This window comes from Pseudomonas sp. Leaf127 (genome assembly GCF_001423155.1).
GTDB classification, from domain to species: domain Bacteria; phylum Pseudomonadota; class Gammaproteobacteria; order Pseudomonadales; family Pseudomonadaceae; genus Aquipseudomonas; species Aquipseudomonas ovata.
The window spans coordinates 398758-625565 of the sequence record NZ_LMOA01000021.1; the positions used below are offsets into that span (position 1 = coordinate 398758).

The 226808-nt window shown below is 62.6% G+C and carries 214 protein-coding genes, 5 tRNA genes and 8 pseudogenes (2 of these 227 only partly in view); 116 read left to right on the plus strand and 111 right to left on the minus strand.

Translation table 11 applies throughout. The features are described 5' to 3' along the window. The 9 genes from ASF84_RS15100 to ASF84_RS15140 all read left to right on the plus strand — a co-directional run. Positions 1-2613 carry the 3' portion of a translocation/assembly module TamB domain-containing protein gene (locus ASF84_RS15100; RefSeq protein WP_056839643.1) on the plus strand. The gene continues 1077 nt to the left of window position 1, outside the view, so 2613 of the gene's 3690 nt are visible here — the last part of the coding sequence; its start codon lies off the left edge, out of view; it ends in the stop codon at positions 2611-2613. A gap of 129 nt (positions 2614-2742) precedes the next feature. Beyond that, positions 2743-3243, plus strand: a complete 501-nt coding sequence (gene tpx, locus ASF84_RS15105) for a thiol peroxidase (protein WP_056839644.1) — start codon at positions 2743-2745, stop codon at positions 3241-3243. A 147-nt stretch (positions 3244-3390) separates the two neighbouring features. Then, a complete protein-coding gene (locus tag ASF84_RS15110) occupies positions 3391-4713 on the plus strand; it encodes an MdtA/MuxA family multidrug efflux RND transporter periplasmic adaptor subunit (protein ID WP_056839645.1) in 1323 nt (440 codons plus the stop codon). Then, complete coding sequence (locus ASF84_RS15115; protein ID WP_056839646.1) at positions 4710-7820, plus strand: MdtB/MuxB family multidrug efflux RND transporter permease subunit; 3111 nt, start codon at positions 4710-4712, stop codon at positions 7818-7820. The genes ASF84_RS15110 and ASF84_RS15115 overlap by 4 nt, the downstream gene beginning before the upstream one ends. Next, on the plus strand, positions 7817-10924 hold the full coding sequence (locus ASF84_RS15120) for an efflux RND transporter permease subunit (protein WP_056839647.1): 3108 nt from the start codon (positions 7817-7819) through the stop codon (positions 10922-10924). Before ASF84_RS15115 ends, ASF84_RS15120 begins: the two co-directional genes overlap by 4 nt. Then, on the plus strand, positions 10921-12408 hold the full coding sequence (locus ASF84_RS15125) for an efflux transporter outer membrane subunit (RefSeq protein WP_056839648.1): 1488 nt from the start codon (positions 10921-10923) through the stop codon (positions 12406-12408). The genes ASF84_RS15120 and ASF84_RS15125 overlap by 4 nt, the downstream gene beginning before the upstream one ends. A gap of 157 nt (positions 12409-12565) precedes the next feature. Continuing rightward, complete coding sequence (locus ASF84_RS15130; protein WP_236709428.1) at positions 12566-14668, plus strand: putative bifunctional diguanylate cyclase/phosphodiesterase; 2103 nt, start codon at positions 12566-12568, stop codon at positions 14666-14668. Between the two features lie 62 nt (positions 14669-14730). Continuing rightward, entirely contained in the window at positions 14731-15477 is a 747-nt protein-coding gene (locus ASF84_RS15135; RefSeq protein WP_056839650.1) for an SDR family oxidoreductase, read from the plus strand. Positions 15478-15554: 77 nt separating this feature from the next. Beyond that, positions 15555-16118: an MgtC/SapB family protein gene (locus ASF84_RS15140; RefSeq protein ID WP_056839651.1), complete on the plus strand. Its 564-nt coding sequence runs from the start codon at positions 15555-15557 to the stop codon at positions 16116-16118. 12 nt (positions 16119-16130) lie between these two features. On the opposite strand, the gene ASF84_RS29485 is transcribed toward ASF84_RS15140, so the two are convergent. Then, on the minus strand, positions 16131-16286 hold the full coding sequence (locus ASF84_RS29485; RefSeq protein ID WP_164708270.1) for a hypothetical protein: 156 nt from the start codon (positions 16284-16286) through the stop codon (positions 16131-16133). Positions 16287-16333: 47 nt separating this feature from the next. Continuing rightward, complete coding sequence (locus tag ASF84_RS15145) at positions 16334-17944, minus strand: sensor domain-containing diguanylate cyclase (protein WP_056839652.1); 1611 nt, start codon at positions 17942-17944, stop codon at positions 16334-16336. 397 nt (positions 17945-18341) lie between these two features. On the opposite strand from ASF84_RS15145, the gene ASF84_RS15150 reads away from it, so the two are divergent. From ASF84_RS15150 to proX, 6 genes are all read left to right on the plus strand, one after another. Further along, positions 18342-20372 carry an alpha-1,4-glucan--maltose-1-phosphate maltosyltransferase gene (locus ASF84_RS15150; protein WP_056839653.1) on the plus strand — a complete coding sequence of 677 codons (2031 nt, stop codon included), beginning with the start codon at positions 18342-18344 and terminating at the stop codon, positions 20370-20372. 18 nt (positions 20373-20390) lie between these two features. Continuing rightward, positions 20391-23723 carry a maltose alpha-D-glucosyltransferase gene (treS, locus tag ASF84_RS15155; RefSeq protein WP_056839654.1) on the plus strand — a complete coding sequence of 1111 codons (3333 nt, stop codon included), beginning with the start codon at positions 20391-20393 and terminating at the stop codon, positions 23721-23723. Then, positions 23720-25945 carry a 1,4-alpha-glucan branching protein GlgB gene (glgB, locus tag ASF84_RS15160; RefSeq protein ID WP_056839655.1) on the plus strand — a complete coding sequence of 742 codons (2226 nt, stop codon included), beginning with the start codon at positions 23720-23722 and terminating at the stop codon, positions 25943-25945. Before treS ends, glgB begins: the two co-directional genes overlap by 4 nt. Positions 25946-26251: 306 nt before the next feature. Next, the gene (gene proV, locus ASF84_RS15165; protein ID WP_056839656.1) at positions 26252-27415 is read left to right on the plus strand and encodes a glycine betaine/L-proline ABC transporter ATP-binding protein ProV; all 1164 of its coding nucleotides are present in this window, start codon (positions 26252-26254) and stop codon (positions 27413-27415) included. A 25-nt stretch (positions 27416-27440) separates the two neighbouring features. Further along, positions 27441-28394 (plus strand): glycine betaine/L-proline ABC transporter permease ProW, encoded by a 954-nt coding sequence (proW, locus tag ASF84_RS15170; protein WP_056839657.1) that lies wholly within the window; start codon positions 27441-27443, stop codon positions 28392-28394. Positions 28395-28453: 59 nt separating this feature from the next. Next, complete coding sequence (gene proX, locus ASF84_RS15175) at positions 28454-29470, plus strand: glycine betaine/L-proline ABC transporter substrate-binding protein ProX (RefSeq protein ID WP_056839658.1); 1017 nt, start codon at positions 28454-28456, stop codon at positions 29468-29470. A 1-nt stretch (position 29471) separates the two neighbouring features. Here proX and ASF84_RS15180 read toward each other — a convergent pair whose 3' ends face one another. Next, positions 29472-30695: an MFS transporter gene (locus ASF84_RS15180; protein ID WP_082481612.1), complete on the minus strand. Its 1224-nt coding sequence runs from the start codon at positions 30693-30695 to the stop codon at positions 29472-29474. Between the two features lie 155 nt (positions 30696-30850). Here ASF84_RS15180 and ASF84_RS15185 point away from each other — a divergent pair, with 155 nt between their 5' ends. Next, positions 30851-31972 (plus strand): lactonase family protein, encoded by a 1122-nt coding sequence (locus ASF84_RS15185; protein WP_056840156.1) that lies wholly within the window; start codon positions 30851-30853, stop codon positions 31970-31972. 45 nt (positions 31973-32017) lie between these two features. Here ASF84_RS15185 and ASF84_RS15190 read toward each other — a convergent pair whose 3' ends face one another. The 4 genes and pseudogenes from ASF84_RS15190 to ASF84_RS15200 form a co-directional block, all read right to left on the minus strand. After that, on the minus strand, positions 32018-33607 hold the full coding sequence (locus tag ASF84_RS15190) for an ABC-F family ATPase (protein ID WP_082481614.1): 1590 nt from the start codon (positions 33605-33607) through the stop codon (positions 32018-32020). A 35-nt stretch (positions 33608-33642) separates the two neighbouring features. Next, positions 33643-33868 (minus strand): annotated as a pseudogene (locus ASF84_RS29755) (site-specific integrase); the annotation flags it as partial. Between the two features lie 157 nt (positions 33869-34025). Then, positions 34026-34385: a hypothetical protein gene (locus ASF84_RS15195; RefSeq protein ID WP_156684248.1), complete on the minus strand. Its 360-nt coding sequence runs from the start codon at positions 34383-34385 to the stop codon at positions 34026-34028. 290 nt (positions 34386-34675) lie between these two features. Further along, positions 34676-34936: a hypothetical protein gene (locus ASF84_RS15200; RefSeq protein WP_056839662.1), complete on the minus strand. Its 261-nt coding sequence runs from the start codon at positions 34934-34936 to the stop codon at positions 34676-34678. A gap of 367 nt (positions 34937-35303) precedes the next feature. On the opposite strand from ASF84_RS15200, the gene ASF84_RS15205 reads away from it, so the two are divergent. Continuing rightward, positions 35304-35537, plus strand: a complete 234-nt coding sequence (locus ASF84_RS15205) for a PLD nuclease N-terminal domain-containing protein (RefSeq protein WP_056839663.1) — start codon at positions 35304-35306, stop codon at positions 35535-35537. Between the two features lie 118 nt (positions 35538-35655). After that, complete coding sequence (locus ASF84_RS29490; RefSeq protein WP_177339468.1) at positions 35656-35799, plus strand: hypothetical protein; 144 nt, start codon at positions 35656-35658, stop codon at positions 35797-35799. A 42-nt stretch (positions 35800-35841) separates the two neighbouring features. Here ASF84_RS29490 and ASF84_RS15210 read toward each other — a convergent pair whose 3' ends face one another. The 3 genes from ASF84_RS15210 to ASF84_RS15215 form a co-directional block, all read right to left on the minus strand. Next, complete coding sequence (locus ASF84_RS15210; protein WP_082481619.1) at positions 35842-36045, minus strand: hypothetical protein; 204 nt, start codon at positions 36043-36045, stop codon at positions 35842-35844. Between the two features lie 369 nt (positions 36046-36414). Next, a complete protein-coding gene (locus ASF84_RS29930; RefSeq protein ID WP_269084918.1) occupies positions 36415-36549 on the minus strand; it encodes a hypothetical protein in 135 nt (44 codons plus the stop codon). Between the two features lie 147 nt (positions 36550-36696). Then, entirely contained in the window at positions 36697-37011 is a 315-nt protein-coding gene (locus tag ASF84_RS15215; protein WP_056839664.1) for a DMT family transporter, read from the minus strand. A 227-nt stretch (positions 37012-37238) separates the two neighbouring features. Between ASF84_RS15215 and ASF84_RS15220 the strand changes: the two genes are divergently transcribed. After that, positions 37239-37682, plus strand: coding sequence for a hemerythrin domain-containing protein (locus ASF84_RS15220; RefSeq protein WP_056839665.1), 444 nt, complete (start codon positions 37239-37241; stop codon positions 37680-37682). Positions 37683-37732: 50 nt separating this feature from the next. Further along, entirely contained in the window at positions 37733-38080 is a 348-nt protein-coding gene (locus ASF84_RS15225; protein WP_056839666.1) for a hypothetical protein, read from the plus strand. Here ASF84_RS15225 and ASF84_RS15230 read toward each other — a convergent pair. Next, entirely contained in the window at positions 38077-38352 is a 276-nt protein-coding gene (locus ASF84_RS15230) for a peptidylprolyl isomerase (RefSeq protein WP_056839667.1), read from the minus strand. The two genes, ASF84_RS15225 and ASF84_RS15230, sit on opposite strands and share 4 nt — an antisense overlap. A gap of 109 nt (positions 38353-38461) precedes the next feature. Here ASF84_RS15230 and ASF84_RS15235 point away from each other — a divergent pair, with 109 nt between their 5' ends. Continuing rightward, positions 38462-39643, plus strand: coding sequence for a PilT/PilU family type 4a pilus ATPase (locus tag ASF84_RS15235; RefSeq protein WP_056839668.1), 1182 nt, complete (start codon positions 38462-38464; stop codon positions 39641-39643). A gap of 18 nt (positions 39644-39661) precedes the next feature. On the opposite strand, the gene ASF84_RS15240 is transcribed toward ASF84_RS15235, so the two are convergent. The 8 genes from ASF84_RS15240 to ASF84_RS15270 all read right to left on the minus strand — a co-directional run bounded on the left by ASF84_RS15240 (position 39662) and on the right by ASF84_RS15270 (position 47729). Next, complete coding sequence (locus ASF84_RS15240) at positions 39662-41245, minus strand: ABC transporter ATP-binding protein (protein ID WP_056839669.1); 1584 nt, start codon at positions 41243-41245, stop codon at positions 39662-39664. Positions 41246-41259: 14 nt separating this feature from the next. Beyond that, a complete protein-coding gene (locus tag ASF84_RS15245) occupies positions 41260-42282 on the minus strand; it encodes an ABC transporter permease (RefSeq protein ID WP_056839670.1) in 1023 nt (340 codons plus the stop codon). Further along, complete coding sequence (locus ASF84_RS15250) at positions 42282-43346, minus strand: microcin C ABC transporter permease YejB (RefSeq protein ID WP_056839671.1); 1065 nt, start codon at positions 43344-43346, stop codon at positions 42282-42284. Before ASF84_RS15250 ends, ASF84_RS15245 begins: the two co-directional genes overlap by 1 nt. Beyond that, positions 43347-45215: an extracellular solute-binding protein gene (locus ASF84_RS15255; RefSeq protein WP_056839672.1), complete on the minus strand. Its 1869-nt coding sequence runs from the start codon at positions 45213-45215 to the stop codon at positions 43347-43349. A 140-nt stretch (positions 45216-45355) separates the two neighbouring features. Beyond that, complete coding sequence (locus ASF84_RS15260) at positions 45356-45637, minus strand: peptidylprolyl isomerase (protein WP_056839673.1); 282 nt, start codon at positions 45635-45637, stop codon at positions 45356-45358. Positions 45638-45713: 76 nt separating this feature from the next. Further along, positions 45714-46796 carry a 3-deoxy-7-phosphoheptulonate synthase gene (locus ASF84_RS15265; protein ID WP_056839674.1) on the minus strand — a complete coding sequence of 361 codons (1083 nt, stop codon included), beginning with the start codon at positions 46794-46796 and terminating at the stop codon, positions 45714-45716. A gap of 324 nt (positions 46797-47120) precedes the next feature. Next, a complete protein-coding gene (locus tag ASF84_RS29145) occupies positions 47121-47261 on the minus strand; it encodes a hypothetical protein (RefSeq protein ID WP_153811676.1) in 141 nt (46 codons plus the stop codon). Between the two features lie 237 nt (positions 47262-47498). After that, positions 47499-47729 (minus strand): DNA-binding protein, encoded by a 231-nt coding sequence (locus ASF84_RS15270; protein ID WP_056839675.1) that lies wholly within the window; start codon positions 47727-47729, stop codon positions 47499-47501. A gap of 82 nt (positions 47730-47811) precedes the next feature. Here ASF84_RS15270 and ASF84_RS28545 point away from each other — a divergent pair, with 82 nt between their 5' ends. The 7 genes from ASF84_RS28545 to ASF84_RS15305 all read left to right on the plus strand — a co-directional run bounded on the left by ASF84_RS28545 (position 47812) and on the right by ASF84_RS15305 (position 52169). Beyond that, positions 47812-48213 carry a helix-turn-helix domain-containing protein gene (locus tag ASF84_RS28545; protein ID WP_082481669.1) on the plus strand — a complete coding sequence of 134 codons (402 nt, stop codon included), beginning with the start codon at positions 47812-47814 and terminating at the stop codon, positions 48211-48213. A gap of 271 nt (positions 48214-48484) precedes the next feature. Further along, the gene (gene gacA, locus ASF84_RS15280) at positions 48485-49129 is read left to right on the plus strand and encodes a response regulator transcription factor GacA (protein WP_082481621.1); all 645 of its coding nucleotides are present in this window, start codon (positions 48485-48487) and stop codon (positions 49127-49129) included. 14 nt (positions 49130-49143) lie between these two features. Next, positions 49144-50967, plus strand: a complete 1824-nt coding sequence (gene uvrC, locus ASF84_RS15285; RefSeq protein ID WP_056839678.1) for an excinuclease ABC subunit UvrC — start codon at positions 49144-49146, stop codon at positions 50965-50967. 32 nt (positions 50968-50999) lie between these two features. Further along, on the plus strand, positions 51000-51560 hold the full coding sequence (gene pgsA, locus ASF84_RS15290; RefSeq protein WP_056839679.1) for a CDP-diacylglycerol--glycerol-3-phosphate 3-phosphatidyltransferase: 561 nt from the start codon (positions 51000-51002) through the stop codon (positions 51558-51560). Between the two features lie 65 nt (positions 51561-51625). Next, a tRNA-Gly gene (locus ASF84_RS15295) sits at positions 51626-51701 on the plus strand. Between the two features lie 46 nt (positions 51702-51747). After that, a tRNA-Cys gene (locus tag ASF84_RS15300) sits at positions 51748-51821 on the plus strand. Between the two features lie 262 nt (positions 51822-52083). Beyond that, a tRNA-Leu gene (locus ASF84_RS15305) sits at positions 52084-52169 on the plus strand. 81 nt (positions 52170-52250) lie between these two features. Here ASF84_RS15305 and ASF84_RS15310 read toward each other — a convergent pair. Next, positions 52251-52469: pseudogene (locus tag ASF84_RS15310) on the minus strand (tyrosine-type recombinase/integrase); the annotation flags it as partial. A gap of 112 nt (positions 52470-52581) precedes the next feature. Here ASF84_RS15310 and ASF84_RS28550 point away from each other — a divergent pair. The 3 genes from ASF84_RS28550 to ASF84_RS15320 all read left to right on the plus strand — a co-directional run bounded on the left by ASF84_RS28550 (position 52582) and on the right by ASF84_RS15320 (position 53786). Further along, a complete protein-coding gene (locus ASF84_RS28550) occupies positions 52582-52839 on the plus strand; it encodes a hypothetical protein (RefSeq protein ID WP_082481625.1) in 258 nt (85 codons plus the stop codon). 32 nt (positions 52840-52871) lie between these two features. Further along, positions 52872-53168 carry a hypothetical protein gene (locus ASF84_RS15315; RefSeq protein ID WP_056839681.1) on the plus strand — a complete coding sequence of 99 codons (297 nt, stop codon included), beginning with the start codon at positions 52872-52874 and terminating at the stop codon, positions 53166-53168. Between the two features lie 189 nt (positions 53169-53357). After that, positions 53358-53786: a LexA family protein gene (locus ASF84_RS15320; protein ID WP_056839682.1), complete on the plus strand. Its 429-nt coding sequence runs from the start codon at positions 53358-53360 to the stop codon at positions 53784-53786. A gap of 164 nt (positions 53787-53950) precedes the next feature. On the opposite strand, the gene ASF84_RS15325 is transcribed toward ASF84_RS15320, so the two are convergent. The 5 genes from ASF84_RS15325 to modA form a co-directional block, all read right to left on the minus strand. Next, complete coding sequence (locus ASF84_RS15325) at positions 53951-54553, minus strand: hypothetical protein (protein ID WP_056839683.1); 603 nt, start codon at positions 54551-54553, stop codon at positions 53951-53953. Between the two features lie 239 nt (positions 54554-54792). Further along, positions 54793-57000: a TonB-dependent receptor gene (locus ASF84_RS15330; protein WP_056839684.1), complete on the minus strand. Its 2208-nt coding sequence runs from the start codon at positions 56998-57000 to the stop codon at positions 54793-54795. A 296-nt stretch (positions 57001-57296) separates the two neighbouring features. Beyond that, positions 57297-58385 carry a molybdenum ABC transporter ATP-binding protein gene (gene modC, locus ASF84_RS15335; RefSeq protein ID WP_056839685.1) on the minus strand — a complete coding sequence of 363 codons (1089 nt, stop codon included), beginning with the start codon at positions 58383-58385 and terminating at the stop codon, positions 57297-57299. Between the two features lie 3 nt (positions 58386-58388). After that, complete coding sequence (gene modB, locus ASF84_RS15340) at positions 58389-59069, minus strand: molybdate ABC transporter permease subunit (RefSeq protein ID WP_056839686.1); 681 nt, start codon at positions 59067-59069, stop codon at positions 58389-58391. Beyond that, positions 59070-59837 carry a molybdate ABC transporter substrate-binding protein gene (modA, locus tag ASF84_RS15345; protein WP_056839687.1) on the minus strand — a complete coding sequence of 256 codons (768 nt, stop codon included), beginning with the start codon at positions 59835-59837 and terminating at the stop codon, positions 59070-59072. A gap of 191 nt (positions 59838-60028) precedes the next feature. On the opposite strand from modA, the gene acuR reads away from it, so the two are divergent. Genes acuR through ASF84_RS15360 form a run of 3 tightly spaced genes read left to right on the plus strand, consistent with a single transcriptional unit; the run spans position 60029 to position 62705 of the window. Beyond that, the gene (gene acuR, locus ASF84_RS15350; RefSeq protein ID WP_056839688.1) at positions 60029-60664 is read left to right on the plus strand and encodes an acrylate utilization transcriptional regulator AcuR; all 636 of its coding nucleotides are present in this window, start codon (positions 60029-60031) and stop codon (positions 60662-60664) included. A 47-nt stretch (positions 60665-60711) separates the two neighbouring features. Continuing rightward, positions 60712-61707, plus strand: a complete 996-nt coding sequence (gene acuI / locus ASF84_RS15355; RefSeq protein WP_056839689.1) for an acrylyl-CoA reductase (NADPH) — start codon at positions 60712-60714, stop codon at positions 61705-61707. Between the two features lie 53 nt (positions 61708-61760). Beyond that, on the plus strand, positions 61761-62705 hold the full coding sequence (locus ASF84_RS15360; protein WP_056839690.1) for a site-specific integrase: 945 nt from the start codon (positions 61761-61763) through the stop codon (positions 62703-62705). A 205-nt stretch (positions 62706-62910) separates the two neighbouring features. Here the strand turns inward: ASF84_RS15360 and ASF84_RS15365 are convergent, their stop codons facing one another. Then, complete coding sequence (locus ASF84_RS15365; protein ID WP_056839691.1) at positions 62911-63852, minus strand: LysR family transcriptional regulator; 942 nt, start codon at positions 63850-63852, stop codon at positions 62911-62913. 115 nt (positions 63853-63967) lie between these two features. Here ASF84_RS15365 and ASF84_RS15370 point away from each other — a divergent pair, with 115 nt between their 5' ends. Further along, positions 63968-65143, plus strand: coding sequence for an MFS transporter (locus tag ASF84_RS15370; RefSeq protein WP_056839692.1), 1176 nt, complete (start codon positions 63968-63970; stop codon positions 65141-65143). A 94-nt stretch (positions 65144-65237) separates the two neighbouring features. Next, a complete protein-coding gene (locus tag ASF84_RS15375) occupies positions 65238-65651 on the plus strand; it encodes an SMI1/KNR4 family protein (RefSeq protein ID WP_152035035.1) in 414 nt (137 codons plus the stop codon). A 69-nt stretch (positions 65652-65720) separates the two neighbouring features. Here the strand turns inward: ASF84_RS15375 and ASF84_RS15380 are convergent, their stop codons facing one another. Beyond that, complete coding sequence (locus ASF84_RS15380; protein WP_056839694.1) at positions 65721-65981, minus strand: DUF2790 domain-containing protein; 261 nt, start codon at positions 65979-65981, stop codon at positions 65721-65723. A gap of 257 nt (positions 65982-66238) precedes the next feature. On the opposite strand from ASF84_RS15380, the gene ASF84_RS15385 reads away from it, so the two are divergent. From ASF84_RS15385 to ASF84_RS29150, 11 genes are all read left to right on the plus strand, one after another. Beyond that, positions 66239-66631 carry a cupin domain-containing protein gene (locus ASF84_RS15385; protein ID WP_056839695.1) on the plus strand — a complete coding sequence of 131 codons (393 nt, stop codon included), beginning with the start codon at positions 66239-66241 and terminating at the stop codon, positions 66629-66631. Then, on the plus strand, positions 66624-68123 hold the full coding sequence (locus ASF84_RS15390) for a methionine--tRNA ligase (RefSeq protein ID WP_056839696.1): 1500 nt from the start codon (positions 66624-66626) through the stop codon (positions 68121-68123). The genes ASF84_RS15385 and ASF84_RS15390 overlap by 8 nt, the downstream gene beginning before the upstream one ends. An 11-nt stretch (positions 68124-68134) precedes the next feature. Further along, positions 68135-69274: an NAD(P)/FAD-dependent oxidoreductase gene (locus tag ASF84_RS15395; protein ID WP_056839697.1), complete on the plus strand. Its 1140-nt coding sequence runs from the start codon at positions 68135-68137 to the stop codon at positions 69272-69274. Next, positions 69264-70235, plus strand: coding sequence for an ABC transporter substrate-binding protein (locus ASF84_RS15400; protein ID WP_056839698.1), 972 nt, complete (start codon positions 69264-69266; stop codon positions 70233-70235). The genes ASF84_RS15395 and ASF84_RS15400 overlap by 11 nt, the downstream gene beginning before the upstream one ends. A 93-nt stretch (positions 70236-70328) precedes the next feature. Beyond that, complete coding sequence (locus ASF84_RS15405) at positions 70329-71636, plus strand: lysine N(6)-hydroxylase/L-ornithine N(5)-oxygenase family protein (protein ID WP_056839699.1); 1308 nt, start codon at positions 70329-70331, stop codon at positions 71634-71636. A gap of 9 nt (positions 71637-71645) precedes the next feature. Continuing rightward, positions 71646-73682, plus strand: a complete 2037-nt coding sequence (gene sbnA / locus ASF84_RS28555) for a 2,3-diaminopropionate biosynthesis protein SbnA (RefSeq protein ID WP_082481671.1) — start codon at positions 71646-71648, stop codon at positions 73680-73682. A gap of 5 nt (positions 73683-73687) precedes the next feature. Then, complete coding sequence (locus ASF84_RS15420; RefSeq protein WP_056840159.1) at positions 73688-75496, plus strand: FAD/NAD(P)-binding protein; 1809 nt, start codon at positions 73688-73690, stop codon at positions 75494-75496. Between the two features lie 38 nt (positions 75497-75534). Then, on the plus strand, positions 75535-76182 hold the full coding sequence (locus ASF84_RS15425; RefSeq protein ID WP_056839700.1) for a LysE family transporter: 648 nt from the start codon (positions 75535-75537) through the stop codon (positions 76180-76182). A 129-nt stretch (positions 76183-76311) separates the two neighbouring features. Beyond that, the gene (locus ASF84_RS15430; protein ID WP_056839701.1) at positions 76312-77466 is read left to right on the plus strand and encodes an iron-containing alcohol dehydrogenase; all 1155 of its coding nucleotides are present in this window, start codon (positions 76312-76314) and stop codon (positions 77464-77466) included. After that, the gene (locus tag ASF84_RS15435; RefSeq protein WP_056839702.1) at positions 77460-78614 is read left to right on the plus strand and encodes a serine hydrolase domain-containing protein; all 1155 of its coding nucleotides are present in this window, start codon (positions 77460-77462) and stop codon (positions 78612-78614) included. The genes ASF84_RS15430 and ASF84_RS15435 overlap by 7 nt, the downstream gene beginning before the upstream one ends. A gap of 46 nt (positions 78615-78660) precedes the next feature. After that, on the plus strand, positions 78661-78825 hold the full coding sequence (locus tag ASF84_RS29150) for a hypothetical protein (protein ID WP_156684252.1): 165 nt from the start codon (positions 78661-78663) through the stop codon (positions 78823-78825). A 109-nt stretch (positions 78826-78934) separates the two neighbouring features. Here the strand turns inward: ASF84_RS29150 and ASF84_RS30230 are convergent. The 12 genes and pseudogenes from ASF84_RS30230 to ASF84_RS15485 form a co-directional block, all read right to left on the minus strand. Further along, a pseudogene (locus tag ASF84_RS30230) lies at positions 78935-79120 on the minus strand (restriction endonuclease); the annotation flags it as partial. Between the two features lie 539 nt (positions 79121-79659). After that, positions 79660-80364 (minus strand): methyl-accepting chemotaxis protein, encoded by a 705-nt coding sequence (locus ASF84_RS29765; protein ID WP_236709431.1) that lies wholly within the window; start codon positions 80362-80364, stop codon positions 79660-79662. Between the two features lie 2 nt (positions 80365-80366). Continuing rightward, positions 80367-80689 (minus strand): annotated as a pseudogene (locus ASF84_RS29770) (methyl-accepting chemotaxis protein); the annotation flags it as partial. 1 nt (position 80690) lies between these two features. Continuing rightward, a pseudogene (locus tag ASF84_RS29775) lies at positions 80691-81806 on the minus strand (cache domain-containing protein); the annotation flags it as partial. Positions 81807-81969: 163 nt separating this feature from the next. Then, positions 81970-82743 carry an IclR family transcriptional regulator gene (locus ASF84_RS15450; protein ID WP_056839704.1) on the minus strand — a complete coding sequence of 258 codons (774 nt, stop codon included), beginning with the start codon at positions 82741-82743 and terminating at the stop codon, positions 81970-81972. Between the two features lie 165 nt (positions 82744-82908). Beyond that, positions 82909-83484, minus strand: coding sequence for a sarcosine oxidase subunit gamma (locus tag ASF84_RS15455; protein WP_056839705.1), 576 nt, complete (start codon positions 83482-83484; stop codon positions 82909-82911). A 2-nt stretch (positions 83485-83486) separates the two neighbouring features. Then, on the minus strand, positions 83487-86393 hold the full coding sequence (locus tag ASF84_RS15460; RefSeq protein WP_056839706.1) for a 2Fe-2S iron-sulfur cluster-binding protein: 2907 nt from the start codon (positions 86391-86393) through the stop codon (positions 83487-83489). Beyond that, positions 86390-86692 (minus strand): sarcosine oxidase subunit delta, encoded by a 303-nt coding sequence (locus ASF84_RS15465; RefSeq protein ID WP_056839707.1) that lies wholly within the window; start codon positions 86690-86692, stop codon positions 86390-86392. The genes ASF84_RS15460 and ASF84_RS15465 overlap by 4 nt, the downstream gene beginning before the upstream one ends. A 23-nt stretch (positions 86693-86715) precedes the next feature. Continuing rightward, positions 86716-87957: an FAD-dependent oxidoreductase gene (locus ASF84_RS15470; protein WP_056839708.1), complete on the minus strand. Its 1242-nt coding sequence runs from the start codon at positions 87955-87957 to the stop codon at positions 86716-86718. After that, positions 87939-88856: a bifunctional methylenetetrahydrofolate dehydrogenase/methenyltetrahydrofolate cyclohydrolase FolD gene (folD, locus tag ASF84_RS15475; RefSeq protein WP_056839709.1), complete on the minus strand. Its 918-nt coding sequence runs from the start codon at positions 88854-88856 to the stop codon at positions 87939-87941. The genes ASF84_RS15470 and folD overlap by 19 nt, the downstream gene beginning before the upstream one ends. After that, on the minus strand, positions 88853-89719 hold the full coding sequence (gene purU / locus ASF84_RS15480; protein WP_056839710.1) for a formyltetrahydrofolate deformylase: 867 nt from the start codon (positions 89717-89719) through the stop codon (positions 88853-88855). The genes folD and purU overlap by 4 nt, the downstream gene beginning before the upstream one ends. Before the next feature lie 391 nt (positions 89720-90110). Continuing rightward, a complete protein-coding gene (locus tag ASF84_RS15485) occupies positions 90111-90704 on the minus strand; it encodes a helix-turn-helix domain-containing protein (RefSeq protein ID WP_056839711.1) in 594 nt (197 codons plus the stop codon). A gap of 290 nt (positions 90705-90994) precedes the next feature. Here ASF84_RS15485 and glnT point away from each other — a divergent pair, with 290 nt between their 5' ends. The 5 genes from glnT to ASF84_RS15510 all read left to right on the plus strand — a co-directional run bounded on the left by glnT (position 90995) and on the right by ASF84_RS15510 (position 96064). Next, entirely contained in the window at positions 90995-92329 is a 1335-nt protein-coding gene (gene glnT / locus ASF84_RS15490; protein WP_056839712.1) for a type III glutamate--ammonia ligase, read from the plus strand. A 128-nt stretch (positions 92330-92457) separates the two neighbouring features. Further along, positions 92458-93363, plus strand: a complete 906-nt coding sequence (locus ASF84_RS15495; RefSeq protein WP_056840160.1) for a class II glutamine amidotransferase — start codon at positions 92458-92460, stop codon at positions 93361-93363. A 12-nt stretch (positions 93364-93375) separates the two neighbouring features. Next, positions 93376-94059: a protein glxC gene (locus tag ASF84_RS15500; protein ID WP_056839713.1), complete on the plus strand. Its 684-nt coding sequence runs from the start codon at positions 93376-93378 to the stop codon at positions 94057-94059. Positions 94060-94074: 15 nt separating this feature from the next. Then, entirely contained in the window at positions 94075-95406 is a 1332-nt protein-coding gene (locus tag ASF84_RS15505) for an FMN-binding glutamate synthase family protein (protein ID WP_056839714.1), read from the plus strand. Between the two features lie 199 nt (positions 95407-95605). Beyond that, a complete protein-coding gene (locus ASF84_RS15510; protein WP_056840161.1) occupies positions 95606-96064 on the plus strand; it encodes an REP-associated tyrosine transposase in 459 nt (152 codons plus the stop codon). Between the two features lie 255 nt (positions 96065-96319). Here the strand turns inward: ASF84_RS15510 and ASF84_RS15515 are convergent, their stop codons facing one another. Together ASF84_RS15515 and ASF84_RS15520 are read right to left on the minus strand one after the other, a co-directional pair. Continuing rightward, positions 96320-97357, minus strand: a complete 1038-nt coding sequence (locus tag ASF84_RS15515; protein ID WP_056839715.1) for an LLM class flavin-dependent oxidoreductase — start codon at positions 97355-97357, stop codon at positions 96320-96322. Between the two features lie 86 nt (positions 97358-97443). After that, positions 97444-97929, minus strand: coding sequence for a flavin reductase family protein (locus ASF84_RS15520; protein ID WP_056839716.1), 486 nt, complete (start codon positions 97927-97929; stop codon positions 97444-97446). Positions 97930-98550: 621 nt separating this feature from the next. Here ASF84_RS15520 and ASF84_RS15525 point away from each other — a divergent pair. From ASF84_RS15525 to ASF84_RS15540, 6 genes and pseudogenes are all read left to right on the plus strand, one after another. Then, the gene (locus tag ASF84_RS15525) at positions 98551-99957 is read left to right on the plus strand and encodes a purine-cytosine permease family protein (RefSeq protein ID WP_056839717.1); all 1407 of its coding nucleotides are present in this window, start codon (positions 98551-98553) and stop codon (positions 99955-99957) included. A gap of 143 nt (positions 99958-100100) precedes the next feature. Further along, on the plus strand, positions 100101-100388 hold the full coding sequence (locus ASF84_RS28565; RefSeq protein WP_082481675.1) for a CopG family ribbon-helix-helix protein: 288 nt from the start codon (positions 100101-100103) through the stop codon (positions 100386-100388). Next, the gene (locus tag ASF84_RS15530; RefSeq protein ID WP_330219670.1) at positions 100385-100666 is read left to right on the plus strand and encodes a type II toxin-antitoxin system RelE/ParE family toxin; all 282 of its coding nucleotides are present in this window, start codon (positions 100385-100387) and stop codon (positions 100664-100666) included. The genes ASF84_RS28565 and ASF84_RS15530 overlap by 4 nt, the downstream gene beginning before the upstream one ends. Before the next feature lie 113 nt (positions 100667-100779). Next, the gene (locus tag ASF84_RS15535; protein ID WP_056839718.1) at positions 100780-101970 is read left to right on the plus strand and encodes a CaiB/BaiF CoA transferase family protein; all 1191 of its coding nucleotides are present in this window, start codon (positions 100780-100782) and stop codon (positions 101968-101970) included. Between the two features lie 17 nt (positions 101971-101987). Then, entirely contained in the window at positions 101988-102158 is a 171-nt protein-coding gene (locus ASF84_RS29385) for a hypothetical protein (RefSeq protein WP_162241261.1), read from the plus strand. 256 nt (positions 102159-102414) lie between these two features. Next, positions 102415-102735 (plus strand): annotated as a pseudogene (locus tag ASF84_RS15540) (VOC family protein); the annotation flags it as partial. Here ASF84_RS15540 and ASF84_RS15545 read toward each other — a convergent pair. Beyond that, entirely contained in the window at positions 102701-103123 is a 423-nt protein-coding gene (locus ASF84_RS15545; protein WP_056839720.1) for a RidA family protein, read from the minus strand. The pseudogene ASF84_RS15540 and the gene ASF84_RS15545 sit on opposite strands and share 35 nt — an antisense overlap. A gap of 113 nt (positions 103124-103236) precedes the next feature. On the opposite strand from ASF84_RS15545, the gene ASF84_RS15550 reads away from it, so the two are divergent. Further along, positions 103237-104157 (plus strand): LysR family transcriptional regulator, encoded by a 921-nt coding sequence (locus ASF84_RS15550; RefSeq protein ID WP_056839721.1) that lies wholly within the window; start codon positions 103237-103239, stop codon positions 104155-104157. Between the two features lie 287 nt (positions 104158-104444). Next, on the plus strand, positions 104445-105323 hold the full coding sequence (gene dapA / locus ASF84_RS15555) for a 4-hydroxy-tetrahydrodipicolinate synthase (protein WP_056839722.1): 879 nt from the start codon (positions 104445-104447) through the stop codon (positions 105321-105323). Between the two features lie 13 nt (positions 105324-105336). On the opposite strand, the pseudogene ASF84_RS29780 reads toward dapA, so the two are convergent. Then, positions 105337-105828: pseudogene (locus ASF84_RS29780) on the minus strand (GrpB family protein); the annotation flags it as partial. Between the two features lie 214 nt (positions 105829-106042). Between ASF84_RS29780 and ASF84_RS15565 the strand changes: the two are divergent. Then, on the plus strand, positions 106043-106627 hold the full coding sequence (locus ASF84_RS15565) for a histidine phosphatase family protein (protein ID WP_056839724.1): 585 nt from the start codon (positions 106043-106045) through the stop codon (positions 106625-106627). On the opposite strand, the gene ASF84_RS15570 is transcribed toward ASF84_RS15565, so the two are convergent. Together ASF84_RS15570 and ASF84_RS15575 are read right to left on the minus strand one after the other, a co-directional pair. Continuing rightward, positions 106588-107148 (minus strand): AAA family ATPase, encoded by a 561-nt coding sequence (locus ASF84_RS15570; RefSeq protein WP_269084919.1) that lies wholly within the window; start codon positions 107146-107148, stop codon positions 106588-106590. The genes ASF84_RS15565 and ASF84_RS15570 overlap by 40 nt on opposite strands. Before the next feature lie 20 nt (positions 107149-107168). Further along, positions 107169-108674, minus strand: a complete 1506-nt coding sequence (locus ASF84_RS15575) for a methylenetetrahydrofolate reductase C-terminal domain-containing protein (RefSeq protein WP_056839726.1) — start codon at positions 108672-108674, stop codon at positions 107169-107171. A 403-nt stretch (positions 108675-109077) separates the two neighbouring features. Here ASF84_RS15575 and metE point away from each other — a divergent pair, with 403 nt between their 5' ends. Beyond that, positions 109078-111384, plus strand: a complete 2307-nt coding sequence (gene metE, locus ASF84_RS15580) for a 5-methyltetrahydropteroyltriglutamate--homocysteine S-methyltransferase (RefSeq protein ID WP_056839727.1) — start codon at positions 109078-109080, stop codon at positions 111382-111384. 347 nt (positions 111385-111731) lie between these two features. On the opposite strand, the gene ASF84_RS15585 is transcribed toward metE, so the two are convergent. Further along, the gene (locus tag ASF84_RS15585; protein WP_056839728.1) at positions 111732-112598 is read right to left on the minus strand and encodes a LysR substrate-binding domain-containing protein; all 867 of its coding nucleotides are present in this window, start codon (positions 112596-112598) and stop codon (positions 111732-111734) included. 92 nt (positions 112599-112690) lie between these two features. Between ASF84_RS15585 and ASF84_RS15590 the strand changes: the two genes are divergently transcribed. Both ASF84_RS15590 and thpR read left to right on the plus strand, forming a co-directional pair. Beyond that, on the plus strand, positions 112691-113746 hold the full coding sequence (locus ASF84_RS15590; RefSeq protein WP_056839729.1) for an NAD(P)H-dependent flavin oxidoreductase: 1056 nt from the start codon (positions 112691-112693) through the stop codon (positions 113744-113746). A 58-nt stretch (positions 113747-113804) separates the two neighbouring features. Next, entirely contained in the window at positions 113805-114422 is a 618-nt protein-coding gene (gene thpR, locus ASF84_RS15595) for an RNA 2',3'-cyclic phosphodiesterase (protein ID WP_082481628.1), read from the plus strand. Here the strand turns inward: thpR and ASF84_RS15600 are convergent, their stop codons facing one another. Further along, the gene (locus ASF84_RS15600; protein WP_056839730.1) at positions 114423-115316 is read right to left on the minus strand and encodes a LysR family transcriptional regulator; all 894 of its coding nucleotides are present in this window, start codon (positions 115314-115316) and stop codon (positions 114423-114425) included. Positions 115317-115491: 175 nt separating this feature from the next. Here ASF84_RS15600 and ASF84_RS15605 point away from each other — a divergent pair, with 175 nt between their 5' ends. Next, complete coding sequence (locus ASF84_RS15605) at positions 115492-116661, plus strand: mandelate racemase/muconate lactonizing enzyme family protein (protein ID WP_056839731.1); 1170 nt, start codon at positions 115492-115494, stop codon at positions 116659-116661. Positions 116662-116738: 77 nt separating this feature from the next. Beyond that, positions 116739-118064, plus strand: coding sequence for a C4-dicarboxylate transporter DctA (dctA, locus tag ASF84_RS15610; protein ID WP_056839732.1), 1326 nt, complete (start codon positions 116739-116741; stop codon positions 118062-118064). 439 nt (positions 118065-118503) lie between these two features. On the opposite strand, the gene ASF84_RS15615 is transcribed toward dctA, so the two are convergent. Then, complete coding sequence (locus ASF84_RS15615; protein WP_082481630.1) at positions 118504-119148, minus strand: DUF2238 domain-containing protein; 645 nt, start codon at positions 119146-119148, stop codon at positions 118504-118506. A 126-nt stretch (positions 119149-119274) separates the two neighbouring features. Next, a complete protein-coding gene (locus tag ASF84_RS15620) occupies positions 119275-119493 on the minus strand; it encodes a hypothetical protein (RefSeq protein ID WP_056839734.1) in 219 nt (72 codons plus the stop codon). Between the two features lie 273 nt (positions 119494-119766). On the opposite strand from ASF84_RS15620, the gene ASF84_RS15625 reads away from it, so the two are divergent. Further along, positions 119767-123561, plus strand: a complete 3795-nt coding sequence (locus tag ASF84_RS15625; protein ID WP_056839735.1) for a response regulator — start codon at positions 119767-119769, stop codon at positions 123559-123561. Positions 123562-123833: 272 nt separating this feature from the next. Here ASF84_RS15625 and ASF84_RS15630 read toward each other — a convergent pair whose 3' ends face one another. Beyond that, positions 123834-124832, minus strand: coding sequence for a ribonuclease Z (locus ASF84_RS15630; protein WP_056839736.1), 999 nt, complete (start codon positions 124830-124832; stop codon positions 123834-123836). Between the two features lie 51 nt (positions 124833-124883). Beyond that, positions 124884-125282, minus strand: a complete 399-nt coding sequence (locus ASF84_RS15635) for a nuclear transport factor 2 family protein (RefSeq protein ID WP_056839737.1) — start codon at positions 125280-125282, stop codon at positions 124884-124886. A 111-nt stretch (positions 125283-125393) separates the two neighbouring features. Between ASF84_RS15635 and ASF84_RS15640 the strand changes: the two genes are divergently transcribed. Next, positions 125394-125987 (plus strand): GNAT family N-acetyltransferase, encoded by a 594-nt coding sequence (locus ASF84_RS15640; protein WP_056839738.1) that lies wholly within the window; start codon positions 125394-125396, stop codon positions 125985-125987. Beyond that, positions 125984-126865, plus strand: coding sequence for a carbon-nitrogen hydrolase family protein (locus ASF84_RS15645; protein ID WP_056839739.1), 882 nt, complete (start codon positions 125984-125986; stop codon positions 126863-126865). The genes ASF84_RS15640 and ASF84_RS15645 overlap by 4 nt, the downstream gene beginning before the upstream one ends. Here ASF84_RS15645 and ASF84_RS15650 read toward each other — a convergent pair. The 8 genes from ASF84_RS15650 to ASF84_RS15685 all read right to left on the minus strand — a co-directional run bounded on the left by ASF84_RS15650 (position 126847) and on the right by ASF84_RS15685 (position 134054). Continuing rightward, positions 126847-127284 (minus strand): DUF1810 domain-containing protein, encoded by a 438-nt coding sequence (locus tag ASF84_RS15650; RefSeq protein ID WP_056839740.1) that lies wholly within the window; start codon positions 127282-127284, stop codon positions 126847-126849. The genes ASF84_RS15645 and ASF84_RS15650 overlap by 19 nt on opposite strands. Positions 127285-127561: 277 nt before the next feature. Then, entirely contained in the window at positions 127562-128590 is a 1029-nt protein-coding gene (locus tag ASF84_RS15655) for an ABC transporter substrate-binding protein (RefSeq protein ID WP_056839741.1), read from the minus strand. Then, positions 128587-129723 carry an NAD(P)/FAD-dependent oxidoreductase gene (locus ASF84_RS15660; protein ID WP_056839742.1) on the minus strand — a complete coding sequence of 379 codons (1137 nt, stop codon included), beginning with the start codon at positions 129721-129723 and terminating at the stop codon, positions 128587-128589. Before ASF84_RS15660 ends, ASF84_RS15655 begins: the two co-directional genes overlap by 4 nt. After that, positions 129720-131078 (minus strand): FAD/NAD(P)-dependent oxidoreductase, encoded by a 1359-nt coding sequence (locus ASF84_RS15665; RefSeq protein WP_056839743.1) that lies wholly within the window; start codon positions 131076-131078, stop codon positions 129720-129722. The genes ASF84_RS15660 and ASF84_RS15665 overlap by 4 nt, the downstream gene beginning before the upstream one ends. Next, positions 131075-131374 (minus strand): (2Fe-2S)-binding protein, encoded by a 300-nt coding sequence (locus tag ASF84_RS15670; RefSeq protein WP_056839744.1) that lies wholly within the window; start codon positions 131372-131374, stop codon positions 131075-131077. The genes ASF84_RS15665 and ASF84_RS15670 overlap by 4 nt, the downstream gene beginning before the upstream one ends. Next, positions 131371-132165, minus strand: coding sequence for an ABC transporter permease (locus ASF84_RS15675; RefSeq protein ID WP_056839745.1), 795 nt, complete (start codon positions 132163-132165; stop codon positions 131371-131373). Before ASF84_RS15675 ends, ASF84_RS15670 begins: the two co-directional genes overlap by 4 nt. A 3-nt stretch (positions 132166-132168) precedes the next feature. Further along, positions 132169-133038 carry an ABC transporter permease gene (locus ASF84_RS15680; RefSeq protein ID WP_056839746.1) on the minus strand — a complete coding sequence of 290 codons (870 nt, stop codon included), beginning with the start codon at positions 133036-133038 and terminating at the stop codon, positions 132169-132171. Continuing rightward, positions 133035-134054: an ABC transporter ATP-binding protein gene (locus tag ASF84_RS15685; RefSeq protein WP_056839747.1), complete on the minus strand. Its 1020-nt coding sequence runs from the start codon at positions 134052-134054 to the stop codon at positions 133035-133037. Before ASF84_RS15685 ends, ASF84_RS15680 begins: the two co-directional genes overlap by 4 nt. Positions 134055-134301: 247 nt before the next feature. Between ASF84_RS15685 and ASF84_RS15690 the strand changes: the two genes are divergently transcribed. Then, on the plus strand, positions 134302-135129 hold the full coding sequence (locus ASF84_RS15690; RefSeq protein WP_056839748.1) for an IclR family transcriptional regulator: 828 nt from the start codon (positions 134302-134304) through the stop codon (positions 135127-135129). 277 nt (positions 135130-135406) lie between these two features. On the opposite strand, the gene ASF84_RS15695 is transcribed toward ASF84_RS15690, so the two are convergent. After that, positions 135407-136306 carry a LysR family transcriptional regulator gene (locus ASF84_RS15695; protein ID WP_056839749.1) on the minus strand — a complete coding sequence of 300 codons (900 nt, stop codon included), beginning with the start codon at positions 136304-136306 and terminating at the stop codon, positions 135407-135409. Between the two features lie 118 nt (positions 136307-136424). Here ASF84_RS15695 and ASF84_RS15700 point away from each other — a divergent pair, with 118 nt between their 5' ends. The 3 genes from ASF84_RS15700 to ASF84_RS15710 all read left to right on the plus strand — a co-directional run bounded on the left by ASF84_RS15700 (position 136425) and on the right by ASF84_RS15710 (position 138822). Beyond that, positions 136425-136865 (plus strand): VOC family protein, encoded by a 441-nt coding sequence (locus ASF84_RS15700; protein WP_197977015.1) that lies wholly within the window; start codon positions 136425-136427, stop codon positions 136863-136865. Then, positions 136862-137449 (plus strand): glutathione S-transferase family protein, encoded by a 588-nt coding sequence (locus ASF84_RS15705; RefSeq protein WP_056839750.1) that lies wholly within the window; start codon positions 136862-136864, stop codon positions 137447-137449. Before ASF84_RS15700 ends, ASF84_RS15705 begins: the two co-directional genes overlap by 4 nt. A gap of 89 nt (positions 137450-137538) precedes the next feature. Further along, positions 137539-138822 (plus strand): arsenic transporter, encoded by a 1284-nt coding sequence (locus ASF84_RS15710; protein ID WP_056839751.1) that lies wholly within the window; start codon positions 137539-137541, stop codon positions 138820-138822. Between the two features lie 22 nt (positions 138823-138844). Here ASF84_RS15710 and ASF84_RS15715 read toward each other — a convergent pair whose 3' ends face one another. Continuing rightward, positions 138845-139327 (minus strand): OsmC family protein, encoded by a 483-nt coding sequence (locus ASF84_RS15715; RefSeq protein WP_056839752.1) that lies wholly within the window; start codon positions 139325-139327, stop codon positions 138845-138847. Between the two features lie 48 nt (positions 139328-139375). Next, the gene (locus ASF84_RS15720; RefSeq protein ID WP_056839753.1) at positions 139376-139678 is read right to left on the minus strand and encodes a chorismate mutase; all 303 of its coding nucleotides are present in this window, start codon (positions 139676-139678) and stop codon (positions 139376-139378) included. Between the two features lie 131 nt (positions 139679-139809). On the opposite strand from ASF84_RS15720, the gene ASF84_RS15725 reads away from it, so the two are divergent. Together ASF84_RS15725 and ASF84_RS15730 are read left to right on the plus strand one after the other, a co-directional pair. Then, positions 139810-140232, plus strand: coding sequence for a MarR family winged helix-turn-helix transcriptional regulator (locus ASF84_RS15725; RefSeq protein ID WP_082481677.1), 423 nt, complete (start codon positions 139810-139812; stop codon positions 140230-140232). A 95-nt stretch (positions 140233-140327) separates the two neighbouring features. After that, positions 140328-141632: an MFS transporter gene (locus tag ASF84_RS15730; RefSeq protein WP_056839755.1), complete on the plus strand. Its 1305-nt coding sequence runs from the start codon at positions 140328-140330 to the stop codon at positions 141630-141632. A gap of 18 nt (positions 141633-141650) precedes the next feature. On the opposite strand, the gene ASF84_RS15735 is transcribed toward ASF84_RS15730, so the two are convergent. Further along, positions 141651-142571 (minus strand): AEC family transporter, encoded by a 921-nt coding sequence (locus ASF84_RS15735; RefSeq protein WP_056839756.1) that lies wholly within the window; start codon positions 142569-142571, stop codon positions 141651-141653. A gap of 212 nt (positions 142572-142783) precedes the next feature. Beyond that, a complete protein-coding gene (locus tag ASF84_RS15740) occupies positions 142784-143650 on the minus strand; it encodes a LysR family transcriptional regulator (protein ID WP_056839757.1) in 867 nt (288 codons plus the stop codon). A 243-nt stretch (positions 143651-143893) separates the two neighbouring features. Between ASF84_RS15740 and ASF84_RS15745 the strand changes: the two genes are divergently transcribed. After that, positions 143894-145078: an MFS transporter gene (locus tag ASF84_RS15745; RefSeq protein ID WP_056839758.1), complete on the plus strand. Its 1185-nt coding sequence runs from the start codon at positions 143894-143896 to the stop codon at positions 145076-145078. A gap of 196 nt (positions 145079-145274) precedes the next feature. Here ASF84_RS15745 and ASF84_RS15750 read toward each other — a convergent pair whose 3' ends face one another. The 5 genes from ASF84_RS15750 to ribBA all read right to left on the minus strand — a co-directional run bounded on the left by ASF84_RS15750 (position 145275) and on the right by ribBA (position 150603). Continuing rightward, positions 145275-146426, minus strand: coding sequence for an ABC transporter ATP-binding protein (locus tag ASF84_RS15750; protein WP_056839759.1), 1152 nt, complete (start codon positions 146424-146426; stop codon positions 145275-145277). After that, positions 146423-147238, minus strand: coding sequence for an ABC transporter permease (locus ASF84_RS15755; RefSeq protein WP_056839760.1), 816 nt, complete (start codon positions 147236-147238; stop codon positions 146423-146425). Before ASF84_RS15755 ends, ASF84_RS15750 begins: the two co-directional genes overlap by 4 nt. Before the next feature lie 6 nt (positions 147239-147244). Next, a complete protein-coding gene (locus ASF84_RS15760) occupies positions 147245-148213 on the minus strand; it encodes an ABC transporter permease (protein ID WP_109511554.1) in 969 nt (322 codons plus the stop codon). Next, positions 148198-149223, minus strand: coding sequence for an ABC transporter substrate-binding protein (locus tag ASF84_RS15765; RefSeq protein ID WP_056839762.1), 1026 nt, complete (start codon positions 149221-149223; stop codon positions 148198-148200). The genes ASF84_RS15760 and ASF84_RS15765 overlap by 16 nt, the downstream gene beginning before the upstream one ends. A gap of 270 nt (positions 149224-149493) precedes the next feature. Next, positions 149494-150603 carry a bifunctional 3,4-dihydroxy-2-butanone-4-phosphate synthase/GTP cyclohydrolase II gene (ribBA, locus tag ASF84_RS15770; RefSeq protein ID WP_056839763.1) on the minus strand — a complete coding sequence of 370 codons (1110 nt, stop codon included), beginning with the start codon at positions 150601-150603 and terminating at the stop codon, positions 149494-149496. A 95-nt stretch (positions 150604-150698) separates the two neighbouring features. On the opposite strand from ribBA, the gene ASF84_RS15775 reads away from it, so the two are divergent. The 4 genes from ASF84_RS15775 to ASF84_RS15790 all read left to right on the plus strand — a co-directional run bounded on the left by ASF84_RS15775 (position 150699) and on the right by ASF84_RS15790 (position 153358). Next, positions 150699-150986: a DUF1330 domain-containing protein gene (locus tag ASF84_RS15775; RefSeq protein ID WP_056839764.1), complete on the plus strand. Its 288-nt coding sequence runs from the start codon at positions 150699-150701 to the stop codon at positions 150984-150986. Between the two features lie 130 nt (positions 150987-151116). Further along, the gene (locus ASF84_RS15780; protein WP_056839765.1) at positions 151117-151548 is read left to right on the plus strand and encodes a hypothetical protein; all 432 of its coding nucleotides are present in this window, start codon (positions 151117-151119) and stop codon (positions 151546-151548) included. 5 nt (positions 151549-151553) lie between these two features. After that, the gene (locus ASF84_RS15785; protein ID WP_056840164.1) at positions 151554-152306 is read left to right on the plus strand and encodes a DUF72 domain-containing protein; all 753 of its coding nucleotides are present in this window, start codon (positions 151554-151556) and stop codon (positions 152304-152306) included. Next, complete coding sequence (locus tag ASF84_RS15790; protein WP_056839766.1) at positions 152303-153358, plus strand: M20/M25/M40 family metallo-hydrolase; 1056 nt, start codon at positions 152303-152305, stop codon at positions 153356-153358. Before ASF84_RS15785 ends, ASF84_RS15790 begins: the two co-directional genes overlap by 4 nt. Here the strand turns inward: ASF84_RS15790 and ASF84_RS15795 are convergent. Further along, the gene (locus ASF84_RS15795) at positions 153352-154512 is read right to left on the minus strand and encodes a Gfo/Idh/MocA family protein (RefSeq protein WP_056839767.1); all 1161 of its coding nucleotides are present in this window, start codon (positions 154510-154512) and stop codon (positions 153352-153354) included. The genes ASF84_RS15790 and ASF84_RS15795 overlap by 7 nt on opposite strands. A gap of 24 nt (positions 154513-154536) precedes the next feature. Next, positions 154537-155460 carry a TIM barrel protein gene (locus ASF84_RS15800; RefSeq protein WP_056839768.1) on the minus strand — a complete coding sequence of 308 codons (924 nt, stop codon included), beginning with the start codon at positions 155458-155460 and terminating at the stop codon, positions 154537-154539. A gap of 136 nt (positions 155461-155596) precedes the next feature. Here ASF84_RS15800 and ASF84_RS15805 point away from each other — a divergent pair, with 136 nt between their 5' ends. Continuing rightward, a complete protein-coding gene (locus ASF84_RS15805) occupies positions 155597-156649 on the plus strand; it encodes a LacI family DNA-binding transcriptional regulator (RefSeq protein WP_156684256.1) in 1053 nt (350 codons plus the stop codon). A 285-nt stretch (positions 156650-156934) separates the two neighbouring features. Then, positions 156935-158560 carry an FMN-binding glutamate synthase family protein gene (locus ASF84_RS15810; protein ID WP_056839769.1) on the plus strand — a complete coding sequence of 542 codons (1626 nt, stop codon included), beginning with the start codon at positions 156935-156937 and terminating at the stop codon, positions 158558-158560. A gap of 97 nt (positions 158561-158657) precedes the next feature. Here ASF84_RS15810 and ASF84_RS15815 read toward each other — a convergent pair whose 3' ends face one another. Genes ASF84_RS15815 through ASF84_RS15830 form a run of 4 tightly spaced genes read right to left on the minus strand, consistent with a single transcriptional unit; the run spans position 158658 to position 162259 of the window. Beyond that, positions 158658-159500 (minus strand): sugar phosphate isomerase/epimerase family protein, encoded by an 843-nt coding sequence (locus ASF84_RS15815; RefSeq protein ID WP_056839770.1) that lies wholly within the window; start codon positions 159498-159500, stop codon positions 158658-158660. Further along, positions 159493-160743 carry an NAD(P)/FAD-dependent oxidoreductase gene (locus tag ASF84_RS15820; RefSeq protein WP_056839771.1) on the minus strand — a complete coding sequence of 417 codons (1251 nt, stop codon included), beginning with the start codon at positions 160741-160743 and terminating at the stop codon, positions 159493-159495. The genes ASF84_RS15815 and ASF84_RS15820 overlap by 8 nt, the downstream gene beginning before the upstream one ends. A 42-nt stretch (positions 160744-160785) precedes the next feature. Beyond that, a complete protein-coding gene (locus ASF84_RS15825) occupies positions 160786-161145 on the minus strand; it encodes a MocE family 2Fe-2S type ferredoxin (RefSeq protein WP_236709432.1) in 360 nt (119 codons plus the stop codon). Between the two features lie 37 nt (positions 161146-161182). After that, positions 161183-162259: a fatty acid desaturase family protein gene (locus tag ASF84_RS15830; protein WP_056839772.1), complete on the minus strand. Its 1077-nt coding sequence runs from the start codon at positions 162257-162259 to the stop codon at positions 161183-161185. 693 nt (positions 162260-162952) lie between these two features. On the opposite strand from ASF84_RS15830, the gene ASF84_RS15835 reads away from it, so the two are divergent. The 3 genes from ASF84_RS15835 to ASF84_RS15845 all read left to right on the plus strand — a co-directional run bounded on the left by ASF84_RS15835 (position 162953) and on the right by ASF84_RS15845 (position 166469). Further along, positions 162953-164002, plus strand: coding sequence for a LacI family DNA-binding transcriptional regulator (locus ASF84_RS15835; protein WP_056839773.1), 1050 nt, complete (start codon positions 162953-162955; stop codon positions 164000-164002). A gap of 93 nt (positions 164003-164095) precedes the next feature. Further along, a complete protein-coding gene (locus ASF84_RS15840) occupies positions 164096-164953 on the plus strand; it encodes an SDR family oxidoreductase (RefSeq protein WP_056839774.1) in 858 nt (285 codons plus the stop codon). Positions 164954-165038: 85 nt separating this feature from the next. Further along, positions 165039-166469: an NAD-dependent succinate-semialdehyde dehydrogenase gene (locus ASF84_RS15845; RefSeq protein ID WP_056839775.1), complete on the plus strand. Its 1431-nt coding sequence runs from the start codon at positions 165039-165041 to the stop codon at positions 166467-166469. Positions 166470-166819: 350 nt separating this feature from the next. On the opposite strand, the gene pbpG is transcribed toward ASF84_RS15845, so the two are convergent. After that, on the minus strand, positions 166820-167758 hold the full coding sequence (gene pbpG, locus ASF84_RS15850; RefSeq protein WP_056839776.1) for a D-alanyl-D-alanine endopeptidase: 939 nt from the start codon (positions 167756-167758) through the stop codon (positions 166820-166822). Positions 167759-168026: 268 nt separating this feature from the next. Here pbpG and ASF84_RS15855 point away from each other — a divergent pair, with 268 nt between their 5' ends. Beyond that, entirely contained in the window at positions 168027-168587 is a 561-nt protein-coding gene (locus tag ASF84_RS15855; RefSeq protein WP_056839777.1) for a hypothetical protein, read from the plus strand. Between the two features lie 4 nt (positions 168588-168591). On the opposite strand, the gene ASF84_RS15860 is transcribed toward ASF84_RS15855, so the two are convergent. Further along, positions 168592-168774: a hypothetical protein gene (locus ASF84_RS15860; protein ID WP_056840167.1), complete on the minus strand. Its 183-nt coding sequence runs from the start codon at positions 168772-168774 to the stop codon at positions 168592-168594. Between the two features lie 188 nt (positions 168775-168962). After that, complete coding sequence (locus ASF84_RS15865) at positions 168963-169343, minus strand: hypothetical protein (RefSeq protein ID WP_056839778.1); 381 nt, start codon at positions 169341-169343, stop codon at positions 168963-168965. 221 nt (positions 169344-169564) lie between these two features. On the opposite strand from ASF84_RS15865, the gene ASF84_RS15870 reads away from it, so the two are divergent. Further along, positions 169565-170380, plus strand: a complete 816-nt coding sequence (locus ASF84_RS15870; protein ID WP_056839779.1) for a shikimate 5-dehydrogenase — start codon at positions 169565-169567, stop codon at positions 170378-170380. Positions 170381-170382: 2 nt separating this feature from the next. Here the strand turns inward: ASF84_RS15870 and ASF84_RS15875 are convergent, their stop codons facing one another. Both ASF84_RS15875 and nhaR read right to left on the minus strand, forming a co-directional pair. Continuing rightward, a complete protein-coding gene (locus tag ASF84_RS15875) occupies positions 170383-171036 on the minus strand; it encodes a YceH family protein (protein ID WP_056839780.1) in 654 nt (217 codons plus the stop codon). A gap of 311 nt (positions 171037-171347) precedes the next feature. Further along, entirely contained in the window at positions 171348-172244 is an 897-nt protein-coding gene (gene nhaR / locus ASF84_RS15880; protein WP_056839781.1) for a transcriptional activator NhaR, read from the minus strand. Positions 172245-172376: 132 nt separating this feature from the next. Here nhaR and ASF84_RS15885 point away from each other — a divergent pair, with 132 nt between their 5' ends. Then, entirely contained in the window at positions 172377-172622 is a 246-nt protein-coding gene (locus tag ASF84_RS15885; RefSeq protein WP_056840168.1) for a hypothetical protein, read from the plus strand. 33 nt (positions 172623-172655) lie between these two features. Further along, positions 172656-173402 (plus strand): TerC family protein, encoded by a 747-nt coding sequence (locus ASF84_RS15890; protein WP_056839782.1) that lies wholly within the window; start codon positions 172656-172658, stop codon positions 173400-173402. Between the two features lie 105 nt (positions 173403-173507). On the opposite strand, the gene ASF84_RS15895 is transcribed toward ASF84_RS15890, so the two are convergent. Beyond that, a complete protein-coding gene (locus ASF84_RS15895) occupies positions 173508-173690 on the minus strand; it encodes a hypothetical protein (RefSeq protein ID WP_056839783.1) in 183 nt (60 codons plus the stop codon). 219 nt (positions 173691-173909) lie between these two features. Between ASF84_RS15895 and ASF84_RS15900 the strand changes: the two genes are divergently transcribed. Then, complete coding sequence (locus ASF84_RS15900) at positions 173910-174602, plus strand: hypothetical protein (protein WP_056839784.1); 693 nt, start codon at positions 173910-173912, stop codon at positions 174600-174602. Positions 174603-174754: 152 nt separating this feature from the next. Here ASF84_RS15900 and ASF84_RS15905 read toward each other — a convergent pair whose 3' ends face one another. Next, on the minus strand, positions 174755-176038 hold the full coding sequence (locus ASF84_RS15905; RefSeq protein ID WP_056839785.1) for an NAD(P)/FAD-dependent oxidoreductase: 1284 nt from the start codon (positions 176036-176038) through the stop codon (positions 174755-174757). A 133-nt stretch (positions 176039-176171) separates the two neighbouring features. Here ASF84_RS15905 and ASF84_RS15910 point away from each other — a divergent pair. Then, positions 176172-176248, plus strand: a tRNA-Val gene (locus tag ASF84_RS15910). Positions 176249-176334: 86 nt separating this feature from the next. On the opposite strand, the gene ASF84_RS15915 is transcribed toward ASF84_RS15910, so the two are convergent. Continuing rightward, on the minus strand, positions 176335-177204 hold the full coding sequence (locus ASF84_RS15915; protein ID WP_056839786.1) for a DHH family phosphoesterase: 870 nt from the start codon (positions 177202-177204) through the stop codon (positions 176335-176337). 225 nt (positions 177205-177429) lie between these two features. Here ASF84_RS15915 and ASF84_RS15920 point away from each other — a divergent pair, with 225 nt between their 5' ends. Beyond that, on the plus strand, positions 177430-178929 hold the full coding sequence (locus ASF84_RS15920) for a GGDEF domain-containing protein (RefSeq protein ID WP_056839787.1): 1500 nt from the start codon (positions 177430-177432) through the stop codon (positions 178927-178929). A 49-nt stretch (positions 178930-178978) separates the two neighbouring features. On the opposite strand, the gene prfH is transcribed toward ASF84_RS15920, so the two are convergent. Continuing rightward, entirely contained in the window at positions 178979-179593 is a 615-nt protein-coding gene (prfH, locus tag ASF84_RS15925) for a peptide chain release factor H (protein ID WP_056839788.1), read from the minus strand. Then, positions 179590-180717 (minus strand): RNA ligase RtcB family protein, encoded by a 1128-nt coding sequence (locus tag ASF84_RS15930; RefSeq protein WP_056839789.1) that lies wholly within the window; start codon positions 180715-180717, stop codon positions 179590-179592. The genes prfH and ASF84_RS15930 overlap by 4 nt, the downstream gene beginning before the upstream one ends. A gap of 286 nt (positions 180718-181003) precedes the next feature. Between ASF84_RS15930 and ASF84_RS15935 the strand changes: the two genes are divergently transcribed. Then, positions 181004-181080: transfer RNA gene (locus ASF84_RS15935), tRNA-Val, on the plus strand. A gap of 97 nt (positions 181081-181177) precedes the next feature. Here the strand turns inward: ASF84_RS15935 and ASF84_RS15940 are convergent. From ASF84_RS15940 to ASF84_RS15955, 4 genes are all read right to left on the minus strand, one after another. Next, positions 181178-181408, minus strand: coding sequence for a zinc-ribbon domain-containing protein (locus ASF84_RS15940; RefSeq protein ID WP_056839790.1), 231 nt, complete (start codon positions 181406-181408; stop codon positions 181178-181180). 102 nt (positions 181409-181510) lie between these two features. Then, complete coding sequence (locus tag ASF84_RS15945; RefSeq protein WP_056839791.1) at positions 181511-181873, minus strand: NUDIX hydrolase; 363 nt, start codon at positions 181871-181873, stop codon at positions 181511-181513. 306 nt (positions 181874-182179) lie between these two features. Next, positions 182180-182953: an enoyl-CoA hydratase gene (locus tag ASF84_RS15950; RefSeq protein ID WP_056839792.1), complete on the minus strand. Its 774-nt coding sequence runs from the start codon at positions 182951-182953 to the stop codon at positions 182180-182182. A gap of 73 nt (positions 182954-183026) precedes the next feature. Continuing rightward, positions 183027-184226: an acetyl-CoA C-acyltransferase gene (locus ASF84_RS15955; RefSeq protein WP_056839793.1), complete on the minus strand. Its 1200-nt coding sequence runs from the start codon at positions 184224-184226 to the stop codon at positions 183027-183029. A 168-nt stretch (positions 184227-184394) separates the two neighbouring features. Between ASF84_RS15955 and ASF84_RS15960 the strand changes: the two genes are divergently transcribed. Further along, positions 184395-184871, plus strand: a complete 477-nt coding sequence (locus ASF84_RS15960) for an LEA type 2 family protein (RefSeq protein WP_056839794.1) — start codon at positions 184395-184397, stop codon at positions 184869-184871. Positions 184872-184880: 9 nt separating this feature from the next. Here the strand turns inward: ASF84_RS15960 and ASF84_RS15965 are convergent, their stop codons facing one another. Further along, positions 184881-185135, minus strand: a complete 255-nt coding sequence (locus ASF84_RS15965) for a hypothetical protein (protein ID WP_056839795.1) — start codon at positions 185133-185135, stop codon at positions 184881-184883. Positions 185136-185274: 139 nt separating this feature from the next. On the opposite strand from ASF84_RS15965, the gene ASF84_RS15970 reads away from it, so the two are divergent. Continuing rightward, entirely contained in the window at positions 185275-185592 is a 318-nt protein-coding gene (locus ASF84_RS15970; protein WP_056839796.1) for a DUF883 family protein, read from the plus strand. Positions 185593-185617: 25 nt separating this feature from the next. Here the strand turns inward: ASF84_RS15970 and ASF84_RS15975 are convergent, their stop codons facing one another. Beyond that, positions 185618-185968, minus strand: a complete 351-nt coding sequence (locus ASF84_RS15975) for a hypothetical protein (protein WP_056839797.1) — start codon at positions 185966-185968, stop codon at positions 185618-185620. Between the two features lie 274 nt (positions 185969-186242). Here ASF84_RS15975 and ASF84_RS15980 point away from each other — a divergent pair, with 274 nt between their 5' ends. The 8 genes and pseudogenes from ASF84_RS15980 to ASF84_RS16015 all read left to right on the plus strand — a co-directional run bounded on the left by ASF84_RS15980 (position 186243) and on the right by ASF84_RS16015 (position 193204). After that, a complete protein-coding gene (locus ASF84_RS15980) occupies positions 186243-187310 on the plus strand; it encodes a M4 family metallopeptidase (RefSeq protein WP_056839798.1) in 1068 nt (355 codons plus the stop codon). Between the two features lie 26 nt (positions 187311-187336). Then, on the plus strand, positions 187337-187663 hold the full coding sequence (locus ASF84_RS15985) for a protealysin inhibitor emfourin (RefSeq protein ID WP_056839799.1): 327 nt from the start codon (positions 187337-187339) through the stop codon (positions 187661-187663). Positions 187664-187835: 172 nt separating this feature from the next. Further along, positions 187836-188465, plus strand: coding sequence for a paraquat-inducible protein A (locus tag ASF84_RS15990; RefSeq protein WP_056840169.1), 630 nt, complete (start codon positions 187836-187838; stop codon positions 188463-188465). Then, positions 188462-189076, plus strand: a complete 615-nt coding sequence (locus ASF84_RS15995) for a paraquat-inducible protein A (RefSeq protein ID WP_056839800.1) — start codon at positions 188462-188464, stop codon at positions 189074-189076. The genes ASF84_RS15990 and ASF84_RS15995 overlap by 4 nt, the downstream gene beginning before the upstream one ends. Further along, positions 189069-190748 carry a PqiB family protein gene (locus ASF84_RS16000; protein WP_056840170.1) on the plus strand — a complete coding sequence of 560 codons (1680 nt, stop codon included), beginning with the start codon at positions 189069-189071 and terminating at the stop codon, positions 190746-190748. Before ASF84_RS15995 ends, ASF84_RS16000 begins: the two co-directional genes overlap by 8 nt. Beyond that, positions 190745-191362 (plus strand): PqiC family protein, encoded by a 618-nt coding sequence (locus tag ASF84_RS16005; protein ID WP_056839801.1) that lies wholly within the window; start codon positions 190745-190747, stop codon positions 191360-191362. Before ASF84_RS16000 ends, ASF84_RS16005 begins: the two co-directional genes overlap by 4 nt. A gap of 359 nt (positions 191363-191721) precedes the next feature. Further along, the gene (locus tag ASF84_RS28580) at positions 191722-192159 is read left to right on the plus strand and encodes a helix-turn-helix domain-containing protein (RefSeq protein WP_082481632.1); all 438 of its coding nucleotides are present in this window, start codon (positions 191722-191724) and stop codon (positions 192157-192159) included. A gap of 224 nt (positions 192160-192383) precedes the next feature. Continuing rightward, positions 192384-193204, plus strand: a pseudogene (locus ASF84_RS16015) (class I SAM-dependent methyltransferase). A 45-nt stretch (positions 193205-193249) separates the two neighbouring features. Here ASF84_RS16015 and ASF84_RS16020 read toward each other — a convergent pair. Then, a complete protein-coding gene (locus tag ASF84_RS16020; RefSeq protein ID WP_056839803.1) occupies positions 193250-194209 on the minus strand; it encodes a FecR domain-containing protein in 960 nt (319 codons plus the stop codon). Beyond that, positions 194206-194721 (minus strand): sigma-70 family RNA polymerase sigma factor, encoded by a 516-nt coding sequence (locus ASF84_RS16025; RefSeq protein WP_056839804.1) that lies wholly within the window; start codon positions 194719-194721, stop codon positions 194206-194208. Before ASF84_RS16025 ends, ASF84_RS16020 begins: the two co-directional genes overlap by 4 nt. Positions 194722-194919: 198 nt before the next feature. On the opposite strand from ASF84_RS16025, the gene ASF84_RS16030 reads away from it, so the two are divergent. The 3 genes from ASF84_RS16030 to ASF84_RS16040 all read left to right on the plus strand — a co-directional run bounded on the left by ASF84_RS16030 (position 194920) and on the right by ASF84_RS16040 (position 197386). Beyond that, positions 194920-195264, plus strand: a complete 345-nt coding sequence (locus ASF84_RS16030) for a nuclear transport factor 2 family protein (RefSeq protein WP_056839805.1) — start codon at positions 194920-194922, stop codon at positions 195262-195264. A gap of 71 nt (positions 195265-195335) precedes the next feature. Further along, complete coding sequence (locus ASF84_RS16035) at positions 195336-196556, plus strand: putative DNA modification/repair radical SAM protein (protein ID WP_056839806.1); 1221 nt, start codon at positions 195336-195338, stop codon at positions 196554-196556. Then, positions 196553-197386: a TIGR03915 family putative DNA repair protein gene (locus ASF84_RS16040; protein ID WP_056839807.1), complete on the plus strand. Its 834-nt coding sequence runs from the start codon at positions 196553-196555 to the stop codon at positions 197384-197386. Before ASF84_RS16035 ends, ASF84_RS16040 begins: the two co-directional genes overlap by 4 nt. Positions 197387-197406: 20 nt before the next feature. Here ASF84_RS16040 and ASF84_RS16045 read toward each other — a convergent pair whose 3' ends face one another. Continuing rightward, entirely contained in the window at positions 197407-198249 is an 843-nt protein-coding gene (locus tag ASF84_RS16045) for a PhzF family phenazine biosynthesis protein (protein ID WP_056839808.1), read from the minus strand. Positions 198250-198356: 107 nt separating this feature from the next. Between ASF84_RS16045 and ASF84_RS16050 the strand changes: the two genes are divergently transcribed. Beyond that, a complete protein-coding gene (locus ASF84_RS16050) occupies positions 198357-199175 on the plus strand; it encodes an NAD-dependent protein deacetylase (RefSeq protein WP_056839809.1) in 819 nt (272 codons plus the stop codon). Positions 199176-199222: 47 nt separating this feature from the next. On the opposite strand, the gene ASF84_RS16055 is transcribed toward ASF84_RS16050, so the two are convergent. Beyond that, entirely contained in the window at positions 199223-201589 is a 2367-nt protein-coding gene (locus ASF84_RS16055) for a DNA polymerase II (RefSeq protein ID WP_056840171.1), read from the minus strand. A 258-nt stretch (positions 201590-201847) separates the two neighbouring features. On the opposite strand from ASF84_RS16055, the gene ASF84_RS16060 reads away from it, so the two are divergent. Both ASF84_RS16060 and ASF84_RS16065 read left to right on the plus strand, forming a co-directional pair. After that, positions 201848-204364, plus strand: coding sequence for a bifunctional diguanylate cyclase/phosphodiesterase (locus ASF84_RS16060; protein ID WP_236709433.1), 2517 nt, complete (start codon positions 201848-201850; stop codon positions 204362-204364). Between the two features lie 116 nt (positions 204365-204480). After that, positions 204481-204921: a CBS domain-containing protein gene (locus ASF84_RS16065; protein WP_056839811.1), complete on the plus strand. Its 441-nt coding sequence runs from the start codon at positions 204481-204483 to the stop codon at positions 204919-204921. A gap of 17 nt (positions 204922-204938) precedes the next feature. Here ASF84_RS16065 and ASF84_RS16070 read toward each other — a convergent pair whose 3' ends face one another. After that, positions 204939-205460, minus strand: a complete 522-nt coding sequence (locus ASF84_RS16070) for a DUF4174 domain-containing protein (RefSeq protein WP_056839812.1) — start codon at positions 205458-205460, stop codon at positions 204939-204941. Positions 205461-205586: 126 nt separating this feature from the next. Beyond that, positions 205587-206756: an aspartate aminotransferase family protein gene (locus tag ASF84_RS16075; RefSeq protein WP_056839813.1), complete on the minus strand. Its 1170-nt coding sequence runs from the start codon at positions 206754-206756 to the stop codon at positions 205587-205589. Positions 206757-206862: 106 nt separating this feature from the next. Here ASF84_RS16075 and ASF84_RS16080 point away from each other — a divergent pair, with 106 nt between their 5' ends. Next, positions 206863-207777, plus strand: a complete 915-nt coding sequence (locus tag ASF84_RS16080; protein WP_056839814.1) for a LysR family transcriptional regulator — start codon at positions 206863-206865, stop codon at positions 207775-207777. Here ASF84_RS16080 and cysC read toward each other — a convergent pair. Beyond that, entirely contained in the window at positions 207741-208439 is a 699-nt protein-coding gene (gene cysC / locus ASF84_RS16085; RefSeq protein WP_442963066.1) for an adenylyl-sulfate kinase, read from the minus strand. The two genes, ASF84_RS16080 and cysC, sit on opposite strands and share 37 nt — an antisense overlap. Positions 208440-208474: 35 nt before the next feature. On the opposite strand from cysC, the gene ASF84_RS16090 reads away from it, so the two are divergent. Next, entirely contained in the window at positions 208475-209059 is a 585-nt protein-coding gene (locus tag ASF84_RS16090) for a GNAT family N-acetyltransferase (protein ID WP_056839815.1), read from the plus strand. Positions 209060-209062: 3 nt separating this feature from the next. Here the strand turns inward: ASF84_RS16090 and ASF84_RS16095 are convergent, their stop codons facing one another. Both ASF84_RS16095 and ASF84_RS16100 read right to left on the minus strand, forming a co-directional pair. Further along, positions 209063-209335: a hypothetical protein gene (locus tag ASF84_RS16095; RefSeq protein WP_056839816.1), complete on the minus strand. Its 273-nt coding sequence runs from the start codon at positions 209333-209335 to the stop codon at positions 209063-209065. A 197-nt stretch (positions 209336-209532) separates the two neighbouring features. Further along, entirely contained in the window at positions 209533-211098 is a 1566-nt protein-coding gene (locus ASF84_RS16100) for a TerC family protein (RefSeq protein ID WP_056839817.1), read from the minus strand. Between the two features lie 617 nt (positions 211099-211715). On the opposite strand from ASF84_RS16100, the gene ASF84_RS16105 reads away from it, so the two are divergent. The 4 genes from ASF84_RS16105 (at position 211716) to moaA (ending at position 214970) form a co-directional block, all read left to right on the plus strand. Then, positions 211716-212000, plus strand: a complete 285-nt coding sequence (locus ASF84_RS16105; RefSeq protein ID WP_056839818.1) for a hypothetical protein — start codon at positions 211716-211718, stop codon at positions 211998-212000. A 147-nt stretch (positions 212001-212147) separates the two neighbouring features. Then, on the plus strand, positions 212148-212846 hold the full coding sequence (locus ASF84_RS16110; protein WP_056840172.1) for a YoaK family protein: 699 nt from the start codon (positions 212148-212150) through the stop codon (positions 212844-212846). 59 nt (positions 212847-212905) lie between these two features. Further along, entirely contained in the window at positions 212906-213847 is a 942-nt protein-coding gene (locus ASF84_RS16115; protein WP_056840173.1) for a class I SAM-dependent methyltransferase, read from the plus strand. Between the two features lie 124 nt (positions 213848-213971). After that, positions 213972-214970, plus strand: coding sequence for a GTP 3',8-cyclase MoaA (gene moaA / locus ASF84_RS16120; protein WP_056839819.1), 999 nt, complete (start codon positions 213972-213974; stop codon positions 214968-214970). A gap of 212 nt (positions 214971-215182) precedes the next feature. Here the strand turns inward: moaA and ASF84_RS16125 are convergent, their stop codons facing one another. The 6 genes from ASF84_RS16125 to poxB all read right to left on the minus strand — a co-directional run bounded on the left by ASF84_RS16125 (position 215183) and on the right by poxB (position 222408). Then, positions 215183-215491: a hypothetical protein gene (locus tag ASF84_RS16125; protein WP_056839820.1), complete on the minus strand. Its 309-nt coding sequence runs from the start codon at positions 215489-215491 to the stop codon at positions 215183-215185. A 526-nt stretch (positions 215492-216017) separates the two neighbouring features. Then, on the minus strand, positions 216018-216650 hold the full coding sequence (gene ycaC, locus ASF84_RS16130; RefSeq protein ID WP_056839821.1) for an isochorismate family cysteine hydrolase YcaC: 633 nt from the start codon (positions 216648-216650) through the stop codon (positions 216018-216020). A gap of 75 nt (positions 216651-216725) precedes the next feature. Beyond that, positions 216726-218567 (minus strand): amidohydrolase, encoded by a 1842-nt coding sequence (locus tag ASF84_RS16135; protein WP_056840174.1) that lies wholly within the window; start codon positions 218565-218567, stop codon positions 216726-216728. A 147-nt stretch (positions 218568-218714) separates the two neighbouring features. After that, positions 218715-219329, minus strand: a complete 615-nt coding sequence (locus ASF84_RS16140) for an antibiotic biosynthesis monooxygenase (RefSeq protein WP_056839822.1) — start codon at positions 219327-219329, stop codon at positions 218715-218717. A gap of 122 nt (positions 219330-219451) precedes the next feature. Next, positions 219452-220369, minus strand: a complete 918-nt coding sequence (locus ASF84_RS16145) for a LysR substrate-binding domain-containing protein (RefSeq protein WP_056839823.1) — start codon at positions 220367-220369, stop codon at positions 219452-219454. Positions 220370-220689: 320 nt separating this feature from the next. Continuing rightward, on the minus strand, positions 220690-222408 hold the full coding sequence (gene poxB, locus ASF84_RS16150) for a ubiquinone-dependent pyruvate dehydrogenase (protein ID WP_056839824.1): 1719 nt from the start codon (positions 222406-222408) through the stop codon (positions 220690-220692). 219 nt (positions 222409-222627) lie between these two features. On the opposite strand from poxB, the gene ASF84_RS16155 reads away from it, so the two are divergent. Further along, a complete protein-coding gene (locus ASF84_RS16155) occupies positions 222628-222939 on the plus strand; it encodes an RcnB family protein (protein ID WP_082481636.1) in 312 nt (103 codons plus the stop codon). A 79-nt stretch (positions 222940-223018) separates the two neighbouring features. On the opposite strand, the gene ASF84_RS16160 is transcribed toward ASF84_RS16155, so the two are convergent. The 5 genes from ASF84_RS16160 to ASF84_RS16180 form a co-directional block, all read right to left on the minus strand. Further along, positions 223019-223420: an ExbD/TolR family protein gene (locus tag ASF84_RS16160; RefSeq protein ID WP_056839826.1), complete on the minus strand. Its 402-nt coding sequence runs from the start codon at positions 223418-223420 to the stop codon at positions 223019-223021. Position 223421: 1 nt separating this feature from the next. Next, entirely contained in the window at positions 223422-224141 is a 720-nt protein-coding gene (locus ASF84_RS16165; protein ID WP_056839827.1) for a MotA/TolQ/ExbB proton channel family protein, read from the minus strand. A 92-nt stretch (positions 224142-224233) separates the two neighbouring features. Next, positions 224234-225061, minus strand: a complete 828-nt coding sequence (locus ASF84_RS16170; RefSeq protein ID WP_056839828.1) for an energy transducer TonB — start codon at positions 225059-225061, stop codon at positions 224234-224236. A 246-nt stretch (positions 225062-225307) separates the two neighbouring features. After that, positions 225308-225490, minus strand: coding sequence for a hypothetical protein (locus ASF84_RS16175; RefSeq protein ID WP_056839829.1), 183 nt, complete (start codon positions 225488-225490; stop codon positions 225308-225310). Positions 225491-225829: 339 nt separating this feature from the next. Then, positions 225830-226808, minus strand: partial view of a dihydrolipoamide acetyltransferase family protein gene (locus ASF84_RS16180; protein WP_056839830.1) — the 3' portion only. It continues 287 nt past the right edge of the window; the window shows 979 of its 1266 coding nt (coding positions 288-1266); its start codon lies off the right edge, out of view; the stop codon is at positions 225830-225832.

The following is a 226808-nucleotide window of genomic DNA, read 5'->3' on the forward strand; positions in this document are numbered from 1 at the left end:
GCCGAGCCTGACGTCAAGCTGCGCCAGTTCAAGGGCTTGGTGTCGTACACCGATGGCAAGTACCTGGGGAATTTCAATGCCAGGGCCGATGGCCCGGCCGGAGCCTTCACACTGCAAAGCCCGTTCAGTGGCGATCTGCAATCGGTCAATCTGCCACAACTGGAGCTGGTGGCGGGGCAGGGCAAGGCCACCGGCTACCTGAAACTGCAGTTTGCCGAGGGCGTGGCCTGGGACACCGACCTGAAGCTGAGTGCATTGAACCCGGCTTTCTGGGTGGCCGAGCTGCCCGGCACCCTGGGTGGCCCGCTGCGCAGCAAAGGCAGCCTCAAGGGCGAAACCCTCGATCTGCAAGCCGACCTGGACCTGACTGGCCGCCTGCGTGGCCAGGCAGCCGCCTTACAGGCCAAGGCCGCCGGCAATGGTCAGCAATGGACGCTCGAATCGCTGCTGGTGCGGTTGGGTGATAACCGCATCCAGGGCAAGGGCGAACTGGCCCGGCAACTGCGCGGGCAACTGGACCTTGATCTGCCACGGCTGGCGCAACTCTGGCCGGGTTTGCAGGGCGTGATCAAGGGCCGGATGGACCTGGCCGGCACGTTGCAGGCCCCGCAAGGCCAGTTGAACCTGCAAGGCAACGGTCTGGGGTTCCAGGAAAACCGCCTGCAGCGTTTGAGCCTTGGCGGCAAACTGGATCAGGCACAACGTGCCACGCTGAACCTCAAAGGCGAAGGTATCCAGAGCGGCGACACCCGGTTGGGCACCTTGCTGGTCGATGGCCAGGGTACGCTCAAGGCCCAGCAGCTCAAGCTTGACCTGCAAGGACCGCTGTTGAAGCTGGCCATGGCTCTGGACGGTGGCCTGGACAAAGACAACTGGCGCGGCCGGCTGGTCAGCGGCGATGTGCAGAGCAACGGCCAGCACTGGCGCTTGCAGGCCCCGGCCCGGCTGGAGCGCCTGGCCAATGGCACGATCAACGTCGGCGCGCATTGCTTTATGTCCGGCGCGGCCAGCCTGTGTGGCGACAACCAGCGGCTGATGCCCGACCCGCGCTTGCGCTATCGCCTGAAAAACTTCTCGCTCGACAGCCTGGCGCAGTGGATGCCCAAGGATTTCGCCTGGAAGGGCCTGGTCAACGCCGACGTGTCGCTGGATGTCCCGGCGGCAGGGCCGTCCGGTCAGATCAGCGTCGATGCGGGTGGCGGCACGCTGCGCATCCGCGATAAACAGCAATGGCTGGATTTCCCCTATAGCACCCTCAAGCTCACCAGCAGCCTGACCCCCAAGCGCATCGATTCGCGCCTGGAGTTCGATGGCAACCGGCTGGGGCGCCTGCTGCTCAATGCCCGTATCGACCCGGTGGCGCGTGACAAGCCGGTGACCGGCGACTTTACCTTGAGCGCCGTGGATATTGCCGTGGCCCGGCCGTTTGCCCCGATGGTCGACACCCTCAAGGGGCGTCTCAATGGCAGCGGGCGCATTTCCGGCAGCCTGCTGGCGCCGCAGGTCAATGGCAGCCTGGTGCTTTCGGGGGGCGAAGTGTCAGGCCCGGAACTGCCCATGCAATTGCAGGACCTGAACCTCAAGGCGCAGATTGCCGGCGAAAGCGTGCAACTGGACGGTGGCTGGAAAAGCGGGGCGACAGGGCAGGGCAGCATCGGCGGGCAGGTGACCTGGGGCAACGCCCTGGCCGTCGATATCCGCCTCAAGGGTTCGCGCCTGCCGATCGTGGTCGAGCCCTATGCGGAGCTTGAGGCAGCACCGGATCTTGCCATTGCCCTGCAGGGCGACCAGTTGAAGATCTCCGGCACCGTGCGGGTGCCCAAGGGCAAGATCACCGTGCGCGAGCTGCCGCCCTCGACGGTCAAGGTGTCGCAGGACACTGTGATCGTCGGCCAGCAGACCGAACAGGGCCAGCCGCCGATGGCCATGGCGATGGACATCGATGTGCTGGTGGGCCAGGAGCAACTGGCGTTTTCGGGCTTTGGCCTGACCGCCAACCTGGCCGGCCGCGTGCATGTCGGCGACAACATGGACACCCGCGGCGAACTCAACCTCAACGACGGCCGTTACCGGGCCTATGGCCAGCGCCTGACCATTCGCAAGGCCCGGCTGTTGTTCACCGGTCCCATCGACCAACCGTACCTGGATATCGAAGCCATTCGCCAGGTCGATGAAGTGATCGCCGGCATTCGCCTGACCGGCAGTGCCGAGCAGCCCACCACCGAGGTGTTCTCGGAGCCGGCCATGAGCCAGGAGCAGGCGCTGTCGTATCTGGTCATGGGTCGGCCGCTGGGGACCAACAGCGAGGACAACAACATGGTTGCTCAGGCGGCCCTGGCGCTCGGGGTGGCGGGCAGTTCAGGGGCGACCGGCAAGCTGGCCAGCAACCTGGGCATCAAGGACTTCGAACTGGACACTTCCGGGTCCGGTGACAAGACCAGTGTGGTGGCCAGTGGCAGGATCACCGACAAGCTGAGCCTGCGCTACGGGGTCGGGGTATTCGAGCCGGCCAACACCATTGCCTTGCGCTACATGCTCAGCAAGCGGGTGTACCTGGAGGCGGCCAGTGGCCTGGCCAGCTCCCTGGATATTTTCTATAAACGAGACTTCTGACCGAAGGCCCTTGACGGGTCGTCAAACAAGGAACCGGTCATTATTGGCATCAAGCGGCGCTGCGCTATATCGTGACGCTTTTTCATGCTTAACTGCCGGTTCTTTTCTTTTTCAAAAGGACTTCGCTTCATGGCTCAAGTAACTCTCAAAGGCAATCCGGTCAGCATCCAGGGCGAACTGCCAGCAGTGGGCAGTGCCGCTCCGGCCTTTACCCTGGTAGGTGCCGGCCTTGCCGATGTGGCACTGGCTGACTTTGCCGGCCAGCGCAAGGTGCTGAACATCTTCCCAAGCGTCGACACCCCGACCTGCGCCACTTCCGTGCGCACCTTCAACGCCCAGGCCAACACGCTCGAAAACACCGTCGTGCTGTGCGTCTCGGCTGACCTGCCGTTCGCCCAGGCGCGTTTCTGCGGCAGCGAAGGCCTGGAAAACGTCAAGAACCTGTCAACTTTCCGCAGTGCCGATTTCGCCAGCCAGTATGGCGTGGCCATTGCCGATGGCCCACTGACCGGCCTGACCACCCGCGCCGTCGTGGTGCTGGATGAAAACGACAACGTCCTGCACAGCGAGCTGGTGAGCGAAATCGGCCAGGAGCCTAATTACGAAGCGGCCTTGTCCGTTCTGAAGTAAGTCTGCGGCATTGCTCGACGGCCTGCCTTGTTCAGGCCGTTTTTACTTGTTTCTCAGATGCTTGACGAAGGTAAGCGCTTGGTAAAGGCGCTTTGCTTGTCATCCGTCTGTGCTTATTGTTCAGCCTCCGAACAAGCCCCACCTGCAATGGTTGATTTATTCATGCAATCGTCTGGTCCTCGTAACTCTCGTCGCTGGTTGGTAAGTCTGTTGGTCCTGTTGGCGATCATCGGCCTGTGCTGGTGGTTCTGGCCTGCTTCGACGCCACAGGACGGTGCCCAGGCCGGCCGGCCCGGTGCGGCAGGCGGCACAGGCGCCGGGCGTGGCGCAGCGCGTCCAGGTTTCGGTGCCTCGACCCAGCCGGTGCCGGTGCGCGTGGCGCCGGCCACCCAGGCCGACTTCCCGATCTACTACAAGGCCCTGGGCACGGTGACGGCGACCAACACCATCAACGTACGCAGCCGTGTGGCGGGCGAACTGATCAAGATTCACTTCCAGGAAGGCCAGAGGGTCAAGGCCGGCGACCTGCTGGCAGAGATCGATCCGCGCACCTACCAGATTGCCCTGCAACAGGCCGAAGGCACGCTGGCGACCAATCAGGCCCTGCTCAAGAATGCCCAGATCGACGTGCAGCGCTACCGGGGGCTGTTCGCCGAAGACAGTATCGCCAAGCAGACGCTGGACACTGCCGAGTCGCTGGTCAACCAGTACCAGGGCACGATCAAGACCAACCAGGCGGCGGTCAATGAAGCACGCCTGAACCTCGACTTTACCCGTATCCGCGCCCCTATCGCCGGACGTGTCGGCCTCAAGCAGCTCGACATGGGCAACCTGGTGGCCGCCAACGATACCACGGCCTTGGTGGTGATCACCCAGACCCAGCCGATCTCGGTGAGCTTCACGCTGCCTGAAACCGTGCTGGCGCCGGTGATCAGCCGTTACCGCAGTGGCGACAAGCTGCCTGTCGAAGCCTGGGACCGTGGCGACCTCAAGCAGCAGGCCACCGGCGTGCTGGCCAGCCTCGACAACCAGATCGACGTGACCACCGGTACGCTCAAGTTCAAGGCCCGTTTCGACAACGGCGACGAGTCCTTGCTGCCCAACCAGTTCGTCAACGTGCGCCTGCTGGCCGACACCCTCAGGCAGGCCGTGCTGGTGCCGACCGCTGCGCTCCAGTTCGGCACCCAGGGCACCTTTGTCTATGCCCTCGATGGCGATAAAAAGGTCAAGATCAACACGCTCAAGACCGGGCCTGGCAATGAACAATTCACCGTCGTGACCGAGGGGCTGGCCGCCGGCACGCAAGTGGTGCTCGAAGGCACCGATCGCCTGCGCGACGGCAGCGCCGTCGAAGTGGTCAGCGACAGCAAGGACGTGCCGGTCACGCCGGGCCAGAAGCTGCAAGGCCAGCCGGCCAAGGGCACGGACAGCTCGGCGTCTGCCGATACCACGCAAAAGACTCAAGCATGAATATGTCGCGCCTGTTCATCCTGCGTCCGGTCGCCACCACGCTGAGCATGCTGGCCCTGGTACTGGCCGGTCTGATCGCCTACACCTTGCTGCCGGTGTCAGCCTTGCCGCAGGTGGACTACCCGACCATCCGGGTGATCACCCTGTACCCGGGTGCCAGCCCGCAAGTGATGACCAGCGCGGTGACCGCACCGCTGGAGCGACAGTTCGGGCAGATGCCCGGCTTGACCCAGATGGCCTCGACCAGCTCCGGGGGCGCCTCGGTCATCACCTTGCGCTTCAGCCTCGACTTGAACATGGATGTGGCCGAGCAGGAAGTGCAGGCGGCCATCAATGCCTCCAGTAACCTGCTGCCCACTGATTTGCCGGCACCGCCGGTGTATAACAAGGTCAACCCGGCCGACACCCCGGTGCTGACACTGGCCATCACCTCGAAGGTCATGCCGCTGCCGCAGCTCAACGAGCTGGTCGACACGCGCATGGCGCAGAAGATCTCCCAGGTCAGCGGCGTGGGCATGGTCAGTATTGCCGGCGGGCAGCGCCAGGCGGTACGGATCAAGGTCAACCCACAGGCGCTGGCGGCCAACGGGCTCAACCTGAGCGATGTCCGCAGCCTGATCAGTGCCTCCAACGTCAACCAGCCCAAGGGCAACTTCGACGGCCCGATCCGCACCTCGATGCTCGATGCCAACGATCAGCTCAAGTCGGCGCAGGAATACGCCAACCTGATCCTGGCCTACAGCAATGGCGCGCCCTTGCGCCTCAAGGACGTGGCGCAGATCATCGACGGCGCCGAAAACGACCGCCTGGCCGCCTGGGCCAACCAGAGCCAGGCCGTGCTGCTCAATATCCAGCGCCAGCCGGGGGCCAACGTCATCCAGGTGGTCGACAGCATCAAGGCCATGCTGCCGAGCATCACCGACAACTTGCCGGCGGGCCTGGATGTCATCGTGCTGACCGATCGCACCCAGACCATCCGTGCGGCGGTAACCGATGTCCAGCATGAACTGGTGTTCGCGGTCATGCTCGTGGTGCTGGTGACGTTCGTGTTCCTGCGCCGTATCAGTGCCACGATCATTCCGTCGATTGCCGTGCCGCTGTCGCTGATCGGCACGTTCGGAGTGATGTACCTGGCCGGCTTTTCGATCAATAACCTGACCCTGATGGCCCTGACCATCGCCACCGGCTTTGTGGTGGACGATGCGATCGTGATGCTGGAGAACATTTCCCGGCACATCGAGGAGGGCGCAACGCCCATGCAGGCCGCGCTCAAGGGCGCCAGACAGATTGGCTTTACCCTGATCTCGTTGACCCTGTCGCTGATCGCCGTGCTGATTCCGCTGCTGTTCATGGCCGATGTGGTCGGTCGGCTGTTCCGCGAATTTGCCATCACCCTGGCGGTGGCGATCCTGATTTCCCTGGTGGTCTCGCTGACCCTGACGCCGATGATGTGCGCGCGCCTGCTCAAGCGTGAACCCAGGGAAGAAGAGCAGGGCCGCCTTTACCGGGCCAGCGGTGCCTGGATCGACTGGTTGATCGAAGCCTATTCGCGCAAATTGCAGTGGGTGTTGAATCATCAGGCCCTGACCCTGCTGGTGGCCATCGCCACCATGGCGCTGACCGTGGTGCTGTACCTGGCGGTGCCCAAGGGCTTCTTTCCGGTGCAGGACACCGGCGTGATCCAGGGCATCAGCGAAGCGCCGCAATCGGTGTCGTTCACCGCCATGAGCGAGCGGCAACAGGCGCTGGCCGACATCATTCTCAAGGACCCCGCGGTCGAGAGCCTGTCGTCCTACATCGGCGTGGACGGCGACAATGCCACGCTCAACAGCGGGCGCATGCTGATCAACCTCAAGTCGCACAAGGTGCGCGACCTGACGGCCAGCCAGGTGATCCTGCGCCTGCAGCCGCAGCTGGACCAGTTGGCCGATATCCGCCTGTACCTGCAACCGGTGCAGGACCTGACCATCGAAGACCGGGTCAGTCGCACCCAGTACCAGTTCAGTCTCTCATCGCCCGACGCCGACATGCTCGGTCTGTGGAGCGAGCGTCTGCAGCAGGCCCTGCAACAGCGCCCGGAGCTTACCGAGGTCGCCAGCGACCTGCAGGACAAGGGCCTGCAGGTGTACCTCGCCATCGACCGCGATGCTGCCAGCCGCCTGGGCGTCAATGTGTCGGCGATCACCGACGCGTTGTACGACGCATTCGGCCAGCGGCAGATTTCGACGATCTACACCCAGGCCAGCCAGTACCGGGTGGTGTTGCAGTCGGCCTATGCCAACGAACTGGGGCCGGCGGCGCTGGAACAGATCTACGTCAAGACCACCGATGACACCCAGGTCAAGCTGTCGAGCCTGGCGCGCATCGAGCAGCGCCAGGCGCAGCTGGCGATCAGTCACTTGGGGCAGTTCCCGGCGGTGATGATGTCGTTCAACCTTGCCCCGGATGTATCGCTGGGGGCAGCGGTCGAAGTGATCGAGCAGGTGCAGAAGGACATCGGCATGCCGCTGGGTGTGCAGACGCGTTTCCAGGGGGCAGCAGAAGCCTTCCAGGCCTCGTTGTCCAGCACCCTGCTGCTGGTGCTCGCGGCGGTCGTGACCATGTACATCGTGCTTGGCGTGCTCTATGAGAGCTACATTCATCCGGTCACTATTCTCTCGACCCTGCCGTCTGCCGCCGTCGGTGCCTTGCTGGCCTTGTTGTTGACCGGTAACGACCTGGGGATGATCGCCATCATCGGCATCATCCTGCTGATCGGTATCGTCAAGAAAAACGCCATCATGATGATCGACTTTGCCCTGGAGGCCGAGCGCAACCGTGGCATCGACCCGCGCACGGCGATCTATGAAGCCGCGCTGCTGCGCTTCCGGCCGATCCTGATGACCACCCTGGCGGCGTTGTTCGGTGCCGTGCCGCTGATGCTGGCCACCGGTTCCGGGGCCGAGCTGCGCCAGCCGCTGGGCCTGGTGATGGTCGGCGGGCTGCTGGTCAGCCAGGTGCTGACGCTGTTCACCACGCCGGTGATCTACTTGTACTTCGACCGGCTGGGGCGGCGCTGGGGCCGCAAGCCTGACACCGCACCGGCTGCGCCACAGGTCGACGCATGAACCTGTCGGCGCCTTTTATCAGCCGGCCGGTCGCCACCATGCTGCTGAGCATCGCGATCATGTTGCTGGGTGCGTTCAGTTTTCGCCTGTTGCCGGTGGCGCCGCTGCCGAACATGGATTTTCCGGTAATCGTCGTGTCGGCCAGCCTGGCCGGTGCCAGTCCGGAAATCATGGCCTCCAGCGTCGCCACGCCACTGGAGCGCTCGCTGGGTACCATTGCCGGGGTCACCAACATGACCAGCAACTCCAGCCAGGGCTCTACCAGGGTCATTCTGGTGTTCGAGCAGGGCCGTGATATCAATGCGGCGGCCCGGGAAGTGCAGGCGGCCATCAACGCGGCGCGCAACCTGCTGCCCAGTGGCATGCGCAGCATGCCGACCTACAAGAAGGTCAACCCCTCGCAGATGCCTATCATGGTGCTGGCGATGACCTCCGATGTGCTGAGTAAGGGGCAGCTGTATGACCTGGCCTCGACCATCCTTTCGCAGAGCCTGGCCCAGGTGCCTGGCGTGGGCGAGGTGCAGATCGGCGGCAGCTCGCTGCCGGCGGTGCGCATCGAGCTGGAGCCGCACCTGCTGGAGCAGTACGGCGTGTCGCTGGATGAGGTGCGCACCACCATCAGCAACGGCAACGTGCGCAGACCCAAGGGCTTTGTCGAAACCGACCGGTACAACTGGCAGGTGCAAGCCAACGACCAGCTGGAAAAAGCCAAAGACTATGCGCCGTTGATCATCCGCTACCAGAATGGCGCGGCCTTGCGCCTGAGCGATGTGGCCAAGGTCAGCGATGCGGTGGAAAACCGCTACAACAGCGGCTTCTACAATGACCGCACGGCCGTGCTGCTGGTCATCAACCGCCAGCCGGGCGCCAACATCATCCAGACCGTGCAGCAGATCAAGGACCAGTTGCCGGCCCTGCGCGCTGTGATGCCTGCCAGCGTCAGCCTGGAAGTGGCCCAGGACCGTTCGCCGGTGATCAAGGCTACCTTGCACGAGGCCGAGTTGACCCTGCTGATTGCCGTAGTACTGGTGATCATGGTGGTGTTCCTGTTTCTGGGTAACCTGCGGGCCTCGTTGATCCCGACCCTGGCAGTGCCGGTGTCGCTGGTGGGCTCGTTCGCGATCATGCACCTGTGCGGTTTTTCATTGAACAACCTGTCGTTGATGGCGCTGATCCTGGCCACGGGCCTGGTGGTCGACGATGCCATCGTGGTGCTGGAAAACATCACCCGGCATATCGATGACGGCAAGTCACCGATGCAGGCGGCCTACATCGGTGCCAAGGAAGTGGGCTTTACCCTGCTGTCGATGAACGTGTCGCTGGTGGCGGTGTTCATTTCCATCCTGTTCATGGGCGGACTGGTGGAAAACCTGTTCCGCGAGTTTGCCATTACCCTGTCGGTGGCGATCCTGGTCTCGCTGGTGGTTTCACTGACCCTGACGCCGATGCTTTGCGCCCGCTGGCTCAAACCGCACTCGGCTGAAAAGCCCAATGCCGTGCAACGCTGGAGCGAGCGCATCAACGAACGCATGATTGCCGGCTACGACCGCAGCCTGGGCTGGGTGCTGCGTCATCCGCGCCTGACCCTGGCCAGCCTGCTGGTGACCATCGCGGTGAATATTGCCTTGTACGTGATGGTGCCCAAGACCTTCCTGCCGCAGCAGGACACCGGGCAGATCATGGGTTTCATTCGCGGCGATGACGGTCTCTCTTTTACGGTCATGCAGCCAAAGATGGAAGTCTTTCGTCGTTCGATGCTGGCCGATCCTGCCGTGCAAAGCGTGGCCGGCTTTATCGGCGGCAGCGGCGGCACCAACAATGCCTTCATGATCGTGCGCCTCAAGCCGCTCAGCGAACGCAAGTTGTCCTCGGAAAAGATTGTCGAGCGGCTGCGCAAGAACCTGCCACAGATTCCGGGTGGGCGCCTGTTCCTGCAGGCCGACCAGGATATCCAGCTGGGGGGCGTGCGTGACCAGGCCAGCTCGCAGTACCAGTATGTGCTGCAAAGTGGTGACCTGGCGCGCCTGCGCGAGTGGTATCCCAAAGTGGTGGCGGCGTTCCGGGCCATACCGCAACTGACGGCCATCGATGCCCGTGAAGGCCGTGGCGCGCCACAGATCACCCTGATCGTCGACCGCGACCGGGCCAAGAGCCTGGGCATCGACATGCAGATGGTCACCACGGTGCTTAACAACGCCTACAGCCAGCGCCAGGTGTCGACCATCTATGACGCCCTGAACCAGTACAAGGTGGTCATGGAGGTCAATACCAAATACTCCCAGGACCCCAGTACCCTGGAGCAGATCAAGGTCATCACTGAAAATGGTGACCGCGTGCCGCTGTCGACCATTGCCCATTATGAGAACAGCCTGGAAAACGACCGGGTTTCCCATGAAGGGCTGTTTGCTTCGGAAAATATCTCGTTCGACCTGGCCGAAGGCGTGACCCTGGACCAGGCCACCGCAGCCATCGAGCGTGCGGTGGCGACCGTCGGCCTGCCGAGCGAGGTGATTTCGAAAATGGCCGGCACCGGCGATGCTTTTGCTGCGACCCAGAAAAGCCAGCCGTGGATGATCCTGGGCGCCCTGGTGCTGGTGTACCTGGTGCTGGGCATTCTGTACGAAAGCTATATCCACCCGCTGACTATCCTGTCGACCTTGCCATCGGCCGGCGTCGGCGCGCTGTTGAGCATCTTTGCCGTGGGCTCGGCGTTCAGCCTGATCTCCCTGCTGGGCCTGTTCCTGTTGATCGGTATCGTCAAGAAGAACGCCATCATGATGATCGACCTGGCGCTGCAACTGGAGCGTGACCAGGGCATGAGCCCGCATGAGTCGATCCGCCGCGCCTGCCTGCAACGCCTGCGGCCGATCCTGATGACCACCATTGCGGCGATCCTGGGGGCCTTGCCGTTGCTGCTGGGCACCGCCGAAGGGTCGGAAATGCGCCAGCCATTGGGCCTGACAATCATCGGCGGCCTGGTGTTCAGCCAGGTCCTGACCCTTTACACCACCCCGGTGGTTTACCTTTACCTGGACAACCTGCGCCATCGCTTCAACCACTGGCGTGGCGTGCGTACCGATGCAGCCCTGGAAACTCCGCTATGACCCATCGCCTGGCCACTTTCTCCACGCCCCTCTGGTTGCTGCGCCCGCTGGCGGCGGGACTGTGCGTCTTGCTGCTCGGCGCCTGCACGGTCGGACCCGATTACCAGAAGCCGACCTTCGACACCACGGCCCAGTTCAAGGCTGCCCCGGGCTGGCGCCAGGCCAGTCCCAGCGATGCGTTGGCCCGTGGTGCCTGGTGGGAGATTTATCAGGATGCGCAGCTCAACCAACTGGTCGAGCGGCTCAACGGCTCCAACCAGACCGTGGCCCAGTATGAGGCCCAGTACCGCCAGGCTCAGGCGCTGGTGCGCAGTTCACGCGCTTCGCTGTTCCCGACCCTGGACCTGACCACCGGCAAGACCCGTTCGGCCCAAGGCACCGGCAGCAGCAGTTCCAGCCTGTCGAGCAGCAACAGTGGCATCCGCGACACCTATAACGCGCAACTGGGGGTGAGCTGGGAAGCCGACCTGTGGGGCAAGCTGCGCCGTGGCATCGAGGCCGACAGCGCCAGTGCCGAGGCCAGCCAGGCCGATCTGGCGGCCATGCGCCTGAGTCTGCAATCGGAGCTGGTGCAAAATTACCTGCAATTGCGTGTGATTGATGAGCAGAAGCGCCTGCTGGAGGCCACGGTCAAGGCTTACGAGCGCTCCCTCAAGCTGACCCAGAACCAGTACCGCGCCGGTATCATCGGGCGCGAGTCGGTGGCCCAGGCCCAGACTCAGCTCAAGAGCACCGAGGCCGACCTGATCGACCTGGCCTGGCAGCGCGCCCAGTACGAAAATGCGATTGCCATGCTGATGGGCATGACGCCGGCCGAATTCAACCTGCAGGCCAGCACCGACATCCCGCCGTTGCCGGCCATTCCGGTCGGCGTGCCGTCGACCTTGCTGGAGCGGCGCCCCGACATTGCCGCTGCAGAGCGCTCGGTCATGGCGGCCAACGCCAATATCGGCGTGGCCAAGGCGGCCTTTTTTCCCGACCTGACCCTGAGCCTGAGCGGTGGCTACAGCAGCAGCGCCTTTTCCAGCTGGATCACCACACCGAACCGCTTCTGGTCGGTCGGTCCGCAACTGGCCCTGACCCTGTTCGACGCCGGCAGGCGCTCGGCCGAGGTCGATCGGGTCGAGGCGGTCTACGACCAGACCGTGGCGCAGTACCGGCAGACCGTGCTCAATGGTTTCCAGGAGGTAGAAAACTACATGGCCCAGCTCGAGGTCTATGAGCGCGAAGCGGCTGTGCGTGCCGAGGCGCTGGCGGCGGCGCGCGAGTCGATGCGCCTGACCGAGAACCAGTTCAAGGCCGGGCTGATCGACTACCTGGACGTGGTCAACGTACAGGCCACGGCGCTGAGCAACGAACGCAGTGTGCTCAATGTCCTGCAAAGCCGGCTGGTGGCCAGTGTCCAGCTGATGGCGGCACTGGGCGGTGGCTGGCAAGGCCTGGACGCTGCCCAGGAGCGTCGTGCGGCTGATCCGGCGGGTTGAGACTGCGCCGATCAGGGTGCCGTGGATAGAAAATATTCATGGCGATATGCCACATTTCCTCCGGGCGGCAGCACCAATCACGATGGATAAGCGTAGAATCGGCCCATCGTGATTGGCATGGATGCAGACACTTGTCCAAGTCAAGAGGCATTCCAAGTTGATTGGCAGCTACATTCCTTCGCTGGTCATCATCTCCATCCTGGTGGCAATCCTGGCGTCCTATACGGCACTGGACCTGAGTGGCCGCATTGCGACTGCCAAAGGTCGCGGCGTCTGGCTATGGATCGGCGGCGGTGCTTTTGCCATGGGCATCGGCATCTGGTCGATGCATTTCATTGGCATGCTGGCCTTCGTCCTGCCCATCGACCTGGGCTATGACCTGTTCCTGACCCTGTGCTCGCTGCTGATTGCCATGTTGTCCTCAGGCATTGCCCTGTGGGTGGTCAGCCAGCCGGTGCTGCCGCTGCGGCAATTGATGCTGGGGGCCTTGCTGATGGGCACCGGGATCAGTTGCATGCACTATCTGGGCATGGCTGCGCTGCGCATGCAGCCGGGCATCGATTACGACCCTGGACTGTTCGGCCTGTCGCTGTTGATCGCTTTCGGGGCTTCCACCGCCGCGTTGTGGATCGCCTTTCACCTGCGCCAGAACACGCCCCATGTTTTTCTGGCCCGTTGCGCAGCGGCGGTGGTGATGGGGGTGGCAATTGTCGGCATGCATTACACCGGCATGGCGGCCGCCAGTTTTGCCGACAACAGTTTTTGTGGGGCCTATGCTGGCGGCCTGCAGACCGACGGGCTGGACAAACTGGTGCTGGTCACCACCCTGGCGGTGCTGACCATCGCGCTGCTGACCTCCATTCTCGATGCGCGCCTGGAGGCACGGACCGCCATCCTGGCCAATTCGCTGTCTGAAGCCAACCGCGAACTGACCCACCTGGCCCTGCACGACACCCTGACCAGCCTGCCCAATCGCGTGCTGCTCTCGGACCGCATTGATCAGGCGATCAATGCCGCGCAAAACAACAGCACGGCTTTTGCCTTGATGTTCATGGACCTTGACGGTTTCAAGCCGGTCAACGATGCCTTTGGTCATCATATTGGCGACCAGTTGCTGCGTGACGTGGCCCTGCGCCTGCGCAGTAACCTGCACCGGCATGACACCCTGGCGCGCATCGGTGGCGATGAGTTCGTCCTGCTCATGGAATTGCGTGATATCGACGAAGCGGCGACCGTGGCGTCGCGGCTGGTCAATGTTGTCGCCCAGCCTTTCGAGGTCAGCGGGCATATCCTGCAAGTGTCGGTGAGCGTTGGCATCTGCCTGTACCCGGGCAACGGTCTTGATCAGCATGAGCTGTTGATGAATGCCGATGCGGCGATGTACCACGCCAAGGCCAATGGCAAGAACGGCTACAGTTTTTTCGAAGCGTCGATGAACACCAATGCCCGCAATCAGCTGCAACTGCTGTCCGAGCTGCGCACGGCCGTCAGTGCCGGGCAGTTTTGCCTGCATTATCAGCCCAAGTTCGATGCCATCAGCGGCTTGCCTGTCGGTGCCGAGGCCTTGTTGCGCTGGAACCATCCTGAGCGGGGCCTGCTGTCACCGGACAAGTTCATCGGCCTGGCAGAAAAGACCGGACTGATCATTCCCATCGGTGAATGGGTGCTCGATGAAGCCTGCCAGCAGATGAGTCAATGGGTCAGGCAGGGGTATGACCAGTGGCGCATGGCAGTCAATCTTTCGGCCTTGCAGTTCTGCCATGTCGGGCTGGTCGATATCGTCGCCCAGACCCTGGCCCGCCACGGGCTGCCTGCCAACTGCCTGACCCTGGAAATCACTGAAACCACGGCGATGAACGATGCCGACGCCAGCATGGCAGTGCTCAACCAGCTTTCACAGATGGGGCTCGACCTGTCGATCGATGACTTCGGGACCGGCTATTCCAGCCTCATGTACCTCAAGCGCCTGCCAGCCAACGAGATCAAGATCGACCGGGGCTTTGTGCGTGATCTGGAGCATGACAGTGATGACGCCGCGATTGTCTCGGCCATCGTTGCCCTGGGCCAGGCACTGGACTTGCGCATTGTGGCCGAAGGGGTTGAAACTGATGTGCAACAGCATTTCCTGACCCGCCTGGGCTGCGATTCGCTGCAAGGTTACCTGCTCGGGCACCCGCAACCGCCCGAACGCTTCATGCAAGACATTCACAGCGCCGAGCGCCGTGTCCAGGCCAGGGAGGCCGCCATCGTCAACGACTGAGTGGCGGATCGCCTGGCCTTTCTTCAATCTCCAGTCTTTGAATCGGGTCACGAGAAAAACAAATGGAAAAGGTTCTCCTCATTACTGGCGGCTCTCGCGGAATCGGCGCGGCCACGGCACTGGCGGCAGCCACGCAAGGTTATCGGATCTGCATCAACTACCTGTCTGATCACGCCGCCGCCGAGCGGATCTGCAGCCAGGTCAGGGCCTTGGGGGCACAGGCGATTGCCGTGCAGGCCGATGTCAGCAACGAGGACGAAATCATTCGTCTGTATACCCGTATCGACGCAGAGCTTGGGCGCATCACGCATCTGGTCAATAACGCGGCCACCATTGCCCATGCGTCCAGGGTCGAGGACATGTCGGAATTTCGCCTGCTGAAAATCATGATGAGCAACGTGGTCGGCCCGATCCTGTGCAGCAAGCACGCACTGTTGCGCATGTCGCCACGCCACGGCGGGCAGGGCGGCAGCATCGTCAATGTCGGTTCGGCTGCCTCGCGCCTGGGCTCGGCCAACGAATACGTCGACTATGCGTCTTCCAAGGGCGCCATCGACACCTTCACCCTGGGGCTGGCCAAGGAGGTGGCGCCTGAGGGTGTCCGCGTCAATGCCGTACGCCCCGGCTATATCTTCACTGATTTCCATGTGCAGTCCGGCGACCCGTTCCGGGTCAGCAAGCTTGAAGGTGAACTACCGATGCGCCGTGGAGGAACACCCGAAGAGGTGGCCGAGGCCATTTTGTGGCTGCTGTCGGACAAGGCTTCCTATGCCACTGGGACCTTCATTGATGTGGCTGGCGGACGTTAGCCACTGAGCCAGGGATGCCGCACTCTGCCGCATGGCGACTGTCCAATCCAGCGGACGCAAGCGTTTAAGGATGGATGATGAGTACGTGGTGGCAGGAAGTCGTAACGACGTTGCAGTCAGAGTTTTCCGATATCACCGATGTATCGCAATTGACCCGGGTGACTGTGCGCCTGTCGATTGCCGCGCTGCTGGGCGGCATCCTGGGGTTCGAGCGTGAGCATCGCGGCAAGGCGGCCGGGGTGCGTACCCATATGCTGGTGTGCATGGGGGCTGCCTTGTTCGTGCTGGTGCCGCGTATGGTCGGGGCGGGTGATGCTGACATCAGTCGTGTCATCCAGGGCATCGTGGCCGGTATCGGTTTTCTCGGTGCCGGCACCATTCTCAAGGAGCACGCCAGGAATGTCTCCCAGGTCAAGGGCCTGACCACCGCCGCCGGGCTGTGGATGACTGCCGCCATCGGCGTGGCAGCGGGCATGGGGCGCGAAGCCACGGCGGTACTGAGCACGGTGCTGGCCCTGGGCATTCTGAGCCTGGTCCCGCATGTGGTCGACCGCCACGAACACAAGCACAAGCATGATGGGGAACTGCCGCCTGGCGACAAACAGACCTTGCCAGCCAAGGACAGCCAGGAGCTGCCCTGAGCGGTAAGCGCCTTACAGGCGCGCGGGTGGTTCTTCACTGGGCGGGTCGCCTACCGGAGGCTGGTTGGCCGGCGGCGTGACCGGCGGTTCATCAACAGGCGGGATGTCGGGCAGTGGGGGCTGGTCGATATTCGGATCTTCGGGTTCTGGCGGGATCGGGATATTCATGCGCTCACCTTCAGAGGATGGGTCCAGCGTTTGATGCAGGACCCTTGCTAAAATTCCGAAAGATTTTTCCTGACGCCGTCGGGCCTGTCCTGTGCTGCCTGCGCGGCAGACTCGGCTTGCCATTGATCACGTCCCTTGTGCTTGGCCACATACAGAAAAGCATCGGCCGCCTTGATCATGCTGGCCGGGCTCACCTCGTCAGACCTGGGCGAGTTGACGGTCACCCCGGCACTGGCGGTCACCCGGCCGGCCGGATGGTCGGCGTGTTCGATATTCAGGTCGCGAATGGCCTGCAGCAACTGGTCGGCCACCCGCAGGGCGCCGGCCCGGTCGGTGTCAGGCAGCAGCACCGTGAATTCCTCGCCGCCGTAGCGCACCGCCAGGTCAGTGGAGCGCGGCAAGGTCTGACCGATGGCCAGGGCCACCTGACGCAGGCATTCATCGCCTGCCGAATGTCCATAGCGGTCGTTGAAGCGCTTGAAGTAGTCGACATCCAGCATGATCAGCGCCAGGCAGGTGTTCTGGCGTCTGGCGCGGGCGACCTCGTCGCTCAGGACAATGTCCAGCCGGCGCCGGTTGCCCAGGCCGGTCAGGCTGTCGGTCAGGGCCATGTCCTGGACCTGGCGATGCACGCGGCGCAGTTCGGTCTCCATGGCCATGCGTGCACGCAGCTGTTTGAGCACGACAATCCCGAAGCCCACCAGGCCTGTGATCAGCAGGAGCAGGATCAACCCGGTCTTGATCAGGTCCTGGCGCCAGGGCGCGATGATCGAGTCGCGGGAAATGCCGGCTTCGACCACCAGCGGGTAGCGGCTCAGCACCCGGTAGCCGTAGAGCCGCTGCGTGCCGTCGACCACTGCCTTGACTTGCGCCACACCGGCACTGGACCACGGCAGGTAACGGGTGAATATTTCGCTTTGCGACAGGCTCTGGCCGATGGTTCTTTCGATGAAGGGACGCCTGACCAGAATGTCGCCGTTGCGCATGGCCAGCACCAGTGCGCCCTTGTCATCGATCTTGAAGTCGCCGTAGTAGTCGACGAAATAACTGACCCTGACCGTGCCCAGCATGACCCCGGCAAACGAACCGTCCGGGTTGTTGAGCCGCCGCGACACCGGAATGATCAACTCTTTGGTTGAGCGGCTGCTCACCACCTTGCTGATGCGCACATCGCGGTCAGTGTGGGTGCGGTGGTAGATGAAGTAATCGCGGTCGGCATTGTTGGCCGACTCTGGTGTGCCCAGCTTGTCGGTCACGACCCACCGGCCGTTGGCGTCGTAAATGAACAAGCCATGCAGCTGCGGCACGATTCGCGTCTGCTGCACCATCAGTTGATGCATGCGGGGGACATCGATGTGCTGCAGCCCGTCGCCCTCGACCCGTTCGGCCAGCACCGACGTCAGGATATCCACCTGGCGGATCGCATCCTCGGCATGCTGGGCCGTGGCCTGGGCCAGGTTGGTGACCGCGTCTTCGGCCATGGCAAAGGCCTGGCGATAATCGCGCCAGGCCCGCCAGCCTTCGACCATCAGGAAGGTCATGACCACCACCAGCATGAAGCTCAGGGTCAGGCGGAACAGCGTGGTGGCGCGCTCGCGCTCGGCAGCCAGCGGGTTGTGCTGCTCGGGGGTGGATGGCGGTGGGTGACGTCCCTGCATCAAGAGGTTCTTCCTGCTTCCTGAAATGGCGCTGGCACAAGGATATAGGCAGCGCCCTGGGCTGTGCTTGAAAAATGCGGCATTTTGCACCCAAGGCCCTGGCCTTGATACCCCGGTGCCAGAATGCGCGCCCCAGGCATTATAAATGCAGGGGGTACCGGCAATTTTTCCTGAGGCGCCTATGCTTGCCCGGCAACCCGTCACAGATGTCAGTATTGGCCGCTGCGCCCATGTGGGTGCTTGGTAAAGCTTTGAACTTTCCACAGGGCCGTCGTTCGGAACCTTTGCAGTCGGCAGCACAGGCCAGAGCGCCTGAGGGCTGTCGTTCAACCCATTCAAAGCAGTCAATGCTATGGACCGCACCGCCGCGTCCCAGGGGCGTAAGGAGTGATGCTCGATGAATGAACAGTCATACAGTCCGGATTCTCCCGCTTTCGAAGCTTCGCACACCCTCTCGCAGCCCACAGGTCCCTTGACTCTGACCCAGGCGCTGCAATTGCCACGCATTGCCATCGAGGATGTCACGCCAGTGCTGGATGGCGGACAGTTTGCCGCCAAGGCGATCATTGGCCAGCCGGTGACGGTAACAGGCAAGGTCTACGCCGACGGCCACGACAAACTGGCTGTCCGGCTTGACTGGCGCGCCGAGGGTGAGCAGCACTGGCACAGTGTGCCCATGCAGGAACTGGGCAATGACAGTTGGCTCGGCAGCTTCACACCAGTGACGGTGGACCGCTATGTGTTCCGCCTGCAGGCCTGGATCGATGTGTATGCCAGCTATTGCTACGAACTGGGCAAGAAGCACGGCGCCGGGGTGCCGATCGAGCTTGAGCTCGAAGAGGGGCGCATTCACCTGCAACAGGGCGCCGAGCGCAGCCAGGGCGACGTGCGCCAACAGATCGAGCAGGTGCTGGGGCAACTGGAGGGCAAGGACGTGCCGTCGCGTGTCGCCCTGTTGCTGCACAGTGAGACCACGGCGCTGATGGCCCAGGCTGACAATCACAGTTACTTGAGCGCCAGCCGCCCGTACCCGCTCGATGTCGAGCGCGAGCGCGCACAATTTGCCAGCTGGTATGAACTGTTCCCGCGTTCGATCACCGATGACCCGGCCCGGCACGGCACCTTCAATGACGTGCATTCGCGCCTGCCGATGATCCGTGACATGGGCTTTGACGTGTTGTACTTTCCGCCGATCCACCCTATCGGCCGCGCCCATCGCAAGGGGCCGAACAACTCGTTGACCGCAGGCCCCGAGGATCCGGGCAGCCCGTATGCCATCGGCAGCCCGGACGGTGGCCATGAGGCCATCCACCCGCAACTGGGCAGTCGCGAGGACTTTCGTGCGCTGGTGGCCGCGGCCGCCGAGCATGGCCTGGAGCTGGCGCTGGACTTTGCCATCCAGTGTTCGCAGGACCACCCGTGGCTCAAGGAGCACCCGGGCTGGTTCAGCTGGCGCCCGGACGGCACCATCCGCTATGCGGAAAATCCGCCGAAAAAATACCAGGACATCGTCAACGTCGATTTCTACGCGCCCGACGCCATCCCCGGCCTGTGGCTGGAATTGCGCAACGTGGTGCTGGGCTGGGTCGAGGAGGGGGTCAAGATCTTCCGTGTCGACAACCCGCACACCAAGCCCTTGCCCTTCTGGCAGTGGCTGATCGATGACATTCGCCGTCAGCACCCCGACGTGATGTTCCTCGCCGAAGCGTTCACCAAGCCGGCCATGATGGCGCGGCTGGGCAAGGTCGGTTATTCGCAGAGCTACACCTACTTCACCTGGCGCAACAACAAGGCCGAACTGTCGGAGTACTTCACCCAGCTCAACGAAGCGCCGCTGCGCGATTGCTATCGCCCGAATTTCTTCGTCAATACGCCGGACATCAACCCGCACTTTCTGCACAACAACGGGCGACCGGGGTTTCTGATTCGTGCGGCACTGGCGACCATGGGCTCAGGGCTATGGGGTATGTATTCGGGGTTCGAACTGTGCGAGTCGGCGGCCTTGCCGGGCAAGGAAGAGTACCTGGACTCGGAGAAATACCAGATCCGCGTCCGTGACTTCACCGCGCCCGGCAATATCATTGCCGAGATCGCCCAGCTCAACCGTATCCGTCGCCAGAACCCGGCTTTGCAGACCCACCTGGGCCTGAAGCTGTACACCGCCTGGAATGACAACATTCTGTACTTTGGCAAGCGCACCCCTGATGGCAGCAACTTCATCCTGGTGGCGGTCAGCCTCGATCCACACAATGTCCAGGAAGCGCATTTCGAACTGCCGCTGTGGGACATGGGGTTGCCCGACCATGCCGAGACCCAGGGCGAAGACCTGATGACCGGCCACCGCTGGAGCTGGTACGGCAAGGTGCAGTGGATGCGCATCGACCCGCATTACCAGCCGTTCGGTATCTGGCGCATCAGCGCGAAGTAATCGGTCAGGGAGATCACCATGGCGAAAAAGTCCAGAAACGCCAGTTTTATCAACGACCCGCTCTGGTACAAGGACGCGGTGATTTACCAGGTCCACGTCAAATCGTTCTTCGATTCCAATAATGACGGTATCGGTGATTTCCCAGGCCTCATCGCCAAGCTCGACTACATTGCCGGGCTGGGCGTGAACACCATCTGGCTGCTGCCGTTCTACCCCTCGCCACGGCGCGATGATGGTTACGACATTGCCGAGTACCGCGCCGTGCACCCCGACTACGGCAGCATGGCCGATGCCAGGCGGTTCATCGCCGAGGCGCACAAGCGTGGGCTGCGGATCATTACCGAGCTGGTCATCAACCACACCTCGGACCAGCACCCGTGGTTCCAGCGGGCGCGCCAGGCTAAAAAGGGCTCCAAGGCCCGCAATTTCTATGTCTGGTCCGACACTGACCAGAAGTACGACGGCACTCGCATCATCTTTCTGGATACAGAGAAGTCCAACTGGACCTGGGACCCGGTGGCCGGCCAGTATTTCTGGCACCGTTTCTACTCGCACCAGCCGGACCTTAACTTCGATAACCCGCAGGTGATGGAAGCGGTGCTGGGCGTGATGCGTTTCTGGCTCGACCTGGGCGTGGATGGCCTGCGCCTTGACGCGATTCCCTACCTCATCGAGCGCGACGGCACCAACAACGAGAACCTGCCCGAGACCCACCAGGTGCTCAAGCGTATTCGCGCCGAAATTGATGCCCATTACCCGGATCGTATGCTGCTGGCCGAAGCCAACCAGTGGCCGGAGGACACGCAGCTGTATTTCGGTGACAGCAAAGGCCCGGATGGTGATGAATGCCACATGGCATTTCACTTTCCGCTGATGCCACGCATGTACATGGCCCTGGCTCAGGAGGATCGCTTTCCGATTACCGACATTTTGCGCCAGACCCCGGAAATCCCGGCCAACTGCCAATGGGCGATCTTCTTGCGCAACCACGATGAACTGACCCTGGAAATGGTCACCAGCCGTGAACGTGACTACCTGTGGAATCATTACGCCGCTGACCGCCGGGCCCGCATCAACCTGGGCATCCGGCGTCGCCTGGCGCCGCTGGTGCAGCGTGATCGGCGCCGGGTCGAGTTGCTCAACAGCATGCTGCTGTCCATGCCCGGTACGCCGACCCTGTACTACGGCGATGAACTGGGCATGGGTGACAATATCTACCTGGGCGACCGCGACGGTGTGCGCACGCCCATGCAGTGGTCGATCGACCGCAACGGCGGCTTTTCACGTGCCGACCCGGCCAGCCTGGTGCTGCCGCCGATCATGGACCCGCTCTACGGTTACCAGTCGGTCAACGTCGAAACCCAGGATGCCGACCCGCACTCCCTGTTGAACTGGACCCGGCGCATGCTGGCGGTGCGCAAGCAACAAAAGGCGTTTGGTCGTGGCACGCTGCACATGCTGTCGCCCAGCAACCGTCGCATCCTGGCCTACACCCGTGAATACACCGGCACCGATGGGCACACCGAGACCATTCTGTGCGTGGCCAACATGTCCAGTGCCGCCCAGGCCGTCGAGCTGGAATTGTCAGCCCACGCCGGCAAGGTGCCGGTCGAAATGCTGGGCGGCAGTGCCTTTCCGCCCATCGGCCAGTTGACCTACCTGCTGACATTCCCGCCCTACGGCTTTCATTGGTTTCTACTTGCAGCGGAGAATCAAATGCCCAGTTGGCACGTCGAACCGGCCCAGAGCATGCCGGACTTCCCGACCCTGGTACTCAAGAAGCGTCTGGAAGAACTGCTCGAAGAACCCTTGCGCGACACCATCGAAAACACCGCCCTGACGGTGTACCTGCCCAAGCGGCGCTGGTTCGCCAGCAAGGACAAACCCATCGAAAACGTGCACATCGCTTATGCGGTGCGCCTGAGCAATGGCAATCGCCCTGTGCTGCTCAGCGAGGTCGACGTTACCGCAGGCGGTCAGCAAGAGCGCTATCAACTGCCGTTTGGCCTGTTGGCCGAAGAGGATTTCAACAGTGCGCTGCCGCAGCAACTGGCCCTGGGCCGGGTGCGGCGCGGGCCGCAGGTCGGGCTGATCACCGATGGTTTTACCCTGGAGCATTTCATTCGCGATGTGATCCAGGCCATGCAGGCGCAGACCGTACTGGACACCGGCAGCGCGCATGGCCAGTTGCATTTCCAGGGCACTGAAAAGCTGACACCGCTGGGGCTCGACCAGAATTCGGAGGTGCGCTATCTGTCGGCCGAGCAGTCCAACAGCTCGGTGGTGGTCGGCGGCAGCCTGGTGCTGAAGATGATCCGCAAAGTCAGCGCCGGTGTGCACCCGGAGCTGGAAATGGGGGCCTACCTGACCGGCGCCGGCTATCAATACATCTCACCCTTGCTCGGCTCGCTGGTCCGCACCGACGCTGACGGCCAGCCGCACCTGCTGATGATTGCCCAAGGGTATCTGAACAATCAGGGCGATGCCTGGGAGTGGACGCAGAACAGCCTGGAGCGGGCCGTGCGCGATCAGCTCTCGCCGGCTGCCGCAGGCCAGGAAACGTCTTATGACGCGCTGGGCGAACTGGCTGGCTTTGCCCGCAACCTGGGCCAGCGCCTGGGCGAGATGCATCAGGTATTGGCGGCGCCGACCGACAACCCGGATTTTGCCGTGGAAAACACCTCTGCCGATGAGGCCCGGGACACGGCCAGACGGGTACAGGCGCAAATCGAACGTGCCCTGAAACTGCTTGAGCAGCGCAAGGGCGACCTGCAGGCTGAGGATCGCCAACGGGTCGACAGCCTGCTGACGCAACGTGAACACATCCAGGCGCACGTCCTGACGCTGGCCGAGGCCAGCGCAGGCGGCCTGCGCATGCGTGTGCATGGTGATCTGCACCTGGGCCAGGTGCTGGTGGTGAAAGGGGATGCCTACCTGATCGATTTCGAAGGTGAGCCGGTACGGCCATTGCAAGAACGACGCGGCAAATACAGCCCGTTCAAGGATGTCGGCGGCGTATTGCGTTCTTTCGACTACGCTGCGGCCATGGCGGCGCGCAGTGCGCAAAGCGTAGACACCTCACCCGAGGCTGCCGCTGCCCGCCAGCAGGTGGCCGGGACTTACCTGAGCCAGGCCCGCGAGGCCTTTCTCGACGGTTACCGGCAGGCCAGTGTGTCGATCGCGCATGCCTGGAAAGACCCGCAAGGCGAAAACGCCGCCCTTGAATTATTTACCCTTGAAAAAACCGCCTATGAAGTAATCTACGAAGCCGAGAACCGCCCGGACTGGTTGGCCGTGCCTTTGCAGGGCTTGCGTGGATTGCTGGAATTGAACGATGGAGAGTCAACATGAATGCGCCTGATAATCATGGCACGGGCCGCCAGCCACTGCCCGCCGCCGTCGACACGGACGCTTTGATCCGTGCCGAACACCGTGATCCATTCTCCATCCTGGGCCCTCACGACGACGGGCAGGGCGGGCAGATCATCCGTGCCTACCTGCCCGGTGCACTGAGTGTGCGGGTGCTGGCGCGTGGCAGCGAACAGGACCTGGGCGAACTGCCCATGACCGAGGTGCCGGGCCTGTTTGCCGGCCGGTTCCCCGAAGCCCGGCCATACCTGTTCAAGATCAGTTGGGCCGGCGGCGAGCAGATTACCGAGGACCCGTACAGCTACGGGCAATTGCTCGGTGAGATGGACATCTATCTGTTCTCCGAGGGCAATCACCGTGACCTGGGCCACTGCCTGGGCTCGCAGTTGCAGACGGTCGATAACGTGCAGGGTGTGCGCTTTGCCGTCTGGGCCCCTAATGCCCGCCGTGTCTCGGTAGTGGGCGATTTCAATAACTGGGACGGGCGCCGACACCCGATGCGCCTGCTGCACCCGTCGGGCATCTGGGAAATCTTCGTGCCGCGCCTGCAGCCGGGTGAAAAGTACCAGTACGAAATTCTTGGCCCGCATGGCATCCTGCCGCTTAAATGCGACCCGGTCGCCCGCGCCACGACCTTGCCGCCGGAAACCGCCTCCAAGGTGGCCGGTCCCTTGCAGTTCGACTGGCAGGACCATGACTGGATGCAGGAGCGTGGCGACCTGCATGCACCGTCTGCGCCGCTGTCGATCTACGAGCTACATGCCGGTTCCTGGCAGATGGAGCAGAACGAGGACGGCACGGCCTGGCGCCAGTACAACTGGCGAGAACTGGCTGACCGCCTGATTCCGTACATTCAGGAGCTGGGTTTTACCCACATCGAACTGATGCCGATCATGGAGCACCCGTTCGGCGGTTCCTGGGGCTACCAGTTGCTGGCACAGTTCGCGCCCACGGCGCGCTACGGCTCGCCGGAAGATTTCGCCTTTTTCGTCAATGCCTGCCACCAGGCCGGCATTGGTGTAATCCTCGACTGGGTGCCGGCGCACTTTCCGACCGACACCCACGGCCTGGCCGAATTCGACGGCACGGCGCTGTATGAGTATGGCAACCCGCATGAGGGCTTTCACCAGGACTGGAACACGCTGATCTACAACCTGGGTCGCACCGAAGTGCACGGCTTCATGCTGGCGTCGGGCCTGTTCTGGCTCAAGCATTTCCACATCGACGGTCTGCGTGTCGATGCAGTGGCCTCGATGTTGTACCGCGACTATTCGCGCAAGGCCGGCGAATGGGTGCCGAACCGTTTCGGCGGTCGCGAAAACCTCGAAGCCATCGACTTTCTGCGCCACCTCAACGACGTGGTGGCGATCGAAGCGCCCGGCGCACTGATCATCGCCGAGGAATCCACCGCCTGGCCAGGCGTGACCCAGACCACCCAGCAAGGCGGCCTGGGCTTTGCCTACAAGTGGAACATGGGCTGGATGCACGACTCGCTGCACTACATCCAGCAAGACCCGATCCATCGCGCTCATCACCACAGCGAGTTGAGCTTCGGCCTGGTGTATGCCTGGTCCGAGCGCTTCATCCTGCCGATTTCCCACGACGAAGTGGTGCATGGCAAGCGCTCGCTGATCGACAAGATGCCCGGTGACCGCTGGCAGAAATTTGCCAACCTGCGGGCCTACCTGACCTTCATGTGGGCCCATCCTGGCAAGAAGCTGCTGTTCATGGGCTGCGAATTCGGCCAGTGGCGTGAGTGGAACCACGACGAGCAACTGGACTGGTACCTGCTGCAGTACGCCGAGCACATCGGCATCAAGAAGCTGGTGGGTGACCTCAATCGGCTGTATCGCCATGAAAAGGCCCTGCACGAACGCGACACCGAGCCGATGGGCTTCCAGTGGCTGATCGGCGATGACCATGCCAACAGTGTCTACGCCTGGTTGCGCTGGAGTCGGGAGGGCGAGCCACTGCTGGTGGTGTGCAACATGACGCCGGTGCCACGCGAGGCCTACCGGGTCGGCGTGCCGTTTGACGGGGCGTGGACCGAATTGCTCAACAGCGACTCGGAAACCTATGCCGGCTCCAACCAGGGCAACGGCGGCGAAGTGCGCGCCACCGACGAGCAGAGCCATGGCCAGCCGGTCTCGCTGTTGCTCAACCTGCCGCCTCTGGCGGTGCTGATTCTCAAGCCAAAAGGCTGATCCATCTCCCTGCAGGCGCGGTCGCCCGGTCGCGCCTGCAGGCGGTGCCTGCAAAGCCGCGCCGCCATAATAGAAATTGACCCCCGCGTACAATTCCCTCCGATTCTTCACGCGTAGAGTGAAGCTACTCGCCGCAGGCCTTGATTCATCCCCCTTGTGACGAGCCGATACTCTGGCGCCCGATCATTCACAGAAATGAACCTGGCCACCCCCTGCGTCACCCCCGACTCGCGCTCAGGCTTGAGCGTACTGCCAATAGCCACGATGTCTGCTGTTATTGGTAATAAAGATAATAATGAGGGTCGTATGAGCGTAAGCAACGAGGCAATTCTTTCCGTTTCCACTATTTTCAAGATCTTTGGTCCCCACCCCGAGCGGGCCATGGACATGCTGCGCAACGGCGCCGACAAGAACGAGATCTTCGACAAGACCGGCCATGTGGTCGGCGTGTTCGATGCCAGTTTTTCGGTCAAGCGCGGCGAGATCTTTGTCATCATGGGCCTGTCCGGTTCCGGAAAGTCGACCATGGTGCGGCTGTTCAACCGCCTGATCGAGCCGACCTCGGGCAGCATCCACCTCAACGGCCGTGAAATCACCGGCCTGTCCGACAAGCAACTGCTTGAGGTCCGGCGCAAGGACATGGGCATGGTGTTCCAGTCTTTTGCCCTGATGCCGCACATGAGCGTGCTGGAAAACACCGCCTTCGGCCTGGAAATCTCCGGGGTGCCCGAAAAGGAGCGTTTGCGCCGCGCCCGTGAGGCGCTGGCACAGGTCGGCCTGGCCGGCCAGGAACACAGCTACCCGCATCAGTTGTCCGGCGGCATGCAGCAGCGCGTCGGCCTGGCCCGTGCCCTGACCAACGACCCGACCATCCTGCTGATGGACGAAGCCTTCTCGGCCCTCGACCCGCTGATCCGCCATGAGATGCAGGGCGAACTGATCCGCCTGCAGGCCGAGCAGCAGCGCACGATCATCTTCATTTCCCACGACATCGAGGAGGCCATCCGCATCGGCCATCGCATCGCGATCATGGAAGGCGGCCGGGTGGTGCAGATCGGCACCCCACAGGAGCTGATCAACCAGCCGGCCAATGATTACGTGCGCACCTTCTTCAAGGGTTTTGACAGCTCGCGGGTGCTCAAGGCCGGCGATGTGGCGCAACTGGACCCCGGGATCATCTGCCGCCTCAACGGCAAGGCGCCGCAGTTCAGGGCCGGTGCCGACTATGGCTATCTGGTCGACGAGCGCGGGCACCTGCTGGGCGTGGTCGACGCCGAGGCCAGCGGCGCGGCGGCCGACGACCGGCACCGGCTGCACGAGCAGGCCCCGGTCTACACCGACACCCCGCTGGATGAAGTGCTGAACATCGTTGCCAGTCTGCCTTACCCGGTGCCGGTGCTGGACCGCGCCGGAGCTTTCAAAGGCACGATTTCCAAAAGTCAGCTGTTGCAGACGCTCAGCCGCCATTAAGCACCCACCCCAAGAGGTCGCCACCATGTCCGAATTCAGCCTGCTCGACCCGTTCCAGTCCGCCACCATCCCCTTGGGGCAATGGGTGGAAAGCATCCTCAATTACCTGGTGCACAACTTTCGCGATGTATTCCGCGCCATTCGCTGGCCCATCGACCAGGTGCTCAACGGCATCGAGTACCTCCTGCAAAGCATCCCGCCGAGCATCGGCATCCTGCTGTCGACGCTGCTCGGCTGGCAGCTGGCGGGTAAGCGCATGGCACTGCTGTCGTTCGTGACCCTGACGCTGCTGGGCTTTATCGGCGTCTGGTCCGAGTCGATGACCACGCTGTCGCTGGTGCTCACGGCGGTGTTCTTCTGCGCGGTGATCGGCATTCCGCTGGGCATCCTGTGTGCCCGCAGCGACCGCCTGGAGCGGGTGGTACGCCCGCTGCTGGACGCCATGCAAACCCTGCCGGCGTTCGTGTACCTGGTGCCGGTAGTGATGCTGTTCGGCATCGGCAACGTGCCCGGCGTGCTGGTGACCATCGTCTTCGCCCTGCCGCCGCTGGTGCGCCTGACCAACCTGGGCATCCGCCAGGTGCCCGAAGACAAGATCGAAGCGGCCCGCGCCTTTGGCTGCACACCGTGGCAGATGCTCAAGCGCGTGCAGTTGCCGCTGGCCACCTCGACCATCATGGCCGGCCTGAACCAGACCCTGATGCTGTCGCTGTCGATGGTGGTGATCGCCTCGATGATCTCGGTCGGCGGCCTGGGCCAGATGGTGCTGCGCGGCATCGGCCGGCTGGACATGGGCCTGGCCACCGTGGGCGGCGTCGGGCTGGTGCTGCTGGCGATCTTTCTTGACCGCCTGACCCAGGCCATGGGCGAGCGCACCGGTGCCGACCCGAGCCTGCGCTGGTACCAGACCGGCCCTGTTGGCGCAGTGCTGCGCCTGTTCGGTGCCGCGCAACCTGCAGGGCGGCGCAAGACCGCCTGAGCAACCCCCTTTTTTGATCTGCCGTCCTTAAGATAAAAACCAGAAGAAGGTATGCAACGATGAACAAGACCCCGTTCGCCCGTCGTTTTGTGCAGTGCGCCTCGGCGTTGGCATTGAGCGTAACGGCCCTATGCGCCACCGCCTCCGCCGAAAAGCCAGGGGAGGGCGTCAAGGTCACCGGTATCTTTCCCTCCGTGGCTGAAGAGCGTTTTCGCGGTGAAATCGCCATGCAGGGTCTGCGTGAGCTGGGCTACAAGGTCCAGGAACCCAAGGAAACCGAATACGCCACCATGATCCTGGCCGTGGCGTATGGCGACGCCGATTTCACCGTGAACCTGTGGGAAAAGCTGCACGATGCGTTCTACCAGAAGGCCGGTGGCGACCGCAGCATGATCAAGGCCGGTGACATCATGCCGGGGGTGCTGCAGGGTTACCTGATCGACAAGAAAACGGCCGAAGCGCACAACATCAAGTACCTGACCGACCTGCAAAAGCCCGAGATCGCCAGGCTGTTCGACAGCAATGGCGACGGCAAGGCCGACCTTACCGGCTGCAACCCCGGCTGGGGCTGCGAACTGATCATCGATCACCACCTCAAGGCCTATGGCCTGGAAAAAACCGTCGTTGCCAACCGCGGCTCGTACTTTGCGCTGATGGCCGACACCATTGCGCGCTATAAAGAAGGCAAGCCGATTCTGTATTACACCTGGGTGCCGCAGTGGATCGCCGGCGTATTGGTCGAGGACCGCGACGTGGTCTGGCTGGAAGTGCCCAGGACCGACCTGCCCGGCGGCAAGAACGACGTCGACACGATGTACAAGGGCAAGAACCTGGGCTTTGCGGTCGATAAGGTCGAAGCCGTCCTGAACCGCGATTTCGCCGAGAAAAACCCGGCAGCGCTCAAGTTCCTGTCAGAGATGCAGATCACCACGGCCGACGAAAGCGCGCAGAACCTGAAGATGCAACAGGGCGAGAACAAGCCCGCCGACATTCGTCGTCATAGCGAGCAATGGGTGGCCGCGCACCGTGCGCAGTTCGATCAATGGCTGCAGGCGGCGCGCGACGCGGCAAAGTAATCTACCCGTCGACAGCACTGGCAGGCTGTTGCCGCCGGGACAGCCACCAGGTCAGCCCCAAGGCCAGCACCGACAACAAGGCGCTGTAGAAGAAGATCAGCCCGTACCCCTGGCCCAGGGCGATGGCACCCATCAGTGGGCCGGCAATCGCCATTGCCAGGTCGAAGAACACGGCATAGGCACTCAAGCCGGCCGAGCGGCTGGCAACCGGCACCCGCTTGATCGCTTCGACGCCCAGCGCCGGGTACACCAGGGATAACCCCAGCCCGGTCAGGCCCGCCCCGAGCAGCGCAATGCCGGTGTTGGGCGCCAGCCACAGCAACGTCAGGCCCACCACTTCCACGCCGATGCAGACCATGGCGGCCAGGTAGCCGCCCAGGCGGTTGATCGCGCCGATGAACACCAGGCGCGAGACGATGAAGCAGACCCCGAACAGGGTCAGGCAGTAGGCCGCGCCTTGCCAGCCGCGGCTGATGTAGAACAGGGTGATGAAGGTGGTCAGGGTGCCGTAGCCGATGGAGGCCAGGGTCAGCGCCAGGCCATAGGGCGACACGCGGCTGAACACCGACCAGTAAGGCAGGCGCTCGCCCTTGATCACCGGCACCGACGGCTTGTGGCGTATCAACAGCAGGCCCAGACCGGCCAGCAGGATCAGGGCGATGCCCAGGCTGTGAAACCCCACTTCATCAATCAGCCAGACCCCCAGCGGCGCACCGATGGCAATGGCGCCATAGGAGGCGATGCCGTTCCAGGAAATCGAGCGCGCCGTGTGTTCGACGCCAACCTTGGCGATCGACCAACTGATGGTGCCGACACCGATGAACCCTTGCGCCACGCCCATGAATAACCGGGCCACGATCAACAGGGTCAGGCTGGCCACCGGGTACGCCTGGCACAGGGTGCCGAGCAGTGTCAGCACGCCGCCCAATACAAACCCCGCCAGGCCATAGACGATGGCCCGCTTGCTGCCCAGGTTATCGGTGATGCGTCCGGCAAAGGGACGGCTGATCAACGTGGCCAGGTATTGCGCGCCAATCGCCAGGCCCGCCACCACGGCGCTGAACCCCAACTGGTCATGGATATAGCCGGGCAGGATGGCCACGGGCAGGCCGACACAAAGAAAGGCGATGAAGGTGTAAAGGACAATGGCAACGATCTGCAGGGTGATCGCCATCTGGCTGGGTGGGGTAGAGGCAGGTCCAGATGAGTTGGCGCTGACGGGCATAAGGTGGGTCCACAGAAAGAAGGGTGGGCGTGCTTCATCATGGCGCGTGCCCTGCGCAAATGAAAGCAGGCTATCTATTTAATCAGCGTCCTTGCTGAGCCACACAGAATAGTCATAGGATGACTGATAACAACCACAACAATAAAGGCGATTCCATGTTCAAACCCCTCCTGCTGGCTGCGGCCATGGGCTTGAGTGTCAGCGCTCAAGCCGCCACCTTTGCTTATATCTCCAGCCCCGCCGACGGCCTTATCTCGCAGTATCGCCTGGATGAAACCAACGGTGCGCTGAGCCTGGTCACGCAGACCAAGGCTGGCGAGCAAGTCAATCCGCTGGCTGCCGCCCACGACGGCACCCGACTCTATGCCGCCTTGCGGGCCAAACCCTACAAGGTCGTGGGCTATCGCATCGAGCCGGGGAGCGGACATTTGAAAGCGTTCAGCGAGGCACCGCTGGCCGAGAGCCTGGCTTATCTGTCGCTGGATCGCAGCGACCGTTACCTGATGGGCGCCTCGTATGGCGGTGACCTGCTCAGCGTGCAGCCGGTGGAGGCGACCGGTAGCGAGCAGATCAAGACCTACAAGACCGGCCTGCATGCCCATTCGATCCGCACCGACCTGAGCAATCGCTTTGTCTATGCCGGTAACCTGGGTGTCGATCAGGTGCTGCAATACCAACTGGACAACCAGAACGGCAGCCTGACCCCCATCGGCAGCGGCCAGGTCAGTGTCGCGGCCAACAGCGGGCCCCGTCATCTGGCGTTCTCCCCCGATGGCAAGTTTCTCTATGTGGTCGGTGAAATGAGCGGCACCGTGACCGGCTTTGCCATTGATCCGGCCAGCGGTGCACTGACCCGGGTCAGCCAGGCCGACGGGATTCCCGAACGCTTGAAACTGGCGCACGGCGAGGTTCGCGATGCCCGCAACAATGACCTCAAGGACGACCCTACGCCACGTATCTGGGCGGCAGACATCCGTCTTTCGCCGGATGGCCGCTTGCTGTTCATCAGTGAGCGCACCACCAGTTCGGTCTCGGTGTTCAAGGTCGAGCCGGCCAGCGGCCAGGTGACCTGGCTGGACAACTATCCGATGCAGGAAAAGCAGCCACGCAACATCGCCGTGGCGCCAGGCGGGCGCTGGTTGCTGGTGACAGGAGAGAAGAGTGACACGGTCGGCAGCTATGCCATCGGTGCCGACGGCGCGCTGAAGCGGGTCAGCGAGGCGCCGTCAGGCAAGGGCGCGTTGTGGATCGAAATGGTCCAGGTGCCCGACGCCTGAGTGCAGGCTGTGCGGCCGGGGCATTGGCCCCGGCCGCCATGCGGTTTAGAACACCACGCCCTGGCTGCGCAGGTAGTCGTCGTACGTACCGCTGAAGTCGATCACGCCATCCGGGCTCAGATCGATGATGCGCGTCGCCAGCGATGATACGAACTCACGGTCGTGGCTGACGAAAATCAGCGTGCCGGGGTAGTTTTCCAGCGCCAGGTTCAGCGCCTCGATCGATTCCATGTCCAGGTGGTTGGTCGGTTCGTCCATCACCAGCACGTTGGGCTTTTGCAGGATCAGCTTGCCGAACAGCATGCGGCCTTGCTCACCACCGGAAATCACCTTGACCGACTTGAGGATCTCGTCGTTGGAGAACAGCATGCGTCCCAGGGTCCCGCGCACCAGCTGCTCGCCGCCCTGGGTCCACTGGCCCATCCAGTCGAACAGGGTCCAGTCGTCCTCGAAGTCGTGGGCGTGGTCCTGGGCGTAGTAGCCGATTTCCGCTGCATCGGTCCACTTGATGCTGCCGGCATCGGGGGTCAGTTCGTTGACCAGTGTGCGCAGCAGGGTGGTCTTGCCGATACCGTTCGGACCGATGATCGCTACGCGCTCGCCGGCTTCGACAGTAAAGCTGAAGTCCTTGAACAGCGGCACCCCATCGAAACCCTTGGCCATGCGCTCGACCACCACCGCCTGACGGTGCAGCTTCTTGGTCTGCTCGAAACGAATGAACGGGCTGACACGGCTGGACGGCTTGACCTCGGCCAGCTGGATCTTGTCGATCTGCTTGGCGCGCGAGGTGGCCTGCTTGGCTTTCGAGGCGTTGGCCGAGAAGCGGCTGACGAACGACTGCAGCTCGGAGATCTGCGCCTTCTTCTTGGCGTTGTCGGCCAGCAGTTGCTCGCGCGACTGGGTTGCCACGGTCATGTACTCGTCGTAGTTGCCCGGGAACAGACGCAGCTCGCCGTAATCCAGGTCAGCCATGTGCGTGCACACGCTGTTCAGGAAGTGACGGTCGTGGGAAATGATGATCATCAGGCTGTTGCGCTGGGTCAGCACGTTTTCCAGCCAGCGAATGGTGTTGATGTCCAGGTGGTTGGTCGGTTCGTCGAGCAACAGCACTTCAGGGTCCGAGAACAGCGCCTGGGCCAGCAATACGCGCAGCTTCCAGCCTGGCGACACTTCACTCATCGGGCCGCTGTGCTGCTCGATGCCGATACCCAGGCCCAGCAGCAGTTCGCCTGCACGGGATTCGGCGGTGTAGCCGTCCATCTCGGCAAACTCGGTTTCCAGCTCGGCCACGGCCATGCCGTCGTCTTCGGTCATTTCCGGCAGCGAGTAGATACGGTCGCGCTCGGCCTTGACCTTCCACAGCTCCTCGTGGCCCATGATCACCGTGTCGAGCACCGTGAATTCTTCATAGGCGAATTGATCCTGGCGCAGTTTACCCAGGCGCACGTTCGGTTCGAGCATCACCTGGCCACCCGAAGGCTCCAGATCGCCGCCCAGGATCTTCATGAACGTGGATTTGCCGCAGCCGTTCGCGCCGATCAGGCCGTAACGGTTACCGGCGCCGAACTTGACCGAGACGTTCTCGAACAAGGGTTTGGGGCCGAACTGCATGGTGATATTTGCGGTGGAGATCAATTGCCTTACCTATCAATAACTTACGATCTAAAATTTTAGCCTGGGACCAATTTGGGACCCATCTGGAGCTTTTGCAGCTCCTGCCAGTCGTTGGATGAGTTGATCCATCGTGCATAAGTCGAAAGAAGCATCTGCACGCTATGCCCAAGCTGTTGGGCGATGAATGCGGGGTTGGAGACCAGACATTGAACATATTGTCGCATACGTATGACTGCAGTTATATGGCCGACTAGAGGGGATCCCCAACGCAGCCAGGGCTGGTCGCTGTTACCCACGGGTGCTTGAGGTCTGCTTCCGTGCGTCGAGGGCCATGGACGACAGGAAAATGCAGGCATGGATGTGAGGCTGATTCCTCCTGGCACCGGCGTAGTCCTGTTTTGCAAAAAGTGCATGCATCTCTGAAAGAATTGCGTCCTTGTCAGCGGTCACGTACGCCCGGTTTACCTTCTGGAGGGTGCGCCAGTGATTGCTGCTCGGCCATGGCTCGCTGAGCGGCCCGTTTTTCCGCGTTGATGTCTTGTATTTTGCTGATGGTGTAAAAAAAGAGACCGGTGCAGACGAACGCAATGGCCACACGGTGGCGTGCCTTGATCGTGATGTGTGTTCTCTTTTCGATCAGGCGATTGATGGGCGGGGCGAAAACCAGGGCGGCGACAAGCATGAACGGCCCAAGTAGCAAACTGCTGAACATCGAGGCCAGGCCAATGAGCAAGAACAGGGTGAACAGCAACCACATGACGGCCGTACGGAACAGGGCATTGATTCTGGACCCGGACACGGTTATCGCTCCCTGATAAATGTCGAGGATCGTAGGGTTGTGGCCCGGCGCCGGTCAATGGCAGGTTGATCCTCTCATGGACATTTGTTGCAAAAATGTTTATTGGTGTGCGTTATTCCAGCTCGTGACAGCAAGGGCCTTGATGTCCGATCTTTGACATAGAGAGACGCAAAAACGCCGACAGCTGAGGTCGGCGTTTTCGTTACGGCATCAGAGGCGAATAATCACCTGAGGCCTGGTTCAAAAAGGTACGGGCAACAGGTTGAACCTGCGGTACAGGTGCGATCCCGTCAAGGCAAGGATTCCAGCTCCAGCCCACTGCCATCAAAGGCTCTGCCCAGCCTGGCAACCAGCGTCTGGAATTCTTCTGGCCAGGCGACGTTATCCATTTCATACAGCTCACGCATCTGAGCGGACAAGGCTTCACCGCGTTTCGGGTCGAGTTGGGCCATGTGCGCGGCCATGAGGACCAGAAGGTCGTTGACGGCATCCAGCTTTCGCTCTGCAACCTCAAGCCGTTGTGCCAGTTCGGTTTCTGATGGCGTTGTCATGCGTACTCCTTGCGGCCGTGATGGATGGGTCAAACTTTGACATACCTGCCTGCCAGGTCAATGACAATGAGCCGCGCAATGGATTGCAGTATCGCCGTGGAGGGTATGAAACGTGGCGTATCATGCCGGTCCATTGCCGAAGGGATGTACATCGAGCGCTGCCTATCAAGACAGTAAGGCGCGTGCGCACGTTCGATCGGAGTGGATGCTTTGAGACCGTGCAGTGAGACAGCTGCGTCACTTTAACGCACGCCTCCGTTCATGCCGACGGCTGATAATCGGTGGGAACAAACCTTTCATGCTCAATGACTCAACCTTTGACGCCTGCACGGACTAACCCGTAATCATTAATGATGGAGTACTTCTCATGGAAGCAATTATCAGCCTGTTATGGCTACCCTTTACGCTGCTAGTCCTGATCGCCGACGTCGTAGTAATCATCGGCATCTGTCGCAGCCAGAAGAGCACCGGGACAAAAGCGGCCTGGATCCTCGGGGTTCTACTGTTCCCCGTGCTCGGTCTGATTGTCTGGGGGCTGGCCGGGCCACGCGGCATTCGCCCGGGCGAGGGGCCGACTTCGGACGAGCACAGCAAGGGATGATGCCGGTTCGCTTGAAGGCAGTGATAGACATGCTCGACGCACCTTCCATGATGATTGCTTTGAACCGTAGCCGTGCACGGCTGCCAAATGCCTGCACTCATCAGAAGGGACGACGACCATGACCGAAGAAAAGAAAAGTGAACAAGAGCAGAAGCAGAAGCAGAAGCAGAACAGGGAAGACATCCCGGCGCATTCGACCCCGGAAGAAAAAGAGCGCCTGAAAGACTTCAACAAGGATGGCATTCCACCAGGCGCCTGTTAAGCGTATCGGGGCGGCCCTGCATTAAAACGTGCAGGGGCCGTCTCACTCGATCGTTGAGGCGACAGTGCGCAATCGTTGTACCGAGGCATTGAGCGAGGCAATGTGGCCTGTGACATCCACACCATCGACATGGCCGCCGCGCTGGTTGAGAAACGTGAAATGGCCATTCATGGTCGCCGCCAGGCTTTCCAGGTGCTCGGCCGCTTCTTCAAGGTCGCGCTTGATGGTGCAAAGGGTTTCCAGCATGGCGTGTCGCCTTGGATGAGGGAGTCTGCAGATCCCTAATAGTCCGTATCGAGGTCCTTTATAGAGGCCTGTATACGCCAGCCTGATAAAAGTTGTAAGACAATAAACTAATAAATTCCCGGGTTATGCCCGACGTGTTTGTGGCGTCATTTAATTGTGTTGCCTGCCGTGAAGCGCCTCTTCTGGCGGCGACAGCATTCAGGGCAACCTGCTTCACACGCCTCCTCAAACAAGTAAGGCGTGAGTCTGTTGGCCTGTATTTAAATAGTCCGGCCTGCGACGGTTTGATCGCCAGTGATGACCCTGTGATCGTGATGCCGATAAACAAGCCGGTGCCTGGCCATCCCGCCAGGCACCGGCAAAGGCACCTTACTCCACGCTGCAGGTCCAGCGGTGAGCGTGTCGGTAGGGCGCGCGGATGAAGGTAATGTCCGCGATCCGTTTCAGCCCGCGTTTTTGCAGCGCTTCAGTCAGTTGCACAAGAGTCTCTGCTTCGATAGTCATTGCTGTTACCTCGCCAGATCGTTCGCTGTACCTGTTACTGGAGTGGCGGGCTGAGGCAGTAATTCATTTTTTATTTCAGGGCAGGTTCCGGGCGGTCGAGTCGGCCTCCAGAGGCCTGGTGATCACGCCGCTTGCACATCATCGGCGTCAGGAAGCCATCTTCATCAGCACCAGCCCACTGACAATCAGCGCGGCTGCCAGCACACGCATCAGTGTCAGCGGCTCGCCCAGTACGCTGACGCCCACCACGAAGGCGCCTACGGCTCCGATGCCGGTCCAGATAGTGTAAGCGGTGCCCAGCGGCAGGCTTTTCATGGCGATCGACAGCAGGGCGAAGCTGGCGATCATGGCGACCAGTGTGATCACCGTCGGGGTGGGGCGGCTGAAGCCTTCGGACTGTTTCATGGCCAGGGCCCAGACCACTTCCAGTAGCCCTGCACACATCAGATAGATCCAGGCCATGATCGGCGCTCCCTGATCAATCAAGAACCGGGTCGTCCCGGCGTATTATCCCGTCGTGGGTGAGGCCGTCCTCAAGGTCCGCCAGTCTATCGTCGTGATGGCCGGCTGGAAACCGTGAACAGGCAGGCCGTTTGCCTGCACACGATCTTTTGGAACTGCCCGTCTCGCTTGTGGGTCTAGGTTTCAGGGCCTGCATCGGGCCAAGTCTGTTTACCGGGAGATTGACCGTGAATATTTTCGAAGCCCTTCGTGAAAGCCATGATCGCCAGCGCGGCTATGCCGATGCCCTGATTCAGACCCACGGTGCCAGCGAGGCGCGCGCCGAAGCCTACCGCTTGCTCAAGGATGAACTACAAGCCCACGAAACCGCCGAGGAGCGGCACTTCTACATTCCGCTGATGGAGCACGACAATGGCATTGACCTGAGTCGCCATGCCATTGCCGAGCATCACGAAATGGATGAGTTGATGGAAGAACTCGATGCCACGGACATGTCCAGCCCCAGCTGGCTGGTAACGGCCAAGAAGCTGAGCCACAAGGTGCATCACCACCTGAAGGAAGAAGAACAGAAGTTCTTCCAGAGCGCAGGCAAGCTGCTTGATGAAAAGCAGAAAGATGCCTTGGCCAGTCAATACCTGAAAGAGTTCAAGGAGCAACTGGCTGAAGGCTGAAAGCCCGCTACGGTGATAGACTCGGCCCTTTTCAGGGAAAAGGGCCGGTCATGAAATGTGCAATTGTGTTCGCGTGTGCAGCACTGATGGCAGGGTGCGCTGCGCCGTCGAGCTCGGCCCGCTCGGGCGGGCCCCTCAAGACGCTGGTCAGCCAGAAGACCAGCGCTGAAGTGGCGCAGTGCATCCAGGTATCCTGGCAGGACACCCGAATGTTCGGTGACACGGCTGATGTCTTTCTGGACCGGCTCGACAATGACGGCTTTACGGTGTTTACCACCCAGTCGCGCTACTTTGCCGATGTCCTGCGCCAGGGTGGCGGCAGCGAAGTGCGCTTCTATGCGCCAGACGGCGGTGAGCAGGTCAGGTTGAGAAGTGCTTCGGTCGCCACTTGCCTCTAATCGCGATAGAACACCTGGACCAGGTGATAGCCGAACTTGCTCTTGACCGGCCCGTGTACGGTGCGTAACGGCTTCTTGAAGATCACCTGATCGATGGCGTGCACCATCTGGCCAGGGCGGACTTCGCCCAGGTCGCCGCCACGTTTGCCGGACGGGCAGGTCGAGTGTTTTCTGGCCAGTTCATCGAAGGCTTCGCCCTTGGCGATGCGTTGCTTGAGACGCTCGGCTTCTTCGGCGGTCTTGACCAGGATATGGCGGGCTTGGGCTTTCATGTCGCGATGTTACCTGTCGCAAAAGGCTGCCATTATGCCTGTCATCTACGCTCAATGATGCATCGGCCGCCCTGGCTGTCTCTACCTTTTCAAGTGTGCGGTGTCGAATATGGATTTTCCGGCGTTACTCAAGACCCTGGCCACCCAGGATGGCTCGGACCTGTACCTTTCCACTGGCGCACCGCCCTGTGCCAAGTTCAATGGCGTACTCAAGCCGCTGGGCACCGAGACACTCAAGCCCGGTGACGTGGCCAGGGTGGCCGAGTCGATCATGGATGAAGAACAGCGCCGTGTGTTCGAGCATGAGCTGGAGATGAACCTGGCCGTGTCACTGGCCGGGATCGGGCGCTTCCGGATCAATATCTTCAAGCAGCGCAACGAAGTCTCGATCGTGGCGCGCAACATCAAACTGGACATCCCGCGCTTCGAAGACCTGCACCTGCCACCCGTGCTGCTGGATGTGGTCATGGAAAAGCATGGCCTGGTGCTGTTCGTGGGGGCCACCGGCTCCGGCAAGTCCACATCGCTGGCAGCGTTGATCGATTACCGTAACCGCAATGCCAGTGGCCATATCATCACTATCGAAGACCCGGTGGAGTTCATCCACCGGCACAAGAAATCGATCATCAACCAACGTGAAGTCGGGGTCGACACCCGCAGTTTTCATGCGGCGTTGAAGAACACCCTGCGTCAGGCGCCGGATGTGATCCTCATCGGTGAGATTCGCGACCGCGAAACCATGGAGCACGCGCTGGCCTTTGCCGACACCGGGCACTTGGCGATTTCAACCCTGCATGCCAATAACGCCAACCAGGCGCTGGATCGCATCATCAATTTCTTCCCTGAAGAACGCCGTGCCCAGTTGCTGCACGACCTGGGCAACAACCTCAAGGCGTTTGTCTCGCAGCGCCTGGTCCGCACCCCCGATGGCAAGCGCCGCGCGGCGGTCGAGGTGATGATGGGCTCGCCGACCATTCGTGACCTGATCCAGCGCAACGAGCTGACCGGCATCAAGGACATCATGGAAAAATCCGCCAACCTGGGGATGCAGACGTTCGACAGCGCGTTGTTCAATCTGGTCATCGAGGGCGCCATCAGTGAGGAGGAGGCCATCAAGCATGCCGACTCGAAAAACAATGTGCGCCTGCGCCTGAAGCTGCACGGCGAAGGCAAGGTGGTGGCCGGCCCCAGCGAGGCGCCTGCCGCGCCGGTCGGCGTCAATAGCCCGAACATGGCCCAATGGGGACTGGTTGAAGACGACAGCGACAAAGAGCCGACCACTCAGTCCTGAACAGGGCGCGTGTCGCTTTCAGACCTGCCCGGGGTGCGCCGCCGCCAGCAGTTCGCGGGTGTAAGGGTGTTGCGGCGCGTCGAACACCGCCTCGCTGCTGCCGCGTTCGACCACCTTGCCGTCCTTGACCACGATCACGTCGTGGGCCAGGGCGCGCACGACAGCGAGGTCGTGGCTGATGAACAGGTAGGTCAGGTCGTGCTTTTCCTGCAGTGTGCGCAACAGGCTGACCACCTGCTTCTGGACAGTACGATCCAGTGCCGAGGTCGGTTCGTCGAGCAGGATGAACGCGGGCTTGAGCACCAGCGCCCGGGCAATGGCGATGCGCTGGCGCTGGCCACCGGAAAACTCGTGCGGGTAACGGTGCCGGCTCTGTGGGTCCAGGCCTACTTCTTCCAGGGCCTGGATCACCTGCTCGTCACATTGGCGAGCGTCCAGCTGGCTGTGCACTTCCAGGCCCTCGGCGATGATCTGCGCCACCGACATGCGCGGGCTGAGACTGCCATAAGGATCCTGAAACACCACCTGCATTTCCTTGCGCCACGGGCGCATCTGTCGCGCGCTCAGGCCGTCCAGCGGCTGGTCGCGAAAGCGGATCGTGCCGGTGGAGTCCAGCAGGCGCAGGATGGCCTGGCCAAGGGTCGACTTGCCCGAACCTGATTCACCGACGATGCCCAGCGTCTTGCCGCGCTCGATGCTCAGGCTGATGTCGTCTACCGCCTTGAGGTATTCGCTGTGACGACGCAGCAGGCCGCCGGTTAGGGAGAACCAGACCCGCAGGTTGTCGACCTGCAGGAGTTTTTCCCGGGGGGCGCGAGGTACGGGCAGCCCGGCCGGCTCGGCATCGAGCAGCAGGCGACTGTAGGGGTGCTGCGGGTTCCTGAACAGACTCTGGCAATCGCTGTGCTCGACAATCTGGCCGGCGCGCATCACACACACCCGTTGCGCCACGCTGTGGACCAGGTTCAGGTCGTGGCTGATCAGCAGCAATGACATGTTCAGGCGTTGCTGCAGGTCCTTGAGCAGGCGCAGGATCTTGCGCTGCACGGTGACATCCAGCGCTGTGGTGGGCTCGTCGGCGATCAGCAGTTCCGGCTCGCAGGCCAGTGCCATGGCGATCATCACCCGCTGGCGCTGACCGCCAGACAGCTCATGCGGATACGCCTTGAGGCGCTTGTGCGGCTGCTGAATGCCCACCAGGTCGAGCAGCTCCAGAATCCGCTGCTCGGCCTGGCGTCCACTGATGCCGCGGTGCAGCAGCAGGGTTTCGCCGATCTGCCGGGACACGGTGTGCAGGGGGTTGAGCGAGGTCATCGGCTCCTGAAAGATCATCGCGATGCGGTTGCCACGCAGCTGGCGCAGGGTCTTGGCGTCGGCGCCCAGCAATGGCTGGCCGCGCCAGGTGATGCTACCGGTGCAGGTCATGCCGGTCTGCGGCAGCAATTGCAGGATCGAGTGCGCCGTGACCGACTTGCCCGAGCCGGACTCGCCCACCAGTGCCAGGCACTCGCCGGCGCGCACATCCAGGCTCAGGTCATTGACCACCTGCTGGCCCTGGAAGGCGATGTTCAGGTTGCGAATTTCGATCAGGTTGTCTGGCATATCAGGTTCTCGGGTCAGGCGCGTGGATCAAAGGCATCGCGCAACGCTTCGCCGATAAACACCAGCAAGGTGAGAATCAGCGCCAGGGCGCAGAAGGCCGTCAGGCCCAGCCAGGGCGCTTGCAGGTTGGTCTTGCCTTGCGCAATCAGCTCGCCCAGCGACGCACTGCCGGCCGGCATGCCGAAGCCGAGAAAGTCCAGGGCGGTGAGGGTGGTGATGGCGCCCGTCAGCACGAAGGGCAGGTAGCTCAAGGTGGCGCTCATGGCGTTGGGCAGGATATGCCGCAGGATCATCTTGCTGTCGCTCAGCCCCAGGGCACGAGCGGCCTTGACGTACTCAAGCTTGCGTCCGCGCAGGAACTCGGCGCGCACCACATCCACCAGGGCCAGCCACGAAAACAGCGCCATGATGCCCAGCAGCCACCAGAAGTCGGGCTCGACAAAGCCCGACAGAATGATCAGCAGGTACAGCACCGGCAGCCCTGACCAGACTTCCTGCAAACGCTGGCCGAACAGGTCGACCCAGCCACCGTAGTAGCCTTGCAGCGCCCCCGCAGCGATGCCGATCAACGCGCTGATCAGGGTCAGGGCCAGGGCAAACAGGATCGACACCCGCGCCCCGAAGATCACCCGCGACAGCACATCGCGGGCCTGGTCATCGGTGCCCAGCCAGTTTTCGGCCGAGGGCGGACTGGGCGCGGGGGTCGTGAGGTCGTAGTTGGGCGTGTCAGCGCCGAACGGGATCGGCGGGAACAGCATCCAGCCGTCGCCCTGGTCGATCAGCCCGCGTACATAGTCGCTGCGATAGTCGGGCTGGAACGGCAGTTCGCCGCCGAACTGTTGTTCGGTGTAGCGCTTGAATACCGGGAAATACAACGAGTGCTTGTAGCTCAGCACCAAGGGCTTGTCGTTGGCGATCAGCTCGCCGCCCAGCGTCAGCATGAACAGCGCACAGAACAGCCACAGCGACCACCAGCCACGACGGTGATTGCGAAAACGCTCCAGGCGCCGCCGGGCCACGGGTGACAGGCGCTCCATCAGGCACTCCTCGCGCTGAAGTCGATGCGCGGATCGACCAGGGTGTAGCAGACATCGCCGGCCAGTTTGATCAGCAGGCCGAACAGGGTAAAGATGAACAGGGTGCCGAACACCACCGGATAGTCGCGTGATACGGCCGCTTCGTAGCTCAAGCGTCCCAGACCGTCGAGGGAAAAAATCACTTCAATCAATAAGGAGCCTGCAAAGAACACCGTGATCAACGCCTGGGGAATGCCGGCAACCACCAGCAGCATGGCGTTGCGAAACACATGGCCGTACAGCACGCGCCGCTCGCTCATGCCTTTGGCCCTGGCGGTGGTGACGTACTGGCGGGTGACTTCATTCAGGAACGCATTCTTGGTCAGCAGCGTCAGGGCGGCAAAGCCGCCGATCACCAGCGAAGTGACCGGCAGCACCAGATGCCAGAAATAGTCGGCGATCTTGCCGAGCAACGACAGCTGCGCAAAGTCTTCCGACACCAGGCCGCGCACCGGAAACCAGTGCAGGGATGTGCCACCGCAGAGCACCACCACCAGCAGCATGGCCACCAGAAAAGGCGGCATCGCGTAGCCGATGATGATGACCGTGCTGCTCCAGACATCAAAGCTGCTGCCGTGCCTGACCGCCTTGCGAATGCCCAGCGGGATCGACACCAGGTAGGTCAGCAGGGTGGCCCATAAACCCAGTGACAGTGACACCGGCAACTTCTGCAGGATCAGGTCGGTCACCGAGGCGCCGCGAAAGAAACTGTTGCCAAAGTCCAGCCGTGCATAGTGGCTGAGCATCAGCCACAGTCGTTCATGCAACGGCTTGTCAAAGCCGTACTGGCGCTCGATTTCCTTGATCAGCTTGGGGTCCAGGCCGCGTGATATGCGCGACTGGCCGGCGCTGGCGCTTTCGGCCGGCGCACTGCCGACACTGGCCCCACCGATGCCCTGCAAGCGGGCAATGGCCTGCTCGACCGGTCCGCCGGGCGCTGCCTGGACGATGAAGAAATTGACCAGCAGGATACATAGCAGGGTCGGGATGATCAGCAACAGGCGCCTGATGATATAGCCGAGCATCTACTGCATCTCCCAGGGAAGGGCCGAAGCGCCACGACGTGCAATAAATGCCTCGCGGGTCAGGGCCGTGGGGCTGATCTCCCACCAGGTCTCGATGGCTTCGCTGTTGCGTGCAGCAATGGCGGGCATACCGAAGCGGTTCCACCATACGGTTGACGCGCCTGGCGGATAGTAATTGGGGATCCAGTAGTAACCCCACTGCAGGACCCGGTCCAGGCAGCGTGCGTGGTCGACCATGTCGGCCTGGCTGCCGGCCTTGACCAGGCCTTCGATCAGCGCATCGACGGCCGGGTCCTGTAGCACCATGACATTGTTCGAGCCAGGATCACGGGCCACTTTTGAGCCGAAATTGTTGTACAGCTCCAGGCCTGGCGATGTCGTCACCGTGTAGCCGGTGACGATCATGTCGTAGTCGCGGGCCATGACCCGGTTCAGGTACTGCGCCGGATCGATACGGCGGATGTCAAAGCGAATGCCGATCTGCGCCAGATTGCGCTTGAACGGCAGCAACAGGCGTTCAAAGCCCGATTGGGCGTTGAGAAAAGTGAAGCTCAAGGGCTCGCCCTGGGCATTGACCAGTTGATCGCCCTCAGGCGTCCAGCCGGCCTCTTTGAGCAAGGCCAGGGCTTGCAGCTGTTTGTCGCGGATAAAGCCGGTGCCTTGGGTGGTTGGTGTCTGGAAGACCTGGGTAAAGACCTCGTCCGGGACCTTGCCACGCAGCGGCTCAAGGATCTCCAGCTCGTGTGGCGAAGGCAGAGCGGTGGCCGCCAGGGCCGAGTTGGAAAAGTAACTGCTCTGGCGAATGTACATATTGCGCATCATCTGCCGGTTGGTCCATTCGAAGTCCCAGAGCAATGCTAGCGCCTGGCGCACCCGACGATCCTTGAATACCGGCCGGTCGAGGTTGAAGATAAAACCCTGGGAGTTCTGTACGGCACCTTTGGCCAGGTGCGCTTTCTGCAACAGGCCATCGGTCAGGGCCTGGCCGTCATAGCGGATGGTGTAGCCGGTGGCCGAATACTCGCGGTTGTAATCATAGCCACCGCCCAGCAGTACTTGGCGGGCCACGTCGGTGTCGCCGAAATACTCGATGCGAAAGCTGTCGAAGTTGTACAGACCGCGGCTGACTGGCTTGTCGCGCCCCCACCAGTCGGGGTCGCGTTCGAAGGTGATGCTGCGCCCGGCATCGACCTTGGCAATCCTGTAGGGGCCGCTGCCAAGCGGAACTTCAAAGCCTGCACCGCCGGCAAAATCACGGCTTTTCCACCAGTGCTCGGGCAACACCGGCAGCGAGGCCAGTTCCAGGGGCAGGGTACGATTGTCGGCATTGCTGAAATCGAAGCGAACCTGGCTGGCGGATTCCACCTCGACGTTTTTCACGGCCTCGAACTGGGTACGGTATTCCAGTTTGCCTTGGCTCATCAGCAGGTCGAAGGTGTACTTGACGTCACTGGCGGTAATCGGCGTGCCATCGGCGAAGCGGGCCTGGGGGTCCAGATAAAAGCGCAACGATAAACCATCGCTGCTGCGTTCCATGCGCCGGGCAACCAGGCCATACACCGTATAAGGTTCATCCAGCGAACGCACCGCCAGCGGGGAGTACAGCAATTTATCGATCTGCGCGACGCCCATGCCCTTGTCGACGTAGGGGATCAGATGATCGAACTGGCCGATCTCCTGGGCGGACCTGCGCATGCTCCCGCCTTTGGGCGCATCCGGATTGACGTAGTCGAAGTGCTTGAAGTCGGCAGCATAGCGGGGCGCCTCACCGTAGACGGTCAAGGCATGCTCGGGAGCAGCAGATAACGGTTGCAGGGCGGCGAGCAAGGCCAGTGCCGCAGCCAGAAACGATGAACGAACGAAACCCATGAGCCGACCAGGTGCGGTGAACGATCATGCCCTTCTACAGGGAAAGCCACGGGTCGCCAAGCGTAAACAGCGCATATTCCTATAGGCTAAAACGAAACAGCCCACCGTAAGGTGGGCTGTGTGCAATCTGCGCGACAGGATCAGTCCTGGCGGCTGGTCACTTCCAGCAGGTGGTAACCGAACTGGGTCTTGACCGGACCTTGAACGGTATTGACCGGGGCGCTGAACACCACGGTGTCGAATTCCTTGACCATCTGGCCTGGACCGAAAGAACCCAGGTCGCCGCCCTGACGGCTGGACGGACAGGTCGAATTGGCCTTGGCGATTTCGGCAAAATCGGCGCCGCCTTCGATCTGGGCCTTGAGTTCGTTGCACTTGTCTTCGCTGGCAACCAGGATGTGACGGGCAGTGGCTTTAGCCATTGGAACGGTACTCCTCTTGGAAAAAATACAGGCTACCCGATTGTGGCCTGCATTTCTTCCTAAAGTTCCTGCGGCTTCAGCGGTAGCGCAGGCGGTTCACCGCTTCGAGCAATAGCTGTTCGGTCGAGTCCCAGCCCAGGCAGCCATCGGTCACCGAGACCCCGTATCTGAGGTTCGTCCCCAGTGGCTGGTTGCCGTCGAACAGATGGCTTTCAAGCATCATGCCGATCAATGAGCGATTGCCTTGCACGCGTTGCTCCAGCACGTCACGCAACACACCGGGCTGACGCAAAGGGTCCTTGCCGCTGTTGGCGTGGCTGCAATCGACCATGATCCGTGGGGTAATGCCCTGCTTGTCGAGGGCGCTGCGCACCCTGGCAATGTGCTCGGCAGCGTAGTTGGGGCCTTGATGGCCGCCACGCAATACGATGTGGCTGTCCGGGTTGCCGTGCGTCTCGATGATTGCCGGATGACCCTGGCGATCGACGCCAAAATGACGGTGCGGGTGGGCGGCCGAGCGAATCGCATCGCAGGCCACGGCGACCCCGCCGTCCGTACCATTCTTGAAACCGACCGGCATGCCCAGGCCGCTGGCCATTTCCCGGTGGACCTGTGATTCGGTGGTGCGTGCACCGATGGCCACCCAACTGAGCATGTCGTCGAAATAACCCGCCGCCATCGGCTGCAGCAGCTCAGTGGCCACCGGCAAGCCCATCTCCAGCATGTCACGCATCAATCGACGTGACAGGGCAAGGCCTGCGGCCATGTCATCGCTGCCATTGAGATGCGGGTCGTAGGCCAGGCCTTTCCAGCCGATGGTCGTGCGCGGCTTTTCCACATAGGCACGCATGACCAACAACAATTGATCGCTGACCTGAGCGGCCAGGCGGGCAAGGCGTTCTGCGTATTCAAGCGCTGATTCGGGGTCATGCAGCGAGCAGGGGCCGACAATGACCAACAGGCGCGAGTCACTGCCATCGAGAATGGCGCGCACGGCGCGTCGATGGGCGGCGACTTGTGCGAGCAGAGGCTCATTCAGTGGCAGGCGGTGCTTGAGCTCCAGTGTACTGGGCAAGCGCAAGGAGAAGGGGGTGCTGTCCAGACGGGGGCTGCTGATGGACGATGTTTCAGGATTCTTGATGGCTGCGGACGAATTCATAAACTGGCTTCCTGGGCGGCGGGTTATCCCGCAGGCGCGCCTATAAGGGTGTTCGACAAGGGGTCGTATGGGGTTGATCAAGGGTATTGCCACCAGGCAGTGACCGGACGGAGGCGGCAGGTTGTCCCGAACGGAGGTGACTAAATCGCCAGGTAAAGCCAGAGTCGTTGCGGTAATAAGAGAAGTGAGTCATGTGGGGTGTCCTCGAAAAAAAGTGGCCAGGGTTATCGATCGCCGGAAAAACAAAACCCCCGGTAGGGAGGCCGACCGGGGGTTGAGAGTTCTCTGGTTGGCGTCCCGTAAGTAGGGCGCCGATGTGGGGTATCAGGCGCGCCAGTGGCTAAACCAATACCCATAATAAAGATTGACTGCTGCGCAGACAGGTGCCGCGACCACGCCACCGGCAACAACCAGAACCGGGTTGTCGGCAAAGTGTTGAGCTAAGGTGATAACAGGGCGCAGCATCAAATAAGTCTCCGTAGATGCAAGCGAGCTTACTTTAGGCGCCGGCACACAGCAATTGAAGAATTCAATTGCTGTGAGTTTATCGATAGTCTTTGTCTTTGGTGGCGAGAAAGTAGCGTCTACGTGTAAATCGCAGTTAATGACCGACACGGTTTGTCAGAGCATTCGGTTTATACAAGAGGAAATGGCATTGAAAATAGAGGATCCTTTCATATGCCTACATTAGAGAAGGATCTGTCATTCGTCGTCCGGCTCTGGTGTGTTTTCCTGTGCAGGGATGGTGCCTTCCTTTATCCCCAGCAAAACCGCGACCTTGTGCGCTTCTCCGCGTCGACCCTTCTTGCGGCCTGCCAACACCTGATAAGTTGTAGCGGGATCAACACTGTTTTCCCGCGCGAATTGCTGAACAGATTTTCCCTGTTGGTCAAGCCAGGCCTTGGCTTGTGCAGGGGTACGGATTGCGGGCATAGTTCAAAACCGTTCAAGTAAGTTTAATTTTGTCAAGATTTTACCACTCGTAAGAGTGTGGTCAATAGGGTTGTGCATTCAAATGAGTGGAATAGGATACCGGCTAAGGAAAGAGCGCGAACGCCTCGGATTGTCCCAGCGAGCTTTTGGTGAAATCGGTGGTGTCGAAGCCAATGCTCAAGGGAAATACGAAAGCGGTGATCGCGCACCCAAGGCTGATTACCTGGCAGCGGTGGCCGCCAAGGGGGTTGATGTTCTCTATGTGCTCACGGGAAGGCCGACACCCATACCCCTCGACAATCTTAGCCTTGCCGAGGAAAAGGTATTGGGCAGCTACAGAACCCTGCACAAGGAAGATCAGGATGCAATCCGGCGCCTGACCACGACCATGGCTGAATTGAGCACTTCTCAAGTCATTGCCAGGCCTGTGCCTGACCAACCGTTACTCGACAAACCACGACCGGATGCTCCGGAAGAGAGCTAACGGCTAATCTGCCCATTGGGCGCATTTTGCATGTCATTGCATATTTTTCTCTGGTATCAGGCCACATGAGTGATAGCTTGTTGTCAACGCTATCCACCTGTCGAGGGTGAGTCGGGCACGTGGCAGGCCATGCGATCCTGTCATGCCGTGCCGCAGGTGGCTGTCTTGCCGCGCCGTCCTGCCCCCGTCTTTGGATGCCAGAATCCAGGTCCGACTCATTGTTCTTGCCAGTGTGGCCGGCACTGCTATGACTGTTTCGCGAGGTATATCCTTGATTAAGGTGCTAGTTGTCGATGACCATGATCTCGTGCGTACAGGCATAACCCGCATGCTCGCCGACATCGATGGCCTGCAGGTTGTCGGCCAGGCGGACTCGGGTGAGGAGTCGCTCAAGAAAGCGCGTGATCTGAAGCCGGATGTGGTGCTCATGGACGTCAAGATGCCTGGCATCGGCGGCCTTGAAGCAACGCGCAAATTGCTGCGCAGCCATCCGGAAATGAAAGTGGTGGCAGTTACTGCCTGTGAAGAAGATCCATTCCCGACCCGCTTGCTGCAGGCGGGCGCTGCCGGCTACATGACCAAGGGGGCAGGGCTTACGGAAATGGTCCAGGCCATTCGCCAGGTGTTTGCCGGCCAGCGTTACCTGAGCCCGCAGATTGCACAGCAGCTGGCGCTAAAGTCATTCCAGCCTGAACAGAGCAACTCGCCGTTCGATCTGTTGTCCGAACGAGAGATCCAGATTGCCCTGATGATTGTCGGCTGCCAGAAAGTCCAGACCATTTCAGACAAGCTGTGCCTGTCGCCGAAAACGGTCAATACCTACCGCTATCGCATTTTCGAAAAGCTTTCGATCAGCAGTGATGTGGAACTGGCGTTGCTTGCAGTGCGTCACGGCATGGTCGATGCCAGCGCTTGAACCCGAATCCGAATATGACCCAATTGTTTGATCACAGTGCTTTCCTTTCGACCTGCAGCGGCCGTCCCGGTGTGTACCGGATGTTCGACGCCCAGGCGCAATTGCTTTACGTTGGCAAGGCCAAGAACCTCAAGAATCGCCTGTCCAGCTATTTCCGCAAAACCGGCCAGGCGCCAAAGACCGGGGCCCTGGTCGCGCGTATTGCGCAGATCGAAACCACGATTACAGCCAATGAAACCGAAGCCCTGCTGCTGGAGCAGACGCTCATCAAGGAGCACCGTCCGCCCTACAATATCTTGTTGCGCGATGATAAATCCTACCCCTATGTCTATTTGTCAGACGGTGCTTTTGCACGGCTGAGCATTCATCGAGGCGCGAAAAAGGGCAAGGGGCGTTATTTCGGCCCGTACCCGAGTGCCGGTGCGATCCGCGAGAGCCTGGGTCTGCTGCAAAAGACCTTTCAGGTGCGTCAATGTGAAGACAGCTATTACCGAAACCGCACCCGGCCTTGCCTGCAGTATCAGATCAAGCGCTGCAAGGCGCCTTGCGTCGGGCTGGTGGAGCCTGAAGTCTATGCTGAGGATGTGCGTCATTCGGTCATGTTCCTGGAAGGGCGCAGCAATGCCTTGACCGATGAACTCAACACCGCGATGGAGCAGGCCGCCATGGCACTGGACTTCGAGCGAGCGGCAGAGTTGCGCGATCAGGTGTCCTTGCTGCGGCGTGTCCAGGATCAACAGAGCATGGAGGGCGGCACGGGCGACGTGGACGTGGTGGCCGCCTTCGTCAACCCGGGCGGTGCATGCGTACACCTGATCAGTGTCAGGGGCGGGCGGGTGCTGGGCAGCAAGAATTTCTTTCCACAGGTGGGTATAGAGGAGGAGGTCGGTGAAGTCATGTCGGCGTTCCTGGCCCAGTATTTCCTCGGTGGCGTAGACCGTGAGCTGCCTGCTGAAATCATCGTCAACGTGGTCCATGAGGACTTTCCGACCCTGATCGATGCAATCCAGGAAGCTCGGGGGCGTGAGCTGTCCATCAGTCATCGGGTACGCGGTACGCGTGCGCGTTGGCAGCAATTGGCAGTGACCAACGCCGAGCAGGCACTGTCGGCGCGCCTGGCCAACCGCCTGCATGTGGCCTCGCGCTTCGAAGCCCTGGCCCAGGCGTTGAACCTGGATTTACCGCCGCAGCGCCTCGAGTGCTACGACATCAGCCATTCCAGTGGCGAGGCAACTGTCGCCTCCTGCGTGGTGTTCGGCCCTGAGGGTCCGATCAAGTCCGACTACCGTCGCTACAACATTGAGGGCGTAACGGCCGGTGACGATTATGCGGCGATGCATCAAGCCCTGACCCGACGGTTCAGCAAGATCAAGAGCGGTGAAAGCAAGTTGCCCGATATCCTGCTGGTCGATGGTGGCAAGGGGCAGTTGAGCATGGCGCGTGAAGTGCTGGACGAGCTGGAAGTCCCGGATCTGATTCTGCTGGGTGTTGCCAAGGGGGTGACCCGCAAGGCCGGTTTTGAAACCTTGTACCTGAACGATGCGGCGCATGAGTTCACCCTGCCGGGTGACTCGCCAGCCCTGCACCTGATCCAGCAGATTCGCGACGAAGCCCACCGTTTTGCAATCACCGGTCACCGCGCCCGCCGGGGCAAGACCCGTCGTACTTCGACCCTCGAAGGAGTGGCTGGTGTAGGGCCGACCCGGCGTCGTGATCTGCTCAAACACTTCGGTGGCCTGCAGGAATTGTCGCGCGCCAGCATCGAAGAAATCGCCAAAGCACCGGGGATCAGTAAAAAGCTCGCAGAGTCGATTTATGCCAACCTGCATAGCGAGTAGAATGCCCGCTCACCTTGTAGCCAGTTGTGCCGATGAATATCCCTAATCTGATTACCGTACTGCGCGTTCTACTGATTCCGATCTTCATTCTGCTGTTCTATATGCCTTACCACTGGAGCTACATGGCGGCCAGCGTGGTGTTCGCGTTTGCTGCGGCCACCGACTGGCTTGACGGTTACCTGGCCCGTCGCCTTGAGCAAAGTACGCCTTTCGGTGCTTTCCTTGATCCGGTTGCCGACAAATTGATGGTGGCCGTGGCGCTGGTGCTGTTGGTGCAGGTTCACGCCAACCTGTGGCTGACCCTGCCGGCTGCCGTCATCATCGGTCGCGAGATCGTGATTTCAGCCTTGCGCGAATGGATGGCCGAGATCGGCGCTCGGGCGCAAGTGGCTGTTTCCAGCCTGGGCAAATGGAAAACGGCTGCACAGATGCTGGCCCTGGTCATCCTGCTGGGCAACCCACCCGCACTCACATTCTGGGTGGTGCTGGGCTATGCATTGCTGCTGATTGCAGCCGGCTTGACACTGTGGTCGATGATGCAATACCTGAAGGCGGCGTGGCCGCATCTGAAAACCACGGTAGAAAAAAAATAACTTTTTTAGAATCAAGGTGTTGACGAAAAGTTTTGAGTGTATAGAATGGCGCACATCAAGACGATGCGGGAATAGCTCAGTTGGTAGAGCACGACCTTGCCAAGGTCGGGGTCGCGAGTTCGAGTCTCGTTTCCCGCTCCAGTTTACGATGCGTTGAATGTTGGCTTTGCTGGCATTGAGCGTTTGAGGCCGAGTAGCAAAATGGTTATGCCGTGGATTGCAAATCCACTTACGCCGGTTCGATTCCGACCTCGGCCTCCACTATAAACAAAAAACCCTGCAGACTAGCGTGTGCGGGGTTTTTTGTTTGTGTGGAATTTGTTGAGTCAGTAAGTTTGATCTTCCCGAATACAGCCTCCTCAAAGGCGCGAGAGAGTGGTGTCCTGTTGCAGGGTCCTTTCATAGCTCCTTGATTTGGAAAGGGTTTGTTTATCCTGGATGTGCAACATTCTGTGCCAACTGAATGCGCTCGGCGCTTGATTAGTGTGGCTTGGGTGTATATATTCCCTGCTCTTGGATGTATGCCCTGATGGCGAAATTGGTAGACGCAAGGGACTTAAAATCCCTCGTCCTATGGACGTGCCGGTTCGACCCCGGCTCGGGGCACCATGTCTAGGTCAAGGGTTACAGGGCTTAGCCCTCTGATTTAACCTCTCGCGGCTGGTCCGCAAAAAAAGAGTTGGTCCGCAATTACCTTGTTGGGGTCACTTTTTTGCCCTTGCGATCGCGCACATACTTCTCCGTCATGACGACGGTGGTATGCCCAAGTTGATCCCTCGCTTGAACAATGTCGCCGCTGGATTCGGCCTTGTCCGTACCTGCCTTGGCGCGCAAATCCCTGAATTGAAACGCTGACTTTTCGATGCCGGCTGCCTCGCGTGCGTTGACGAACCTGCTGCGCAGCACCGCTGCTGTACGGGTGTCGACGGTCACCACTCGTCGAGCCCTCGGCACTTTCGTTCAGTGTCGCTTCTCTCACGGTTATGCGCAGATGTCCTGCGTTGTACACAGGAGATTCGTCATGACCATCGAAGACAACGGACCTGAAGCTGCGTATCCAGGACCCGCTGAACAATCCCCTGATACGGGGGGTAGCCACGGTTCAGGTATCGAGCAGGCCGCTTCGGAGCCTAAACAAGGAACCGGGCAAGGGCAGGGCGCTCAACAAAGACCGGAAGACTGGAACCCACCTCCTGGCAATCCTGGCTCTGACCAGGACGCCCAGACAAATCGGGAAAACGGCAGTGCGAGGACTGACAGCCTGATTGATGAGGAATAAACTGCTGGCTGCCAAGCAAAAGGCCCGGATCGATGTCCGGGCCTTTTGCTTGGCAGCACAACATTGTTTTCTGGCTGTGGCCAAAAATCGATGATGCAAACCGCCTGGAATCCGATATGGCTTTTATAAAAGAAATGTGGAACATGCTCTGCATGCTCTTCTGGACAATGGTCGGGTTACTGATGCACCTGGCCTTGATAATGGTAGGGGCGTGGGTGTCGTACGAAGTGCCAGACATTAATCGTGAAACCCGTACCTGCCTGTTCCTTGGCTGGATGGCCGCACAGTTCCTCAGCGCTCATTTGATCCATAAAAGACTGATGAGATAGACGAAGTCCAAGGCCGAGCGGCTGCACATACAGGTCCAGGTTTTGACAAAACGCATAGCGACCGCCCCTGAGAAGCCTCCTGTCGAAATTTCCCACATAAAACATTGACCGCCATCGAGACTCAGCGTTAACTGTATATGTATACAGTTATCGTTTGTTTTCCTACCTCACGTCTCGAAGGCTCGTACCATGAGTGTCGTATTTCTGGGTCAATTGGCCGAAGGTGGCATCCCGCTCCCGTTGTACTCGTCCAGGTCGCCAACAACGTTTCCTGCGCCCGTCGCAGGCCCTGTCGAGAAAAAAATCTCTCTCGACGAACTGTTCGAGGTCCGGGCGCCGCATGTATACATCGCCAGGATTCAGGGCGACAGTATGCAAGGAGCAGGCATCTTCGATGGCGACCTGGCCATTGTCGATTGCAGTCGTTACGCAGAACACGATGACATCGTTGTCGCCTTGCTCAACGCCGAGCCGTTATGCAAGCGTCTGCATTTGCAGGATGAGGCGGTGATCCTGAAGTCTGAAAACAGCCATTATCCGCCGCGGCATATTGTGGAGCAGGATGAGCTGACGATCCTCGGGGTTGTAAAGTACAGCGTACGAGATCATGACAAATGACCCGACATCGGGTTCGCCGAAAGAATGGCCTGTCCGCGAAATAACGACGCTTTCTTCACGGGCTTTTCACAAGCGGGGCCCTATGATTACCCCGAATCCAAGTGTGTCCTTTAAGCCCGCTCCCCCCCATCGCGGGCTTTTCTTTGCCTGAAATTTGAGTGTCCCTATAACACCCGTCGAAAGCGGATGACCCATACCCACGGATTGTCGTGCCAGGCATGCCGTTTGTGCAGGCTCTGCCAATACGTCGCGAAAGCGATGACAGCCGTTGGGCTTAGCCCGGAATAGGGCGCGGGCATGTGGTTGGCAAAATAGACATGGGTGCTGTCATGAATGGGATAGAAACCCTCGGCACTGGCTTGCTCGTCCGTGATGTCTTGCAACTGTTCACTGCCGATATCGGTCACTTCCAGCTCGATGCGTGACGCCTGCCGGGGCATGTGGCGCCCGGGGCGATACCACCAGAGCGGCCCCGTACTCATGCGCGGTTGCCTGGCGTAGCCTTCGGGTGCAGAAAACTGGTAGGCCTGCCCCGATTCCAGGGTCATGTCGATGAAATGCCAGAGTGTCCGCTTTTTCAGCTCGCTGTATTTCGACGACCAATAGCCGTAGGCGTAGAAATCCTCCTTGAGCCAAAGGTGCCTGCCGGGAGGGCCGTAGGGACACGAGGCGGCAGGGTAAGCGGGAATGACCTGCCGGGTGACGGTCTTCTTGCCGGATAATATGGCATTGGCCATCGGCGTACTGAAAAAAATGGAGCGTGCCACAGCGTTCTGTTTCCATAATCCTTTTAATGGGTATATGGCATTACATCACAGCGCCGAGAACTCTTGAGTTCGCCCGCTTCAAATCAAGCGCTTGACCCGATGAAGTGTTGCAGGGTCAGATTTTTTGAGTGGGTTCGCAGAATAAAACCATTCAAATGGTCTGATGCTCGGCGGGCTGCTGGACCCGCTTGGTGCACGCAGTAAAAAGCCGCAGCCCCGCAAGGCTGCGGCAGGGCGTATCAGAACGCGTAGTTGGCCGACAGGATCGCTGAGCGGGCATCGCCGTATTCAAGCGCCGAAGAACGAGCGGTGGTGCCGTTCTGTTGGCGAACGCGTTCGACATAGTCCTTGTCGAACAGGTTGTTCACGTTCAGTTGCAGGTCGAAACTGCGATTGACCTGATAACCCAGCATGGCGTTATGCACCAGGTAGTCATCCAGTTTGGCGGTGGTGCTGGACGTCACATTGCGCTCGCTGACGTAGCGCGCACCGTAGCCTACGGTGAAACCGGCCGGCAGCTTGTAGGTGGTCCACAGGTTGAACGAGCGTGGTGGCGTGTTGCCAAGCGCCTGGCCTTCGCGGGCAATTCCTGCTGCGGTGTCAGCGGCCTTGAGCGTCTCGCTGTCCAGGAACGTGTAGTTGGCGTACACATCCCACTTGTCGGTGATGTGCCCGGTCACGCCGATCTCTGCACCTTGTACGCGTTGCTCGCCGGCCAGTTGGGTTGAGCCGTCGGCCATGGTTTCACGAGCATTGCTCTTTTCAACCCGGAAGACAGCGGCATCCAGTTCCAGGCGCTTGTCCAGCAGCTCCCATTTGGTGCCCAGTTCCCAGGTCTGGTTCTTTTCCGGATCAAGGTTCTCAGTGGTCAGGCTCAAGCCACCGCCGCTGGACGCCAGGCTTTCGGCCGACGGGTTGAACGAGTTGCCCCAGGCCACATAGATGCGCCCATTCTCAACCGGCTTGTAGACAAGACCGACGCGGCTGCTGGCTTTTTCATCAGAAGACTTGAAGCGGGTCGTGCGCACTTGATCAGGTGAAAAGCCTTCGGCCTCACCCTTGAAACGGTCGTAGCGCAGGCCCAGGTTCAGGTCCCATTGCTCGTGCAGGGCAATGGTGTCGAAGGCATAGACGGCCTGGTTGGTCAGCTCGGTCTCGGTGTAGCCACTGGTGGCCTTGTTGGTGGCGCCGCCCCAATAACCGGGCGGATTGCTTAGCGAATAACCGTTGGCCGGGAAACCGGTCAGGTTGTAGCTGTAGGTTTTCAGGTCCAGGGTTTCGCGGGAAATCTCCACGCCCGTGACCAGGTCGTGGCGCATGCCCAGCACATTGAAGTTGCTGAGCAGGTTGGTCTGGTTGATCCACATTTCCGTGGTGGCGTGGCGGCCATAGGCTTGCGGGCCGGCAGGCAGGTACTGGCCGGCTGGCAGGCCGCTGGTGTTGACGTGCGAGGCCGATACCGTGGTGTCGCGGGTGATGTGGCTGTAGCGCGTCAGGTTCTGCAACCGCAGGTTATCGTTGAAGTCGTGCTCGAAGTTGGCCGTGAGCGCGTTCTGTTCGATCTTTTCCTTGTCGAGATTCTTCCAGCCGAAATAGTCTTCGCGACTGACACCGGCCAGCTTTTTGCCGTCCAGGGCCGGCACACCGTAGTCGGGGGTGTTGTCGTCGGTCTGGTGGAAGGCACTCAAGGTCAGGCGCGTAGAGTCGCTCAGGCCCAGGCGCAGGGACGGGGCGATGCCCCAGCGCTCGCGCTCGATCTGGTCGCGGCCGGCCACATCGTTCTTGTGGCCCATCAGGTTCAGGCGAAAGGCGCTGTCGGTGCCGACGCCTTCCAGTGGCTGGTTGGCATCGACGGTCATGCGGTAATAGTCGTCGGTGCCCAGGCTGCCGCCCAGGCGGGTAAAGGCCCGATCCTGAGGCTGCTTGCTGATCACGTTGATGCTGCCGCCGGTGGTGCCGGCGCCGCCGAACACCGAGTTCGGCCCCTTGATGACTTCGACCTGATCAATATTGAAGGTGTCGGTCCGGCTGGTCTGGGCGCTGTCGCGCAGGCCGTCGATCTGGATATTGCTGTTGGCTGAAAAGCCACGAATATTGATGCTGTCGCCCGAACCACCGCCGCCTTCACCCGCATTGAAGGTAATGCCTGAAACATTGGACAGCACTTGCCGCAGGCTCAGGGCCTGTTGCTCCTGGATGACCTGCGCCGGAACCACGGTGATGGTCTGTGGAGTGTCCAGCAGGGGCGCCGCGATTTTGCTGGAGGCCGAGCGTTCGGTCTTGTAGTCGCCGGTGCCGGCAGCATCGACGTTGATGTTGTCGAGTTGCAGCGCGCTGCTGCGTGTCTGGTCGGCCAGCGCCTGGCCGGCGCAAGAGGCGACGGCCAGTCCGAGGGCTGACAGCATCAGCGTGTGGGTCGGGCGGGTAAGGGCGGGCATTTTAGTCATCTGTAACGCTACCTGTGAAAATCCAAGTGTTGATTATTTTTTGAGAATCATTTGCAGTTGAGTGTGCGGCGCCAATGATGCTGAGAATCATTGCTCTTTACAATGTAAGTATCGAAATTATTTCTGTGCAGTGTTGTCGTCGTTACAAAGGAGTGAGCGCGGCTGACCGTCGGCGCATGGCAATGAGTGCGAGCAAGGCCTTAGTTTTCATCAGGGGCACGGGCAAGGTCTGTCAGATCTTGCCTACGCTGAGTCGGGCTTTGCCGACGGAGGGAGAGGGAAACCTCAAGAAGGAATCAGGCCAGGACGGCAACGCTCTTGATCTGGGCCCAGAGCGGCTGGCCTGGGTGCAACTGCAATTGATCGCTTGAGTAACGCGTAATACGCGCCAGCAAGGGCGTGCCGCTGGCGTCGAGCAATACCTGCACATGTGCCGGGTGCTCGGCAGGTGCCTGGCCGACAACAGTGACCGGCAGGCGATTGAGGATGCTGCTGTGTTCGTCGACCTGCCGGGTCAGGCTGACATCCCGGGCCTGCACCTTGACACGCAGGCGACTGCCAGGCGCCAGTGGGCCATGGGCGATGCGCATCTGTTGGTCGCTGCCGGGCAGGTTCAGGGTCAGCAACTGATAGTGCGGATCGAAATCGGCGACCACCCCTTCAATTACTACCCCGGCATCAGCCTCCAGTGCCGTTGGCAGGTCGAGCCGGGCCAGCATGGCCTGCAACGGACCGCTGGCCACGGCGCGGCCTTCGCTGAGCAATACCAGATGATCGGCCAGCCGTGCCACTTCGTCCTGTGAGTGGCTGACATAGAGCATGGGAATGCGCAGCTCGGTGTGCAAGCGCTCCAGGTACGGCAGGATCTCGGCCTTGCGCCGGGCATCCAGCGCTGCCAATGGCTCATCGAGCAACAGCAGGCACGGGCTGGTGAGCAGGGCACGGGCAATGCCGATGCGTTGTCGTTCACCGCCGGACAGCTTGTCCGGGCGTCGCGCCAGCAGATGGCCGATGCCCATCAACTCGATGGCGTGTTCGACCTTGACCGTGCGTTGCGCCACTGGAATGCGGCGCAGGCCGAATTGCAGGTTGTCCAGCACATTCAGGTGGGCAAACAGGCTCGCCTCCTGAAAGACATAGCCCAGGGCACGTTTATGAGTGGGAACGAAAATATTGCGCCGGCTGTCCTGCCAGACCTCGCCGTTGACCTCGATGAAGGCTTCGGATGCCTTTTCCAGTCCGGCCACGCAGCGCAGGCAGGTGGTCTTGCCGGAGCCGGAGTGCCCGAACAGCGCGGTCACGCCCTGACCCGGAACGTCCAGGTTCACGTCCACGCTGAAGTCAGGGAACGCCAGTTTGATGCGGATGTGCAGGCGCTCGTTCATCATTCAGCTCCAGACAGTCTTGTTCTTGCCACTGGTATACAGCGCCAGCAGCACCACGAAAGCAAATACCAGCATCAGTCCGGCCAGCCAATGGGCTTGCTCGTACGCCATGGATTCGACGTGATCGAAAATCTGTACCGACACCACGCGGGTCTTGTCCGGGATATTGCCGCCGATCATTAATACCACCCCAAACTCGCCCACCGTGTGAGCAAATCCCAGAATCGCGCCGGTCAGGTAACCAGGTCGAGCCAGGGGCAGCACGACATGAAAGAACGTGTCCCAAGGCCCGGCCCGCAAGGTGGCGGCCACCTCCAGCGGACGGCTGCCCATGGCCGCAAAGGCATTGTGCAGCGGCTGTACGACGAAGGGCAGGGAGTACACCACCGAGCCAATGACCAGCCCGGCGAAGCTGAAGGTCAAAGTGCCGAGGCCCAGGCTCTGGGTCAGTTGGCCAATGTAGCCGTGCGGCCCCAGCAACAGCAGCAGGTAAAAGCCGATCACCGTGGGCGGCAGCACCAGGGGCAAGGCCACGATGGCGCCGACCGGACCCTTGAGCCGGGAGCGGGTATGGGTCAGCCACAGCGCAATGGGGGTGCCGACCACCAATAAAATCAATGTGGTCAGCGAAGCCAGCTTGAACGTTAGCCAGATGGCCGCCAGATCACCGCTGTCCAACGGCATTTACAGCGTGTACCCAAAGGACTTGATCACTGCAGCGGCCCTGGGGCCTTTCAGGTAGTCGATCAGGGCGGTGGCGGCCGCGTTGTCTTTGCCTTTGTTGAGGATTACCGCATCCTGTCTGATCGGGTCATGTAGCTCGGCAGGCACCTGCCAGGCCGAACCGCTGCTGATTTTGCCATCCTTGTAGATCTGCGACAGGGCCACGAAACCGATCTCGGCATTGCCGGTGGAAACGAATTGCCAGGCCTGGGTAATGCTCTGGCCTTCGACACGCCTGGATTGGGTAGCCGCGGTCAGCCCCAGCTTTTCAAGCACCTGAGTGGCGGCCAGCCCATAAGGCGCGGTCTTGGGATTGGCGATAGACAAATGCTGCCAGGTGTCGGCCTTGAGAATGTCGCCCTTGGCATCGACATAACCGTCCTTGGCTGACCATAACGCCAGCGTGCCGACGGCATAGGTGAAGCGCGAGCCCTTGACGGTGTCGCCCTCTTGTTCAAGCCGGGCGGGGGTGGTGTCGTCGGCGGCAAGAAACACTTCGAACGGCGCACCGTTCTTGATTTGCGTATAGAACTGGCCGGTGGAACCGAAAGCGGCGACCAGCGTGTGGCCGGTGTCCTGTTCGAAATCCTTGGCGATCGCCTGGATCGGGGCGGTGAAGTTGGCCGCGACCGCGACCTGTACTTCAGCAGCGTATACAGGCAAGACTGCCCACGCAGTGGCTGTGATGACAAGGGATCTGCAAATCAAGGACAAGGGCAATGCACGCATGAAGCGGCTCCGGCAAAGGGTAGGGGGCATTTCGCTATGTACTGAAATATATAGCGTTAAACCGTCTACGGGAATGGGCGTTTACAGCGCTGTCTCTCATGCTGCCGACTGCGCAGTCTGCAGTCGGTCATTGTCGCTTGCACGACACGTGGCAATTGACTTTTAAAACGTCCGGTCTAATATCTCTTGTCATGAATGATCCTATTGCCAAAGCGCGCCGCCCTGGTCGTCCACCCAAGCTTGATCGGGACAACGTGGAAACCCGCGAAGTCCTGATCCGTCGTGGTCTTGAAGTCCTTACCGAACAGGGCTTCACCGCCACCGGGCTGGACTTTCTGCTCAAGCAGGTCTCGATCCCCAAGGGCTCCTTCTATAACTACTTTCCCAGCAAAGAGCTGTTTGCCCGTGAAGTGCTGGACCGCTACGCCGAGTATTTTGCCAGCCTGCTCGACCGGTACCTGCTCGATGAGTCCCTGTCGCCGCTGGAGCGGCTGGTCGGTTTTGTACAGGCCGCCAAGGTCGGCATGGCGCGTCATGATTACCGGCGCGGCTGCATGGTCGGTAATCTGGGTCAGGAAATCAGCGTATTGCCCGAGAGCTTTCGGCCCGTGCTGGAGCAGATCCAGCTCGACTGGCAGGCGCGCCTGGCCGCCTGCCTGCGCAGCGCCCAGGCGGTCGGTGAGCTGGGGCGCAGTGCCGACTGCGACGAACTGGCGGCGTTTTTCTGGATCGGCTGGGAGGGCGCTGTGCTGCGTGCCCGGCTGGTGCAGGGCGAGGCACCGTTGAATACGTTCATTGCCGGGTTCCTGCGCGGCTTGCCGCAATAACCCCATACGCCCGCGCGCTCAAAAACGATGACCCCTCAGGAGGCGACATGACCAGCAGCTCATTCAAAGGCATCCTCATCGACAAGGACGACGCGGGCTATCACGTCGGCCTGCGTGATCTTGAGCAGCACGATCTGCCAGCAGGCGATGTCAGCGTGCAGGTCTCGCACAGCACCCTGAACTATAAGGATGCGCTGGCCATCACCGGCAGCAGTCCCATCATCAAGCGTTTCCCGATGGTGCCAGGCGTCGACCTGGCCGGTACGGTCGAGGCCAGTGATAACCCACGGTTCAAGGCCGGCGACAAGGTCGTGCTCAACGGCTGGGGTGTTGGCGAAAGCCACTGGGGCGGTCTGGCCCAGCGCGCGCGTTTGCAGGGTCAATGGTTGATCCCCTTGCCGGAGGCTTTCACGCCTGCGCAGGCCATGGCCATCGGCACGGCAGGCTACACCGCCATGCTCAGCGTCATTGCCCTGGAAAAGCACGGTGTCAAACCTGAGGATGGCGAAGTACTGGTGACCGGCGCCAATGGCGGGGTCGGCAGCTTTGCCGTGGCCTTGCTGGCCCGGCTGGGCTATCAGGTGGTGGCCTCCACCGGCCGGCCGCAAGAAAGCGATTACCTCAGGCAACTGGGGGCCAGCGCCATCATTAACCGCCATGAACTCAACCAGCCGGGCCGGGCCTTGCTCAAGGAGCGCTGGGCGGCCGTGGTCGATTCAGTGGGTAGCCATACCCTGGCCAATGCCTGCGCGGCCACCCGTTATCGCGGCATCGTCGCCGCCTGTGGCCTGGCGCAGGGCATGGAGTTTCCCGCCACGGTGGCACCGTTTATCCTGCGCGGCGTGACCCTGGCCGGCATCGACAGCGTGAACCGTCCGCTCGATGACCGCCTGGAGGCCTGGGCGCGACTGGCGACCGACCTGGACCCGGCCTTGCTGACCCTGATCAGCCATGAAATCGGTCTGAGCGAGGTGATCGAGCAGTCCCCGCGTCTGATCGCCGGTGAAATACGCGGACGCGTGGTGGTCGACGTCAACCGCTGACCCGACCCACACTGTGCCATTGACCCAACAGGAGCGGCTTCAACCGCCAGACTATGCCAGAGCAACCCCGTTCCACCCCGGTCATGCTGCCGGACGTCAGCAACCCGCTGCGCCTGTACATGGACCGCCTGGCGCCCTCGAGCCGGCAGACCATGCGCTACGTGCTGCAGGATGCCGCCGACCGGCTGGGACTGGTCGATGTGGACATTGCCGATGTGCCGTGGCACACCCTGCAACCGGGTCATATCACCGCTCTGGTGGCTACCTTGCGTGATGACGACTATGCGCCAAACACCACTTCGCTGTACGTCAATGCCATTCGCGGGGTGATGAATGAGGCCTGGCGCCAGGACCTGATCAGCCATGACCAATTACTCAGGATTCGCTCGGTCAAGCCCATGCCCGGCACCCGGCTCGGCCGTGGGCGCAATATCCGTCGCAGCCTGATCCGTGAACTGATGGACGTCTGTGCCGCGGACCCACGCCCGCAAGGACGGCGCGATGCGGCGATCATCGCCATGCTGTACGGCTCGGGCATGCGCAAGTCTGAATCGGTGAACATCGACCTGAATCAGGTGGACTTTGAACAGCGTTGTCTGTGCGTGCTGGGCAAGGGCAACAAGCAGTTGATCAAGTACGCTCCGGTGTGGGCTTTCGACGCTTTGCAAGCCTGGCTGCAATTGCGCCGTGACGCACTGCCAGCCGGTCAGCCGGACGATGCCTTTCTGTTCAACCGCATCCGCCGTGGCAATCACATCACCCGCGAGCGCATCACCAAGCACGCGATCTACTTCATTGCCCGCCAGCGCGGCCGGCAAGTCGGCGTGGACATCATGCCGCACGACTTTCGCCGGTCGTTCATCACCCGTGTCATCGAAGAATTCGACCTTTCCATCGCCCAGAAACTGGCGCACCACACCCATATCGCGACCACCGCCAGCTACGACATGCGCAATGACAACGAACGCCGGCGCGTGGTCGATCATCTGGAGCTGTGACGCGGCCATGTCGATCACGCCGCCAAAGGCCCCGGGATAAAGTCCGCGCATAAAAAAGGCCACCGCACATGACGTGCGGTGGCCAAACAGATCTAACCAAAGGGGTTGATGAATGGAGCGCGAGCCCGGCCGCCGGAGCGGGCCGCCAGGCCGTGATTCATCGAGGTGCACCGTACCATCACGGGGCTGACAAAAATTATCGAGTTTATCGATAGTCACTATCATTACGGATTGCTTGTCCCGACAGGTCCGCCACCGCGCCAGGCTTGAACAGGTTTTCGACCATGTGGTCGATAAATACCCGCAGCTTGGGTGACAGATGCTTGCTCGACGGCCAGAGCAGGCGAAAAGTGCCTTGAAAATGCAGGTGCGCTTCCAGCACGCTGACCAGCCGTCCCTGGTCGATAAACGCATCGACCAGAAAGTCCGGCAGGCAAGCAATGCCCAGGTCATCCAGCACCCCATATAAAAGCGTCTCGATGGTATTGCACACCATCGAGGCCGGCACCCGTGGCTCGGCCTGATCCGGAGCAGGTTGCAGTGGCCAGGTTTCCAGCTTGCCCGTGCTGGGGAATTTGTGCCGCAGGCAGGCATGCCCGGCAAGGTCGGCGGGGGTGAGTGGAGTACCGCAGCGCGTCAGATACTCGGGCGTGGCAACAAGACGCATCTGGAAATGCCCCAGCACCCGCGACATCAGCCGCGAATCATGCGGCTCACCGGTACGCACCACGGCATCGAAACCCTCCTCGATGACCTCCACCAGACGGTCACTGAAATCCAGGTCCAGCTCAATGGCCGGGTAACGGTGCATGAAGCCGGTGAGGGCGGGCATCACCAGGCGCTCGACCAGTGGCAGGCTGACCCGCAACCGGCCTTGCGGTGCCTGCCGGCTGTGTGACAACTCCAGCTCTGCCGCTTCCAGTTCGCCCAATACGCGGCGGCAACGCTCCAGAAACAGCGCGCCTTCCGGGGTGACGGTGATGCTGCGAGTGCTGCGGTGCAGCAAGCGTACGCCCAGCCGCTGTTCGAGCCGTGCCACGCTTTTACCTACGGCCGAGGCCGACACGCCCAGGTTGCGCCCGGCTTCGGAAAAGCTGCGGGTGTCGGCGGCCTGGACAAAGAAGGCAATGCCATTGAGCGAGTCCATGGGTGGTCCATTAAGGAAAATATGTCCGCTATGTTATGAACAGCGGCGCTATTGTCCAGTCATGATGACCTGCTTAAGGTGAGCTCCTGTTTTCATGGCTTAACGACAGGTCCTTATGACATCGCCTACGCTCACAAATCCATTGCACAGCGACGCCCGCCAACCGGCCGCGTCGCTGCCACTTTCATCCTTGCTGGCCTTGGCCCTGGCCGGCTTTATCACGATCCTGACCGAAGCTCTGCCAGCCGGCCTGCTGCCTCGGATCAGCGCTGATCTGCAGGTGTCCGAAGCGCTGGCCGGGCAATGGGTCAGCGTCTATGCGTTGGGTTCGCTGATGGCTGCCATTCCCTTGGTCGCCATGACCCAGCACCTCAATCGTCGCCCGCTGTTGCTGGCGGCGATATTCGGCTTTGCCTTCGCCAATACCGTGACAACGCTGTCGGACAGTTACGCATTGAGCCTGCTGGCACGCCTGATAGCCGGCGTGTCGGCCGGTCTGCTCTGGGCGTTACTGGCCGGCTATGCTGCCCGGCTGGTAGCGCCGCACCAGCAAGGGCGCGCCATCGCCATTGCCATGGTCGGCACGCCACTGGCGCTGTCTCTGGGCGTGCCAGCCGGCACCTGGCTGGGCAACCTGCTGGGTTGGCGCTTATGCTTTGGCCTGATGAGCGTGTTGGCGTTGCTGCTGATGGCCTGGATTCGTCTGCGGCTCCCGGACTTTGCCAGCGTTCCCGGCGGCGCGCGCCTGTCGCTGCGGCAGGTGCTCAAGCACCCTGGCATACGCCCGGTGTTGGGCTATGTGCTGGCCCACAACCTGCTTTACACCTACATCGCGCCCTTCCTGGCCCACGTCGCGATGGGCGCGCACACCGAGCGGGTGTTGTTGGTGTTCGGGATCATGGCATTGCCAGGCATCTGGATCGTGGGTGTCTTGATCGACCGTCACTTGCGCGTAATGACCTTGAGCAGCATCGGGGTGTTCGCTCTGGCAGCCGTGCTGCTGGGTGTCGCAGGTCAGGCACCCTGGATCATCTACCTGGCTGTTGCGCTGTGGGGGCTGGCATTCGGTGGGGCCGCCACATTGTTTCAGACAGCGCTGGCCAGGCGTGCGGGGCCTGCGGCTGATGTCGCCCAGTCAATGCTGGTCACCGCCTGGAACCTGGCGATTGCCGGGGGAGGGTTGCTGGGCGGTTGGCTGCTGCAAAGCCTGGGCGCGGGCGCCTTTGCCCCGGCGATTCTGGTATTGCTATTGCTGACCCTGATCGCCGCCTGGCCTCGTCCAATGCAATGAGGACGATGTAGCCTGCTAGCCTCATGCACAATGTGCCGGACGCCGACGAGAGAAACGACCCCGTTTTCTCGCATCATGGCCATAGGATCGATGAGTGGAGCAATTGACAGTGATGATCGACGGGCAGTGGCACGGTGTCAGCGGTGCTTCGCAAGAGGCGCTGGCCAGGTTGCGAGAGGTGGCGCCGCAGGTATTGCCGGAGCAGTACTACCAGTTACTGGCATTCAGTAACGGCGGTGAAGGGCCGCTGGAAGTCATGCCCCTTATCCTGGTGCTCGATTCGGCGCAGTGCGCAGCAGACCCCGAAAATATTGCGTTTCATGAGCAAACGCTGCCGGGCCTGTTTGTCTTTGGCAGCAATGGCGTGGGCGATTTCATGGCCTTCGATCTGAGAGGGCCTGCGCCACCCTGGCCTGTGGTCTGGTTCAGTGCAATCGAGCCGCAAGAGTCCATACAAGTGATTGCGGCTGACTTTGCGCAATTCATGGCACGGGTCGGCAAAGAGTGAACGACGTGCAGTAAAAATCAGAAGGCCGCCTGAACCCGATGTTCGGCGGCCTTGTCGTTCATGGCGCGATCAACCATGCGTCGAGCAGGTTTCGCTCAAGCGCGAGTAGTGCAGTTCATGCTCAACACCCTGGCTGTCGAGGTAGACCATGCTGGCCGCCACGGGCTCGCACAGGTCGGAGTCGGCTGCGTCGATGCTGATCACTTTGGCCACATCGAGCTTTTGGTTGTAGCTGTACTGCTGAACATCGACCGGCTGCGCAGACGTATCGGTATTGGCCGAAGCCATCACGCTGAACATCGACAGGGCCGCAAAAATTACATATTTCATGGGGTTCTCCACTGCATCATCTGTGCAAAGTCTTGGGTTTGCTTTGCCTGTGCCGCCATTCTAGAGAGGCCCCCCGATCACCAGAAATGGTGGCTATCAATACAGACAATCGACAGAACCGATACAGTTCAGGTGTAACGATAAAAGGTCATCGATTGAATTCCTTGATCCGTCGCCCCTGAGCTATCCGGGGATCCGATAGCGCGTCTACGTCGCACATTTCATGCTTTGGCCACCAACCACACACGGGCTTGAGCATGGAACCGTTCGATATCTACCGTAAGACGCGCTTTGACGCCCTGGTTCACGAATACGGCCTGGACGGCAGCCGTCTGCTGCCTTGGGAAGGCTATCCGATGCCGTTTGGTGGCGGCTGGTGCGTGGTGCGCCCCGGCACCACCAGCGCCACCCATACACAGATCGACCAGGAATTGTTCATCGCCATCCAGGGCACGGCACGGCTGGTGATCGGCGACCGGGAAATGAGCTTTACCCAAGGCGACATTGCTGCCATTCCGAAGCACACCCACCACTACGTCATCAATGATTCCGACGACGACTTTCACTTCTACGTGATCTGGTGGGACCTGAACCACGTCAACGACTTCCTCGCTCGTCACACGGACACGACGGGGTGCCTCGATGGCTAAGTTCATTGTCACCATCACCCCGCCAACGCCCAACGGCGACCTGCACATCGGCCACATCGCCGGTCCCTTCCTGGGCGCCGACGTGTTCACCCGGGTGCAGCGCCAGCGCGGTCATGAGTGCGTGCTGCTGTCCTATTCCGACGACTACCAGTCCTACATGCTGCGCAAGGGGCTGGAGCAGGGCGTCGACCCGATCGAGCTGGCACGGCGCAACACCGACCGCATCGAAGCCTCGCTGGCGGCCGTGGGCATTCAGCCGGACAACTGGATGCGCCCGTATGACAACCCCTGGTTCCACCAAGCGGTCAGCGAAGTGTTCGATAAATTGTGCGACGCCGGCGCCATCGAATTTCGTGACAGCGACGAACCCTACTGCGCCGACTGCGACAAATGGGGCTATGAAGCCTTTGCCCGTGGACTGTGCAATTACTGCGGTCATGACTCGGACCCCAGCCAGTGCGAACACTGTGCCCAGGCCCCGGATGCAGCGCTGATGAGCGGCCTGTACTGCAAGCTGTGCCACAAGGCGCCACACCTGAAACCCACGCACCGGGCGTTTCTCAAGCTGGCCGATTTCAAGCCGGTCCTGCGTGACACCTTGCTTGGACGGTCGTGGCGCGAGCCGCTCAACGGCTGGCTGCGCGACACCCTCGAACACCTGCATGACTGGGGTGTGACCCGGCCGCATGACGGCGGGCTGGACCTGGCCGCCGACGGTTCGTGCCGGGTGCACACCTGGTTCATGGGCTTGGCCGGCTACATCGCCGCCTTTCGTGAATACGCCGACCGCATCGGCAACCCGGAGCTGTTCAATCAGTACTGGCGCTCGGGGCAGGGCACGCTGGTCAATTTTCTCGGTTTCGATTGCGTGTTCAGCCATTGCATCGTCTACCCGGCGCAACTGGCCGCCCACGAGGGTTTGCGCGTGCGGCAGCATTTCGTGCCCAACCAGTTCCTCACCCTTGATGGCCTGAACCTGTCGACCAGCCGCAACCACGCCATCTGGGTCGCCGACCTGGCCCGCGAAGCCTGCCCGGACAGCGCCCGGCTGTACCTGGCCAGCATCGCTCCGGAACAGAGCGAAGGCGATTTCCGCCTGGCGACGTTCCAGGCCTGGCGCCAGGAAGTGTTCGGTGAGTTCTTCCCCAGGCTGCTGCAGGCCGGTCCTGCCCAGCATGATCATTGGTGGAGCGGCTTTTGCGGGGCGGACGCCGCCTTGCTCGAAGCCTTGCGCCTGCAATGGTGCAGGGCCTCGGAACTCAAACATTTCTCGATCCGGCACATGGCCCAGGTGCTGCTCGATGCCATTGCCATTGCCCGAACGCGCCTGGCCGAAGGCCGTCCGGTCAGCCACCTGGCCGCCTTGATCGCGGTGATGGGCAAGAGCCTGATCCCGGGCACCGCCGCCCACTTGATCCGCGCCTATGGCCTGCCCGAAGACCGGATTACCGCCACGGTGTTGTCCGGGCCGGCTGTCGACTATTCCATCTGAGCGCACCTGATATGGACATCGATTATCAAGTCGCCGTGATTGGCGCCGGCATCGTCGGCGCCAGCATTGCGGCGCGCCTGACCAGCCTGGGCCTGACCGTGGCGCTGCTCGAACAGGGCAGCGTTGCCAGCCTGGGCGCCAGCGCCTGGTCCGGCGGGCTGGTGCGCCTGTATGACGCCGACCCGTTGCTGATGCAACTCACCGCGCATTCTCTGCAGGTGATGCGCAGCCCGGTGTTCGCGACCACCTACACCCAGGCGCTGCGCTGCACCGGCGTGCTGTATCGCGCCGGGGTGGATCAGCAGGCTGATTTGCAAGCGGCCATCGACCGCCACGCCAGTGCCGAGTACCCGATGCAGTGGCTACAAGGCCACGGCCTGTATGCCCGCCGCGACGACCGGCTCGACCTGTTCGAGCCCAATGCCTGTGTCGGTGACGTACGCCAGGCCACGGCACGCCTGTGCGGTGTGCTGCGCAGTCAGGGCCTGGTGCTGGAGCATTGCCAGGTGCAGGCCATCGACTGGCAGGCCGACGGCTCGGCCAGCATTCACTTGGGCCAGGCGCGCCTGCGCTGCCGGGTCGTGGTGCTGGCCAGCGGCGCCTGGACCCGTCGGTTGTTGCCGGCGCTGGCGCTCGAAAGCCGCAGCATTCCGCTGGCCCGGGTGTTGACCGAACGCAGCTGGTCGCTGCCGGTGATCGATGCGCCCAGCGCCAGCTACGCCATCCCCCTCAGCCGCCATATCGTGCAGAGCGGCTGCGGCCTGCGCGACCGGGCCGCGTGGCCGCAAGACCTGGCGCCCCCCGACGCCCGGCATTACCACGACGCCCTTAAGCGCGTGACGCAACTGGCCGGCGGCGGCCAGGCGCAGGTGCTCGACATCCTGCCCGGCTTCGACAGCTACAGCGCCGATGGTCGACCGCTGTTGGGCTTTGTCGACGATCAGCGTGGCCTGTATGTGGCCTGCGGGTTGTCCGGGCTGGGCTTCAAGTTCGCGCCGGGCATTGCCGACATTGCCGGCCGGCAGGTGAACCGCTACCTGACCACCGGCGACCCCGGCATGGCGTCGCCATGGACCGCGCTGTGCGCCCGCCGTGCCCTGCACAGGATCCAGCCAGCGGATCTGCAACAAGGAAACGGTCATGAACAGTGATAACGCGTGGCCAAGGCCTTTGCAGGTCGGGGTCAGTGCCGTGTTCGACCCGGCGGTCACCCCGCATGCACGCACTTTCTTGCGTGCCATGGCCGTGGCGCGCAATGAGCTGCCAGCGCTGCACAGGGTGCGCTGGCACTGGCTTGACGATGGTGCCGACCCGCAGCGTGGCGCCGAAGTGGCCCGGCAGATGATTGCCTGGGGCGCCGATGTGGTGCTCGGGCACTTTTCTTCCGACGCCGCCCTGGCGGCTGCACCGTTGTATCGCCAGGCCGACATTGCCTTGCTGACCCCGGCCGCCACGGTGGACGCCCTGACGCAGCACGACAATGTCATGCGCGGTTGTGCCTGCGACCGGCAACTGGCCGCTGACCTGCTGGCCTGGTTGCAGGGCCGGCATTGGCAGCGCCTGCACATCGATGCCGATGACAGCGCCCATGGCCAGGCATTGGCAGCGGCGATTGCCCGGCAGGCGAGCGAGCAGGGGCTCAAGCAGGTCGAAATGCCTGAGCAGGCCGAGGTGGAAATTTACGCCGGGCGCCTCAAGCCCAGCCGCGAACACTGGCAGGCCCGGCGCCGGGCAGGCAGCCGCCGACCGCTGGTGCTCACCGATGATGCCGCTTCACCGCACCTGGGCTACGCCGCCGCCCATGACCGCGACACTTACGTGATCGGCTTCGATGATGGCCCGGGCGATTGCCCTGGTACGCGTCAGCACCAGGCGCTGTTCGGGGCGCCGCCACAGACTTACTACCGCGAAAGCCTGCGCCTGCTGCACGTACTCGCGGCCTTGGCCGGGCGCGCATGGCCCGATCGCGCCGCCTTGCTGCAAGCCTTGCGGCATGAACGGTTCAGCACGCCGCTGGGGCCGATAACGTTCGATCAGGGCGAATGCCATAGCGTGCGCAATCGCCTCTGGCGGGTCGGCCCGCAGGGCCTGGAGCGTTGGCCAGACACCTGAGCACAACCCGCAGGCGCGGCCGGGCAGCGACCTGTTTCAGCCGCCAATGGACACGACACCGTTATTTACCCACCCCACCAAGGACAGACTTTCATGGGTCATCACATCATTGCGTCCGATGCCGTGTGCATCGGTTTTGGGCCGGCCGGGATTGCCCTGGCCTGCGTCTTCGAGGATGCCCGCGAACAAGGCCACCCGCTGGGTCGCCTGGACGTGCGCTTTCTGGAGCGCGCCGCCGACACCCAATGGCACCGCGAGCTGCTGCTGGCCGGCACCGACATCAACCACCATGTGTTTCGCGACCTGGTCACGCCGCGCAACCCGCGCAGCCGCTTTTCCTTTGCCATGTACCTCAAGGCCAAGGGCCGGATGTTCGAGTTCGGCCTGCTCGGTCGCCCGGCCAGCCGTCATGAATGGTCAGACTACGTGGCCTGGGTCGCAGCGCAAGTCGACGCCTGCACCCACTTCAATACCCCGGCCAGCGACATCCTGCCGGTGATCGACAAGGGTCGTTTGCAGGCCGTGCAGGTGCAAACGCCACACGGAGTGTTCAGCACGCGCCATCTGGTGCTGTCCAGCGGCAGCGTAGCGCAGGTGCCCGAGCGCTTTGCGGCGCTGCTGGGCCCGCGGGTCTTTCATACCAGCGAGTTTTTGACCCGCCTGCAGGCGTTCAGCGCCGTGCTGCCCAAACGCTGGCTGGTGATCGGCTCGGGCCAGAGCGCCAGCGAGTCGGTGCTGGAACTACTCGACCGTGATGCCGGCGTGCAGGTGCATTCGGTGCACCGCACGGCCGGCTTCAAGCTCACCCAACTGGGGCAATTTCCCAACCGAGTGTTCGGCCCCGATCACGTCGATTACTTCCACGGCCTGGACGCTGCGGCCCGTCAGCAGTTTCTCGACTACAGCCGCGCCACCAACTACGCCGGCATCGACCCGGACGAAAGCCAGAAGCTGTTCTCGCTGACCTACGAAGACGCCATTGCCGGTCGCTCGCGGCTGCACACCCACGGTTACCACCAGGTCAGTGACGTGCAGGACCTGGGTGACCACTACCGCGTCACCCTGACCGATCGCTTCAGCCAGCACAGCCGCACCGTGGAGGTGGATGCCATTGTCCTGGCCACCGGCTACCAGCAACACCGCGTGCCGCCGTTACTTGCCAGCCTGCAACCCTGGCTGGCCGCCGACGAGCAAGGCGGTCTGCTGATCGACCGCGACTACCGGGTGGCCACCACCGGGCAATGCGATGTGCAGCTGTGGGTCAACGGTCTTTCCGAGCGCAGCCACGGCATCAGCGACAGCCAGTCGTTCTCGATGATGGCGCTGCGCGCCGAACGAATTGCCCATGCCCTGCACGAAGCCGTCGCCGTACCGGCGCCGACTGTTGCCTGGGCTCAGTGAGTGATGACCATGTTCGAGACCCTTGGCGACATTCTTCACGACCGCACCTTTCTCAAGGTGAGCGGTATCGGCCCTGACTTTCACCTGAAAATGGAGTCGTTCAACCCGGCCGGCTCGATCAAGCTCAAGACCGCCACGGCTCTGGTCGACGACTTGCAGGCCCGCGGCCTGATCCGGCCCGACACTGTCCTGATCGAATCGTCCTCGGGCAATCTGGGCGTGGCGCTGGCCATGCTCTGCGCCAGCCGTGGCCTGCGCTTTACCTGCGTGGTCGATCCCAACAGCGCCCGGCACAGCATCGGCCTGATGCGCAGCTACGGTGCCGAAGTAATCCAGGTCGACACTGCCGATGCCAATGGCGGTTTTCTCGGCACACGCATTGCGCTGATCCGCGAGCTATTGATGCGCGATCCTCGTTATGTGTGGCTCAACCAGTACGAAAACGCCGCCAACCCGCGCGCCCATGCACAGACCACCGCGCGTTCGATCGGTGAAAGCTTCGCGCAGGTCGATTACCTGTTCGTTGGCGCCGGCACCACCGGCACGCTGATGGGCTGCGTGCAGTACTTTCGCAAGCATCATCCGCGTACCCGCATCATCGCCGTCGACAGCGTTGGCTCCGTGACCTTTGGCACCCCGGCCGCGCGGCGTTTCATTCCGGGGCTGGGCACCAGCCAGCGGCCGCCAATCTTCGATGCCGACGGTATTCACGCCCTGGAAATGGTCCCCGAAGCGCGCACCGTGGCCATGGCCCGCCTGCTGGCCCGCACCCGCGGCTTGCTGGTGGGCGGCTCGACGGCCACGGTGGTGGCCGCCGTGCATGCGTGGCGCGAGCGCATCGAACCGGGGGCCGTGGTGGTGGCGCTGTCGCCGGACTGGGGCGAGCGTTACCTCGACACCCTGTATGACGATGCCTGGGTCGAGCAGCGCTTTGGCCGTGAGGTGCTGGGCATGCAACTGGCCGACCTGCCTATCGAGCCGCAGCACACCACCTACCTGGAACCCGGCTCCAGGCCGGCGCCTGCGCTTCAGGCCGGGCCCGTAAAACCGTCTTTCCACGTGGTCGACGGCGAAAGCGTGGCGTACCTGCTGGCGGCGGATCCCCAGGCGTGCATCGAGGATGTGCGCCAGGCCTACCTGCAGCATGAGGCCGGGCGCACGATCAACCCCGACAGCTACTTCCTGCGTTTTCCTGCGCAGCCGGCCAACCGCATTATTGCGCTGCCGGCCAGCCTTGACGGCGAACAGCCGGTGACCGGGATCAAATGGATATCCAGCTTTCCGGGCAATATCGACGCTGGCCTGCAGCGCGCCTCGGCCGTGCTGCTGCTCAACGACCCGCACACCGGCTACGCCTATGCGTGCCTGGAAGCGTCGCGCATCAGTGCCATGCGCACGGCTGCCTCGGCGGTGCTCGGGGCGCGCTGGATCAACGGTCAACAACGCAGCGCCCGCCACCTGGCCCTGGTCGGTGCCGGTTTCATCGCCCGCACCCTGCTTGATCTGCTGGTCGCCGATGGCTGGCAGTTCGAGCGCCTCAGCGTGCATGACAGCCATGCCGACTCTGCCCAGGCGCTGATCGATCACGCCCATCGGCAACACGGCCTGCGCGTCGAGGCGCAGGACCTGGCCACGAGCCTGGGCGCCGACCTGCTGGCGTTCGCCACCACCGCGCCCAGCCCCTATGTGCTGGAACCGGTGCTGAAGCCTGGGCAAGTGGTGCTGAATATCTCACTGCGTGACCTGGGACTGGCCCTGATTGCCCAGGCCAACAACCTGTTCGACGACGTCGAGCACTGCCTCAAGGCGGGCACCTCGCCGCACCTGGCGGTGCAGGAATACCAGGATCGTTCGTTCATCACCGGCACCCTGGCGCAACTGATGCTCGGTGAAATTGCCCTGGACCCGGCGCGGCCGACGATCTTCTCGCCGTTCGGCCTGGGCGTGCTCGACCTGGCGGTCGGCCAGCGGGTGTACCGCCAGGCGCTCGCGCAGGGCCGGGCACTGCCGGTGCCGAACTTCTTCTTCGAATCCAGCCGCTGGTGATCACCATGACCCTTGGCACTCAACGGGCGCCGGCACCGGCGGCCACACCTGAACCCTTGCGCATCGCCATCGTCGGCATGGGCTCGCGCGGCCTGAGCGTGCTGGAACAATTCATCGCCCTTTACCGGCAAGCCCCTGGCCACAGATTGCAAATCGACGTTTTCGATCCCCAGACGCCCGGCAGCGGCCTGCACCTGAGCGAGCAGCCCGACTACCTGATGCTCAACACCATGGCCGGGCAGCTCTCGGCGTTCTGTACCGCGCACCCGGCAACCCGGCCACCAGGGCCGACCTTCTTGCAATGGTGCGAGGGTCACAACCTGCGCCTTGATGCCCGCGGGCACCTGGACGACAGCGGGCAGGGTCGCCCGATCGGCTTTGGCGACTTCGTGCCGCGCCGCCTGCTGGGCCGCTACCTGCAAGACAGTTACCGCGGGTTGCTCAGGCACTGTCCGCCTGGCCTGCAGGTACGGCATGTGGCGCAACGAGTGATCAGCGGCCAGCCCTCGGGTTCGGGCTGGCAACTGGGCACAGCAAACGGTGAGCGCCATGCATTTGCTGCGCTGTTCATCACCTGCGGGCATGCGCAGGCCTTGCCGGTGCCGCCAGAACCTGGTCGACGGGTGGCCATCGAGGGCCTGGGGCTCAGCGCGATGGACAGCCTGGCCGCCCTGACCGAAGGGCGCGGCGGGCGCTTTGTGGCCGATGACAGCCTGGCCGGCTGGCGCTACCTGCCCAGCGGCCGTGAACCGCGCCTGTACCTGTACTCGCGCAGTGGCCGGCCGTTTCATGCCCGGCCACAGCACGACGGCTCGGTGCGCCAACCCTGGCCGCGACGGTATTTCACGGTGGCTGCGATTGAACAACTGCGCTGCCACAGCACCGATGGCCGGCTGGATTTCAGCCATGACGTCTTGCCGCTGATCGAGGACGAAATGCGCGCGGTGTTCTATCAGGCCTGCGCGCAACTGGCCGGGCCTGCACAGTTGATCGACCTGCAACACGCTTTGCAGCAGGCGGTCGAGGCCCCTGAGCGGCAGGTGCTGTTCGCCCGGCTGGCCGGACGATGGGGCGCATTCGACCCTGCGCACTGGCACGCCACCGAGCGCTGGAAGGGTGCGCCGCAGGACTACGCCGGCTGGTATCGCCAGTGGATCGCCCAGGACCTGCTGCGCAGCCGCCAGGGCCCGGCACGCAGCCCGCTGACCCAGGCGCTGGAGGTCTGGCGCGACTGCCGCGACGTGCTGCGGGCGGTGGTCGACCATGACGGCTTGCAGGCGCACTCGACCCTGGCCTTCTACACGCGGTACGCCGGTGTTTCCAATCGCCTGGTCGGCGGGCCGCAACACGAGCGCCATGAAGATGTGCTGGCCCTGATCGACGCCGGCGTGGTCCAGGTGCTGCCGCCCACCCAGGCGCACGAGGAGGGCGGCCGGGTCTGGCTGCAAGCGCTGGACGACCCGCATGGCCCGGTCATCGAGGTCGACCACCTGGTCCAGGCCCGGGTCGGCTCCAGCGGCCTGGCGCATAACCGTCATGCGCTGCTGGCCGACCTGTTGCGTCAGGGCCTGATTCACGCCGCCCATCCATACCCGGCCGACGGCATCGCCATCGATCCTGGCAACCGCGCCTTGTGCAGCGACGGTCAACCGCACCCATGCCTCTGGGTGCTGGGGCCGGCGGTGGAAGGCAGCACCTTTTACAACCACTACGTGCCCACCCCGGACCCGCAGTGCCTGGCGCCGTTGCAAGCCCGGCGCGCGGTCAGCGACTGCCTGGCCAGCCTGGCCGCCGCGCGTGCCGTAACCCACTGAACACTGATTCTATCGACCGCTCTACAAGGAATGTCCCCATGAACGAACTCACCCTGCTTATCGCCCTGGCCGGTGCCTTTATCGTGCTGATCATCAGCCCCGGGCCCAACTTTCTGGTCATCACCCAACTGTCGCTGAGCCAGTCGCGCCAGCAAGGCATCTGCGCCGGCCTGGGCGTGGCCTCGGGCAGCATCATTTGGGCCTTGCTGGCAGCCACCGGACTGGGCCTGATCTTCCAGCAACTGCCGTGGCTGCAACCGGCGCTGCAACTGCTCGGCGGCGCCTACCTGACCTGGCTGGGCACCAAGAGCCTGCGCAACGCCGGCAACCCGCCGGCCCCGCGTGACATCAAGGCGTTGGGCATCGGCAACCTGGGCCGTGCCTACCGTTTTGGCCTGTTGACCAACATGACCAACCCCAAGGCCCTGGCGTTCTACACCAGCGTGTTCACCACCGTCGCCGCCCCGGGCTTGCCGATGTGGGTGCGCACCGCCGGTGTCTCGATCATTGCCGTACTGGCCATTTCCTGGTTCGTGCTGCTGGCCACGCTGTTCTCCATCCCGGCCATCCAGGCCCGCTACCAGCGGATGAAAAAGGCCATCGACATCGTCACCGGCCTGTTCATGGTCGCCTTCGGCCTGCGTTTGCTGCTGGGCCTGCTGCCGGCGGCCTGGCTGCAGTTCTGAACGGCTCAACGCAAATCCACACACCCTCATTGGTGTAGGGCCGATCGGATGGCGATGCGCTTCAGTCGGGAATGGTGTCGTCTGTTTCCCGGCTGAAGCCGGTCCTACAGGTTTAAAAGGAACGATCCCATGCACACCAGCAACTGGCATTACCCCACCTCCATTCGCGTCGGCGCCGGCCGGGCGCGGGAACTGGCCGACGCCTGCCGTTTCAGCGGTATCCGCCGCCCCCTGCTGATCACCGACCGTGACCTGGGCGCCAGCCCCATGATCCAGCAGGCACTGGACGACTGCCGCCGTGAACTGGGCCACTGCGCGCTGTTCGACCAGGTCAAGGGCAACCCCACCGGCAGCAACGTTGCCGAGGGCCTGGCGGCCTACAAGGCCGGCGACCATGACGGCGTGATCGCCTTCGGTGGCGGCTCGGCGCTGGACGCGGCCAAGGCCGTGGCGCTGATGTCCGGCCAGCAGCGCCCGTTGTGGGACTTCGAAGACATCGGCGACAACCACTTGCGTGCCGACCCCGACGGCATCGCGCCACTGGTGGCCTTGCCGACCACTGCCGGCACCGGCTCCGAGGTCGGCCGTGCCGCGGTGATCACCGACGAACAGGCCCGGGTCAAGCGCACCCTCCTGCATCTGCGCATGATGCCCAGGGTGGCGATCCTTGATGCGCGCCTGACCCTCAGCCTGCCCAGGCACCTGACCGCCGCCACCGGCATGGATGCGCTGACCCATTGCCTGGAAGCCTGGTGCTCGCCGGTCTGGCACCCGATGGCCGAGGCCGTGGCGATCAAGGGCCTGCAGATGCTCCAGCAGCACCTGCCGCGCGTTGTCGCGGATGGTCAGGACCTGGAAGCCCGCGAGCAGATGCTGGTGGCTTCCAGCCTGGGCGCGGCGGCCTTTCAGCGCGGGCTGGGTGGTGTGCACGCCATCGCCCAGTCGCTGGGTGCGCTGTATGACCACCACCATGGCTTGCTCAATGCCATCGTGATGCCCTACGTGCTGCTGGCCAACGAGTCGGTCCTGCACCGGCCGATGGATGAACTGGCGCACGCCCTGCGTCTGCCGGTGCCGGGCTTCAAGGGCGTGTTCGACTGGTTGTTGCAACTGCGCGAGGATGTCGGCATCCCGCACACCCTGGCTGCGTTGGGCATCGACGAGCGCGACGCGCGCCTGATCGGGCAGATGGCCTTTAACGACGGCTGCTCGCACACCAACCCGGTGCGCCACTGCGCTGAGGGCTACCAGCAGATCTTCAGCCATGCGGTGCGGGGGTGCTGATGCGCGAGGCTCAGGCATTGCAGCGCCTGGACCGCTGTTGGCGCGAGCACATCGACAGCGGACAGATCGTGGGCGGTGTGCTGCTGCTGGCGCATGAAGGTGAGGTGCGCTACGCCAGCGCCCGAGGCTGGGCCAACCGTGAAGCGGGCCTGGCCATGGCACGCGACACGCGCTTTCGTCTGGCCTCGCTGACCAAACTGCTCACCTCGGTCGTCGCCTTGCGCCTGTGCGAACTCGGCATCCTCGGCTTGCCGCAACAGGTCAGCGACTGGCTGGCCGATTTTCGCCCGCGGTTGAGCCATGGCCGCGAGGCGTCGATCACCCTGCGGCAGCTGCTGTCGCACACCAGTGGCCTGAGCTATGGCTTTGAGCAAGCGCCGGGCAATGCCTACCAGCAGGCCGGCGTGTCCGATGGCCTGGATGATTCGCCACTGACGCTTGAGGACAACCTGCAACGCCTGGCGCACGTGCCCTTGCGGTTCGAGCCCGGCAGCGCCTGGGGCTACTCGCTGGCCACCGACGTATTGGGCGCGGTGATCGAAAAGGCCAGCGGCCTGTCGCTGGCGCAAGCCATCGCCCGCTGGGTGACCGACCCCTTGCAGATGACCGCCACCGGCTTTGTCGATGACCCCGAACGCCCGCTGGCCAAACCTTACAAGGATGCCCCAGGCGCACCGCAACCCATAGCCGATCACGACAGCCTGTGGCTCGACAGCGGCCTGGCGCACCTGTCGGCCCGCCGTGCCTACCGATCCGAACCCTGGGCCTCAGGCGGCGCCGGCCTTCTTGGCACCGCCGACGACTACCTGCGCCTGCTCGAATGCCTGCGCCAGGGCGGGGCGCCGCTGCTTGAACCCGCCAGCACCGCCGCGCTGCTGGGCAATGCACTGGGCGAGCTGCCCATGGTCAGCCGCGGCCCCGGCTGGGGCTTCGGCCTGGGGCCGGCGGTGCTCACCGATCCGGTGGCGGCGCAGCAGGTGCAAGGGCGCGGCACCTGGGGCTGGTGCGGGCTGTATGGCTGTCATTATTGGGTTGATCCGCAGGCTGGGCTGAGCCTGGTGGTGATGACCAATACGGCGGTAGCAGGGGCGTGGGGAGCGTTGGCGGATGGCATTGTGAGTGCGGTGTACAGCGGTCAGACTCTTTAACCACGCTCAGGCAAGTCCATGACGACTTTCCCTGGAGCGCCGTCTTATGCACACCATTGTTTATCTGTTCAAACGCAAACCCGGACTGACCCGGGCGCAGTTCAGCCGGTTATACCTCGACCACGGGCGGTTGATGGTCAGGTTTGCCATCGGCTTGTTGCGCTACGAGCAGTTTCCGGCACGGCAGGTCAGGCGCGGCTGGCCGAACTGATTAATGGCCGTTTCGCCAGCATGTGCTTGAGCGCCAGCGCATCCTGCGGCAAGTGTTGGCGCAAGGAAAGCCACACCGATTATCCGCGCTACGGTTGAGCGTCGAAGTCTCAGCCCCGCCTTGACGGTAATGGCGCAAAAATCGCGCGGATGCCCCGGCATTTCGGGTAATCGGTGCAACCCCAGAAGGGCCCGCCGGCGTTGGCGCCGGTGCGTGCTACCTTGCTGATCATGCTCTTCTTGCAATGCGGGCAGGCCGGTGCTGCGGGCTTTGCAGGAGCGGGTGGCGCCTTGGCTTTGGCCTTGGTTCTGGCCGTTGGCCTTGAAGGGCGAGGGGGCGCAAGGTCGTGTTCAATCGCCGAGACTTGAACCGGTGCCGGCGGGATATCGGGCGCTACCGCTTCAGGTGCGTTGCGCCACGGCAAGCGGTTGACAAGCTGCAGCCAGAAGGCCGGCGTGAAGAAGGGTTTTCGGGACATGACGGTCGACAGGAAAAAAGTGGCCACATACTACCACGCCTCCCCCAAGCGACTCCTCTCCCTGGTAGGAGCGCGCTTGCCCGCGACCGAGTGCGCAGCGCTCGCAAAATCTCGGAAACGCCACAATTTTACGACTGCTACGCAGCCGGTCGCGGTGGTCCGGCATTCCGGCAAGCGCGCGCTCATCAAAAAATAACTTATTGATTTTATTGGCAATAAAGCTCAYAGCTGTAGGAGCGCGCTCTGCCCGCGACCGAGTGCGCAGCGCTCGCAGAAATCTGTGAAACGCCACAATTTTACGACTGCTACGCAGCCGGTCGCGGGCAAGCGCGCTCCTACGGGTATCGCGAACGTGTTCAGGTGCGGAACTTGCGCACCAGGTTATCCAGTTCATTGGACAGCGACGCCAGGCTCTGCGAGTCGGTGCGGGCCGATTGCGCCAGTTCCACCACCAGTTGCGCATCGCCRTGGATCTGRCTGATRTGGCGRTTGATGTCCTCGGCCACCTGATGCTGTTCTTCGGCCGCCGTGGCGATCTGGGTGTTCATGTCGCGGATGATGTCCACCGACTCRCGGATCTGGCCGAAGCTGGTGCGCGCCTGGCCGATCTTGCTCACCGACTGTTGCGACACTTCCAGGCTCGAATGCATCTGTTGCGCCACYGAGGCGGTGCGSCGYGCCAGATTGCCCAGCAGACCGTCGATCTCGGCGGTGGAGTCGGCGGTGCGCTTGGCCAGGGCCCGCACCTCATCGGCCACCACGGCAAAGCCGCGGCCTTGCTCACCGGCCCGTGCAGCCTCGATGGCSGCGTTGAGCGCCAGCAGGTTGGTCTGCTCGGCAATCGAACGAATGGTGTTGAGGATCGACTGGATGTCGTTGCTGTCCTTTTCCAGCTGGGTCATGTCCTGGGCCGAACGGGAGATTTCCTCGCTGAGGCGGTCGACGCTTTCCACCGCATCGTCGATCTGCCGCTGTCCGGCGCGGGCCTGTTGCTGGCTGGTGTCGGCCGAGTCGGCGGCCTGGCTGCAGGAACGGGCGACTTCGTTGGCGGTGGCGACCATTNATCTGCCGCTGTCCGGCGCGGGCCTGTTGCTGGCTGGTGTCGGCCGAGTCGGCGGCCTGGCTGCAGGAACGGGCGACTTCGTTGGCGGTGGCGACCATTTCATGGAACGCCGTGGAGACCATGTCCACCGCTTCGCGCTGGCGGTTGGCCGCTTCGGCCATGTCACCGGACACGCGGGTGGCGCTCTGCGACGAGTCGAGAATGCGCGTGGCGGCCTGGCCGATATGCTGGATCAGGCTGCGGATGGCGCTCAGGAACTGGTTGAACCAGCCGGCCAGTTGCGCGGTTTCGTCGTTGCCGCGCACCGCCAGGGTCACGGTCAGNGTGCTGGATCAGGCTGCGGATGGCGCTCAGGAACTGGTTGAACCAGCCGGCCAGTTGCGCGGTTTCGTCGTTGCCGCGCACCGCCAGGGTCACGGTCAGGTCGCCTTCACCCTGGGCAATGCCTTCAAGGCCGGTGGACACGCTGTTGATCGGGCGCACGATCAGGCTGGCAAAACTGGCACCGACCAGGGCAAAGACTACGGCCAGCACGGCGGCGATAATGCCGATCAGCCAGGTCAGATGATTGGCCGAGGCCATGACTTCGTCCTGCCGGATCAGGCCGATGAAGCTCCAGCCCAGTTTGTCGGCAGGGTAGACATTGGCCATGTAGCGCTCGCCATCAAGCTCGACTTCCATCAGGCCTTTTTGGGTCTTGGCCAGTTCATTGAAGCCACCGCCCAGTTCACCGAGCTTCTTGAAGTTATGCTCGGGGTTCTTGGGGTCGACCAGCACGTTGCCGGTGTTTTCCATCAGCATCAGGTAGCCGGTCTCGCCCAGCTTGATCTGCTTGACGATGTTGGTCAGCTGCTTGAGCGTCACATCAATACTCACCACGCCACCTGGATTACCCAGGGCATTGGGAATGGCGCGCACGGTGGCGACCATCACCGCATCGTCCGGCGCCCAGTAATAAGCATCGGTGCGCAGGGTCTTGCCCTGGTTGGCCAGCGCGGTCTTGTACCAAGGCCGTACGCGCGGGTCGTAGTTGCTGAATTTCTGGTCGACCGGCCATGGCACGTAAGTGCCGTTGGACAGGCCGTAGGAAATATATGAATAGGAAGGGTGGCTCTTGCCCAGGCCGTCAAAGAGCGCAAGGATGTTCTTGTCGGCCTCGGAGTCCGGCAGGCCTTGCTGCTCAGGCGTCATATAGCTTTTCAGGCCGTTGCCGGCGCTGGTCAGCAGCGGGTTGGCCGCCAGGTATTCGATGTTCTGGCTGATGCCATCGAAGAACAACTGCATGGCGTTCTCGACCTGGCGGATCTCACGACCGCTGTTGTCGACGAAATCTTCCGTGGCCTCGTTACGCAGGTTGACGATCACAATGCTGGCGACAACGACGATCGGCAGGCACGCGATGACCGCGAAGGCCCCTGTCAGCTTTTGCTTGATATTCATTTAAGCTCCGGAATTCTTTTTATACATCGCAAGTCACCACTGCTGATGCACGTCGCGTGCCGGTCTCGGCAAGGCCTTGGGCTGTAACGTACATCTTAGAATTTCGGCGCGACACGTTGATTCTTTAACCGATAAAGACAACTTGACGATTTAAGTCTGAAAATCATTCCCGGTAACCCAGCGACTCACTGATGCGTTCACGACACGCCATCAGCAGATCCTGAAAACGTGCCTGCGCGCCTTGCGAGTCCATGACTGCGTCAGGGCCGGAGAGATTGATTGCCGCCGTGACCGCACCGGTATGATCCTTGATCGAGGTGGCGATGGCCGTCGAGTAATCGGAGCGGTGCAGCACCCAGCCGCGCTCGCGGTCCTCGCTGATCGTGGCTTGCAGTTCGGGCAGGGTACGCGGCGCCGGCGCCGGGTAATCGTCCAGGCGAATGTGCTGGTACAGCGCGGCCAGGCGGCGGTCATCCAGCTCGGTGAGCAGCATGCGCCCCATGGCGGTGCAATGGCAGGCAATGCGGGTGCCGACCGGAATGTTCACCGACAGGCGCTGGGCGGCGAAGGCCCGGTACAGGTACAGGCTGTCGGTGTGCTCGCGAATGCTCAGGTGACACGACAACGAGGTTTTGTCGCGCAGTTCGTTGAGGTGCGTCATGGCCACCTCGACGATATCGCGGCTGGCCAGGTAGCTGAAACCGTCGCTGATCACCCGTGCACCGAGTTCGTACTGGGTGTTGCGTTTGTTCAGGTAACCCATGTGCGTGAGGGTGAACAGGATGCGGTAGATCGCCGAGGTACTGACCCCCAGTTGCTCGGCGATGTCCTGAATGCCCAGCGAGCGCACCTGCGCATTGAACAGCCCCAGCACGCTCAGGCCCCGGGCCAGGGCCGGGACGCTGTAGTCGGTGTCTTTGTCCGCGGTTTCCATCATGTATAACCCCCGTATATACCCCACGTAGGAGCGACCAACGGTCGCGAAGGCCACAGTGGATCATGCCAAGTCTTTTCGCGACCGTTGGTCGCTCCCACAGATCGGGCATCTACTACGTCGCCCTGGCGGGCCAAGGCGAGGGGTGTTGTTCTGATGATTCAGGTATTAGCTGAACTCGGCCATCGCATCGCTCAGCGCAGCCTTGAAATACGTACGCGAACAGCGGTCGAACAGGATCTGGAAACACGGCGTCAATTGCGCGCCGACATTGATCACGATCACGTTGATCCGCGCCGCCGAGGTCTGCGCCACCGCGCCCGGCCCGAAGGCATGGGGCCGCAGGTCGACACCGCACAGCTTGGCCATGACCTCGCTGATGGCCACACCCGACAGTTGCAGCCAGGCATGACTGTCCTGGCGCGGCAGCAGGTAGTTGGCCAGGTGATCCATTTCCCAGCGCGCTTCTTCGTCGGCGATGCGCATGCCCTGGTCGGCCGCGCTGCCCAGAATGAAGTACTCGGTCTGCGACAGCCGTGCGACATGGCTGCCGTCGGCCTGGGTCACGGCGCGGTTGGGCGCCTCGGGCAACTGGAAGCCACGCCCGAGCAGGTACTCGGCGCTTTGCGCGCCACGAAAGCCAACCCGGGCCAGGTCAGTCAGGTCCAGCAGGGTGCACAAGGGCTGTGCGCCGGTCTCGACAAGGCGCTGTGACGCCGGTGTTTCAGTGACAAGGCTGGACATGGTCAAAGCTCCTGACGCAGGTTTTCAGGGTCGAAGAAAGGCAAGGGCACCACGGTGGCCTGGACCACCACGCCGTCCTCGACGCGGATCGGAATCTGCTGGCCGGGCTGGCTCTGGTCGAAGGCCGCATAAGCCAGGCCGATGATCTTGCCCAGGGTCTGCGAGTACTCGCACGAGGTGACGTTGCCGCTGATGTCCGGGCCTTGCAGCACCAGATGGCCTTCCAGTGGTTGCGGGCTGTTCCGGGGCAGGGTGAAGCCCACCAGCTTGCGCTTTTGCGGCTGGGCTTCGAGGATGTCCACCGAGCGGCGGCCGACAAAGAACGGCTTGTTGCGGCTGACCGCCCAGCCCATGTCGATCTCGGCCGGGTGGGTCATTCCATCGGTGTCCTGGCTGATGATCACATGGCCTTTTTCCAGGCGCAGCAGGCGCTGGGTCTCGACGCCGAAGGGCTTGATGTCAAAGGCCTTGCCGGCCTCGATCAACGCATCCCACAGCTGCACGGCATGCCGGGCCGGCACGTGGATCTCGTAGCCCAGCTCACCGACGAAGCCGACCCGCAGCAGGCGCGCCTTGATCCCGGCCACCGTGCCCTGGCGTACGCCCAGGTACGGGAAGCCTGCCGCGGACAGGTCCAGGTCGGTGCAGAGCTGTTCCAGCACCTTGCGCGAATCGGGCCCGGCCAGGTTGACCGCCGAGATGGCGGCGGTGACGTTGGCGATGTCGACGTTCAGGCGCCACTGGGCGTTCCACTTGAGCATCTGCTGGTAGATGCGGTCGACGCCGCTGGTGGTGGCGGTCACGTAGAAGTGGTTGTCAGCAAAGCGTGCGCACACGCCGTCGTCGATCACCACGCCGTGCTCGTTGGTCATCAGCGCATAGCGCGAGCGACCCACCGGCTGCTTGAGAAAGGCGAAGGTGTACATACGATTGAGCAGCTCGGCCGCGTCCGGGCCACGCACGTCCAGGCCACCGAGGGTCGAGACGTCGATCAGGCCGACCCGGGTGCGCACATGGTGGGCTTCGGCCTGCATGCAGGCATCGCGTTCGGTGGCCTTGCCGTAGTAGGCCGGGCGTTGCCAGATGCCGGCGGGCATCATTTTCGCCCCGGCCTGCACATGGCGGCTGTGCATCGGCGTCTGCCGGTACGGGTCGAACGCGCGACCGGCCACATGCGCCAGTTTCTCGGCCTCGAAGGGCGGGCGCGCCGTGGTTACACCGGTTTCGCTGACGCTGCGCTGGGTCGCGGCGGCCACCAGGCGGGCGGTCGGCAAGGCCGAATGACGTCCCTGCGAAGGGCCCATGCCGACGGTGGAATAGCGCTTGACCAGTTGCACGTCACGGTAGCCGATGCGCGTGGCGTTGATGATGTCCTGCACTTGCAGGTCTTCGTCGAAGTCGACGAAATCCTTGCCCTTGGGGTGCGGGAAGATCGGCCAGGGAAAGTTGACCGGCGCCTCGCCGGCCAGCGGCAGCGGCCGGGTGACGTTGTCCAGGCCCAGGCTGGCGACGATTTCGGCGCTGGCATGAATGGCATCGGCCAGCACGTTGTCCAGCGCGTAGTAACCCCGCACGGAACCGGCAATGCGCAGGTTGGCCGGCAGACCGCTGAGGGTGAACCCGGCGTTCTGGTCGTTGTAGGCCAGCTTGCCACCGGCCTGGCACAGCAACTGATAGGCCGGCATGTAGCCGCCGGACATGCACAGCAGGTCGCAGTCGACCACCGAGCCGGCGCTGGCTACCTGGCCCTGGCCGGTAATCTTGCGCAACTCGACGCCGCTGACGTGGCGCATGCCTTTTTCGTGCAGGGCTTCATAAACGGTGGTGCTGGTGTGGCAGGTAATGCCGCGCTTTTCCAGCTCGACCAGCAGGGCGCGGTCCGAAGGCTGGTTGCGCATGTCGGCCAGCGCCGCCACCTGTACGCCCTGGTCGTGCAGGTCCAGGGCCGCCAGGTAGCCGTCATCGTTGCCGGTCAGCACCACGGCGCGCTGGCCGGGCTTGACCGCGTACAGCTTCATCAGGCGCTGGGCGGCGCTGGTCAGCATGACGCCGGGCAAGTCGTTGTTGCGAAAGATCACCGGCTGGTCAAACGCGCCGCTGCACACCAGGCACTGGGTGGCGCGCACCTTGTACATGCGCTTGCCCTGAATCACCGGCAGGTAGTTGTCGGTGAACCAGGCGTTGCAGGTGGCCGTTTTAAGCACCTGGATATTGGCGTGGCTTTCCACGGCCGCGACCAGCTCGCGGCGCAGCTGTTCGGCGCGCTGGCCGTGCAGGTCGAAGCGGGCGTAGGTCAGCGAGCCGCCGAGGATCGGCTGCTGCTCGATCAACAGCACCTTGGCCCCGGCATTGGCGGCAGTCAATGCGGCCTGCAAACCCGCAGGGCCGGCGCCGATCACGGCCAGGTCAGTGAACAGGTAGGCCTTGTCGTAATACTCTGGCTGAAAAGTCAGGTCCAGCACGCCCAAGCCCGCTTTCTTGCGGATCACCGGTTCCCAGACCTTCCACATGCCCTTGGGCTTGTAAAAGGAGCGGTAGTAGAAGCCCACCGGCATGAATCTGGAGAACTTGCCGAGCAAGGCGTCCTTGTCGTTGTCCAGCGAGCCGTTGAAGTTCTGCCCGGTCACCTGCAGGCCTGCCTGCAAGGCGAAAGTATCGGCCAGCACGTTGGGTTCGCGGGGCAGTTGCACCAGGGTATTGGCGTCTTGCCCGGCCATGCTCAGCGGACCGCGCGGGCGGTGGTACTTGAACGAGCGCGACAGCAGGTAGCGGCCGTTGGCGAGCAGGGCGCTGGCGATGGTATCGCCTTGCAGGCCCTGGTAGGTCTTGCCGTCGAAACTGAAGGCCAGTGGCTGATCACGGTCGATCAGCAGGCCCATGGGCGCAGGCAGGCGGTTGGCAGTACTCATCCTGCGATCTCCTTGGCAGCGGTGGTGAACTCGACCCGGCGGTCGAACAGTTCGCGAGGGTCGAAGGTGCGCAGGATTTCATCGCTGCCGGTGTGGCGCTCGGCCAGGAACCAGTAGCTGGACGGGGTATGCATCCACCATTCACGAACCACCCCCAAGGTGTCTTCGCTGTTGAATACATAGTCGGCCCACTCGGCATCGCTGCAGGTCTGCGGGTCGGGCATGACCTTGAACTCGCCACCGTAGGTGAACTCGCTGATATTGCGCGGCCCGTTGAGGGGGCATGTCATGACTTTCATCGGTTGCTCCTGCTCAAAGGCGGTTAGTGGCTGGCCGCCGTGGCGCCCATTTCATTGACCTGCTGGAAGGTTGAAAACCGCTCCAGGCCGAACGGCTTGATCAACGCCGGCACCTGGCCGCCGCTGGCTACCAGTTCAGCCATGGTCTTGCCGCAGATCGGCGTGGCCTTGAAGCCCCAGGTGCCCCAGCCGGCGTCCAGGTAATAGTTCTTGACCGGCGACAGGCCCATGATCGGGCTATAGTCCGGGGTCATGTCGGTGATCCCGGCCCACTGGCGCATCAGCTTGGCATTGGCCAGGAACGGGAACATCTCGATGGCGTGGGCCAGCAGGCTTTCCTTCAGGTCCAGGGTCGAGCGGGTGTTGAACAGCGGGTACGGATCGGAGCCGCCACCGAACACCACCTCGCCACGGCTGGTCTGCTGCACGTAGCAGTGCAGCGCCGATGAACTCACCAGCGGATCGAGAAACGGCTTGAACGGCTGGGTGACCATCGCCTGCAACGGAAAGGTCTGGATCGGCGAGCGGATGCCGGCTTTTTTCATCATTTGCGAACTCATGCCCGCCACGGCCTGCACCGCACAGCCGCACTTGATCGTGCCGCGATTGGTCTTGACTGCGGTGATGGTGCCGTTGTCGATGACCAGCTCCTGCACTTCAGTGAGCTGGTGGATCTCCACCCCGCGCTTGGCCGCCTGCTTGGCGTAGCCCCAGGCCACGGCGTCATGCCGGGCGGTGGCGCCGTCGATGTGCCAGAGACCGGCGATCACCGGCAGGTGGCCGGGGTCCAGGTTCAGGCTTGGCACCAGCTCGCGGATCTGCTGGCGGTCGAGCATCTCGGTTCGCCCGCCAAAATGCTTGTTGACCTCGGCGCGCTGGCGGAATGAGCGTACGGTGGCATCGGTGTGCGCCAGGGTCAGCTGGCCGCGATGCGAGTACATGATGTTGAAGTCGAATTCGTTCGACAGGCCCTCGAACATGCGCACCGACTCGGCATAAAAACGCACGCCTTCGCTGGTTAAGTAGTTCGAACGGATCACCGCCGTGTTGCGCGCGGTGTTGCCGCCGCCCAGGTAGCCCTTTTCCAGCACCGCAATGTTGGTGATGCCGTGGTACTTGGACAGGTAATAGGCGGTGGCCAGGCCATGGCCGCCGCCGCCAATGATCACCACGTCATAGGACGGCTTGAGGTCCTTGGGTGCCGGCAGGTCGACGTCGACCGGATATTCCGAGCTGAGCCCGTATTTCAATAGGCTGAAAGGCATGCGGCCTCCGACGGGCTGTTATGCGGCTGAACCTGGGCCTGCGCCTGCTGGCGGGCGGCGGTCACGGTGTTGTGCATCAGAAAGGCGATGGTCATGGGGCCTACGCCACCGGGCACCGGGGTGATGGCCGATGCCTGGGGCAGGGCGCTGTCGAAATCGACATCGCCCACCAGCCGGCTGCGGTCACCGTCCTGGATGCGGTTGATGCCGACATCGATGACCACCGCGCCCGGTTTGAGCCAGCTGGCGTCGATCATGCGCGGGCGGCCCACGGCGGCCACGACGATGTCGGCCAGTTGGCACAGGGCCCGGGCATCGGTGCTGCGCGAGTGCACCACGGTTACCGAGCAGTGCGCCTTGAGCAGCAGTGCGGCCATGGGCTTGCCGACGATGTTCGAACGACCGATCACCACGGCATGCTTGCCGGTCAGGTCGCCCAGGGTCTGCTCCAGCAGATACATGCAGCCGGTGGGGGTGCAGGGTGCCAGCACATCGCGACCCTGGCTCAGGCCGCCGACGTTCTCGCTGTGAAAGCCGTCGACGTCCTTGCGCGGGTCGATGGCTTGCAGGGCGCGGGTTTCTTCGATGTGTGCCGGCAGTGGCAACTGCAAGAGGATGCCGCTGACCGCAGGGTCCGCATTGAGCGTGGCGATCAGCGCCAGCAGCCGGTCTTGCGGACAATCGGCGCCCAGGCGATGTTCGATCGAACGAATGCCGCATTCCTCGGCGCGCAGGATCTTGTTGCGTACGTACACCTGGCTGGCCGGGTCTTCACCGACCAGAATCACTGCCAGCGCCGGGGTGATGCCTTGCGTTTGCAGGGCCAGTACGTCGTGTTTGACCTGCTGCAACACGCGGGCGGCGGCGGCCTTGCCATCAATCAGCTTGGAAGTATTCACCGGAAGATCACCGTTCTGTCGGTATTGAGGAAGACGCGGTGTTCAAGGTGGTACTTGACCGCCTTGGACAGGGCCACGGTTTCGGTATTGCGCCCGGCGACCACCAGGTCACCGGGCAGGTAGACATGGTCGACCCGCTGCACTTCCTGCTCGATGATCGGGCCTTCGTCCAGGTCGCTGGTGACGTAGTGCGCAGTGGCGCCGATCAGCTTCACGCCGCGCTCGTAGGCCTGGTGATAGGGCTTGGCGCCCTTGAAGCCAGGCAGGAACGAGTGATGGATGTTGATGGCGCGGCCTGAAAGTTGCTTGCACAGGTCATCGGAAAGAATCTGCATGTAGCGCGCCAGCACCACCAGTTCGGTGCCAGTGTCGTCGACCACCTGCATCAGCGCCGCTTCCTGGGCGGCCTTGTTGTCCTTGGTCACCGGCAGGTAGATGAAGCGGATGCCTTCACGCTCGGCCATGGGCCGCAGGTCGAGGTGGTTGGAGACGATGGCGGTGATGGTCATGTCCATCTCGCCCTTGTGATAGCGGTACAGGAGGTCGGTCAGGCAATGGTCGAACTTGCTGACCATCAGCAGCACACGCATCGGCTCACGGGTGTCGTGCAGCTCCCAGTCCATGGCAAAGGCCCCGGCGACCTCGGTGAAGCCGGCCTTGAGCTGCTGGATATCGCCCTGATGACCGTCGTTGAAGCGAAACACTGCACGCATGAAGAACCGACCGCTGAACTCGTCATCGAACTGGGCCATTTCACCGATGTAGCAACCATTGCCGGCCAGGTACGACGTCACCGCCGCGACGATGCCGGAGGTCGCCGGGCAACTGATCTTCAGGATGAAATGGTTCTTTTCGTGTTGCATGGCACGTCCTCGGAAAGTGGCGGCAGCTTGGCGCAGGGCGAAAAATTCAAGGGTAAAAATGATTTTCAGGGGTGAATAAAAATTCCTGATAAGAATTAAATATTCTTGAGATCGGTTTTATAGGTGAAAGCAGCCGGCCCGTCCAGATAAATCTGGAAAGTTTTTTTCTTGAAGGGAATTTTCTAAGTCAGGCGTGAGGTGACTGCCTGTAGGAGCGCGCTTGCCCGCGACCGGCTGCGAAGCAGTCGTAAATTCGCAGCGTTTCCGAGATTTTTCGGTCATTCACTGTAGATTTCCGGCGTTTCCGAAATTTTGCGAGCGCTGCGCACTCGGTCGCGGGCAAGCGCGCTCCTACCGGGCCCCATGTTTGCTGTGCGACAGCGTGCCGCCTTTAGGACTCGCCGTAATTCATGATCGACAACAAGCGGATCGGCACCTGCACCAGTTGCTCCGGCCCGTGCGGGATGTCGCCGTCGAAGGTCAGGCTGTCGCCGGCCTGCATGCGATACAGCTGGTTGCCGTGGCGGTAGATCAGCTCGCCTTCGAGCAAGTGCAGGAATTCGGTGCCGGGGTGAGAGAAGGTCGGGAACTCTTCGCTGGCGTCGTCCATGCTCACCATGTAGGCCTCGAAGCTTTTCTTCGGCCCACGGGTGTGGTTGAGCAGATGATAGGTGTGGCCCTTCTCGGTGCCGCGGCGCACCACCTCCAGCCCTTCATCGGCCTTGACCAGCAGCGCGCTGCTGCCTTGCTGGTCGTACTGGCTGAACAGCTTGGACATGGGCATGCCCAGCACGTCGCACAGGCGGCTGAGGTTGTCCAGGCTGGTCGACACCTGGGCGTTCTCGATCTTGCTCAACATGCCTTGGCTGATCCCGGCAATGCGCGCCACGTCGGCGAGCTTGAGTTCCTGCGCCTGGCGCTGGCGCTTGATCTGGATGCCCAGGTATTGCTCAAGCTTGAGCTTGGGTGGGTCTTGGTCGGTCATAAGGTGTGCACGGTTTCCGTTCAATAATTTTTATTTCGCACTGTGAAAGTGCATTGATCCCTGCGCCGTGATCTCGGCCGCTGGATTATTCGCAGTGGGAAAAAGAGTTTCCCATATATACAGAAGAAAAACCCCTTTCAAACCCGTTTCAAGGGTGGGTGAGCAGATTGGCAAGCACCTTGCATTCCTGATGGGAAAGTAAGTTTCCTGAATGGAATAAGATGATCGCCATGCAGTGAAACCGGGTTCCTACCTTCAAGCCTTTGCTTACGACCCAGGAGTCAAGCCTCATGTTGCCACCCGAAACACAGCGTCTGATCCAGGAGCACGGCATCAAGTATGTGCTGGCTCAGTTCGTGGACATCCACGGTTCGTCCAAGACCAAATCGGTGCCGGTCAACGGCCTGGAGATGGTGGCCGAGGCGGGCGCCGGCTTTGCCGGCTTCGCCATCTGCGGCATGGGCATGGAGCCTCATGGCCCGGACTTCATGGCCAAGGGCGATCTGGCGTCCCTGACGCCGGTGCCGTGGCAGCCGGGTTATGGCCGGGTGGTCTGCATCGGCCACGTCGATGGCAAGCCCTGGCCTTACGACAGCCGTTATGTGCTGCAAAAGCAGGTCGAGCGCCTCAGTGACCGGGGCTGGACCCTCAACACCGGTCTGGAGCCGGAATTCAGCCTGTTCAAGCGCGACGTGACCGGCAAGTTGCAACTGGTCGACGCCAGCGATGACCTGGACAAGCCGTGCTACGACTACAAGGGCCTGTCGCGGTCCCGCGAGTTTCTGGAGCGCCTGACCGAAGCGCTGCAACCGGTGGGTTTTGACATCTACCAGATCGATCACGAAGACGCCAACGGCCAGTTCGAGATCAACTACACCTACAGCGACGCCATGGAGTCGGCCGACCGCTTTACTTTCTTCCGCATGGCCGCCGGCGAGATCGCCAACGACATGGGCATGATCTGCTCGTTCATGCCCAAGCCGGACCCCAAGCGCGCCGGCAATGGCATGCACTTCCACTTGTCGATCAGCAGCGCGACCAACAAAAACCTGTTCCACGACGCCAGCGACCCGAGCGGCATGGGCCTGTCGAAGATGGCCTATCACTTTGCCGCCGGTCTGCTGGCCCATGGTCCGGCGTTGTGCGCCTTCGCCGCGCCCACCGTCAACTCCTACAAGCGCCTGGTGGTGGGCAACTCGCTGTCCGGTGCCACCTGGGCGCCAGCCTTTATTGCCTTCGGTTCCAACAACCGCTCGGCCATGGTGCGCGTGCCCTACGGCCGCCTGGAGTTCCGCCTGCCCGACGCCGGTTGCAACCCGTACCTGGTCAGCGCCGCGATCATCGCCGCCGGCCTTGACGGCATCGACCGCCAGTTGCAGGTCGACCAGGTGTGCAACGAGAACCTCTACAAGCTGAGCCTGGAAGAGATCGCCGCCCGCGGCATCAAGACCCTGCCGCAGTCGCTCAAGGAAGCCTGCGACGCCCTGGAAGCCGACCCGCTGTTCAGCGAAGTGCTGGGCCCGGAAATCGTCGGCGAGTTCATCAAGCTCAAGCGCATGGAGTGGGTGGAATACAGCCGCCACGTCAGTGACTGGGAAGTGAAGCGCTACACCGAATTCTTCTAAGCCCCAGGCTTCAAGCCACAAGCGGCCAGTAACAGCGGTTCGTGGCGTTGCACCTGTTTTCGTATCAACCCGATCAGCTTGCAGCGTGAAGCGTGCAACTGACCTCTGCCGAACAAAGTGAGGCCCGTATGTGTGGGATTGTTGGTTTGTACCTGAAGAACCCGGCGCTGGAGTCCCAGCTCGGCAAACTGTTCGAGCCGATGCTCGAAGCCATGACCGACCGCGGTCCGGACAGTGCAGGTTTTGCCATCTATGGCGATGAAGTGGCCGATGGCTGGGTCAAGCTGACCTTGCAGGCCACCACCGAAGGCTATGACTTCAAGGCCCTGATCAGCGCCTTGCAGGAGCACATCGAGGCCGAGCTGGACTGGTTCCAGAACGCCAGCGCCATCGTCCTGAAAATCAAGGCCCAAGAAGCCCTGGTGCGTGCAGCGCTCACCGAACTGGCACCGACCGTGCGCATCATGAGCGCCGGCCAGAGCATTGAAATCCTCAAGGGCATGGGCTTGCCCAAAGAAATTTCCGAGCGTTTCGGCCTGGCCTCGATGAAAGGCAGCCACATCATCGGCCACACCCGCATGGCCACCGAAAGCGCCGTGACCATGGAAGGCAGCCACCCGTTCTCGACCGGCGCCGACCTGTGCCTGGTGCACAACGGCTCGTTGTCCAACCATTTTCGCTTGCGCCAGGAACTGCGCCGCGAAGGCATCCAGTTCGAGACCGAGAACGACACCGAAGTCGCCGCCGGTTACCTGGCCTGGCGTCTGCAGCAGGGTGATTCGCTCAAGCAGGCCCTGGACAACTCGCTCGAAGCGCTGGACGGCTTCTTTACCTTCGCCATCGGCACCCGCAACGGCTTTGCGGTGATCCGCGACCCGATTGCCTGCAAGCCGGCGATCCTTGCCGAAACCGACGACTACGTCGCCATGGCCTCCGAATACCAGGCGCTGTCGAGCCTGCCGGGCATCGAGAAGGCCAAAGTCTGGGAACCCGTTCCCGCCACCATGTACATCTGGGAACGCGAGTCGGCCTAAGGAGCACGCAGCATGAAAACCATCGATCTATCCGTAGCCACCGTGCGTGACCTCAACCAGGCGCTGCACGACCAGGTCAACAACGTGCAAGACCGCGAGTGGGTGGTCACCCACGCCAACGGCGCCCATAACCTGGCCGTGGGTGTCAACGAAGCGGTGTCCATCGACATCCAGGGGCATGCCGGCTACTACTGCGCCGGCATGAACCAGAAAGCCTCGATCACCGTGCACGGCAACGTCGGCGTGGGCTGCGCCGAGAACATGATGAGCGGCTATGTGCGGGTCAAGGGCAGCGCCTCCCAGGCCGCCGGCGCCACCGCCCATGGCGGGCTGCTGGTCATCGAAGGCGATGCCGGCGCCCGTTGCGGCATCTCCATGAAAGGCATCGACATCGTCGTCGGCGGCAGCATCGGCCACATGAGCTGCTTCATGGGCCAGGCCGGGCGCCTGGTGGTCTGCGGCGATGCCGGCGATGCGCTGGGCGATTCGCTGTATGAAACCAAAATCTTCGTCAAGGGCAGCGTCGAGTCGCTGGGCTCGGACTGCATCGAAAAAGAGATGCGGCCCGAACACATCGAAGAATTGCAGATGCTGCTCAATCGCGCTGGCTTCAAAGAGAACGCTGCCGATTTCAAACGCTACGGCTCGGCTCGCCAGCTGTACAACTTCAAAGTCGATAACGCCAGCGCGTACTGATCCAGGAGCAAGACCATGAGCGATTCCACCACTCCCAAAGCCCCGGTCCTGCGCGAGTCGGCGACCTTCGATCGCCTGACCATCCAGGAAATCCAGCGGGCCGCCGAAACCGGTATCTATGACATCCGTGGCGGCGGCACCAAGCGCAAGCTGCCGCACTTCGACGACCTGCTGCTGCTCGGCGCCAGCGTGTCGCGCTACCCGCTGGAAGGCTACCGCGAGAAATGCGGCACCGACGTGATCCTCGGCAACCGCTTCGCCAAAAAGCCCTTGCACCTGAAGATTCCGGTGACCATCGCCGGCATGAGCTTCGGTGCGCTGTCGGCCAACGCCAAGGAAGCCCTGGGCCGTGGCGCCAGCATCGCCGGCACCAGCACCACCACCGGCGACGGCGGCATGACCCCGGAAGAACGTGGCCAGTCGCAACACCTGGTCTATCAATACCTGCCGTCACGCTACGGCATGAACCCCGATGACCTGCGCAAGGCCGACGCCATCGAGATCGTGCTGGGGCAGGGCGCCAAGCCGGGCGGCGGTGGCATGCTGCTGGGCATGAAGGTCACTGAGCGCGTGGCGGGCATGCGCACCTTGCCGATCGGCGTCGACCAGCGTTCGGCCTGTCGCCATCCGGACTGGACCGGCCCCGATGACCTGGCGATCAAGATCGCCGAGATCCGCGAGATCACCGACTGGGAAAAACCCATCTACGTCAAGATCGGCGCCAGCCGTCCTTACTATGACGTGAAACTGGCCGTGAAGGCCGGCGCCGATGTGATCGTGCTCGACGGCATGCAGGGCGGCACCGCGGCCACCCAGGAAGTGTTCATCGAACATGTGGGCATCCCGATCCTGCCGGCCATTCCACAAGCGGTGCAGGCGCTGCAAGAGATGGGCATGCACCGCAAGGTGCAGTTGATCGTCTCCGGCGGCATCCGCAACGGCGCCGACGTGGCCAAGGCCATGGCCCTGGGGGCCGACGCGGTGGCTATCGGCACCGCCGCCCTGATCGCGCTGGGCGACAACCACCCGCGTCTGGACGAAGAACTGAAAAAGATCGGCTCGGCGGCCGGTTTCTACGACGACTGGCAGAACGGCCGGGATCCTGCCGGCATCACCACCCAGGACCCGGAGCTGTCCAAGCGCCTGGACCCGGTCGAAGGCGGCCGCCGCCTGGCCAACTACCTGCGCGTACTGGTGCTGGAAGCCCAGACCATGGCCCGCGCCTGCGGCAAGTCGCACCTGCACAACCTCGACCCTGAGGACCTGGTGGCCCTGACCGTGGAATCGGCGGCCATGGCCCGTGTCCCGCTGGCGGGGACCAGCTGGATTCCGGGTTCGCAGTATTGAGGTGATTGCAGCATTCACAGACGCGAGCAGCGTCTGTGACGGGGCTGGCATGAGCCGGGCATTCACAGTGCCCGGTTTTCCGCATTCGCGACCGATGGTCGCTCCCACAGGACCTGATGTTTATAAATAGAAACGACTGACCGGGATAAGCCTTGCGATGAAGCGGCAGGATGAGCGCTTTCATGGCGAGGACAAGGGAATGTCGAAGCATGCAATGACAAGGCGCCTGAGGCTCGGGCGCCATTCGCAGGTTGGTCAGGTGTATCTGTTGACTTCAGTGGTCAAGGACCGTCAAGCGGTGTTCCAGGATTTTCAGTTGGGGCGTCGGGTCGTCAACGCCTTGCGGTATTACGACGAGCAGGGATGGACCGCTTCACTGGCCTGTGTGGCCATGCCCGATCATCTTCACTGGCTGGTGGAGTTGCGGCAGCATTCGTTGCCGTTATTGATGCAGCAGATGAAGTCGCGCAGTGCCAAGGCAGTCTTTCAGGATCAGCCGACGAAGCGCACATTGTGGCAGGCGGGTTACCACGATCGGGCGATGCGTGATGAACAGCAGATAATGGTTTCGGCGTGTTACATCGTTGCCAATCCATTGCGTGCAGGGCTGGTGCAGCGGGTAGGTGATTATCCCTTGTGGGATGCAGTGTGGTTGTAACGGTCGCGATGGGCCAGTCAATTATCAAAAATTGTATTGCCTGAACAGGCGTTCGCGACCGCGGGTCGCTCCTACGAGAATGCACCTTACAGGGGTACACCGTGGGAGCGACCAACGGTCGCGAAGGGGTCAGTCAACTATCAAGGATTGTGTTGCCTGAGCATGCGTTCGCGACTGTGGTCGCTCCTACGAGAATGCACCTTGCAGGGGTACACCGTGGGAGCGACCAACGGTCGCGAAGCGATCTAAAGCCGATTAACGAAACGCCGGCACCACATGCTGGATGAACAACTCCAGCGATTTCTTTTTCTCGGCATGCGGCAGGCTGTTGTCGCACCAGAAGCTGAACTCGTCGACGCCCAGTTCCTGGTAATAGCGAATGCGCGCAATGATCTCTTCCGGGGTGCCGATCATGGTGTTCTTGCGGATGTTCTCCAGCTCGAACTCAGGACGCTCGGCGAATTTCGATTCCGGGCTGGGTTCCAGGAAGCCGTTGGCCGGTACGGTCTTGTTGCCGAACCAGGCATCGAAGGTGCGGTAGAAGCGGTTGATGGCCGCTGCGCCGACTTTCCAGCCGTCCGGATCGTCCACGGCGTGTACGTGGGTGTGGCGCAGCACCATCAGTTGCGGGCGTGGCACGTCGGGGTTGTTGTCCAGCGCGGCCTGGAACTTGTTCTTCAGGTCCAGCACTTCCTCGTCGCCCTTCATCAGCGGCGTGACCATCACGTTGCAGCCATTGGCCACGGCAAAGTTGTGCGAGTCCGGGTCACGGGCGGCGATCCACATCGGCGGGGTGCTGACCGGCTTCGGTACGCTGGTGGAGGTGGGGAATTTCCAGATCTCGCCATCGTGGGCGTAGTCTCCGGCCCACAGGGCCTTGACCACCGGGACCATCTCGCGCAGGGCCTTGCCGCCTTCGGAGGCGGGCATGCCGCCGGCCATGCGGTCGAACTCGACCTGGTAGGCGCCACGCGCCAGGCCCACTTCCATGCGCCCGTTGCTGATCACATCGAGCAGGGCGCATTCACCGGCCACACGCAGCGGGTGCCAGAACGGCGCGATGATGGTGCCGGCGCCCAGATGGATGGTCGTGGTGCGTGCCGCCAGGTAGGCCAGGATCGGCATGGGGCTGGGGGAAATGGTGTATTCCATGGCGTGGTGTTCGCCGACCCAGACCGTGCTGAAGCCCCCTTTTTCGGCCAGCAGGGTCAGCTCGGTCAGGTCGTCGAAGAGTTGACGGTGGCTGACTTGCTCATCCCAGCGTTCCATGTGCACGAACAACGAAAATTTCATGACGTTACCTCGGTCTGTCGTGGCGCCCGGCAGTGAATGGGGCGGGGCCTGTATTTGATGTACCGTTTTTGCGTGGGCGAGGCCGCTTATGCGGCGATCGTCAGGCCGCCCATCTTGCCGCGGCAATACACCATCGGCTCGGCAGGCTGCGCGGGCAGGATCAGGTTCTTGACGGCGCCGACCATGATGGCGTGGTCGCCACCTTCATATTCGCGCCACAGCTCGCATTCGATGATGGCCGTGGCTCCGGCCAGCAACGGGTTGCCCAGCTCGCTCAGGGTCCAGTCAAGCCCGTTGGCCTTGTCCTTGCCCTTGCGCGCAAAAGCGTAGGCACAGGCTTGCTGGTCCGCCGAAAGCAGATGAATGGCAAAACGCTTGTTCTTGATCAGCACCGGGTAAGAGTCGGAGCTGTAGTTGGGGCAGAACAGCACCAGGGCCGGTTCCAGCGACAGGGCACTGAAGGCGCTGGCAGTCAGGCCGACCACCTCGCCGTCGTCGTCCAGCGTGGTGATGACGGTAACGCCGGAAGGGAAGGAACCCATGACGTTCTTGTAGACATTCGGGTCGATCATTGAGGACCTCTGGGCAGTGCCGAAGCGATTTCTTGTCTGTCTGATGGTATACCGTAATACTTTCTTGGCAAGGATTTTTTCTGGCCAGACGCCTTCACCATCCCACTGCTCAATAGGCTTCAGGCCTTGCAGCGTAGGCCTTTCAGCCCGATCAGGGCAGGCGCTGAAACGTTTATGTCAGTCTTGCAGCAGGTTCAGGACATGATGAGCGGGGGTTGCAAAAATTTGGCATACCATAATATGGTGTTATCAGCGCGGTGCATGGCATGTTCGACATGGCTCACTGCGACATACTCATTCCGGGCCCCGAATGGGGCGCTGCATGGTTTGGCTCTGCACAACAACAAATTCAGGCGAGACGATGTTTTTTCATATCAAACAAGGGGTGTCCGGCACCCCGCTGCCCAGTGTCACTCGATTTGGCTTCTCTACTGCCAGGCGTCTTGACTGCGTCTGTGCGTAAGGCATCGGGCCTGCCGCTTTTCTGATCCCCGTGAATCCGATTTCTGCCTGTCTGCACCGGCAGTGCATCCGTTCACCCTGGAAAAGCCGCAGCGCCCGGTGGATTCGTCATCCGGTGCCTTTTCAAAGGCGCCCGACCATCGGTTTCGAGATCGTCCTATGTCCCAGAACAGCGCAGCAGCTCCGCTCATTGAAAACCACACTGTCGACTACGTGCCGCCGGCCGAACGCCATGGCAAGGCCCGCGACCTGTTTACCCTGTGGTTCAGCACCAACATTGCACCTTTGCCCATCGTCACCGGGGCGATGGCTGTGCAGGTGTTTCAACTCGATTTCCTCTGGGGCCTGATCGCCATCGTGCTGGGCAACCTGATTGGCGGCGTGGTGATCGGCCTGGCCTCGGCCCAGGGCCCGCAACTGGGCATCCCGCAGATGGTCCAGAGCCGTGGCCAGTTCGGCCGCTACGGCGCCTTGCTGATCGTGTTCATCACCGCGTTGATCTACGTCGGGTTCTTCATTTCCAATATCGTGCTGTCGGGTAAATCCATCCAGGGCCTGGCGCCTTCGGTGCCGCTGCCCACCGGCATTATCATCGGCGCGCTCAGTGCCACCGCCATCGGCGTGATCGGCTACCGCTTCATCCACACCCTCAACCGCATCGGCACTTGGGTGATGGGCGCCGCCTTGCTGGCCGGCTTTACCATGATTTTCATGCAGGACTTGCCGGACGACTTTTTCATTCGCGGCGGCTTCAATGCGGCCGGCTGGATTGCCACCTTGTCGCTGGGGATCATCTGGCAGATCAGCTTTTCGCCCTACACCTCGGACTACTCGCGCTACCTGCCCAAGGCAATCGGCATCGGCAAACCATTCTGGGCCACGTACTTCGGCGCCAGCCTGGGCACCATCGCCTCGTTCAGCTTCGGCATGGTCGCGGCCCTGGCGACCCCTGAAGGCACCGAGGCCATGGTCGCGGTCAAGCAGGCCACGGGCTGGCTGGGGCCGATCCTGATGGTGCTGTTTTTGCTCAATATCATCAGCCACAACGCCCTGAACCTGTATGGCGCGGTCCTGTCCATCGTCACCTCGATCCAGACCTTCGCCGGCCAGTGGACGCCGACCATCAAGCTGCGGGTGATCCTCTCGGCCATCGTCCTCACCGGCTGCTGCCTGGTGGCGGTCAGCGCCTCGGGTGACTTCATCGGCAAGTTCATCGGCCTGATCCTGGCGCTGCTGATCGTGCTGGTGCCGTGGGCGGCAATCAACATCATCGACTTCTATGTGATCAAGCGCGGCGTATACGACATCGAGTCGATCTTTCGTAACGACGGCGGCATCTACGGGCGCTTCAACCCGCACGCCATCGTCGCCTACGGCATCGGTATCCTGGTGCAACTGCCGTTCGCCAATACCTCGCTGTATGTCGGGCCCTATGCCCACTATATAGAAGGCGCCGACCTGTCCTGGCTGGTCGGCCTGGTGGTGACAGTGCCGCTGTACTATTGCCTGGCAACCCGCGGCCAGAGCGAAGCCCGCCGTGCGGCGCGGTTGCGGTATGGCGATTGAATGAAGGTTGAACGCAAAACGCCCTGCCAGTGATGGCGGGGCGTTTTGCGTTCAGAGTGGGGCAGTCGGTTTTGAAGACATTTTATCTTGCTGTCGACGCGTGTTATTTTGCACCTCATGTGTAACACATAGGTGTGAACATCATGAGCGAAGCTACTTTTACCTTTCGAGTCGATGAGGCACTTAAAGCTGAGTTCTCATCAGCTGCCAAAGCTCGCGACCGCAGTGGCGCGCAACTTTTACGCGATTTCATGCGCGATTTTGTTCGCCAGCAACAGGATGCAGCCGCGCATGACGCCTGGTTTCGTCAGCAGGTGCAAACCGGCCTTGACTCGGCCAATGCAGGTAACCTCATTCCTGCCGAGGAAGTTGAAGCCCGGTTTGCCGCCAAACGTGCATCGACGCGCCGCCGGCTTGATACTGCCAAATGATGAAATTGTTCTGGACTCTCGAAGCTGTACAAGACCGTGAAGCTATTTATGACTACATAGAAAGCAACAACCCGACAGCCGCACTGGCCTTGGACGAATTGTTCGCCATGGCGGCTGAACGCCTCATTGATCATCCTGACAAGGGGCGGGCGGGTCGAGTCACGGGGACACGCGAGTGGGTAGCCCAGCAAAATTACATTCTGATTTATGACGTTACAGGTGAGCAGGTTCGTGTGTTGCGGATATTGCACGCTGCACGTCAATGGCCATCTGAATAGACAGGAAGCGGGTTGCTCTGTTGTCTGCAGGTTCTGCCAGCAATGCCCCCTTCACCTGCCACCGGTTTTGGAGTCATGATTCAGCTACATCTCCAATAACAACGGACACCCTCATGAGCCTGCCCCTGGAAGGTATCAAGGTGATCGAAATGGGCCAGCTGATTGCCGGCCCCTTCGCCGCCCGGATCCTCGCCGACTTCGGCGCCCACGTGATCAAGATCGAGCCGCCCGGCAGCGGCGACCCGCTGCGCAAGTGGCGATTGCTGCACAACGGCACCTCGGTGTGGTGGGCGGCGCAGTCGCGCAACAAGCAATCGGTGACCCTCGACCTGCGCCAGGACGAGGCGCACGAGGTGGTTCGGCAACTGATCAAGGACGCCGATATCCTGGTCGAGAACTTTCGCCCCGGCACCCTGGAAAAGTGGGGGCTGGGCTGGGACGCATTGTCGGCCATCAATCCGCGCCTGATCATGCTGCGCGTCTCCGGCTACGGCCAGACCGGCCCGTACCGCGACCTGCCGGGTTTTGGCGTGGTCGGCGAGGCCATGGGCGGGCTGCGTCACCTGTCCGGCGAGCCGGATCGCACCCCGGTGCGGGTCGGGGTGTCGATCGGGGATTCATTGTCGGCCTTGCACGGGGTGATCGGTGTGCTGCTGGCGCTGCGGCACCGCGAACAGAACGGCGGCGCCGGGCAGCAGGTCGATGTGGCCTTGTACGAGTCGGTGTTCAATATGATGGAAAGCCTGATCCCCGAGCATTCGGTATTCGGCACCGTGCGTGCCCCGGCCGGCAGCAGCCTGCCCGGCATCGCGCCCAGCAACGCCTACCGCTGCCAGGACGGCAAGTACGCGCTGGTGGCCGGCAATGGCGACAGCATCTATCGGCGCCTGATGGAACGCATCGGGCGCCCGGACCTGGCCAACGACCCGGAGCTGGCGCATAACGACGGCCGCGTGCGCCATGTGGCGCGTATCGATGCGGCCATTTCCACCTGGACCGCCGAATGGCCGCTCGATGAAGTGCTCACGGCTCTGCAAGCCGCCGACATTCCAGTGGGCAGAATCTACGACGCTGCCGACATCGCCGGCGATGCGCATTACCAGGCCCGCGACATGCTGCTGGCCAGTACCCTGGACGACGGCACGCCGGTGACCTTGCCGGGCATTATCCCCAAGCTGACCCTGACGCCGGGACAGATCCAGTCGCGCGCACCGACCCTGGGCCAGCACACCGACACGGTGCTGGACGGACTCGGTATCGACGCACCCACCCGCGAGGCGTGGCGGCGTCGCGGCCTTATCTGAAAACAGGAGTGCCTGTCATGATCGATCACCTTGACCATCTGGTGCTGACCACTACACAGCTCGAAGCCTGCAAGGACTTTTATGTGCGGGTGCTAGGGTCTGTTGCCGTTTCATCACGGCCGCGCCGGCGCCCGTTTTGCCGCGAGGCAAGGCAGGCGCCGCGAAGTCTGGTCATTCCAAATGAGTGACGAGTAACGCAGTCTCGCGGCAAAACAGGCCCGGCCCTTCGGGTTGCGTGCCAAATCTCGCTATGCGGTGTTGGAGGACTTGAAAAGGGAGCGACCCTTTTCTGCGTCCTCCGCCTGGCCTGGCGAGATTTGGCCCAGCAACGCGGCTCGTGCTGAAACGGCNACTTGAAAAGGGAGCGACCCTTTTCTGCGTCCTCCGCCTGGCCTGGCGAGATTTGGCCCAGCAACGCGGCTCGTGCTGAAACGGCAACAGACCCTAGGCATGCGTCTGGAAACCTTTGGCAACGGGCGCCTGGCCTTTTGCTTCGGTCGGCAGAAAATCAACGTGCATGTGCGCGGGCATGAATTCGAGCCCAAGGCGCACCTGCCGGTGCCCGGCGCACTGGACCTGTGTTTCATCGTCAGCGGCAGCCTCGACGAGGCCATCGCCCGGTTGCATGCCCAGGACTGGCCCATCGTCGAGGGCCCGGTGCAGCGCACCGGCGCCACCGGGCCGATTCGCTCGGTGTACGTGCGCGACCCGGACCTGAACCTGATCGAAATCAGCGAGCCGCTTGATCCGGCCGCTCAGGTGTAGCCGGGTCCCTGGCGATCACCTTGATCTCGAAATCGAACCCGTACAGCCACGTCACCCCGACCGCCGTCACGGTCGGGTAGGGCGCCTTGCCCCAGTACCGGGCCACCACCTGCCAGATGGCCTCGAACGTCGACTGCGGGTCGACCATGAACACTGTGACATCCACCACGTCGGCGAAGCTGCCGCCGGCAGCGGCCAGAATGGCATTGAGGTTTTCAAAGGCACGGCTGACCTGAGCCTGCAGCTGTGGCTCTTTCGAGCCGTCCTCGCGACTGCCGACCTGACCGGACACAAAGATGAAACCGTTGGAGCGGATCGCCGGTGAATAGCGGTTAATGTCGTACAGGGCCTGGCGGCCGGCCGGGAAAACAACGTCGCGGGTGTTCATGAGGGGACTCTCCATCGTTCAGGAATGAAGAGACTGTAGGGCGCGACGAGAGGCGGATAAACTCGTCACCCCACCCAACACTGTTTGCCAAATGCAAACAATCAGGAGCTGCCGTGGACCGTTTCGATGCAATGCAGGCCTTTGCCCGAGTGGTGGAGACCGGCAGTTTCACCAAGGCCGCCGACACCTTGCACTTGAGCAGGACCAGCGTCACGCAACTGGTGCAGCAACTGGAAGCGCGCTTGCGGGTGCGGTTGTTCAATCGCACCACGCGCAAGGTCAACGTCACCGCCGACGGTGCTGCCTACTACGAGCGGGTGGTGCGCCTGCTGGCCGACATCGACGATGCCGAGACCAGCCTGTCCAGTGCCTCGGCCGCTCCCCGTGGCCGGTTGCGGGTCGATGTGCCCAGTCCGCTGGCGCGCAGCGTGCTGATCCCGGCCTTGCCGGACTTCTATGCCCGCTACCCGGACATCCAGCTGGACATGGGCGTCAGCGACCGCAAGGTCGACCTGATCGACGAAAACGTCGACTGCGTGGTGCGCGGCGGCGAACTCACCGACCTGTCGCTCATGGCTCGCCGCCTCGGCGACCTGCACCTGGGCGTGTATGCCGCGCCCGCTTACCTGCAGCGGGCCGGGGTGCCGGTCCACCCGCGTGAACTGGAAGACCCGGGCCACCGCGTGGTTGGCTATCGCTGGGCGCGCACTGGCAAGGTGTTTCCCTATGTGCTGCAACGCCAGGGTGAAACGCTAAGGGTCAGCGGTCATCACGCACTGGTGGTCGATGACGGCAACGCCTACCTCGCTGCCGGGCTGGCTGGCCTGGGGGTGCTGTGGTTGCCGGACTACATGGCGTGCGGGCCAGTGCGCCAGGGCGCGCTGGTGCCGCTGTTCACCGATTGGCAGCTTGAAAGCATGCCGATGTACATCGCCTGGCCACCGAACCGGCATGTCAGCGCCAAGTTGCGGGTGTTCATCGAGTGGGTGGTCGAAGTGGCGGGCGAGTGGCAGCCTGCGCACATGACCCGTTGACAAGCCCATCGCCGATTGCGCATGATCAGCCGGCACTTTGCTATGTACCGGATCAATCCATGCGTTCCAGCCTCGACCTCTCGCCGTTGCAGCCAGGCTTTCCAGCCCAGGCCGGCGTGCGCGTCGCGGTGGCGAATAAATCGAAGAAACAGTCGCTCATTTGACCGGGGCGCGCTGTCCCGTCAGATGGGCTGACAGGACAATCAGGCGCCAGGCAAAGCTCTCCCTCGCACCCCCTCCCGCATCCCTTCTGATGGTGACCCAACGGTTAACCACAGGAGATGTGTATGTCCGCTTTTCGAGGTATATGGGTGGCCCTGGCCACGCCGTTTTGTGCAGGTGAAGTCGATTTCAATGCGCTGGATGCGCTGGTGGGCAAGCTGCTGGAAGAGGGCGTCCGCGGCCTGGTGGTCTGCGGCACCACGGGCGAAGCCGCCGCGCTCAGCCATGCCGAGCAACTGGCCGTGCTCGATGCGGTGCTCGCACAGGTGCCGGCGCAGCAAGTGATCATGGGCCTGGCGGGCAATAACCTGCGTGAGCTGCTGGCCTTCCAGCAACAGATTCAACAACGCCCGCTGGCCGGCCTGCTGGTGCCGGCGCCTTATTACATTCGTCCCTCGCAACAAGGAATCGAAGCGTTCTTCCAGACCGTGGCCGATGCCGCCACCGTGCCCGTGGTGCTCTATGACATTCCGTACCGCACCGGGGTGCGCATCGAGCGCGAGACCTTGCGCCGTATCCTGCACCATCCGCGCATTGCCGCGGTCAAGGATTGCGGTGGCGACCTCGACACCACCACCGCCCTGATCGCCGATGGCCATGCCGAGATTCTCACCGGCGAAGACCTGCAGATCTTCAATAACCTGTGCCTGGGCGGCGCCGGCGCGATATCGGCCTCGGCGCATGTCCGCGCCGACCTCTATGTGCAGATGCAACGCCAAATCGACAGCGGCCAGCTGACGGCGGCGCGCCAGACGTTCTACCGGCTGCTGCCGTGGATGCGTATGGCCTTTGCCGAGCCCAACCCGGCGGTGATCAAGGCCGCGCTGGCCTTGCAGGGCTTTGGCCGGGATGAACTGCGTGAGCCGATGCAGCGCTGCTCGGCGCAGACGCAGGAGCTGGTGCGTGCGGTATTGGCCGGGCTGGAGGTGCCGGTGGTGGGGTAGTGGTTGCCGGGGTGGCCTGCATAGCGGCGTCGATAAACGGCGCCTTCTGCGCCAGGTATTCACCGATACCACCGGTATTGCCGGCTTCAAGCGCCAGCTTCAGTGCCTGGTACTGCTGGCGAACCTGCTGATTGCTGCGCAACAGGTCGCGAAAGCGCAGCATCCACTCGATCTGGGCATGGCCTGTCAGGCACACATGGACCTTGTGCGTGCGCACGCCATTGACGTCGCGACGATAGAAGTGATGCCCGACCGACAGGTCGCTGCCGCGCACATAGCCCAGCGCCTGTATGCCGTGGGTGCGTCGTGCCTGATCATCATGCTGCTCGACCACCACCAGGACATCGATTTCCGGCTTGGCCGCCAGCCCTGAGACGGCTGTACTGCCGACATGATGGATGGCCACCAGCCCGTTGCCGAATACTTGAGTCATCTGCAGCCGGGTCGCCAGGAAACGTACAGGCCACTGGTTGTCGTATGGGGAAATCCGGCTGGTCAGGGCCATGGTGTGAGTCATCCTTGAGGGTAAGAGAGCCAGGGCGAGAGGCCTGCCTCGCAGTCGCTTTTCAGGCCCAAGGCTGCGGTATCGGCCGAACGTGCGCAAACCTGAAGGGCTCCCATGGCCTGCATCAGTTATGATCGCGCCCGGCCGGGCAGGATCGTCACGGTCATTTCGCTGCAGCCATTGGCTCGGCTATCAAACCAGGGATGCGATTTCAGTGACCAGAAAAATTATCCTGATGCGTCATGGCCAGCCGGATCTGGCGCCGCTGAGCAAGGTTTCGGCGCAAGGCATGAAGCACTGGATCGAGCAATACGAGTTGTCCGAAATTACCCCCCAACCGGCGCCTGCGACGAGTCTGGCGCTGGCCGTCACCGCCACCGTGGTGGTGTCCAGCAGCGCGCCGCGTGCGCTTGCATCGGCCAGCGCCTTGGGCCTTTATCCCACCCTGGTGGACAAGGTGTTCTGCGAGGCGCAGTTGCCCCATGGTCGAGGGACGTGGCTGCGGCTTTCGCCTGTCACATGGGCCTTTATCCTGCGCATCTTGTGGTTATGCGGCTTCTGCGGCACGGTCGAGTCGGTCCGCCAGGCAAAGGCCCGCGCCCTTGAAGCAGCACAACGACTGCAGTCACTCGACAGCGAAGGGCCGGTGCTGCTGCTCGGCCATGGGTTCATGAATCGAATGATTGCAAGGCAACTTGAAGCCGCCGGATGGAAGCGCCAGGTAAACACCGGCAGCCAGTATTGGGGCGCCGTGACCTATCAGTATTCGGGTGGCGCGTTCAAGAACCCAGGCAACTGACGCCTGAAAAACCGCTCGGCCAGCAGCGCCACGGCGTGCTCGACCGAGACCTGCGCCGTGTCCAGCGTAAACGGCATTTCTTCCCACGGCTCATACTCATGACGCAGCACCGAGGCCCAGTCGGGTGGCGTGAGTCCCGCAATATCGGCTTTTCGCGTCTCTACCCGGCGCCGGTGTTCGGCCGCATCCGAGCACACGACCTGAATGTTCACCAGCGCCACGCCGGCCGCCTGCGCCGTGGTGTGCCAGGCCTGGCGGCTTTCGCGCACCGGGTTCACGCCATCGACAATCACCTGCCGGCCCAGCTGCAGATTGCTCAAGGCCAGCGCATTGGCGACGTCATAGCCGCTGGTGCCGACGTCATGGGCCAACACGGCGGCGGTGCGGATGGCTTGCTCGATGGTATCAATGCGCAGGTAGACGGCCTCGGTGGCCATGGCCAGCCGGCGGGCGAGGGTAGTCTTGCCGGTGCCGGGCAGGCCACTGAAGACGATCAGCATGTCAGGTGATTCCGCAGTCATAAGACTGGAGATCATACCGGTTACTGATCGGGATCGGTTTGCACTGAGCATTCGCCGCTGAAGCGGCTCCTAGGGTTGGATGGAAGATCTTCGGCGGCATCGAACCAGCCGGGCCATGAGCTGCGGTGCCGGTGGTCGGCCTCTATGCAAGGAATCAGGCGTTCGGTCAGCACAGCGGTCTGCCCGACGGCCTTGGCCGTGCGGTACTTGATACTGTGGATGCATTCGCGATCACCGAATTCGCAGCGGTTGAGCGTGGTGCCGCCGCACGGTCCGTTGGCCAGGCCCTTGGGGCAGGTTTCCGGGCAAATGTATAAAGTGTCCTCCAGGCGACACTGGCCACAGGTGTCGCAGCCGACCATGGGCCGCTTGAGGCTGCGCTCGATCCGGTGCAGCGCGCTGGCGCCACCGGGCGTTGACCATAACGAGCGGCGCACGCCCCAACCCAAGGCACGGCTTAGCCAGGTGGTGCGGCTGAACGCCTGGTGATGCAGGCCGGCAAGCAGGTGATAACGGGTTTTTTCCTGAAGCGAGGCGCTGACCGTCGACTGGCCCCATTGCCAGGTGGCACCCGGCGGGTGAAAGGTCACCGGCGGCTGGCCGGGCGTCTGCCAGCTGGCTTGCCAGGCTTCGGACCATTGCGCCGGCGTGGTGATCTGCGCCTGCCAGTGCTCGATGGCCTGTTCCAGCGCCTGCAATTGCGTCAGATCATGGATGCCCGACAGCTCGACACCGGCGTAGCCCATCAATTTCAGACCGATCACCTGTAATCCCAGGCGGCTGATACTGCGTTGCTGGGCATGCGCCTTGGACACCTCGGCTTCGGCGGCGACCGCCGCACGCATGGACGGGCTGACCACCGTGCCGGCCACATGCTCCAGCATGGTCGCACGCCCATGGGTCAAGGCCATGAGGCAGGCCAATAGCGGCCTGGGCGAAGGTTGCTGGCGCATCCAGGTCAGGGCCTCAAGGTGCTTATGCGCATCGAAGCCCAGTTGCAGGGTCAGGAAATCCGCGCCGGCCGCGAGCTTTTTCCGGGCCTTGAAATACTGCGCGCCGCCTTCTTCTTCACGGTATTTGAACGGGTTGAGCGCCGCGCCCAGCAGCCAGTCGGGGCGTGCCTGGCGCACCTGTTGCAAAGCCGGCACCGACTCCAGGTAGCGAACCGGCTGTTGTCCGGGCTCGTGACCGGGCAGGCGGTCGCCACTGATGATGAAAAGCTGTTCCAGGCCCAGGCGGTCCATGTGTTCCAGCTGTTGCAGCAAGTCATGGCGCTCACGGTCCTTACCGGAAAAGTGCAGCAGCGCAGGCGCAGGATCAGCCAGCCGGTCAAAGGCGTCCAGCGGCGACAGGTCGAAGCGACTGGCGACCCGGTCGGCAATGGTCGCTACCAGTGGCCAGCCGCACAGTGTGCGGCGCTGCATCAGCGCTTCGAACGCCGCGAAGCTCTTGGCCGTGGGCTTGGGCACGAATTCCACCAGGCAGATGAAGCGTTGCTCATGCAGCGCCTGTTTCAACAGGTTCATAGGGGCGGGTATCGGAATAAGGTCGCCGGCATTGTGCAGGGTTTGCCCGCGGTGTCCATGCTCCAGAGCGCAGCGCACTGCTCTGAACAAGACATGTACCCGACCTGCAATACAACGCCCAGTAGGAGCGCGCTTGCCCGCGACCGGCTGCGTTAGCAGTCGTAAATTTGTGGCGTTTCCGAGATTTTTCGTCAGTAGCCATAAACTTGCAGCGTTTCACAGATTTTTGCGAGCGCTGCGCACTCGGTCGCGGGCAAGCGCGCTCCTACCCGTGTCCAGCGAACAACAGCGCCGTATCCGAACATGAGAAAATCTTGGGTTGATCTCAAATATTATGAGTTTGTCTCACTGTTCGCCGATGTCCACACTTCGCCCATTGATTATTCCATTGGAGGACGGGCACATGGCCTTGGCACATAACCTGGGGTTTCCGCGTATCGGCGGTGATCGTGAATTGAAAAAAGCCCAGGAAGCCTACTGGAAAGGTGAACTCGACGAAGCCGGCTTGCGTGCCACTGGCCGTCAGTTACGTGCGACGCACTGGCAAGTGCAAAAGGACGCCGGTATCGAGCTGCTGCCGGTGGGCGATTTTGCCTGGTACGACCAGGTGCTGACCCACTCGCTGACCTTCGGCGTGATTCCTGAGCGTTTTCGCAACACGGCTGAAAAGCCAGGCTTGCAGACCCTGTTCGCCATGGCCCGTGGCGCCGCGCAAAGCGGCAACGCCTGCTGCGGCGGGGCCCATGCCCAGGAAATGACCAAGTGGTTCGACACCAACTACCACTACCTGGTCCCGGAATTCACCGCTGACCAGGCGTTCAGCCTGAGCTGGGAGCAGTTGTTCGAAGAAGTGCAAGAGGCCCATGATCTGGGTCACGTCGTCAAACCGGTGGTGATCGGCCCGCTGACTTACCTGTGGCTGGGCAAGACCAAGGGCGCCGACTTCGACAAGCTGGAACTGGTCGATCGCCTGTTGCCACTGTACGGGCAGATTTTCCGGCGCCTGGCCGAGCAGGGCGTGGAGTGGGTGCAGATCGACGAACCCATTCTGGTGCTGGACCTGCCGCAAGACTGGAAAAACGCCTACGAACGCGTCTACAACATCCTGCAGCGTGAGCCGCTGAAAAAGCTGGTGGCCACCTACTTTGGTGGCCTGCAAGACAACCTGGGCCTGGCGGCCGGCCTGCCGGTCGATGGCCTGCACATTGATCTGGTGCGTGCCCCGGAGCAGTACCCGGTTATTCTCGACCGCTTGCCGGCCTACAAGATCCTGTCGCTGGGCCTGGTCAACGGCCGCAATGTCTGGCGTTGCGATCTCGACCAGGCGCTGGCGGTGGTGCGCCACGCCCATGAACGCCTGGGTGAGCGTTTGTGGCTGGCGCCGTCCTGCTCGCTGCTGCACAGCCCGGTGGACCTGGTCCGCGAAGACCGGCTCGACAGCGAACTCAAGAGCTGGCTGGCCTTTGCCGTGCAGAAATGCGCCGAAGTGGCCGTGCTGACCCAGGCCATCAACCGGCCGGATGCCCCTGAAGTGGCCCAGGCGCTGGTGCAAAGCCGCGCTGTGCAGACGGCCCGTGCTGCCTCGACGCGCATTCACAAGCCGCAAGTGCAGGCGCGTGTGCAAGCGATCACACCGGCCGACAGCCAGCGACATTCGGCGTTTGCCGAGCGCATCGTCAAACAGCGCGCGGTTCTGGACCTGCCCGTGTTTCCGACCACCACCATCGGCTCGTTTGCGCAGACCGCGGCCATCCGCCTGGCACGCCAGTCGTTCAAGCAAGGCAGGCTGAGCCAGGCCGATTACACTGAGGCCATGCACAGCGAAATTCGTCATGCCGTGGACGTGCAGGAAAAACTCGGTCTGGATGTGCTGGTGCACGGCGAGGCCGAGCGCAATGACATGGTCGAATACTTTGCCGAACAGCTCGACGGCTATGCCTTTACACGTTTTGGCTGGGTGCAGAGCTACGGCTCGCGCTGCGTGAAGCCGGCCATTATCTATGGTGACCTGAGCCGTCCCAAGGCCATGACCGTAGACTGGATCACCTATGCCCAGGGCCTGACCACCAAGGTAATCAAAGGCATGCTGACCGGGCCGGTCACGATGCTGATGTGGTCTTTTGCGCGTGAGGATGTCAGCCGCGAAACCCAGGCCCGACAACTGGCGCTGGCGATCCGCGATGAAGTGCTCGACCTGGAGGCCGCCGGCATCCGTATCGTGCAGATCGACGAGGCGGCGTTTCGTGAAGGCCTGCCGCTGCGCAACAGTGCCTGGGCGGCGTACCTGCACTGGGCCACCGAGGCCTTCCGCCTGTGTGCTTCGGGCGTGCGCGACGACACCCAGATTCATACGCACATGTGCTACAGCGAATTCAACGATGTGATCAAGTCGATTGCCGCCATGGACGCCGATGTGATTACGATCGAAACCTCGCGCTCGGATATGGAGTTGCTCGCCGCTTTCGAGCAATTTGCCTACCCGAACGAGATCGGCCCCGGTGTCTACGACATCCATTCGCCGCATGTGCCGGACACGGCCGACATGGTCAAGCGACTGCGCAAGGCCGCCCGGCGCATCCCGGCCGAGCGCTTGTGGGTCAACCCTGACTGCGGCCTGAAAACCCGTGGCTGGCCAGAGACCGAAGCGGCGCTGGTCAATATGGTTGCCGCCGCCCGCGAACTGCGCAAGGACCGGGCGCTGGCTCTGTAGGAGCGCGCTTGCCCGCGACCGGCTGCGTTAGCAGTCGTAAATTTGTGGCGTTTCATAGATTTTGAATACGTTCACAATCGTAAATTTGTGGCGTTGCGCAGATTTTGCGAGCGCTACGCACTCGGTNCGACCGGCTGCGTTAGCAGTCGTAAATTTGTGGCGTTTCATAGATTTTGAATACGTTCACAATCGTAAATTTGTGGCGTTGCGCAGATTTTGCGAGCGCTACGCACTCGGTCGCGGGCAAGCGCGCTCCTACCCTGCGAGCACCAAAACACAGGGCGGCAAGGCGTTGCAGGTGCATGGCCCCTTCGGCAATCGGCTGCGCTTTTGCGAACGCTGACGCTCTACGGCTCCAGCGCCGCGCAAAAGTGCTGAAATGCCGGGGCGCTGTAGCCCTGGCGCCAGACCAGCCAGGTGTCGCTCGGGCCGACGTCCAGCACCGGCAGCTCAGCCGGCACCTGGCACAGCTCAAGCACGCTGCGCGGCAGCAGGGTCACACAGGCGCCGGCCGCCACGCCGGCCACCATGGCGTGGTAGGACCCCAGTTCCTGGACCTGCCATGACGAGCCGGCTGCAATACCCAACTGCGCCTGGGCAATCCCCCGATACACACAGCCCGGCCTGAACGCGGCCAGCGTGCGCGTGCGCACCTGCCCAGGCTCGCTGACCCCGGCTTCGCTGGCCGGCAGCAACAGCACCAGCGCCTCCTGCCAGATCGCCATCGCCTGCAGGTGATGGCTGGCCAGTTCCGGCTCGACATCGGCGCCCGGTGGCAGCGCCACGAAGGCGCAGTCGAGTTGCCCGTCACGCAGTTGCCTGAGCAGGATGCCCGATGGCCCGGTGCTGACTTCCAGCCGGGTCGCCGGCCATGCCTTGTTGAACGCCGCCAGGCGCAGGGGCAGGCGGCTGGCGGCGGTGCTTTCCATGCTGCCGATGCGCAAGGTGCCGCCGCTGGCGCCACCGCCGATCACCTGGCGCGCTTCATCTTCCAGGGCCAGCATACGCTGGGCGTACACTCGAAATTGCTGCCCGGCGCTGGACAGGCTGATGCGCTTGCCGGTGCGCACGAACAACTCGGCCCCCAGGTCCGCTTCCAGTTGCTGGATACGCGTGGTCACGTTGGACGGCGCCCGACCCAACAGGGCCGCAGCGCGGGTGATGCTGAGCTCGACCGCCACCATGTCGAAGATTTTCAGGGTATCGAGATCCACATTGGTGTTCTCATAATGAAAATGATGTGGTTATATTATTCTCATATTGATAATTATCAACGTCCGATTCCCTGACGCCAAGGAGCCGCACCATGACTGACCCCCGCGCTTTTACAGACAGGCTTGGCATCCAGCCCATCCTCCAGGCGCCCATGGCCGGCGTGGCCACTCCCCAACTGGCAGCGGCGGTGAGCAATGCCGGTGGCCTGGGTGCCCTGGGCATCGGCGCCAGCAGCGTGGCCCAGGCCCGAGCGATGATCGAGCAGACCCAGGCACTGACCGACCGGCCGTTCAACGTCAACGTCTTTTGCCATGCACCTGCCGTGCGTGACCCGGCGCGCGAAAGCGCCTGGCTGGCGCATCTGCGGCCGCTGTTCGAGCAGTTCCAGGCGCCAGTGCCCGCCACGCTGGATGAGATCTACACCAGCTTTGCCCAGGACAATGCGGTATTCGACCTGCTGCTGGACACCCGGCCGGCGGTGGTCAGTTTTCATTTTGGCCTGCCGTCGGCCGCGCAATTGCAGGCCCTCAAGCAGGCGGGCATCTGCACCCTGGCGACGGCCACCTGCCTGGCCGAGGCCTTGCAGATCCAGCAACTGGGTTTCGACGCCATCGTGGCGCAAGGCATCGAGGCCGGCGGGCATCGCGGTCTGTTCGACCCGCAGGCCAGTGATGAGCAACTGAGCACCTCGGTGCTGGTGCGCCTGCTGGTCAAGCACATCGACCTGCCGATTGTCGCCGCCGGTGGCATCATGGACGGGCAGGGCATTCGCGCCGCGCTGGACCTGGGTGCAGCGGCGGCGCAATTGGGCACCGCGTTTATCCTGTGCCCCGAATCGGCGGCCAACGAGGGGTATCGGACGCATCTGAAAAGTCCACGCGCCGCCTTCACACGCCTGACCTCGACCTTGTCAGGCCGCCCGGCCCGAGGCCTGCTCAACAGCTTTATCGAGCATGCCGAGCGCGGCGGGGTAATGCCGGCAGCGTATCCGCTGGCTTATGACGCGGCCAAGCAGCTCAATGCGGCAGCGGCTCGGTCCGGCAACCACGAATGTGCCGCACACTGGGCCGGACAGGGCGCTCCGCTGGCCCGCGAAATGTCGGCGCAAGCCCTGGTGGCCACGCTGATCCGCGAATCAGGGCTGTGAACGCGATAGCGGGCCACGGGGTCAAAAGCCATCGAGCCCGAATCAGGAGTGTTGTTTGATGATCAACGAGGCTGTTTCAACCGAGCCGTTCAAGCGGCTGTTCTTTGCCTTGCCGTGCGAGGCGGCGCAGCGCAAGGCCATTGCTCGCTGGCGCACCGACTTGCGTTTACGCAGCGGCCGGCCGGTGCCCACGGAAAACTTTCACCTGACCCTGATGTTTCTCGGCAACGTCGGCAGCAGGCAGATACCTGCCATCCTCGAAACCGCCGCACGGCTGCTTCCGTTGACGGCACCGCTGACCCTGGAACTGGATCAGTTAGACGCCCGGCGCCGCAGCCAGACATTGGCGCTGACCTCGAGCCAGACCTCGCCGGTCTTCCTGCGCTGGGTCTATGACCTGCAACAGGCCATGTTGCCACTGGGGCTGACACCCGATGCCCGCGAATTCATTCCGCATGTGACCTTGATGCGCGATTACCGGGATCCGGTGCCCGAAGCCATGATCGAGCCCGATTTTCGCTGGCAGGCGCGCGAGTTCGTGCTCTACGAGTCCTACAAGGGCCGTTATGAGGCGCTGGGGCGATGGCCTCTGGTCGACGTTCCTGCCGTCAGTACACCGCCAGACACACCGCGCCCGCTGCGTCATCCCTTTCCGGACTTCGACAACCCTTCGTGATCAACCTGCAGGCGCGCTGTAGCTTTCCAGCTGTTCCCAGAACGCTTCGGCAAACGGTGGCAGTTGTGCCACCGGGCGGGCCAGGTGAATCTCCAGCGCAATGTCCCAGCTCTCATCCAGGGCGCGCACCAGCTTGCCATCGGCGCGTTCCTGTTCGGTCAGGCTTTTGGGCAACCAGGCCACGCCCTTGTTCTCCAGGGCCATGGAGGTCAGCACCGCTGCCAGGTGGCTGCTGAACGAGGGTTGCAGGTGCAGGTAGCCGGCCTTGTCCTGCAGTTGCTGCTCCAGGATGCGGCCCAGGCCTGATTCGCGGGTATAGGCCAGGTACGGCAGGGTGTGCAGGTCAGCGCCAAAATCGGCATCGCGGCCCATCAGCGGAATCAGTGTATCGACCCCCACGGCCTTGCTCAGGTACTGGCCGAACGGCAGTTTCGGCGGCACCTGCGGGTGGCGGTGGCTGAGCAGAAACTGCACTTGCCCGTGCATCAGGAGGCGCTCGCATTCGGCCATGCTGTCCGATTGCAGCCTGACCGCCTCGATCGGCGCGCCACGCCCGAGCTGGCGAATCCACTTGGGAAAGAAGGTGAACGACAGTGAATGGGTGGCCGAGAATTTCAGGCTCTTGGCTGCGGTGCCGGCCACTTCACGCGCTTCTTCACGTATCCGGTACAGGCGGGCAGTGGCGTCCTGCATGCTGGCTAGCACATGTTCGCCGGCCAGGGTCAGGGTCGCGCCCTGAAAGGTACGCTGGAACAATTCCACACCCATCCATTGCTCCAGCGCCCGGATGCGCCGGCTGAACGCCGGCTGGGTCACGTGCCGGGTCTGGGCGGCACGAATGAAACTGCCGTGCTCGGCCAGGGCAATAAAGTCTTCAAGCCAGACGAGTTCCATAAGTAATGCTGAGCCTGCATGGGTTTGGCGTTTTATAGCATGGCGGCCTGAAATAACACGCTATCAGTAAGCCAAAAGGCTATGCCGAAATGGCATTGCCTGACTCGATAACAGCATTATCGGATCGTCCTGGATGCGCCTAACGTTGCCTGCATCACAACAAGAGGACAGCGCCATGCGCATCGTTGATATCCGCGAAAAGACCGTTTCCATTGCCTCGCCCATTGCCAATGCCTACATCGACTTTTCCAAGATGACCTGCTCGGTCGTGGCGGTGGTCACCGATGTGATTCGTGACGGCAAGCCGGTCATCGGTTACGGCTTCAACTCCAACGGCCGCTACGGCCAGGGCGCCTTGATGCGCGACCGGTTCCTGGCACGTATCAGCGAAGCGAAGCCTGAATCGCTGATTGATGAGGCCAACGACAACCTTGACCCGTTCGCCATCTGGAAAACCCTGATGACCAACGAAAAGCCCGGTGGCCACGGTGAGCGTTCGGTGGCGGTGGGCACCATCGACATGGCGGTGTGGGATGCGGTGGCCAAGATCGAAGGCAAACCGCTGTACCGGCTGCTGGCCGACCGCTACCGCGAAGGTGTGGCCGACGACAAGGTCTGGGTCTACGCCGCCGGTGGCTATTACTACCCCGGCAAGGACCACAGCCAGCTCAAGGCCGAGATGCAGAGCTACCTGGACCGCGGCTATGACGTGGTGAAGATGAAAATCGGCGCGGTGCCTCTGGCCGAAGACCTGTCACGCATCGAGGCGGTGCTGGAGGTGGTCGGCAGCGGTCGGCGCCTGGCGGTCGATGCCAATGGCCGTTTCGACCTCAAGACGGCCATCGCCTACGCCGAAGCCCTCAAGCCGTACGACCTGTTCTGGTACGAAGAGGCCGGCGACCCGCTGGACTACGCCTTACAGGCCGAGCTGGCCAACCACTATGACCTGCCGATGGCCACCGGCGAAAACCTGTTCTCCCACCAGGATGCCCGCAACCTGCTGCGCCACGGCGGCATGCGCCCTGACCGTGATTTCGTGCAGTTCGACTGCGCGCTGTCCTACGGTCTGGTCGAGTACCTGCGCACCCTGGAAGTGATGAAAGAGCTGGGCTGGTCATCGCGCCGGGTGGTGCCGCACGGCGGTCACCAGATGTCGCTGAACATCGCCGCCGGCCTGCATCTGGGCGGCAACGAGTCCTACCCGGATGTGTTCCAGCCGTTCGGCGGCTTTGCCGACGGCATTCGTGTCGAGAACGGCTACGTCGGCCTGCCGGACATCCCGGGCGTCGGTTTTGAAGCAAAGGCCGCGCTGTATGAGGTGATGCGCGAGCTGGGTGAGCGTTAAGCCGTTGTGTGGCGGCCGTCTCGATCGAGGCGGCCGCTTTTTGCCCTCTACACAAAAACAACACGAGGTGCGACACCATGGAAAAGTCTGCAACGCGCTGGTACAGCCAGCTCTATGTACAGGTGCTGATCGGCATCGTGATCGGCGGCATCCTGGGTTACTTCGAACCCGGTTTTGCTGCCAGGCTGCAACCGCTGGCCGATGGCTTCATCAAGCTGATCAAGATGCTGCTGGCGCCGATCATCTTCGGCACCGTGGTGGTCGGCATGGCCAAGATGGGCAGCATCAAGGAGGTCGGGCGCATCGGCGTCAAGGCGCTGATCTACTTTGAAGTGCTCTCGACCATCGCGCTGGTCATCGGCCTGGTGGTGGTCAATGTCATCAAGCCCGGCGTGGGCATGAACATCGACTCGGCCAAACTCGACGGCAGTGCCATCAGCAAGTACACCCAGGTGGCGCATGATCAGGGCGGCACTGTCGATTTCTTCCTCAATATCATCCCCAGTACCTTCATCGACGCTTTTGCCAAGGGCTCGATGCTGCAGGTCATTCTGCTGTCGGTGCTGATGGGCGTGGCGCTGGTGCAGATGGGGCCGGTCAGCAAACCGCTGATCAACATCATCGACCTGCTGCTGCAGGGGCTGTTCAAGATCGTCGCGATGGTCATGCGCCTGGCGCCCATCGGTGCCGGCGCAGGCATGGCCTTTACCATCGGCAAGTACGGCATTGGCACCTTGTTGTCGCTGGGACAGTTGCTGATCGCGCTGTACCTCACCACCCTGGTGTTCATCGTGGTGATCCTCGGCACAGTGGCGCGCTGGTCCGGCCTGCCGTTGATGCAGTTCCTGCGTTACTTCAAGGATGAAATCCTGATCGTGCTGGGCACCTGTTCCACCGAATCGGTGCTGCCGCGCATGATGGCCAAGCTGGAAAAGCTCGGCTGCGAGAAATCCGTGGTCGGCATGGTGCTGCCCACCGGCTTTACCTTCAATGCCGACGGTACCTGCATCTACCTGACCATGGCGGCGATTTTCGTGGCCCAGGCCACCAACACACCGCTGACCTTCATGGACCAGTGTGTGCTGCTGGGCGTGTTGCTGCTGACCTCCAAGGGCTCGGCCGGGGTGGCCGGTGCCGGTTTTGTCACGCTTGCCGCCACCTTGACCACCATCCACACCATCCCGTTGGTGGGCCTGGTGTTGCTGCTGGGCATCGACCGCTTTCTCAACGAGGCGCGCGCGGTGACCAACCTGATCGGCAACGGCATCGGTACCATCGCGATTGCCAAGTGGGACAACGCCTTCGACCTCAAGCAGGCCCAGCGTGAAATCGCAGCGCTGGATCACGCGCCGGTCGTGCCTGCGTCGGCGTCGGCACCGCCATCGGGTATCGAGAAGGGATGATGGCCGTCAGATAACGACGCAAATAGAGACGTTGCGCAAGACAGCGCCTCTTTGTGGGAGGCAGCAACTAGCGATGGCTATGGGACAGGCGCAGCAGGTGTGTGGGCCTTGTTGACGTCATCGCCGGCAGAGCCGCCTCCCACAGGATTGATGTTGTTCTGGATCTCGGGCCTGACACCAGACGGTGGGAGGCAGCTCTGCTGGCGATGGCTGCGTGACAGACGCAGCAGATGTATAGGCCTTGTTGGCCTCATCGCCGGATCGCCGCCCGCAGCAAGCCGCCTCCCACAGGATTGATGTCGCCTAAGGTCTCGTGCCTGGCACCGGACTGTGGGAGGCAGCTCTGCTGGCGAAAGCGGCAGTCAATCAGGCACATTTTTAGCGCCTGTCCCAGCCATGTCGCGCGCAGAGCGGGGCGCCGACCGGCCCCTTCCACAGGTCATGTATTGGAAGGCTTGACCGGCGCCGTCAGGGCCTCCCGCACCCGATGCCCGCGCAACATCAGCACCACCAAGGCGCCGACCGTGGCCAGCGCCATGTCTTTCTGGGCATCCCAGACGTCACCTTGCGCGCCGATAAACGAGGTCCCGGCGCCGAGCAGGTCGCCGCCGACCCATTCCATCAGCTCATACAACAGGGAGGTGGCCAGCACCAGCGACCAGGCCAGCAGTGAGGCCCAGGCCCCTTGCAGGGCGCACTGGCGAACAAGGATTTCACGACAAGGCAAGGCCATCAGCACCCCGAAGGCCAGGTGCACGAAACGGTCGTATTGATTGCGCTCCCATTGCAACAGGTCATTGAGCCGTATACCTGTGAGCTGGGCCAGCCCGGCGTCATAGGGCACCCGTGGGTAGGTGAAATGGGTGCCCACTTCGTGCAGGCAACAAAACAGCAACACCTGAGCCCAGGAACGCGGCGACCAGTAGAACCGCTGGCGAGCCCGCCATACCGCCACGGCGCCGATCAAGATCAGGCCATTTTCCATCAGCCAGGTCTGGCGGTCGAACGGCGCCCACGCGCAGAGCATGAACACGCCGAGAAAACCGCCCTGCATCCAGCGTACGGTGGATAAACCCTGACTCATGGATCACCTGCTGCTGACCGTGAAAAACCTTGCCTCAAGACCGCGCCAGTGGCTCTGGCACGCGCTTATGGGCTAGACGGCAGCGGCTTTGGCAAAGTTCAACCTGTTGCAGTATGCGCAGCGAGGTCAACTGATCTCGAACAGCCCGTCAATGCATTTCAGGGCTTTCTTGCCGTCGGCCGCATACAGGTCCAACAGCGCAGGTTGATCGCTGAGACGGTGCAGATTGAAGTGGTTATAGAACGCCTGCCCCAGCCGCTGCGCCTTGAAAGCACCGGCCTCCCAGTGCGCCATGAACACGTCGACGGCCTCGCGCTCGATGTGCGGTTTTACAGGTCGGTTCATACAGCCATTGCACCTTGTCGGGCCGGAACGTTTGCCGGGTGATTTGTGTAGCGCTTGGTTTACACTTGGCGCTTCTCGCCACTGAGACAGGCGACTACCCTGGTAGTTGTCGGCGAAGAGCAATCGCTTGCACGCCGACACGCCATAGCGTCCTGGTTGCAACAACCCACGTCTGCCTCACGCTTTTCCGGTCGCGCAGCCACCGGTACAGAACAACCCTTTCGGCGGTGCATATCTTTGAAGGCTCATTCCTTTTTGTCAGGCGGCGGCGAGATGGCGGCCCTTATCCAGCACAAGGATTGGGCGGCAACGCCATTGGGACCTATCGATCAATGGCCCCAGAGCCTGCGCACCACGGTCAGCCTGTGCCTGGCGTCGAACTTTCCGATCAATATCATCTGGGGCCCGGAAAACACCCAGATCTACAACGACGGTTACAAAGTCGTGTGTGGTGAGGCGCATCCGCGTGCACTGGGCGAGGGCTACCACATCACTTGGGCGAGCGCCTGGCCGGCGATTGGCGAACCTTTCGAGCGGGCTCTGGCCGGGCACACCAGTTTTCTTGAAAACCAGCGCATGTTCCTGGCCCGCAACGGCTACCTGGAAGAAACCTTCTTTACTTTCTCGACCTCACCCATCCGCGATGAAAGCGGCGGGATCGGCGGGCTGTTTCACCCGGTGACCGAAACCACCACCACGATCCTGGCCGAGCGGCGCACGCGCGCCTTGCGCGATTTGACCGCCCGGCTGGGCGGCGCTGCCGACATCCCGGCGCTGATCGAGTTGACCGTCGAGACGCTGGCGGACTTTGCGTTCGATATTCCTTTTCTGCTGTTCTACGAACATGAGCCACAGACGCAGGGGTTTCGACTGGTGCGCCACAGCGGCGTGGCCGCCGATTGCCCGGCCATCGCCCGTCGGGTCGACGCGCACAGCCAGCATCCCTGGCCGTTAAGTGCCGCGTTGGCGCACAAGGGCTCATTGCAGGTCAATGACATTGCCACGCTGTTCGCCGAGACGAATTGTGGTCCATATCCGGAGCCGCCCGCTGCCGCGTTCGTGCTTGCGGTGATCCCGAGCGGCGACGCAGGCGCCTCGTTGATGATCGTGGCGGGTGCTTCGCCGCGATTGCCACTGAACGATGTCTACCGCGGCTTTTACGAATTGCTGGGGGCGGCGGTGTCGGCGGCCATGGCCACGGTCCTGGTCCGGACGCAGGAGCGCGAGCGCGCCGAAGCGCTGGCGGCGATCGACCAGGCCAAGACGCTCTTTTTTACCAATATCAGCCACGAATTTCGTACACCTTTGACCCTGATGCTCGGCCCTCTGGAGCAATCGCTGGCGCTGGCCGAGCAATTGCCGACAGACGAAGTCGAGCGGGTGCGGCTGGCTTATCGCAATGGCCAGCGGTTGCTGAAGCTGGTCAATTCGCTGCTGGAGTTCTCGCGCATCGAGGCGGGTCGGGCGCAGGCGCGTTACGTACCGGTGGACCTGGTGACCCTGACCACCGACCTGGCCTCCAGTTTTCGCTCGGCCTGCGAGCGTGCCGGCCTTGAGCTGATCATCGAAACCACGCCCTTGCCCGACACCGCCTGGGTGGATAGGGACATGTGGGAAAAGATAATCCTCAACCTGGTCTCCAATGCCTTCAAGTTCACGATGGCCGGGCATATCCGCATTACGGTGAGCGCGAGCGAGGATGGCCGGCAGGCACGGGTGGCCGTCGAGGACACCGGGGTCGGCATCGCCGCCCGCGAACTGCCCCGGCTGTTCGAGCGTTTTCATCGGGTCGAGGGCGTCAAGGGCCGCTCGTTCGAAGGCTCGGGCATCGGCCTGGCCATGGTGCAGGAGCTGGTCCGCCTGCATCAGGGCACCCTTGAGGTCAGCAGTGAGGTCGGGCATGGCAGTACCTTTGTCGTCAGCCTGCCGTTGGGCCGGGCCCTGGCGCCGGTCAGCGTCCAGGGCGCCGAGGTCTTTCCGGCCTCGACCGCTGCGGTGGCCGAGGCGTTTGTGGAGGAGGCGCTCAGTTGGCTGCCCGAGACGGTGACAAGCGAGGCTGACAGTGAAGCATTGCCGGGCGTTGCTCGAGGACGGGTCTTGCTCGCCGATGACAATGCCGACATGCGCGCCTATATCACCCGCCTGCTGCGTGCTCAAGGATTGACGGTTGAAACCGCGATGGACGGTGAAATGGCGTTGGCCGCTGCCCGGCGGCGTAAACCCGACCTGATTCTGACGGATGTGATGATGCCGGCGCTGGACGGTTTCGGCCTGCTGCGTGCCGTGCGCGAAGACCCGGCACTGCAGACTGTCCCGGTCGTGCTGCTGTCGGCGCGTGCCGGTGAAGAGGCCCGTGTCGAAGGCCTGTCGGCCGGTGCCGATGACTACCTGATCAAACCGTTTTCGGCCCGCGAACTGCTGTCCCGGGTCACCTCGCACCTGGAACGTGCCCGCGACAGGCGCATTGCCACGCTGCGCGACAGCGAGGCCCGCCTGCGCCTGGCGGTCGAGGCCGGGCAGATCGGCGAGTGGGAGCTGGAGGTCGAAACCGACACCTCTGTGCGTGCCTTGCGCCATGACCAGATATTGGGCTACGAAAAGCCGGTGGCGCAGTGGGGCTTCCAGACGTTTCTCGAGCATGTGCTGCCCGAAGACCGGGACGCGGTAGAGGCGTCCTATCGGCAGGCCAATGCCCAAGGCACAGGATGGAATATCCAGTGCCGGATCCGGCGGGCCAATGACCAGGCCATTCGCTGGGTCCTGATCCGCAGCACGCCGTTGACCAACAAGCAGGGCCAGGCCGTCAGGATCTTCGGTCTGTTGCAAGACATCACCGAGCAGAAACAGCTGGAAATAGGCCTGCAGGAACTCAATGACACCCTGGAGCGACGTATTGCCGAGGCGATTGAAGAGCGCAGCAAGGCCGAGGAGCACCTGCGCCAGGCACAAAAGCTCGAAGCGCTCGGACAACTGACCGGCGGGGTCGCCCATGACTTCAATAACCTGCTGACCGTGATCCGTTCCTCGGTCGACCTGCTGGCACGGCCGAACCTGTCCGATGAGCGACGCGTGCGCTATGTGACAGCCATTTCCGAGACCGTGAACCGGGCGGCGCGACTGACTGCCCAGTTGCTGGCATTCGCCCGGCGCCAATCGCTCAAGCCTGAGCCATTCAATGTTGGTCAGGCCATCACCGCGCTGGTCGCGATGCTCGACACCCTGACCGATTCACGCATCCAGATCACCACGGTGCTGCACGGCCAACCCTGCTATGTGAACGCCGACCCCGGCCAGTTCGACACAGCAATGGTCAACATGGCCATGAACGCCCGCGATGCCATGTGCGGAGAAGGGCGCCTGAGCCTGAGTGTGTACCCGGTCGATGAAATTCCGGCGGTGCGTGCGCACCCGGCGGTGCCTGGCGAGTTCATCGCCATTGCCGTGACCGACACCGGGGCCGGCATTGCGCCTGAGCACCTGGAGCGCATCTTCGAGCCTTTTTTCACCACCAAGGGCGTCGGCATGGGCACCGGCCTGGGCCTGAGCCAGGTGTTTGGCTTTGCCAAGCAATCCGGGGGCGAAGTGCGCGTGATCACCGAGGTGGGCCGGGGCTCGACCCTGACCCTGTACCTGGCGCGCGTTGCAGGCGCATCTTTGGTACGTGACGCTGAGCCGGCCCCCTTGCCGGAAGGCCACGGTACACGCGTGCTGGTGGTCGAAGACAATGCCGATGTGGGCGCTTTTACCGTGCAAACCCTGACCGAGCTGGGTTACCAGACACGCTGGGCGCTCAACGCCGAAGAGGCGCTGCAGGCCTTGCAAGCGGCGGGCGGCGGTTTTGACGTGGTGTTCTCGGACGTAATGATGCCGGGCCTGGATGGGGTCGAGCTGGCCAGGGAGATCCGCCGCCGTCATGCCGGCCTTCCGGTTGTGCTTACCAGTGGCTATAGCCACGTCATTGCCCGGCACGGCACCCACGGCTTTGAACTGCTGCACAAGCCGTATTCCATCGACCAGCTGTCGCACGTACTGCGCAAGGCCATTGTGCAGGGCGTGCGCTTCTCCTAAAAAATAACTCGTTGATTTTATTGGCTATTAGATTAAACCCCGTAGGAGCGCGCTTGCCCGCGACCGGCTGCGTTAGCAGTCGTAAATTTGCAGCGTTTCCGAGATTTTGCGAGCGCTACGCACTCGGTCGCGGGCAAGCGCNTGCGTTAGCAGTCGTAAATTTGCAGCGTTTCCGAGATTTTGCGAGCGCTACGCACTCGGTCGCGGGCAAGCGCGCTCCTACACCACCTCATGTTTGCTGCGCGACAGTGCTCTGCGTCCGGCCAGGCCGATCATGACCTGTCGGCTTGCTGTGCGGGCGCCTGCGCCAGTGTTTCAACCGGCACCAGCCCGCCATCCCGGGCCAGGTGGTAGCGCTGCAGGTCAGCGGCCAGGACCAGCCGGCCGTTGTAGTGCGCCGCCGCTTCCTGGCGGACATCGTCGATGCTCGGGCGGCGTTGCGGGTTGTCCTGGAAGCGCGCACTGAAATGCGTCAGCACCAGGTTGGGCACGCCGGCGGTCTCGGCAAACTTCGCCACGGCCGCTGCGGTGCTGTGACCGTAGGTGCTCTGGGCGCGGGCGAGCACCGATTGGGTGAAAGTGGCTTCGTGCACCAGCACATCGGCGCCTTGGGCCGCGTCAGCCAGCAACCCGGGTTGGTCGTTGTCGCCACAGACGATGATGCGCCGCCCAGGCAGGCCGGCCAGCAGGTAGTCGGCCGGGTCGATCAGGCGCCCGTCATGTTCGACGCTATGCTGGCGCGCCAACCGGCCCCACAGTGGCCCACGAGGAATGCCGGCCGCCAGCAGGCGCTCGGTGTCCAGGCGCGGCTCGGTGTCGGCTTCGGTGAACACATAGCCGTGGCACGGCACGCGGTGCGACAGTTCGACGGTGCCCACTTCAAGGGTGCCGCTGCGCCAGGGGCCGAGGGTTTCGACAGCATGCAGGCGCAGCTCGAACGGCAGGTGGCTTTCGCTCACTGCCAGGCTCTGGCGTACCCAGCCGTGCAGGGCGGCCGGCAAAATCAGGTCCAGCGGCTCGGTACGCCCGGACATCCCGGCACTGGCCAGCAGGCCGGGCAGGCCGAAGCAGTGATCGCCGTGCACATGGGTGATGAAAATGCCGCGCAGGTCACGCACGGACAAGGGGCTATGCAACAGTTGATGCTGGGTGCCTTCGCCGCAGTCGACGAGGTGCCAGGCTTTGCCGGACGCCTCGATAATGGCGGTGGCGCTGACATTGCGGTTCTTGGTCGGTGCTCCGGCGGAGGTACCCAGAAAAAGCAGATCCATGCTGAAGGTCTCGCAGGCAAAAGCGCAGTGTGCCAGCCACCGGTGACCGGGTCACGCCACCTGTTCAAGCCAGTCGTTGAGGTTGTAGTAGTTGCTGATGCGCGCGACCTTGCCGTTGACCACATAGAAGAAGGCACCGGCCGGCAATATGTACGTCTGCCCGTTGGCCGGTGGCAGGCCCTCGTCGTCGGCCAGGTACTGGCCATGCACGACAAACTCGGCGGCTGCCCGCAGGCCGTCCGGGGTCTGCATGACCACGATATCGCTCAGTTGCTCGCGGTAGCTGCGGTTCATCTTGATCATGAACGCGGCAAAAGCGGCCTTGCCGATCTGCCGTTCGCCCTGGTTGATGTCATGCACCACATCCTCGGACAGCAGTTCGAGAAAGGCCGGCATGTCGCCGGCGTTGAAGGCGGCGTAGTAGGCCTGGATCAGTTCGGTGGTGGTCATGAACAGGTTCCTGTGAGGGGGCATTGACGAAACGGGCTGCGCGCATGATAAGTTCGGCGCCGGTCGCTGGCCTGTCTGCCAGCGTCACTTGTTTGCTGGCGAGCGTATCCCATGCACATTCAATTGCTCAAGGGCGCGCAGATCGAGCCCTTTATCGACGCGCTGGCGCACCTGCGCATCACGGTATTTCGCGAGTTCCCGTACCTGTACGACGGCACCCTGGCCTACGAGGCCGAGTACCTGTCGACCTACCTGCGCAGCCCGGACGGCCTGTGTGTGCTGGTGCACGATGACGCAGGCGAAGTGGTCGGCGCCAGCACCGGGCTGCCGTTGGCGGATGAGGCCGAGGCGTTCCGGCGCCCGTTCGGGCAGGCCGGCCTCGACCCGCAGCGGGTGTTCTACTGCGCCGAATCGGTGGTGTTGCCGGCCTGGCGTGGCCGTGGCCTGGGCGTGCGCTTTTTCGACGCCCGCGAGGCCCATGCCCGGGCGCTGGAGCGTTTCGACCTGTGTGCCTTCTGCGCCGTGCAGCGCCCTGTTGATCATCCGCGCCGCCCGGCCGGCTACCAGCCGCTGGATGCCTTCTGGGCTCGTCGCGGTTACCGCCATCACCCCGAACTGCACACCGAGTATCACTGGCGCGACCTGGATGAAACCTGTGAGTCGGCCAAACCCATGTCGTTCTGGCTCAAGGAACTTGCCCAATGATCACCGTCGCCGCGTGCCAGTACCACATCGACCTGCTGGAAACCTGGGACGCCTACGCCGCTCATCTCACCGGTCTGTGCGAGCAGGCCGCTGCACAGGGCGCGCAGTTGCTGCTGTTGCCCGAATACGCAGGCCTGGTACTGACCGGCCAGTTGCCGGCTGCCGAGCGCAGCGACCTGCAGGCCTCGATTGCCGGTATCCAGCGGTTGCTGCCGCGCTGGCTGGAGCTGTGCCAAGGCCTGGCCAGGCGCCTGAACATTCACCTGCAACCAGGCAGCGTGGCGGTGCTGGACGACGACGGCCAGTACCGCAATCGCGCCTGGCTGTTCGGGCCGGACGGTTGCCTGGGCCGCCAGGACAAACTGACCATGACCCGTTTCGAACGTGAGCAATGGAACATCGTGCCCGGCCAGGGGCTGCGGGTCTTCGACACGCCCTTGGGCAAGCTGGGCATCCTGATCTGCTACGACAATGAGTTTCCAATGCTGGCACGGCGGCTGGCCGAAGGCGGGGCCGACCTGATCCTGGCACCCAGCTGCACCGACACCGAGGCCGGTTTCTACCGCGTACGCATCGGCGCCCAGGCCCGCGCCCTGGAAAACCAGATCGCGGTCCTGCAATCGCCCACCGTGGGCCTGGCGCCCTGGTCGCCGGCGCTGGATGAAAACATCGGCCGTGCAGCGTTGTACGTGCCTTCCGATTACGGCATGCCGGCCACTGGTGTGATGGCCGAAAGTGACACGCTATGCCCGGCGGCCAGCCAATGGTTGATCACCACGCTGGACCTGGAAGAAGTGCGCCGCCTGCGCGAGCAGGGCCAGGTGTTGACGCGCCGGGACTGGCCGCAACAATTCGAGTGTCAGCTTATCGAGGCCTGACTGAGCAGGGCCAATGTCCTGGGGTCGGGTTCGCCCTGGTAGAACTGACGCAAGGCCTGCTCGAACACCGCAGGCGCCGGCGCGACATGGGCGAACAGGGTCAGGCAGGAGCGAAACTTCAGGTCATCGGGAGAGCCCAGGATGTGCAGGGCGCTTTTATCGGTGTGCTGCAGCATGGCCTCGACCGCCTGCACAAGCCTGGAGCCGAGCCGTTCATGGGCCAGGTAAGCCCGGGCTTGCGCGCCGTCGGCCAGGCCGAAGTGCTCGGCTGTCGAGCTACGGCCCAAGCCCTTGAGTTGCGGGAACACGAACCAGATCCAGTGGCTCGTCTTGCGCCCGGCGTGCAGCTCGCTCATGACCTGATCGAAGACCGGATCCTGAGCGTCGACGAAGCGTTGCAGGCTGTCAGTGGCGGGCATGGAAACACCTCCTGAGATTCAAAAAACACTGTTGGAGCGACCAGCGGTCGCGAAAGGGCCGATACATTCGACATTCAGCGCCTGAGCCTCTGCATCCGCGACCGGTGGTCGCTCCCACGGGTTCTGTATTGGCGCTCTATTTCGCGCACGACACAGGTCTTGTAGGCGCGACCAACGGTCGCGAATGCGGCAAACCCGATCCCATAGATCCGGATCATGGAGGCACTTTCGCGACCGGGTAGTCGCTCCCACACGTTATCTGCCTGTACGTCAGGTCCTACCGTTCGATCTGCCGGTTCCAGCGTGCGTTCCATTCCGGACGCAGTTTGTTGACTTCATCCCAGTTGATGGTCACCGCGGTCTTCAGGTAGGTCTGCATGGCCTCGACCTGGCCACGGGTCTTGTCGGTGGTCGGGGTGGTGGGGTTGGACGGGATCTGGTCGCCCAGCTCCAGCGCCGGCGACTGCGCTTCTGGGCTCAGCAGGAACTGCGCCAGTTTCTGCGCCAGTTCCGGCTGGTCATTGTTGGCCACCACGCATTCGGCCTGGTTGAGCACCACGGCGCCCTCCTTGGGCGCGGCGTATTCCACCGGGATGCCCTTGAGCTTGAGCGCGGTCACCTGCGTCGGGGTCAGCGGAAAGAGGGCAGCTTCGTCGGTCTGGACCATTTCCGACAGCTTGGCCGAATTGGGAATGTACTCCAGCACGTTCGGGCCGACCTGCTTGGGCCAGGCGGTAAAGCCCGGGTCGACGTTGGTCTCGTCGCCACCCTGCAGGCGGTTGTACATCAGAAAACCGTGCAGGCCGAAGGTCGAGGACGCCAGCGACTGGAACACCACCTTGTTCTTGAAGCGCGCATCACTCAGGTCGCTCCAGGACGTCGGCGCCGCCCAGCCTTTTTCCTTGAACATACGGCTGTTGTAGGCCAGCCCCGTGACCCCCAGGCTCACGGCGGCGGCCTTGTCCTTGATCAGCGCCTTCTCCGGCAACTGCGCCAGGGTCGGGTTGGGCGTCAGGGTGCTGCACAGGTTCATGCCGATGGCGCGGTACATGATGCCATCGTCGAGCACCATCACATGGATGGCCGGCTTGTTCGGCGTGGCCTGCACCTTGGCCAGGATATCGGCCGAGGTGCCCGGCACGATCACCACCTTGACGCCGTTGGCTTTCTCGAAGGCGGGCAGAATGTTGTCAGTGAACAACCGCTCCATGGTGCCGCCGTTCATGCCCAGGTACAGGGTGGGCTCGGCCATGGCCACGGCGGGCAGGCAGCAGAACAGAGCGAGCAGACGATGCTTGTGCGTCATGACAGGTGTTCCTTCTGGGTGGGAATCGTGTGAAAACGACCAATGGAAAAGGCGGCCAGGCTGTGCCGTGGCGCACCGAGCAGAATGCATTGCGCCAGGGCCTCACCGGCCGCCGGGCCGATCTGGAAGCCGGCGCCGGCAAAGCCGAAGCCGTGCAGCAGGCCGGGTTGGGTCAGGCTGGGGCCGATCACCGGTTCGTCATCGGGCAGGTAGCCCTCGGTGCCGCTCCAGGTCCGGATGGCCTGGGCGCCGGTCAGGGCCGGGTACAGTTCGGTGGCGTTGCGCAGGATGTCCAGCACGGCGGCTTGACCGGCACGCGCAGTGGTGGGCCCCAGGGCAAAGCCGCGTCCGCCGCCCAGCACACAATTGCCGCGGCTGACCTGGCGGGCATAGATGCCACCGCCCTCGACCCCGGTGCTGGCAGTCATGAACAGGGGCAGGGGTTCGGTCACCAGCATGGCCGGGTGCGCGGCGGTCAGCGGCACCGGCTCACCGAAACGCTCGGCCAGTTGCGCCGACCAGGCACCGGCACAGTTCAGCAGCCAGGGTGCGCGCAACGTCAGGCCATTGCTGCATGGCACGGTAAAGCGCTGGCCATCGTGCGTCACTTCCAGCACCTGGCATTGTTCAAACACCTGCGCGCCGCTGCGCTGCGCCGCCTGGGCGAAGGCCGGCGACACCAGGCGCGGATTGGCATGGCCGTCCTCGGGGCAGTACGAGGCGCCGACGGCAATATCGCCGACCCAGGCAAAGCGCTCGCGCAGGGCGCGCCGGTCCAGCAGTTGCAGGTTCAGGCCATAATCCCGGGTCTGGCGCTCATAGGCCTGCAAGGCGGCAAAGTCCGCGTCGCTGCGGGCCAGCTTCAAGTGCCCGGAGCGGGTGTATTCGCCGTCCACGCCGATCCAGTCGCGCAACTGGCCCCAGATGGCATGGGCGCGGGTCGACAGCGGCAGTTGCACCAGGGTCCGGCCCTGGCGGCGCACGCCGCCGTAATTCACGCCGCTGGAATGCGAGCCGCAGAAGTCCCGCTCGACCAGCGCCACGCGCTGGCCACCGCGTGCCAGATTCAGCGCCGCGCTGCTGCCGACGATGCCGCCGCCGACCACTACGACGTCCACTTCGATGAGGCTCATGGGGCGATCTCCAGGCCAAAGGGCAGCGGCTTGACCGGCGCCTGGCCGCGCAAGCGCCCGACCTGATCGACCGGCCGGCCGCTTTCACAGGCAATCAGTTCCATGGCGGCGGCGCCGCAGACCCGGCCCTGGCAGCGGCCCATGCCGACCCGGCAGATGGCCTTGACCCGGTTGATCTCCCAGTGCCCGGCGCGCACGGTGTCGCGGATGTCCCCAGCCGTCACTTGCTCACAGCGGCACACGGTCAGGTCATCTGGTGCCTGCCGGGCCCAGTCTTGCGGGAACGGAAAAGCCTGTTCCAGGCCGTGGCGAAAGCGCTGCAACCGGGCCAGGCGCTTTTGCAGCTGCGCGCTGCGCACGGTGTCGATGGGCAGGCCTTGATCGGCCAGCAGTGTCAGCGCCGCCAGTTCGCCGGTCATTTCCGCGCCATCGGCCCCGAGGATACCGGCGCCGTCGCCGGCCAGGTACACGCCTTCGCGGCTGGCGCGACCCAGCGCGTCACGTTCGGGCAGCCAGGCGCGATTGAGCGGGCTCCAGGCGAAGGTGCAGCCGAGCAGGTCGGCCAGTTGCGTTTCGCAGCGCAAGGCATGGGCGAAGGCCAGCGCGTCGCAGGCCAGTGTCTGTACCTGGCCGGCTTTGCTCCAGCGCACCGCGCTGACCCGCTGCTGGCCTTCGACGCCCAGCAAGGTGACGCCCTGATGCACCGCGATGCCGTGGGCGGTGAGCCAGGCGCGGTAATAAAGGCCCTTGGCGAAGGTGCCAGGTTGCCAGAGCAAACCGGGCAGGGCGCGCACCTGGGCGCTGAATGGCGAGGTGTCGAGCACGGCACACACGGTGGCACCGGCCTTGGCGTATTGGTACGCCACCAGGTACAGCAATGGCCCGCTGCCAGCCAGCACCACGCGCTCGCCAATGGCACAGCCCTGGAATTTCAGCGCAATCTGCGCCGCGCCCAGGGTATAGACGCCGGGCAGGGTCCAGCCCGGAATCGGCAGCACTCGGTCAGTGGCGCCGGTGGCGACGATGAGGCGTTGGTAGTCAAGCTGGCCGGCCTGGGAGCCCTGGTGCAGGGTGTCCAGAGTCTGGTGCTCGGCGTTCCACACCAGCGTGTCGGGGCGGTAGTCGATATGAGGGCGCAACTGCTCCAGCGTGCCATGCAGCGCCTGGGCCTTGCCAGCCTCCAGGCCATACAAGACCCTGGCGCTGCGGCGAAAGTTGGCCGGTTGCTGGCGGTAAATCTGCCCGCCGCCACGGCTGGCTTCATCCAGCAGCACCGGGCGCACGCCATGGGCCACCAGGGTCTGCGCCGCACGGATACCGGCAGGACCGGCACCGATGATGACGGTCTGGCTCATAGGCACCGCCCCGGATCACGGGTCACGCACAGGTCCGGTTCGACAAAGGTCGAGCAGGCGCGCACGCGGCGGCCGTCGGCCAGGCGCACCCAGCAGTCCTGGCAGGCGCCCATCAGGCAGAAGCCGGCGCGGGGTTCGGCATTGAAATCGCTGCCGCGCAGGTGTTGATCGCAGGTCAGGATGGCGGTCAGCAGCGTGTCGCCGGCCAGGGCCTGGGCGGGCTGGCCGTCGAGCACAAAGGTCACCGGTTGCCGGTCGTGCTCGGCCAGGCGTTTGAACAAGGGCGCACGGTTCATTGTTTGCCCACCAAGACCCGGTCCAGGCCGTAGACACGGTCCAGGGCAATCATGGTCAGCGCCGTGACCCCGATCACCAGCGCCGACACCGCCGCCATCATCGGGTCGATGGATTCGGTGGCGTACACGTACATGCGCACCGGCAGGGTCTGGGTGGCTGGCGAGGTGATAAAGATCGACAGCGTGACTTCGTCGAAGCTGTTGATGAACGCCAGCAGCCAGCCACCGGCGACCCCCGGTAGGATCATCGGCAGGGTGATCCTGCAGAACATCGTCACGCGACCCGCTCCCAGGCTTTGCGCGGCCTGTTCGGCGCTGCGGTCAATACCGATGGCGGCGGCCAGCACCAGGCGCAGCACATAAGGCGTAATGACCACCACGTGGGCCAGCACCAGCCAGGTGAAGCTGCCGTTGACACCCAGCAGGGCGAACAGGCGCAGCATCGCCACCCCCAGCACCAGGTGCGGAATGATGATCGGCGACAGCAACAGGCCGTTGAGAAAACCCTGGCCGGGGAAGCTGTAGCGGGTCAGGGCCAGCCCCGCCGGCACGGCGATCAGGGTGGCCAGCGTTGCTGAAAGCGCGGCCAGTTGCAGGCTGTTATAGAACGCATCGAGAAAGTCAGCGCGCTCGAACACCGCCGCGAACCAGCGCAGCGACAAGCCGGAGGTCGGCAGGCTCAAGGTGTTTTCCGGGGTGAAGGCCACCAGGCACACCACCGCCAGGGGCGCGAGCATGAACAGCATCACCAGGGCATGAAAGGACAGGGCCAGCGGGCCGTTACGGGTCATGGCTCAGACTCCAAGGGTGCGTTTGTAGCGGCGTTCGACCAGCCGGTTCCAGCTGAGCATCACCAGCAGGTTGATCAGCAGCAGGGCCACGGCGATGGTGGCGCCCATGGGCCAGTTCAGCTCGGCCAGGTACTGGTCGTAGATCATGGTGGCGACCATTTTCAGGCGCCGTCCGCCCAACAGGCCGGGAATGGCAAAGGAGCTGGCCGCCAGGCCGAAGACGATCAGCGTGCCGGACAAGACGCCGGGCATGATCTGTGGCAGCACGATGCGACGAAACACCGTCCACTGGCTGGCCCCCAGCGACAGGGCCGCCTGTTCGCCGGCCGGGTCGAGTTTTTGCAGCGAGGTCCACACCGGAATGATCATGAACGGCAGCATCACGTGGACCAGGCCGATGATCACCGCAAACGGGGTGTACAGCAGTTTCACCGGTTGCCCGCCCAGGGCGGTGATGCCCTGGTTGATCAGGCCGTCGGCGCCCAGCAGCAGGCTCCAGCCGAAGGCGCGCACCACCACCGAGATCAGCAGCGGGGTGAGGATCAGGATCAGGAAGATCGAACGCCACGGCGCGCCCATGCGGCTGAGGATCATGGCCTCGGGAATGCCGATCAGCACGCACAGCAGGGTCACCAGCGCGCTGATCCAGAAGGTGCGAAAGAAAATTTCGTAGTAGTAGCTGTCGGTCAGCAGGTTCAGGTAATGGCCGAAGGTGTATTCGCCGGTCTTGATGCCGGTGGCGTAGTCGAAGGCGTTGAACGACAGCACCACGGTCAGGCCCAGCGGCAGCACCAGCAGGATCAGAAACAGCAGCATGGCCGGGCTGCTCAGGCCGTAGCCCCAGACGCTGTTGCGCGGTCTTGTGTCGCTCATGCCGCCACCTCACTGGCGTCAAGTACGCGCAGCAACGCGTCGTCCCAGTCCAGGCTCACGGCATGACCTTCAGGCAGCGGTGCGCTGCCGTCATTGGCGCGCACCACGGCGACTTCGCCCAAGGCGGTGTCGATGCGGTACAGCCATTGGCTGCCCAGAAAGTAGCGGCAGTTGACGGTGCCTTGCAGCCTGCCGCTGCCGGCCGCCACCAGGGTGATCTTTTCCGGGCGCAGGCTCAGGGTCAACGGCCCTTCGGCGGCCACCTGCACGCTGCCGTCGGCGGCGCGAATGCCGTGGAGGCGGTTGGCCTTGCCGACAAAGTCGGAGATGAACGGCGTGCGCGGGTGTTCGTAAAGACGGTAGGGGTCGTCGACCTGGGTGATGCGCCCGGCTTGCATGACCACCACGCGGTCGCTGATCGACAGCGCCTCGGCCTGGTCGTGGGTGACCATCAGGGTGGTGATGCCCACTTCGTGCTGGATGCGGCGGATCTCGAACTGCATCTCTTCACGCAGGTGCGCGTCCAGGTTCGACAGCGGCTCATCGAGCAGCAGCACCGGCGGTTCGATCACCAGCGCCCGGGCCAGGGCCACACGCTGGCGCTGGCCACCGGACAACTCGCGCGGATAGCGTTCGGCGTGCGGGGTCAGGCGCACCAGGGCCAGGGCGCGGTCGACCCGCTGGCCGATCTCGGCACGCGGCACCTTGCGCATCTGCAGGCCGAAGGCGACGTTGTCGCGCACACTCATGTGGGGAAACAGCGCGTAGCTCTGGAACACCACCCCCAAGCCACGGCTGGCCGGCTTGGCATGGGTGATGTCGCGGCCGTCGAGCACGATGGTGCCGCTGGTGACTTCGATGAAGCCGGCAATCATCTGCAAGGTGGTGGTCTTGCCGCAGCCTGAAGGCCCGAGCAGGGAGACAAATTCGCCTTTTTCGATCGCCAGGCTGGAGCTGGCCACCGCCTCCATGGCGCCGTAGCGCTTGCAGAGTTTGTCGATCAACAAAAAAGTCATGGCTGTGCTCCAACGTCAACACCGCCGGCAAGACCGGCAGTTTTCAGGGGGGCAGGCGCCAACGGCGAAAAGCAATGCTAGACGGACGTTGGCGCTCGCTTCGATGGCGGCGGCCGATGTTGTGGTATCGCCCTATGGACCCGAGAGTAGGGCAAAGCTTAGGATGGCGACAAGGCAGTAATTTCACTGAGCGGTAGCTATTTTGAAATTATTCCACTGAATGAAATTTTTGGAGGTTTAAAGCGAAATGGATTCCATTGAGCGAAATAGTGAGCCCAGAGAAACCGGTGTCAGTGCAGTGTCGCGGCTGTTTGCCGTGCTGCGCGCCCTGGGCGATTGCAGTGACGAGGGGGAGCGGGTCAGCCAATTGGCGCTGCGAGTAGGCCTGGCACAACCGACCACCCACCGTCTGCTGCGCAGCCTGGTCGAGGAAGGCATGGTCGATCAGTGTGCAACCAGCAAGCGTTACCGCCTGAGCCTGGATTTCTTTGCCCTGGCGGCCAAGGCTGGCCAGGCCGGCAACTTGCGCGATGTGGTGCGTCCCAGCCTGCTGCGGCTGTCGGCTTCGCTGGGCGATTCGCTGTTTCTGCTGGCGCGTTCGGGGTTTGATGCGGTGTGCCTGGACCGCAGTGAGGGGCCGTACCCGATCCGTACCTTCACTGGCGACATTGGCGGGCGCGTGGCGTTGGGCGTGGGCCAGGGCAGCCTGGCGATCCTGGCGTTCCTGCCGGAGCTGGAGCGCGACGAGGTGATCCGCTACAACCTGCCGCGGCTCAAGGAGGTTCATCATTACGACGAAGTGCTGCTGCGTGCCGAAATCGACAACGTGCGCAGCCTGGGTTATGCCGGGCGCAACACCGGTGTGCTCGACGGCATGGCCGGGCTGGCGGTACCGATCCTGGACCGCAACGGCCATGCTGTCGCCGCCCTGAGCGTGGCAACCATCAGCGACCGCCTGGGCCCGGCGCGCATGCCCACAGTGGTCGAGCTGCTCAAGCGCGAAGCCCGGGCCATCGGGCTGCAAGTCAACCCGTTCGACCCGGTCCTGCACCGGCCCTCGCATGTGTTCGGCTGATCACAGGCACAGAGCGCTGTAGGAGCGCGCTCTGCCGGAATGCCGGACCACCGCGACCGGCTGCGTTAGCAGTCGTAAAATTGCAGCGTTTCGCAGATTTTGAGTGTGCTCACAGCTGTAAATCTGCGGCGTTTCGCAGATTTTGAGTGTGTTCACAGCTGTAAATCTGCGGCGTTGCATCAATTTTGCGAGCGCTGCGCACTCGGTCGCGGGCAAGCGCGCTCCTACCTCCCGCGGTTTCGTGCCGTCCGGGCCAGCGACCTGTGGGCGCAATCGATCAGCCAGGGTCCGGCAACTGTGCTTCCAGGCGCGGGCAGGTCCAGTCGATGAAGGCTCGCACGCGTGGCGCCAGCATCTGCGCGTGGGGAAAGACCAGTTGTACCGGCAGCGCCTCGGGCTCGAAGGCTTGCAGGATTCGCTGCAGGCGCCCGTCCTGCAGTTCTTCCCAGACCTGATAGTGCAGCAGCCGGGCAATGCCCAGGCCCTGCACGCAGGCCAGGCGCACGGCGTGGGTCTGGTTGGTGACCAGGCGTGCCTGGACCTCCTCGACAAGCTCGGTCTTGCCGCTGCGAAAGTACCAGTGCCGGCCCCGGTCCTTCTGGTTGATACAGGCGTGCTCGTGCAGGCAGTGCGGGCTGTCTGGCGTGGGGGCGCCGCGCAGGTAATCGGGGCTGGCGCAGGTCACCAGCCGGGTATGTCCCACCGTACGGGCGACCATCGAGGAGTCGGGCAGGCGGCCGATGCGCACCGCCAGGTCCAGGCCCTCGTCGAGCAGGTCGTTGATACGGTCGTCAAGCATCAGCTCGACGCGCATCTCGCGATGGGCCTTGAGAAAGTCATTGACCAGCGGAGCGATGTAGCGCTGGCCGAACTCCACCGGCGCGGTCAGACGTAGCAGCCCGGCGGGCCGGTCATGACGGGCGTTATCGAAGTGCTGCTCCATGAGCTCGACCTCGGCCAGCATGCGCCGGCTCCAGGCCAGGTACTGTGCGCCTTCTTCGGTCAGGGCCATGCGCCGGGTGCTGCGGTTGAGCAGGCGCACGCCCAGGTGCTGCTCCAGTGCCGCCAATGAACGCACCAATGAGGCCACCGACTGCCCGCTGCTGTCGGCCGCTGCGCTCAGGCTGCCGCTGTCGTTGATACGCACGAAATTGGCCATGGCCTTGAGCCTGTCCATCGATTCTCTCTGTCTGATCTGTGCGGTTAATGCACAAGTGTTGTCAGCCGCGCCCCCTAGGTGCGCAGCCTGCCTGGGGCGACACTGTACGGGACTTGAACGCCACGGAGCCAAGCCCATGACACTGATTGCCCCAGGCGCCAACCCGGCGCGTATCCAGGCTTACGATCACATCGGCATCCGCGTCAGCGACCGGCCGCGCGCCCTGGGTTTCTACCAGGCGCTGGGCTTTGTCGAAAGCGCCCGCTTCGCCGAACATGAAGCCAACGAAATGCTCAGCGCCGATGGCGTGCGCATCAACCTGATTTTCAACGGTGCCCGGATGCCCGAGGCGCATAACGTCCTGCTCGACGCGCCGATCAAACTGCCGGGCATCACCCACCCGGCCTTTATCGTCGATGACCTTGAGGCGTTGCAGCGCTGGCTGGGCGAGCAGGGCATTGCTATCACCCAAGGCCCGCATCGCATCGGTCCGCGCCGCATCGCGCTGTTTATCCGCGATCCGGACGGCAACGTGCTGGAATTCAACCAATTGATCCCTGAAGGAAGCGCCGCATGAAACTGCATGACCTGACCCTGTCCGGCAACTGCTACAAGGTTCGCCTGTTTGCCGCTCTGGCCCGTATCGACCTGGACCTGGTGCCAGTGGACCTGGCCGGCGGCGAGCACCGCCAGGCGCCGTTCATGGCGCTCAACCCACTGGCCCAGGTGCCGGTGCTGGAAGACGGCAAGCACGTGGTGCGCGATGCCCAGGCGATTCTGGTGCACTTGGCCGGCACCTATGGCGGCCTGGCCTGGTGGCCGGGCGAAGCCGCTGCCCAGGCGCAGATCGTGCAATGGCTGTCGTTTGCCGCCAACGAAGTGCAGCACAGCGTGTGTGCGGCCAGGCTGGTCGAGCTGTTTGGCTATGAACTGGACAAGCCCGCCGCCCTGGAAAAATCCATCCGCGTCCTGACGCTGCTCGACGCCCACCTGCAGCAGCATGACTGGCTGGCCATCGGCAGGCCCACCATTGCCGACTGCGCGGTGTACCCCTATGTGGCGCTGGCGCCCGACGGCGGCGTCGATTTGCAGCCTTACCCGCAGGTGCAACGCTGGCTGGCACGCATCGAGGCCTTGCCGGGTTATCTGCCCAAGCCCTGATTGCGAAAATAGCCCAAGGCCAGTAGTGAATCTTCGTCTGTTAGTGTATTCCAATGCCTCGCCGATCTATCCGGACCCGAGGTCATCAGATGTGGATTGCAGTCGCAATATTTGCGCTAACGCTGGTGCTGGTGATCTGGCAACCCAAGGGGCTGGGCGTAGGCTGGAGCGCGGCCGGCGGTGCGGTGCTGGCCTTGCTCACCGGTGTGGTGGGGCTGGGGGATATCCCGGTGGTGTGGCACATCGTATGGAATGCCACGGCCACCTTCATCGCGATCATCATCATCAGTCTGCTGCTCGATGAAGCCGGCTTCTTTGAATGGGCGGCCCTGCATGTAGCGCGCTGGGGGCAGGGTCGGGGCGGGCGCCTGTTCGCCCTGATGGTGTTGCTGGGGGCGGCGGTGTCGGCGCTGTTCGCCAACGATGGCGCGGCGCTTATCCTGACCCCGATCGTCATTGCCATGCTGGCGGCCCTGCGCTTCAGCCCGGCGGCGACGCTGGCCTTTGTCATGGCCGCCGGTTTCATCGCCGACACCGCCAGCCTGCCGCTGGTGGTGTCCAACCTGGTGAATATTGTCTCGGCCGATTTCTTCAAGGTCGGTTTTGTCGAGTACGCCGCCGTCATGTGGCCGGTCAACCTGGTCAGCGTGGCGGTGACCCTGCTGATGCTGTGGCTGTTCTACCGCCAGGATGTGCCGGCCAGCTATGACCCTGCCCAATTGCGTGCCCCGCAGCTGGCGATCCGCGACCCGGCGACCTTTCGCGCCGGCGTGGTGGTGCTGGTGCTGCTGTTGGTGGGACTGTTCGTGCTGGAGCCGCTGGGTGTTCCGGTCAGCGCGGTGGCGGCCTTGTGCGCCTTGATCCTGCTGGTGATAGCAGGCAAGGGCCGCACCATCTCCATCGGCAAAGTGATGCGCCACGCGCCCTGGCAGGTGGTGGTGTTCTCACTGGGGATGTACCTGGTGGTCTACGGCCTGCGCAATGCCGGGCTGACCGACACCCTGACGGCCGTGCTCGACAGCCTGGCCGGGCAGGGGCTATGGGCTGCGACCCTGGGCACCGGGCTGCTGGCCGCCTTGTTGTCCTCGGTGATGAACAACATGCCCAGCGTGCTGATCGGTGCGCTGTCGATCCAGGGCAGCGAGGCCAGCGGCGTGATTCGCGAGGCAATGATCTACGCCAATGTCATCGGTTGCGACCTGGGGCCGAAAATCACCCCCATCGGCAGCCTGGCCACGTTGCTGTGGTTGCATGTACTGGCGCAGAAAAACGTGCGCATCACCTGGGGCTATTACCTCAAGGTCGGCAGCGTACTGACCCTGCCGATCCTGCTGGCCACCTTGAGTGCGCTGGCCTTGCGCTTGAGCATGTAGCGACGGTCGCGAATGCCGCAGATCACAGGTGCGCCTCAAGCAACAGCTCAGGCTCATGGCTGACCGGAAAATTCATCGAGCGGGCAATGAAGCATTTCTCATGCGCCGTGGCCTGTAGCATGCGGGCCTTGTCCAGATCGGATCCGGCCGCCAGTGTCACCCTGGGCCTGAGCACCACCGAGGTGAACTGCCCGGCGCCGCCTGCCTGCTCGATCATGCTTCCCTGGGCGTTGTCCTCATAAGCCAGGACATTGACTCCGGCCTCGGCGCACAGGCCCAGGTACCAGAGCTTGTGGCAGGCCGACAACGACGCCACCAGCAGTTCTTCGGGGTTCCAGCGCGCCGGGTCGCCGCGAAAGGCCGGGTCGGAGGAACCCTCGATTTCAGGCTTGCCGGTAGCCTTGATGGCGTGCGCCCGGCTGTAGCCACGATAGGACGCGGTGCCGGTGCCCTGGTTGCCGGTCCAGACCACCTGGACCTGATAGTGATGGTGTTTGTCAGTCATTGTCGGCCTCTGTATGGGGGTCTTGTCTTGCCTGCGGGCAGAGCCTTGTCAGGCGCGGTTGGCTGTCATTGCCTGGTGCTCGGCCAGCTCGGCCTCGATAAAGGCGCTGATCATGGCGCGGTAGACCTGTTCCACCACTTGCCGATTACCACCGACCTCGTCTGCCAGGGCGTTGACCCTGGCAATGACCTGCTCGACCCGCGCCGGCGCCCGGACATCTTGCGCGGTGCTCTTGAAGGCGGCGGCCTGGCTGACGAATCGTCCGCGCCGGGCCAGCAGCGTGACGATTTCACGGTCCAGGCGGTCGATGTGTTGGCGGACTTCTTCAATGGATCGGCATTGCACTTCCATGCGGTGGACTCCTTTGATTTTGTGACAGACGATCGCTGGCCACACTAGCACGACAGAGATGCACAGTTGCATGCCGGGCGTGCGCAGAGGATTGTGTTGACTTGTGTGTAATTACACATATGATGGCCCACATGAATACTTCTCTCGGCCCCAGCCTCTGTCATTGCCATGCCGTCAGGCGTAACGCCCGTTTCCTGACCCGGTTGTACGACCGGCACCTGGCCGCGGCGAACCTGTCGATCTCGCAGTTCTCGATTCTGGTGCTGGTCAAGAAGCATCCCGGCATCGCCATTGCCGAGCTGGCCGAGGCGATGGTCATGGAACGCACCACGCTGGTCAGGGCGCTCAAGCCCTTGCAGGCGGAGGGCTTGATCCATAGCCGTGCCGAAGGGGCGCGTTCGGCGCTCAGGCTGTCGCTGTCTGACCAGGGCCTGGCCAGAGTGACCGAGGCCAGGCCTTTCTGGCTGTCGGCGCAGCAGGAATACGAAGCGCTGGTGGGCGCCGAGCAGGCTGCCGCATTGCGCGAGTCGTTGCAGGCCACGGTGGTGGGCTGATTTTTTACGCTTATATGTGCAATTACACATGAGTAGCCGCTGCATAAACAGGAATGTGCCATGAACGTAACCCTCGCTAGACAGGCAGGTGCCCGATGATCTCCACAGTCGTGGCCCGTTCACTGGCACGTCGCCAGGTTCACTACAGTTGGGTCGCCCTGGCGGTGACCTTCCTGACCATGCTGGTCATGGCCGGGGCCATTGGCGCGCCTGGCGTGCTGATCACACCGCTGCGCGCCGAGTTCGGCTGGGACACCGCCGACATTTCCGCCGCCCTGGCGCTGCGCTTTGCCTTGTTCGGGCTGATCGGGCCGTTTGCGGCGGTGTTCATGAACTACTACGGCGTACGCCGGGTGATGCTGGTGGCGCTGGCCATCGTCGCCACCGGGCTGGGACTGTCACTGTTCATGACCCGGTTCTGGCAACTGGTGCTGTGCTGGGGGCTGCTGGTCGGCTTTGGCACCGGGCTGACCGCCATGGTACTGGGCGCCACGGTGGCCACGCGCTGGTTCAGCCAGCGTCGCGGACTGGCGCTGGGCCTGCTGGCGGCCAGCTCGGCCACCGGGCAACTGGTGTTCATGCCCGTCATGGCTGCGCTGACCGAAGCCTACGGCTGGCGCATGGCGCTGTGCTACGTGTGTGCGGCCATTGCCCTGGTGGCGCTGCTGGTCGGGCTATTGATGCGTAATCACCCCGCCGATCTTGATCTGGCGGCCTACGGCGCTGACAAGGCCGAACCGCCTGCGCCGCGCACCCAAGGCATGGCGCAACTGCTGGTGACACCGCTCAAGGTGTTGGTCCAGGTCAGTTCCAGCTGGACGTTCTGGGTGCTGTTCCTGACCTTCTTCATTTGCGGGGCCAGCACCAACGGCCTGATCCAGACCCACTTCGTCAGCCTGTGCGGCGACTACGGCATTGCCCTGACCACCGCCGCCGGCGTGCTGGCGATGATGGGCATCTTCGATTTCATCGGCACGGTGGGCTCCGGCTGGCTGTCGGACCGCTTCGACAATCGCTGGTTGTTATTCTGGTACTACGGCCTGCGCGGTATCGCGCTGATGCTGTTGCCGTTCTCGGACTTCACCCTGTTCGGCCTGTCGATTTTTGCCTTGCTGTACGGCCTGGACTGGATCGCCACTGTGCCGCCGACGGTCAAGCTCACCGCCCAGCGCTTCGGGCCGCAGCAGGCCAACGTGGTGTTCGGCTGGATCTTTGCCGGGCACCAGTTGGGCGCAGCCTTTGCGGCCTATGGCGCCGGCTGGACACGAACGACGTTCGCCACCTACCTGCCGGCGTTTTTCGTGGCCGGACTGCTGTGCCTGATTGCGGCCTTGCTGGTGCTGTCGATCCAGCCGGCCAAGGTGGCAACGGTGGCCACGTCGGGTGCGCAGCCGGCCTGAGCCCTGGGCAAGTCGGGTCTAGAGCGTCAGCGCCAGTCCCATCGCCACCGGCAGGATCACGGCTGCCGCCACGGTCTGGGCCGCAATGATATTGGCCATCAGCAAGGCATCGCCGCCCATTTGCCGGGCCATGACATAGGACGATGAGGCGGTCGGCAAGGCCTGGAAGATCACCGCCACCGCAGCCGCCTGGCCGCCAAACCCGGCGCTGCGGCACAGCAGGTAGGCCGCCGTCGGCATGACCAAAAACTTGATCACCGACGCACAGGCAATAGGGCGCAGGTGCTGGCGCAGCGAGCCCAGGCCCAGGGCCGCGCCTACGCACAACAGGCCCAGGGGCAGGGCGGCACTGCCCAGGGACGCGAGCATGGGCGACAGCCAGGCCGGCAGGGTCAGGCCGCTGATCCTGGCCAGCACGCCCAGCAGGCACGACACCAGCAACGGGTTGGTGAAGAGCGAGCGCAGCACCGAGCCCAGCGCCTGGTGGGTCGGGGTGCAGCGCGCAAACACCAGCACACACAGGATGTTGACGGTAGGTACGATGATCGCGTTGGCCACCGCCGCCATGGCCACGCCCGAGCTGCCGAACAGCCCGGCGGCGACGGTGACCCCGATAAAATTGTTGAAGCGGATGCCGCCCTGGAACACCGAGGTGAACGCCGCCCCCTGCTCGGCCATGCGCCCCCGAAAGGCATACAGCAGCGCGGCGCTGCCCAGCGTCGAGGTCAGCAGCACCCAGGCCATGTCTTTGATTGGCACCTGCGAGAGGTTGGCCGTAGACAGGCTGTGAAAGAACAAAGACGGCAGCAGGATGTAATAGCCGATGCGTTCGGCGCCGGGCCAGAAGCTGTCGGCCACAAAGGTCCGGGCCTTGATCACCACACCCAGAGCGATCAGCAGGATGATCGGACACAGTGTGGTCAATACCAGCGCAATCATGGACGGGCCTTCCTGAGGTAGTCGACGATGCGCCGGCAGCCTTCGACCCGTTGCGCCTTATGGGTGGCAAATACAAGGAGCAAAGCCGGGAGAGGGAGTGCAGGGGAACGTGCAAGGCTCATCACAAGGACCGTGTCTGAAAGTACCGACACAGTAGTCAATACCTTGATTGAATAAAAACGGAATGTTTTAACGTGAGGGTTGAGAAAAACTCAAGGGTTGCTCAAGGCCTTGGCCAGTACACCGGTCAGGTGCTGCCGGCTGCTTTTGTCATGTTCCAGCAGCACCACGCGACGAATCAGTTGCGGCTCGCCAAAAGGCAGCAGGGTCACGCACTCGAGGGTTACAAGATCGTCGTCCGACAGCGGCACCACCGCCACCCCCAGCCCGCGCGAGGCCATGCGTGACAGGGCTTCCTGGCTGTCCAGTTCCATGGCCTCGGTGACGCGGATGCCCATCCGGTTGAGTTCCTGCTCGATGACCCGACCGGCCCAGGCGCGCTTGTCGAAGCGTAGAAAAGGCTGGGTGCTCAGCAGCCTGACCAGGCTCTGGCCCTGCAAATGAGGGGCGGCCACGGCCCAGAAACGATCATGGTAAAGCGGCGTCACACTCAGGCTTGGTGGATACGGCCTGACCGGCTCGGTGGTGATGGCTGCGTCCAGTTCGCCGTCCTGCACGCGTCTGGCCAGTTCCGATGACATGCCCGACACCACGCTGATGTGCAGCCTGGGGTGGTGGTTCTTGATCCACACCAGGGCCTCGGGCAGGCGGCCGGCCAGGGCGGTCTGGATCGCGCCGATGCGGATCCGGCCGCTGAGGCCGGGGCCCGAGTACAGCTGGTGGGCGAGGTCATCGTATTGCGCCAGGATGATTTCAGCCTGCGCCAGTGCCAACCGGCCGGCCTCGGTCAGCGTGACCTGCCGGCGGGTGCGATCGAACAGGCTGACACGCAGCTCATCTTCCAGCGCCTTGATCTGCAGGCTGATGGCCGAGGGGGTCAGGCTCAGGCTGTCGGCGGCCTTGACGAAGTTGCCGTGCCGGGCAATGGCAACCAGAGAGCGGAGGGCTTTGAGTGACACGAGTGGACCTTGCGAGGCGGGCCGCCAGGATTGGCCAGGCCGGGGTTTATTGTGCCGTGTGCCTGTGCGGGTGGCCAGATGCCGGCCACTGTCTGTGCCACAGCCACAGCCACAGTCATCGCCGGCAAGCCGCCTCCCACAGGCGGCGCAGTGCCTGCCGTTCGGTAATAATCTGCAATGAATATTTGACCGAGTGCTCAACAATCCTTAGGGTGTCCGACCGTTTTTCTGCCTGAGATCCTCATGACTGACCGCTCCAAACTGCCGCCGACCGTCTACTTGCTGGGCCTGACGATCTTTTCTCTGGTCACCGCCGAGTTCATGGTCGCCGGCATGATGCCGGCCCTGGCCCAAGCCTTTTCGGTGAGCCTGGCGCAGGTGGGCAACCTGATTGCGTTCTATGCCCTGGGCATGGCGCTGGGTGGCCCGCCGGTCACCGTGTTGCTGCTTTCACGCGGCATCAGTAACCAGCGCGCGCTGGTCGGCCTGCTGGCAGTGTATGTCGTCGCCAGCGTACTGGCGGCGATTGCACCGACGTATACCGTGCTGGCGTTGGCGCGCATCGTCATGGGCGTGTCGAGTGCGGCCTGTATCGGCTTGTGCATGACCCTGTGTGCCGGGCTTGTGGCGGCGCAGGACCGAGGCAGGGCGATCTCGGTGGTGCTGGCCGGGTTGATGCTGTCGCCGGTGGCCGGTGTGCCGATGACCGCCTGGGTCGAGCATCATTACGGCTGGCGCGCCAGTGCCTGGCTGGTGGCAGGGCTGGCGCTGGTGTGCACTGTGCTGGCAGCCACTCGCCTGCCCGCTGGCAAGGCCGGCAGCGAGCCGGCCCTGGCCCGCCAGTGGGCGGCCTTGAAGAGCCGCAGCCTGTGGGCGGCCTATGTCACCAGTGGCTTGATCATCGGCGCAACCTTTGCCGCCTTCAGCTATTGCACGCCGATCCTGATCGAAGAAGTGGGCATCGCCCCGGGGAACGTGGCGCCATTGCTGGCGTTGTATGGCGTGGCCAACCTGATGGGCAACATGCTGATCGGCCGGATTGCCGACAGCCACACCTTCATGGCCCTGCGCGTGGGGCTGGCCGTGATGGTGCTGGCGCTGGCCGGATTTGCCTTGTCCGGCGCGCATCACTGGTTGAGCCTGGGTTGTTTCATCGCCCTGGGCCTGACCGGCGTGGCGTTGAACCCGGCGATGGTGGCGCGGGTGATGAAAGCCGCCGAACCCAGTGCTCTGGTGAACACCTTGCACACCTCGGTGATTACCGCGGGGCTGGCGCTGGGCAGTTGGGCCGGTGGCAGTGTCATCGAGGCCGGCTATGGCCTGCGTGCGCCCTTGTGGGTGGGCGCGGGCATGGCGCTGGTGGGGTTGCTCAGCGTGATGCTACCGAGCATTGCAAGCCGCACGGCAGCGGTCGCCACGCCTTCCTGAAGCGCGGCCTTGCACGACCGGCTGCGGTGTCTGTGCGGCTGCAATCGCCGGCAAGCCGCCTCCCACAAGGGGACGTGTCGTGGCGTTCGCGACCAACGATCGCTCCGAGCGGATTTCCAGCGGATGTCGCCGTCTCGTAGGAGCGACCAACGGTCGCGAACAGGCCTCTCCCACAAGGTTCTGCCAGATGGGCTGATCAATGTGCGCCGGCGGCCTTGTTCAGGTCGCCGTCGGCCCATTCGGTGTAGATGCAGGCATCGGTCGTGGCCCAGCGCACTTTGACCGTGTCACCGGCGACCATTGGCATGCCGGTGGCCGACAGGGCCTTGACGGTCATGGCCGTGCCGCTGCCGGTGACCACCGCGCAGGTCTGGCTCTCGCCGAGAAACAGCACTTCAGTGACCTTGGCGGTGACTTCGTTCCAGCCTTCGGCCAAGGGTGTGCTGGCGGCCTGGGCAACGCTCAGGGCCTGGGCCTTTTCCGGGCGGACCATCAGCAGTATGTCCTGGTCGGTCTTCAGGCCTGCTGTCAGGCGGATCGACAAGGGCTGGCCCTCGAAGGTCGCCACCGCGTTGCCCTGGGCCTTGAGGCGCAGGAAGTTGGAGTTGCCCAGGAACGAGGCAACGAACGCATTCGGCGGGTTCTGGTACAGGTCATAGCCGCTGCCCAGGCCGACGATCTTGCCGTGGCTGAAAATCGCGATGCGCTGGCTCAGGCGCATGGCTTCTTCCTGGTCGTGGGTCACGTAGACGATGGTGATGCCCAGCCGGCGATGCAGCTGGCGCAGCTCGTCCTGCAGGTCTTCACGCAGTTTCTTGTCCAGCGCACCGAGCGGTTCGTCCATCAGCAGGATGCGCGGTTCGTAGACCAGGGCACGGGCAATCGCCACCCGCTGTTGCTGGCCGCCGGACAGTTGCGCCGGGCGCCGATGGGCGAAGGCGTCGAGCTGTACCAGCTTGAGCATGGCGTCGACCTTCTTGTCGCGTTCGGCCGCCGACAGCTTGCGAATGTTGAGCGGGAAGGCAATGTTGTCGCGCACGTTCATGTGTGGAAACAGCGAGTAGCGCTGGAACACCATGCCGATGCCGCGCTTGTGCGGCGGCACGTTGACCAGCGATGCACCGTTGACCAGGATCTCGCCGCTGCTCGGCGTTTCGAAGCCGGCCAGCATCGACAGGGTGGTGCTCTTGCCCGAGCCGCTGGAACCCAGGAAAGTCAGGAACTCGCCGTCCTTGATGTCCAGGTCGATGTTGTCCACCGCAGCGAAGTCGCCGTAGTGCTTGTTCAGGTTGCGCAGGCGCACCAGGGGCTGGCCGGCGGTGGCAGAATCTTTGATCACGGCGCTCATGAGGTACTCCGGGCTTCGTTACGGCGACGCAGGGTCGCGGCGATGAACATGACCAGCACCGACAGGCCGATCAGCAGGGTCGAGGCAACAGCGATGACCGGCGTCAGGTCCTGACGCAGGGTGGTCCACATTTTCACGGGCAGGGTCTGCAGGGTGGGGCTGGCCATCATCACGCTCAGGACCACCTCGTCCCACGAGACCAGGAAGGCGAACAGGGCGCCGGCGATCATGCCCGGCCGAATGCCCGGGAAGGTCACCTTGTAGATCGCCTGCAACCGTGAGGCGCCGCAGATGACCGCGGCATCCTCGATCGACTGGTCGAACAGTTTCAGCGAGTTGATGATCGAGATGATGGTGAACGGCAAGGCGACGATCACATGGCTGACCACGAAGGAAAACAGCGTGCCGGTGTAGCCCAGTTTCAGAAACAGCGCATAGACCGCCACGGCGATGATCACCAGCGGCACGATCATCGGCAGGGTGAACAGCCCGTAGAGCATGTCCCGGCCCGGAAAGCGCCCGCGTACCAGGGCAAAGGCGGTGGGCAGGCCCAGCGCCACGGCAAAGATCGTGGTCAGGATGGCGACCTTGAAGCTCGACATCGCTGCCGACATCCAGTCGGGATTGGAGAAGAACTGGCCGTACCATTTCAACGTCCAGCCCGGTGGCGGAAACATCAGCCACTGCGAGGAGCCGAACGACAACAGCACGATGAACACAATGGGCAACAAGAGGAACAGGGCGATCAATCCGGTGATGCTGTACAGGCCAATCCGTAGCCGCGAGCCCATCGCGTTGGGGGTCAGGAGCATGCTGGCTTACCTCGCGTTACTGGCGCCTACCGGGGATTCCGGCTGGAGCTTCAGGTAGAAATAGAACATCACCAGGGTGATGGCGACCAACAGTGCCGCGGCGGCGCTGGCCAGGCCCCAGTTGAGGAACGACTGCACCTGCTGGACGATGAACTCGGGCAGCATCATGTTCTGCGCGCCGCCCAGCAGGGCCGGGGTCACGTAGTAACCGAGCGACATTACGAACACCATCAACGCGCCGGAAAACAGCCCCGGCCGGCACAGCGGCAGGAACACCCGGAAGAAGTTGGTCCAGGGGCTGGCGCCACAGATGGAACCGGCCTGCAGCACCATCGGGTCGATGGCCTGCATGGTGGCCTGCAACGGCAGGACGATGAACGGGATCATGATGTAGCTCATGCCGATCACCACGCCGGTCAGGTTATGCACCATCTCCAGCGGTTGGTCGATGATGCCCATCGCCATCAGGGCCTTGTTGATGACCCCCGAGGCCTGCAGCAGCACCAGCCAGGAATAGGTACGTGCCAACAGGCTGGTCCACATCGACAGCAGCACGATGTTGAGCAACCAGCGGCCCCAGCCGCGTGGCACCAGGGTAATGGCCCAGGCCAGCGGGAAGCCCAGCAGCACGCTGAACAGCGTCACAAGGCCGGCGACCGAGAAGGTGTTGAACAACACCCGCGAGTAGGCCGAGTTGGCGAACAGTTGTTCGTAGTTGCCCAGCCCCGGCACCGGCTCCAGAAAGCCGCGCAGCAGCAGGCCGATCAAGGGGGCGAAGAAAAACAGGCCGAGAAACAGCAAGGCCGGCAGCAGGTTGCGGCTGCCGCGCCAGCGTTGTGCCAGGGAAGGCTTGGGGGTCATGGTCGCTCGCCTGTTCGCTGCCGGGGCGTGAACCGCGCCGGCGGTGCGCGAGGCACCACCGGACACAGAGGATTGGCCGGATGCAGTGGCCGTCATTTTTACTTGACCAGCCATTCGTTCCACCGGGTCGCGATGTCAGGACCGTTCTTGGCCCAGTAGGCGAAGTCCAGCGTGATCTGATCGGAGACGTAGTTGGTCGGCAGGTTTTTCGCCAGGGTCGAATCCAGGCGCGCCACGCTGTCGGTGTTGACCGGCGCATAGGCACTGAGGTTGGAGAAGTCGGCCTGGCCTTTGGCGCTGGTGGCTTCGGCAATGAACTTCATCGCCGCGTCCTTGTTTTTTGCGCCTTTGGGCACGACCAGGAAATCGGCCATGACCAGGTTCTGCTTCCAGCTTACGCCCACTGGCGCGCCGTCTTGCTGCAGGGCGTAGACGCGACCGTTCCACATCTGGCCCATCGAGGCTTCACCGGAGGCCAGCAGTTGCTGCGACTGCGCACCACCGCCCCACCAGACAATGTCTTTCTTGATGGTGTCGAGCTTCTTGAAGGCGCGGTCCAGGTCCAGTGGGTAGAGCTTGTCTTTCTCTACGCCGTCGGCCAGCAGGGCCAGTTCCAGCACGCCAGGGCTCGGCCATTTGTACAGGGCACGCTTGCCGGGGTAGGTCTTGGTGTCGAACATGGCCGCCCAGTTTTCCGGGGCCTTGGTGCCGACCTTGCCTTCGTTGTAGCCCAGCACGAAGGAGAAGAAGAACGAACCGGCGCCATGATCCGAGACGAAGCGCGGGTCGATCTTGTCGCGCTTGATGGTGTTGAAGTCCAGCGGCTCCAGCAAGCCCTCGGCGGCGGCGCGCAGGGCAAAGTCGGCCTCTACGTCGACCACGTCCCACTGGACGTTGCCGCTTTCGACCATGGCCTTGAGCTTGCCGTAGTCGGTGGGGCCGTCCTGCACGACGGTGATCCCGCTGGATTTCTGGAAGGGGGTGGCCCACGCCTGTTTCTGGGCGTCCTGGGTCGAGCCGCCCCAACTGACGAAGTTGACGCTCTCGGCGGCCATGGCGGCAACACTCGAGAATGCCAACACGCCAGCGACCAGCATTGCAGTTGCACGTTTGTTCAACACCATTTTCACGCCCTCATTTGTTGTGTTTTGAGCGGGCCTGGGTTATTGCCCGCGTATTCGGAGCAGTAGGTCCAAGTGGACCTTTTGAAACTGGGCGACCGGGTCAGGTGCTGTTGTTATTGGGCTGAGCGGTAACGCGTGCCCTGACAGAAAACTTCGGTCTACGGGATGTCATATTATGGTATTCCAAACTTTCTGCAAGCGTTTTGCCTGCATCGAACCTCCTTCATTTGCCGTTTTTTTTCGTGGGAGCTTTACCCGTGAACGCGAGGTTCAACCAGTGAAAGGAATGCTCTCGACCACTTCCAGGTCGTAACCGGTCAAGCCCGCGTATTTCAGCGGTGGGCCGAGGTGGCGCAGCTTGCCAACGCCGAGGTCTTGCAGGATCTGGGCCCCGGTGCCGACTTCGGAATAGATGCGTGACTGCGAGCGGGTGTACTGGCGCGGTGGCTTGGTCAGTTGCGGCACCCGCTCAAGCAGGGCCTGGGACGATTCATGGTTGGCCAGCACCACAACCACGCCATGGCCCTCTTCGGCGACTTTCTGCAGGGCCGCCCACAGCGTCCAGTTGGCGGGACCGGTGTACTCGGCGCCGACCAGGTCGCGCAGCGGGTCGACCACATGCACGCGCACCAGCGTAGGCTCGTCGCGCTTGATATCACCCATGACCATGGCCATGTGCACGCCGCCTTCGATGCGGTCTTCGTAGGTGAACAGGCGGAAGGTGCCGTGCACGGTGGGCAATTCACGTTCGCCGATGCGCTCGACCGTGTGTTCGGTGCTCAGGCGGTAATGGATCAGGTCGGCGATGGTGCCGATGCGGATGCCATGTCTGGCAGCAAAGGTTTCCAGGTCCGGTCGGCGCGCCATGGTGCCGTCGTCGTTCATCACCTCGACGATCACCGAGGCCGGGCTGAAACCGGCCAGACGTGCCAGGTCACAACCCGCTTCGGTGTGGCCGGCGCGGGTCAGCACGCCGCCTTCACGGGCGCGCAATGGAAAGATATGACCCGGCTGCACCAGGTCTTCGGCACAGGCACCCGGTGCCACGGCGGCCTGCACCGTGCGTGCACGGTCAGCGGCGCTGATGCCGGTGGTCACGCCGGTGGCGGCTTCGATGGAAATGGTAAAGGCGGTGGCGAACACGCTGCCATTGCTGGGCACCATCTGCTCCAGGCCCAGGCGTTGGCAATGCTCGTCGGTCAGGGTCAGGCAGATCAGCCCGCGAGCTTCACAGGCCATGAAACTGATGGCTTGCGGGGTGCAACGATCGGCGGCCAGCAACAGATCGCCTTCGTTTTCCCGGTCTTCATCATCGACCAGCAAGACCATCTTGCCCTGGCGATAGTCGTCAATGATGTCTTCAATACGGTCGAATGCCATGGCTCAGGATCTCAGTGTTATGGGATAAATAAACGTGGTATACCATAAGACAGAATATTTCATGAATTCCCTATCAATGAAACAGTGAGATCGCGATGAAAGCCTACTGGATTGCCCACGTCGATGTGACCGACCCTCAGCAGTACAGCGAATATACCCAGCGCGCGCCGCAAGCGTTCAACTTATTTGGTGGCAGATTCATGGCACGCGGCGGTCGCTCCGAAGCCATTGAAGGCCGCGAGACGCCACAACGCACCGTGGTCATCGAGTTCGACTCCTACGAGCAAGCCCTGGCGTGCTACCACTCGCCGCAGTACCAGGAAGCCATGAGCCATCGCCAGGGCGTGGCCAAGGCCGAGATCGTGATTGTAGAAGGGATTTGAGACAAGCCTGTGTCGGGTGGCGCAGTCAGGCCACCCTGCATCGAATCCGCTGGAATTTTGCCGTTTGCCTGTCCTCTATAAGTCGGTGACTGATTACACCATCGCCGTCAGGCGCTGATAGAGGATGACGATGAGCGCGCGTATCACGGCCCGGACGCTGGGCATCGAGTTCACCCACGACCCTGAAAAAGGGCTGTTCCTTTGGCTGCTGGCCAGCTTTCTGATCGGCAAGCGCATCCAGGCCGATATTGCCGTGAACACCTGGCGCGTCATTGTCGAGCGTCATGGCTGCGACACACCCCTCAAGCTCGGTCAGTGCACTCACCGCGAACGTGTAGCGATGCTGCGCGAAGGCCATTACACCCGCTATGACGAGTCCACCGCCGAGCGCCTGCTGGCGCTGGTCAATACCCTCAGGCGCGACTACCACGGTCAGGTGAGTGGCATTCACCTGGCCAGCGCCGACCGCCATGACTTTGAGAAGCGGTTGCTGGCGCTCAAGGGCATCGGTCCCAAGACTGTGGAAATCTTCATGCGCGAGGCGGCGGAGGTACTCTATTGAGCCCGATTCCAGGCATCCGGCTGGGCTGCGCCGGGTGGGCGCTGAACCGCGAGCGACAGGCCGACTTTGCCAGCCAGGGCACCCACTTGCAGCGTTACGCGCGGGTGCTGAACGCGGTCGAGGTCAACAGCTCGTTCTACCGCGCTCATCAGGTCAAGACCTGGGCGCGCTGGGGGGAGGCGGTGGCCAGTGACTTTCGCTTTGCCGTCAAGGTGCCCCAGACCATCACTCATGAGCAGCGCCTGCGCGACTGTGAGGCCTTGCTCGATGCGTTTCTGGGGGAGTGCACAGCGCTGGGCAAGCGGCTGGGTTGCCTATTGATCCAGTTGCCGCCGTCGCTGGCCTATCAGCCCGTGCAGGTCGCCGTCTTTTTCGAAGCGCTGCGCCAGCGCTTTGACGGTCAGGTCGTCATCGAGCCGCGCCATGCCTCGTGGACGGGGGCGCAGGCGCAACTCATTCGCTACCGGGTGGCGCAGGTGGCGGCCGATCCTTCACGGTTCAGCACCGATGCGCAACCCTCAGGCTGGCCGGGCCTGCAGTACTGGCGCCTGCACGGCAGCCCCGACATCTATTACAGCGCCTACGATCACGAGCGATTGCAAGCCTTGGCCACCCGCCTGTTGCAGGCGGCAGCCGAAGGCATCGAAACCTGGTGCATTTTCGATAACACCGCCGCCGGCGCAGCGCTTGAGAACGCCTTGACGCTGCAACGCTTATTGATAAACGCGATACCCGTTGACCCCGAGGTGCCTGGATGAACGCAAACGAACTGCTTGAACGCCTGTTGTACGCCCGAGGACCGGGTGGTGAAGAGACCGAAGTACGTGACCTGTGTGAATCCGAGCTGCGCAAGCACTGTGACGAGACGTGGGTGGATGACGCCGGCAACCTGATCGGGCTGTTGCGCAGCAAGCATGAGGACGCAGGCGCGCAGGCCACGCTGCTGATGGCGCACCTCGATGAGATTGCCATGGCGGTCAAACGCATCGAAGAGGACGGCACGCTGCGGGTCGTCGCCCTTGGCGGCGCCAATCCGGTCAATTTTGGCATGTGCCCGGTGGACATCATGGGCGACCGTCAGGTGCTGCCCGGGGTGCTGTCGTTTGGCAGCATGCACCAGAGCGCCCAGTCGTCGCAGGGGGCGGATGTGAACCAGGGCAATGTGCACTGGGACGACGTGCACGTGGTCACCCGGCGCTCGCCGCAACAACTGGCCGAGGCGGGCGTACGCCCCGGCACACGCGTGGTGCTGAGCCAGCACTGGCGCCAGCCGTTCAGGCTGGTCGATTGCACGGCGGCGCACTTTCTCGATGACCGTGCGCCGGTGGTGGCAGTGCTCCAGGCCGCCGAGCAGCTGGCGCAGCGTCGCGAGCAGTTGCCCGGCCACCTGTACTTTGCCTTTACCAGCCAGGAAGAGGAGACCAACGCCGGCGCGTTGTTTGCCGCGCACCATCTACCCTGCCAAACAGCCATTGCCGTGGAGGTGGGGCCTGTAGCCGCTGAATACGGCACGCAACTCAGCGCTGCTCCGATCGTCGTGGCGGGTGACCAGAAAGGCCATTACACCCGCGCCGTCACCGATCGCCTGATCGAAGCCGCTCGGCAGGCCGGCCATCCTGCCCAGGTTGCCTTGCTGGTGGAGTTTGCCTCCGATGCCAGCGCCATCCTCGGCAGCGGTGCCATCGGCCGGGCCGGCTGCATTGCCATCCCGACCGAGAACACCCATGGTTTCGAAATCGTGCTGGACGAAGGCATCCAGGCCTGCGCCCGCACGCTGGTGTGTCTGCTGAGCGACAGACCGGATCAATAATCGACCCACACCCCGCCGTCATCGGCCGACTGCACGCAGCGCTCGACCCAACGCACGCCTTCGACCCCGGCCTCGATGTCGGGGTAACGCATGGGCGCCGGCTCACCCCGGTTGGCGGCGTCCATGGCCAGGGCGAAGCGGTAATAGAGGTTGGACCAGGCTTCGAACAACCCTTCGGGATGGCCGGCGCCGATGCGGTCGTCAAGCAGGGCATTGGCATGCAGGTAGCCCATGCCGCGCTCCAGCACTTGCGCCGGCTGCCCCTGCACCTCGAACGACAGCTGGTTAGGGCGCTCGTCCCACCACTGCAGGCTGGCCCGTGAGCCGATGACACGGATCAACTGGCCATGCATGGAGCCGGCATTCACCGCACTGGACCAGACCGTGCCCATTGCGCCGCCGGCGTACTGCATCAGCGTGTAGGCGTTGTCCTCCAGCGGCGCACGGCTCTTGACGAAGCTCTGGCGGGTGCACAGCAGCCGCTCGATCTTGAGGTCCGGCAGCATGACGTGCGACAGATACAAAGGGTGCGTGCCGACATCGCCCAGCACATAGCTGGGGCCCGCCACCTTGGGGTCGACCCGCCATTGTGCCGACGCACTCTGGCTGTCCGCCGCCTGGCTATGAAAGCCGTGGGCGAACTGCATGTGCACCATGCGAATCTCGCCCAGATCGCCTTGCGCAATCATTTCCCGCGCCTGCTCGATCAACGGGTGCCCGGCATAGCCGTAGGTCACGCCCACGACCCGCTGATGCCGGGTGGCCAGTTCGCGCAGCGCTTCAGCCTCGGCGACGGTAAAACACAGGGGTTTTTCGCAGACCACATGCAGCCCGGCCAGCAAGGCGGCACGGGTGATCTCGAAATGCGTGCCGTTGGGGGTGGCCACCGACACCGCCTCGATGCCGTCGGGCCTGTGTGCTTCGGCCTCGAACAGGCGGCGGTAGTCCGGGTAGCAGCGCTCGGGGTCGACGCCCAGTTGCACACCGAAATCGCGGCCGCGTTGCGGGTCGATGTCGAAGGCACCGGCCACCAGCGCAAAGGACTGGTCGCGCAGGGCGGCCGAGCGATGGATGTAGCCGATCTGGCTGTTCTGCCCGCCGCCGACCATGGCCCAGCGCAGCGGCCGGGCAATACGTTTGCTGCCATTGATCATCAAAGTATTCCTTGTGCGAAAGGGTCAGAAACCGGCTTCGGCCAGCCACTGGCGGCTGGCCGAGATGTCATGCAGGACGCGGGTGGCATTGCGCGGGTCGCGTTCCTGCTCGACGGTGATGCAGCCGGCGTAGCCCAGCGCGTCGAGCAGTGCGCGCAGCGCGGGGTAATCAATGCAACCCTGGCCGATCGGGCACATGACACCTTTGGCGCAAGCCTCGAAAAAGCGAATGCGCTCGCCCAGCACCTGCTCGAACACCGCCAGGTCGATGTCCTTGAAGTGGATGTAGTCCAGGCGATCGGCGTAGTGGCGCAGGGTCGCCACCGGATCCATGCCGGCGTAGTACAGATGCCCGGTGTCCAGGCACAGGCCGGCGATGTCGGCGGGAATGTCTTGCGCCAGTTGCGCCAGTTCATCGGCGAACTCGATGTGTCCGCCGGCGTGGGGGTGCACCACGGTGCGCACGCCGTATTCGCGCCAGGACAGTTCGGCGATGGCGCGGATGTGGCTGATCATGGTCTGCCAGTCGTGTGGCGCCAGACGCTTGGCCTGGGCCGAGTGGCCGGCGGCGTAATCGCGGGCTTCATGGCCCCAGTCGATCACCACCAGGTAAGGCGTGGCATAGCGCTGGCCGGACTCGGCCGCCCGCTGTGGCAACTGCTTGAGCAGGGCACAGATGTCATGAGTCTGTTGCAGCAGGCTGGCCAAGTTGGCCGGCGCCACCAGGTTATCGAAAATGGTCCCGGCCACCACATGCAAGCCATTCGCCTGCAATACAGTACCGACCTGTGCGGCGTCCAGCGGCAGGTAGCCATAAGGCCCCAGCTCAATGCCGCGATAGCCCGCCTGGGCCGCTTCGTCGAGCACCTGTTGCCAAGGTGGCAGGTGTGGATTCTTGGGGTCGTCGACGCCCCAGCAGCAGGGTGCGGTGCAGATGTGCAGCGTCATGAGAGGCTCCTTGATTGTTATTGTCGAGCGGTGTTCGTGGCACATGACAATCCTGCGACAGGGGCAGCAGGGTTGCTATAGTTGCCTGGCATTACCTGTCATAAGCTGTCAAACAGCCGTCAAGAGATGTCATTTCATGTCAGAGCCGCCTTTACCGGCCCGTCGTGCCACGCTGGAAGATGTCGCCAGGGCGGCCGGGGTCAGCGTGTCCACGGTCGACCGGGTCATGAGCCTGCGCGCCAATGTCCGCGCCGACACTGCCCAGCGCATTGCCGAGGCGGCTGCGCAACTGGGCTTTTACGGGCGTAATGTGATTGAGCAGCGCCTGTTGCAGCACCGGCCGGTGGTGCGCATCGGCCTGTTGCTGCAAAAGCGTGGGGTGGCGTTCTATCAGGGGCTGGCCAAGGCGCTGACCGATGCCGCTGCCGCCAGCGTGCGCGCCCAGGTGCGGGTGATGGTCGGCTACATTGACGATCTGGACCCGGCCGCCACGGCCGAGCGCATTCTGGCCCTGCAACATGAAATCGATGCCTTGGGCGTGGTCGCCGCCGACCACCCGGCTGTGGCGGCAGCGGTGGCACACCTGCGCGCCGCCGGCCTGCCGGTGATTGCCATGGTTTCGCAATTGAGCGCGGCGGCGGGCGCCGGGTATGTGGGGGTCGATAACCGGCGCATGGGTCGCACAGCCGCCTGGTTCATCACCCGTCTGGCCCGGCAGCCCGGCGCCGTGGCGGTGATGGTTGGCACCCAGCGTTTTCAATGCCAGGAGTTGTGCGAGTTGAGTTTTCGCTCGTGCATGACCGAGCAAGGTCCCGACTGGGAGCTGCTGGCCACGCGCCTGACCCTGGAAGACGCGGCCTTTGCCTATGCCGGCACGCTGGATTTACTGACCAGTGAGCCTGGCCTGGCCGGGCTGTACGTGGGCGGCGGCGGCATCGAGGGGGTGATCAAGGCCTTGCGCGAGTGCAAGGCCCGGCAGGCTGTACGGCCGGTGGTGGTTTGTCACGACCTGACCCCGCTTACCCGGGCGGCCCTGCGTGAAGGCGTGGTCGACGCCGTGCTGTCGCACCCGATCGAAGCGCTGGCACAGGCGACCATCAACCGTCTGGTGCAGGCCGCGATCAAGGTGCCTGATGAATCGGACAGCTGCCTGCTGCCGATCCAGATCGACGTGCCGGAAAGTGCCTGAGATAGGGGGCGGCACGCAATTATCGCAGGAGCGACCAACGGTCGCGAATGCAGGGTTCAGTTACCGACGATGTTGAATATGCCAGTTCTTTCGCGACCGCTGGTCGCTCCTACGGGGTTTGTGTCGTGCGCTGAGCAGGGGTTTGACACGCAATTAGTGTGGGAGCGACCAACGGTCGCGAATGCAGGCTGACATAAAACCTGTGGGCGTGAGCCTCGTGTACATGCAGACACCCTCCATTTGCAGGTATGTTGCCATGACCGTGCCATGCCATAAGGAAATTCCATGAGTCTGTCTTTGCTGAGCCGCTACGCCTTTTTCGTCGGTTGTGTGCTGTTCACGATAGCCACGTTGCCGTTCGTGCTGCATCACGAGTGGCTCTGGCCCTTCACCCTGGTCGTGGGCGCCTTGAGCCTGCTGGGGGTGTTCGACCTGTTGCAGTCGCGTCATGCGGTGCGCCGCAACTACCCGATCCTGGGCAATATCCGCTACCTGATCGAAGGCATTCGCCCGGAGATTCGCCAGTACCTGCTGGAAGCCGATTCCGAAGCGACGCCGTTTTCCCGCGCCCAGCGCGCGCTGGTGTACTCGCGGGCCAAGAGCGAAGCCTCGGACAAGCCGTTCGGCACCTTGATGAATGTCTATGAGACCGGCTACGAATTCATCAGCCATTCCATGCGCCCGGCGCCCTTGAACGACCCTGAACACTTCAGGGTCGACATCGGCGGACCGCAGTGCACCCAGCCGTACTCGGCGTCGGTGTTCAATATCTCGGCGATGAGCTTCGGCTCGCTCAGTGCCAATGCCATCCGGGCGCTGAACAAGGGCGCGAAAATGGGGCATTTTGCCCATGACACCGGGGAGGGCAGCATCAGCCCTTATCACCGCGAACACGGTGGCGACCTGACCTGGGAGCTGGGCAGCGGCTATTTTGGTTGTCGCACCGCCGATGGGCATTTCGACCCTGAAAAGTTCGCCCTGCAGGCCAGTGATCCGCAAGTGAAAATGATCGAGATCAAGCTGAGCCAGGGCGCCAAGCCCGGCCACGGCGGCATCCTGCCCAAGCACAAGGTCACCCAGGAAATCGCCAGCACCCGTGGCGTGCCGATGGGGGAAGACTGCATCTCGCCGTCGTGCCACAGCGCTTTCAATACCCCGCTGCAACTGATGCAGTTCGTGGCCCGCCTGCGTGAGCTGTCCGGCGGCAAGCCGGTGGGCTTCAAGCTGTGCCTGGGTCATCCATGGGAGTTCATGGGCATCGCCAAGGCAATGCTGGAGACGGGCATTCTGCCAGACTTTATCGTCATCGACGGTGCCGAAGGCGGGACAGGGGCGGCGCCGGTGGAGTTCACCGACCACCTGGGCGTGCCGATGCGCGAAGGCTTGCTGTTCGTGCATAACACCCTGGTGGGCATCAACCTGCGCGACAAGATCAAGCTGGGCGCCAGTGGCAAGGTGATCAGCGCCTTCGATATCGCCAGCCTGCTGGCCATTGGCGCCGACTGGGCCAACGCCGCGCGCGGCTTCATGTTTGCGATCGGCTGCATTCAGTCGCAGTCGTGCCACACCAACAAGTGCCCCACCGGCGTGGCCACGCAAGACCCGCTGCGCCAGCGCGCCCTGGTGGTCGAAGACAAGGCCACGCGGGTCTACAACTTTCATCGCAGTACCTTGAAAGCCCTGGCCGAGATGCTCGCCGCCGCCGGCCTGACCCACCCTTCGCAACTGACGGCACGCCACTTGGTGCGGCGCATGTCGGCCACCGAGGTCAAGCTGTTCTCACAGATGCATGTGTTTCTCAAGCCCGGCGAGTTGCTGGCCGATCAGGTCCGGGGCGAGTTCTACGAGCGCATGTGGCGGGCTGCCCGCGCCGACAGCTTCGATCCGATGCCGGGGGATGAGGCGGCGTAATCGGTAAGCAGCCTCTCAAGCACAAATTGACTGACTGATTTTATCGACGATCAAATTCACGACAAACAATGGCCTGCGCAGGTTTCGCTGGCGGGGGTCAGTTGGTAGCCGTTGTGCACTGCGCCCACACCTGGCGGATCCAGTCCTTGAGTTGCAAGGACTCATCCCAGCGGTCGGTCAGTTCCAGGCCGTCGGCATCGGTGATGGCATAGGGTGGCGGGCCGAGTTCGCAGGTGAACGACAGGCTGGTGCCGGCGCTGGCCGGCCTGGCCAGCCAGTCTTGGATACCGTGCTGCCACAAGTCGAGAAACATCTCGACGTAGGGTCGGTGCTGCGCAAACTGCAGCCCGACCTGCACCTGTTCGCAGCTGGCCACCCGACCATGAAAGCCCCAGCTGCGGGCCAGGATCGCGTGCAGTTGCTGCTGGTCGTCGGCCGCCAGTGGCACCGGAATCTCGCGCCCGGCCACATAGTGCGACAGGTCGGCCAGCAGCTTGAGGTCGGGCAGTTCGCGCAGCAGGTCGAGGGTGAAGGGCAGGTCGTTGGTGATCCGGTAGCGGTGGGTTTCCAGCAACACCGGAAAGTCCACCTGCTCGGCCAGGCGCAACCAGCTTTCAACCAGGCTCACCGCCTCGCCCAGCGTGTGCGCACGCACATCGGCCTGCAGGGTCAGGTGATGGCAACCGTGCGGGGCAATGACGTCCAGCGCCCGGGCCAGGTCGTCACGTGTGCGCGGAAACAGCTGTCCTTCAATCTGCAGGCCCAGCGCCTTGGCGGCCGCTGACAGGCGCTGGACAGGGGCGGGCATCCAGAAGTGATCGGTAAAGCCATCGAAGCCGGCGGCAGCAATGCGCTCCAGTTGTGCCTCGACCGGCAGTGCGTTCTGGCCACGATGATCCTGCATGGCCCACAAGGATTGGAATACCAGAAATTCACGCATGGGCTGTCCTGAGCAGGTGTTTGAGGGCGACGCCTGGGTCGGCCAGTGCCTCATGGTCTAGCGGCACGCGGGCGCTGATCAGCCGTTCGCAGAGCTTGATATCCTTGGCGATAGCGTTGCCGTTTGCCCAGCCACTGGCGCCTTGCAGGCATTGATCGGCATCCAGGTAGAACTGCAGAAAACCGCCAGCGGGCAGGTCGCGCTGGGCCGAGGGTGTGCCGGCGTGCGGGCTGCCGACGCTTTGCAGGCTCCAGTCGTACTGATCGGACCAGAAGTACGGCACGCCCCGGAACGGCTGGTCGGCCCCCAACATGTTCAACGCCGCATGACGGCCTTGGTCCTCGGCGTTGCGCCAGGTTTCCTGGCGCTGAAAGTCGCCCGCCGGGTGCAGGCGAAACTCGCAGGCATCCCCGGCCACGAACATGTCCGGGGCACTGGCGCGCAGGCATTCATCGACACGGATGCCCTGGCCCACGTCCAGGCCGGCCTCGCGTGCCAGTTCCACCGCCGGCTGGATGCCGATGCCCACCACCAGCACATCGCAGGGCAGCCATGTGCCGTCGGCCAGTTGCACCCGTTCGACCTGCTGTTGGCCCGAAACGTCCTGCAAACCGGTATCAAGATGCACCTCGACGCCATGCTCACGGTGCAGATACAGCAGCGCTGCGGACAGCCTGGGTGACACCACGCGCCCGGCCAGCCGTGGACCGGCTTCGAGCAGGGTCACCGTGCACCCGGCCTGACGGGCGCTGGCGGCCACCTCCAGACCGATAAAACCGCCGCCGACGATGACCACGCGGGCGCCCGGGAGCAATTGCTCGCGCAGGCGCTCGGCATCCTCATGGGTGCGCAGGTACAGCACGTTGGCAAAATGTGCCGGCACTTGCGCCAGGCGTCGCACCTGGCCGCCGGTGGCCAGCAGCAAGCGCTGGTAGTCGAGTACCCGGCCATCGGCCAGGTGCAGGCGATGCTGCGCCGGCGCCAGGCGCACCACACGCTGGCCGCTCAGGTGCTGGATACCCAGTTCGGTCAATTGCGCCGCCTGGCACAGGCTGAAATCCCCAAGCGTCACCTGGCCTTGCAGCAGGCCCTTGGACAATGGCGGGCGTTCATAGGGCAGGTGGGGTTCATCGCCAATCAGTATCAGCGGGCCGGTATAGCCTTCGGCGCGCAGGGTCAGCGCCGCCCGGCCACCGGCATGCCCGGCGCCGATGATGATCATGGGTGCAGTGTCAGAGATCATGGCAGTACTCTCGGATAGAGGGTTGTGCAGCAGCGGATGCTTTTACGCTTCTGTGGCCAGTTGCACGCGGCCTGCCTCGATGCGCACCGGGTAAGTCTTGAGGTTGACGCACACCGGCGCGCCCAGGGCCTTGCCGGTGCGGTAGTCGAAACGCCCGTTGTGCTTGGGGCATTCAATGACATGGTCCATCACCAGGCCGTCGGCCAGATGGATCGCCTCATGGCTGCACAGGCCGTCGGTGGCAAAGAACGCACTGTCGGCCGAGCGGTAGATGGCGTAGGTGCGCTGGGCGTGGTCGAAGCGCAGCACGTCTTCTTCATCGATGTCGTCCACGGCGCACACATCTATCCAGTCTGTTGCAGGGCAAAGGTCAATCAAGCGGGCATTCATCAGCTCGGTCATGGCGAGGGCTCTTGTTGTTGGAATCAAGGGACAGGCATCAGGCCTGGGCCACAGGCTGGCCGGCGTCGTCAGGCATGCAGGTACCGACCGGTGGTGGACGCCGCACGAAGTACGCCGGATCTTTGCGCTGTTTCCACAGCGTCGGCAGGATTTCCCGGTACGCCTGCAGCAGGCTGGGGTAAGGGGGCGGGCAGTCGTGTTTGATTGCTTCGTGCAGTTGCGGCAAGGCGTGGTAAGGCACCATGGGGAACATGTGGTGTTCCAGGTGGTAGTTCATGTTCAGGTACAAGAAGCGCAGCACAGGATTCATGCGGATGGTGCGGCAGTTGCTGCGATGATCGAGGGTGTCCTCGGCCAGCCCGACGTGCTGCGATACGCCGAACAGGTACGACAGCCATGCCCCATAGAGGGTCGGCAGGCCGATGAACATCAGTGGCAGCCAGGTGCCCAGGTACAGGGCCAGTGCCGTGGTGGCCGCCAGAATCGCCAGCCAGATCCGGGCGGTGAAATACACCTTGGGCAGCTCCGAAGCCGGAATGAAGTCCAGTTCCTGCGCTGTGGCCCGGCCGGCGGCATGGCGCAGCAGCGAGCGCAGGGTGCCGAGGGTCTGCGGGATGCCGATCAGGCTCAGGAGCATCTTGCCCAGGCGAGGTGGGCGTGGCTCGACGATTTCCGGATCGCGACCGACGACAATGGTGTCGGTATGATGCCGGGCATGGCTCCAGCGCCAGACATGGGGCTCGAACAGGGTCATGAAGCTGGCCACCTGATAGACCGCATCGTTCATCCAGCGGGTCTTGAACGCCGTGCCATGCCCGGTCTCGTGCCAGCGCGCATTGGAGGCGGTGCCGTACAGCAGGCCGTAGACAAAAAAGAACGGCACGCAGGCCCAGGTGCCCCAGAACCAGTAGCCGCCAAAGGCAGACAGCACCAGTGCCACCAGCCAGATGGCGGTGTCGCGCAGCGCCGGGCCGTCACTGCGTTGCATCAATTCCTTGAGGTGCTTGCGCGGGATGGGGGTCTGGTGCCAGGTGGCCGAGACCAGGCCTTTCTCGGCAGCCAGTGCCGCTTCAGGGCCGGTGAGGTCGTAATTGCGTGAAAGGGCTTCAGGCATTGTTCTTGTTCTCCGCAAACGATGGACACGCGATCAAGGGCGTCGCTTTACTGGAGAAAAGAGTAGGGCGCAGGTAGAAGGGGCTCAATGGCTTGAAGGGATTCTCTATCAAGCTATCATCGCTGCACCAAGGGCCATGATGGTTTTCTATCATCTGCTCAATAGGCCTGATGCCGATCAGTCAAGCCTTGATGCAGGCCTGCGGGAGGCAGCTTGCTGGCGATGACCGTGGGACAGGCACCGCAGGTGTATTGGTCTTGCGGGCCTCATCGCCGGCAAGCCGCCTCCCACCGGATTGATGTCGTCCAGGATTTCGTGCCTGACACCGGACTGTGGGAGGCGGCTTGCTGGCGATGGCTATGGGACAGGCGCAGCAGGTGTGTTGGTCTTGCTGGCCTCAGCGCCGGATCGCCGCCTGCAGCAGAGCAGCCTCCCGCAGGTTTGATATGGTCCTGAATTTCAGAACTGACACCGGACTGTGGGAGGCGGCTTGCCGGCGATGGCTATGGGACCGGCGCAGCAGATGTATGGGCCTTACTGGCCTCATCGCCTGGATTGATGTCGCCCAAGGTCTCGTGCCTGGCATCAGACTGTGGGAGGCAGCTCTGCTGGCGAATGCGGCGGTACAGGCGCAACAGAGGCGCCTGTTCTCAGTAAGCCTTATAAACCCAAGAACAAGGGATCGTCAGAACCGTGGACAAGAAAAGCAAACGCCCGACCATCGCTACAGTGGCCGCCCACGCCGGTCTGAGTGTCGCCACCGTCGACCGGGTGCTCAATGCACGGGCGCCGGTGAGCGAACACACCGCCGAGCAGGTATTCCAGGCCGCCGAGGCCGTGGGCTATTTTGCCGCGCGCCTGATTGGGCAGCGCATTCGCGAGCGTCGCCCGCATTATCGCTTCGGCATCCTGCTGCTGGGCACGGCGCAGGCCTTCTACGCCAACCTGGCGGCGGCCATCACCGACGCGGCCCGTGAACAAGGCCAGGCCAGCCTGAGCTGCCACTTCGATTACATCCACGACCGCACCCCGGCGGTGATCGCCGCGCAGATCGAACAGTTGGCCGTGCAGTACGACGGCGTGGCAGTAGTGACGTTTGCCCATCCGCTGATCAACCAGGCCATCGTTCAGGTGCGCGCCGCCGGCGTGCCGGTGGTGACCCTGCTCTCGGACATTCACCAGGAGCCGGAGGGACCCTATGTCGGGCTCGATAACCATGAAGTCGGCCGCACCATGGGCTGGCTGGTGCGGCACACCTGTGGCCATGCCCATGGCAGCGTCGGGGTGCTGCTGGGCGGGCATCGCTTTCTGGGGCATCAGGCCCGTATCGATGGGCTGCGCGACGACCTGGCCGCGCACGCCCCCGGGTTGCGCCTGCTTGAGGCCGTGATGAACATGGACAACAGCGACATCACCGAAGAGGCCACTCTGGAGCTGCTGGCACGGCACGATGACCTGCGCGGGCTGTGCGTGGTCGGCGGCGGTGGCGACGGCATTATCAAGGCCCTGGCGCAACTGCCACCGCAACCCGGACTGTGCAGCATCGTACTGGAGTCGACGCCGCTGTCACGCGAGGCGCTGGCCGACGGGCTGGTGCGGGTGGTGATCGATTCGCAACCGGCCTTGCTGGCCCGGGCCTTGATCAAGGTGCTGGTGCAGCTTCAGGACACCGACGTGTTTTGCCCGGACGCGCACTGCATCCGGGTGCCGCTGCAGATCGTCACGGCGCAAAACGCACGCTGACCATTCGTCAGGGTTGCACGAAATTGCGTTGAACAATGCGCCTGCGCACGAGGCCACAAAGAGGTCACGTCCTTACTACTCAGGAGAAATTCGATGACTGATTATCCTCGTCCGCCTTTCCCCAAGCAGAGCCAGCCGGTGCCTGGCAAGCAAGGCAAGATGGACCCGTACCCGGACTGCGGCGAAGAAAGCTACACCGGCTCCGGCCGCTTGCAGAACAAGATCGCGCTGATCACCGGCGCTGACAGCGGCATCGGTCGCGCCGTGGCCATTGCCTTTGCCCGCGAAGGCGCCGATGTGGCGATTGCCTACCTTGATGAGCATGAAGACGCTGAAGAAACCGCACGCTGGGTCAAGCAGGCCGGCCGCCAGTGCTTGCTGCTGCCCGGCGACCTGGCCAGCAAGGCCGTGTGCCAGGAAACCGTGCAGAAGACCGTCGATGAGTTCGGCCGCATCGATGTGCTGGTCAACAACGCCGCGTTCCAGATGACTCACGAGCGCTTCGAAGACATCCCTGATGAAGAATGGGTGCGCACCTTCGATATCAATATCACCGCGATCTTCCGCATCTGCCAGGCCGCCGTGCCGCACATGCCCAAGGGCGGGTCGATCATCAACACCAGTTCGGTCAACTCGGACATGCCCAAGCCGACCCTGCTGCCGTACGCCACCACCAAGGGCGCGATTGCCAACTTTACCGGCGGGCTGGCGCAGTTGCTGGGCGAGCGGGGCATTCGCGTCAACAGCGTCGCGCCCGGCCCGATCTGGACGCCGTTGATCGTGGCCACCATGCCCGAGGATGAAGTGTCCCAGTTCGGCAGCAACACCCCGCTGGGCCGTCCCGGCCAGCCGGTGGAAGTGGCACCGCTGTATGTGTTGCTGGCCAGTGACGAAGGCAGCTACCTGTCGGGCGAGCGCTTCGGCGTCACCGGGGGCAAGCCGATTCTTTAGTCGGGGTTGTGCACTGATCTGCTTGACGAGGGCCACTCAATAGTGGCCCTCTGTTTTACTGTCTGACTGCCACTGGAGATTTGCGATGTACCCTGACGTACAGCTTTATATCAACGGTCAATGGCGCGCCGCCCACGATGGTCGCACCCAGCCGGTCCTGGATCCGGGCACCGGCCAGATCATCGGTCAGGTGGCCCATGCCGACATCAGTGACCTGGATGACGCGCTGGCAGCCGCCGAGCATGGCTTTGCGACCTGGCGAGCGGTGTCGGCCTTCGAGCGCTACAAGATCATGCGCAAGGCGGCGGTGCTGGTGCGCGAGCGCGCCGATTCGATTGCCCGCATCATGACTCAGGAGCAGGGCAAGCCGGTGGCCGAGGCTCGCGCCGAGGCGCTGTCGGCCGCCGACATCATCGACTGGCTGGCCGAGGAAGCCCGGCGCAGCTATGGACGCCTGGTGCCGTCGCGTGGCGCCAATATTGAACAGAAGGTGATCAAGGAACCGGTGGGCCCGGTGGCGGCGTTCACGCCCTGGAACTTCCCCATCAACCAGGTGGTGCGCAAGCTGTCCTCGGCGCTGGCCGCCGGCTGCTCGATCATCATCAAGGCCCCGGAAGAAACCCCGGCGTCCCCGGCCGAACTGATCCGGGCCTTTCATGATGCCGGCGTACCAGCGGGTGTGATCGGCCTGGTGTATGGCGATCCGGCGCAGATTTCGGGTTACCTGATCCCGCACCCGGTGATCCGCAAGGTCACGTTCACCGGCTCCACCCCGGTCGGCAAGCAATTGGCAGCGCTGGCCGGCCAGCACATGAAGCGTGCCACCATGGAGCTGGGCGGCCATGCGCCGGCCCTGGTGTTCGAAGACGCCGACCTGAACCTGGCGGCACGCACCCTGGCCACCGCGAAGTTTCGCAACGCCGGGCAGGTGTGTGTCTCGCCTACGCGCATTCTGGTGCAGCGTTCGGTGTTGCAGGCCTTTACCGAGCAGTTCGTCGGGCTGACCCGCGAAATCAAGGTGGGGCATGGCCTGGAGGCCGACACCCAGATGGGGCCGCTGGCTAACGAACGCCGTGTGCCGGCCTTGCGTGACCTGGTCGAAGACGCCGTCAGTGCGGGTGCCAAGGTCGAGACCGGGGGCAACGCGGTCGCGGGCGAGGGCTGGTTCTTCGAGCCGACCGTGCTGAGCGGCCTGACGCCGGCCATGCGCATCATGAATGACGAGCCCTTTGGCCCGGTGGCCTTGCTGGTGCCGTTCGATACGCTGGAAGAGGCGATTGCCGAATCCAACCGCGTGCCGTTCGGGCTGGCGTCCTATGCCTTCACCACCTCGATGAAGACAGCCCAGGCCCTGAGCCATGGCATCGAAGCGGGTATGCTGTCGATCAACCATCAGGGCATCGGCCTGCCGGAAATACCGTTTGGCGGCATCAAGGACTCGGGCTATGGCTCCGAAGGCGGTATCGAAGCCATCGAGGCGTACCTCAATACCAAGCTGGTGACGCAGTTCAATTGATCGGCCTCATCATGCCGGTCAAGGCTGACGCGGTTTATTAGGGGAGGGGGCTCTGCTTCGGGCGGTGATCCGATGATGAGGCCAGCAAGGCCCATACGCCTGCTGCGCCTGTCCCATCGCCATCGCCGGCAAGCCGCCTCTCACAGTCCACAGTCTGGTGCCAGGTCTGAAACTCAGGGTCACATTAATTGAGTGTCAGACGCAAAAAGGTGAAAACTGGCTTAACTGATCGGCATCACGTCGCAGGAGCGGCTTAAGCCGCGAAGAAGGCTGCACATTCGTGCCCTCTTCGCAGTTAAAGCAGCTCCTGCAAGGTGAGATTGCGGCGGATCGCCAGGCTGCGTCTGCGGCTATTCCTTGGCCTGTTGCAGGCCGTTCTGGCGCAGGGCCAGGTTCTTGTCCTTCTTGTATTGCAGGGCCACTTCCGGCACCGGGCCACTCTGGCCGGTTTCCAGCCATTTGCGCAGGCGGCTGGCGTCGGCAAAGTGGGTCTGCTTGCCGAAGGCATCGAGGATCACCACCGACACCGGGCGCTTGGCCATATTGGTCAGCAGCACCAGGCAATGCCCGGCCTGGTTGGTGAAGCCGGTCTTGGTCAGGCGAATATCCCAGTTTTCACGGTGCACCAGATGGTCGGTGTTGCGAAAGCCCAGGGTGTAAGTGGGCTTGGTAAAGCGCACGGTCTTTTCTTCGGTGGCGCTCAGTTCGCTGAGCAGCGGGTATTTGCGCGCTTCAAGCAGCAGTTTGGTGAGGTCGCGTGCGGTCGAGACGTTGTAGACCGACAGGCCGGTAGGCTCGACATAGGCGGTGTGCTTCATGCCCAGTGCACGCGCCTTGGCATTCATCGCCAGGATGAACGCCGGATAACCCCCTGGATAGCTGTGGGCCAGGCTGGCGGCGGCGCGGTTCTCCGACGACATCAGGGTAATCAGCAGCATGTCGCGGCGACTGAGCTGGCTGCCGAGCTTGACCCGGGAAAACACGCCTTTCATTTCGGCCGTGTGGGAAATATCCACCGGTATGACTTCGTCCATCGATTGTCGGGCATCGATGACCACCATGGCGGTCATCAACTTGGTGACCGAGGCAATGGGCACAATCACATCCGGATTGTTGGAATAGAGCACTTTATTGCTTTGCAGGTCGACGACCATGGTACTGCCGGAGGCCAGGTGAAGATTGGCCGGGTCGCGTGCCAGGACGGCCGATTCATTGGCCAGGACCGGGTTGCCAAGCAGCGGGCCGGTGAGTGCAAGAAAAAGGCCCAGAAGCGTATGACGAATATTCAAGTAAGCTCACTCGATGAATGTGCGCAGGTGCACGGAAACAGAAAATAAAGTGGGCATTTTAGGAGGCGGTCTTACCGGCGTCGATGGGGGCGCACGGGCATTTCGTCCTTTAATCGAACAATAATGGCCTTATTCAGACACGGTTAAGTGGGCAGGCTGTTTTAACGCGCTGTTTTTCGATAGTCGTGGTATCGAATGCCGACAGCGATTAGCATCCCAGCCCTATCGGGTACCTCTAATGAATATCACTGTTGCAAGGAGTCAGGTAATGCCCAAGGGGTTGATCGGCAAGGATTATGCGATGCTGGTAATCGTGGCACTGGCCATTGTTGTCCTGATGCTGGGTGCGGGCTTTTTCATCAAGCCTGTGGACTGGGCGGGTTGGGTGCAGGCGATGGCCGTGACCGTGGGGCTGTTGCTGGCGGTGGCGGTACCGGCCATCCAGCGCCAGCAGGAAGCCCGTGAAGCCGCACGACTGCAGCGCATCCGTGATGTCGGTTATGCCCGGCGCATTCAGTACCTGTGCGGTGAGCTGAGCGAAATGCACGGACGGATCAGCCTGAACCTGCCGCACTTGCGTGCCAATGACCGGCACCGCTTGAAGTTCACCTTGCAGGATTACCTGCACCGGGTATTCGAGTCGCACAAGGAGGACTTGAACGATGACCGGATCGTGGTCGCCCATGAGTTGCGTCAGGTGGCCAATAATCTGATCGAGGAGCTCGACAGCGGCCGCACTGATCGCACCGAGTACATGGCACTGGAGCGGCGCCTGCAGAAACTGACCCAGCGCTGCCAGTTGATCGTGGTGATCGCCGAACGTTCCTGATGGCTCAGCTGTTGAGCCTGGGTGCCTCGAGTTGTTCGGAAATGGCCTGTGCCTGAGGGCGTGAGGTGAATGGCCCGCCAATCGGCTCGCCGTCGCGTATCAGGTACCAGCAGGCCAGCAGGCCTTGCGCTCTGAGCGCGCCGGGTACGGCACTGCCAACCACAGACATGATGTGTACTTCGTTCATGATGGCCTCCATCGATTCATGCTGGCCACTCTACTGAACACTGATGGCACCGAGAAATCAACCTTTTCGATAGTGGTCATTGATGGAGGCAGGGGTTTTGGCACCAGACTGTGCGTTGGTGCAAAAAATGGCCCCGCCGGTCGCGGCCAGGCCAAAAAAACCCCGCCGCACGGGCAGGGTCTTTTTGTTTACCAGCGGCGCGGATGGCCGTAGTACACCGGTTGTGGCGGTGGGCCATAGCGATGGTAGTAGCCAGGCGGCGGGCCGGGGTAGCGCTCGACCACTTCATAGGCCGGGCGGTAGTAGACCGGCGGTGGCGGCGGGGCGTAATACACGGTGCGCGGTTCCTGCACATAGACAGGCTGGCGCTCGATGTACACAGGCTCGCGCTCGACATACACCGTGCGGTCGCGGTCACGACCCGAAGACACGGCCGCTCCGACGACGGCGGCGCCCACGATGGCGCCTACGATCGCCGGGCCTCCCCAATTACGACCACCGGCACTGGCCTGGCCTGCCAGGGCCAGGGCGCCTATGAACAAGGCAATCTTGGGTAAATGACGAATCATGATGGTGTTCCTCGGCTTTCGACCCGTTATCGCGTGGCACCGGCTGCGGTGCGGCTACGGGGTTAATGCTAAGACAGCGGTTTTGATCAGATCTGCGAAGCGCGTGGGTAAAGTTTGTGTAAGGTAGGAGCCTTCGCGACATACCGTTTTCAGCTTCGTCTGATGGGTGCGAGTGTACGCTTGTCATACCGATTTTAGCCAATACCGTTCAGGAGATTTACATGCCCGTCACTGCCAGCAAGGACACGCTGTTGTGCATGTCGCTTGCCGCCCGTCCCGGCCACTTCGGGGTTCGCTTCCACAACCACCTGTACCGCGAGCTGGGCCTGGATTTCTATTACAAGGCATTTGCCCCCAACGACCTGGCTGGCGCGGTCACCGGCATGCGCGCCCTGGGCATACGCGGCTGTGGGGTTTCGATGCCATTCAAGGAAGCGTGCATCGCCCTGGTCGATGAGCTGGATGCCTCGGCAGCGGCCATCGACTCGATCAACACCATCGTCAACACGGGCGGTCATCTCAAGGCCTACAACACCGACTACATCGCCGTGGCGCAGTTGCTCGATGCCCACGCCGTGCCGCGCACGCCATTCGCCCTGCGCGGCAGTGGCGGCATGGCCAAGGCCGTGGCCTGTGCCATGCGCGATGCCGGCTTTACCGAGGGGTTGATCGTGGCCCGTAACGAAGCGGCCGGACGGCGCCTGGCCGACGCCTGCGGGTTGCGCTGGCAGCCTGAGCTGGGCGATGAGCGGCCGCCCTTGCTGGTCAATGTCACGCCGCTGGGCATGACCGGGCCGCAGGCTGATGAACTGGCCTTTGACCTGGCGGCCATCGAGGCTGCCCAGACCCTGTTCGATGTGGTGGCCACGCCGGCCGAGACCCCGTTGATCCAGGCCGGGCGCCGGCTCGGCAAACAGCTGATCAGCGGTGACCAGGTGGCCGCGATCCAGGCGCTGGAGCAGTTCGTGCTGTACACCGGCGTGCGCCCCACCGAGGAGCAGTACCAGCGTGCGGCGGCCTTTGCCCGGGCGGTTTGAGGTCAGCCCTCCAACTGCGCCAGTCGTTCTTCCAGGGCGGCAATGCGCGCCTCCAGCTCGTCCAGGCGCTCGGACGACGGCGGCGGCGCATGGCGCTCCGGGGCTTGCTGACGGTTGACCAGCAGGGCCTGCAGGTCCTGCTCGCTGCCCATTGCATGCATGTAGCGATCTTCGCGCTGGCCGCTCTGGCGTGGCAGCTGTGAAGCCAGGCCACGGGCGATCAGGCGGTCGAGCTGGTGCACGACCTGTTCGGCGTCTTCGAAGTCGTGCATGCGGTTGCTGCGGGTCAGCAGTTCGTTGACGGTCTGCGGGCCGCGCAGCAGCAACAGGCCGGTCAGGATCAGCTGCGCTGGCACCAGTTCAAGGTGCTTGTCGGCCCGGTGTTCCCAGCGATCGGCGCGACTGCCCATCACCAGGCGCGCCAGGCCGAGGTTTTCCAGGCTGCGCAGGCTCTGGCCGATCTGGCCCTGGGTCAGGTTCATGACCGGGTCGCGGCTGGTTTTCTGGTTGCAGGCCAGCATCAGCGCATTGAGGGTCAGCGGGTAGGTTTCCGGGTTGGTGGCCTTTTTCTCGATCAGGCAACCGAGCACCCGGACCTGGCTGCTGTCCAGTTGCAGGCCTTGAGAGGCTTGAGGGGTTTCGAGGGTATCGGACATGCTGTACTCCCTGAGCGATGGCAGGCCGCCAGCCTAGGGTCTGGCGCGGATTATTACCAGTGGGCAACGTATTGCCGGGCAAAAAGTCGCAACGAACGGCTCGCCCGGACGTCTATAATCGTGCGGCGCGTTCCAGCTGTATAAACCCCACCCTCGTGTCCTGTTCATTCTGTGCTTTATCGCCCATGCCGCGATAAGGCGCGTCGTTGTGGAATGTTGTCCATCGTTCTTTGTCAGCGGCCGGCATCATCGTGCTGGCGATCCTGCTGGCGCTGGGCATGATGAGGGTCAACGGGCCGGCCATGGCCTGATCATTCGCTGAACAGCTTGTTGCGTGCCCCTTCGGTAATCGCCACGACGCCGGGGTGGCGCACCTTGCGCTCGACGGTGATGGCATAGAACGATTCGGTCACCGCATCGGTCTGACCGATCAGGCGCACGCCATACTGGGCCTGGACTTCGTCAGCGATCACGCTGGGGGCCACGAATACACCGCTGCCGGACTGGCCAAACGCTTTCATCAACGCACTGTCGTCGAATTCGCCAATGATGCGCGGCCGCAGCTTTTGCTCGGCGAACCAGCGCATCAGTCGCCCGCGTACCACAGTGTCCTGGCCCGGAATCAACAGCGGGGCATCGTTTAAGGCCTGGGGGAAATCGGGGTGCAGGCGTTGGGCGACTTCTTCGGTGGCAAAGAAGCTGATGCCGCATTCGCCCAGTTTCTGGCTGTAGCCGCGGATGTCCAGGTGCGGGGGCATGGGGCTGTCGGAGACGACCATGTCCAGACGCTGGATGGCGAGGTCGGCCAGCAGGCGCTCCAGCTTGTCTTCGCGGCAGGTGATGCGCACCGGCTCGCTCAGTTCCATGGTCGGCGCGATAAGCCGGTAGACGATGGACTTGGGCACCACGTCGGCCACACCGATGCGAAACAGGATCTGCTGCTCGTCAGGCCGCGAGCGCAGCACGGTTTCCAGTTCGTTGCCCAGCTGGAACATCTGCTCGGCGTAGGGCAGGGCCAGGCGTCCCGCCTCGGTCAGCTCCAGTTGGCGACCCACGCGCTGAAACAGGTCGACGCCCAGGGTCTGTTCCAGCAGGCTGATCTGCCCGCTGATGGTCTGCGCCGTAAGGCTTAATTGCTCGCAAGCGCGTACGATGCTGCCAGTCCGGGCTACCACCCAGAAATAATGTAATTGACGGTAATTGAGCATGGACTTGTAACACTTCGTAAAAACCGAAGTATACACCTTAAAAATGCGAATTTTCCTGATGTTACAAGGTCTCTAGAATGCTTCCTCATCGCCATGCCGCTCACGCGGTCGGCCCTGATGAACGAGGAAGCCATGAAGCACCCCATCTATGCTGCATTATTGTTGACATGTTCTGTGGTTGTAATGAGTGGCTGCGACCAGGTTGAAACAACCGGCAAGCAGATGCTCGACACGGCGGCCAGTTCCGCCAAGCAGGCGATCGACGACACTCACAAGGCGGCCACCGAGGCGCTGGAAGAGGCTCGGCAAGAGCTGTCGGTCGCAGAGCCTGCGGCAAAGCCAAAAGAATCCGGCACTCAGGCCGGGCAGGAAATCTGACGTTATTAACCTTGGCTTATTCGGGACATACATATGGAATACCTGTTGGAACTTGCGGCAAGTCCGGCGGCCTGGGTGGCGCTGGCAACACTGGTGGTGATGGAGGTCGTGCTGGGCATCGACAACCTGATCTTTATCTCGATCCTGACCAACAAGCTGCCTGAGCATCAACGTCCCAAGGCCCGTCGACTGGGTATCGGCATGGCGCTGATCATGCGCCTGGGCCTGCTCAGCACCGTGGCCTGGATCGTGCAGTTGACGGAACCTGTCATTGAACTGTTGGGGCAGACGTTCTCCTGGAAGGACATGATCCTGATCGCCGGTGGCCTGTTCCTGGTCTGGAAAGCGACCACGGAAATCCACCACAGCATGGATGAGGCGCACGACAAGGAAGACACGGTCGGCTCCAAGGTGACCCTGAGCATGGGCGCGGCGATTGCACAGATCCTGATGCTCGACCTGGTGTTCTCCATCGACAGCATCATCACCGCCGTGGGCATGACCGAGCACTTGCCGATCATGATCATTGCGGTCGTGGCTGCGGTCGTGGTGATGCTGGTAGCGGCTGACCCGCTGGCCAAGTTCATCAATGACAATCCAAGTGTCGTGATGCTGGCGCTGGGTTTCCTGATCATGATCGGCATGACGCTGATCGCCGAAGGCTTTGGTGCCCATGTGCCTAAAGGCTATGTGTACGCGGCGATGGCTTTCTCGGCCCTGATCGAGGTGCTGAACATGCTGGCGCGTCGTTCCAAGCGCAAGAAATCCGCAGCGGCCTGATCAGGGTTGCAGCAACGGCCGGGCTGACACACGCCAAGGCTTGAAGCAAAAAAACGGTCGGTCCTGTCATGGGGCCGGCCGTTTTGCATGAGGGCGTATAAAGATTCAGTGTGCGGTGGCCGGTCGGGTCTTGCAGGGCCTGGCCGGTTTTTGCGGTCGGGCGGCAGGCGCGGTCTGGGTGGGATGAGGGTGATGACGACGAGCAATGCGCATCACACCCCACAACATGGCGCAGGCAACGGCCAGCCAGGCAGCGATCAGCATCACAATGGTCATTTCCAGGTTCATGAGTACACCTCCACAGCTGCAATCTGTTGCAGTCTTAGTAACCGACAGTCTAGACCGGGGGGTGTTTCGCCGGCTTGACAAGTGGTCACGCGCTTCGACCGTTTTGGTCTATGCAGGCCAAGTGACAGACCCTTGGGCTATACCGGCGGCTTGCACCGCTCTATGATCGGCATTCCCGCCAGGTCAGAGGTCGCCTGGCGTTCGATCAAGTGAGGGAACATGTTGCCGGTATCATTTGCGTCCAGAGCCGTCACGGTTGTGCTGGCGGTTGCCATGCTGGCGGTCATGGGCGGTTGTTCGTCGTCGCGTACGCTGCACGCGCTGCCACCTGACCCGCAGGGGCTGCCCGACCGGGTCGAACTCACCTCGATGCCGTTCTTTCGTGGCAATGCCTTCCAGAGCGGCCCCGGTGCCCTGGCCACGATGCTGGCGCACCAGAACATGGGCACCACGCCGGGGTTGCTGGAAAAAAACCTGCAATTGCCCGGTGCCGAAGCGCAGCTTGAACAGAACCTGCAGCGCGTGGCGCGTGAATACGGCTTTGTGGTCTACCCGCTGAGTGATCAGGTGCGCGACCTGAAGGCGCAGGTAGCCGCCGGTTATCCGGTGCTGCTGCGTTTTACTGAAGGGTCGGCGTTCTGGAAAGAGCCGCGCTATGCGGTATTGGTCGGTTATGACCGTTACCGCGACGGGATGTTGCTGCAGGCCGGCATGAACCGCCGGCTGTTGATGAAGTTTGACAGTTTCGCTTCGGCCTGGGAGAGCGCCGGCCATTGGGCGGTGCTGGTCCAGGGGCCTCGCCAGTTGCCCGCCAACGTTGATCGCCAGCGCTGGCTGCAGGCGGCCGAGGCACTGGCCAGGGCCGGTCAGGAGCAGGCGGCCGGTGAAGCGGTCAGGACCATCGGCCGTTAGGCTCTGTACGAAAAGTCGGTGAGCGAAGGTCAGGTAAGGCAAAAAGCGGCGAGCAAGCGCAGTTGACATGTGTCAATGAGCATTGCGAGTCGCTTTTTAACGCCGCATGGCCGAGCGCAGCCACTTTACGTACAGAGCCTAGGGTCTGGTGTTCAGAACCCCAGCCTATCCCGCAGGCTGTAATACCAGGCACCCAGCGCAGTAAAGGGCGTGCGCAACAGTTGTCCGCCCGGGAACGGATAATGCGGCAGGTTGGCAAAGGCGTCGAAGCGTTCGGCCTGGCCGCGCAGTGCTTCGGCCAGCACCTTGCCGGCCAGGTGCGTATAGGTCACACCATGCCCGCTGCATCCCTGGGAATAATAGATGTTGTCGCCCAGGCGGCCGACCTGGGGCAGGCGCGACAGGGTCAGCAGGAAGTTGCCGGTCCAGGCGTAATCGATCTTCACGTCCTTGAGTTGCGGGAAGACCTTGAGCATTTTCGGCCGGATGATCGCCTCGATATTGGCAGGATCGCGCGCGCCATACACCACGCCACCGCCGAAGATCAGGCGCTTGTCGGCAGTCAGGCGGTAATAGTCCAGCAGGTAGTTGCAGTCTTCGACGCAGTAATCCTGGGGCAGCAGCGTGCGGGCCAGTTCATCGCCCAGCGGCGCCGTGGCAATCACCTGGGTGCCGCACGGCATGGACTTGGCCGCCAGCTCCGGCACCAGATTGCCCAGGTAGGCATTGCCCGCCACGATCACGAAGCGTGCCCGTACCCGGCCTTGCGCCGTATGCACCACCGGCGTGGCACCGCGGTCGATGCGAATGGCCGGCGACTGCTCATGGATGACGCCGCCCAGCGACTCCACTGCAGCGGCCTCGCCCAAGGCCAGGTTCAACGGATGGATATGCCCGCCGCTCATGTCCAGCATGCCGCCCACATACGGGTCGCACTGCACCACCTCGCGCATGCGCGCGGTGTCCAGCAGTTGCAACTGAGTATGGCCGTAACGCTCCCACAGGCGTTTTTGCGCTTCCAGGTGGCCCATCTGCCGGGCGTTCAAGGCTGCGAACACACCGCCGTCTTTCAGGTCGCACTGGATGGCGTAGCGCGAAATGCGCTCGCGAATGATGCGCGCGCCTTCGAAAGCCATGTGCCCGAGCAACTGCGCCTGATCCGCACCCACGCTGCGTTCGATCACATCGATGTCGCGGCTGTAGCTGTTGACGATCTGCCCGCCATTGCGCCCCGAGGCGCCAAAACCGACTTTCGCCGCTTCCAGCACCGTCACCTTGAACCCGTGCTCAAGCAGAAACAACGCGCTGGAAAGCCCGGTATAGCCGGCACCGATGATGCACACATCGGTGTCGATATCGCCTTGCAGGGCAGGGCGCTCAGGCACCGGGTTGGCTGAGGCTGCGTAATACGACTGGGGGTAGGCCATGCTCGCCATGCGGATGCTCCGTTTAAAATTCTTGACGAATAGTGGCGATCCTACCCGAGATCCTCAAGGATGCAAAACGCAGAACCTGCAAAAACTTTTCGAATTCAGTGGCTTGAAATTCCGTAGAATGCCGCCTCACAGCAGGCACGTAGCTCAGTTGGTTAGAGCACCACCTTGACATGGTGGGGGTCGTTGGTTCGAGTCCAATCGTGCCTACCAGACAAAACCCGCGCAGTGCGCGGGCTGGGAAGGGAGATCAGAAATGATCTCCCTTTTTTATTGCCGGTTATTGTAAATCTCCCACCTCAGATGCCGTTCAGGTACAGCGTCAGCTCATGCCCATACGGCACACTGAAGCCCGCCGCATTGCGATGCCCGCCGCCGCCGAACCGTTCGGCGATGGCGGCCACGTCCTCGCCTGCATCAGTGCTGCGCAAAGAGAATGAGCGGCCTTTGGGTGTGTCCCAGTAGACGGCAGCAAAAGGCTCACCGGTGCACATCAGGTGTCCGGCATCGCTGGCATGCGTAAATGGCAGGTTGGCGGCCGGTACGTCGAATCCCTCTATCACCATCCGGCGCCGGGTGGCGCGCAATAGGCCCGCCAGTTCTTTCTGCCGGCTGCGCTCGATCGCCACGCCTTCTCTATGCAACGCGCTGACCGGCGTCGTCATGAGTTCATCCCAGCGCTCGAAATCGTGCGGATGGCTGAACAGTGCTGCCGTGATTTCCCGCGTGCCTTCGAGCGTGAAGCGCCATAGGTCGCGATCTTCGATATGGTTGATAAGGTCCGGGCGCGGCGTGCCTTTGAAATAGTAATCCCAGGTCAGGCCGGCGCCTGAGCGGTTCATGTCGAATACCGCGTGCAGTCCTGTCAAGGGTACTTGCTGCCAGTGCTCAGGGGCTGGCGCGACATTGGCCAGTTCGGCTTGGGCAGTCTTGTGATGATCAATGACCAGAACCGACAACGCTGTACTGGCCATCGTGGTCAGGACGTCGAAGGAATAGGCAAAGTCCACGATCACGACATGTTTTCCAGAAGCGTCGGGAGCCGGTTCGCCATGACTGGCGGCGTAGCACTCGACATCGGAGCCAAGCCTGCGGCACACCACCCAGGCGGCACCGAAACCGTCGGCGCAATGGGCGTGGTAGATGCACAGTGTTGAGGGTGTGGTCATGGGGCTCCTGCTGCGGGTGGGGTGCGCCACCCTTTGTCGGGGAGTAATAAGACACTTCATCCAATACCCTTCCCAAGTCATTGATTTTACCGTTGTGGCATACGGCTATTATCTGCGCCAGTGCTACCATGCGCCCTGACGGGCCAGGGTTGGCTCACAGTACCAAGGCCTCCTTTCAGGGGCGGTCGCGGCAGATTGGACTGGAAAGGGCTGTCAGGTGTTCAAGTGAAACGTGATCTTCAGCTCGTCATTGTGCTTTTATTGATCGTATGTTGTTCATTGGTCTTGATCACGTTCTGGAAGGTCATGGCTGCGCGGGAGAGGGCCTTGAGCAATGTCAGTGTCAATGGCGCCAATCTGACGCAGGCGCTGGTGACCTATTCGGAAGGAATCATGCGCCAGAGCTCGACGCTGCTTAACGGTATGGTCGAGCGGCTCGAGACCGACGGTTTCGGCCCGGCGCAGTCTGGCCGGCTGCAAAGTCTGTTGCAGATTCAGCACCGTGCCATGCCGCAACTGAGCGGCCTCACCATCTATGACAAGGAAGGCAACTGGCTGCTCTCATCCAGCAGCCCCGGCGTGCTCAGGTTCAACAGCAGCGACCGTGTCTATTTTTCTCATCATCGCGCTGACCCGTCCCGGGACATCTTCATCGGTCCGCCCATACAGCATCGCTCGAACAAGGAGTGGGTGATCACCATCAGTCGCCGGGTCGATGACGAGCGCGGTGACTTCGCCGGTGTCGTAGCGGCAACCCTGGGAATCAGAAACTTCCTTGAGCTGTACGGCAAGATCGATGTGGGTGATGACGGCGCGATTTCCCTGACGCTTGCCAACGGCCAGTTGTTGGTGCGCTACCCCTTTCGTGAGCAGGACATGGGCAAGGACTTTTCTCAATCGGCAGACTTCAGGAAGTATTTCCTGGGTCGGGATTCGGGGAAGGCGTCATTTACTTCGTCGCTGGACGGCGTCGAGCGCTTGTACACCTTTCGCAAGAGTGAAAACTTTTCATTGATCACTACCGTGGCGCTTGGCAAAAAGGAGGCTTTGCGCAACTGGCGGTTCGAAGCCCTGTTGTCGCTGACGGTCCTGGCTGTCCTGATCCTGTTCACGCTTGGCACCGGTTGGGTGCTGTTCAGGCTCATCAAGCGCAGGATCGAGACCCAGTCCCAGTTGCTGATGGCGCGCCAGCAATTGCTTGATGCCAATGAAAAGCTCGCGCAACTGGCCGCGCAGGATCAACTGACGGGCCTGGCCAACCGGCGCTGTTTCGATGAGACGCTGGCGTTGGAGGCCAGGCGCGCCCAGCGGGCGGGCACCTCTTTATGCCTGATCCTGATGGATATCGACCTGTTCAAGCTGTTCAATGACACCTATGGTCATGTTGCAGGCGATGAGTGCCTGCAGGCAGTCAGTCTTGCTGTCGCGAGGTGTGTGCGCCGCCCTTCGGACCTGGTGGCCCGCTACGGCGGGGAAGAGTTGGCGGTCATCCTGCCGGACACTGACCTTGAGGGGGCACGCCAGTTGGCTGCCGCGATGCAGCAGGCGTTGGCCGAGGCCGGTATCGCCCATGCCGCCAGCCCGTGTGGCCGTGTGACCATGAGCATCGGTATTGCCTGCATGTCAGGGGATGAGGCAGTGCTGTGTGCGCCTTCGATTGTCGAGGTGGCGGACTGTGCCCTGTACAGGGCCAAGGCGGGCGGGCGAAATCGGATCGAGAGCTGAGATAGTTGAATAAGTGTGCAGGCCACCAAAGGGCGGCGGCCTGCGTGTTTCATGCGGGTATGAAGTCCTCACCGACAAAGCGCCTGCCTGCATTGCCGCGTTCGACACGCTGATGAGACAGATGCCGTGACGTTTTAAGCTCGGCTTGCCGGGCATTGTGCAAGGTTTGCAGTCGCTGGCCGATCAGCATGACGGCCAGGCGCTTGTTGGCGTGCTGGCTACGCTCGCTTTGTACCTTGACCGTGATGCCGCTGGCCACATGGGTGGCGCGTACGGCAGAGTCGGTGGTATTGACGTGCTGGCCACCAGGTCCGCCGGAGCGGGTGGTTTCAAAACGAATCGCCGTGCTCAGGTCTGTCTGCGGCGCAGAAAAGTGCTCGGCTCCGAAGTACCAGTTCTTGCGCCGATGACCTGGGCGATATGGGCTGGCGCATACCCAGCACAGGTTGCCGTGCCATTGACTGGCCAAGGCCTGCGCCTGCTCGCCCTCCAGGCACAGCAGCACCGAGCGCAGCGTGCCGCCGTGCTGGCCGGCCTGTTGCTCGACCACACTCAGTGATACCGCGCAGGCCCGGGCCTCATGTTCCAGGCGTTGCAGGGCCTTGGCCACGGCGCGCTCGCATTCGGCCGGTCCTTGTGCCGAAGACAATTGCAGCAGAATCATTCGCAGCACCCCCGGCGTTTGTAGGTCAGTACCGGTTTCAGGCGCGCCAGCAGGGTGACCAGTCCGGCGTCGACCAGGCTGCCGACCACCGAATCGATGTTTTTATAGGCCTGGGGGGCTTCTTCATACATCAGCGCCTTGTCTTCACAAATCACCCGGCTGCCCAGCGCAGTGCGCTTGAGCTGATCCAGGCTGTAGCGTTGTGCCAGGCGATCCTTGCAGTCGGTGCGCTGCCATTTGCGCCCGGCCCCGTGGGCCAGGGAGTTGAGTGACAGTGGCGAAGGGTGGGCGGCGACCAGGTAGCTGTAGTCGCCGCGCGAACCCGGTATCACCACCGGCCCCTGATCGGCGGGTGTAGCCCCTTTGCGGTGCAGCCAGCCGGCAACGCCCTCGACGGTGTCCGGCAGCACCATGTTGTGGTTGATGTCCAGCAGCCGTCGGCCCTCGCTGCGCAGGTTAAGCAGGATGCGCTCGGCGATCAGTTGCCGGTTGCGCTCGGCAAAGCGCAGCGCCTGATCATGCTGTTGCAGGTAGTCCTGGCCGTCGTGACTGCCCGCGGCAATGCCGGCATGGCCAAAGCGCTCGATATGCTGGCGCAGGATACGTTCGCCCAACCCGCGCGAGCCGCTGTGCACCAGCAGCAGCAAGGCCTTGCGCTCCAGCCCCAGTGCTTGCACGGCAGCGGTGTCGTAGAGGGTATCCAGTTGCTGCAGTTCGGCGAAATGGTTGCCACCGCCGATGGTGCCGGCGCTATGGCGTTCGGTGGTGTCCAGGCCTTCAAGCGCTTCGGTCCAGTTGTCATCAAGCGGCTGATCGATATTGCCGATGCGCTTTTCCAGCTTGTCCAGGTCCAGCTTCGCCAGTGCGATGCCGGTCTGCCACAGTGCCATGCCGCAGCCAATGTCATTGCCGACCAGTGCCGGGTACAGCAGGTCTGTCGAAAAGAAGGCGGCGCCTACCGGATAACCCCGGCCCGGGTGCAGGTCCGGCATGCCGGCGACCTGGTGCATGCCTGGCAGGCGTGCGGTGGTCTGAAGTTGCTGGATCGCTTTTCCTTCGATCCAGGTGTCGTCCGAGGCGATGAGAGAGACGCCCGGCGACAAATTGCGGATGCAATTGCCCATGTCCAATTCCTGATTGGAAAAATAAAAAGTCAGGTGGGCAGGCCGCAGCCGGGCAAAGCATGTCGCTGGGAAAGCGAAGGGAGCGTTACGCCTGGCTCGTCCTGCAAAGGGTGATGATGTATTTCATGGTCAATCTCCTGTTTGCTGGTGAGTGGGAAGAGGCGCGCAGAGTACTGATCGTTGCGTGCAGATGCAAGGGCGGCCAGTGGTCTGTCATGGCTTCAAAAGGCTCATAAACGTGGCAGGGCAATAAAAATTGAAATTCCGTAGAATGCCGCCTCACAGCAGGCACGTAGCTCAGTTGGTTAGAGCACCACCTTGACATGGTGGGGGTCGTTGGTTCGAGTCCAATCGCGCCTACCAAACAAATCCGCTCTGCTGGGCGGTAAGAAAAAGGCGACCCGAAAGGGTCGCCTTTTTTTGTGGCCGGTTTTTTCCAGGGCCTGTCTGATGCGCGGGTCTATCTGAAGATCAGAACGGCGGCCGCTGCAATCACGAACACTACGCCAAATACCATCCGGGCGATCCAGGGCGCGGTCAGCCAGACGCCGGTGGCGCCGGCGATCTGACCGATATTTTTCTCGCTGAGCAGGCGATTGCCGGCTGGATTTATCGGGTGGCCGCAGTGCGGGCAGGCGTAGGCCTTGTCAGAAACACGGGCGGCGCATTCGGGGCAGTCGATCAGGCTCATGAGGGTGTCCATCGTGGCTTCGGGAAGGCGTTCTGATTCACCCAGAGAGACCTCGAAAAGGCCCGAATGTTCGCCCAGGGTGTGAGCCGGTTGGCAGTTTGCTCAGGCCTGGCGGGCAAAGGCCTTGAGGATCGATTTGGTCGTGTCGCTGGCCTTCAGTTCGCTCCACTGTTCGTCCGCCAGCCATTTACAGGCGCTGATTTCGTTCCTGGGCCTGGGCTTGTCATGTTTGGGCACGTCAGTCACGAACACGTAATGACGCACCTGTTCACCGGTGAACTCATTCAGGTACAGCAGTCGCAAATCACGCAGTCCGGTCTCTTCGCGCAGTTCGCGCGTGGCTGCCTGTCGCGGGGTCTCGCCGGCTTCGATCTTGCCACCAGGCAGGTTCCAGCGCGATTTGGCCTTGCGTACACCCAGGATCTGGTTGTCGCGTTTACAGATGACAGTGGCTCGGTCTTTCATAAGGCTATAGGTGTCCTGAGAGAGGGGCACGTACGCGCCTGGCAAGCTTTGTCCCCTGCTGAAGCCAAAGGTTCAGAGCAGGCTTTTCGATACGCGTATAAAAAGCCCGGCAGACACCGGGCTTTTGAGGGCGTGACGCTGCATGGTTCAGGCGTTGCTGGTGTCGTAGGCCCTGTACGTAAGTGGCTGCGCTCGGCCATGCTGCGTTAAAAATCGACTCGCAATGCTCATTGACACGTGTCAACTGCGCTTGCTCGCCGCTTTTTGCCTTGCCTGACCTTCGCTCACCGACTTTTCGTGCAGAGCCTAACGCCCCTTGAACAGTGGCGGCCGCTTGTCAATAAACGCCGCCATGCCTTCTTTCTGATCATGGCTGGCGAATACGGCATGAAAGATCCGGCGCTCGAAGCGGATGCCTTCGGCCAGGCTGACTTCGAAGGCACGGTTGACGCTTTCCTTGACCATCATCGCCACCGGCAGGGATTTTTCGGCAATCGTCGCTGCCGCTTTCATGGCCTCATCAAGCAACTGCTCCGGCGCCAGCACGCGGGCCACCAACCCGGCCCGCTCGGCTTCATGGGCATCCATCAGACGCCCCGTCAGGCACAGGTCCATAGCCTTGGCCTTGCCGATCGCACGGGTCAGCCGCTGGGTGCCGCCCATGCCGGGCAACACGCCAAGGTTGATTTCCGGCTGGCCGAAACGGGCGTTGTCTGCCGCCAGAATGAAATCGCACATCAGCGCCAGCTCGCAACCGCCGCCCAGGGCAAAGCCGGCCACGGCCGCAATCATCGGCTTGCGCCTGGCGGCGACCTTGTCGCTTTCGATAAACAGGTCGTCGAGGTAGATCTGCGGGTAGCTGAGTTCAGCCATTTCCTTGATATCGGCACCGGCGGCAAAGGCCTTGTCGGAGCCGGTCAGCACGATACAGCCGATCGTCGGGTCGGCCTCGAAACCGTTGAGCGCGTCGTTGAGTTCATCGATCAGGCGGGCATTCAAGGCGTTCAGCGCCTTGGGACGGTGCAGTGTGATCAGCGCAACCTTTTCTCTGACCTCTGTCAGGATTTCACTATAAACCATTGATTTTTATCCTTATAAGTCCAAACAACCAACCTGAACATGATCCTGAGAACCGATTGAGGCCTTCAAGAAATCAATCAATCAGCTCGACAGCCATGGCCGTCGCCTCCCCTCCGCCAATACAGATGGCCGCCACGCCGCGCTTGAGTTGTCGACGCCTCAGGGCCGACAACAAGGTCACCAGGATCCGCGCCCCTGACGCGCCTACCGGATGCCCCAAGGCACAGGCGCCACCATGGACATTGACCTTGTCATGCGACAAGCCCAGTTGACTCATGGCCACCAGCGTCACGACGGCAAAGGCTTCATTGATCTCGAACAGGTCGACATCGGCTGCCTGCCAGCCGGTCTTGTCCCAGAGCGCACGGATGGCACCGATGGGCGCCGTGGTAAACAGCCCGGGGCGATTGGCGTAGGCGGCGTGTCCATGAATCACCGCCAGCGGCTTGAGTCCCCGCTGCTCGGCCTGCGAGCGGCGCATCAGCAGCAAGGCCGCGGCACCATCGGAAATCGAGCTGGCATTGGCGGCGGTCACCGTGCCGCCTTCGCGAAAGGCCGGCTTGAGCACGGGAATCCTGTCCGGGCGCGCCTTGGGCGGCTGTTCGTCATGCACGATGGTCTTTTGCTGCTTGCCAACGGTGACCTCCACCGGGACGATCTCAGCGTCGAAATAGCCTTGGGCAATGGCCTCCTGTGCGCGGCTCAACGAAGCCAGGGCAAAGGCGTCCTGGTCCTCGCGACTGAAACCGCCGGCCTGGGCACATTCTTCGGCATAGGTGCCCATCAACCGGCCGGGTTCGAAGGCATCTTCCAGGCCGTCATAGAACATATGGTCCAGTACCCGGCCGTGGCCCATGCGATAGCCTTCACGCGCCCGGTCCAGCAGGTAGGGCGCGTTGGACATGCTCTCCATGCCACCGGCCACCACCACCCGGGCACTGCCGGCCAGCAGCAGGTCATGGGCCTGGATCACGGTCTGCATGCCTGACCCGCACATCTTGTTGACGGTGGTGCAGCGGGTGCCGACATCCAGCCCCGCCCCCAGCGCCGCCTGACGCGCCGGTGCCTGGCCCAGGCCTGCCGGCAACACACAACCGAACAGCACTTCTTCGACCGCAAGCGGCTCGATACCGGCGCGCTCGACCGTCGCGCGAATGGCCGCACTGCCCAGTCGAGTGGCGCTCAAGCTTTGCAAGTCCCCCTGGAAACCACCCATGGGCGTGCGCGCCGCACTGACGATAACGACAGGGTCGTGAAGGGTTTCGCTGGACATGACGACTTCTCCCAAAAGATGCCTCAAAGCAAGGCCGGCCTTTGCCCTCAGGCCATGATGATCGCCCTGAGCTTAGCCCACCTGGCGCCATCTGGCGGCCTGTGGCCGATGCGACGAATGTCTGCGCCTGATCAGTGTCTATGGGGTGTACCGAATCCGGAGCCCGCCATGTTGCGCCCTGCCGCCCGCCTGCTGTTGATCATCCTGCCCCTGCTGCTGGGTGCCTGTGCCCTGCTGCCGGACCGCGACCCGCTGTTGATCGATGTCGTGGGCATCGAGCCTTTGCCGGGCCAGGAACTGGAAGTGCGCATGGCGGTGAAGCTGCGGGTGCAGAACCCCAACGATACGCCCCTCGACTATGACGGCGTGGCCTTGCGCGTGGACGTCAATGATCGACTGCTGGCCTCCGGGGTCAGCAATATGAGCGGGCGTATTGAAAGGTTCGATGAAGTGCTGCTGGTGGTGCCGGTGAGCATCTCGGCGTTTTCGGCCCTGCGCCAGGCGCTGGGGCTGGCGCACGGCCAGGCACTCGATGGCCTGCCCTACACCGTGCGTGGCAAGCTGTCTGGTGGCGTGTTCGGCACCCGGCGCTTCGAGGACAGCGGCACGTTTGATCTGCGCGATGCCGCTGGCAACCGCTGGTAGCGCACCGCTTCAGCGAGCGGCGGCGACCAGGCGGTTCAATTCACTGCGCACCATGTTGGCAAATTCCGGCGGACTGAGGTTGTCCAGCTCGGCGCGAGCCCATTCGGACCATTTTCCCTTGCGTTTGGAGCGTTCGCCGATCAGGCGCGCCGCTTCGCTCTTGGCCTTGCCCAGATTGCTCTGCCACAGTTCGAACAGTCGGGACTTTTCGTCTTCCAGTTCGGCACGTTCGGCCAGGGGACGGTTGGCGAGATTGAAACTCATGACGGTGACCTCTTGTAAAACTGGCGGCAATCTTACACCCATGGCCGGCGGTGACGCTCGACAGCGAGGGAAAAGCTTGCAACTTTTCCGACGGCAGCACACTCCATTGCTCATTGCCATCAACTGAAAGGAAAACATCATGGCCCGCAGAAAGACCGAACAGCACATCACTGACCAGATCAAGGATCAGACCTTCAGCGAACTGCAGGCGCTGATCGAAGAATCCGACAAACTGCTCAAGGACAGCGCCTCGCTGGTAGGCGAAGAAGCGGAAAACCTGCGTGAACAATTGAGCCTCAAGCTCAAGCAGGCCGCCGACTCGATCATCAATGTGCGCGAGCGCACCCGTCCGGTGGTCGAAGCCACCGAGACCTACATTGGTGGCCATCCGTGGCAGACCGTGGCCATCTCGGCCGGCTTTGGCCTGGTGGTAGGACTGCTGCTGGGTCGTCGTTGATCGATAACGCCGCGTAACCGTGCACTTACAGTGCGCGGTTAACCACGCCAGGTTCGGCAAAGCGATGTGACTTGGCGACCTTGGCCTGCAACGCCGTCAATTGCGTACTTGCCTGCTCTTCGGACTCGTAGGGCCCCAGCAGGATCTGTTGCTTGCCATCAATGTTCACGATCACCGGCGCATAGTGGCGCTCAAGCAGCCAGGCACTGGTGTCACTGACCGCTTCACGCGTGTTCATCTGGATGTACCACTTCGGCTGCTTGACTTCAGCGGCCTGAACCGGCGCACCGGCGGCCTCGCGAGCCGATGGCTGGGGCTTGCCTGCGTCGCATCCGGCCAGTGCCAGCACTGCCATCATCATTACCCTCTTGCGCACGTCGAACTGCTCCTGCCTGAATGAAGAGGCCGCGAGTCTAGCACTCCCGGCCCGCGATTCGACGGGTGCGTAAAGGTGTCGCAGGTCCCTGCAGTGACCCGCTCAGGCCCGGTCATGGCTGACTTTGCAGGGTGCACGGTCCATTCCCCGCCGATCGCCATCATGTAATCAGATATTTCACCAACGATCTTGCCAACCGCCCGGCGGCACTGCACAGCCATGACCGGCCACTATGCTCAACACGGAACCTCCTCATCGCTGCAGGAGTCAACGTATGTGCCTCCACGACCCGCTGTATTGTTTCATTCCACCGTACATGCTCGAACACATGTCTGAATCCCCCAACCGCAAGGTTCGATACTGTGCGATTGCCAACATTGCCTGCCGATCAGCGTTCATCGCCACACGCCTGGCCACCCAGGGCATCGCAACGCAACCGGTGCTGGCCAGCGCACATGGGCATAAACACCGGTTGATCTACGACGCTCGCGACAGCACCGAACTGCCGGGCCGCCTGGTCCGTCAGGAAGACCAGGCGCTCACGGGCGATGCGGCAGTGGATGAAGCCTTCGACGGCTCGGGCCTGGTGTATGACTTTTATGAGCAACTGTTCGAACGCCGTTCGCTGGACGATAACGGCATGCCGCTGATTGCTTCCGTGCACGTGACCGAAGTCGACATGCAGGGCGATCGGGTGCCCCTCAATAACGCCTTCTGGAACGGCCGGCAAATGGCTTACGGGGACGGGGATGGCGAAGTCTTTACGCGCTTTACCGCCAGTCTGGAAGTCATCGGCCATGAGTTGACCCATGGCGTGCAGAGCTTTACCTCGCAACTGCTGTACCAGGGCCAGTCCGGCGCCCTCAACGAGCATTTTGCCGATGTATTCGGTGTGCTGGTGCGCCAGTGGCATGACGGTACACCGGCCAATGACGCCAACTGGTTGATCGGCCAGCAACTGTTGGTGCCGGCCCCTACCCGGCGCGGCATACGCGACATGCTGCACCCCGGCACCGCCTACAGCGGCGATCCCGACTTGGGCGACGATCCACAACCGGCGCACATGACGGACCTGTATACCGGCCAGCGTGATCGTGGCGGGGTGCATATCAATTCGGGGATTCCCAACCGCGCCTTTGCGTTGCTTGCGCAGGCACTGGGCGGCAACGCCTGGGAAGTGGCCGGACGGATCTGGTATGAGACGCTGTTGCAATTGCCAGCCAACAGCCAGTTCAGCGACTGCGCGCGCATCAGCGCCAGGCTGGCCGGCCAGCGCCGCTACGGTGCTGCGGCCAGGCGCGCCGTCATTGCCGCCTGGCGAGAGGTGGGGGTTCGGGCATAGCCCGACCGACAGAAAGAGTGCAGACCATGAAAGTGTGTGTCATTCAGTCGGGCGGTTTTGCCGGTACGATCAGTCACTATGAAGTGGATGCCGATACGTTGCCGCCGGCAGATGCCGATCAGTTGAAGAAACTGGTGCACTGCCTGGACCTGCCGTCGTCCGAACAGCGATTCGATGAGCAAAGCACCGATCTGAAACAGTATGAGGTTACCGTCGAATATCAGGGCGAAACGGTGTGCCTGGTGTTCGATGAGCGCAACATCCCCGCCCCCGTTCGCCCCTTGCTGAAATTTTTGCAAGCACACGCAGCGAGGCAGCCCTCTAGCATCAGGCACAGGAACAGGCCAGAATAATGGCCTGTTGCCGATCACTTCGGCGACAGGCCCCTGGCAAGCTACGAACATCGCCACAGCACTGCGGTCCATCCTTGAATGGCTGCGTTTGAATACACGCCGCAACGGCCTCAACAAGGTATTTTCCTGTACCTTTTCCTTTACCGTTCAGGATCTGCATTTACCGCATTCGATGAGTATTGAAGACCCCCACCCTCAACCACCGGGCCTGATCATCTGCGAGCATTGCGACTCGCTGTATGAAATTGCGCCTTTGCGTGCCGGCGAGTCTGCCTATTGCCTGCGCTGTCGTGCCCTGTTGGGCCGTGGCCAGCGCATGTCCATGGAGCAGTGGCTGGCCCTGACCGTGGCCGCCGCCGTGTTATTTGTGCTGGCCAATATCTTCCCGGTGATCAGCATCAGCATGAAGGGCCTGAGCAACGAGGTGACCCTCTGGCAATCGGTCGAGGCCCTGGCCCAGGGGCGCATCACACTGATCGCCCTGGTGGCCGGCCTGTCGATCATCTTTGCCCCGCTGCTGCAGATCCTGCTGTTGCTGTGGGTATTGCTGCATGCCCAGCGCGGCGTGGTGGCGCCCGGCTTCAAGGCTTGCATGCGCGCCCTTGAGCACCTGCGGCCCTGGAGCATGCTGGAGGTGTGCATGCTGGGCATTCTGGTGGCCATCATCAAGTTGTCCGGCATGCTCGACGTCCACCCTGGCGTCGGGCTGTGGGCCATGGCCATGTTGATGGTGCTGATCCTGCTGATCGCCAACCGCAACATTCGCAGGCTGTGGGATGTGCTGGAGGTGAAACCGTCATGAGCGAGATTCCCTACGCCCACCAGCACAAGCTGTGCCTGTGCCACATCTGTGGTCAGGCCTGTGCCGAAGACGCTCACTGCTGCCCACGCTGCGATTCGCCCGTGCACCGGCGTAAACCCAACAGCATCGTGCGGACCTGGGCCTTTCTGATCGCCGGGCTGATTTTCTACATTCCGGCCAATACCCTGCCGGTGATGTACACCACCCTGCTGGGCAACAGCAGCGAAAACACCATCATGAGCGGCGTGATCGAATTCGTGCATGGCGGCTCCTGGGACATTGCCCTGCTGATCTTCATTGCCAGCGTAGTGGTGCCCTGCGTGAAATTCGCCGTGCTGGGCATGCTGCTGATCACCTGCCAGCGCCGCAGCCGCTGGGCCATGGTCGAGCGCGCCCGGTTGTATCGCTTTATCGAGCTGATCGGCTACTGGTCGATGCTCGATGTGCTGGTCGTGGCCCTGGTGGCCTCTCTTGTGCAGTTTCGCGAACTCAGCAGCATCGAGCCGCGCATCGGCATCCTGTTCTTTGGTTTGGTCGTGGTGATGACGATGTTCGCCGCCATGAGTTTCGATCCCCGGCTTATCTGGGATGCAGAGGTTGAAGATGCCTGACAACACCCCCCCTACGTCGGCTACCGCGCCGGCCAGCCCCGAGATCAAGTCGCGCCGGGTACGTATCTCGCTGGTCTGGCTGGTGCCGATCGTCGCCGGCCTGATCGGCCTGTCGATGGCCGTGCACGACTGGCTGAACATCGGCCCGAAGATCACCGTCAGCTTTCAGACGGCCGAAGGCCTGGAAGCCAACAAGACCCAGGTCAAGTACAAGAATGTGGTCATCGGCATGGTCACTGCCATCGAGCTGAGCGAAGACCGCAGCCATGTGCAGGCCACCATCGAGCTGAACAACAGCGCCGGCCCCTTCACACGGGTCGACAGTCAGTACTGGGTGGTGCGTCCGCGTATCGGCGCCCATGGCGTGTCCGGGGTCGACACCCTGCTTTCAGGGGCATTCATCGGTGCCGATGCCGGCAGCGCCGAGCAGACCAAGGACACTTTCATCGGCCTGGAAACGCCGCCGCCGATCACCTTCGGCGAAAAAGGCAAGCGCTTTATCCTGCACACCGACGACCTTGGTTCGCTGGACATCGGCTCGCCTATCTACTACCGACGCATCCAGGTCGGTCAGGTGGTGGGCTACAACCTGTCCGAAGACGGCAAGGGCGTGGACATCCAGATCTTCATCAACTCGCCCAATGACAAGTACATCACCACCGACACCCGCTTCTGGAATGCCAGCGGTGTAGACGTCACCGTCGGCGCTTCGGGCCTGAAGATCAATACCCAGTCGCTGGCCTCGATCGTCTCCGGCGGCATTGCCTTTCGCGAGCCGAACTGGAGCCCGGACACCAAGCCGGCCGACGAGAACGCCGAATTCCGCATTTTCGATGACCAGGCAGCCGCCTTGGCACCGCCCGATGGCGAACCGCGTTATATCCGTATGCGTTTCAACCAGTCACTGCGTGGCCTTGCCGTCAACTCACCGGTGGACTTCCTGGGCGTGAACATCGGTCGGGTCGTCTCGGTCGACCTGGACTACGACCCGGTCACCAAGACCTTCCCTGGCATCGTGGGCGCCCTGATTTACCCCAAGCGCCTGGGCGCGGCCGATTCCAAGTTGCAGAAACTGGCCGGTGGGGGCGATCCGGACGAACAATCGGCACGGATTCTCGGGGCGTTTGTCAGCAATGGCCTGCGTGCCCAGGCGCGCACCGGCAACCTGCTGACCGGGCAGTTGTACATCGCCATGGAATTTGATCCCAAGGCAGCGAAAGTCGCCTTCGACCCCAAGGCGCGACCGCTGGAAATCCCGACCGTGCCGGGTAGCTTCGACAAGTTGCAGGAACAACTGCAGGCCTTTGTCGACAAGCTGGGCCGTCTGCCGATCGACGAACTGGCCGGCAACCTCAATGGCACCTTGAGCGAATTGCAGAAGACCCTGAAGACGGTCAACGGCAGTGTGCTGCCGCAAATGCGCGGCGCCCTGCAACAGGCCGAGAAAACCCTGGCCACCGCCAACGACACGCTGGACGAAGACTCCCCTGGTCGCCAGCAACTGGGCCAGGCCATGGAGGAAGTGCAGCGCGCTGCCCGCTCGATGCGCGTGCTGACCGACTTCCTGGGCCGTCAACCCGAATCCTTGATCCGTGGCCGCAGCAGCGAGTCGGCACCGGCTTCCTACAAGAGCTCGTCTTCACGCACCAAGAACCTGGAGCCACAACAATGACCCTGCGCCTGAAACTGGCGGTCCTGGCCACGGCCCTGGGACTGGCCGCCTGCTCCTCACCGGTGATGCGTTATTACACCCTGGTGGCGCCGCTCGACACTGTGCCGGCAACCAAGAGCCCGCCAGCGCCGTTCCAGTTCGAGATGCTGGCCGTGCAGTTACCGGTGCAGGTCGACCAGCCTCCGCTGGTGGTTCGCCAGGGAGACGGGAGCCTGGCCATTCTGGATACCGAGCGCTGGGGGGCGCCTTTGGGCGATGAGTTCCACGACGCCCTGACCGCACAGCTGGAAAGCCGCCTTGGCCGCCGCGATGTGGCCGGCCTGCCCAAGGACAGTCACCAACCGCTGCTGTCGCTGCGCAACGATGTGCGACGTTTCGAATCGGTTGCCGGTAATTATGCGCTGATCGATGTGGTCTGGAATCTGGAGATGCGCAACGGTCCGACAGGCAGCCCGCGCACTAACCTGACCTGCAGCAGCGTGATCCGTGAGAATGCAGGTCCAGGCCTGGAAAGCCTGGTGCTGGCGCATCAGGCTGCCGTGGCGCGCCTGGCGGACGACATTGCCCGCACTGCCATGCAATGGGCAAGCCGACCTGCTGCAGGCTGCCCGTAATCCTCCCTGCATTGCTTGCCAGCCGGGTATATCCTGATCACCTCAACGGCAACAAACAGGTAGCCCACGGGCTACCTGACACGCCCGGCGTTAACAATTTTCTACGCAACCCTCTCACAACAGTACAATGAAAAAGAGCAAAAATTGTTCTAGTTCGTACAAAAAAGTACCAGCCACCACTATTGCCCTCTGAGTTTTACGGGTATCTTTGCCTGCGCAAAACAATGTGTGAGGGAACTTTCGAGATAGACCATCAGTTGATGCCCTTTTATAGGCAGCCGGTCTGTTCACTCCTTTATTAAATGGATATAAATCCGCAAAAACAACCCTCATGCGGATGATTTATTGAGGACAAACGGATGATAGGAATTGGTCCACGCCTAAAGCAAGAGCGTGTACGCCTGAAACTTTCGCAAAGTGCGCTTGGTACTATTGGAGGTGTTGAAACCAACGCACAAGGCAACTATGAAAGCGGTCTCAGATTTCCCAGAGCCGATTACCTGTCTCGTATCGCAGAAGCCGGAGTCGATGTTGCCTACGTTGTTACCGGCCAGAAAAAGCTGACCCTTAATGGGGTCAACGCTGTTGAGTCCGACCTTAATCACGTGATTGCCCGTCTGCACGCCAGCCTGCATGACATGACCCAACAGCTTTATCAAATGACCCACCTGCTGGACGCGCGTTACAGCGAAAAGGACGCTATGAGTTGCCCCCCGCTCGAGACCATCCGTACTGAAGCCGAAGCCATCAGCCTGGCGATCGTGCGGCTGATCTGTGTCACGTCAAAACTTGGATAGTCACTTCAGGGATACGCTTATAACCCCATGTTCCAGCCGCGCGGCAGTCCCTTGCGAGGGCCTCTGTCAACCGTGACTATGCTGCCAGCTGTGAGACGTTACGTCGGCCCCTGGCAAACCGCCCCTCTGGTATTTCTGTCGTTACCAGCCCGCTATCAGACAGTTACCTGTTTTTGCTCGCCGGGTCTCCTTACCCACGCTGCGACACAAGACAGGTAACGCCCATGGACACCTCACCCGACCTGCAAGCCCTCAAGGAACGTCACAAGAGCTGTGGGCCAGTGGCGATTATGCCGTTATCGGCACCCGGCTGCTGCTGACAGCCGAGCTATTGGCCCAGGCCTGCGATCTGCGCTACGACGACAAGGTTCTGGACGTCGCCGCCGGCCATGGTAATGCCACACTCGCTGCGGCCCGTTGTGGTGCCGTGGTGACATCGACCGATTTTGTACCGGCCTTGCTGGAGCTCGGACGTGAACGCGCCCGTGCCGAACGCTTCGATGCCAGCTTTCTGGAGGCTGACGCCGAACACTTGCCCTTTGCAGACGCCAGCTTCGAGGCCGTGCTTTCGAGCTTTGGCGTCATGTTCACCCCCGACCAGGCCCGATCCGCTGCGGAACTGGCTCGCGTGTGCCGGCCTGGCGGGCGAATCGGCCTGACCTGCTGGACACCGGATGGCTTCATCGGCCACCTGTTCAAGACCCTTGCACGCCATCGCCCCCCTCCCGCCGGCGTGCCTTCGCCATTGCTGCGGGGCATCGAAGCGCACCTGCGCACCCTGTTTGATGACCAGATTTGAACGTTGCGTGCCAACCCCCGGCTGTTCAGCCTGCGCCACCGCTCGGCCGAGCATTTCATCGACGTCTTTCGCACCTGGTACGGCCCGCTGCATCAGGCCTTTGCCGCCCTGGCCGACGACCAGGCCCAGACCTTGCACGAAGACCTTTGTCATCTGCTCAACCGCATAAATCGGGCAGGTCCGAAATCATTGATCGTGCCGGCTGAATACCTAGGGTCTGTTGCCGTTTCATCACGGCCGTGCTGAAACGGCAACAGACCCTAGAAGTGGTGATCAGGCGGTAAAGGACGATCAACCCGTCTGGCGCGGCACCAGCGTGACCCAGTAGCGAGTGCGGGTCTGCACCTGCAGCGGCAGGCTGGCGGCCAGCAGTTGCAGCACCCGGTCGGTGTCGTCGAGGCGAAAGGCACCGGTGACGCGCAGTTTTTCCAGGCTCGGGTCCCAGTGCAGGACGCCAGGCCGATAACGCGCCAGCTCGGTCAGGAAACTGCCCAGCGGGCGATTTTCGACGGTCAGCACGCCGCTTCGCCAGTCAGGCTGTTGCACGTCAAAATGCTCCACCGTACCAACGCCTGTCACATTGAGCCAGGCGCGCTGCCCGCCCTGCAGAGGCACCGCAGCACCGGCCAGCGGTTGCAGCACGACCTGCCCGCGCGACACGGATACACGACAGCGCCCGGCCTCTTCGCGCACGCAGACCTCGGCACCGCTGGCCATGATCTGCCCCAGGCGGGTCTGCAAGGTCAGGACCGGCGCGGTATCGACCATGCTCAGCGCCACCTCTCCTTCGACCAGCATCAGTCGGTGCTGGCCAGCGTGCCAGTCCAGGTTCACGGCCGTGGCGGTATTGAGTTGCAGCAGGCTGGCGTCGGACAGACGTACAGTGCGCTGCTCGCCCGTACCCGTGCGCAGGTCGGCGCGCCAGGCCATCACCGGGGCCTGGCGACTGAGCACCCAGCCGGCAGGCAGCAAAGCCACGACCACCAGGGCACGCTTGAGCAGCGCCCGGCGTTGCGGGTCCGCAGCCGAGCGGTCAAGGCTGGCCATGGCCAGTTGTGGTGGCACATCGGCAAAGCGCTGGCGCAGGCCCTGGGCTTTTTGCCACATCTGTTCATGGCTGGGCGACTGTTCACGCCAGCGCTGCAAGCCGGCGCGATCCTCGGCACTGGCGGTGCCGGACTCGATCAATGCCAGCCAGCGTGCTGCCGCATGGGCCACCTGCCGGGCAGGGTCGTGGCCGACCGAACTCACAGGTCAGCCATCAGGCAGTGCTCGTAGGCCTGGGCCATGTAGCGTTTGACGGTGCGTTGCGACACCTGCAGCCGTTCGGCGATCTGCGCATAACCCAGGCCTTCGAGCTGCGACCAGAGAAAGGCCCGACGTACCGAATGCGGCAGGCCATCAAGCAGATCGTCCAGCGCCTGCAAGGTTTGCAGCACGATCCAGCGTTGCTCGGCCGACGGCGTCACCGCCTCGGGCAAATGCGCCAGGGCTTCCAGATAAGCCTGTTCCAGGCGCCGGCGACGCTGATGATTGAGCAGAAGACGCTTGCCCACCGTCACCAGATAAGCCCTGGGCTCGCGCAGTGCCGTCAGCGGCTCGCCGTGCGGATAAGCCAGGACCCGCAAAAACGTTTCCTGGCTCAGGTCAGCGGCATCCCAGGCATTGCCCAGGCGCCTGCGCAACCAGGACTCCAGCCAACTGCGGTGTTCACGATAGAAACTGTCCAGCCCGGGCGACAGTGAGTGTGCGGCGTCAGTCATGCCAGGGGCACTCTTCAGGAGGTCATGTTTTGCAATGAGAATAATTCTAATTAACTCGCGCCCTGCCGCCAATCGGAATTTTTCCTCGTCCGGCCCCATTGGTCGCTCCCGCCTGAAAACAAGGCGCAGGCGACTACGCTTGTCCCGTTGTTCGCAACACCCTCTTGTAACGCCTTTTCAACTCAAAGGACCTACTGAATGTCGACATCACCGGAAGACGATTACATTGAACAGGCCGTAGGCAATTATGTGGCCGGCATGGTCTTTGCCGATGAAAGCCTGCTACGCCGCAGCCTGCACCCCGACAGCCGGATCATGAGCTGCAGCCACGGCGTGCCCCAGTGGTACACGCTCGATGAGTTCATCGACACCATCAAGGCCGAGGGCACCGGCGAAAGCGATTTCAGCCCGTTCTGGGAAGCAGCACCTCAATCCGCAGACTCCAGGACTGCCGGCACGGCCAATGAGTACCGTCAATCGCTCAAGCTGTATGCCGATTGCATCACCGTCAACCGCCGCTATGTGACGGCTTATCAGCATTGACCGGGCCAACGGTACTTGAGCGATAGCCAAAAGCCCGATACTGTACATAAAAACAGTATCGGGTTATTTCCATGCAGTTGATCGACAAGCTGAGCATTCTGGCCGACGCTGCCAAGTACGACGCCTCCTGTGCCAGCAGCGGTGCACCCAAACGCAGCTCGCGAGGCAAGGACGGGCTGGGCTCGACCAACGGCATGGGCATCTGCCACAGCTACACCCCGGATGGCCGCTGCGTCTCGCTGCTCAAGATCCTGTTGACCAATTTCTGCCTCTACGACTGCCAATACTGCATCAACCGCCGCTCCAGCGATGTGCCCCGGGCGCGCTTCAACCCCGAAGAAGTGGTTACCCTGACCCTGGACTTCTACAGGCGCAACTGCGTCAGCGGGCTGTTCCTGAGCTCGGGCATCATCCGCTCGGCCGACTACACCATGGAACAACTGGTCGAGGTCGCCCGCCTGCTGCGCGAAGAACATCAGTTTCGCGGCTACATCCACCTCAAGACCATTCCCGACGCCGATCCTGCGCTGATCGCGCTGGCCGGACGCTATGCCGATCGCCTGAGTGTCAACATCGAGCTGCCCACCGACCAGAGCCTGCAAACCCTGGCGCCGGAAAAGAACATCGGCTCGATCCGCCAGGCCATGCACACCATCCATACCGGCGAGCAGAACGTCAGGGATGAACCACGCGCGCCACGCTTTGCGCCCGCCGGGCAAAGCACGCAAATGATCATTGGCGCCGACGCCACGGACGACAGCACCATCCTGCACAGCGCCCAGACCCTGTACAGCCACTTCAAGCTGCGCCGGGTCTATTACTCGGCCTTCAGCCCCATCCCCAACAGCCCTGGCAGCGTACCGCTGGCCGCCCCGCCGCTGTTGCGCGAGCACCGGCTGTACCAGGCTGACTTCCTCTTGCGCGGCTATGGTTTCCAGGCCGACGAATTGCTCAAGGGGCCTGGCGACCTGGCCCTGGACATCGACCCCAAGCTGGCCTGGGCGCTGAACAACCGCGACCTCTTCCCCCTGGACCTGAACCGCGCCGACCCGAGCCTGATCGCGCGCATCCCGGGCATCGGCCTGCGCACCACGCAACGGCTTGTGGAACTGCGCCGGCAGCGGCGCATCCGCTATGAAGACCTGACGCGCATGCGCTGCCTGCTCGACAAGGCCAGGCCGTTCATCATCACCAGCGACTACAAGCCGTCCCAGGCACAATGCTCCAGCGAATACCTGCACCAGCAGTTACGTGATCGCCCGCAACCTCAACAACTGGGGCTCTGGGCATGATCAGCCTCGACTGCCAGGATCGCTTTGAGGTCTGGCGTGAGCAGGCGCGCTGGCTGCTCAGTCACGGCATCGACCCCAGCCGCGTCAGCTGGAACGGCGCACAGGACAGCGACCTGTTCGGCAGCGACGAATCCTTGCCGGCCACACCGGGGCCGTTCCAGGCGCGGGTGCCGCGGGCCTTGCTGGAGCAGTTGCAAGCGGCGGCTCAATACCGCGGTGAACAGCGCTGGAGCCTGCTCTACGAAGTGTTGTGGCGTGTGTGCCACGGTGACCGCACGGCGATGCTGGCCGGTGACCGCCTCGGCAGTGAACTGCAGCGCCGGCTCAAGCAGGTCAGCCGCGAGGCTCACCACCTGCACGCCTTCCTGCGCTTCGTGGCGCTCAAGGCCGACACCGCCTGGCAGGACAACAATGCCCCGCATTATGTGGCCTGGCATGAACCGGCCCACGACATCCTGCACAGCGCCAGTGAGCACTTCATCGGGCGCATGGGTCGTCATCGCTGGCTGATCGCAACGCCTCGCGACGGTGTGTTCTATGACGGCACCCGGCTGATTCATCACGCCCATTGCCCCGACGCCTGGCAACGCCTGGCCCGCCAGCCGGACGATGCCAGCGGCGAGCTGTGGCTGACGTATTACCAGCACATCTTCAACCCGGCGCGCCTCAATCCCAAGGTCATGCAAGGCCACTTTCCGAGCCGCTTCTGGAAAAACCTGCCCGAGGGACCGCTGATTCCGGCCCTGATCACCCAGGCCCGCACCGGCAAGCAGCGCGATGGCCAGGCCGGCAGCCTGAGCGGCCGCGCCGGCAAGCGTATCCGCCCTTGAATCAGGGGCTACAGGCAAGGCTACAGCGTGAGGTGGCCCTCAATGCACGTCACCGATGAGCCGCCAATCCAGATGTCATCGCCCATGCGTTCGACCTGCACCCGCCCCCGGCGCCCCAGCGCCGTGCCCTGACTGACCACATAGCGCTCCGGCACCCACCCTTCCTCGAACAGCCAGCGAGCGATGCCGGCGTTGAGGCTGCCGGTCACCGGGTCTTCAGGCATGCCATCGCCACCGACGAACGCACGTACTTCAAAGTCCGCCTCGTCGCCATCAATGGCCGGCTCGAATGCACCAAAAACACCCACGACCAGATCGCCAAGGCGCGAAAAATCAGGCTGGAGCGCCAGCACCCTGGCCCGGTTGGCCAAGTGCAGCGCCGCCCAGCCGGCACCATTGTCGACCCAGCGTGCTGCCAGCACTTCATCCACGTCCAGGCCCAAGGCATCACGTATCCGGGCCAGCAGTTCGTCGCCCACCGGTCCACTGCGCAGCAACGGCGGGGCAGTAAACGCCAGTTGACCGCCGACCCGACGGATACGCACCAGGCCGATGCCGCATTGCTGGACGATTTCTTCGCCCTTGGGCACACCGCCGTTTTCGAGCCAGGCGTGGCAGGTGCCCAGGGTGGGATGCCCGGCAAAGGGCAGCTCCCTGAGCGTCGTGAAAATCCGCACACGGTAGTCGGCCTGCGGCTCGGTGGGGGTCAGGATGAACGTGGTCTCGCTGAGGTTGGTCCAGTTCGCCAGCGCAGCCATGCGCTCATCACTGAGGTCATCGGCATCGAACACCACGGCCAGCGGATTGCCTTGCAAGGGCTGTTCGGCAAAGACATCCAGTTGTTTGAACGGGTAACGACGCATGACCGACTCCTGTCGACAAAACGCCAAGCGTGGCACGGCCACGACAGGGAGGTAAAGCGCGCCGGCTCAGGTTAAGCTCCAGTGAGCCTGCCAGGAGAGACGCGCTCATGCCCCTTGAAACGCTCTGCCATGCCTTTGAGCAACACCCGCTGCTGGTGATCACCGGTGCCGGGATCAGCACCGCCTCCGGCATCCCGGATTACCGCGACCGTGAAGGCGTGCGTCGCGGCCAGCAACCGATGATGTATCAGGAATTCGTCGGCAACCCTGCGGCCCGCCAACGCTACTGGGCCCGCGCCATGCTGGGCTGGCCGCGCATCCTGGCCGCACAGCCCAATGCCGCGCACCAGGCGCTGGCGCAACTGCAGGCGGCAGGCCGGATCAGCGGCCTGATCACCCAGAACGTCGACGCCCTGCACACCCGTGCCGGCAGCCCGGTGGTGACCGAACTGCACGGCAGCCTGCACCGGGTCCTGTGCCTGGACTGCGGGCAGCGCTGCGAGCGCGCGACGCTGCAGCAACAGATGCTGGCCGACAACCCTTACCTGAACCGCGTCGAAGCGGTACAGGCCCCCGACGGTGACACCCTGCTCGATGCCGCCTACATCGCCGACTTTCGCCTGCCGCTGTGTCCGCACTGCCAGGGTCAGCGGCTCAAGCCCGACGTGGTGTTCTTCGGCGAGAACGTGGCCAGCGACACCGCCGCCCAGGCGCTGGCCCTGGCGCACCAGGCGGCCGGCCTGCTGGTGGTCGGCACCTCACTGATGGCCTGGTCGGCGTTTCGCCTGTGCAAATTGATGGCCGAACAAGGCAAGCCGATCCTGGCCATCAACCAGGGCAAGACCCGCGCCGACGACCTGCTGAGCGCCAAGTTCGAGGTGCCGTGCGAAACGCTGCTGCCCCGGCTGGCGCAGGCACTGACTTAGGCTCTGTTGCCGTTTCAGCACGAGCCGTGATGAAACGGCAACAGCCCCTAGAACAGGCCCATCTGCCCACCGATCAGGCGGCTGAAATCGTCGCCGACAAAGGGCAGGATCGCATCGGCCAGCGGTTGCAGCTGGCGCGTGACGTAATGGTCGTAGTCGATGGGTGACTGCCGTGCTTCCAGCGGTTCGGGGCCGTTGACCGTCATGACATAACTGATCCAGCCGCCGCGCTGATACTGCAACGGCCGGCCCAGGCGCCGGTTGTAGTCATCTGCCAGTTTTGCCGCCCGCACATGCGGCGGTACGTTGCGCTGGTATTCGTCCAGACGTCGGCGCAGGCGCTTGCGAAACACCAGCAACGCGTCCAGTTCACCGGCCAGGGTGCGGCGTACATAATCGCGGATGTAATCCTGATGAGGGCGACGCTGGAAAATCAGCAGGTACAGGGCCTGCTGGAACTCCCGGGCCAAGGGTGACCAGTCGGTGCGCACCGACTCCAGGCCCTTGTAGACCATTTCCTGGGTCTGGTCGGCACGCGTGACCAGCCCGGCGTAACGTTTCTTGCTGCCCTCCTCGGCGCCGCGAATGGTCGGCATCAGAAAGCGGGTGTAGTGGGTTTCGTATTGCAACTCCAGGGCGCTGCTCAGGCCGTGGGTCTGCTGCAGGTGTTCGGTCCACCATTGATTGATATGCGCCACCAGCTCCAGCCCGAGGGCACGGGCCTGCTGCTCGTCATGGGGCTTGCCCAGCCAGACGAACGTGGAGTCGGTGTCGCCGTAGATCACCTGATGACCACGCGCCTCGATCAGTTGCCGGGTGGTGTGCATGATTTCATGCCCGCGCAAGGTGATCGACGACGCCAGGCGCGTATCGAAGAAGCGACAGCCACTGGTGCCCAGCACGCCATAGAATGCATTCATAATGATTTTCAGCGCCTGGGACAACGGTGCATTGCCTTCACGCTTGGCCGTCTCGCGGCCCTGCCAGACCCGCTCGACAATGGCCGGCAGACAATGCCGGGTGCGGGAAAACCGGGCGCCACGAAAGCCGGGCACCGAATGCTCGTCATCGGGCTGCTGCAAGCCTTCTATCAGACCGACGGGGTCGATGAGAAAGGTGCGAATGATCGAGGGGTACAGGCTCTTGTAGTCCAGCACCAGCACCGACTCGTAGAGTCCGGGCCGGGACTCCATGACAAATCCGCCAGGGCTGGCCTCGGGCATGCGCTCGCCCAGGTTCGGCGCCACGAAGCCCTGGCGGTGCATCAGCGGCAGGTACAGGTGGTAGAACGCTGCCACCGAACCGCCATTGCGGTCGGCGGCAAGGCCGGTGACCGTGGCCCGTTCGAGCAGGAAGGTCAGCAGCCCCGTGACCTCGAAGATGCGCGTGACCAGTTCGCAATCCTTGAGGTTGTAGCGGGCCAGTGCCGGCTTGTCTTCGGCGAACAGGCGGTTGATTTCATCCATGCGCTGGTACGGCGTATCGATGGCCTTGCCCTCACCCAACAGCGTCCGGGCGACGAATTCGAGGCTGAACGAGGCAAAGCTCCAGGTGGCCGAGCGCAGCGCCTCGATGCCGTCGATGATCAGCCGGCCGCCGACCTGGGCAAAGAAATGCTGGCCGCTGCCATGTTCGCGCCAGCCCATCGGCTGGCCATCACGCCCCAGCAGAAGGGGCACACCCAGCCGCCGGGAATGCTCATGAAGAATGCGCAGGTCGAACTGCACCACGTTCCAGCCGATGATGGCGTCCGGGTCGTGCTCGGCCAGCCACTGATTGAGCCGGATGAGCAGGTCGGTGCGACTGGCGCAGTACTCAAGCTCGAAATCCACCGCCGAGCTGTCGCCATTGGCCGGTCCGAGCATGTACACCTGGCGCTGCCCGCAGCCCTGCAGGCCGATGGAGTACAGTTCGCCATGCTCAGTGGTCTCGATGTCCAGCGACACCAGCTTCAGGCGCGGTCGATAGTCCGGTGCGGGACGCACGACGGCCTGGCCCAGCACGCCGCCGGCCTCGGGCGTGCCCCCAAACCACACGGGCGCGGTGATGAAACGCTCCATCAGGTAGCGTTCCGGAGGGCGGATGTCGGCTTCGTAGAGGTCCAGGTTGCCCTTGCGCAACAGCCGCTCGACACTCAGCAACTGCCGATACTGCGTGCAATAAAGCCCCAGCACCGGACGATGACGAAAGTCGCGCAGCGCAAGATCGCGCCACTCGATGCCGTCACCTTCCTCGCCCCTGAGCAGCGCCTGGGCACGCTCGCGTTGCACGACGGGCATGAACATGACCGAAGGCTGGGCCGGCAAGCGCACCCGGCGCGGTCCGTGGTCGGTCGCCAGCCACAATTCGATTTCAGTCCCGGCGGGCGTGTCACGCCAGTGACGGCTGAGAATGAAACCCTGTTGTAGATCCAACGCCTTGGCCTCGCTGCCGTTCAGGCTGGCCATTCTACGCCAGAATCTATCCCGGATTTCCGACAACCAACACTGGATCAAGTGGTCTACTGCTGCGATATAATTTTGCCACTATTGACATCATAACTTCGCGCACTGATTGGGTATTAGGTCAATACTTGCCTCCAGTAGTAGCGTCATGGACCCAGCCTGATGAATTCAGCGACACGGATACCGCCGTCCACTCCCCGAAATGCCCGGCTCGCCAGACGTACGCTGGTGACTTTGCTGGGTTTGCTGGGCGCTATTTCATTGGTCATGGTCGTGGCGCTCTTGTTGATTGCCTTGCAATTGAATCGCGAGGCCAGTGCTCACAGCGAGCGCCTGGTCGACAAGCTCTGGCAGGCAACCTCGCAGCGACTTTCCACGGTCATGCTCGAAAATGCGCCGTGGGGTGACGCTTATCGGCATTTACACGTAAAGGTCGACACGGACTGGTCCTACGTACGGGATAACCTGGGGTCTTCGCTGTTCAGCAGCTTCCAGTTTGAAGGCGTGTTCGTCATTGATCCTCGCAACCAGACCAGCTACTCGATCGATCAGGGCGAATTGACCGAGCAACCCATTCAGGAATGGCTGGGCAGCTTTCCCGCCAATCTTGTCGAAGAAGCCAGGGCGGCACAGGATGAGGGGTATGTCGCTACACAGATCAGCCGGCGTAACGGCCAACCGGTTTTTCTGACCGCCGCACCCCTGAGCCCAGGTAACGATCCCAGCGTGGAAAAGACCCCTGGCGTACAGTCGGTCCTGCTCATGGCTTATCTATTGAGCCCCGAGAAACTGCTTGCGCTGGGCAACAGTTATGAGATTTCCGGCCTGCGTATCTCTGTCGATGCCGAAGACGATGCAACCGGCCCCTTCCTGCAGGTCGATCCTTACCTGTCGCTGCACTGGGACCCCGAGCAGCCCGGCTACCGGTTGCTGCGCGTGCTGTTGCCGATCCTGCTGTTGCTGCTGGCTTCGCTGTTGTTCGTGTCGCGACGCATTACCCGCCGCACCCTGGGCACTGCGCACCTGCTGGACAAGCAGTACGCGGTGATTCATGCCAGCCGTGCAGCGCTGGCCAGCAGCGAAGCACGTTTTCGCAACGTCGCCGAAGCGGCCTCGGACTGGCTGTGGGAAACCGACCTGGAGCTGCGCATCACCTACTTGTCGGAGCGCTTCAGCGCCATCACTGGCCAATGTGCACAAGACTGGCTGGGACGCTGCCTGGATGACATGCTGCAATGCCAGGGCCAGACATTGCGTGACTGGATACGCGCCCAGCATACCGCCACGACCCGCTCGGTGATTCGTTGCACCCACTGCTCGCCTGCCGGAGTCCTGCTGACCAGCCATATCGCGGTCAAGCCGATCCTGCGCGACGATCAGGTCACCGGCTATCAGGGCAGCGCCTCGGACATCACCCGTGAAGTGGCCGCCGAAGAACGCCTGATGTACCTGTCGCAGCACGATACCCTCACCGGCCTGGCGAACCGCGTGCAACTGCGTGAATATCTGATCGCGCAACTGGAACAACTGCCGCGCCGCCCACAGCCGCTGACCATGCTCAACCTGGACCTTGATCACTTCAAGCCGGTCAATGACATCTATGGCCACAGCGGCGGCGACAGCGTGCTGCGCGAGTCGGCCTTGCGCATGGCGCGCTGCCTGCCGCCTGGCAGCCTGTTGGCACGCCAGGGCGGCGATGAATTCATTCTGATTGCCTCGACGCTGGTCACCCGCGAAGACCTTGAACAGTTGTGCCTGGCACTGATTGCCTGCATCGGCCAGCCATTCATCGTCAATCACCAGGAAGTCGTCATTGGCCTGAGCATTGGCGTGGCCCAGGCGCCTGCCCACGCCCGCCAGCCCGAGGACCTGCTCAGATTCTCTGACCTGGCGCTGTACCAGGCCAAAAAGGACGGGCGCAACACCTGGCGGCTGTACGATCCCGAGATGCTAGTGCGCCTGGAGCAGCAACGCGAACTGGAAAGCAGCCTGCGTACTGCGCTGCGGCACGGGCAATTCAACCTGCACTACCAGCCCAGGCATGATGTGCACAGCCGGCGCATCCTGAGCGTCGAGGCGCTGATCCGCTGGCAACACCCGCAAAAGGGGCTGTGCATGCCTGACCAGTTCATTGCGCTCGCCGAAGAAAACGGCCTGATCGTGCCCATCAGCGACTGGGTGCTGCAACGGGCCTGTAGCGATGCCATGCAGTGGGAAGACGAACTGCATGTCTCGGTCAATATTTCTGCCGTGGAGTTTCGCACTCAAGGGCTGGTCGAGCGCATCGCCAGCGTGCTGGCGGCCACCGGCCTGCCCAGCCATCGCCTGGAACTTGAGCTGACCGAGCGGGTGGTGATCGAAGATGCCGCTTCCAGCCTGGAGCTGATGCTCGCCCTCAAGGCATTGGGCGTACGCCTGTCGATGGACGACTTCGGTACCGGGTATTCGTCACTGAGTTACCTGAAAGACTTTCCGTTCGACACCCTGAAAATCGATCGCAGCTTCATCCAGGAGATCGACAGCAGTGCCCGCGGCCGTTCCATCGTGCAGGCGATCATCGCCCTGGGGCGGGCCCTGTCGATGAACATTACCGCCGAAGGCGTCGAAACCGAGGAGCAACTGCAATGCCTGGCCGGCTTCGGCTGCGATGAAGCCCAAGGCTACTTTCTCAACCGGCCGATGCCGCTGCCGGCACTGATGCAGGCTATCGGCACCTGCAATGCCGTGGTGCCGTCCTTGAGCTGACGTTTTCCATGCCGTGCAGGGCGCTTTCAAGCTTGCGCGGTCTGCACGCTTGCCTGATGCTTGAGCGACCCCGCAGAGGGTCCTTCCCGATAACGTTCTCGCCACCGGAGAGCACGATGAAAACCGTAGCCCAGTTACTCAAATTAAAGCCTGAGCAGCATCGCCAGGTGCACACCATCGCCCCCGACGCCCTGGTGCTCGATGCCTTGCGACTGATGGCTGACAAGAACATCGGCGCCCTGGCCGTGGCCGAAGGCGGTCGTGTGGTCGGGGTGCTCAGCGAGCGCGATTACGCCCGCAAGATGGTGCTGCAGGGACGTTCATCGGCCGGCACGCCGGTCAGGGACATCATGAGCAGCCGGGTCATTACCGTCGACTCGGCGCAAAACGTCGAGACGTGCATGAACATCATGACCGACAACCACCTGCGCCATCTGCCGGTGGTCGATAATGGCGAACTGCTGGGCCTGCTGTCGATCGGCGACCTGGTCAAGGAAGCCATCGCCGAGCAGGCCAGCCTGATTCAACAACTGGAACAGTACATTCGCGGGGAGTGAACAGCGGGTCGGCAGGATCAGTCATCCAGGACCGGCGCCCCGCCCTTGCCTGCCTTCGGGGCCTTCTCGGCAGGGGCAGCCGGGGTTGCCGCCGATACAGGTGCCGCAGCTTCCCGCTCACGCATGGGCATCTTGTCGATGGTGGCGAAGATCTCCTTGGGATCAAGGGTGTCGGCATCCATCTTTTTCTCGCCATCCTTGCCGATCAGGACCACGCGGGTCTTGCCACCGGCGCCCTGGCTGAACTCGCGGATCAGCGCCATGGTCGCCTGGGTGTCCAGCGGCTTGTCATTGCGCTTGCCCTCAAGGCCTACCAGCGTGTACAGCACCATGTTGCGCTGGTTAAAGGCTTCGCGGTTGGCCGGTTCCTCCAGCACTTTTCTGATAGAAACCAGGGTCGGGTCGTCCGCCTTGGGCGCAATGATGACCAGCGGCCGGGATTTGCCACGGTCCTGGGCCAGCGGCGTATCGCTGTCGGCAGCAAACACCGGGGCGGCGATCAGCAGCAGGGTGGCAAGGGTCAGTGACCGGATAGGCATGAGCAGCTCCTTTTCAAATCCATGGGTTGGCATATCGCGAGATGGATCCGCAATTCCCATGTGAATTTCTACCGCATCGAGCCCTGACGGTACAGTCAAAATCCACGCTGTCTACTACAGCCTCCCTCAGGCCAGCAGCTGTTGCAGACGCTCGACAATCATTTCCACCTCATCGGCGGTCAGGGTCAGAGGCGGCAGCAAGCGAATGATTCGCCCCCGGGTCACATTGAGCAAAAGCCCGTACTGGCGGGCCGCTACCAAGGCAAGATCAGCCATGGGCTGGTGCAATTCCACGCCGATCATCAACCCCCGGCCGCGGATGGCAGACACTTTGCTGTGCCCGGCGAAGACCTCATTGAGCCGCTGCAACAGATAGCGCCCCTGGACCTCGGCATTATTTACCAATTGTTGCCGGGCAATGATCTCCAGCACCGTGCACCCCACCCGACAGGCCAGTGGATTGCCGCCAAAGGTGCTGCCATGACTGCCCGGCGTAAACAGCCGCGCGGCCTTGCCGCGCGCCAGGCAAGCGCCGATGGGAATGCCATTGCCCAGGCCTTTGGCCAGCGTCATGACGTCCGGCACGATGGCTTCGTGTTCGAATGCAAAGAGCCGTCCGGTGCGCCCCATGCCGGTCTGGATCTCATCGAGCATCAGCAACCAGTCGCGCCGGCTGCAGCGCTCGCGCAGGGCCTTGAAGTAGCCGGCCGGCGGCATCTGCACGCCGCTCTCACCCTGAATGGGCTCGACCAGCACAGCCGCGATACGCGGTCCGTGGCGGGCGCACAGCTGATCGAAGGCCGGCAGGTCCCCGAACGGCACCCGCACGATGCCGCCGGGCAGATCGGCAAATCCCAGACGTACCGCCGGCCCGTCACTGGCGGCCAGCGTACCCAGGGTGCGGCCATGAAAGGCATTGCCCATGACCACCACCAGCGGTTGCTCGATACCTTTGTGCCAGCCGTGCAACCGCGCCAGCTTGAGTGCAGTTTCATTGGCTTCGGCCCCTGAATTGCTGAAGAACACCCGCTCCAGGCCGGACAGGCGGGTCAATTCATGCGCCAGGCGGTGCTGCCATTCGATGCTGTACAGGTTGGAGGTGTGCAACACCAACCCGGCCTGGTCGCTGATGGCGGCCACCAGGGCCGGATGGGCGTGGCCGATATTAGTGACCGCCACACCGGCCACGGCATCAAGGTATTCACGCCCGTCCTGATCCCACAGGCGGGTGCCCAGGCCACGCACGAAACTGACGGGCAATGGCTGGTAGGTGTTCATCAGGCAGGCGGCGGTCATGACATCGGGCTCCACGGTATGTCAGGGGGGTGATTTGCAGTATGGTTAGCCACCCTTGGTGGATAAACCCCGAAACACTTACATCTTTTTAAAGCATGGATTGATAATGGATCTTTTTCAGGCGATGACGGTGTACGTCAAGGTGGTCGAGACCGGCAGCATGACGGCAGCCGCCCGCGAGTGCGGCCTTTCCACCACCATGGTCGGCAATCACCTGCGCGCACTGGAACAGCGCCTGGGCGTCAGCCTGCTCCAGCGCACCACTCGCCGCCAGCGGCTGACCGAGTTCGGCCAGGCTTACTATCAACGCTGCCTGGAGGTGCTGGGACTGGTGGCCGACTCCGAACAACTGGCGGAGCAGGCACTGGGTGAACCGATCGGCACCTTGCGCATTACCGCGCCCCTGACCTTTGGCTCTGAACGACTGTCGCCTGCGTTGTGTGAATTTTCCAGGCGTCATCCGAAGATCAGGCTGGATGTGGTGCTGACCAACCAGCGTGTCGACCTGCTCGACAACGGTTTCGATGTCGGCGTTCGCATGGGCAGCCTGCCGTCGTCCTCACGCCTGGTCGCCCGTGCGTTGCATGACTACACCCTGACGCTGTGTGCAGCGCCCGACTACCTGGCACGGCGTGGCACGCCCGTGTGCCCGCAAGACCTTGAAAGTCATGATTGCCTGGCGTTCGCGTACCTGGCAGGCGACGACTGGAGCGCCACGCAAACGCACTGGCCGTTCAGCGGGCCCGAAGGCGAGGTGCGGGTACCGGTGTCGGGCTCATTGACGATCAACTCTTCGGCCGGGCTGTATCAGGCAGCCAGGGCCGGCATGGGCATTGTCATGATGCCTGATGCACTGGTCGAACAGGACTTGCGCGAAGGCCGCCTGGTTGCACTGCTGCCCGCGTACCGGCTGCCCAGCCGGCCCATGCACCTGATCTACCCGCAAGAGCGCTACCGCCTGCCCAAGCTGCGCAGCTTTGTCGATTATGCGCTGGGGTTATGGGGGCGGCCGGCACCGTAGGCCCGCTCGCACAGTGCCTCAAGCAACGGCCCGGTGGCCATCGTATGACTGTCGAACACGAACTCGGCATCCTGCGGCACTTCAAACGGCGCATCCCAGCCGGTCAGATTGTGCAGTTCGCCGCGTTGCGCCCGGGCGTACAGCCCCTTGGGGTCGCGCTGCATGCACACCTGCAGGCTGGTCGAGACGTGCACCTGGGTGAAACGACCGGTGTCGAACAACCGGCGCACCCGCAGGCGGTCTTCGGCGAACGGCGAGACAAAGGCGCAGATGACCTGCAGCCCGGCGCGGTGCAACAAGGCGGCCACTTCACCGGCGCGACGGATGTTTTCCTGCCGGTCGGCGTCGCTCATCCCCAGGTCCGCGCACAGGCCGCGCCGCAACTCATCGCCGTCGAGCACCACCACGGCTTGCCCCTGCGCCTTGAAACGCTGCTCCAGGGCACGGGCCAGAGTGGTCTTGCCGGCGGCAGGCAGGCCGGTCAGCCAGAAGACATGGCTCATGAAGCCAGGCCTGCGCACACGGGTACGGACAGCAACAGAGAGAATCGAGGACGACAACGCATGGATTTTCTGCCTGGAGGGCTGAACACAGGCCTGACGATATAAGCCATTGGCCATATCCTGCAAGCCTGAGCCTTGCAGGTTGCCCGTGCGCCGCATAAGGTGCGGCACACGTCTACACCGTAAGGACCGACATGATTGACATCCGCCCCATGACCGCCGCTGACTTCGAGCGTTTCTGGCCGACCTTCAAGGCGGTTGTCCAGGCCCAGGAAACCTATGCCTACGACCCCGCCTTGAGCCTGGAGCAGGCCCGTGAGCTGTGGCTGAAGCTGCCGCAACACACCCTGGTCGCCGAGCAGGACGGTGAACTGCTGGGCAGTTACTACCTCAAGGCCAACGCCGCAGGCCCCGGCAATCATGTATGCAACTGCGGCTACATGGTCAGCGAAGCAGCCCGCGGTCGCGGTGTGGCGCGCCTGATGTGCGAGCACTCCCAGCAACTGGCGCGTGACAACGGCTTTCTGGCCATGCAATTCAATTCGGTGGTGGCGAGCAATACCGTCGCCGTGGCGCTGTGGACCGCGCTGGGGTTCGATACCGTCGGCCGCCTGCCCCGCGCCTATCGGCATGCCCGGCTGGGGCTGGTCGATTGCCTGGTGATGTTCAAATGGCTGGGTGAAACACCCGCTGCCGTGCGCGAATCCGAGCCGCAGCGCACGCTGCTGATCGGGCGCAAGAACATCGAGTCGGTGGTCTCGCGCCCGCGGCGGCGTTAAGCGTCACTCCTTGACTTCGCTCAAGGCGAACCGCCGTCCCTTGGTATCACGCACCTCATTGCCTTCGATCCAGGCCATGGTGTAACCGTCATGGTCGACCAGCCGTTGCGGCGTGCCCAGGCTCAGGGTGCCGATCTCGCCGCTCCAGTCGCGGCGGGGGTCGTGTTCCAGGTAGGCATAGACTTTGCGCTCGCGGATGCGCCACACCGGCAGCGACTTGGGGGTGGAGATCACGTCATAGGTCAGGTTGGGATTGAAAACGATAGCGGCAGTCATGACAGGCTCCGTGCGGTTGAGTGGCTGACTGCACGTTGAAGCCACAGGATGACGCAGGATAGACCAGGCTTATGCTTTTTGGTTGAGCGAAGGCGACCAACAGCACACCGCCGGCGTTAGCGGTGTTTGAGTCGCCGCTGGAAGGGCTTGGACAAGACAGCCCGGCCTTGATGGCCAGGCTGTCTGACAGCAATGAATCAGCCTGCAGCGCCAGGGCGTTGCAACAGCACCTGCGTGACCCGGCGCTCTTCGACGCCCACCACTTGCAGGTCCCAGCCTTGATGCTCCAGGCGATCACCGATCACCGGCAACCGGTCCAGCAGGCTCATCACCATGCCGGCCAGGGTCTGGTAATCCTCGGTGGCAGGGGCCTGGAAGCCGGTGCGTTCGCGGATCAGGCTGAGGTTCAGCGCCCCCGACACCAGGAAGTCCCCGCCCTGCTCCACGATGCCGGGGCCGACCATTTCACTGGCGTCCGGCAACTGGCCGGCAATCGACTCCAGAATGTCGGTCATGCTCAGGATGCCGATGAAGTCGCCGAACTCATTGACCACAAAAGCAATGTGCGTCGATTCCTTGCGCATCTGCTCCAGCGCATTGAGGATCGTGAAGTGTTCGAGCAGGTTGATGGCCTTGCGTGCCATCAGCTTCATGTCCGGCTCATTGCCACCGAGCAACTCACCCAGCAGTTCCTTCTTGTGCACATAGCCCAGCGGTTCATCGATGCCCCCCTCGCCCACCAGCGGCAGGCGCGACACGGACGAGTGCATCAGCTTGAGACGGACCTTGTCGGCATCGTCCCTCAAGTCCAGGTAATCGACCTCGGCACGCGGGGTCATGATCGAACGGATCGGTCGTTCGGCCAGTTGCAGCACGCCACTGATCATCACCCGCTCGCGACGATCGAACAGCACCGCCTCGCCGTTGCCAGTGTCGCCCAGCATGTCGCTGATCTCCTCGTCGACTTCGCCGTCCTCAAGCTTGCGTCCGCCCAGCAGGCGCATCACCGCATGGGCGGCCCGCTCACGGCGCGGCAGCGAACCATGGGCCGACGCCTTGCGACGCTTGCGCGCGATCTGGTTGAACACCTCGATCAGGATCGAGAAACCGATCGCCGCGTACAGGTAGCCCTTGGGAATATGGAACCCCAGGCCTTCGGCGGTGAGGCTGAAGCCGATCATCATCAGGAAGCCCAGGCACAGCATGATCACCGTCGGGTGGCTGTTGACGAACTTGGTCAACGGCTTGCTGGCGACGATCATCAGGCCGATCGAAATGATCACCGCGATCATCATCACCGACAGGTGCTCGACCATGCCTACCGCCGTGATCACCGCATCAAGCGAGAACACCGCATCAAGCACCACGATCTGCGCCACGATGGGCCAGAACAAGGCATAGGCACCGTTGGCGGCACGCTGGCTGACATGGCCTTCCAGGCGTTCGTGCAATTCCATGGTGGCCTTGAACAACAGGAACACACCACCGAACAGCATGATCAGGTCACGGCCCGAGAAACTGTGGTCGAACACCTCGAACAACGGCTCGGTCAGGGTCACCATCCAGGAAATACTTGCCAGCAGGCCCAGGCGCATCAGCAGGGCCAGGGTCAGGCCGATCACCCGCGCCTTGTCACGCTGGTGCGGCGGCAGCTTGTCGGCCAGGATGGCAATGAACACCAGGTTATCAATCCCCAGGACCAGTTCCAGCACAATAAGGGTCAACAGGCCCAGCCAGGCCGTGGGGTCAGCAATCCATTCCATTTATTCAGTTCTTCTTGTCAGTCAAAAGGGAGGCAAACGTCAGCGCACGACGCACAAGGGTCGGGCTTTGCTCAAGGCAAGAGACACATGAAAAGCTGAGCGGACGGCACAGGGCTGTGCCTGATCGGGAAAATTCGCCAGCGCGGCGGCGAAGTATCGGCAAACGCAAAGGAGTGCGCTGGCGGCGATGGGGAGGCTCCTGGAGGGTGTTCATAAGGTCCTGAAATCAATTACGGAATCGAATCCTACAATACCCGGTAACTTTTCTTAATCCGAAGAAGTATTACAAGGATTGACGCAGGCACTCTGCCACTTCGTGGCGGCAGCGCCCGCCCCGTGGCGATTTGCCGCAGCCCCGGGCGTGCCAGTTGTCCGACAACGACGCATTGGTGCTGGCCTTTACGGTTTTTTTTGTTCTAAAATGTTGCAATAGCGACAAGCACAGGCACAAGCGAACCTTGATCCCCGCGTGGATCATCGAATGCGAACCCTGAAGACTTGATCCACTTATAAAAAGAAAGCCCGTCCATGACGGGCTTTTTTCGTTTTCAGCTTTTGTCCGCGACCTTTGCCGATGGCATCGCGGCACCTTTTCCATCACCTTGAGGCTCTTTATCATGCTGCGGTACGTTGTAATCCACCTGTTCCAATGGCTGAAGCGCTTTTCCTCGGTACAGGATCCCCGCCACCATGCTGACCTGAAGTATTCGCGCGACTTTACCCGCGAAGAGCAGCGCGCCAACAGCTGGAGCCTGACCACCATCGTGCTGGTCAGTGCGCTGGTCTGCTACAGCCTGGGCGGGCTGGGCTACTACGCCAAGACCCACATCTGGGACACCATGACCGACGTGCAGAAAGAACAGATGGCCCAGGCCATGATTGCCAGCTCGCAGAACCTCTGATCACGCGACCGGCTACATCGACGGGGCAGCCAATGGCTTCCCCGTTTTCATGTGTGCCGGGTAGCGTTACGCCGAGGCTGATTGTCCGGTGACAAATCTGTATCGTTTGCACCCTCTTTGAGCGACAGCCCCGGAGCAGCGCCGATGATGCAGCCTAATACAGCGCCCCCCGTCCCCGGTTATCGCCTGCGGCAGAAAATGCGTGACCGGGTCGGCCTGGCCCTGGCTGCCGGCCTGTCGATGCTGGCCGGCATGACCGATGCCATCGGCTTCATGGCCACCGGTGACTTCGTGTCGTTCATGAGCGGCAACACCACCCGCCTGGCCGTGGCCATCAGCGAGGGCGAGCTGGCGGTCATGGCACGCCTGGCACTGGCCATTGTGATCTTTGTCATCGGCAATGCCCTGGGCATTGTGGTTGCCCGCCTGGGTGGCAGACGGGCCTTGCCGCTGCTGCTGGTCATCGGCGCCCTGCTGTGTGCAGCGGCGCTGCTGCCGGTGCAGGCACATTTGCCGGCGCTGGTGTGCGCCATCCTGGCCATGGGCATGCTCAATGCCGCCGTCGAGCAAGTCAGCGGCATGGCAGTGGGCCTGACCTACGTGACCGGCGCCCTGTCGCGCTTCGGCCGCAGCCTGGGTCGCTGGCTGCTGGGCGAGCGTCGCGCCGGCTGGGTCGTGCAACTGGTGCCCTGGGCCGGTATGTTCGTCGGTGCCGTGCTGGGTGCGCTGCTTGAACATCGGCTGGGCATGGCCGCCCTGCTGGTCAGCGCCGGGCTGGCCTGCGCATTGGGCCTGGTGACGCTGGGTATTCCCCGGCGCTGGCAGCGCTGCTATATGCCACGCTGATTGGCCTGTACAGGATCAATGCGTTTACCATGCGCCCTCGTTTATCAATGACCACTGCCATGACCCCGCAATCGCTCGCCACCCTGCACCAGCACCTGCTCACCGCCCTCGACCCGGCCCCGGCCGAAACCCGTCGCCTGTTCCACGGTCGTGGCCGGGTCTGGCCGGGACTGGAGCACATCACGGTGGACTGGATGCAGGGCGTGGTGCTGGTGGCGCTGTTTCGGGAACCGGCCGAAGCGGAACTGGCCGCCCTCAAGCAACAATTGCTGGAACTGACCCGCTCGGCGCAATGGCAAGGCAGCCAGGCCGAAGCCTTGCTGCTGCAGCATCGCTATTCACCGCAAAGCACCACCGAGTGGCTGCTGGGCGAGCCGTTCGACAGCCGCGTCATCATCGAAAGCGGCTTGCGCTACAAGCTCGATTTCGGCCGCAACCAGAACACCGGGCTGTTTCTGGACATGCGTCTTGGCCGCGACTGGGTGCGTGCCCAGGCCCGCAACAAGCGGGTGCTCAACCTCTTTGCCTACACCTGCGGCTTTTCGGTGGCCGCCGTGGCCGGCGGTGCCGAACACGTGGTCAACCTGGACATGGCCAGGCCGGCCCTGAACCGTGGCCGCGAAAACCACAAGCTCAACGGCCATGACAGGATTCGCGCCAGCTTTCTGGGCCATGACCTGTTCAATTCATGGGGCAAGGTCACCCGCAGCGGCCCGTACGACCTGATCATCATCGACCCGCCGTCGTTCCAGAAAGGCAGCTTCGTGCTCGACAAGGATTACCAGCGGGTCTTGCGCCGCTTGCCGCAGTTGCTCGAACCCGGCGGCAGCGTCCTGGCTTGCATGAACGACCCGGCCATCGGCCAGCAGTTTCTCATCGAGCAGACCGCCCGCGAGGCGCCGCAGTTGAAATTCGTCGAACGCCTGGACAACCCGCCGGAGTTTCCCGACATCAGCGCAGACGGCGGCCTGAAGGCATTGGTGTTTACCCTCACCCCCTGATGCCGCGCCTGGACGGGGCCGCCGGCCATCATCAAGCCGATCGATCATGTTATTGTCACAACCGATTGGACTGTGACGGGGTCCAACACGCAAGCTGGTGCCTGTCATGATTTGCGAGGGTTAAATGGCTGATTCCGTCCTGCTCGACCGCTTTGCGCGCAAGGTCGATTATTTACGCCTGTCGGTGACTGACCGCTGTGATTTTCGCTGCGTGTATTGCATGGCCGAAGACATGACCTTCCTGCCACGCCAGCAGATCCTCAGCCTGGAAGAAATCTTCCAGGTGGCGCAAAGCTTCGTGGCGCTGGGCACGCGCAAGATCCGTCTGACCGGCGGTGAGCCGCTGGTGCGCTCCGGCATCGTCGGCCTGTGCGAGAACATTGCCGCCCTGCCCGGCCTGCGCGAACTGTGCATGACCACTAATGGTTCGCAACTGGGCAAACTGGCCGGGCCGTTGTTCAAGGCCGGGGTCAAGCGCCTGAACATCAGCCTCGACAGCCTGGACCCGCAGCGTTTTCGCGAGCTGACCCGTACCGGCGACCTGCAACAGGTGATCGACGGCATCGATGCCGCCATCGCCGCAGGGTTTGTGCACACCAAGCTCAATTGCGTGGTCATGCAAGGGCGCAACGACCACGAAATCAACGACCTGGTGGCCTTTGCCATCGAACGCGGGCTGGACATCACCTTTATCGAAGAGATGCCACTGGGCTCGATCAGCGAGCACAGCCGCAAGGAGTCGTTCTTTTCCAGCGATCAGGTACGGGCGCGCATTGCCGAACGCTACACGCTGTTGTCGTCCACCGACTCGACCAACGGCCCGTCGCGCTACTGGCGCATCGCCGAAGCCCCGCACAGCCGTATCGGGTTCATTTCACCGCACAGCCATAACTTCTGCGCCACCTGCAACCGGGTGCGCATGACCGTCGAAGGCCGGCTGTTGCTGTGCCTGGGCAATGAACACTCGGCGGATTTGAAAGCGGTGCTGCGCGCCAATCCCGGCCAGCCGCAGGTGCTCGAAGATGCCATCGTCAAGGCCATGCAACTCAAGCCCTGGAGCCATGACTTTCGCATCGATGACGATGTACAGGTAGTGCGGTTCATGAATATGACCGGCGGCTGAGGCACCTGCTCAAATCCCGGAACCGTAAAAGCCAGCAAGGGGGTCCAGATCTATTGAAAGATCACTGCGGCGCCACCTGCTGGCTCTTGGCCAAGAAACTTAGCGCAATCCGCTTCGCTTGTAAAACCTGCGCAACAGACGCTTACATAAACAGGGGCCCGGCCTCCAATGCCAGTGATCGGCACAGACGCCGGGCCCTGTTGTCTTACCGGTCAGGCCACGCGGGCGCTGGGACGTGCCCTGCGCCAGGCCTGGCGCAGCTCGCCGAGCTGGCCTTCGATGAACGCGTCATCGGCGGCCGCCTTCTTGCCCACGTAGCCCAGGCCACGGCGAAACATCTTCACGGCGATGCACAGGTTGCGCTGGGCGGCGCAGAACTCGTGTTCCTGGGTGTAGGGGCTCATCGGGTCCAGGCGAACTTCGCCTGAATGGGTGATCCACAGAATATGGCAGTCCAGCGTGTCTTTGCGCGCAGCAAACAGACGAGCCAGCTCATCAGGGGTCATGTGATTGATAGTCATGGTGATGCTCCTTAGCTCGTTCACTGTTCAATGGACTTGATCGTCGACTTGCACATCGGATCACCGGCGAACGCGACGTTATACGGCGTTCGAGAGGCGACTCCCGGGCTGAAGAAGATGCAGGTAGTCTCAGTGAGAAACCGCTACACCGCCGTGCCGGTTTCAGAGGGGAGATGGCGAAGGCCAAAGACTGGGCTGGCAATCGAGAACCGATCAACCACAAGCACGTCATGAGGTCGTTTCGCCAGCTGCCCGCCTGTCGCGACGTTGGGCCGGTTCATCTTCTTCAATCTGCCTTGTGGGCAGCCTACATCCTGAAACATCCCGACGGCTTGTCGGGACTGTTGAGTACCGCTTTTTCTGCGCTCCCGATCAGGGAGATGGCTGCATCATGCAAAATGAAAAGGCAGGCGTCAACCAATATGTAGTGATTATTTTTTATCACTACATATTGGCGGATATGGCACGGGACAGGCCGGGCGGCGATGCGCCACGACCTGGAAGGGCGGGATAAAGCGCAGGGTGATCAGTGCGAAGCGGTGAACGTCGTGTAGCTGTTGATCAGGTTGCGGTAGTTGGGCAGGCGCTGGGACAGCAGGTTGGCCAGGCCTTCCATGTCGTTGCGCCAGTCGATCTGCAGCTCGCAGGCCACGGCAAACCAGTTCATCAGTTGTGCGCCGGCGGCACTCATGCGCGCCCAGGCGGCCTGCTGCACGGTTTCGTTGAACGTACCGGACGAGTCGGTCACCACGAACACTTCAAAGCCTTCGGCCAGGGCCGAGAGGGTCGGGAACGCCACACACACGTCGGTGACGACACCGGCGATGATCAGTTGCTTGCGACCGGTGGCCTTGACCGCCTTGACGAAGTCTTCGTTGTCCCAGGCATTGATCTGGCCAGGACGGGCGATGTACGGCGCGTCCGGGAACTGGGCCTTGAGTTCCGGCACGATCGGGCCGTTGGGGCCTTGCTCGAAGCTGGTGGTCAGGATGGTCGGCAGGTTGAAGAACTTGGCGATGTCCCCCAGGGCCAGGACATTGTTCTTGAACTCGTTGGGCGAGAAATCCTGGACCAGCGAGATCAGGCCGGTCTGGTGGTCGACCAGCAAAACAACGGCGTCATCCTTGTTCAAGCGCTTGTACGGGGTAGTAGTGCTCATGATTGACTCCTGTGGTTTTCAAAGGGAGCACCGGGTTGCACGGCAACCCGGCGTTTTCACGCAGGTGACACAACATCAGAACGCGAAACACGAACACCCGAAGGCGCCCCAGAAGCCCTGGAAGTCGCTGACCGGGGCATTGGACAGGCGCGCTTTCTCGTGGCTGTGCGAATGCACCTTGCACGGGCCGCTGCACTGGTGAACCTGGGCCAGTACCGGCGAGGCCGGGCGCCAGTGGCCCTGCACCTTGGCCACCGGCGACCAGTCCGGCAGCACGGGAACGCGCTTGGGACCCAGCGGCTCGAAGTCATCGGCGCCGTACACCACCTTGCCATCGACGACGGTCAACACCGACTCGATCCACTTGATGGCTTCAGGCTCGACGCTGAAGAAGTCAGCCGACAGCGCCGAAAGGTCGGCCAACTGGCCCACGCGAATCTGGCCTTTCTTGCCCTGCTCGGACGAGAACCAGGCGCTGCCGTGGGTGAACAGTTCCAGCGCGGTTTCCCGTGGCAAGCCTTCGGGATACAGCTCCAGCCCGCCGACGGTGCGACCGCTGACCATCCAGTACAGCGAGGTCCAGGGGTTGTAGCTCGACACCCGGGTGGCGTCGGTGCCGGCACCCACCGGCACGCCTTCGGCCAGCATGCGCTTGATCGGCGGAGTGGCCTGGGCGGCCTTGGCGCCGTAGCGCTCGACGAAATACTCGCCCTGGAAGGCCATGCGGTCCTGGATCGCGATACCGCCACCCAATGCCCGGACCCGCTCGATGTTGCGCGGGGTAATGGTTTCGCAGTGATCGAAGAACCACGGCAGGCCATTGAACGGAATGTCGCGGTTGACCTTCTCGAACACATCCAGCATGCGGCTGATGGATTCGTCATAGGTGGCGTGCAGGCGGAACGGCCAGCGCTGCTCGACCAGATGGCGCACCACCGGCTCCAGGTCATCTTCCATGCCCTGTACCAGGTCCGGGCGCGGCTCGCGGAAGTCTTCGAAGTCGGCCGCCGAGAAGGTCAACATCTCCCCTGCCCCGTTGTGCCGCAAGAAATCGTCGCCCTGGTGCAGCTTGACGCTGCTGGTCCAGTTCTTGAAGTCGGCCAGTTCTTCCTTGGGCTTCTGGGTGAACAGGTTGTAGGCGATGCGCACGGTCAGCTGTTTTTCGCGGTTGAGCTGTTCGATCACCGCGTAATCGTCAGGGTAGTTCTGGAAACCGCCGCCGGCGTCGATACAGCTGGTGATGCCCAGGCGATTGAGTTCGCGCATGAACTGGCGGGTCGAATTGACCTGATACTCCAGCGGCAGCTTCGGGCCTTTGGCCAGGGTCGCGTACAGGATCATGGCGTTGGGCTTGGCCACCAGCATGCCGGTCGGGTTGCCATTGGCGTCGCGCACAATCTCGCCACCAGGCGGGTTGGGCGTGTCGCGCGTGTAGCCGGCCACGCGCAGGGCGGCGCGGTTGAGCAAAGCGCGGTCATACAGGTGCAGCAGGAACACCGGCGTGTCGGGTGCGGCCTGGTTGATTTCTTCCAGGGTCGGCATGCGCTTTTCGGCGAACTGGAATTCGTTCCAGCCGCCCACCACGCGTACCCACTGCGGGGTCGGTGTGCGGTCGGCCTGGTCCTTGAGCATGCGCAAGGCATCGGCCAGCGACGGCACGCCTTCCCAACGCAGTTCCAGGTTGTAGTTCAGGCCGCCCCGGATCAGGTGCAAGTGCGAGTCGTTGAGGCCCGGGATCACGGTGCGGCCCTTGAGGTCGATGACCTGTGTGGCACTGCCGCGCAAGGCCATGACTTCGGCCTCGCTGCCGACCGCCACAAAGCGCCCGCCACTGATGGCCACCGCACTGGCCGTGGGTTTCTCACGGTCGACCGTGTGGAATTTGCCGTTGAACAGAATCAGCTCGACGTTATTCATCGCAGTTCCTTTGTCAGAAAATTGGGAAGCGCCCGCATGGCCTGCGAACGTGAAGGCAGGCAGCAGCGCCGCCGCTGCACTCAGCAGCGAACTGTTGGCGATAAAGCGCCGGCGCTGCAGGTCGGTCTTGTCGTCATCACTCATCGCTCATTGCCCCTGTTTATCGTTGCCAGGCGCGTTCAGCCAGGCGGCAAACAGCCGCGTGGCAGCGGGCATCATCAGGTAGACCACCAACAGGACGATGGTCAGGGTGATCAGCACGTTGCTCATGAAATACCCCGACAACCAGGGGCTCAGGTGCAGCAACGGCCCCCACAGCATAGGCACCAGCAGGCTCAGCGGCAGGATCACCAGGTAGGACACCACCGCCTGTTTCCAGCGCGGCGGCGGGCCGGCCTGGTCATTTTCGGGGCTGAACCAGAATTCATTGTGCGTGGCCACCTGGGTCTGGTCGCCATCGGCCAGCATCGGTTCGGCCTCACGCAGTAGCTCGCGCCGTTGCTCGGAGTCCAGCCACTGTTGCATGGCGGCCGTGGAGGAAAAGCGCAGCACCGAGGTGAAGGCCTGCAAGCCGCCGGTACGACCGCGCATCACATCGACGCCCAGATGACCGGGCGCCTGGCTGGCAATGCCGACGACACGCCGCAGCCATTGTTCGTATTGCGCTTCAAGACCGGCTTTGGCCCGGTGACGGATCACCAGGGTGACGACTTCATGGGACGGCTCGTGCGCAGGGGCAGCGAGGCTTGAGGGTTCGGACATGACCGGCAGCTCCGTGACACCAGAAAGGGATGCCTGGGCACCCGTGGTTCAAATCGAAGCTGATAGTGCCGCCGTTTGCCTGTCGAGAATTGGACGCATGTGCTGTGTTTGCCGCCACGCCTTTATCCGATGGGCAGCGACGCCGACATGTACTCATGGATCATGCCGCGCAGCCAGCGCTCGGCCGGGTCGTTGTCGTGCACCCCGCTCCAGACCATCGACAACTCGGCCGGCACGATGGGAAACGGCGGGTCTTCGGCGCGCAGCCGGGTGCCGTCGACCAGCGCGCAGGCGGCGTAATCGGGCACGGTGGCGATCATTTCGCTGCCGGCCAGCAAGGCGCGCAAACCATTGAACTGCGGCACCGCCAGCACCACCTTGCGGGTGCGCCCGACCCGGGCCAGGTCCAGATCGATATTGCCCGACAGATCGCCGGAAAACGACACCATGGCGTGCGGTCGCGCGCAGTAATCGTCCAGGCTCAACAGGCCGGGGCGGTCATCGCCACGAATCACCTTGCACGGAATGTCACGCAGCTTCTTGCGCTTGGCGTTGGCCGGCAGTTCCACTGTCCAACTGACGCCCACCGAGATTTCACCCGAGGCCAGCAACGCCGGCAGCAGCAGGTAATTGGCCCGGCGAATCACAATGATGACGCCGGGTGCTTCGGCCTGCAGACGCGCCAGCAACAGTGGCAGCAAGCCGAATTCGGCATCGTCCGACAGGCCGATGCGAAATACGTCGGTACTGGAAGCCGGGTCGAAATCCTTGGCGCGGCTGACCGCGCCGGAAATGGTGTCCAGCGCCGGGCGAATTTCCTTGAGAATGTCCAGCGCCCGCGCCGTGGGCTCCATGGCGCGCCCATTGCGCAACAGCAATGGGTCGTCGAACAGATCGCGCAAGCGCCCCAGCGCCGCGCTGACGGCCGGCTGGCCGATAAACAGTTTCTCGGCCACCCGGGTCAGGTTGCGCTCGAACATCAGCGCTTCGAAAATCACCAACAGATTGAGATCGACACGGCGCAGGTCGTTACGGTTCATGGTTCGGGACTCTGAGGGTCAAAGACAGGACTTTGCCATCAGTAGGCACGAAACCGCCGGGCTGCGCTTGTACCTGTGTGCGCTTCTTGTGCAATGCGGACGGCCCATCGGCGCGGCCCCTTGTAGGAGCGCGCTTGCCGGAATGCCGGACCACCGCGACCGGCTGCGTTAGCAGTCGTAAATTCGTGGCGTTTCATAGATCCCTGATGGGTTCGCAGTCGTAAATTTTCAGCGGCTACACAATTTCTGCGAGCGCTGCGCACTCGGTCGCGGTGGTCCGGCATTCCGGCAGAGCGCGCTCCAAGGTCATGCAACCCTCATCAGCGCAGATTGGTCTTGGCCAGCTCCAGCACTTCGCTGCCGCGCCCGCTCATCACCGCCTTGAGCATGTACAGGCTGAAGCCCTTGGCCTGCGCCAGCTTGATCTTCGGCGGCATGGCCAGCTCCTGCTTGGCGACCACCACATCGAGCAACACCGGCCCCGGATGATCGAACGCCTTGCGCAAGGCGCCCGGCAGGTCCTGGGCGTTCTCGACCCGGATACCCAGAATCCCCGCGCCCAATGCGATGCCGGCATAGTGCGTCGGATTGAGGTCGGTGCCGAACGGCACATAGCCGCCCGCTTTCATCTCCATGTCAACGAATCCCAGCGAGCTGTTATTGAACACAATCAGCTTGATGGGCATGTTCAACTGGCGAATGGTCAGCAGATCACCCATCAGCATCGACAAGCCGCCATCGCCGCACAGTGCCACCACCTGTCGCTCAGGATGCTCGGCCTGGGCGCCCAGCGCCTGGGGCATGGCGTTGGCCATCGAGCCGTGGTTGAACGAACCGATCAGGTTGCGCTTGCCGTTCATCGACAGGTAGCGCGCCGCCCACAGCGTCGGCGTACCAACGTCAACGGTAAACAGCGCATCGTCCGCCGCCAGTTGGTCGACCATGCGCGTGAGGTACTGCGGATGAATCGGCTGACCGGCCGGGGTCGGGGTCGCCAGTTCATCCAGTTCGGCACGGGATTTGGCATAGTGCTTGAGCGCCTTGTCGAGAAAGCGCCGGTCGGCATGCGGCTTGAGCCGGGGCAGCAAGGCATCGAGGGTTTCGCCCACGCCCCCCACCAAGCCCAGGTGCACCGGCACGCGACGGCCGATCTGGGTCGGGTCCAGGTCGATCTGCACGATGCGCGCTTTATCCGGGTAGAAATTGCGGTAGGGAAAACTGCTGCCCAGGATCACCAGCGTGTCGCAGGCCATCATGGCATGGTAGCCGGAGCTGAAACCGATCAGGCCGGTCATGCCGACATCGAACGGGTTGTCGTATTCGATGTACTGCTTGCCACGCAGGGCATGCACCACGGGTGCGTTGAGACGTTCGGCCAGGGCCACCACCTGTTCATGGGCGCCGGCACAACCCGCGCCGCACAACAGGGTCACCGCTTTACTGGAGTCAAGCAGTTCGGTCAGGGCCTGCAGGTCAGACTCGGCCGGGACCACTGTCGACTGCCGGGGCTCGACCTTGCTCAAGGGCACGTCGGGCGCCGCCTGCAGAGCCACATCGCCCGGAATCACGATCACCGCCACGCCTTTCTGGCCGATGGCGGCGCGCATTGCACGCTCCAGCACCCGTGGAAACTGGTCCGGGTCGCTGACCATTTCCACGAAGTGACTGCACTCCTTGAACAGTTCCTGCGGATGGGTTTCCTGAAAGTAATCCAGGCCGATTTCGGTGGACGGGATGTGCGCGGCAATCGCCAGCACCGGCACGCGGCTGCGATGGCAGTCGTAAAGGCCATTGATCAAATGCAGGTTGCCCGGTCCGCAGCTGCCGGCGCACACCGCCAGGGTGCCGCTGGACGCCGCCTGCGCACCCGCGGCGAAGGCGGCGACTTCTTCATGGCGGGTGTGCATCCAGCGAATCTTGCCCATGCGTTGCAGGCTGTCGCTCAAGCCGTTGAGGCTGTCGCCGGACACCCCCCAGATATGGGTGACGCCGGAGGCAGCGAGGCTTTGCGCAAGATGGTCGGCAATGGTCCTGGACATGCAGGTCTCCTTGAAAGCAATGGGATTCAGGGTCTGCTGTGGTCGACCCCCGCACCTTGCCATCAGTTCAGAAAAGCTGCGTTGTGTCGTTCAGGTCTAGAAAAACCTGCCTGTCAGAAGGGGTTTATGCAGATGGGCGGAATGATTTGCGCACCCGCCTGTCCGACTTAACAGGCATGGCATACAGCCGCCATCATGTAGACCGATAGGGAGATACCCATGAAAAAGACTTCGATGTTCGCCGCCCTCCTTCTGGCTGGCAGCCTGTGTGGCGCCACCCTGAGCGTACAGGCCCAACAGGCCGAAGCCGAGCCCAAGGGTGGCTCACTGCACCCGGCCGAAATCAAGGTGGGCGAGAAAGCGCCTGAAGAAGCTGATCGCAAGAGCGAGGCCATCGACTGGAAAAAAGCCGGCCTGACCGAACCGGAAAAGGAAAGCCAGTGGGTCAAGCATGACAACCAGTACCTGCGCGTGCAGATCACCAATGGCCGGATCATGGAAATCGTGCCGGTCAAACAGACCAAGAAATAAACAGGCCCGCAAAAAAAGGCCGCCCCCTATGCCTTACCGGGACGGCCTGAAGCTCACTGTCTTGAAGGGATGACCCGGCTTATTTGGCCGTGATCACCGACAACTTGGTAATGCCGGCCCGTTCGATAGACGCCATGGCACGCGCCACTTCGCCATAATTCACGCCATCATCGGCCTGCAACTGGACCCGCACCTGTGGGTCCTTGTTCTTGGCCGCCTGCAGGTTGGTTTCCAGCAGGTCGGCCTTGATCTCGTCCTTGTTGATGAACACCTTGCCGCTGCCATCGATGCTCACCACCAACGGGTCTTTCTGTTCGGCCGGGGCCACCGCCTCGGTCTTGGGCAGGTTGATCGGGATCGAATTGGTCAGCAGCGGCGCGGTGACAATGAACACCACCAGCAGCACCAGCATGACGTCGACCAGCGGTGTGACGTTGATCTCGCTGAGTACTTCATCGCTGTCCTGGGTTGAAAAGGCCATATCAGGATGCCTCCTTCACTTTCTGGCCGCGAGCCGTGTCGCCGGACTTGAGCACCGGGTGCAGCAGCACGCGGAACGAATGCTTCTGGGCCAGGCTGTAGAAGTCGTGGGCAAAATCGTCCAGGTCAGCGGCGGTCAGCTTCAGGCGGCGCAGGAAGTAGTTGTAGACCAGCACGGCCGGCACCGCGACGGCGATCCCGACGCCAGTGGCCACCAGCGCCGCGCCAATGGGGCCGGCCACGGTTTCCAGGCTGGCCGAGCCGGCGGCACTGATGCCCTTCAACGCCGACATGATGCCCCACACCGTACCGAACAGGCCGATAAAGGGCGAGGTGCTGCCGATACTGGCCAGCACGGCCAGGCCGGTTTCCAGCGAGCGGCGCTCACGGACGATCTGCTGGCGCAAGGCGCGCTCCAGGCGGTCCTGGTGATTGATCGACTGGCTCAGGTCATTCTGGGCGTTTTCCTGCACCTGGATGGCGGCATAACCGGCCTGGGCCACGCGGGCAGCAGCACCGGGCTTGTCATGCGCCAGCTCTGCCGCCGAATCCAGGCTGGACGCGGCCCAGAACTGCTTGTGAAAAGCCTTGTCCTGGCCCTTGAGGCGCGCGAACTGCCCGCCCTTGAGCAGGGCCAGGCCCCAGGTGACAACAGAAAAACCGATCAGCAGCCAGATGACCGCGTGTTCAACCGATTCGAAGGGGGATGCCAGTAGGTTCATGGTCGATACTCTCGTGCAAATGCATCAGGTCGGGGATGCGATGCTCCTTGTGTCAGGTCGCCCGCTGAAGGTGGAAAATCCGGGTAAAACGCTTACTTGAGCTTGAAGTCGATCGGTACGCTGACCCAACCATCAACCGGCTGGTCGCCCTGCTTGCCGGGCACGAAGCTCCAGCGCTTGACGGCGGTGACGGCGGCTTCATCAAGTTGATCGCGACCGCTGCTCTTCTGGATCTGGATGTCGCCGGGACGACCGCTGGCGAGCACATGCACACGCAGCAGTACGGTGCCTTCCCAGCCGCGGCGCATGGCCAGCGACGGGTATTCCGGCGCCGGGTTACGCAGGTAACCGGCGTTGGCCGAGGGCGCTGTGACCGGCTTGGGCGCAGGGGGCGCGGGCGGCGCTGGGGCGGCTACCGGCTGCGGCGTTGGCGGCGTCGGCGCTGGTGGCTGTGGCACTGGTTTGGCCACCGGCTTGGGCGCAGGCTTGACGACCGGCTTGGGCTTGGCCTGGGGTTTTGGCGGCGGCGGTGGCTTGACCGCCAGCTCGTCCTCCACTGGCGGTGGCGGCTCGACCACCGGCGGTGGCGGAACCGGTTCAGGGGGCGGTGGCGGGGTTTCGACCACCGGTGGCGCCGGGGTGGAAAACTCGATGGTCATCGGCGGGATTTCCGGTGGCACGACCGGCAGCACAGGCGTCGGATTCTGGCTGACCCAGTAGATCACCGCACCGTGCAGGACCACGGCGAAAACACCCAACAGAATCCCTTCACGGCGGCCCAGAACCCGCTTGGGCGTGCTGTGCAATCGCGACAGCGCCAGGGGGCCCCGGTAAGGACGGCCCAAGTCGACCAACTCACCGCTCGGCACCTGGCGCCGTGGCACCTCATGTGCACTGGCAGCGGTCTGGACATTGCCCATTGATTCACTCCTGCATTTTTTCAAAAAAAATCCAGGTTCTGTTGGTCTCAGTCACCCTTGGTCAGTGTGTTGCGTTGAGCGCAATCATCACCGAAACCCTATGTTCCGGAAAGGAATGTTTGGTTCTCCATTTATGCAAAAAAAGCATATAGCTTACTCATGCGTCATTTGTACCCGGCACCACGTAAAAGCCCCTGACCGTGCACGACGGTCAGGGGCTTTTACCAGGCGCTTATCGGAGCGCATTCAGTGCCGGGTATCGGCCTTGGCCTTTCGGGTATGCAGGCTGACCGCGTAGGCCATGGCCTCGTCACGGGTGTTGAAGGTTGCCAGCCGGTCGTGATCGGTACAGACCCGCCATGGGCCGTTATTAACGCTGATCACTTGGTAACCGTTGACTTGCTGCTTATGAAGCATCGAAGTACTCATGTGCACCTCCACGGATGCGAGTGGGTTGCAACAACTACCTTACACCTGTAAATCCGGCCTGTGCAGACCGTTCGGCATGACTGCCTTGCCCCTATGGCGCGCAACAGGCCTGGCCGGGTGCGCAACTTCCGCCATAGCCAAAGGCTTACACGCCATGGCGCACAATGGCTATTCCCATCCTGCTGGCATAAGCCTAAGATTGGATCCAACCACTGACGAGCAGGAAGCCCGTCAGGATCAGGGACGATCGACCATGTAAGGAGACTGCCGACAGGGAGTTGGAATGGTTCTGGATAAAAACCCGCTTCGGCGGGTTTTTTGTTGCCTGCGATTGGCCTGTCAATGGCCCCAGGTCTCCAGCACCTCGACAAAGCGGCGCAACCAGGCGTTGGTCTGGCTGCCGTCCAGCACCCGGTGATCGATGGTCAGCGACACATAGGCCATGGTCCGGGCCTGGAAACTGTCCACGCCGTCGACCTCCTTGACCACCACACGCTTTTGCAACGCGCCCACGCCCAGAATGGCCGACTGCGGCTGGTTGATGATCACCGGCGTGGCCAGCAATGAGCCTGACACTCCATGGTTGGAGATCGTGAAGGTCCCGCCCTGCACATCCGCCGGTTTCAGCCGGGACGTCCGGGCCAGTTCGGTCAGGGTGTGCAGACGGCTGGCGATGCCCAGCAGCGACAGCGTCTGCGCTTGCCGGATCACCGGCACGATCAGGCCCTGATCCCCCAGGGCGGCCCCGACACCGATGTTCACGTCGCTGAACACCTCCAGGGCGTCTTCATGCCAGCGACTGTTGACCTGCGGTGCGGACTGCATCGCCTGCACGGCGGCAGCCACGAAGTAGGCGGTAAACGTAAGGTTCACGCCCTGCCCGGCATACTCGGCCTTATGGCGCTGACGGTGCTGGATGATCGCCGTGCAGTCGGCCTCGAACACCGCCGTGACATGCGGCGCTACGCTGACCGAATGCTGCATGTGCTCGGCAATCCTGCGGCGCATGCTCGAATGCGGGATGCGTTCGGCCACCCGTGGCGCCGTCGAATCCTCAACGGGCAAACCGGCTGGGGCAGACGGCGCTTTTTCAACCGGCTCGGGCGCTGCAGGTGCCTCCAGGCGCTGCACGGCCCTGACTACATCTTCGCGGGTCAGGCGCCCGCCTCGACCGGTGCCACAGCCCTTGAGCGTGGCCGGGTCCAGATCATGCTCGGCCAGCAAGCGGCGCACGGCAGGTGACAATCTTGATTCAATGTCCGAGAGCGGCTGATCGCGCTCGGCGTCTTCGGACTCAGCCGGTACAGGCCGCTCAACC

Coding starts and splice junctions, on each gene's coding strand:
- ASF84_RS15120 (WP_056839647.1), top strand. CDS start 7,817: ATGAACCTGTCGGCGCCTTTTATCAGCCGGCCGGTCGCCACCATGCTG.
- ASF84_RS15205 (WP_056839663.1), top strand. CDS start 35,304: ATGGAAGCAATTATCAGCCTGTTATGGCTACCCTTTACGCTGCTAGTC.
- ASF84_RS15900 (WP_056839784.1), top strand. CDS start 173,910: ATGTTGCCGGTATCATTTGCGTCCAGAGCCGTCACGGTTGTGCTGGCG.
- ASF84_RS16105 (WP_056839818.1), top strand. CDS start 211,716: ATGCTGCGGTACGTTGTAATCCACCTGTTCCAATGGCTGAAGCGCTTT.
- ASF84_RS15760 (WP_109511554.1), bottom strand. CDS start 148,213: ATGGCTGGTCAAGTAAAAATGACGGCCACTGCATCCGGCCAATCCTCT.
- ASF84_RS15110 (WP_056839645.1), top strand. CDS start 3,391: ATGGTTGATTTATTCATGCAATCGTCTGGTCCTCGTAACTCTCGTCGC.
- ASF84_RS16125 (WP_056839820.1), bottom strand. CDS start 215,491: ATGACTATCAATCACATGACCCCTGATGAGCTGGCTCGTCTGTTTGCT.
- proX (WP_056839658.1), top strand. CDS start 28,454: ATGAACAAGACCCCGTTCGCCCGTCGTTTTGTGCAGTGCGCCTCGGCG.
- ASF84_RS15185 (WP_056840156.1), top strand. CDS start 30,851: ATGTTCAAACCCCTCCTGCTGGCTGCGGCCATGGGCTTGAGTGTCAGC.
- ASF84_RS15600 (WP_056839730.1), bottom strand. CDS start 115,316: ATGGAACTCGTCTGGCTTGAAGACTTTATTGCCCTGGCCGAGCACGGC.
- ASF84_RS15985 (WP_056839799.1), top strand. CDS start 187,337: ATGAAAGTGTGTGTCATTCAGTCGGGCGGTTTTGCCGGTACGATCAGT.
- ASF84_RS15605 (WP_056839731.1), top strand. CDS start 115,492: ATGCGCATCGTTGATATCCGCGAAAAGACCGTTTCCATTGCCTCGCCC.
- ASF84_RS15210 (WP_082481619.1), bottom strand. CDS start 36,045: ATGCTGGAAACCCTTTGCACCATCAAGCGCGACCTTGAAGAAGCGGCC.
- ASF84_RS29150 (WP_156684252.1), top strand. CDS start 78,661: ATGCACACCATTGTTTATCTGTTCAAACGCAAACCCGGACTGACCCGG.
- ASF84_RS16035 (WP_056839806.1), top strand. CDS start 195,336: ATGCAGTTGATCGACAAGCTGAGCATTCTGGCCGACGCTGCCAAGTAC.
- ASF84_RS15270 (WP_056839675.1), bottom strand. CDS start 47,729: ATGCCCGCAATCCGTACCCCTGCACAAGCCAAGGCCTGGCTTGACCAA.
- thpR (WP_082481628.1), top strand. CDS start 113,805: ATGATCAACGAGGCTGTTTCAACCGAGCCGTTCAAGCGGCTGTTCTTT.
- ASF84_RS15200 (WP_056839662.1), bottom strand. CDS start 34,936: ATGACAACGCCATCAGAAACCGAACTGGCACAACGGCTTGAGGTTGCA.
- ASF84_RS15980 (WP_056839798.1), top strand. CDS start 186,243: ATGTGCCTCCACGACCCGCTGTATTGTTTCATTCCACCGTACATGCTC.
- ASF84_RS16165 (WP_056839827.1), bottom strand. CDS start 224,141: ATGAACCTACTGGCATCCCCCTTCGAATCGGTTGAACACGCGGTCATC.
- ASF84_RS15965 (WP_056839795.1), bottom strand. CDS start 185,135: ATGAGTTTCAATCTCGCCAACCGTCCCCTGGCCGAACGTGCCGAACTG.
- ASF84_RS15665 (WP_056839743.1), bottom strand. CDS start 131,078: ATGAGCCAGACCGTCATCATCGGTGCCGGTCCTGCCGGTATCCGTGCG.
- ASF84_RS16155 (WP_082481636.1), top strand. CDS start 222,628: ATGAAAAAGACTTCGATGTTCGCCGCCCTCCTTCTGGCTGGCAGCCTG.
- ASF84_RS15710 (WP_056839751.1), top strand. CDS start 137,539: ATGTGGATTGCAGTCGCAATATTTGCGCTAACGCTGGTGCTGGTGATC.
- ASF84_RS15430 (WP_056839701.1), top strand. CDS start 76,312: ATGCACACCAGCAACTGGCATTACCCCACCTCCATTCGCGTCGGCGCC.
- ASF84_RS15950 (WP_056839792.1), bottom strand. CDS start 182,953: ATGGTTTATAGTGAAATCCTGACAGAGGTCAGAGAAAAGGTTGCGCTG.
- glgB (WP_056839655.1), top strand. CDS start 23,720: ATGAATGCGCCTGATAATCATGGCACGGGCCGCCAGCCACTGCCCGCC.
- ASF84_RS15915 (WP_056839786.1), bottom strand. CDS start 177,204: ATGACCACACCCTCAACACTGTGCATCTACCACGCCCATTGCGCCGAC.
- ASF84_RS15650 (WP_056839740.1), bottom strand. CDS start 127,284: ATGCCCGCCACTGACAGCCTGCAACGCTTCGTCGACGCTCAGGATCCG.
- ASF84_RS15640 (WP_056839738.1), top strand. CDS start 125,394: ATGCACATTCAATTGCTCAAGGGCGCGCAGATCGAGCCCTTTATCGAC.
- ASF84_RS16175 (WP_056839829.1), bottom strand. CDS start 225,490: ATGAGTACTTCGATGCTTCATAAGCAGCAAGTCAACGGTTACCAAGTG.
- ASF84_RS16080 (WP_056839814.1), top strand. CDS start 206,863: ATGGATCTTTTTCAGGCGATGACGGTGTACGTCAAGGTGGTCGAGACC.
- ASF84_RS28580 (WP_082481632.1), top strand. CDS start 191,722: ATGATAGGAATTGGTCCACGCCTAAAGCAAGAGCGTGTACGCCTGAAA.
- ASF84_RS29930 (WP_269084918.1), bottom strand. CDS start 36,549: ATGACTATCGAAGCAGAGACTCTTGTGCAACTGACTGAAGCGCTGCAA.
- sbnA (WP_082481671.1), top strand. CDS start 71,646: ATGTTCGAGACCCTTGGCGACATTCTTCACGACCGCACCTTTCTCAAG.
- ASF84_RS15730 (WP_056839755.1), top strand. CDS start 140,328: ATGATCTCCACAGTCGTGGCCCGTTCACTGGCACGTCGCCAGGTTCAC.
- ASF84_RS29385 (WP_162241261.1), top strand. CDS start 101,988: ATGATCGATCACCTTGACCATCTGGTGCTGACCACTACACAGCTCGAA.
- ASF84_RS15485 (WP_056839711.1), bottom strand. CDS start 90,704: ATGACCGACCAAGACCCACCCAAGCTCAAGCTTGAGCAATACCTGGGC.
- ASF84_RS16115 (WP_056840173.1), top strand. CDS start 212,906: ATGACCCCGCAATCGCTCGCCACCCTGCACCAGCACCTGCTCACCGCC.
- ASF84_RS15465 (WP_056839707.1), bottom strand. CDS start 86,692: ATGAAAGTCATGACATGCCCCCTCAACGGGCCGCGCAATATCAGCGAG.
- ASF84_RS15230 (WP_056839667.1), bottom strand. CDS start 38,352: ATGAAAGCCCAAGCCCGCCATATCCTGGTCAAGACCGCCGAAGAAGCC.
- acuR (WP_056839688.1), top strand. CDS start 60,029: ATGAATGATCCTATTGCCAAAGCGCGCCGCCCTGGTCGTCCACCCAAG.
- ASF84_RS29145 (WP_153811676.1), bottom strand. CDS start 47,261: ATGCTGCGCCCTGTTATCACCTTAGCTCAACACTTTGCCGACAACCCG.
- ASF84_RS15545 (WP_056839720.1), bottom strand. CDS start 103,123: ATGAACACCCGCGACGTTGTTTTCCCGGCCGGCCGCCAGGCCCTGTAC.
- ASF84_RS15500 (WP_056839713.1), top strand. CDS start 93,376: ATGAAAACCATCGATCTATCCGTAGCCACCGTGCGTGACCTCAACCAG.
- dctA (WP_056839732.1), top strand. CDS start 116,739: ATGGAAAAGTCTGCAACGCGCTGGTACAGCCAGCTCTATGTACAGGTG.
- ASF84_RS15735 (WP_056839756.1), bottom strand. CDS start 142,571: ATGATTGCGCTGGTATTGACCACACTGTGTCCGATCATCCTGCTGATC.
- ASF84_RS15750 (WP_056839759.1), bottom strand. CDS start 146,426: ATGAGCGCCGTGATCAAAGATTCTGCCACCGCCGGCCAGCCCCTGGTG.
- ASF84_RS15790 (WP_056839766.1), top strand. CDS start 152,303: ATGAACGCAAACGAACTGCTTGAACGCCTGTTGTACGCCCGAGGACCG.
- ASF84_RS15840 (WP_056839774.1), top strand. CDS start 164,096: ATGACTGATTATCCTCGTCCGCCTTTCCCCAAGCAGAGCCAGCCGGTG.
- ASF84_RS15800 (WP_056839768.1), bottom strand. CDS start 155,460: ATGACGCTGCACATCTGCACCGCACCCTGCTGCTGGGGCGTCGACGAC.
- ASF84_RS15365 (WP_056839691.1), bottom strand. CDS start 63,852: ATGGACTCGCTCAATGGCATTGCCTTCTTTGTCCAGGCCGCCGACACC.
- ASF84_RS16090 (WP_056839815.1), top strand. CDS start 208,475: ATGATTGACATCCGCCCCATGACCGCCGCTGACTTCGAGCGTTTCTGG.
- ASF84_RS16050 (WP_056839809.1), top strand. CDS start 198,357: ATGCCCCTTGAAACGCTCTGCCATGCCTTTGAGCAACACCCGCTGCTG.
- ASF84_RS15995 (WP_056839800.1), top strand. CDS start 188,462: ATGAGCGAGATTCCCTACGCCCACCAGCACAAGCTGTGCCTGTGCCAC.
- ASF84_RS15515 (WP_056839715.1), bottom strand. CDS start 97,357: ATGAAATTTTCGTTGTTCGTGCACATGGAACGCTGGGATGAGCAAGTC.
- ASF84_RS15875 (WP_056839780.1), bottom strand. CDS start 171,036: ATGTCCGATACCCTCGAAACCCCTCAAGCCTCTCAAGGCCTGCAACTG.
- ASF84_RS15620 (WP_056839734.1), bottom strand. CDS start 119,493: ATGAACCGACCTGTAAAACCGCACATCGAGCGCGAGGCCGTCGACGTG.
- ASF84_RS15960 (WP_056839794.1), top strand. CDS start 184,395: ATGTTGCGCCCTGCCGCCCGCCTGCTGTTGATCATCCTGCCCCTGCTG.
- ASF84_RS15690 (WP_056839748.1), top strand. CDS start 134,302: ATGGATTCCATTGAGCGAAATAGTGAGCCCAGAGAAACCGGTGTCAGT.
- ASF84_RS16070 (WP_056839812.1), bottom strand. CDS start 205,460: ATGCCTATCCGGTCACTGACCCTTGCCACCCTGCTGCTGATCGCCGCC.
- ASF84_RS15715 (WP_056839752.1), bottom strand. CDS start 139,327: ATGACTGACAAACACCATCACTATCAGGTCCAGGTGGTCTGGACCGGC.
- ASF84_RS15765 (WP_056839762.1), bottom strand. CDS start 149,223: ATGGTGTTGAACAAACGTGCAACTGCAATGCTGGTCGCTGGCGTGTTG.
- modC (WP_056839685.1), bottom strand. CDS start 58,385: ATGAACGAGCGCCTGCACATCCGCATCAAACTGGCGTTCCCTGACTTC.
- ASF84_RS15725 (WP_082481677.1), top strand. CDS start 139,810: ATGAATACTTCTCTCGGCCCCAGCCTCTGTCATTGCCATGCCGTCAGG.
- ASF84_RS28550 (WP_082481625.1), top strand. CDS start 52,582: ATGACCATCGAAGACAACGGACCTGAAGCTGCGTATCCAGGACCCGCT.
- ASF84_RS15405 (WP_056839699.1), top strand. CDS start 70,329: ATGGGTCATCACATCATTGCGTCCGATGCCGTGTGCATCGGTTTTGGG.
- ASF84_RS15590 (WP_056839729.1), top strand. CDS start 112,691: ATGACTGACCCCCGCGCTTTTACAGACAGGCTTGGCATCCAGCCCATC.
- ASF84_RS15460 (WP_056839706.1), bottom strand. CDS start 86,393: ATGAGTACTGCCAACCGCCTGCCTGCGCCCATGGGCCTGCTGATCGAC.
- ASF84_RS15945 (WP_056839791.1), bottom strand. CDS start 181,873: ATGAAAGACCGAGCCACTGTCATCTGTAAACGCGACAACCAGATCCTG.
- ASF84_RS15700 (WP_197977015.1), top strand. CDS start 136,425: ATGACACTGATTGCCCCAGGCGCCAACCCGGCGCGTATCCAGGCTTAC.
- poxB (WP_056839824.1), bottom strand. CDS start 222,408: ATGTCCAGGACCATTGCCGACCATCTTGCGCAAAGCCTCGCTGCCTCC.
- ASF84_RS28545 (WP_082481669.1), top strand. CDS start 47,812: ATGAGTGGAATAGGATACCGGCTAAGGAAAGAGCGCGAACGCCTCGGA.
- ASF84_RS15670 (WP_056839744.1), bottom strand. CDS start 131,374: ATGAACCGTGCGCCCTTGTTCAAACGCCTGGCCGAGCACGACCGGCAA.
- ASF84_RS29485 (WP_164708270.1), bottom strand. CDS start 16,286: ATGAATATCCCGATCCCGCCAGAACCCGAAGATCCGAATATCGACCAG.
- purU (WP_056839710.1), bottom strand. CDS start 89,719: ATGCAACACGAAAAGAACCATTTCATCCTGAAGATCAGTTGCCCGGCG.
- dapA (WP_056839722.1), top strand. CDS start 104,445: ATGTCCGCTTTTCGAGGTATATGGGTGGCCCTGGCCACGCCGTTTTGT.
- ASF84_RS16030 (WP_056839805.1), top strand. CDS start 194,920: ATGTCGACATCACCGGAAGACGATTACATTGAACAGGCCGTAGGCAAT.
- ASF84_RS15575 (WP_056839726.1), bottom strand. CDS start 108,674: ATGAACCTGTTGAAACAGGCGCTGCATGAGCAACGCTTCATCTGCCTG.
- ASF84_RS15140 (WP_056839651.1), top strand. CDS start 15,555: ATGAGTACGTGGTGGCAGGAAGTCGTAACGACGTTGCAGTCAGAGTTT.
- ASF84_RS15380 (WP_056839694.1), bottom strand. CDS start 65,981: ATGAAATATGTAATTTTTGCGGCCCTGTCGATGTTCAGCGTGATGGCT.
- ASF84_RS15370 (WP_056839692.1), top strand. CDS start 63,968: ATGACATCGCCTACGCTCACAAATCCATTGCACAGCGACGCCCGCCAA.
- ASF84_RS15990 (WP_056840169.1), top strand. CDS start 187,836: ATGAGTATTGAAGACCCCCACCCTCAACCACCGGGCCTGATCATCTGC.
- ASF84_RS15395 (WP_056839697.1), top strand. CDS start 68,135: ATGGACATCGATTATCAAGTCGCCGTGATTGGCGCCGGCATCGTCGGC.
- ASF84_RS15805 (WP_156684256.1), top strand. CDS start 155,597: ATGTCAGAGCCGCCTTTACCGGCCCGTCGTGCCACGCTGGAAGATGTC.
- ASF84_RS15385 (WP_056839695.1), top strand. CDS start 66,239: ATGGAACCGTTCGATATCTACCGTAAGACGCGCTTTGACGCCCTGGTT.
- ASF84_RS15265 (WP_056839674.1), bottom strand. CDS start 46,796: ATGAATTCGTCCGCAGCCATCAAGAATCCTGAAACATCGTCCATCAGC.
- ASF84_RS15720 (WP_056839753.1), bottom strand. CDS start 139,678: ATGGAAGTGCAATGCCGATCCATTGAAGAAGTCCGCCAACACATCGAC.
- ASF84_RS15745 (WP_056839758.1), top strand. CDS start 143,894: ATGACTGACCGCTCCAAACTGCCGCCGACCGTCTACTTGCTGGGCCTG.
- nhaR (WP_056839781.1), bottom strand. CDS start 172,244: ATGCTCAATTACCGTCAATTACATTATTTCTGGGTGGTAGCCCGGACT.
- ASF84_RS15820 (WP_056839771.1), bottom strand. CDS start 160,743: ATGATCTCTGACACTGCACCCATGATCATCATCGGCGCCGGGCATGCC.
- ASF84_RS16135 (WP_056840174.1), bottom strand. CDS start 218,567: ATGAATAACGTCGAGCTGATTCTGTTCAACGGCAAATTCCACACGGTC.
- ASF84_RS16040 (WP_056839807.1), top strand. CDS start 196,553: ATGATCAGCCTCGACTGCCAGGATCGCTTTGAGGTCTGGCGTGAGCAG.
- ASF84_RS15970 (WP_056839796.1), top strand. CDS start 185,275: ATGGCCCGCAGAAAGACCGAACAGCACATCACTGACCAGATCAAGGAT.
- modB (WP_056839686.1), bottom strand. CDS start 59,069: ATGCCGTTGGACAGCGGTGATCTGGCGGCCATCTGGCTAACGTTCAAG.
- ASF84_RS15635 (WP_056839737.1), bottom strand. CDS start 125,282: ATGACCACCACCGAACTGATCCAGGCCTACTACGCCGCCTTCAACGCC.
- glnT (WP_056839712.1), top strand. CDS start 90,995: ATGTTGCCACCCGAAACACAGCGTCTGATCCAGGAGCACGGCATCAAG.
- ASF84_RS15505 (WP_056839714.1), top strand. CDS start 94,075: ATGAGCGATTCCACCACTCCCAAAGCCCCGGTCCTGCGCGAGTCGGCG.
- ASF84_RS15240 (WP_056839669.1), bottom strand. CDS start 41,245: ATGCCAGACAACCTGATCGAAATTCGCAACCTGAACATCGCCTTCCAG.
- ASF84_RS15680 (WP_056839746.1), bottom strand. CDS start 133,038: ATGAGCGACACAAGACCGCGCAACAGCGTCTGGGGCTACGGCCTGAGC.
- pgsA (WP_056839679.1), top strand. CDS start 51,000: ATGAATATCCCTAATCTGATTACCGTACTGCGCGTTCTACTGATTCCG.
- ASF84_RS15905 (WP_056839785.1), bottom strand. CDS start 176,038: ATGGCGAGCATGGCCTACCCCCAGTCGTATTACGCAGCCTCAGCCAAC.
- ASF84_RS15360 (WP_056839690.1), top strand. CDS start 61,761: ATGCCAGAGCAACCCCGTTCCACCCCGGTCATGCTGCCGGACGTCAGC.
- ASF84_RS15470 (WP_056839708.1), bottom strand. CDS start 87,957: ATGCCTTTCAGCCTATTGAAATACGGGCTCAGCTCGGAATATCCGGTC.
- ASF84_RS15510 (WP_056840161.1), top strand. CDS start 95,606: ATGTCGAAGCATGCAATGACAAGGCGCCTGAGGCTCGGGCGCCATTCG.
- ASF84_RS15885 (WP_056840168.1), top strand. CDS start 172,377: ATGAAGCACCCCATCTATGCTGCATTATTGTTGACATGTTCTGTGGTT.
- ASF84_RS15535 (WP_056839718.1), top strand. CDS start 100,780: ATGAGCCTGCCCCTGGAAGGTATCAAGGTGATCGAAATGGGCCAGCTG.
- ASF84_RS15940 (WP_056839790.1), bottom strand. CDS start 181,408: ATGAGCCTGATCGACTGCCCCGAATGCGCCGCCCGTGTTTCTGACAAG.
- ASF84_RS15215 (WP_056839664.1), bottom strand. CDS start 37,011: ATGGCCTGGATCTATCTGATGTGTGCAGGGCTACTGGAAGTGGTCTGG.
- ASF84_RS15125 (WP_056839648.1), top strand. CDS start 10,921: ATGACCCATCGCCTGGCCACTTTCTCCACGCCCCTCTGGTTGCTGCGC.
- ASF84_RS15235 (WP_056839668.1), top strand. CDS start 38,462: ATGGATTTTCCGGCGTTACTCAAGACCCTGGCCACCCAGGATGGCTCG.
- ASF84_RS15260 (WP_056839673.1), bottom strand. CDS start 45,637: ATGGCTAAAGCCACTGCCCGTCACATCCTGGTTGCCAGCGAAGACAAG.
- ASF84_RS15815 (WP_056839770.1), bottom strand. CDS start 159,500: ATGCGTGAATTTCTGGTATTCCAATCCTTGTGGGCCATGCAGGATCAT.
- ASF84_RS29490 (WP_177339468.1), top strand. CDS start 35,656: ATGACCGAAGAAAAGAAAAGTGAACAAGAGCAGAAGCAGAAGCAGAAG.
- ASF84_RS15625 (WP_056839735.1), top strand. CDS start 119,767: ATGGCGGCCCTTATCCAGCACAAGGATTGGGCGGCAACGCCATTGGGA.
- ASF84_RS15330 (WP_056839684.1), bottom strand. CDS start 57,000: ATGACTAAAATGCCCGCCCTTACCCGCCCGACCCACACGCTGATGCTG.
- tpx (WP_056839644.1), top strand. CDS start 2,743: ATGGCTCAAGTAACTCTCAAAGGCAATCCGGTCAGCATCCAGGGCGAA.
- ASF84_RS15495 (WP_056840160.1), top strand. CDS start 92,458: ATGTGTGGGATTGTTGGTTTGTACCTGAAGAACCCGGCGCTGGAGTCC.
- cysC (WP_442963066.1), bottom strand. CDS start 208,439: ATGCGGCGCACGGGCAACCTGCAAGGCTCAGGCTTGCAGGATATGGCC.
- moaA (WP_056839819.1), top strand. CDS start 213,972: ATGGCTGATTCCGTCCTGCTCGACCGCTTTGCGCGCAAGGTCGATTAT.
- ASF84_RS16100 (WP_056839817.1), bottom strand. CDS start 211,098: ATGGAATGGATTGCTGACCCCACGGCCTGGCTGGGCCTGTTGACCCTT.
- ASF84_RS16145 (WP_056839823.1), bottom strand. CDS start 220,369: ATGAACCGTAACGACCTGCGCCGTGTCGATCTCAATCTGTTGGTGATT.
- ASF84_RS15320 (WP_056839682.1), top strand. CDS start 53,358: ATGAGTGTCGTATTTCTGGGTCAATTGGCCGAAGGTGGCATCCCGCTC.
- acuI (WP_056839689.1), top strand. CDS start 60,712: ATGACCAGCAGCTCATTCAAAGGCATCCTCATCGACAAGGACGACGCG.
- ASF84_RS16075 (WP_056839813.1), bottom strand. CDS start 206,756: ATGACCGCCGCCTGCCTGATGAACACCTACCAGCCATTGCCCGTCAGT.
- ASF84_RS15660 (WP_056839742.1), bottom strand. CDS start 129,723: ATGAGCCTCATCGAAGTGGACGTCGTAGTGGTCGGCGGCGGCATCGTC.
- ASF84_RS15870 (WP_056839779.1), top strand. CDS start 169,565: ATGCCCGTCACTGCCAGCAAGGACACGCTGTTGTGCATGTCGCTTGCC.
- ASF84_RS15810 (WP_056839769.1), top strand. CDS start 156,935: ATGAGTCTGTCTTTGCTGAGCCGCTACGCCTTTTTCGTCGGTTGTGTG.
- ASF84_RS16025 (WP_056839804.1), bottom strand. CDS start 194,721: ATGACTGACGCCGCACACTCACTGTCGCCCGGGCTGGACAGTTTCTAT.
- ASF84_RS15420 (WP_056840159.1), top strand. CDS start 73,688: ATGACCCTTGGCACTCAACGGGCGCCGGCACCGGCGGCCACACCTGAA.
- ASF84_RS15225 (WP_056839666.1), top strand. CDS start 37,733: ATGAAATGTGCAATTGTGTTCGCGTGTGCAGCACTGATGGCAGGGTGC.
- ASF84_RS16005 (WP_056839801.1), top strand. CDS start 190,745: ATGACCCTGCGCCTGAAACTGGCGGTCCTGGCCACGGCCCTGGGACTG.
- prfH (WP_056839788.1), bottom strand. CDS start 179,593: ATGATTCTGCTGCAATTGTCTTCGGCACAAGGACCGGCCGAATGCGAG.
- ribBA (WP_056839763.1), bottom strand. CDS start 150,603: ATGGCATTCGACCGTATTGAAGACATCATTGACGACTATCGCCAGGGC.
- ASF84_RS15520 (WP_056839716.1), bottom strand. CDS start 97,929: ATGATCGACCCGAATGTCTACAAGAACGTCATGGGTTCCTTCCCTTCC.
- ASF84_RS15860 (WP_056840167.1), bottom strand. CDS start 168,774: ATGAACGAAGTACACATCATGTCTGTGGTTGGCAGTGCCGTACCCGGC.
- ASF84_RS15455 (WP_056839705.1), bottom strand. CDS start 83,484: ATGTCCAGCCTTGTCACTGAAACACCGGCGTCACAGCGCCTTGTCGAG.
- ASF84_RS16000 (WP_056840170.1), top strand. CDS start 189,069: ATGCCTGACAACACCCCCCCTACGTCGGCTACCGCGCCGGCCAGCCCC.
- proV (WP_056839656.1), top strand. CDS start 26,252: ATGAGCGTAAGCAACGAGGCAATTCTTTCCGTTTCCACTATTTTCAAG.
- ASF84_RS15865 (WP_056839778.1), bottom strand. CDS start 169,343: ATGATTCGTCATTTACCCAAGATTGCCTTGTTCATAGGCGCCCTGGCC.
- ASF84_RS15830 (WP_056839772.1), bottom strand. CDS start 162,259: ATGCCTGAAGCCCTTTCACGCAATTACGACCTCACCGGCCCTGAAGCG.
- ASF84_RS15645 (WP_056839739.1), top strand. CDS start 125,984: ATGATCACCGTCGCCGCGTGCCAGTACCACATCGACCTGCTGGAAACC.
- ASF84_RS15145 (WP_056839652.1), bottom strand. CDS start 17,944: ATGCAGGGACGTCACCCACCGCCATCCACCCCCGAGCAGCACAACCCG.
- ASF84_RS16095 (WP_056839816.1), bottom strand. CDS start 209,335: ATGACTGCCGCTATCGTTTTCAATCCCAACCTGACCTATGACGTGATC.
- ASF84_RS15705 (WP_056839750.1), top strand. CDS start 136,862: ATGAAACTGCATGACCTGACCCTGTCCGGCAACTGCTACAAGGTTCGC.
- ASF84_RS15530 (WP_330219670.1), top strand. CDS start 100,385: ATGATGAAATTGTTCTGGACTCTCGAAGCTGTACAAGACCGTGAAGCT.
- ASF84_RS28565 (WP_082481675.1), top strand. CDS start 100,101: ATGAGCGAAGCTACTTTTACCTTTCGAGTCGATGAGGCACTTAAAGCT.
- proW (WP_056839657.1), top strand. CDS start 27,441: ATGTCCGAATTCAGCCTGCTCGACCCGTTCCAGTCCGCCACCATCCCC.
- modA (WP_056839687.1), bottom strand. CDS start 59,837: ATGCGTGCATTGCCCTTGTCCTTGATTTGCAGATCCCTTGTCATCACA.
- ASF84_RS16110 (WP_056840172.1), top strand. CDS start 212,148: ATGCAGCCTAATACAGCGCCCCCCGTCCCCGGTTATCGCCTGCGGCAG.
- ASF84_RS15255 (WP_056839672.1), bottom strand. CDS start 45,215: ATGGGTTTCGTTCGTTCATCGTTTCTGGCTGCGGCACTGGCCTTGCTC.
- ASF84_RS15795 (WP_056839767.1), bottom strand. CDS start 154,512: ATGATCAATGGCAGCAAACGTATTGCCCGGCCGCTGCGCTGGGCCATG.
- ASF84_RS15695 (WP_056839749.1), bottom strand. CDS start 136,306: ATGGACAGGCTCAAGGCCATGGCCAATTTCGTGCGTATCAACGACAGC.
- ASF84_RS15525 (WP_056839717.1), top strand. CDS start 98,551: ATGTCCCAGAACAGCGCAGCAGCTCCGCTCATTGAAAACCACACTGTC.
- ASF84_RS15775 (WP_056839764.1), top strand. CDS start 150,699: ATGAAAGCCTACTGGATTGCCCACGTCGATGTGACCGACCCTCAGCAG.
- ASF84_RS15755 (WP_056839760.1), bottom strand. CDS start 147,238: ATGCTCCTGACCCCCAACGCGATGGGCTCGCGGCTACGGATTGGCCTG.
- ASF84_RS15450 (WP_056839704.1), bottom strand. CDS start 82,743: ATGATGGAAACCGCGGACAAAGACACCGACTACAGCGTCCCGGCCCTG.
- ASF84_RS15685 (WP_056839747.1), bottom strand. CDS start 134,054: ATGACTTTTTTGTTGATCGACAAACTCTGCAAGCGCTACGGCGCCATG.
- ASF84_RS16065 (WP_056839811.1), top strand. CDS start 204,481: ATGAAAACCGTAGCCCAGTTACTCAAATTAAAGCCTGAGCAGCATCGC.
- ASF84_RS16045 (WP_056839808.1), bottom strand. CDS start 198,249: ATGCGTCGTTACCCGTTCAAACAACTGGATGTCTTTGCCGAACAGCCC.
- ASF84_RS15780 (WP_056839765.1), top strand. CDS start 151,117: ATGAGCGCGCGTATCACGGCCCGGACGCTGGGCATCGAGTTCACCCAC.
- ASF84_RS15400 (WP_056839698.1), top strand. CDS start 69,264: ATGAACAGTGATAACGCGTGGCCAAGGCCTTTGCAGGTCGGGGTCAGT.
- ASF84_RS15245 (WP_056839670.1), bottom strand. CDS start 42,282: ATGGAGCGCCTGTCACCCGTGGCCCGGCGGCGCCTGGAGCGTTTTCGC.
- ASF84_RS15570 (WP_269084919.1), bottom strand. CDS start 107,148: ATGACTGCGGAATCACCTGACATGCTGATCGTCTTCAGTGGCCTGCCC.
- ASF84_RS15115 (WP_056839646.1), top strand. CDS start 4,710: ATGAATATGTCGCGCCTGTTCATCCTGCGTCCGGTCGCCACCACGCTG.
- ASF84_RS15390 (WP_056839696.1), top strand. CDS start 66,624: ATGGCTAAGTTCATTGTCACCATCACCCCGCCAACGCCCAACGGCGAC.
- ASF84_RS15825 (WP_236709432.1), bottom strand. CDS start 161,145: ATGACCGAGCTGATGAATGCCCGCTTGATTGACCTTTGCCCTGCAACA.
- treS (WP_056839654.1), top strand. CDS start 20,391: ATGGCGAAAAAGTCCAGAAACGCCAGTTTTATCAACGACCCGCTCTGG.
- ASF84_RS15135 (WP_056839650.1), top strand. CDS start 14,731: ATGGAAAAGGTTCTCCTCATTACTGGCGGCTCTCGCGGAATCGGCGCG.
- uvrC (WP_056839678.1), top strand. CDS start 49,144: ATGACCCAATTGTTTGATCACAGTGCTTTCCTTTCGACCTGCAGCGGC.
- ASF84_RS16140 (WP_056839822.1), bottom strand. CDS start 219,329: ATGTCCGAACCCTCAAGCCTCGCTGCCCCTGCGCACGAGCCGTCCCAT.
- ASF84_RS15180 (WP_082481612.1), bottom strand. CDS start 30,695: ATGCCCGTCAGCGCCAACTCATCTGGACCTGCCTCTACCCCACCCAGC.
- ASF84_RS15250 (WP_056839671.1), bottom strand. CDS start 43,346: ATGCTCGGCTATATCATCAGGCGCCTGTTGCTGATCATCCCGACCCTG.
- ASF84_RS15930 (WP_056839789.1), bottom strand. CDS start 180,717: ATGGGCAATTGCATCCGCAATTTGTCGCCGGGCGTCTCTCTCATCGCC.
- ASF84_RS15630 (WP_056839736.1), bottom strand. CDS start 124,832: ATGGATCTGCTTTTTCTGGGTACCTCCGCCGGAGCACCGACCAAGAAC.
- ASF84_RS15675 (WP_056839745.1), bottom strand. CDS start 132,165: ATGACCCGTAACGGCCCGCTGGCCCTGTCCTTTCATGCCCTGGTGATG.
- ASF84_RS15615 (WP_082481630.1), bottom strand. CDS start 119,148: ATGAGTCAGGGTTTATCCACCGTACGCTGGATGCAGGGCGGTTTTCTC.
- ASF84_RS15855 (WP_056839777.1), top strand. CDS start 168,027: ATGCCCAAGGGGTTGATCGGCAAGGATTATGCGATGCTGGTAATCGTG.
- ASF84_RS15895 (WP_056839783.1), bottom strand. CDS start 173,690: ATGAACCTGGAAATGACCATTGTGATGCTGATCGCTGCCTGGCTGGCC.
- ASF84_RS15425 (WP_056839700.1), top strand. CDS start 75,535: ATGAACGAACTCACCCTGCTTATCGCCCTGGCCGGTGCCTTTATCGTG.
- ycaC (WP_056839821.1), bottom strand. CDS start 216,650: ATGAGCACTACTACCCCGTACAAGCGCTTGAACAAGGATGACGCCGTT.
- ASF84_RS15890 (WP_056839782.1), top strand. CDS start 172,656: ATGGAATACCTGTTGGAACTTGCGGCAAGTCCGGCGGCCTGGGTGGCG.
- ASF84_RS15150 (WP_056839653.1), top strand. CDS start 18,342: ATGAATGAACAGTCATACAGTCCGGATTCTCCCGCTTTCGAAGCTTCG.
- ASF84_RS16160 (WP_056839826.1), bottom strand. CDS start 223,420: ATGGCCTTTTCAACCCAGGACAGCGATGAAGTACTCAGCGAGATCAAC.
- ASF84_RS15655 (WP_056839741.1), bottom strand. CDS start 128,590: ATGACGCACAAGCATCGTCTGCTCGCTCTGTTCTGCTGCCTGCCCGCC.
- ASF84_RS16170 (WP_056839828.1), bottom strand. CDS start 225,061: ATGGGCAATGTCCAGACCGCTGCCAGTGCACATGAGGTGCCACGGCGC.
- ASF84_RS15315 (WP_056839681.1), top strand. CDS start 52,872: ATGTCCGGGCCTTTTGCTTGGCAGCACAACATTGTTTTCTGGCTGTGG.
- ASF84_RS15955 (WP_056839793.1), bottom strand. CDS start 184,226: ATGTCCAGCGAAACCCTTCACGACCCTGTCGTTATCGTCAGTGCGGCG.
- ASF84_RS15845 (WP_056839775.1), top strand. CDS start 165,039: ATGTACCCTGACGTACAGCTTTATATCAACGGTCAATGGCGCGCCGCC.
- metE (WP_056839727.1), top strand. CDS start 109,078: ATGGCCTTGGCACATAACCTGGGGTTTCCGCGTATCGGCGGTGATCGT.